220 protein-coding genes, 6 tRNA genes, 1 other RNA gene and 1 pseudogene (2 of these 228 cut by a window edge) are annotated in these 230,686 nt (G+C 55.6%); 110 read left to right on the top strand and 118 right to left on the bottom strand.

Annotated elements, in window-relative coordinates; translation table 11 throughout:
• The 4 genes in view from BC777_RS03450 to BC777_RS03435 are tightly spaced (at most 5 nt apart) and all read left to right on the top strand, a layout consistent with a single transcriptional unit that may run on beyond the window.
• A protein-coding gene (locus BC777_RS03450) for an amidohydrolase family protein (RefSeq protein WP_100366748.1) crosses the window boundary here: on the top strand, positions 1 to 809 show its 3' portion. The gene continues 289 nt to the left of window position 1, outside the view; the window shows 809 of its 1,098 coding nt (coding positions 290–1,098); the start codon falls outside the window, past its left edge; it ends in the stop codon at positions 807 to 809.
• A complete protein-coding gene (locus BC777_RS03445) occupies positions 806 to 2,053 on the top strand; it encodes an ABC transporter substrate-binding protein (RefSeq protein ID WP_100366747.1) in 1,248 nt (415 codons plus the stop codon). Before BC777_RS03450 ends, BC777_RS03445 begins: the two co-directional genes overlap by 4 nt.
• Positions 2,054 to 2,058: 5 nt before the next feature.
• Positions 2,059 to 2,943 (top strand): carbohydrate ABC transporter permease, encoded by an 885-nt coding sequence (locus BC777_RS03440; RefSeq protein WP_100366746.1) that lies wholly within the window; start codon positions 2,059 to 2,061, stop codon positions 2,941 to 2,943.
• Positions 2,940 to 3,761 carry a carbohydrate ABC transporter permease gene (locus BC777_RS03435; protein WP_168769064.1) on the top strand — a complete coding sequence of 274 codons (822 nt, stop codon included), beginning with the start codon at positions 2,940 to 2,942 and terminating at the stop codon, positions 3,759 to 3,761. Before BC777_RS03440 ends, BC777_RS03435 begins: the two co-directional genes overlap by 4 nt.
• A 143-nt stretch (positions 3,762 to 3,904) precedes the next feature.
• Here the strand turns inward: BC777_RS03435 and BC777_RS03430 are convergent, their stop codons facing one another.
• A complete protein-coding gene (locus tag BC777_RS03430) occupies positions 3,905 to 4,834 on the bottom strand; it encodes a LysR family transcriptional regulator (protein WP_100366744.1) in 930 nt (309 codons plus the stop codon).
• Positions 4,835 to 4,937: 103 nt separating this feature from the next.
• Between BC777_RS03430 and BC777_RS03425 the strand changes: the two genes are divergently transcribed.
• Together BC777_RS03425 and BC777_RS03420 are read left to right on the top strand one after the other, a co-directional pair.
• The gene (locus tag BC777_RS03425; RefSeq protein ID WP_100366743.1) at positions 4,938 to 7,373 is read left to right on the top strand and encodes a GcvT family protein; all 2,436 of its coding nucleotides are present in this window, start codon (positions 4,938 to 4,940) and stop codon (positions 7,371 to 7,373) included.
• A gap of 437 nt (positions 7,374 to 7,810) precedes the next feature.
• A complete protein-coding gene (locus BC777_RS03420; protein ID WP_375342412.1) occupies positions 7,811 to 8,206 on the top strand; it encodes a cell wall hydrolase in 396 nt (131 codons plus the stop codon).
• Between the two features lie 422 nt (positions 8,207 to 8,628).
• Here the strand turns inward: BC777_RS03420 and BC777_RS03415 are convergent, their stop codons facing one another.
• On the bottom strand, positions 8,629 to 9,492 hold the full coding sequence (locus BC777_RS03415; protein WP_100366742.1) for a glycosyltransferase family 32 protein: 864 nt from the start codon (positions 9,490 to 9,492) through the stop codon (positions 8,629 to 8,631).
• A gap of 415 nt (positions 9,493 to 9,907) precedes the next feature.
• On the opposite strand from BC777_RS03415, the gene BC777_RS03410 reads away from it, so the two are divergent.
• The 6 genes from BC777_RS03410 to BC777_RS03385 all read left to right on the top strand — a co-directional run bounded on the left by BC777_RS03410 (position 9,908) and on the right by BC777_RS03385 (position 15,681).
• Entirely contained in the window at positions 9,908 to 11,188 is a 1,281-nt protein-coding gene (locus BC777_RS03410) for a hypothetical protein (protein WP_133122507.1), read from the top strand.
• Between the two features lie 349 nt (positions 11,189 to 11,537).
• Entirely contained in the window at positions 11,538 to 12,458 is a 921-nt protein-coding gene (locus BC777_RS03405) for a hypothetical protein (RefSeq protein ID WP_100366740.1), read from the top strand.
• Positions 12,455 to 13,459 carry a glycosyltransferase family 2 protein gene (locus tag BC777_RS03400; protein WP_100366739.1) on the top strand — a complete coding sequence of 335 codons (1,005 nt, stop codon included), beginning with the start codon at positions 12,455 to 12,457 and terminating at the stop codon, positions 13,457 to 13,459. Before BC777_RS03405 ends, BC777_RS03400 begins: the two co-directional genes overlap by 4 nt.
• Entirely contained in the window at positions 13,452 to 14,423 is a 972-nt protein-coding gene (locus BC777_RS03395; protein ID WP_133122506.1) for a hypothetical protein, read from the top strand. The genes BC777_RS03400 and BC777_RS03395 overlap by 8 nt, the downstream gene beginning before the upstream one ends.
• Positions 14,424 to 14,473: 50 nt before the next feature.
• On the top strand, positions 14,474 to 14,920 hold the full coding sequence (gene aroQ / locus BC777_RS03390) for a type II 3-dehydroquinate dehydratase (RefSeq protein WP_100366737.1): 447 nt from the start codon (positions 14,474 to 14,476) through the stop codon (positions 14,918 to 14,920).
• Entirely contained in the window at positions 14,917 to 15,681 is a 765-nt protein-coding gene (locus BC777_RS03385) for a LuxR family transcriptional regulator (RefSeq protein ID WP_100366736.1), read from the top strand. The genes aroQ and BC777_RS03385 overlap by 4 nt, the downstream gene beginning before the upstream one ends.
• Positions 15,682 to 16,073: 392 nt before the next feature.
• On the opposite strand, the gene BC777_RS03380 is transcribed toward BC777_RS03385, so the two are convergent.
• The 4 genes from BC777_RS03380 to BC777_RS03365 all read right to left on the bottom strand — a co-directional run bounded on the left by BC777_RS03380 (position 16,074) and on the right by BC777_RS03365 (position 21,452).
• Positions 16,074 to 17,993 carry a hypothetical protein gene (locus tag BC777_RS03380; RefSeq protein WP_100366735.1) on the bottom strand — a complete coding sequence of 640 codons (1,920 nt, stop codon included), beginning with the start codon at positions 17,991 to 17,993 and terminating at the stop codon, positions 16,074 to 16,076.
• A gap of 144 nt (positions 17,994 to 18,137) precedes the next feature.
• Positions 18,138 to 19,010 (bottom strand): translation elongation factor Ts, encoded by an 873-nt coding sequence (tsf, locus tag BC777_RS03375; RefSeq protein ID WP_100366734.1) that lies wholly within the window; start codon positions 19,008 to 19,010, stop codon positions 18,138 to 18,140.
• 63 nt (positions 19,011 to 19,073) lie between these two features.
• The gene (gene rpsB / locus BC777_RS03370; protein WP_100366733.1) at positions 19,074 to 19,856 is read right to left on the bottom strand and encodes a 30S ribosomal protein S2; all 783 of its coding nucleotides are present in this window, start codon (positions 19,854 to 19,856) and stop codon (positions 19,074 to 19,076) included.
• A gap of 198 nt (positions 19,857 to 20,054) precedes the next feature.
• Positions 20,055 to 21,452, bottom strand: coding sequence for a HupE/UreJ family protein (locus BC777_RS03365; RefSeq protein ID WP_311135465.1), 1,398 nt, complete (start codon positions 21,450 to 21,452; stop codon positions 20,055 to 20,057).
• Here BC777_RS03365 and BC777_RS03360 point away from each other — a divergent pair.
• From BC777_RS03360 to BC777_RS03340, 5 genes are all read left to right on the top strand, one after another.
• Positions 21,451 to 22,251, top strand: coding sequence for a DUF4198 domain-containing protein (locus tag BC777_RS03360; protein WP_245834138.1), 801 nt, complete (start codon positions 21,451 to 21,453; stop codon positions 22,249 to 22,251). The two genes, BC777_RS03365 and BC777_RS03360, sit on opposite strands and share 2 nt — an antisense overlap.
• Before the next feature lie 38 nt (positions 22,252 to 22,289).
• Positions 22,290 to 23,183, top strand: a complete 894-nt coding sequence (locus BC777_RS03355; RefSeq protein WP_100367978.1) for a PfkB family carbohydrate kinase — start codon at positions 22,290 to 22,292, stop codon at positions 23,181 to 23,183.
• Positions 23,180 to 24,085 carry a pseudouridine-5'-phosphate glycosidase gene (locus tag BC777_RS03350; RefSeq protein ID WP_100366731.1) on the top strand — a complete coding sequence of 302 codons (906 nt, stop codon included), beginning with the start codon at positions 23,180 to 23,182 and terminating at the stop codon, positions 24,083 to 24,085. Before BC777_RS03355 ends, BC777_RS03350 begins: the two co-directional genes overlap by 4 nt.
• Before the next feature lie 77 nt (positions 24,086 to 24,162).
• Positions 24,163 to 24,894 (top strand): DUF502 domain-containing protein, encoded by a 732-nt coding sequence (locus tag BC777_RS03345; protein WP_100366730.1) that lies wholly within the window; start codon positions 24,163 to 24,165, stop codon positions 24,892 to 24,894.
• Between the two features lie 3 nt (positions 24,895 to 24,897).
• The gene (locus BC777_RS03340) at positions 24,898 to 25,500 is read left to right on the top strand and encodes a LysE/ArgO family amino acid transporter (protein WP_100366729.1); all 603 of its coding nucleotides are present in this window, start codon (positions 24,898 to 24,900) and stop codon (positions 25,498 to 25,500) included.
• Here the strand turns inward: BC777_RS03340 and BC777_RS03335 are convergent.
• Together BC777_RS03335 and BC777_RS03330 are read right to left on the bottom strand one after the other, a co-directional pair.
• Entirely contained in the window at positions 25,493 to 26,524 is a 1,032-nt protein-coding gene (locus BC777_RS03335; protein ID WP_100367977.1) for a patatin-like phospholipase family protein, read from the bottom strand. The two genes, BC777_RS03340 and BC777_RS03335, sit on opposite strands and share 8 nt — an antisense overlap.
• Positions 26,521 to 27,294 carry a 3-hydroxybutyrate dehydrogenase gene (locus BC777_RS03330; protein ID WP_100366728.1) on the bottom strand — a complete coding sequence of 258 codons (774 nt, stop codon included), beginning with the start codon at positions 27,292 to 27,294 and terminating at the stop codon, positions 26,521 to 26,523. The genes BC777_RS03335 and BC777_RS03330 overlap by 4 nt, the downstream gene beginning before the upstream one ends.
• A 271-nt stretch (positions 27,295 to 27,565) precedes the next feature.
• On the opposite strand from BC777_RS03330, the gene BC777_RS03325 reads away from it, so the two are divergent.
• From BC777_RS03325 to BC777_RS03315, 3 genes are all read left to right on the top strand, one after another.
• Positions 27,566 to 29,380 carry an extracellular solute-binding protein gene (locus tag BC777_RS03325; RefSeq protein ID WP_100366727.1) on the top strand — a complete coding sequence of 605 codons (1,815 nt, stop codon included), beginning with the start codon at positions 27,566 to 27,568 and terminating at the stop codon, positions 29,378 to 29,380.
• Positions 29,381 to 29,455: 75 nt separating this feature from the next.
• Positions 29,456 to 29,926 (top strand): arsenate reductase ArsC, encoded by a 471-nt coding sequence (locus BC777_RS03320; RefSeq protein WP_100366726.1) that lies wholly within the window; start codon positions 29,456 to 29,458, stop codon positions 29,924 to 29,926.
• Positions 29,927 to 29,928: 2 nt separating this feature from the next.
• Complete coding sequence (locus BC777_RS03315) at positions 29,929 to 30,576, top strand: aquaporin (RefSeq protein ID WP_100367976.1); 648 nt, start codon at positions 29,929 to 29,931, stop codon at positions 30,574 to 30,576.
• Here the strand turns inward: BC777_RS03315 and BC777_RS03310 are convergent.
• Complete coding sequence (locus BC777_RS03310) at positions 30,573 to 31,196, bottom strand: helix-turn-helix domain-containing protein (RefSeq protein WP_100366725.1); 624 nt, start codon at positions 31,194 to 31,196, stop codon at positions 30,573 to 30,575. The genes BC777_RS03315 and BC777_RS03310 overlap by 4 nt on opposite strands.
• 130 nt (positions 31,197 to 31,326) lie before the next feature.
• On the opposite strand from BC777_RS03310, the gene BC777_RS03305 reads away from it, so the two are divergent.
• Both BC777_RS03305 and BC777_RS03300 read left to right on the top strand, forming a co-directional pair.
• Complete coding sequence (locus tag BC777_RS03305) at positions 31,327 to 31,971, top strand: DsbA family oxidoreductase (protein WP_100366724.1); 645 nt, start codon at positions 31,327 to 31,329, stop codon at positions 31,969 to 31,971.
• A complete protein-coding gene (locus tag BC777_RS03300; protein ID WP_100366723.1) occupies positions 31,968 to 33,182 on the top strand; it encodes a multidrug effflux MFS transporter in 1,215 nt (404 codons plus the stop codon). Before BC777_RS03305 ends, BC777_RS03300 begins: the two co-directional genes overlap by 4 nt.
• A 10-nt stretch (positions 33,183 to 33,192) precedes the next feature.
• Here the strand turns inward: BC777_RS03300 and mfd are convergent, their stop codons facing one another.
• Both mfd and BC777_RS03290 read right to left on the bottom strand, forming a co-directional pair.
• The gene (gene mfd / locus BC777_RS03295; RefSeq protein WP_100366722.1) at positions 33,193 to 36,639 is read right to left on the bottom strand and encodes a transcription-repair coupling factor; all 3,447 of its coding nucleotides are present in this window, start codon (positions 36,637 to 36,639) and stop codon (positions 33,193 to 33,195) included.
• A 38-nt stretch (positions 36,640 to 36,677) separates the two neighbouring features.
• Positions 36,678 to 37,202, bottom strand: coding sequence for a hypothetical protein (locus BC777_RS03290; RefSeq protein WP_100366721.1), 525 nt, complete (start codon positions 37,200 to 37,202; stop codon positions 36,678 to 36,680).
• Positions 37,203 to 37,326: 124 nt separating this feature from the next.
• Between BC777_RS03290 and hemB the strand changes: the two genes are divergently transcribed.
• The gene (gene hemB / locus BC777_RS03285; RefSeq protein WP_100366720.1) at positions 37,327 to 38,325 is read left to right on the top strand and encodes a porphobilinogen synthase; all 999 of its coding nucleotides are present in this window, start codon (positions 37,327 to 37,329) and stop codon (positions 38,323 to 38,325) included.
• Positions 38,326 to 38,354: 29 nt separating this feature from the next.
• Here the strand turns inward: hemB and BC777_RS03280 are convergent, their stop codons facing one another.
• Complete coding sequence (locus BC777_RS03280) at positions 38,355 to 38,786, bottom strand: DUF4399 domain-containing protein (RefSeq protein WP_100366719.1); 432 nt, start codon at positions 38,784 to 38,786, stop codon at positions 38,355 to 38,357.
• Between the two features lie 173 nt (positions 38,787 to 38,959).
• Here BC777_RS03280 and BC777_RS03275 point away from each other — a divergent pair, with 173 nt between their 5' ends.
• Entirely contained in the window at positions 38,960 to 39,517 is a 558-nt protein-coding gene (locus tag BC777_RS03275) for a lipid-binding SYLF domain-containing protein (protein WP_100366718.1), read from the top strand.
• On the opposite strand, the gene BC777_RS03270 is transcribed toward BC777_RS03275, so the two are convergent.
• Positions 39,514 to 41,925, bottom strand: a complete 2,412-nt coding sequence (locus BC777_RS03270; RefSeq protein WP_100366717.1) for a GcvT family protein — start codon at positions 41,923 to 41,925, stop codon at positions 39,514 to 39,516. The two genes, BC777_RS03275 and BC777_RS03270, sit on opposite strands and share 4 nt — an antisense overlap.
• A gap of 147 nt (positions 41,926 to 42,072) precedes the next feature.
• Between BC777_RS03270 and BC777_RS03265 the strand changes: the two genes are divergently transcribed.
• Complete coding sequence (locus tag BC777_RS03265; protein WP_100366716.1) at positions 42,073 to 44,481, top strand: GcvT family protein; 2,409 nt, start codon at positions 42,073 to 42,075, stop codon at positions 44,479 to 44,481.
• Positions 44,478 to 45,068: a nucleotidyltransferase family protein gene (locus BC777_RS03260; protein WP_100366715.1), complete on the top strand. Its 591-nt coding sequence runs from the start codon at positions 44,478 to 44,480 to the stop codon at positions 45,066 to 45,068. The genes BC777_RS03265 and BC777_RS03260 overlap by 4 nt, the downstream gene beginning before the upstream one ends.
• Here BC777_RS03260 and BC777_RS03255 read toward each other — a convergent pair.
• Both BC777_RS03255 and BC777_RS03250 read right to left on the bottom strand, forming a co-directional pair.
• Positions 45,058 to 45,846 (bottom strand): Hint domain-containing protein, encoded by a 789-nt coding sequence (locus BC777_RS03255; protein ID WP_100366714.1) that lies wholly within the window; start codon positions 45,844 to 45,846, stop codon positions 45,058 to 45,060. The two genes, BC777_RS03260 and BC777_RS03255, sit on opposite strands and share 11 nt — an antisense overlap.
• A gap of 318 nt (positions 45,847 to 46,164) precedes the next feature.
• A tRNA-Leu gene (locus BC777_RS03250) sits at positions 46,165 to 46,250 on the bottom strand.
• A gap of 146 nt (positions 46,251 to 46,396) precedes the next feature.
• Here BC777_RS03250 and BC777_RS03245 point away from each other — a divergent pair.
• On the top strand, positions 46,397 to 46,975 hold the full coding sequence (locus BC777_RS03245; RefSeq protein ID WP_100366713.1) for a YqaA family protein: 579 nt from the start codon (positions 46,397 to 46,399) through the stop codon (positions 46,973 to 46,975).
• The gene (locus BC777_RS03240) at positions 46,972 to 47,463 is read left to right on the top strand and encodes a disulfide bond formation protein B (RefSeq protein WP_100366712.1); all 492 of its coding nucleotides are present in this window, start codon (positions 46,972 to 46,974) and stop codon (positions 47,461 to 47,463) included. Before BC777_RS03245 ends, BC777_RS03240 begins: the two co-directional genes overlap by 4 nt.
• On the opposite strand, the gene BC777_RS03235 is transcribed toward BC777_RS03240, so the two are convergent.
• Positions 47,420 to 47,839: an Lrp/AsnC family transcriptional regulator gene (locus BC777_RS03235; protein WP_100366711.1), complete on the bottom strand. Its 420-nt coding sequence runs from the start codon at positions 47,837 to 47,839 to the stop codon at positions 47,420 to 47,422. The genes BC777_RS03240 and BC777_RS03235 overlap by 44 nt on opposite strands.
• 86 nt (positions 47,840 to 47,925) lie before the next feature.
• Here BC777_RS03235 and rocF point away from each other — a divergent pair, with 86 nt between their 5' ends.
• From rocF to gluQRS, 7 genes are all read left to right on the top strand, one after another.
• The gene (rocF, locus tag BC777_RS03230; protein WP_100366710.1) at positions 47,926 to 48,855 is read left to right on the top strand and encodes an arginase; all 930 of its coding nucleotides are present in this window, start codon (positions 47,926 to 47,928) and stop codon (positions 48,853 to 48,855) included.
• Positions 48,852 to 49,898 carry an ornithine cyclodeaminase gene (gene ocd / locus BC777_RS03225; protein ID WP_100366709.1) on the top strand — a complete coding sequence of 349 codons (1,047 nt, stop codon included), beginning with the start codon at positions 48,852 to 48,854 and terminating at the stop codon, positions 49,896 to 49,898. Before rocF ends, ocd begins: the two co-directional genes overlap by 4 nt.
• Before the next feature lie 364 nt (positions 49,899 to 50,262).
• On the top strand, positions 50,263 to 53,010 hold the full coding sequence (gyrA, locus tag BC777_RS03220; RefSeq protein WP_100366708.1) for a DNA gyrase subunit A: 2,748 nt from the start codon (positions 50,263 to 50,265) through the stop codon (positions 53,008 to 53,010).
• 149 nt (positions 53,011 to 53,159) lie between these two features.
• Positions 53,160 to 53,933, top strand: coding sequence for a hypothetical protein (locus BC777_RS03215; protein WP_100366707.1), 774 nt, complete (start codon positions 53,160 to 53,162; stop codon positions 53,931 to 53,933).
• A gap of 84 nt (positions 53,934 to 54,017) precedes the next feature.
• Positions 54,018 to 55,373 (top strand): methylenetetrahydrofolate--tRNA-(uracil(54)-C(5))-methyltransferase (FADH(2)-oxidizing) TrmFO, encoded by a 1,356-nt coding sequence (gene trmFO / locus BC777_RS03210; protein ID WP_100366706.1) that lies wholly within the window; start codon positions 54,018 to 54,020, stop codon positions 55,371 to 55,373.
• A 22-nt stretch (positions 55,374 to 55,395) separates the two neighbouring features.
• Positions 55,396 to 56,013 carry a class I SAM-dependent DNA methyltransferase gene (locus BC777_RS03205; protein WP_100366705.1) on the top strand — a complete coding sequence of 206 codons (618 nt, stop codon included), beginning with the start codon at positions 55,396 to 55,398 and terminating at the stop codon, positions 56,011 to 56,013.
• A complete protein-coding gene (gluQRS, locus tag BC777_RS03200; protein ID WP_100366704.1) occupies positions 56,010 to 56,840 on the top strand; it encodes a tRNA glutamyl-Q(34) synthetase GluQRS in 831 nt (276 codons plus the stop codon). The genes BC777_RS03205 and gluQRS overlap by 4 nt, the downstream gene beginning before the upstream one ends.
• On the opposite strand, the gene hisI is transcribed toward gluQRS, so the two are convergent.
• Positions 56,837 to 57,202, bottom strand: a complete 366-nt coding sequence (gene hisI, locus BC777_RS03195; RefSeq protein ID WP_100366703.1) for a phosphoribosyl-AMP cyclohydrolase — start codon at positions 57,200 to 57,202, stop codon at positions 56,837 to 56,839. The genes gluQRS and hisI overlap by 4 nt on opposite strands.
• Before the next feature lie 66 nt (positions 57,203 to 57,268).
• On the opposite strand from hisI, the gene BC777_RS03190 reads away from it, so the two are divergent.
• Complete coding sequence (locus BC777_RS03190) at positions 57,269 to 57,715, top strand: iron-sulfur cluster assembly scaffold protein (protein ID WP_100366702.1); 447 nt, start codon at positions 57,269 to 57,271, stop codon at positions 57,713 to 57,715.
• Positions 57,716 to 57,894: 179 nt separating this feature from the next.
• Here BC777_RS03190 and BC777_RS19590 read toward each other — a convergent pair whose 3' ends face one another.
• The 5 genes from BC777_RS19590 to sciP form a co-directional block, all read right to left on the bottom strand.
• Complete coding sequence (locus BC777_RS19590; protein WP_281251757.1) at positions 57,895 to 58,017, bottom strand: hypothetical protein; 123 nt, start codon at positions 58,015 to 58,017, stop codon at positions 57,895 to 57,897.
• A gap of 103 nt (positions 58,018 to 58,120) precedes the next feature.
• The gene (gene recG / locus BC777_RS03185; RefSeq protein ID WP_100366701.1) at positions 58,121 to 60,211 is read right to left on the bottom strand and encodes an ATP-dependent DNA helicase RecG; all 2,091 of its coding nucleotides are present in this window, start codon (positions 60,209 to 60,211) and stop codon (positions 58,121 to 58,123) included.
• On the bottom strand, positions 60,208 to 62,355 hold the full coding sequence (gene ligA, locus BC777_RS03180) for an NAD-dependent DNA ligase LigA (protein WP_100366700.1): 2,148 nt from the start codon (positions 62,353 to 62,355) through the stop codon (positions 60,208 to 60,210). The genes recG and ligA overlap by 4 nt, the downstream gene beginning before the upstream one ends.
• 116 nt (positions 62,356 to 62,471) lie before the next feature.
• On the bottom strand, positions 62,472 to 63,185 hold the full coding sequence (gene ctrA / locus BC777_RS03175; protein ID WP_100366699.1) for a response regulator transcription factor CtrA: 714 nt from the start codon (positions 63,183 to 63,185) through the stop codon (positions 62,472 to 62,474).
• A 90-nt stretch (positions 63,186 to 63,275) separates the two neighbouring features.
• Positions 63,276 to 63,554, bottom strand: coding sequence for a CtrA inhibitor SciP (gene sciP, locus BC777_RS03170; protein ID WP_100366698.1), 279 nt, complete (start codon positions 63,552 to 63,554; stop codon positions 63,276 to 63,278).
• A 132-nt stretch (positions 63,555 to 63,686) separates the two neighbouring features.
• Between sciP and mnmA the strand changes: the two genes are divergently transcribed.
• From mnmA to BC777_RS03120, 10 genes are all read left to right on the top strand, one after another.
• On the top strand, positions 63,687 to 64,826 hold the full coding sequence (gene mnmA / locus BC777_RS03165; RefSeq protein WP_100366697.1) for a tRNA 2-thiouridine(34) synthase MnmA: 1,140 nt from the start codon (positions 63,687 to 63,689) through the stop codon (positions 64,824 to 64,826).
• 106 nt (positions 64,827 to 64,932) lie between these two features.
• The gene (locus BC777_RS03160) at positions 64,933 to 66,036 is read left to right on the top strand and encodes a Hint domain-containing protein (protein WP_100366696.1); all 1,104 of its coding nucleotides are present in this window, start codon (positions 64,933 to 64,935) and stop codon (positions 66,034 to 66,036) included.
• A gap of 265 nt (positions 66,037 to 66,301) precedes the next feature.
• Positions 66,302 to 66,760, top strand: coding sequence for a YHS domain-containing (seleno)protein (locus tag BC777_RS03155; RefSeq protein ID WP_100366695.1), 459 nt, complete (start codon positions 66,302 to 66,304; stop codon positions 66,758 to 66,760).
• 27 nt (positions 66,761 to 66,787) lie between these two features.
• The gene (locus BC777_RS03150) at positions 66,788 to 67,480 is read left to right on the top strand and encodes a DUF4336 domain-containing protein (RefSeq protein ID WP_100366694.1); all 693 of its coding nucleotides are present in this window, start codon (positions 66,788 to 66,790) and stop codon (positions 67,478 to 67,480) included.
• A 52-nt stretch (positions 67,481 to 67,532) separates the two neighbouring features.
• Positions 67,533 to 68,396 carry an ATPase gene (locus BC777_RS03145; RefSeq protein WP_100366693.1) on the top strand — a complete coding sequence of 288 codons (864 nt, stop codon included), beginning with the start codon at positions 67,533 to 67,535 and terminating at the stop codon, positions 68,394 to 68,396.
• 37 nt (positions 68,397 to 68,433) lie between these two features.
• Positions 68,434 to 69,348: a homoserine O-acetyltransferase MetA gene (gene metA, locus BC777_RS03140; protein WP_100366692.1), complete on the top strand. Its 915-nt coding sequence runs from the start codon at positions 68,434 to 68,436 to the stop codon at positions 69,346 to 69,348.
• Complete coding sequence (locus BC777_RS03135; RefSeq protein ID WP_100366691.1) at positions 69,338 to 70,324, top strand: alpha/beta fold hydrolase; 987 nt, start codon at positions 69,338 to 69,340, stop codon at positions 70,322 to 70,324. The genes metA and BC777_RS03135 overlap by 11 nt, the downstream gene beginning before the upstream one ends.
• 68 nt (positions 70,325 to 70,392) lie before the next feature.
• A complete protein-coding gene (ppk2, locus tag BC777_RS03130; protein WP_100366690.1) occupies positions 70,393 to 71,262 on the top strand; it encodes a polyphosphate kinase 2 in 870 nt (289 codons plus the stop codon).
• Entirely contained in the window at positions 71,255 to 71,872 is a 618-nt protein-coding gene (locus tag BC777_RS03125; RefSeq protein WP_100366689.1) for a TetR/AcrR family transcriptional regulator, read from the top strand. Before ppk2 ends, BC777_RS03125 begins: the two co-directional genes overlap by 8 nt.
• An 11-nt stretch (positions 71,873 to 71,883) precedes the next feature.
• Entirely contained in the window at positions 71,884 to 72,399 is a 516-nt protein-coding gene (locus tag BC777_RS03120) for an acyloxyacyl hydrolase (RefSeq protein ID WP_100366688.1), read from the top strand.
• Positions 72,400 to 72,457: 58 nt separating this feature from the next.
• On the opposite strand, the gene rpsI is transcribed toward BC777_RS03120, so the two are convergent.
• From rpsI to BC777_RS03105, 3 genes are all read right to left on the bottom strand, one after another.
• On the bottom strand, positions 72,458 to 72,958 hold the full coding sequence (gene rpsI / locus BC777_RS03115) for a 30S ribosomal protein S9 (RefSeq protein WP_100366687.1): 501 nt from the start codon (positions 72,956 to 72,958) through the stop codon (positions 72,458 to 72,460).
• The gene (gene rplM / locus BC777_RS03110) at positions 72,958 to 73,419 is read right to left on the bottom strand and encodes a 50S ribosomal protein L13 (RefSeq protein WP_100366686.1); all 462 of its coding nucleotides are present in this window, start codon (positions 73,417 to 73,419) and stop codon (positions 72,958 to 72,960) included. Before rplM ends, rpsI begins: the two co-directional genes overlap by 1 nt.
• Before the next feature lie 144 nt (positions 73,420 to 73,563).
• Positions 73,564 to 74,964: an aminotransferase-like domain-containing protein gene (locus tag BC777_RS03105; protein ID WP_100366685.1), complete on the bottom strand. Its 1,401-nt coding sequence runs from the start codon at positions 74,962 to 74,964 to the stop codon at positions 73,564 to 73,566.
• A gap of 86 nt (positions 74,965 to 75,050) precedes the next feature.
• On the opposite strand from BC777_RS03105, the gene BC777_RS03100 reads away from it, so the two are divergent.
• Positions 75,051 to 75,278, top strand: coding sequence for a DUF1127 domain-containing protein (locus BC777_RS03100; RefSeq protein ID WP_100366684.1), 228 nt, complete (start codon positions 75,051 to 75,053; stop codon positions 75,276 to 75,278).
• Between the two features lie 49 nt (positions 75,279 to 75,327).
• Here the strand turns inward: BC777_RS03100 and BC777_RS03095 are convergent, their stop codons facing one another.
• The gene (locus BC777_RS03095) at positions 75,328 to 75,747 is read right to left on the bottom strand and encodes a PaaI family thioesterase (RefSeq protein ID WP_100366683.1); all 420 of its coding nucleotides are present in this window, start codon (positions 75,745 to 75,747) and stop codon (positions 75,328 to 75,330) included.
• A 45-nt stretch (positions 75,748 to 75,792) separates the two neighbouring features.
• Between BC777_RS03095 and BC777_RS03090 the strand changes: the two genes are divergently transcribed.
• On the top strand, positions 75,793 to 76,581 hold the full coding sequence (locus BC777_RS03090) for an enoyl-CoA hydratase (protein WP_281251795.1): 789 nt from the start codon (positions 75,793 to 75,795) through the stop codon (positions 76,579 to 76,581).
• A gap of 44 nt (positions 76,582 to 76,625) precedes the next feature.
• Here BC777_RS03090 and BC777_RS03085 read toward each other — a convergent pair whose 3' ends face one another.
• From BC777_RS03085 to BC777_RS03075, 3 genes are all read right to left on the bottom strand, one after another.
• Complete coding sequence (locus BC777_RS03085; protein ID WP_100366681.1) at positions 76,626 to 78,095, bottom strand: carboxypeptidase M32; 1,470 nt, start codon at positions 78,093 to 78,095, stop codon at positions 76,626 to 76,628.
• Between the two features lie 4 nt (positions 78,096 to 78,099).
• The gene (ctaA, locus tag BC777_RS03080) at positions 78,100 to 79,236 is read right to left on the bottom strand and encodes a heme A synthase (protein ID WP_100366680.1); all 1,137 of its coding nucleotides are present in this window, start codon (positions 79,234 to 79,236) and stop codon (positions 78,100 to 78,102) included.
• A 115-nt stretch (positions 79,237 to 79,351) separates the two neighbouring features.
• Positions 79,352 to 80,095 carry an RNA methyltransferase gene (locus BC777_RS03075; protein WP_100366679.1) on the bottom strand — a complete coding sequence of 248 codons (744 nt, stop codon included), beginning with the start codon at positions 80,093 to 80,095 and terminating at the stop codon, positions 79,352 to 79,354.
• A 132-nt stretch (positions 80,096 to 80,227) separates the two neighbouring features.
• Between BC777_RS03075 and BC777_RS03070 the strand changes: the two genes are divergently transcribed.
• A complete protein-coding gene (locus BC777_RS03070) occupies positions 80,228 to 80,854 on the top strand; it encodes a thiamine phosphate synthase (RefSeq protein WP_100366678.1) in 627 nt (208 codons plus the stop codon).
• Here BC777_RS03070 and olsA read toward each other — a convergent pair.
• The 3 genes from olsA to BC777_RS03055 all read right to left on the bottom strand — a co-directional run bounded on the left by olsA (position 80,831) and on the right by BC777_RS03055 (position 82,737).
• Complete coding sequence (olsA, locus tag BC777_RS03065; protein WP_100366677.1) at positions 80,831 to 81,661, bottom strand: lyso-ornithine lipid O-acyltransferase; 831 nt, start codon at positions 81,659 to 81,661, stop codon at positions 80,831 to 80,833. The genes BC777_RS03070 and olsA overlap by 24 nt on opposite strands.
• A complete protein-coding gene (olsB, locus tag BC777_RS03060; protein WP_245834134.1) occupies positions 81,654 to 82,451 on the bottom strand; it encodes an L-ornithine N(alpha)-acyltransferase in 798 nt (265 codons plus the stop codon). Before olsB ends, olsA begins: the two co-directional genes overlap by 8 nt.
• A 106-nt stretch (positions 82,452 to 82,557) precedes the next feature.
• Positions 82,558 to 82,737 carry a DUF3553 domain-containing protein gene (locus tag BC777_RS03055; RefSeq protein WP_100366676.1) on the bottom strand — a complete coding sequence of 60 codons (180 nt, stop codon included), beginning with the start codon at positions 82,735 to 82,737 and terminating at the stop codon, positions 82,558 to 82,560.
• A 29-nt stretch (positions 82,738 to 82,766) separates the two neighbouring features.
• On the opposite strand from BC777_RS03055, the gene BC777_RS03050 reads away from it, so the two are divergent.
• Positions 82,767 to 83,357, top strand: a complete 591-nt coding sequence (locus BC777_RS03050; protein WP_100366675.1) for a histidine phosphotransferase family protein — start codon at positions 82,767 to 82,769, stop codon at positions 83,355 to 83,357.
• Here BC777_RS03050 and BC777_RS03045 read toward each other — a convergent pair.
• From BC777_RS03045 to BC777_RS03015, 7 genes are all read right to left on the bottom strand, one after another.
• Positions 83,354 to 84,619 carry a glutamate-5-semialdehyde dehydrogenase gene (locus BC777_RS03045; RefSeq protein WP_100366674.1) on the bottom strand — a complete coding sequence of 422 codons (1,266 nt, stop codon included), beginning with the start codon at positions 84,617 to 84,619 and terminating at the stop codon, positions 83,354 to 83,356. The genes BC777_RS03050 and BC777_RS03045 overlap by 4 nt on opposite strands.
• Before the next feature lie 12 nt (positions 84,620 to 84,631).
• A complete protein-coding gene (gene proB / locus BC777_RS03040; protein ID WP_100366673.1) occupies positions 84,632 to 85,738 on the bottom strand; it encodes a glutamate 5-kinase in 1,107 nt (368 codons plus the stop codon).
• The gene (gene obgE / locus BC777_RS03035; protein WP_100367974.1) at positions 85,726 to 86,775 is read right to left on the bottom strand and encodes a GTPase ObgE; all 1,050 of its coding nucleotides are present in this window, start codon (positions 86,773 to 86,775) and stop codon (positions 85,726 to 85,728) included. Before obgE ends, proB begins: the two co-directional genes overlap by 13 nt.
• Before the next feature lie 38 nt (positions 86,776 to 86,813).
• Entirely contained in the window at positions 86,814 to 87,317 is a 504-nt protein-coding gene (locus tag BC777_RS03030; protein WP_100366672.1) for a GNAT family N-acetyltransferase, read from the bottom strand.
• A 34-nt stretch (positions 87,318 to 87,351) separates the two neighbouring features.
• Complete coding sequence (locus BC777_RS03025; RefSeq protein WP_100366671.1) at positions 87,352 to 87,894, bottom strand: GNAT family N-acetyltransferase; 543 nt, start codon at positions 87,892 to 87,894, stop codon at positions 87,352 to 87,354.
• Between the two features lie 128 nt (positions 87,895 to 88,022).
• Positions 88,023 to 88,292: a 50S ribosomal protein L27 gene (gene rpmA, locus BC777_RS03020; protein WP_100366670.1), complete on the bottom strand. Its 270-nt coding sequence runs from the start codon at positions 88,290 to 88,292 to the stop codon at positions 88,023 to 88,025.
• Positions 88,293 to 88,303: 11 nt separating this feature from the next.
• Positions 88,304 to 89,023 carry a 50S ribosomal protein L21 gene (locus BC777_RS03015; RefSeq protein WP_100366669.1) on the bottom strand — a complete coding sequence of 240 codons (720 nt, stop codon included), beginning with the start codon at positions 89,021 to 89,023 and terminating at the stop codon, positions 88,304 to 88,306.
• A gap of 176 nt (positions 89,024 to 89,199) precedes the next feature.
• Between BC777_RS03015 and BC777_RS03010 the strand changes: the two genes are divergently transcribed.
• Positions 89,200 to 89,547 (top strand): hypothetical protein, encoded by a 348-nt coding sequence (locus tag BC777_RS03010; protein ID WP_100366668.1) that lies wholly within the window; start codon positions 89,200 to 89,202, stop codon positions 89,545 to 89,547.
• Here BC777_RS03010 and BC777_RS03005 read toward each other — a convergent pair.
• Both BC777_RS03005 and BC777_RS03000 read right to left on the bottom strand, forming a co-directional pair.
• Positions 89,544 to 89,948, bottom strand: a complete 405-nt coding sequence (locus BC777_RS03005) for a hypothetical protein (RefSeq protein WP_100366667.1) — start codon at positions 89,946 to 89,948, stop codon at positions 89,544 to 89,546. The two genes, BC777_RS03010 and BC777_RS03005, sit on opposite strands and share 4 nt — an antisense overlap.
• Before the next feature lie 71 nt (positions 89,949 to 90,019).
• On the bottom strand, positions 90,020 to 90,853 hold the full coding sequence (locus BC777_RS03000; protein ID WP_100366666.1) for a DUF2059 domain-containing protein: 834 nt from the start codon (positions 90,851 to 90,853) through the stop codon (positions 90,020 to 90,022).
• Between the two features lie 138 nt (positions 90,854 to 90,991).
• On the opposite strand from BC777_RS03000, the gene BC777_RS02995 reads away from it, so the two are divergent.
• Both BC777_RS02995 and BC777_RS19585 read left to right on the top strand, forming a co-directional pair.
• Positions 90,992 to 91,081 (top strand) — tRNA-Ser (locus BC777_RS02995).
• A 251-nt stretch (positions 91,082 to 91,332) separates the two neighbouring features.
• On the top strand, positions 91,333 to 91,464 hold the full coding sequence (locus tag BC777_RS19585; protein ID WP_281251755.1) for a hypothetical protein: 132 nt from the start codon (positions 91,333 to 91,335) through the stop codon (positions 91,462 to 91,464).
• 17 nt (positions 91,465 to 91,481) lie between these two features.
• Here the strand turns inward: BC777_RS19585 and BC777_RS02990 are convergent, their stop codons facing one another.
• Both BC777_RS02990 and BC777_RS02985 read right to left on the bottom strand, forming a co-directional pair.
• A complete protein-coding gene (locus tag BC777_RS02990; RefSeq protein ID WP_100366665.1) occupies positions 91,482 to 92,375 on the bottom strand; it encodes a carotenoid biosynthesis protein in 894 nt (297 codons plus the stop codon).
• Between the two features lie 115 nt (positions 92,376 to 92,490).
• A complete protein-coding gene (locus BC777_RS02985; protein ID WP_100366664.1) occupies positions 92,491 to 93,147 on the bottom strand; it encodes a CHRD domain-containing protein in 657 nt (218 codons plus the stop codon).
• Between the two features lie 83 nt (positions 93,148 to 93,230).
• Here BC777_RS02985 and BC777_RS02980 point away from each other — a divergent pair, with 83 nt between their 5' ends.
• Positions 93,231 to 93,626, top strand: a complete 396-nt coding sequence (locus tag BC777_RS02980; RefSeq protein ID WP_100366663.1) for a MerR family transcriptional regulator — start codon at positions 93,231 to 93,233, stop codon at positions 93,624 to 93,626.
• A 215-nt stretch (positions 93,627 to 93,841) separates the two neighbouring features.
• Here BC777_RS02980 and BC777_RS02975 read toward each other — a convergent pair whose 3' ends face one another.
• From BC777_RS02975 to BC777_RS02955, 5 genes are all read right to left on the bottom strand, one after another.
• Complete coding sequence (locus BC777_RS02975) at positions 93,842 to 95,323, bottom strand: type IV pili methyl-accepting chemotaxis transducer N-terminal domain-containing protein (protein ID WP_168769062.1); 1,482 nt, start codon at positions 95,321 to 95,323, stop codon at positions 93,842 to 93,844.
• 348 nt (positions 95,324 to 95,671) lie between these two features.
• Positions 95,672 to 97,267 (bottom strand): phosphate ABC transporter substrate-binding/OmpA family protein, encoded by a 1,596-nt coding sequence (locus tag BC777_RS02970; protein WP_100366661.1) that lies wholly within the window; start codon positions 97,265 to 97,267, stop codon positions 95,672 to 95,674.
• 427 nt (positions 97,268 to 97,694) lie between these two features.
• Positions 97,695 to 99,218 (bottom strand): tripartite tricarboxylate transporter permease, encoded by a 1,524-nt coding sequence (locus BC777_RS02965; protein WP_100366660.1) that lies wholly within the window; start codon positions 99,216 to 99,218, stop codon positions 97,695 to 97,697.
• Positions 99,219 to 99,221: 3 nt separating this feature from the next.
• The gene (locus BC777_RS02960; protein ID WP_100366659.1) at positions 99,222 to 99,719 is read right to left on the bottom strand and encodes a tripartite tricarboxylate transporter TctB family protein; all 498 of its coding nucleotides are present in this window, start codon (positions 99,717 to 99,719) and stop codon (positions 99,222 to 99,224) included.
• Between the two features lie 80 nt (positions 99,720 to 99,799).
• Positions 99,800 to 100,783, bottom strand: coding sequence for a tripartite tricarboxylate transporter substrate binding protein (locus BC777_RS02955; protein ID WP_100366658.1), 984 nt, complete (start codon positions 100,781 to 100,783; stop codon positions 99,800 to 99,802).
• Positions 100,784 to 100,894: 111 nt separating this feature from the next.
• Here BC777_RS02955 and BC777_RS02950 point away from each other — a divergent pair, with 111 nt between their 5' ends.
• The 3 genes from BC777_RS02950 to BC777_RS02940 are packed head-to-tail and all read left to right on the top strand — an operon-like array spanning position 100,895 to position 103,958.
• On the top strand, positions 100,895 to 101,557 hold the full coding sequence (locus BC777_RS02950; RefSeq protein WP_100366657.1) for a response regulator transcription factor: 663 nt from the start codon (positions 100,895 to 100,897) through the stop codon (positions 101,555 to 101,557).
• Positions 101,554 to 102,951, top strand: a complete 1,398-nt coding sequence (locus BC777_RS02945; RefSeq protein ID WP_100366656.1) for a sensor histidine kinase — start codon at positions 101,554 to 101,556, stop codon at positions 102,949 to 102,951. Before BC777_RS02950 ends, BC777_RS02945 begins: the two co-directional genes overlap by 4 nt.
• On the top strand, positions 102,921 to 103,958 hold the full coding sequence (locus tag BC777_RS02940; protein ID WP_100366655.1) for an ABC transporter substrate-binding protein: 1,038 nt from the start codon (positions 102,921 to 102,923) through the stop codon (positions 103,956 to 103,958). The genes BC777_RS02945 and BC777_RS02940 overlap by 31 nt, the downstream gene beginning before the upstream one ends.
• A gap of 7 nt (positions 103,959 to 103,965) precedes the next feature.
• On the opposite strand, the gene BC777_RS02935 is transcribed toward BC777_RS02940, so the two are convergent.
• Complete coding sequence (locus BC777_RS02935; RefSeq protein WP_100366654.1) at positions 103,966 to 105,285, bottom strand: ATP-binding protein; 1,320 nt, start codon at positions 105,283 to 105,285, stop codon at positions 103,966 to 103,968.
• Between the two features lie 41 nt (positions 105,286 to 105,326).
• Between BC777_RS02935 and BC777_RS02930 the strand changes: the two genes are divergently transcribed.
• Both BC777_RS02930 and BC777_RS02925 read left to right on the top strand, forming a co-directional pair.
• A complete protein-coding gene (locus BC777_RS02930) occupies positions 105,327 to 106,229 on the top strand; it encodes an MBL fold metallo-hydrolase (protein WP_245834132.1) in 903 nt (300 codons plus the stop codon).
• A 90-nt stretch (positions 106,230 to 106,319) separates the two neighbouring features.
• Positions 106,320 to 106,394, top strand: a tRNA-Asn gene (locus BC777_RS02925).
• A gap of 90 nt (positions 106,395 to 106,484) precedes the next feature.
• Here BC777_RS02925 and BC777_RS02920 read toward each other — a convergent pair.
• Entirely contained in the window at positions 106,485 to 108,839 is a 2,355-nt protein-coding gene (locus BC777_RS02920; protein WP_100366652.1) for a methyl-accepting chemotaxis protein, read from the bottom strand.
• A 203-nt stretch (positions 108,840 to 109,042) separates the two neighbouring features.
• On the opposite strand from BC777_RS02920, the gene BC777_RS02915 reads away from it, so the two are divergent.
• The 4 genes from BC777_RS02915 to BC777_RS02900 all read left to right on the top strand — a co-directional run bounded on the left by BC777_RS02915 (position 109,043) and on the right by BC777_RS02900 (position 112,626).
• Positions 109,043 to 109,873, top strand: coding sequence for a bifunctional allantoicase/(S)-ureidoglycine aminohydrolase (locus tag BC777_RS02915; RefSeq protein WP_100366651.1), 831 nt, complete (start codon positions 109,043 to 109,045; stop codon positions 109,871 to 109,873).
• Between the two features lie 142 nt (positions 109,874 to 110,015).
• Complete coding sequence (locus BC777_RS02910; protein WP_100366650.1) at positions 110,016 to 111,023, top strand: ABC transporter substrate-binding protein; 1,008 nt, start codon at positions 110,016 to 110,018, stop codon at positions 111,021 to 111,023.
• Between the two features lie 56 nt (positions 111,024 to 111,079).
• Positions 111,080 to 111,868, top strand: coding sequence for an ABC transporter ATP-binding protein (locus BC777_RS02905; protein WP_100366649.1), 789 nt, complete (start codon positions 111,080 to 111,082; stop codon positions 111,866 to 111,868).
• Positions 111,868 to 112,626: an ABC transporter permease gene (locus tag BC777_RS02900; RefSeq protein WP_100366648.1), complete on the top strand. Its 759-nt coding sequence runs from the start codon at positions 111,868 to 111,870 to the stop codon at positions 112,624 to 112,626. Before BC777_RS02905 ends, BC777_RS02900 begins: the two co-directional genes overlap by 1 nt.
• Here BC777_RS02900 and BC777_RS02895 read toward each other — a convergent pair.
• Positions 112,623 to 113,108: an ureidoglycolate lyase gene (locus BC777_RS02895; RefSeq protein WP_100366647.1), complete on the bottom strand. Its 486-nt coding sequence runs from the start codon at positions 113,106 to 113,108 to the stop codon at positions 112,623 to 112,625. The genes BC777_RS02900 and BC777_RS02895 overlap by 4 nt on opposite strands.
• Positions 113,108 to 114,517, bottom strand: coding sequence for an allantoinase PuuE (gene puuE / locus BC777_RS02890; protein WP_100366646.1), 1,410 nt, complete (start codon positions 114,515 to 114,517; stop codon positions 113,108 to 113,110). The genes BC777_RS02895 and puuE overlap by 1 nt, the downstream gene beginning before the upstream one ends.
• 155 nt (positions 114,518 to 114,672) lie before the next feature.
• On the opposite strand from puuE, the gene uraH reads away from it, so the two are divergent.
• Positions 114,673 to 115,026, top strand: a complete 354-nt coding sequence (uraH, locus tag BC777_RS02885) for a hydroxyisourate hydrolase (RefSeq protein ID WP_100366645.1) — start codon at positions 114,673 to 114,675, stop codon at positions 115,024 to 115,026.
• Here the strand turns inward: uraH and BC777_RS02880 are convergent.
• On the bottom strand, positions 115,011 to 115,931 hold the full coding sequence (locus BC777_RS02880; protein WP_100366644.1) for a LysR family transcriptional regulator: 921 nt from the start codon (positions 115,929 to 115,931) through the stop codon (positions 115,011 to 115,013). The two genes, uraH and BC777_RS02880, sit on opposite strands and share 16 nt — an antisense overlap.
• Before the next feature lie 101 nt (positions 115,932 to 116,032).
• Here BC777_RS02880 and BC777_RS02875 point away from each other — a divergent pair, with 101 nt between their 5' ends.
• Positions 116,033 to 117,268, top strand: a complete 1,236-nt coding sequence (locus BC777_RS02875) for a urate hydroxylase PuuD (RefSeq protein ID WP_100366643.1) — start codon at positions 116,033 to 116,035, stop codon at positions 117,266 to 117,268.
• Positions 117,269 to 117,383: 115 nt separating this feature from the next.
• Positions 117,384 to 118,385: a 2-hydroxyacid dehydrogenase gene (locus tag BC777_RS02870; RefSeq protein WP_100366642.1), complete on the top strand. Its 1,002-nt coding sequence runs from the start codon at positions 117,384 to 117,386 to the stop codon at positions 118,383 to 118,385.
• 298 nt (positions 118,386 to 118,683) lie between these two features.
• Here the strand turns inward: BC777_RS02870 and BC777_RS02865 are convergent, their stop codons facing one another.
• A complete protein-coding gene (locus tag BC777_RS02865) occupies positions 118,684 to 118,986 on the bottom strand; it encodes a hypothetical protein (RefSeq protein WP_100366641.1) in 303 nt (100 codons plus the stop codon).
• A 1,203-nt stretch (positions 118,987 to 120,189) separates the two neighbouring features.
• Between BC777_RS02865 and BC777_RS02855 the strand changes: the two genes are divergently transcribed.
• Positions 120,190 to 124,530, top strand: a complete 4,341-nt coding sequence (locus tag BC777_RS02855) for an OmpA family protein (protein WP_168769061.1) — start codon at positions 120,190 to 120,192, stop codon at positions 124,528 to 124,530.
• Between the two features lie 99 nt (positions 124,531 to 124,629).
• Here the strand turns inward: BC777_RS02855 and BC777_RS02850 are convergent, their stop codons facing one another.
• Together BC777_RS02850 and BC777_RS02845 are read right to left on the bottom strand one after the other, a co-directional pair.
• The gene (locus BC777_RS02850; protein ID WP_245834129.1) at positions 124,630 to 124,890 is read right to left on the bottom strand and encodes a hypothetical protein; all 261 of its coding nucleotides are present in this window, start codon (positions 124,888 to 124,890) and stop codon (positions 124,630 to 124,632) included.
• Positions 124,891 to 125,016: 126 nt separating this feature from the next.
• Positions 125,017 to 125,106, bottom strand: a tRNA-Ser gene (locus tag BC777_RS02845).
• 129 nt (positions 125,107 to 125,235) lie between these two features.
• Here BC777_RS02845 and BC777_RS02840 point away from each other — a divergent pair.
• On the top strand, positions 125,236 to 126,381 hold the full coding sequence (locus BC777_RS02840) for an AI-2E family transporter (RefSeq protein WP_211095321.1): 1,146 nt from the start codon (positions 125,236 to 125,238) through the stop codon (positions 126,379 to 126,381).
• 9 nt (positions 126,382 to 126,390) lie between these two features.
• On the opposite strand, the gene BC777_RS02835 is transcribed toward BC777_RS02840, so the two are convergent.
• The 15 genes from BC777_RS02835 to BC777_RS02765 form a co-directional block, all read right to left on the bottom strand.
• Positions 126,391 to 127,041 (bottom strand): M35 family metalloendopeptidase, encoded by a 651-nt coding sequence (locus BC777_RS02835; protein WP_245834128.1) that lies wholly within the window; start codon positions 127,039 to 127,041, stop codon positions 126,391 to 126,393.
• Between the two features lie 3 nt (positions 127,042 to 127,044).
• A complete protein-coding gene (locus BC777_RS02830) occupies positions 127,045 to 127,761 on the bottom strand; it encodes an alanyl-tRNA editing protein (RefSeq protein WP_100366638.1) in 717 nt (238 codons plus the stop codon).
• Positions 127,758 to 130,064: a mechanosensitive ion channel family protein gene (locus BC777_RS02825; protein ID WP_100366637.1), complete on the bottom strand. Its 2,307-nt coding sequence runs from the start codon at positions 130,062 to 130,064 to the stop codon at positions 127,758 to 127,760. Before BC777_RS02825 ends, BC777_RS02830 begins: the two co-directional genes overlap by 4 nt.
• Positions 130,061 to 131,089 (bottom strand): cysteine synthase A, encoded by a 1,029-nt coding sequence (locus BC777_RS02820; RefSeq protein WP_100366636.1) that lies wholly within the window; start codon positions 131,087 to 131,089, stop codon positions 130,061 to 130,063. Before BC777_RS02820 ends, BC777_RS02825 begins: the two co-directional genes overlap by 4 nt.
• 53 nt (positions 131,090 to 131,142) lie before the next feature.
• A complete protein-coding gene (locus BC777_RS02815; RefSeq protein ID WP_100366635.1) occupies positions 131,143 to 132,258 on the bottom strand; it encodes an NUDIX domain-containing protein in 1,116 nt (371 codons plus the stop codon).
• 3 nt (positions 132,259 to 132,261) lie between these two features.
• Positions 132,262 to 132,705 carry a TrgA family protein gene (locus tag BC777_RS02810; RefSeq protein ID WP_100366634.1) on the bottom strand — a complete coding sequence of 148 codons (444 nt, stop codon included), beginning with the start codon at positions 132,703 to 132,705 and terminating at the stop codon, positions 132,262 to 132,264.
• A 38-nt stretch (positions 132,706 to 132,743) separates the two neighbouring features.
• Complete coding sequence (locus tag BC777_RS02805; protein WP_100366633.1) at positions 132,744 to 133,952, bottom strand: SAM-dependent methyltransferase; 1,209 nt, start codon at positions 133,950 to 133,952, stop codon at positions 132,744 to 132,746.
• Positions 133,953 to 134,070: 118 nt separating this feature from the next.
• Positions 134,071 to 135,489: a cryptochrome/photolyase family protein gene (locus tag BC777_RS02800; protein WP_100366632.1), complete on the bottom strand. Its 1,419-nt coding sequence runs from the start codon at positions 135,487 to 135,489 to the stop codon at positions 134,071 to 134,073.
• 29 nt (positions 135,490 to 135,518) lie between these two features.
• Positions 135,519 to 136,736, bottom strand: a complete 1,218-nt coding sequence (locus BC777_RS02795) for an aminotransferase class V-fold PLP-dependent enzyme (RefSeq protein WP_100367972.1) — start codon at positions 136,734 to 136,736, stop codon at positions 135,519 to 135,521.
• A 69-nt stretch (positions 136,737 to 136,805) separates the two neighbouring features.
• Positions 136,806 to 138,491 (bottom strand): BCCT family transporter, encoded by a 1,686-nt coding sequence (locus BC777_RS02790; RefSeq protein WP_100366631.1) that lies wholly within the window; start codon positions 138,489 to 138,491, stop codon positions 136,806 to 136,808.
• A gap of 258 nt (positions 138,492 to 138,749) precedes the next feature.
• On the bottom strand, positions 138,750 to 139,733 hold the full coding sequence (gene acuI, locus BC777_RS02785) for an acryloyl-CoA reductase (protein WP_100366630.1): 984 nt from the start codon (positions 139,731 to 139,733) through the stop codon (positions 138,750 to 138,752).
• 86 nt (positions 139,734 to 139,819) lie between these two features.
• The gene (locus tag BC777_RS02780) at positions 139,820 to 140,920 is read right to left on the bottom strand and encodes a dimethylsulfoniopropionate demethylase (protein WP_100366629.1); all 1,101 of its coding nucleotides are present in this window, start codon (positions 140,918 to 140,920) and stop codon (positions 139,820 to 139,822) included.
• A 2-nt stretch (positions 140,921 to 140,922) separates the two neighbouring features.
• Entirely contained in the window at positions 140,923 to 141,426 is a 504-nt protein-coding gene (locus BC777_RS02775) for a DinB family protein (protein ID WP_245834126.1), read from the bottom strand.
• Positions 141,423 to 142,133 (bottom strand): DUF1326 domain-containing protein, encoded by a 711-nt coding sequence (locus tag BC777_RS02770; protein ID WP_100366628.1) that lies wholly within the window; start codon positions 142,131 to 142,133, stop codon positions 141,423 to 141,425. The genes BC777_RS02775 and BC777_RS02770 overlap by 4 nt, the downstream gene beginning before the upstream one ends.
• Before the next feature lie 13 nt (positions 142,134 to 142,146).
• Positions 142,147 to 142,881 carry a DUF2182 domain-containing protein gene (locus tag BC777_RS02765; protein WP_375342419.1) on the bottom strand — a complete coding sequence of 245 codons (735 nt, stop codon included), beginning with the start codon at positions 142,879 to 142,881 and terminating at the stop codon, positions 142,147 to 142,149.
• 108 nt (positions 142,882 to 142,989) lie between these two features.
• Between BC777_RS02765 and BC777_RS02760 the strand changes: the two genes are divergently transcribed.
• From BC777_RS02760 to BC777_RS02700, 13 genes and pseudogenes are all read left to right on the top strand, one after another.
• Positions 142,990 to 143,724, top strand: coding sequence for a FadR/GntR family transcriptional regulator (locus tag BC777_RS02760; protein ID WP_100366627.1), 735 nt, complete (start codon positions 142,990 to 142,992; stop codon positions 143,722 to 143,724).
• Between the two features lie 175 nt (positions 143,725 to 143,899).
• The gene (locus tag BC777_RS02755) at positions 143,900 to 144,505 is read left to right on the top strand and encodes an SCO family protein (RefSeq protein ID WP_100366626.1); all 606 of its coding nucleotides are present in this window, start codon (positions 143,900 to 143,902) and stop codon (positions 144,503 to 144,505) included.
• A gap of 63 nt (positions 144,506 to 144,568) precedes the next feature.
• On the top strand, positions 144,569 to 145,918 hold the full coding sequence (hemN, locus tag BC777_RS02750; RefSeq protein ID WP_100366625.1) for an oxygen-independent coproporphyrinogen III oxidase: 1,350 nt from the start codon (positions 144,569 to 144,571) through the stop codon (positions 145,916 to 145,918).
• 65 nt (positions 145,919 to 145,983) lie between these two features.
• Positions 145,984 to 146,328: a DUF4345 family protein gene (locus tag BC777_RS02745; protein WP_100366624.1), complete on the top strand. Its 345-nt coding sequence runs from the start codon at positions 145,984 to 145,986 to the stop codon at positions 146,326 to 146,328.
• Positions 146,329 to 146,334: 6 nt separating this feature from the next.
• Positions 146,335 to 146,683: a transfer-messenger RNA gene (gene ssrA, locus BC777_RS02740) on the top strand.
• 60 nt (positions 146,684 to 146,743) lie between these two features.
• On the top strand, positions 146,744 to 147,394 hold the full coding sequence (locus BC777_RS02735) for a DUF1194 domain-containing protein (RefSeq protein WP_100367969.1): 651 nt from the start codon (positions 146,744 to 146,746) through the stop codon (positions 147,392 to 147,394).
• Positions 147,395 to 147,532 (top strand): annotated as a pseudogene (locus BC777_RS19490) (sulfurtransferase); the annotation flags it as partial.
• Positions 147,529 to 148,782 (top strand): chromate efflux transporter, encoded by a 1,254-nt coding sequence (gene chrA, locus BC777_RS02725; RefSeq protein ID WP_100366623.1) that lies wholly within the window; start codon positions 147,529 to 147,531, stop codon positions 148,780 to 148,782. The pseudogene BC777_RS19490 and the gene chrA, both read left to right, overlap by 4 nt.
• A 65-nt stretch (positions 148,783 to 148,847) precedes the next feature.
• Positions 148,848 to 149,330 (top strand): SspB family protein, encoded by a 483-nt coding sequence (locus BC777_RS02720; protein ID WP_100367968.1) that lies wholly within the window; start codon positions 148,848 to 148,850, stop codon positions 149,328 to 149,330.
• Positions 149,331 to 149,363: 33 nt separating this feature from the next.
• Positions 149,364 to 149,924, top strand: coding sequence for a hypothetical protein (locus BC777_RS02715; protein ID WP_100366622.1), 561 nt, complete (start codon positions 149,364 to 149,366; stop codon positions 149,922 to 149,924).
• Between the two features lie 68 nt (positions 149,925 to 149,992).
• The gene (gene fumC / locus BC777_RS02710; RefSeq protein WP_100366621.1) at positions 149,993 to 151,384 is read left to right on the top strand and encodes a class II fumarate hydratase; all 1,392 of its coding nucleotides are present in this window, start codon (positions 149,993 to 149,995) and stop codon (positions 151,382 to 151,384) included.
• Positions 151,381 to 151,557, top strand: coding sequence for a DUF4169 family protein (locus tag BC777_RS02705; RefSeq protein WP_100366620.1), 177 nt, complete (start codon positions 151,381 to 151,383; stop codon positions 151,555 to 151,557). Before fumC ends, BC777_RS02705 begins: the two co-directional genes overlap by 4 nt.
• Positions 151,557 to 151,790, top strand: coding sequence for a ribbon-helix-helix domain-containing protein (locus BC777_RS02700; protein ID WP_100366619.1), 234 nt, complete (start codon positions 151,557 to 151,559; stop codon positions 151,788 to 151,790). Before BC777_RS02705 ends, BC777_RS02700 begins: the two co-directional genes overlap by 1 nt.
• On the opposite strand, the gene BC777_RS02695 is transcribed toward BC777_RS02700, so the two are convergent.
• The 4 genes from BC777_RS02695 to BC777_RS02680 all read right to left on the bottom strand — a co-directional run bounded on the left by BC777_RS02695 (position 151,775) and on the right by BC777_RS02680 (position 155,677).
• Positions 151,775 to 152,017 carry a hypothetical protein gene (locus BC777_RS02695; protein WP_100366618.1) on the bottom strand — a complete coding sequence of 81 codons (243 nt, stop codon included), beginning with the start codon at positions 152,015 to 152,017 and terminating at the stop codon, positions 151,775 to 151,777. The genes BC777_RS02700 and BC777_RS02695 overlap by 16 nt on opposite strands.
• Before the next feature lie 245 nt (positions 152,018 to 152,262).
• Positions 152,263 to 153,618, bottom strand: a complete 1,356-nt coding sequence (locus BC777_RS02690) for a cytochrome P450 (protein ID WP_100366617.1) — start codon at positions 153,616 to 153,618, stop codon at positions 152,263 to 152,265.
• Positions 153,615 to 154,889: a hypothetical protein gene (locus tag BC777_RS02685; RefSeq protein ID WP_100366616.1), complete on the bottom strand. Its 1,275-nt coding sequence runs from the start codon at positions 154,887 to 154,889 to the stop codon at positions 153,615 to 153,617. The genes BC777_RS02690 and BC777_RS02685 overlap by 4 nt, the downstream gene beginning before the upstream one ends.
• Positions 154,890 to 154,921: 32 nt before the next feature.
• Entirely contained in the window at positions 154,922 to 155,677 is a 756-nt protein-coding gene (locus BC777_RS02680) for a cytochrome c biogenesis CcdA family protein (RefSeq protein WP_100366615.1), read from the bottom strand.
• A gap of 106 nt (positions 155,678 to 155,783) precedes the next feature.
• On the opposite strand from BC777_RS02680, the gene BC777_RS02675 reads away from it, so the two are divergent.
• Positions 155,784 to 156,011 (top strand): sulfurtransferase TusA family protein, encoded by a 228-nt coding sequence (locus tag BC777_RS02675; RefSeq protein ID WP_100366614.1) that lies wholly within the window; start codon positions 155,784 to 155,786, stop codon positions 156,009 to 156,011.
• Here BC777_RS02675 and denD read toward each other — a convergent pair.
• Together denD and BC777_RS02665 are read right to left on the bottom strand one after the other, a co-directional pair.
• Positions 155,990 to 156,976 (bottom strand): D-erythronate dehydrogenase, encoded by a 987-nt coding sequence (gene denD, locus BC777_RS02670; protein WP_168769060.1) that lies wholly within the window; start codon positions 156,974 to 156,976, stop codon positions 155,990 to 155,992. The genes BC777_RS02675 and denD overlap by 22 nt on opposite strands.
• Positions 156,958 to 159,552 carry an Rne/Rng family ribonuclease gene (locus BC777_RS02665; protein WP_100366612.1) on the bottom strand — a complete coding sequence of 865 codons (2,595 nt, stop codon included), beginning with the start codon at positions 159,550 to 159,552 and terminating at the stop codon, positions 156,958 to 156,960. The genes denD and BC777_RS02665 overlap by 19 nt, the downstream gene beginning before the upstream one ends.
• A gap of 499 nt (positions 159,553 to 160,051) precedes the next feature.
• Between BC777_RS02665 and BC777_RS02660 the strand changes: the two genes are divergently transcribed.
• The gene (locus BC777_RS02660; RefSeq protein WP_100366611.1) at positions 160,052 to 160,387 is read left to right on the top strand and encodes a hypothetical protein; all 336 of its coding nucleotides are present in this window, start codon (positions 160,052 to 160,054) and stop codon (positions 160,385 to 160,387) included.
• A gap of 37 nt (positions 160,388 to 160,424) precedes the next feature.
• On the opposite strand, the gene BC777_RS02655 is transcribed toward BC777_RS02660, so the two are convergent.
• The 5 genes from BC777_RS02655 to purC are packed head-to-tail and all read right to left on the bottom strand — an operon-like array spanning position 160,425 to position 165,244.
• Positions 160,425 to 161,756 (bottom strand): sigma-54-dependent transcriptional regulator, encoded by a 1,332-nt coding sequence (locus tag BC777_RS02655; RefSeq protein WP_100366610.1) that lies wholly within the window; start codon positions 161,754 to 161,756, stop codon positions 160,425 to 160,427.
• A gap of 11 nt (positions 161,757 to 161,767) precedes the next feature.
• Complete coding sequence (locus BC777_RS02650; RefSeq protein ID WP_100367967.1) at positions 161,768 to 163,519, bottom strand: sensor histidine kinase; 1,752 nt, start codon at positions 163,517 to 163,519, stop codon at positions 161,768 to 161,770.
• A 47-nt stretch (positions 163,520 to 163,566) separates the two neighbouring features.
• On the bottom strand, positions 163,567 to 164,235 hold the full coding sequence (gene purQ, locus BC777_RS02645; protein ID WP_100366609.1) for a phosphoribosylformylglycinamidine synthase subunit PurQ: 669 nt from the start codon (positions 164,233 to 164,235) through the stop codon (positions 163,567 to 163,569).
• The gene (purS, locus tag BC777_RS02640) at positions 164,235 to 164,465 is read right to left on the bottom strand and encodes a phosphoribosylformylglycinamidine synthase subunit PurS (protein ID WP_100366608.1); all 231 of its coding nucleotides are present in this window, start codon (positions 164,463 to 164,465) and stop codon (positions 164,235 to 164,237) included. Before purS ends, purQ begins: the two co-directional genes overlap by 1 nt.
• A gap of 14 nt (positions 164,466 to 164,479) precedes the next feature.
• Positions 164,480 to 165,244: a phosphoribosylaminoimidazolesuccinocarboxamide synthase gene (purC, locus tag BC777_RS02635; RefSeq protein ID WP_100367966.1), complete on the bottom strand. Its 765-nt coding sequence runs from the start codon at positions 165,242 to 165,244 to the stop codon at positions 164,480 to 164,482.
• Positions 165,245 to 165,379: 135 nt separating this feature from the next.
• Here purC and BC777_RS02630 point away from each other — a divergent pair, with 135 nt between their 5' ends.
• Positions 165,380 to 165,694 (top strand): DUF1476 domain-containing protein, encoded by a 315-nt coding sequence (locus BC777_RS02630; protein WP_100366607.1) that lies wholly within the window; start codon positions 165,380 to 165,382, stop codon positions 165,692 to 165,694.
• A gap of 154 nt (positions 165,695 to 165,848) precedes the next feature.
• The gene (gene bmt, locus BC777_RS02625) at positions 165,849 to 166,865 is read left to right on the top strand and encodes a betaine--homocysteine S-methyltransferase (RefSeq protein WP_100366606.1); all 1,017 of its coding nucleotides are present in this window, start codon (positions 165,849 to 165,851) and stop codon (positions 166,863 to 166,865) included.
• A gap of 50 nt (positions 166,866 to 166,915) precedes the next feature.
• On the opposite strand, the gene BC777_RS02620 is transcribed toward bmt, so the two are convergent.
• Complete coding sequence (locus tag BC777_RS02620) at positions 166,916 to 167,998, bottom strand: PA0069 family radical SAM protein (protein WP_100366605.1); 1,083 nt, start codon at positions 167,996 to 167,998, stop codon at positions 166,916 to 166,918.
• 134 nt (positions 167,999 to 168,132) lie between these two features.
• Here BC777_RS02620 and BC777_RS02615 point away from each other — a divergent pair, with 134 nt between their 5' ends.
• The 3 genes from BC777_RS02615 to BC777_RS02605 are packed head-to-tail and all read left to right on the top strand — an operon-like array spanning position 168,133 to position 169,708.
• On the top strand, positions 168,133 to 168,840 hold the full coding sequence (locus BC777_RS02615) for a cobalamin B12-binding domain-containing protein (RefSeq protein WP_100366604.1): 708 nt from the start codon (positions 168,133 to 168,135) through the stop codon (positions 168,838 to 168,840).
• 50 nt (positions 168,841 to 168,890) lie between these two features.
• The gene (locus BC777_RS02610; protein ID WP_100366603.1) at positions 168,891 to 169,085 is read left to right on the top strand and encodes a hypothetical protein; all 195 of its coding nucleotides are present in this window, start codon (positions 168,891 to 168,893) and stop codon (positions 169,083 to 169,085) included.
• Entirely contained in the window at positions 169,082 to 169,708 is a 627-nt protein-coding gene (locus tag BC777_RS02605) for a DUF1638 domain-containing protein (RefSeq protein ID WP_100366602.1), read from the top strand. Before BC777_RS02610 ends, BC777_RS02605 begins: the two co-directional genes overlap by 4 nt.
• 7 nt (positions 169,709 to 169,715) lie before the next feature.
• Here the strand turns inward: BC777_RS02605 and BC777_RS02600 are convergent, their stop codons facing one another.
• The 4 genes from BC777_RS02600 to purM form a co-directional block, all read right to left on the bottom strand.
• The gene (locus tag BC777_RS02600; RefSeq protein WP_100366601.1) at positions 169,716 to 170,126 is read right to left on the bottom strand and encodes a SufE family protein; all 411 of its coding nucleotides are present in this window, start codon (positions 170,124 to 170,126) and stop codon (positions 169,716 to 169,718) included.
• A 61-nt stretch (positions 170,127 to 170,187) separates the two neighbouring features.
• Positions 170,188 to 171,345, bottom strand: a complete 1,158-nt coding sequence (gene rnd / locus BC777_RS02595) for a ribonuclease D (protein WP_100366600.1) — start codon at positions 171,343 to 171,345, stop codon at positions 170,188 to 170,190.
• A 79-nt stretch (positions 171,346 to 171,424) separates the two neighbouring features.
• Complete coding sequence (gene purN, locus BC777_RS02590) at positions 171,425 to 172,021, bottom strand: phosphoribosylglycinamide formyltransferase (RefSeq protein ID WP_100366599.1); 597 nt, start codon at positions 172,019 to 172,021, stop codon at positions 171,425 to 171,427.
• Entirely contained in the window at positions 172,018 to 173,061 is a 1,044-nt protein-coding gene (purM, locus tag BC777_RS02585) for a phosphoribosylformylglycinamidine cyclo-ligase (protein WP_100366598.1), read from the bottom strand. The genes purN and purM overlap by 4 nt, the downstream gene beginning before the upstream one ends.
• Positions 173,062 to 173,188: 127 nt before the next feature.
• Between purM and BC777_RS02580 the strand changes: the two genes are divergently transcribed.
• From BC777_RS02580 to BC777_RS02565, 4 genes are all read left to right on the top strand, one after another.
• Positions 173,189 to 173,265: transfer RNA gene (locus BC777_RS02580), tRNA-Ile, on the top strand.
• An 18-nt stretch (positions 173,266 to 173,283) separates the two neighbouring features.
• Positions 173,284 to 174,408, top strand: a complete 1,125-nt coding sequence (locus BC777_RS02575) for an NAD-dependent epimerase/dehydratase family protein (RefSeq protein ID WP_100366597.1) — start codon at positions 173,284 to 173,286, stop codon at positions 174,406 to 174,408.
• Complete coding sequence (locus tag BC777_RS02570) at positions 174,405 to 175,574, top strand: glycosyltransferase (protein ID WP_168769058.1); 1,170 nt, start codon at positions 174,405 to 174,407, stop codon at positions 175,572 to 175,574. The genes BC777_RS02575 and BC777_RS02570 overlap by 4 nt, the downstream gene beginning before the upstream one ends.
• Before the next feature lie 104 nt (positions 175,575 to 175,678).
• On the top strand, positions 175,679 to 176,887 hold the full coding sequence (locus BC777_RS02565) for an NADP-dependent isocitrate dehydrogenase (protein ID WP_100366595.1): 1,209 nt from the start codon (positions 175,679 to 175,681) through the stop codon (positions 176,885 to 176,887).
• A 181-nt stretch (positions 176,888 to 177,068) separates the two neighbouring features.
• Here BC777_RS02565 and BC777_RS02560 read toward each other — a convergent pair whose 3' ends face one another.
• The gene (locus tag BC777_RS02560; protein WP_100366594.1) at positions 177,069 to 177,881 is read right to left on the bottom strand and encodes a HupA family protein; all 813 of its coding nucleotides are present in this window, start codon (positions 177,879 to 177,881) and stop codon (positions 177,069 to 177,071) included.
• Between the two features lie 300 nt (positions 177,882 to 178,181).
• On the opposite strand from BC777_RS02560, the gene BC777_RS02555 reads away from it, so the two are divergent.
• A complete protein-coding gene (locus BC777_RS02555) occupies positions 178,182 to 178,814 on the top strand; it encodes a DUF4328 domain-containing protein (protein ID WP_168769057.1) in 633 nt (210 codons plus the stop codon).
• Between the two features lie 136 nt (positions 178,815 to 178,950).
• Here the strand turns inward: BC777_RS02555 and BC777_RS19305 are convergent, their stop codons facing one another.
• Positions 178,951 to 179,988 carry a transferrin-binding protein-like solute binding protein gene (locus BC777_RS19305; protein WP_168769056.1) on the bottom strand — a complete coding sequence of 346 codons (1,038 nt, stop codon included), beginning with the start codon at positions 179,986 to 179,988 and terminating at the stop codon, positions 178,951 to 178,953.
• A gap of 403 nt (positions 179,989 to 180,391) precedes the next feature.
• Here BC777_RS19305 and typA point away from each other — a divergent pair, with 403 nt between their 5' ends.
• Positions 180,392 to 182,209: a translational GTPase TypA gene (gene typA / locus BC777_RS02540; protein ID WP_100366590.1), complete on the top strand. Its 1,818-nt coding sequence runs from the start codon at positions 180,392 to 180,394 to the stop codon at positions 182,207 to 182,209.
• Positions 182,210 to 182,260: 51 nt separating this feature from the next.
• Here the strand turns inward: typA and BC777_RS02535 are convergent, their stop codons facing one another.
• From BC777_RS02535 to recA, 4 genes are all read right to left on the bottom strand, one after another.
• Positions 182,261 to 182,731 carry an MOSC domain-containing protein gene (locus BC777_RS02535; RefSeq protein ID WP_100366589.1) on the bottom strand — a complete coding sequence of 157 codons (471 nt, stop codon included), beginning with the start codon at positions 182,729 to 182,731 and terminating at the stop codon, positions 182,261 to 182,263.
• Entirely contained in the window at positions 182,728 to 183,015 is a 288-nt protein-coding gene (locus BC777_RS02530; protein WP_100366588.1) for a DUF1330 domain-containing protein, read from the bottom strand. The genes BC777_RS02535 and BC777_RS02530 overlap by 4 nt, the downstream gene beginning before the upstream one ends.
• Complete coding sequence (alaS, locus tag BC777_RS02525) at positions 183,012 to 185,669, bottom strand: alanine--tRNA ligase (RefSeq protein ID WP_100366587.1); 2,658 nt, start codon at positions 185,667 to 185,669, stop codon at positions 183,012 to 183,014. Before alaS ends, BC777_RS02530 begins: the two co-directional genes overlap by 4 nt.
• Before the next feature lie 222 nt (positions 185,670 to 185,891).
• Positions 185,892 to 186,974 (bottom strand): recombinase RecA, encoded by a 1,083-nt coding sequence (gene recA / locus BC777_RS02520; protein ID WP_100366586.1) that lies wholly within the window; start codon positions 186,972 to 186,974, stop codon positions 185,892 to 185,894.
• 194 nt (positions 186,975 to 187,168) lie between these two features.
• Here recA and BC777_RS02515 point away from each other — a divergent pair, with 194 nt between their 5' ends.
• Together BC777_RS02515 and BC777_RS02510 are read left to right on the top strand one after the other, a co-directional pair.
• Positions 187,169 to 187,765, top strand: a complete 597-nt coding sequence (locus tag BC777_RS02515; RefSeq protein ID WP_100366585.1) for a sulfotransferase family protein — start codon at positions 187,169 to 187,171, stop codon at positions 187,763 to 187,765.
• A gap of 111 nt (positions 187,766 to 187,876) precedes the next feature.
• Positions 187,877 to 188,485, top strand: coding sequence for an SGNH/GDSL hydrolase family protein (locus BC777_RS02510; protein WP_100366584.1), 609 nt, complete (start codon positions 187,877 to 187,879; stop codon positions 188,483 to 188,485).
• 27 nt (positions 188,486 to 188,512) lie between these two features.
• On the opposite strand, the gene glpK is transcribed toward BC777_RS02510, so the two are convergent.
• Complete coding sequence (glpK, locus tag BC777_RS02505) at positions 188,513 to 190,003, bottom strand: glycerol kinase GlpK (protein WP_100366583.1); 1,491 nt, start codon at positions 190,001 to 190,003, stop codon at positions 188,513 to 188,515.
• Between the two features lie 26 nt (positions 190,004 to 190,029).
• On the bottom strand, positions 190,030 to 191,571 hold the full coding sequence (gene glpD, locus BC777_RS02500; RefSeq protein WP_100366582.1) for a glycerol-3-phosphate dehydrogenase: 1,542 nt from the start codon (positions 191,569 to 191,571) through the stop codon (positions 190,030 to 190,032).
• A 169-nt stretch (positions 191,572 to 191,740) separates the two neighbouring features.
• On the opposite strand from glpD, the gene BC777_RS02495 reads away from it, so the two are divergent.
• Complete coding sequence (locus tag BC777_RS02495; RefSeq protein ID WP_100366581.1) at positions 191,741 to 192,502, top strand: DeoR/GlpR family DNA-binding transcription regulator; 762 nt, start codon at positions 191,741 to 191,743, stop codon at positions 192,500 to 192,502.
• A 43-nt stretch (positions 192,503 to 192,545) separates the two neighbouring features.
• On the opposite strand, the gene BC777_RS02490 is transcribed toward BC777_RS02495, so the two are convergent.
• The 3 genes from BC777_RS02490 to BC777_RS02480 form a co-directional block, all read right to left on the bottom strand.
• Entirely contained in the window at positions 192,546 to 193,091 is a 546-nt protein-coding gene (locus BC777_RS02490; RefSeq protein WP_133122504.1) for a hypothetical protein, read from the bottom strand.
• 129 nt (positions 193,092 to 193,220) lie between these two features.
• Positions 193,221 to 193,943: an RlmE family RNA methyltransferase gene (locus tag BC777_RS02485; protein WP_100366579.1), complete on the bottom strand. Its 723-nt coding sequence runs from the start codon at positions 193,941 to 193,943 to the stop codon at positions 193,221 to 193,223.
• Positions 193,944 to 193,958: 15 nt separating this feature from the next.
• Positions 193,959 to 195,071: a Ppx/GppA phosphatase family protein gene (locus BC777_RS02480; RefSeq protein ID WP_100366578.1), complete on the bottom strand. Its 1,113-nt coding sequence runs from the start codon at positions 195,069 to 195,071 to the stop codon at positions 193,959 to 193,961.
• Positions 195,072 to 195,313: 242 nt separating this feature from the next.
• Between BC777_RS02480 and BC777_RS02475 the strand changes: the two genes are divergently transcribed.
• Genes BC777_RS02475 through BC777_RS02465 form a run of 3 tightly spaced genes read left to right on the top strand, consistent with a single transcriptional unit; the run spans position 195,314 to position 197,663 of the window.
• Positions 195,314 to 195,610 (top strand): virulence factor, encoded by a 297-nt coding sequence (locus BC777_RS02475; RefSeq protein WP_100367965.1) that lies wholly within the window; start codon positions 195,314 to 195,316, stop codon positions 195,608 to 195,610.
• A gap of 44 nt (positions 195,611 to 195,654) precedes the next feature.
• Entirely contained in the window at positions 195,655 to 196,599 is a 945-nt protein-coding gene (locus BC777_RS02470; protein ID WP_100366577.1) for a methylenetetrahydrofolate reductase, read from the top strand.
• Positions 196,596 to 197,663: a methyltetrahydrofolate cobalamin methyltransferase gene (locus BC777_RS02465; RefSeq protein ID WP_100366576.1), complete on the top strand. Its 1,068-nt coding sequence runs from the start codon at positions 196,596 to 196,598 to the stop codon at positions 197,661 to 197,663. Before BC777_RS02470 ends, BC777_RS02465 begins: the two co-directional genes overlap by 4 nt.
• A gap of 47 nt (positions 197,664 to 197,710) precedes the next feature.
• Here BC777_RS02465 and BC777_RS02460 read toward each other — a convergent pair whose 3' ends face one another.
• The 6 genes from BC777_RS02460 to BC777_RS02435 all read right to left on the bottom strand — a co-directional run bounded on the left by BC777_RS02460 (position 197,711) and on the right by BC777_RS02435 (position 205,019).
• The gene (locus BC777_RS02460) at positions 197,711 to 198,478 is read right to left on the bottom strand and encodes an HpcH/HpaI aldolase family protein (protein WP_100366575.1); all 768 of its coding nucleotides are present in this window, start codon (positions 198,476 to 198,478) and stop codon (positions 197,711 to 197,713) included.
• Positions 198,479 to 198,559: 81 nt separating this feature from the next.
• Positions 198,560 to 199,660, bottom strand: coding sequence for an ABC transporter ATP-binding protein (locus tag BC777_RS02455; protein WP_100366574.1), 1,101 nt, complete (start codon positions 199,658 to 199,660; stop codon positions 198,560 to 198,562).
• An 18-nt stretch (positions 199,661 to 199,678) separates the two neighbouring features.
• Positions 199,679 to 201,325 (bottom strand): alpha-amylase family glycosyl hydrolase, encoded by a 1,647-nt coding sequence (locus BC777_RS02450; RefSeq protein ID WP_375342411.1) that lies wholly within the window; start codon positions 201,323 to 201,325, stop codon positions 199,679 to 199,681.
• A 58-nt stretch (positions 201,326 to 201,383) separates the two neighbouring features.
• Positions 201,384 to 202,541 (bottom strand): carbohydrate ABC transporter permease, encoded by a 1,158-nt coding sequence (locus tag BC777_RS02445; RefSeq protein ID WP_100366573.1) that lies wholly within the window; start codon positions 202,539 to 202,541, stop codon positions 201,384 to 201,386.
• The gene (locus BC777_RS02440; protein WP_100366572.1) at positions 202,541 to 203,548 is read right to left on the bottom strand and encodes a carbohydrate ABC transporter permease; all 1,008 of its coding nucleotides are present in this window, start codon (positions 203,546 to 203,548) and stop codon (positions 202,541 to 202,543) included. Before BC777_RS02440 ends, BC777_RS02445 begins: the two co-directional genes overlap by 1 nt.
• A 112-nt stretch (positions 203,549 to 203,660) precedes the next feature.
• On the bottom strand, positions 203,661 to 205,019 hold the full coding sequence (locus BC777_RS02435) for an ABC transporter substrate-binding protein (RefSeq protein WP_100366571.1): 1,359 nt from the start codon (positions 205,017 to 205,019) through the stop codon (positions 203,661 to 203,663).
• Positions 205,020 to 205,297: 278 nt separating this feature from the next.
• Here BC777_RS02435 and BC777_RS02430 point away from each other — a divergent pair, with 278 nt between their 5' ends.
• Genes BC777_RS02430 through BC777_RS02420 form a run of 3 tightly spaced genes read left to right on the top strand, consistent with a single transcriptional unit; the run spans position 205,298 to position 208,631 of the window.
• On the top strand, positions 205,298 to 206,329 hold the full coding sequence (locus BC777_RS02430; protein WP_100366570.1) for a substrate-binding domain-containing protein: 1,032 nt from the start codon (positions 205,298 to 205,300) through the stop codon (positions 206,327 to 206,329).
• A gap of 2 nt (positions 206,330 to 206,331) precedes the next feature.
• The gene (locus BC777_RS02425; RefSeq protein ID WP_100366569.1) at positions 206,332 to 207,654 is read left to right on the top strand and encodes a GH1 family beta-glucosidase; all 1,323 of its coding nucleotides are present in this window, start codon (positions 206,332 to 206,334) and stop codon (positions 207,652 to 207,654) included.
• Between the two features lie 8 nt (positions 207,655 to 207,662).
• A complete protein-coding gene (locus BC777_RS02420; RefSeq protein WP_100366568.1) occupies positions 207,663 to 208,631 on the top strand; it encodes a glucokinase in 969 nt (322 codons plus the stop codon).
• Between the two features lie 4 nt (positions 208,632 to 208,635).
• Here BC777_RS02420 and BC777_RS02415 read toward each other — a convergent pair whose 3' ends face one another.
• From BC777_RS02415 to guaB, 3 genes are all read right to left on the bottom strand, one after another.
• Positions 208,636 to 210,888, bottom strand: a complete 2,253-nt coding sequence (locus BC777_RS02415; protein WP_100367963.1) for a hybrid sensor histidine kinase/response regulator — start codon at positions 210,886 to 210,888, stop codon at positions 208,636 to 208,638.
• Between the two features lie 191 nt (positions 210,889 to 211,079).
• Positions 211,080 to 212,240 carry an RsmB/NOP family class I SAM-dependent RNA methyltransferase gene (locus BC777_RS02410; protein WP_100366567.1) on the bottom strand — a complete coding sequence of 387 codons (1,161 nt, stop codon included), beginning with the start codon at positions 212,238 to 212,240 and terminating at the stop codon, positions 211,080 to 211,082.
• Positions 212,241 to 212,243: 3 nt separating this feature from the next.
• Positions 212,244 to 213,692, bottom strand: coding sequence for an IMP dehydrogenase (gene guaB / locus BC777_RS02405; protein WP_100366566.1), 1,449 nt, complete (start codon positions 213,690 to 213,692; stop codon positions 212,244 to 212,246).
• Between the two features lie 254 nt (positions 213,693 to 213,946).
• Between guaB and BC777_RS02400 the strand changes: the two genes are divergently transcribed.
• The 3 genes from BC777_RS02400 (at position 213,947) to BC777_RS02390 (ending at position 216,949) form a co-directional block, all read left to right on the top strand.
• On the top strand, positions 213,947 to 214,594 hold the full coding sequence (locus BC777_RS02400) for a glutathione S-transferase family protein (RefSeq protein WP_100366565.1): 648 nt from the start codon (positions 213,947 to 213,949) through the stop codon (positions 214,592 to 214,594).
• A gap of 157 nt (positions 214,595 to 214,751) precedes the next feature.
• Positions 214,752 to 216,785 (top strand): ASKHA domain-containing protein, encoded by a 2,034-nt coding sequence (locus BC777_RS02395; protein ID WP_100366564.1) that lies wholly within the window; start codon positions 214,752 to 214,754, stop codon positions 216,783 to 216,785.
• Positions 216,786 to 216,875: 90 nt separating this feature from the next.
• A tRNA-Gly gene (locus BC777_RS02390) sits at positions 216,876 to 216,949 on the top strand.
• 7 nt (positions 216,950 to 216,956) lie between these two features.
• Here BC777_RS02390 and BC777_RS02385 read toward each other — a convergent pair.
• The 10 genes from BC777_RS02385 to BC777_RS02340 form a co-directional block, all read right to left on the bottom strand.
• Positions 216,957 to 217,415: a prepilin peptidase gene (locus BC777_RS02385; protein ID WP_100366563.1), complete on the bottom strand. Its 459-nt coding sequence runs from the start codon at positions 217,413 to 217,415 to the stop codon at positions 216,957 to 216,959.
• Positions 217,416 to 217,464: 49 nt separating this feature from the next.
• Positions 217,465 to 219,066 carry a glucose-6-phosphate isomerase gene (gene pgi / locus BC777_RS02380; RefSeq protein WP_100366562.1) on the bottom strand — a complete coding sequence of 534 codons (1,602 nt, stop codon included), beginning with the start codon at positions 219,064 to 219,066 and terminating at the stop codon, positions 217,465 to 217,467.
• Positions 219,067 to 219,069: 3 nt separating this feature from the next.
• A complete protein-coding gene (gene pgl / locus BC777_RS02375) occupies positions 219,070 to 219,741 on the bottom strand; it encodes a 6-phosphogluconolactonase (protein WP_100366561.1) in 672 nt (223 codons plus the stop codon).
• 42 nt (positions 219,742 to 219,783) lie between these two features.
• Positions 219,784 to 221,238 (bottom strand): glucose-6-phosphate dehydrogenase, encoded by a 1,455-nt coding sequence (gene zwf, locus BC777_RS02370; RefSeq protein ID WP_100366560.1) that lies wholly within the window; start codon positions 221,236 to 221,238, stop codon positions 219,784 to 219,786.
• A gap of 85 nt (positions 221,239 to 221,323) precedes the next feature.
• The gene (locus tag BC777_RS02365; protein WP_100366559.1) at positions 221,324 to 221,911 is read right to left on the bottom strand and encodes an HNH endonuclease; all 588 of its coding nucleotides are present in this window, start codon (positions 221,909 to 221,911) and stop codon (positions 221,324 to 221,326) included.
• Positions 221,912 to 222,045: 134 nt separating this feature from the next.
• Positions 222,046 to 222,768: a GGDEF domain-containing protein gene (locus BC777_RS02360; RefSeq protein ID WP_100366558.1), complete on the bottom strand. Its 723-nt coding sequence runs from the start codon at positions 222,766 to 222,768 to the stop codon at positions 222,046 to 222,048.
• 101 nt (positions 222,769 to 222,869) lie between these two features.
• Positions 222,870 to 223,538, bottom strand: coding sequence for an alpha/beta hydrolase (locus BC777_RS02355; protein WP_100366557.1), 669 nt, complete (start codon positions 223,536 to 223,538; stop codon positions 222,870 to 222,872).
• The gene (locus tag BC777_RS02350; protein WP_245834122.1) at positions 223,535 to 224,179 is read right to left on the bottom strand and encodes a DNA-3-methyladenine glycosylase family protein; all 645 of its coding nucleotides are present in this window, start codon (positions 224,177 to 224,179) and stop codon (positions 223,535 to 223,537) included. The genes BC777_RS02355 and BC777_RS02350 overlap by 4 nt, the downstream gene beginning before the upstream one ends.
• On the bottom strand, positions 224,161 to 224,883 hold the full coding sequence (locus BC777_RS02345) for a cobalt-precorrin-6A reductase (protein ID WP_100366556.1): 723 nt from the start codon (positions 224,881 to 224,883) through the stop codon (positions 224,161 to 224,163). The genes BC777_RS02350 and BC777_RS02345 overlap by 19 nt, the downstream gene beginning before the upstream one ends.
• Positions 224,880 to 225,929 carry a cobalt-precorrin-5B (C(1))-methyltransferase gene (locus tag BC777_RS02340; RefSeq protein ID WP_100366555.1) on the bottom strand — a complete coding sequence of 350 codons (1,050 nt, stop codon included), beginning with the start codon at positions 225,927 to 225,929 and terminating at the stop codon, positions 224,880 to 224,882. The genes BC777_RS02345 and BC777_RS02340 overlap by 4 nt, the downstream gene beginning before the upstream one ends.
• A 99-nt stretch (positions 225,930 to 226,028) precedes the next feature.
• Here BC777_RS02340 and cobA point away from each other — a divergent pair, with 99 nt between their 5' ends.
• From cobA to BC777_RS02320, 4 genes are all read left to right on the top strand, one after another.
• Positions 226,029 to 226,880, top strand: coding sequence for a uroporphyrinogen-III C-methyltransferase (cobA, locus tag BC777_RS02335; protein WP_100366554.1), 852 nt, complete (start codon positions 226,029 to 226,031; stop codon positions 226,878 to 226,880).
• 72 nt (positions 226,881 to 226,952) lie between these two features.
• Positions 226,953 to 228,203, top strand: coding sequence for a cobyrinic acid a,c-diamide synthase CobB (locus tag BC777_RS02330; protein ID WP_100366553.1), 1,251 nt, complete (start codon positions 226,953 to 226,955; stop codon positions 228,201 to 228,203).
• A gap of 42 nt (positions 228,204 to 228,245) precedes the next feature.
• Positions 228,246 to 229,460 (top strand): MFS transporter, encoded by a 1,215-nt coding sequence (locus BC777_RS02325; protein ID WP_100366552.1) that lies wholly within the window; start codon positions 228,246 to 228,248, stop codon positions 229,458 to 229,460.
• A gap of 13 nt (positions 229,461 to 229,473) precedes the next feature.
• Positions 229,474 to 230,145, top strand: coding sequence for a hypothetical protein (locus BC777_RS02320; protein WP_100366551.1), 672 nt, complete (start codon positions 229,474 to 229,476; stop codon positions 230,143 to 230,145).
• Here the strand turns inward: BC777_RS02320 and BC777_RS02315 are convergent.
• On the bottom strand, positions 230,142 to 230,686 hold the 3' portion of the coding sequence (locus BC777_RS02315; protein ID WP_100366550.1) for a squalene/phytoene synthase family protein. Its footprint extends 223 nt past the window's final position; the window shows 545 of its 768 coding nt (coding positions 224–768); the start codon falls outside the window, past its right edge; its stop codon occupies positions 230,142 to 230,144. The two genes, BC777_RS02320 and BC777_RS02315, sit on opposite strands and share 4 nt — an antisense overlap.

Below are 230,686 nucleotides of genomic sequence, written 5' to 3'. Positions count from 1 at the left end.
GGGCGCTATGGCCTGAGGAGGGATCTGCCTTTCCTGAAAAGGCCGCAGCCCGGTTGGAGGCTCAAGCGACACGCGGCGCCGAAGGTTTGAAAATTTGGAAACCTTTCGGTTTGACTGTCACCGATGATCAGGGGCAACGGGTCGGTGTTGATGACCCACGGCTTGCGCCGATCTGGGAAACGGCTGGTCGTTTGGGACTGCCTGTGCTGGTGCATGTGGCAGACCCGGTTGCGTTTTTTGATCCCGTCACACCGCAGAACGAACGCTGGGAAGAGTTGAGCAATCACCCAGAATGGTCATTCCCATTGCCCGACTACCCACCGTTTGAAACCATTATTGCGGGCTTTGCCAATCTTGTAAGCCGTCATCCCAATACGACGTTCATTGGCGCACATGTGGCCTGCTACGCCGAAAACCTCGCGTGGGTGTCGGCACTAATAGATGCATGTCCCAACCTCTATATCGATTTTTCCGCGCGGGTCGCAGAATTGGGCCGGGTCCCGCGTGCTGCAAGGGCGCTGTTTCTGCGCCATGCGGACCGGATCTTGTTTGGGATCGACAGCGGGCCGGACAAGGCCACTTACGCGATCTATGCCAGATTTCTGGAAACGGCGGATGAGTATTTTAGCTACTCGGCCGATCCCGTGCCGGGGCAGGGGCGTTGGATGATCTACGGATTGAACCTGCCCACTGACGTTCAACGCAGAATTTACCACGACAATGCCGCACAGCTTTTTGGGTTGAAGACGGCAGCACACCAATCGGGGCCTAGCAGCCACAAAGCAGCTAAAACAGAGAGGGTACTATGAGACTTATTACATCCACAGCCATCGCGCTGGCCGTTGCCGCCACAACGGCACAGGCCGAAACCGAAATTTCCTTTGCACTCTGGGGCAGCCCGCAAGAGGCAGCGGTCTGGGCATCAATCGCAGAAGCGTTTGAAGCGGCTCATCCGGATATCACCGTCAATATCGAGGTATCAGACTGGGACGGGTATTGGGAAAAGCTCCGCGTGCAAGTTGCGGGCGGCACACCGCCGGATGTTTTTGCTATGGATGCGCCCCTTTATCCCGATTGGCAGTTGCGCAACGTTCTGCTGGACCTGCAGCCCTATATAGACGCGGACCCATCTGTTCTGGATGGTGTCTTTCCTGTGACGTTGGAGGCCTATCAGACCGATACGGGTCTGTTCGGCGTGCCGCGGGATTTCCAGACCATTGTTCTCTATTACAACAAGGATATGTTTGACGCTGCAGGCGTAGATTATCCCGATGATAGCTGGACGTGGGACGATTTTCGTACGGCCGCCGCCGCACTGACGCTGGACAAGGACGGTGATGGCACGACCGATCAATGGGGGGCATGGGCCGAGGTCTATGATATGGAGCCGTTCTGGGGGCCGGTCATCTGGTCGCACGGCGGCGAGGTGGTTGACCCGGCATCGGGACAAACCTTGATCAACAGCCCCGAAGCCATGGCAGGCTTTGAGTTCATCCAGCAGGTCTGGCTTGAAGATCAATCGATGCCAACCGAAGAACAGCTTTCCCAATATGGATGGGATGGTTTGTTGTCAGGCATCGCCGCAATGGGCTTTTCGGGCCACTGGTCTGTCCCCGAGTACGCCGAAGCCGGTCTGAACTTTGATGTGGCCCCTGTGCCAATGGGACCTGCGGGGCGGGTCACTGGTGTGAACTCTGCCGGGTTCGTGATTTCAAGCGATACAGAGGCACCGGATGCCGCATGGGAGTTTGTCAAATACGCAATCTCGGAGGAAGGGCAATCGCAACTGGCCAATATCGGCCTTGCCGTTCCTATCCTCGAGGATGTTGCGCAAAGCGATGCTTATCTGGAGCAACCTGTTCAGATCAATCACGCGCTCTTTGTCGAGGCGCTTGAGTACGCGCATATGAAGCCTGTTTTCCGCGGCTATGAGGAATGGTCCGGCGCAGTTGGCGATTCTCTCAACCTGGCATGGACAGGTGAAGAAAGCCTGGCTGACGCTTTGGATGAAGCGGTCGCACTGGGTGACGACGCCCTTGCGCGGAACAACTAAGTCCGATGGGTAACCTCCGACCTATGGGGCTTGAACGGTGGTGGGTGCTGGTTTTTCTGGCACCCACGCTGGTCGGTCTGTTTGTCGGGGCCTTCGGATCCATTTTTGCCTCTGTCGGCATCAGTTTTACCGACTGGGACCTGCTGACCCCACCAACACCGGCTGGGTTCAGCAATTATGCAGGGTTGCCAGATGATCGTCTGTTCATGCGGTCGTTGGTCAACACACTTGCCTTTGCCGGTCTATACGTACCACTCACGGTTGCGATCAGTTTGTTCGTGGCCATCGGATTGAACAGATCCATTCCAGGCCTGTCTTTCTTTCGCGTCGCATTCTTTTTGCCCACAGTATCCAGCCCCACGGCAGTCGGGCTGCTGTGGACCTGGATCTATGCGCAAGACAACGGCGTGTTGAACAACATGATTACGGCGATGGGGGGCGACCCGGTCAGATGGCTGAGCCGGGACGTTGCCCTTTACTCGGTCGTGATCGTGAACGTCTGGGGGGCCATTGGCGGTGGGATGATTATCTTTCTTGCCGGGCTGCAGGCCATTCCCAAGGACTACTACGAAGTCGCAGCGCTTGACGGGGCAACAGCCTGGCAGCGTTTGTGGTTTATCACCTTGCCTGCACTTGCGCCGTCGATGTTCTTTCAGATGGTGCTGACAACGATCAACGCGTTTCAGGCCTTTGATTATATCTATATTCTGACCCGCACCGGCAACGGCAATTCCACCATGCCAACACTGGTCTTTTCGATCTACCGCAACGGCTTTCGGTTTTTCCGCATGGGCGATGCAGCCGCACAGGCCGTTGTGCTGTCTGCGATGATTATGGTGCTGACAGTCATCTATTTCCGGCTTCAGAAAAAATGGGGAGGCCAGCCATGAAACGCGACACAGCTGCGGATATGTTGGCTTTTGCGCTGCTTTTGTTCGGGGCGCTGTGCATGATCGGGCCGTTTATATGGATGATAGCCACCAGTCTCAAACCCGTCGCAGAGCAATACGACGGGCGCCTGATCCCTATAACGCCCACGTCAGAGAATTACCCTCGGCTGTTTGAGATTATTCCAATGCATCTGCTGCTCTGGAACAGCTTCAAGATCGCGGCTATCGCGACATTCGGTCAGCTTTTGACTTGTTCGATGGCCGGTTTCATCTTTGCCGTTGTGCGTTTTCCGTTTCGCAATGTGATCTTTGTTATTCTGTTAGTCACACTGATGGTGCCCGGTCAGGTCACAGCGATACCGCAGTTCGTCATTTTTAAGTTTTTGGGTCTCTATGGCACGCAAGCCCCGCTTTACCTGCCAGCCTTTCTGGGTGGGGCGTTTGGGACGTTCCTGATGCGGCAGTATTTTCTGACCATTCCCATTGAGCTGGCAGAGGCGGCGCGCATCGATGGTGCGTCACTGGCGCGGATCTTTTTCACGATCTATCTGCCTTTGGCCAAACCCGCACTTGCGGCCTTTGCGATCTTTGCCTTCATGTTTTCGTGGAACGATCTGTTTAACGCCTTGATTTACCTGCCATCCAACCTCGAAAAGACGACGTTGACCGTTGGCTTGGCGCTGTTTCAGACGCAGTATTCGGGTCAATGGCCCTTGATGATGGCCGCATCGCTGATTTCAGTTGCGCCGATTATCATTGTGTTTTTCCTGGCTCAGCGGCACTTTATTTCGGGCATCAGCATGAGCGGGTTGAAGTAACGGTTTAAGGTTGCGAGATCATCTAGCGCCGCACCGGAAGGCGGACTTTAAGTTAAGAATCTCAGAACGATGGCGCTGAACCGTTTGCTGCTCTAGGCTGTTAAATTTTGTGATTTGGGAAATGCTTCGTGTCATTCTGAACGTTATTGGTCCATGCGCACGGTCAGCTGCTCGCCTGGTTTTCCGTTACAGAATGCAATGCAGTTTTCGGCGAACATTTGAACCAGACCTCGTTTCGGTCCGTGTGCAAACCCCAACGATAGGGTCACGCCGTTTGTCCCACCGGAGATTGGAAGACAACAAATGTTACTGCCAGCATATGTTGCCGTATCCCGTGGTTTCATGTTCAACAACGAGACGCCAACTCCTGAAGCCACAAGGGATCGGACCATTTCGGTTGAATTGGCGGTTGCGACGATGCGGAGGTCTTTGCCGCCTTTTTCAAGAACGTCGTAGTAATATTCGCGTGCTGCGGGACGGTCCAATAGGATCAATGGCTCGTTCACGATTTGAGACACGCTCACTGTTTTGTTTTCCGCAAGCGGATGATTGGCCGGACATAAACAATACGTGGGTGCAAAGAGAAGCGGTTGGGTCTCGATCTGGGGATTGGGCAGGTCTTCGACAAATAGGATCATATCGAACTTGCCGTCCAGCAACCCCATTTTGACAGCGTCGTTATCGCCTTCGGTAAATGTGAGCGCCACATCCGGATGAGTAGATAAAATCTGCGCTGCAAGCGTTGGAAGGAAGGCCGGAGCGATCGGCGCGTTGTATCCGATGGCCAGGTTGCCAGAGAGACTGGCTTGCAGATCCGATACATCGCTCAGCAATGTATGATACCGTTCCAACAGGTCATCAATGCGGCGTCCAACGTCACGGCCCGCCGCCGTTGGGAATATGCCCTTCGCTCGCGCCCGGGTGACGAGCGCCATTCCAAAGGCCTTTTCAGCTTGGTCCAATGCGGCGGCGATGGCCGAGGGTGTCACATTCACGGCTTCGGCAGCCCCGGTGATGCTGCCGTTTTGCAACGCGGCTTGAACATAGCGCATGGCGCGGAGGGACAAAGTCATTTGGATATCTCATTTTTATTGAGGTATTATCTCAATAAAAACAATTTTTCAAAGGAGGGCACCTTTGACACTGTAAATTTGATCATAAATCGGAGCGCATGCTATGAAATCCAGAACCAAAGTTGTCGTCATCGGCGGCGGGATCGCCGGCTGTTCGACCCTCTATCATCTCACGCAAGAAGGGTGGTCCGATGTTGTTTTGGTGGAACGTGATGAGCTGACCTCGGGGACCACATGGCATTCGGCGGCGCAGGTGACGAACTTTGGCATGACCCAAACAATGGTTGGTCTTAAGTCTCACTCCATTGAACTTTACAAGAAATTGCGGGACGATCCGGAATACCCCATCGGGTATCATCATGGCGACGGCGGAATACGCTTAGCGAACACCGAAGAGCAAATGCAGGGTTATCGCCATTTCGCGTCCATGGCGCGGGGTATGGGGGTCGAATACGAAGTCATAGACGCGGCAGAATGCGCGCGTCGCCATCCGTTGATTTCTACGGACAACTTGCTAGGCGGACTGTGGGATGGACAGGACGGTGATGTCGATCCCGCCCAACTCTGTCAGGCGCTGGCCTTTCACGCCCGTAAAATGGGGGCAGAAGTCTACCGCAAAACTGGCGTCACGGGGCTGACACAACGCAAGGATGACACATGGACTGTCCATACCGAAAACGGCGATATTGATTGTGATATCGTTGTAAACGCAGGCGGATACCGTGTGAACGAGATCGGCGCGATGATGGGCGTCCAGCACCCCGTTGCGTCGATGGAGCACCAATATTTCGTCACTGAAGATATCCCGGCCATCGCGGAGGCGGGACATCGGATGCCGCTGCTGCGATGCCCGATTTCCGACTATTATAGCCGTCAGGAAAAAGGTGGTCTTCTTGTCGGGTTCTATGAACAGGACTGTCGGACATGGGGTATGGACGGGATCAGCCCGAACTTTTCCAATGACCTTTGCCCCGACGATCTAGATCGTGTCATGGATGTGCTTGAAGGCGCATTTGCGCGGATGCCCGCACTAGCAGAGGTTGGCATAAAGCGCATTGTGAATGGTCCGATTACCTACACGATCGACGGGGCGCCCTTGGTTGGCCCGATACCAGGCAAACGCAACGCCTTTTGCATCATTGGACTGCGCGCAGGGCTGGGCGAAGGGGGCGGCCATGGATGGTTGCTGGCGCAGCAAATCGTGCATGGCGAAGCCTGCTATGACACCTGGGTCATTGATCCGCGACGGTTCACAGGGCATGCGACTGTTGAGTTAACAGCGCTCAAGGCGATAGAAGACTATCAAAACGAATTCCGCTTCCATTTCCCGCACGAACATCGCCCCGCCGGACGCAATGCAAAGACAACACCGCTCACCCCGATTTTAGCTGCAGAGGGCGCTGAATTTACAGTGGTGAATGGGTGGGAACGTATTGACTACATCAAGCCTTCCCCTGATTTCCATCCCTCACTTAGTTTCAACTTTGATGAAACTTTCGATCTTGTTGCAGCTGATGTTGCCAATGTCGCAACGAATGTCGGGTTGACCGAGGTCAACGGGTTTAATCGGATTGAAATCACTGGGACGGAACGCCACGCGTTTTTGGATCGCATGATGTGCGGGACGGTCACGAAACGTGATGGGCGCGTCGGGCTGGGGTATCTGCTGAACGAAAGGGGCTGCGTCAAAGGCGAGGCCACGGTTGCCAATCTCCCCGCCTCTGACCGCGGGCCAGCGCGGGTGTGGTATGGATCTGCTGCGGCGTCAGAATATCACGACATGGATTGGCTGACCTCACATCTGAACCCGGATGAAGACGTACAACTGCGCAGTCTGACCAACGAACAGACGATCCTGGTCTTGGCAGGGCCAAAGTCCCGGGCGGTCCTTTCTGATTGCGCACGCGGAGATTGGTCGGCCAAATCGTTTCCGTGGTTGTCTGTCCGGGAATGCACCATCGGTTTCGCACCAGCCATCGTCATGGGTATCAGCTTTTCAGGTGAATTGGCTTATGAAATTCATGTCCCGAATGCCTCGCTTTGTGCAGTCTATTCGGCATTGAGAGAGGCGGGTAAGGCACATGGGTTGAAGCTCTTTGGTGCGCGGGCTGTGGACTCGATGCGCATGGAAAAGGGGTTCTTGCACTGGAAAGCGGATCTTATTACAGAATTCGACCCGTTCGAGACCGGTCTTTCTAGATTTGTGAAGACTGAGAAAGATGACTTCATCGGCAAGGCCGCGCTACTCCAGCGTCAAGCCGAAGGGCCAAAGCGTAATTTGGTGACACTGAAGATTGATGCGGTTCATGCACCGGCACATCCAGGTGCGTCGCTCATGCAAGGCGACAAAGTCGTCGGAACAATTACATCCGGCGAATATGGCCACCGTGTTGCGATGAATCTCGCTTATGCGTTTGTCGATGCCGATTTCGCCGGCACTGGTTCAACACTGCAACTCGACCTGTGCGGCGAAGCCGTCACGGCAATGGTTATTGATCCATCCCCATACGATGCAACCTTCGAACGGATGCAAAGCTAACGAACAGCCTCAACCACCACCAAAAAGCAGGCATCCGTACGCTTGTTGTGAAACCACACTGTTTCCTGCGATTTATGAATGCATGTACGTTCCAGTTGTGCGCTTGCGGCGAATGTACGGAAAGCGGGCTCCAACCGCGGCATCGCGGGCAGGTGGTGAATGCCTGCTAAGCCGAGAGAATATAACCTGACGCATGGCCCGAAGAGTGGGTATGGGGCGGGGTCGTCCTACAGTTTGACGTATTGTAGCCCCACGGGATCTGCTATGACCGCGGCATTCGCGCATCTTGTAGATTACAGTAGTTGAAGGAAATGATGTCCACCAAATTATTGATATTGGCTTTGGCGACTATTTGTTGCCTAACCGGCTGCGCGCGCCAATCACAAACGGGCAGGGCGCCCGCATCTGCATCTGATATCAATTGCATGGCGCGAGCGATGTATTTTGAATCTAACCGCTCTAGTCGGGATGGAATGATCGCGGTCGGAAGTGTTGTGATGAACCGTGTGCAGTCTGACGATTTCCCGAACACAGTATGCGCTGTCGTCAGTCAGAAGAACCAGTTTGCACCGGGCGTGATAAGCAAATCCTTCGACGGGCAGGGGCAAACACTGGCCGAGGCATCAGCGCGTGCCGTACTGGCTGGCGAGTTGCACCCGAACATCGGGGGCGCAAGATTTTTTCACGCCGCATGGTATGACGCCAATTTCAACAATATCCACTATGTCCTGACGACTGGTGGGAACGCTTTTTATGAGAAGCGGCGACCTGAGAATGTGACCTCGCCAAACCCGTTGCCTCAGGTTGAAGGCATCACAGGCTATGGCGTATGAATACCATAACGGTGTTGTGCGCGAAGCCCAACGGCTGAAGCGATCGACAACTGCCATCACAACAAGTGGCTCAGGCGGGTAGGAGATTAACGCCGAAACGCCCAAGCAGGATCAAGACCCGCCGCCTCAAACTTACGTCGCAGGACAGGAGGGTCTTGGGCTTTTCGATCTTTTTCGCTCGCCTCGCGATGAAGGTGAGCGCCAAGGAGACCAAAGCCAAGCAATCGCAATCTCAACGGCGTTTGCGACGTCCGTTGTTGCTCCGATCCCCATGACGATACTCCATTGCTGCTTGATCAACAGAGAAGTATGACACTTCTACTTTGCAGATGTGAGACATTCTAACTTTTGCAGCTACAACATTTAGTCGCATAATCAGTATTATGTAATATATTTTAAAGTCAAAACTGACATCACCTTACTTAATCGAGTGAAACTTCGCGCCTGAAGGTCTTGGGAACTCGTGCTTTTTCTTGATCTATGCCATATTTGATCAATTGGCGCCCAATATAGCTACCAGGCGGACACAAGCCATCATGACGTGCGGCTGAGAGTTTCTTGATTGGCGCCCACATGTGGATCGTGTGGCTGTCCGCCGTCAAATACTGCAGTGTCTTCATTGGCCGCTTAAACAGGACGCGTCGTTCTTTGAATGGCACAGGATACAGAACGTCAAGGCTTTTGGCGTGTGTATACTCGCCTGTCGCGCGCGCAAATGCCGTGATCCCAATGGGCCCCCAGATGCCCCAAGGCAGCTCACCCACATGCATTGGGTCGCCGGCTGCAGCGCGTGCTTTCATCTCTGCCTGAAAACGGCCCGAGATCCACGCAGGCTGTGGGTACTCATCGGTCATGAAATCAAGCATTTCGTGCAGGATCAATGACGTGGGCGGCAAGCGTAGGATCGCACCGTTGATGCGCCACGCCTTGGCGTTTCGATACTTCTCGTAGCCAAAAATATAGGGATCTTCAAAATCGAGCGGTTTGAGGCAAAAAACATCCGTGTCGATGTAGATGATCTCGGGGATGGTCTTGATCATATGAAACCGGAACAGGTCGGAAAAAAGTGCAACGCTTTGCGACCGGCTGTGCAAGACAAAGTCGTCAGTGGCAACAATTTCACGACCGTCGCGGACTTTAACGCCATCGGGTACGTTTTTGACTTCGCCATAGGTGAACAACAGCACTTCATGGCCGTGTTCGACAAAGGATTTCAGGCACAATTGTTCAAGCCAGGTCAAAGATCCACCGATCCAGAGTGCACCAATTGTTGGAAGCTTTGACATGCATAGACCTGCGGCTGGTTGCTGCGCTTTGTGTTTTAGCTGCTACTGCTTGTCAAGCAGATGGCAGTAGCTTGTGCTATGGTCGTCTTAGGTTTGCTGGGCTAAAGAACAAACCAGCTTGTCGAATACAGCGATACCATGAGGCACAATGCAAAAACAAACACTGACGACGGCAGAGCGCCTTTGTGCGGCATATGATCTGAACTTTGCAGATGTCTTTTCACAACAGTTCCGGATTGAAAGGCAACCTTGTAGGCCCCTGCCCGGGTTCAGCCATCACAACTTTGGCAAATGGGCATTAGCGACGGCAGCTGGTTTGCCGTGCGCAGTTAGTGACACGCAAGAAAGCGATACGCGCATCGCCTTGCTTGGGATCGCGGTTGATTGCGATGGCGCCGTCGTTACAACGCGGCATTTGACCAAACAGGTTTCGGCTGATGCCGCCATCTCTTACCTGAATGCATGTGCGGGTCGGTTTATATTTCTAATCACGACACCAAAGTTTACGCGCCTCTATGTCGATGCTGCTGCCAGTCTTGGGGCGGTTTATGATCTCAAAGACAAGAGCATTGCCGCGACCTTGAACCTTGTTTTAACACGCGACACAATCATCAACGATGATTACCCGCTAACTAAGCTTGCAATGGCATCTAAAGCCCGGTTTGCGTTTGGGCATACGGCCGACAAATATGTCAAACGAGTGCTCCCAAACCACTATCTGGATATGGACACGTTGGCACAGCATCGGTTCTGGGACGGTGCGCAGGATATCATCGATATCAAACCCGCCGATGAAGCCCGCGCGCTTGATGAGATTGCAGAGAGACTGGCACAGATCATGGCGAGCCTTTCCAATCACTTTCCAGATACCAAATTGCCAATCACGGGTGGTCTGGATAGCCGCGTTTTGTTGGCGTGCGCCAAACCGATTGTAAGCCAACTGTCGCTGTACTCACATGCTGAAAATATGATGAGCCGAAAGGACACGCGGATCGCTGGCAGGTTAGCAAGTATCATGGGACAGCCGATGGCCGTCTATGATCCAACAAGAAATCCGGATGTTGCCATCGATGACGAATCCCGGCTTACGATGCTTAGTAATGCTGGCCGCATTGCAAATGCCGAGGGAGACATTGAGACACCCATCCCATCGGTCCGCCTAAGTACTCTCAATGCAGTACCAGAAGGCGGCGTCGTTGTGCGCGGGAACGTGGGCGGGCTGATGCGTGCAATGCCGTGGCGTCGTGAGATCGCCCGGTACAAAAATGGCAAACCTCTTCGCGTACAGTCTGGTTTACGCTTAATGATGCTGACCGACAGCGAGACGCTGAATGCACTGCCTCCGTCGGATCGCATGAAACTTACAGAGGCCTATGAAAACTGGTACTCGGCATTCTCTGGCACGGCCGCAGAGCGCGCCTATGATTTGCAGTTTGTCGAGCAATTCATTTCCCACGGGCAAGGAAACCATTTCTACTCATTTACCCACAACTTCTATCTTCACGCCTATTGCGACCGAAAATTCATTACGCGGATAATATCTTTACCGCCCGATCGCCGCGCCGAGCTTCGCTACACAGAAGCGATCATATCTGCTCGGGCGCCGGAACTTTGTGCGATGAAGTATACACGTAAAAATGTGACCATGCGGTTGAAGGAAAATAGAGCTGAAGACCCAAACTGGTTCTTATCTTAGGGGCCCGATTCAAGGCCCGCGCTCCCTAGCGTTTATGATAACTGACCTGAAAAACAAAAGCCCCTGACATCTATGACCTCATGCTATCGACTTGCATATCGCTGCGTGCCGCCTTGATCCACGCCCCAGCATGACAGCGGAGGTCTTGCCGGACACCAACGGTCTTATCTTGATCAGTTGTATGCCGAATGCGCGATCGATGGCCAAAGGCTGGTATGCCAGTTCAAATTCTGCAAGCGCTTAGCATGCGTCAGGCCCCTGCCCCAAGTCCCGATATCGTTACGACACACTTGAATGATCACGTCAATCAAGCCATCACGGGGGCGGCCTAGGGAGAATGACCACAACAATGAACGACGATGACGCTGAACTGGACACGCCCGATGACGAGGTCCCGCCGAGCATCGCAGAGCCGCTTTGGTTTGCTGAACTGTCGCCGGGTGGGACTGGCGAAGGCTTCTTTGAAAAGACGTCGCGTCATGCGCTGATGTTCGTGCGACGCGCGCGCCCGGTATTGTTTGTGTCATTTGATAACCTGTCAAACGTCGGGGATAAAAGCCCGGAGCGCGGGCCTTGGGCGTATAAATTTGCGCGCGATTTGTCTGTTTCGCACCTTGGCGTCATGGCTTACGGCAAGATGTGGTATCGCGATGCAGATTTGATCTCCCGTATGCAAAAGCTGCGTGATGAAGGTTTCTTTGAGCCCTATGATCGTGTCGTGTTTTCAGGCTCTTCCATGGGTGCATTCGCAGCACTTGTTTTTGCCTCTTTGGTGCCAGGCGCACATGTTCTGGCGTTTAATCCACAATCAACACTCGATCCCGCGCTGGTCCCTTGGGAAGAGCGCTATTGGACAGGCCGTCGGCAGGACTGGACCCTGCCCCTTGGTGATGCGCGCGATGCGCTGTCAGAGGCTGGCCCAGTGAGTGTGTTCTACGACCCCTATTTCACGCCGGACCGTCGCCATTTCGAACGGATCGTCGGGCCCAACGTGACGGGCTACAAATGCTGGTTTTCGAGCCATAAATCCGCGGTGTTCCTACGCAAGATTGATGCACTCAAACCGATTATGACGGCGGGTTTGCTGGATGAAGTTACGCCGGATATGTTTTATCATCACTACCGCAGGCGCCGCGAATTGCGCTGGTACGCGGGGGCTTTGGCAGATTACTATACACAAAAAGGACGTGAAGACATGGCCCACCGGGCGATGAAAAACTTTCGCCAGCTCAAACGTGCGCGGACTGCCGAAGGCAGAGACCCAGAATGACTGATCAGATTTATACAATTGTGACCACGATGAAGAACGAAGGCCCGTTCATTCTGGAATGGATTGCTTATCATCGGTCGATTGGCTTCACTGACTTTACCGTCTTCACAAACGACTGCGATGATGGAACCGACAAGATCATCATCCGCCTTGAGGAACTGGGCGTCGCCACCCATGTGGTCAACCGGCTGAAACCCGGTCAAAGCCCACAACGCAAGGCGCTGCGCCGTACGCAGTGGCATGACAAAACGCAAGAGGCCGATTGGCTGATGTGCGCGGATGTCGATGAGTTTCTGATGATCAGAGTGGGTGACGGCCATATTGATGATCTGATGGCAGCCGTCGGCGATGTGGATGCGATATCCTTTTGCTGGAAGCTGTTCGGACATGGGCAGATCGAAGGGTTTGAACCGGGCTTTGTGACCGAGCAATTCCTATGGGCGGCTCCCGAAGACAGCTATCCCAATCAGCGCGCGTCAGGCATGAAGACAATGATGCGCAACAACGATAAATTTGTGCGCCTTAAAATCCATCGCCCTCTTGTGGCCGATGACCCCAAAGACCTGCGCTGGGTTGATGCCGGCGGTCAGCAGATGCCGGCGCGATACCTGCGATCGAAATGGTCTGCCCATCGTGGATTCTCGCATCAATATGCGCGGTTGCATCACTATGCTGTACGCTCAATCGACAGTTTTCTGGTCAAGCGTGACCGCGGGCGCACAAACCATATCAACGCAGATCAAGGCATTGATTACTGGCAATCGATGAACACGAACCACGCATATGATGATACAATCCTTGCCCGGCTGCCTGCCGCACGGGCTGAATACGACAGGTTGATCGCCGATCCTGTTCTGGCACAGCTTCATGCCGCTGCATGTGATTGGCATATCGCCAAGATCAAAGAGCTGAAAGCGCGCGAAGGTTGGCCGGAATTCCGCGCGCAGATCGCGGGTATTGATCATGGTGCGGCATGGCGCGAAAACCGCACTGATGACTGAACCCTATACAGTTTTGCATGGTGGCTTTCACAAGACGGCCTCGACCTTTTTGCAAAAGTCCTTACAGCGCAACAAAGGAAGACTGAAAAAGGGCGGCGTATATTATGTGCCCCACCGGGACTTGCGCAAGAAATTCACGGTGCCGTGCCAACAGAATGCCTATCAAGCTATTGGTGTCAAACGCAAAACAGTGATCAGTGACGCCGAGCTGCAAAAAATGACAAGCGCGTTCTTTCAGCCGGTTCTCCGGGATAAGCCACAACGGCTTGTTCTTTCCGATGAAAACCTTGCCGGGCATTGTGGGAACTGCGTGAAGACAGGACAGCTTTATAGGTATCGTGGCGCCTTCATGGCGTCCTTCGCGAAATCAACCCCCTACCCTGTGCGTGAAATATATCTTTCCGTACGCAACTACGCCGATTTCTTCGCCGCGGCATATGTCGAATATTTCCGCTCACTTCAGGAAGATAGTTCGCAGATCACCACCACACAAATCATGCGTACGCGTCTTTTCAATCATATGCCCGGCTGGAACGGTGTGATCAACGTGGTGTCGCGGCATTTTCCGGATGCGCAGATTTATGTCTGGCGGTTTGAGGATTTTGTGGCCGATGAAACGATGGCACCCGCCCTGCTACAACGACTGATTGGTCACACGGTTGACGTGCAAACATTCGATGCGCCGCGCGGCAATAGCAAAAGGCAATCCGCGTCGGCCCGCGCTATGGCTGAGCTAGAACTGCTCGCGGTGACCGAAGGGCTGCCCAGTCTGGTGGCGCAGCGTCAGGACATTCAAAACCGCTATCCACGCAACGCTCAGAATGGGCGGTTTGATCCGTGGATGCCATGGGAACGTGCGCATCTGGACAGGCTATATGTCGATGACATCGAAAGGCTTGGCACGAACAAGGCGGTTACCCTTCTTGATCCGGCTATGTTGCATGGCGCAAACACACTGCCGTGACGAGATAAAATCCATTTTGACCAATTGTTTAAAGCTGCTAGAGACGTGCCATGACTTGTTCCATCCTGATCCTGAATGGCCCCAATCTGAACCTGCTTGGCACACGCCAGCCCGAGGTTTATGGCCCAACGACCCTTGCTGATATTGAGGCACTTTGTCAGGCAAAGGCCACCGATCTGGGGATCGATCTGACGTTTGCACAAAGCAATCACGAAGGTGAACTTGTCGATATGTTGCACGATGCGCGTGGCATACATGCCGGGATTGTCCTGAATGCCGGCGCCTATACCCATACATCCGTGGCGTTGATGGACGCGATTTCCAGCATTATGGTGCCAGTGATTGAACTGCATCTATCGAATATCCACGCACGCGAGGCGTTCCGGCAAAAATCCTATATCGCGCCGGTTGCCGTCGGCCAGATTTGCGGCTTTGGTGCTGCAGGATATCCATTGGCGATGGATGCCCTGCTGTCTTATATCGGAGAGGCTGCATGACCTCTCTTGTGGCGCATCTTGAGCAACTGACGAATGCGAGTACGGTTGAAGATCTATGGGATATCCACACCCGCCAGATGGAAACCTACGGCTTTGATCGGCTGATGTATGGGTTTACGCGTTACCGCACCTCAACAGGTCTGGGTGATCCGCAGGATTGGGTGCTTTTATCGACGCAGAACCCTGAATACATGAAGGTTTTTTTCGATGAAGGCCTTTATTATCATGCTCCGATGATCCGTTGGGCATTGGCCAATGACGGTGCTTGTAGCTGGCGCTGGATGATGGATATGAACCGTGTTGAAAACCTGACGCAAAGCGAATTGCGCGTCATGGAATTCAACAAATCAATGGGTGTAACGGCGGGGTACACAATCAGCTTCCGCTCAATATCAGAGCGGACAAAAGGGGCTATCGCCTTGACGGCCAAAGCCGATCTTACGCAAGATGCGGTAGAGCAGACTTGGGCCAAGCATGGTGACGAAATCATCGTGATGAATAACGTCATGCACCTCAAGCTGCTGACCCTGCCCTATTCTGGCGACCGTAGCCTGACCAAGCGCCAGCGCGAGGTTCTGCAGTGGGTCGGCGATGGGAAGACAACGCAAGACATCGCCCTGCTCTTGGGCCTGACGCCTGCAACGGTAGAAAAGCACTTGCGTCTGGCCCGAGAAGCGCTTGACGTTGAAACCACTGCGCAAGCCGTGCTGAAGGCGGCCTTCTATAACCAGATGTTTGTCGTGGATCAGAATGCTGTCTGAGTAATCATGTTGCGTGTGACTTGGCGTCAAATTTTCTAATGTTTGTCCAAATGGTCAGGTTTCCCATACTTTCATATCTCCGCGTTAAATGAGACCTTACCCATGTTCCGTGAGTGGTGGCCTTAGGCCTGGGAACGTGGGGTGATATTCCTTGTAATTACAAGGCTCTGTAACCTTATTCCGGGAAACCGGGTGTTGGCGTGGCAGTTTTTTGTCACGTCAACACAAGCGATACGAAGCTGGCTCCTCGTCCCGAAATTGGACCAGCAGATCATCGTGTGATGTTAGTTGTGTGTTTGACTGATGTTGCTCTTTTCTCCCCTGAAAAGGGAAAACGGCCCGCGCGTGTGTATATTGCGGGCCGTTTTCTTATTTTTCCGATAAAGTTCTGTTTACGCAAAATCGAACAGTAAATATTCAAAATATTCCGGAGAGAGGTCGAGCGGGTTATCATAAGACGTGGTGACCGGTCCATCCGCACCGTATTCTGTTAAGCGCGCAGCCCAGTTTTCGCTATTTGGATCATGCAAGCCTTCACTATCAAATTCCAAAAAGGCCGTAAGAACACCGGCATCGAAGATCTCAAAGGTCGCACCGCTGTCATCGAATTCGATACCTTTGAAGCTGACGTTCCCATTGTCATCATAAACGGTTTGCTGAGTGTCCCAATTCTTGAAGTTGAACGTATCTTGCTGGATCGTTGACACCCGTTGTCCCGCATCGAACTCCTCAAACTTTTCGCCGCCGTCGTCAAAGGTTGTTGTCCGTTGGGTTATTTGGCCATTCTGATCGTACTCGGTCAAAATTTCGTCCCATGACTTGATGTCATCTACATCAGCCTGAGCCATAAAGTATTTTTGACCCGCATCGAAGACCTCAAGCTTGTGCAAGCCATTGTCGAAAACAGTCTCGCGAATGTCGATCTCGCCGTTTTCATCGTAGCTGGTGTAAATCTCCTGCCACGTTTTCGCGCCCCCATCCGGCGCAGGCACACCGTCGAAGCCGACGTTATCAAACTGCGTCGTCGATGCGCGGACGCCGTTGTCAAACTCTTCGAATTTGGTCACCCCATTGTCGAAAACAGTCTCGCGGGTGTCGATCTCGCCGTTTTCATCGTAGCTGGTGTAAATCTCCTGCCACGTTTTCGCGCCCCCATCCGGCGCAGGCACACCGTCGAAGCCGACGTTATCAAACTGCGTCGTCGATGCGCGGACGCCGTTGTCAAACTCTTCGAATTTGGTCACCCCATTGTCGAAAACAGTCTCGCGGGTGTCGATCTCGCCGTTTTCATCGTAGCTGGTGTAAATCTCCTGCCACGTTTTCGCGCCCCCATCCGGCGCAGGCACACCGTCGAAGCCGACGTTATCAAACTGCGTCGTCGATGCGCGGACGCCGTTGTCAAACTCTTCGAATTTGGTCACCCCATCGTCGAAAATGGTCTCGCGGGTGTCGATCTCGCCGTTTTCATCATAGCTGGTGTAAATCTCCTGCCACGTTTTCGCGCCCCCATCCGGCGCGGGCACACCATCAAAGCCGACGTTATCAAACTGCGTCATCGATGTGCGGATGCCGTTGTCAAACTCTTCGAATTTGGTCACCCCATCGTCGAAAATGGTCTCGCGCTCGGAGATCGCGCCACCAAAGTCAAATAAAGTGGTGATGGTCTCCCAGCTGAAGACGTCAGCTATGTCATCGCGCTCGGATGAGATGCGGACACCATCCGAAAAGTCAGTCATTTGCACCACGCCGTTGTCGTAAACGACATTCTCTGAAATGCGTGCGCCGTTGCCGTCGAATGTGGTGTCAATAAAATCCCAATTCTTGGTTTGGGAATAATCATAGCGTGTTTCGCTCACCCCTTGCAGGAAGATATCAAGCGAAATGAGACCGTTGTCCAACTTGGTCGTCCGCGTGGCGATGTTACCTTCCGCATCATGGGTGAGTGTAATTTCTGCCCACGGCTTTGCGCCATCGCCGAAGAACCCATCTTGCAAAAGGGTCTGCGTGCGGATGCCATTTTCAAAGCTTTCCGTCACTCGTAGATCGTCGGCGTAAACCGTACCGATAGAGGTGGGTTGGCCACTCATATCATATTCGGTGAAACGATTTGTGAAACCTACGGTTTCAATGGTGCCTAGATTGATGTCACGCACAAGAATGCCATTTTCGAATGTGGCGATTACCTCATTGCCAATGTCGAAAAGAGTGCGCGTTGACACGACCAGCCCGGTATCGGTGTCAACTGTGGTTTGAATACTTTCCCATGAAAATTCGTCGTTGGTGTCAAATATGGTGGATTGCTGGAGTGTCATAGTAATCCTCTGGTTGAATACTCATACCATTCATTTACTATTACGACGCGCCCGTTAACCAAAATATTCGAAACAGTTTAATGCTGAAAAAGAAACAGCCCGCAGGCTGTGCCGACGGGCTGTTTGTGTGCATTTGTCAGTAATTTAGCCGTTCAGCTTGGCCACTTCTGCGGCGAAATCTTCTTCGACTTTTTCGATGCCTTCGCCGACTTCAAGGCGGACAAAGCCAGTGACCTCAACGCCCGCTTCTTCGGCTGCTTTCGCAACGGTTAGGTCAGGGTTCACAACGAACTGCTGGTTCAGCAATGTGACTTCGGCCATGTATTTCTTCATCCGGCCAACGATCATCTTTTCGATCACAGCTTCTGGCTTGCCGCTTTCGCGGGCGATGTCCATCTGGACCTGCTTTTCTTTCTCAACAACAGCCGGATCAAGATCAGCCTCAGACAGGGATGCAGGGTTAGCAGCGGCGATGTGCATTGCAACCTGACGGCCGAATGCTTCGTTATCGCCGGTCATCGCGACCAGAACACCGATGTTACCCATGCCGGGCGCGGCTGCGTTGTGCACATAGTTCACAACGGACTCACCTTCGAGGGCAACCATACGGCGCACGGACATGTTTTCACCAATCACGGCGACCGCATCAGTCACAGTCTGTTCGACTGTCTTGCCGCCCATGTCTGCGGCTTTCAGGCCGTCGATGTCAGAACAGCCCAAGGCGACATCAGCGATGCCAGCAACCATTTTCTGGAAGTCAGCGTTCTTGGCGACAAAGTCAGTTTCAGAGTTCACTTCGACCGCAACACCTTTGCCGTCCTTGACAGCCACGGCCACGAGGCCCTCAGCAGCCGTGCGGCCAGATTTCTTTGCAGCCTTTGCGAGGCCCTTGGTGCGCAGCCAGTCAACGGCGGCTTCCATGTTGCCATCGTTTTCTGTCAGCGCCTTTTTCGCGTCCATCATGCCTGCGCCTGTGCTGTCGCGCAGCTCTTTCACCATTGCAGCGGTGATTGCCATGTTACTTCTCCTTTGGAGGTATTTCGGGGGTGCGGGCGGGGCGCGTGGCCCCTGCCCTATAACTTACTCGGCGGGTGCTGCTTCAGCAGGTGCGTCTTCTGCAACTACTTCTTCTGCCAGCTCTTCCATCTCGCCCATGTCGATGCCAGCGGCACCCATCTGTGCGGTCATGCCGTCAAGGGCGGCGCGTGCAGCCAAATCAGTGTAAAGCGCGATGGCGCGTGCGGCGTCATCATTGCCGGGGATCACATAGTCAACGCCTGCGGGTGAGCAGTTGGTGTCGACGATTGCCACAACCGGGATGCCCAGCTTGTTGGCTTCGGCGATGGCCAGATCTTCTTTGTTGCAGTCGATGACGAACAGCAGGTCAGGAACACCGCCCATTTCGCGAATGCCGCCCAAGGATGCTTGCAGTTTGCCCTGCTCACGCTCCATGCCCAAACGCTCTTTCTTGGTCAGGCCGGCGAAACCGTTTGCAGAGGCTTCATCGATTGCCTTCAGACGATTGATAGACTGCGAAACTGTCTGCCAGTTGGTCAGCGTGCCGCCCAACCAACGGTGGTTCATGTAGAACTGCGCAGATTTTTCTGCCGCTTCCATGATCGGCTTGGCTGCCTGACGCTTGGTGCCAACGAACAGTACGCGGCCGCCTTTGGCCACTGTATCACGCACAACCTGCAGCGCCTGGTCCAGCATTGGAACAGTTTGCGTCAGATCCATGATGTGGATGCCGTTGCGTGATCCGTAAATATATTGATCCATCTTTGGGTTCCAGCGCGCTGTCTGGTGGCCAAAGTGTACGCCTGCTTCAAGCAGCTGACGCATGGAGAACTCGGGTAAGCCCATGTCGTTTTTCCTTTTCCGGTTTCAAGCCTCAGCGGGGGATCAGCGTTTTGCCAACCGGTGGATCCTTTGGGATGTCTCCCCATCGGACCCGCCCCCGCTTGCGGGATTTAGTGCGCGCCGTATATGAGAGGTTTTGCGCCTGCGCAAGCGTTGTATTGTGTGTTTTGACGGCTTTTTGGGGCCAAAACTAACCCCTTGTTACAAAAACGCCCGTGCGATGAACCAATAGACACCAATGGTCGCGATAAAGATGGAGGCTGGTACCGCAACAATCTGGCGGTAGGCATCAACATTGTCGCGCAACTGGATTGCCGCCAAGCAGAGTATCGCCATTGCCGGCATCGTTATTGCCAGCAGCAATGGCGCGTTCTCCAACACTCCAAGCGGTGCTGCAAGCAAGCCAGAGATGCCATCGGTGTTTGTGACCAGCAGACCCAGACCGACAAGGAACAAGACACCGTAGATCACCAATCCCCGGGCAACCTCATTCTCACCCCGGTCGATCCGCAAGGCTTGCCAGACGAACAGGAACATCACTGCGATTACAGCAAGTTGTCCGACCTCAACCCCGACATTAAAACCGATGAGTGCCGCGACAAATGTATCCTCCGGCAACCCGAATTCGGCCAAAACCGATGCAAAGCCGAGCCCGTGCAGCAAACCGAAGATAAAGATGACAAAGGGGCGCCATGGGCTGATCCCCTTCATGAATATGTTTTCAATCGCGACATAAGCGATAGAGAGTGCGATCAGAGGTTCGACGATATCGATAAATGCAATATCATATGTGCTTTGCGTGAAATCATCGATGAATTGCGTATACCCAAGCGCCGCAAGCGCCAGTGTGATGGTATGCGCCACCGTAAAGAGCGACACTTGCAAAATCAGTGGCCGGAAACGTGCTGCCAAAAAGAAAAGACCCAGCACAAATAGGATGTGATCGAGCCCCTTGGGCACGATATGATCAAAGCCTACAGGGATATAATTGACAAAGGTTGCAAACCAGCTGGCCTGCCCGCCACCGGAAATCGATATCGGAGCGGACAGCGCCCCTGCTTCAAGGTAGCCGTCATAGGGGAGCGGAACATCCATCTGCCGCAGTACCAAGACACCAAATTCAGGTGCCCAGCCCATTTGCACGGTTTCGGCCCCGTCCGGCAAAGCGGCGCTAAATGAGAACACCGAAAAGCGTACGACCTCAACATCACCAATAGGACCGACACTGACCGATGTCAGCGCAAGCGTTAGCGGTGCGCCGTCAGCCGTCAGCGTGATACCTTGCGCCATTTGCGGCCAAAACGCCTCAAACCGTGCGGCAAGTGTTTCGGGTGGCAGTGCGCGCAGCTCATCATAGGTGGCCGCTTGCGTGCTTTCGTTGGTGTCCGCGGTCTCGGTCAGGTCGATGCCTGCGATAAAGGTTTCAAGGTTTGCACTGATCTCAAACGAGACCTCATTATCGATCACGCGCATATCCGCGATTGAGGGAAACACCTCATGCGCCTGCGCCATTGACAGGGTTGTGATCCACAACAGAACTGCGGTTGACAACACGCGCAGAAAGGCCACCCTTAGATCAACGACAAAGGAAGTTTTCATGCGCGTTCTAGCCCTCATTTTCAGCCTTATTGCAGCGCCTGTAGTGGCTCATGAATTCTGGATAGAACCGACCGCTTATCAGGTTAGCGCGGACACTAACTTGGAGGCAAACATTGTCAATGGGCAGGAATTCACAGGTGCTAAACTGGCTTATCTGCCGCAACGATTTGTCAATTTTGTTCTCTTTGCAGGCGAGGCTTCGGCCCGTGTTGAAGGCCGCCCCGGCGATATGCCAGCCTTGCAACAAGCGCCTGTGGCCGACGGGCTGAATATCGCAGCCTATCAGGCAACCAATTCTGTTGTTTCTTATGAAACTTGGGAAGAATTTCAGACCTTCGTGACCCATAAAGACTTTGGCGATGTGCGCAGCTTGCACGATGCACGCGGGCTGCCCGACAACGGCTTTACCGAAGTCTATTCCCGCCACGCCAAAACGCTGATTGGTGTCGGTGATAGTCAGGGGGCAGATCGCCGCGTTGGATTGGAAACCGAGATTGTGGCCCTCACGAACCCCTATACCGACACTCTGGATGGTGGGTTTAGCGTGCAGGTATACTACCGTAATGACCTGCGCCCCGACACGCAAGTCGAGGTCTTTGAGAAAGCCCCCGACAGCCGCGTGACGATATCCCTATACCGTACCGATGCTGATGGGATCGCCACCTTTCCGGTGAAGCCGGGCTATTCTTATATGGTGGACGCAGTGGTCCTGCGGGAACCAAGCGAAAGGCTGGCCGCACAATCTGGCGCAGTTTGGGAAACGCTTTGGGCCAATTTGACCTTTGGAGTGCCTGAGTAAGGCTTGCCCTTGTCCTTTTGCTGGGCCAGAAGGCTGGCATGACCCGGACCCCTGATATTATTTGCATCGGCTCTGTGCTGTGGGACGTTATAGGACGATCCGCAAGCCATATGCGCGTTGGGTCTGATGTGCCGGGGCGGATTACGCGGCTTCCTGGTGGTGTTGCAATGAATATCGCGATGACCCTGCGCCGCTTTGGCATGTCCCCTGCCCTGCTTACGGCCATTGGCCGTGATGCTGCGGGCGAAGAGCTGATCGGTGAAGCCGCGCGTATGGGTATGATCTGTGATCATGTTTACAGGTCAGAGGATTTGCCGACAGACGTATATATGGCCGTTGAGGGTGCGAATGGGTTGGTAGCCGCCATTGCTGATGCGCATTCGTTAGAGGCTGCAGGTGAAAAGATTTTGCGCCCCTTGGCTGATGGCACATTGGGGTCAGAGGCGACCCCATTTGCAGGGCCTGTCGCACTCGATGGCAACCTGACCGAAGAACTGCTGCAAATGATCGCGGCCTCACCGCTTTTTGCGGCGTCTGACTTACGGGTGGCCCCTGCCTCACCGGGTAAGGCAGAGCGGCTATTGGCGCTGTTGGGTCATCCGTCTGCCACGCTTTACGTCAACCTCGAAGAGGCCGGTTTGTTGTGTCAGACGACCTTTCCCAATTCGGACGATGCCGCACGCGCACTCATCGCGCGCGGGGCGCATCGGGTTCTGGTCACTGACGGGGGGAGTTCTGCATCCGAAGGCACTGCCGCTGATATCATCACACAGATCCCACCTGCCGTGATGGTCACACGCGTGACTGGCGCAGGTGATACCTTCATGGCTGCCCATATCGCATCAGAGGTGCAAGGGTTGGATCGCGCGGCGGCGTTGACCCGTGCGCTTCATGCTGCTGCCACTTATGTTTCCGGAGAGACACCCCTATGATCGCTATCCACTACAGCGCTGAGGTCGCGCAGGCGCGCAAGACAGGTGCACCTATCGTGGCCCTCGAAAGCACGATTATCACCCATGGGATGCCGTTTCCGCAAAATGTCGAAACGGCCAGACTGGTAGAGGCGGATGTACGCACAGCAGGTGCCACACCTGCAACCATCGCAGTGCTGGATGGTGCATTGCATGTGGGGCTTGAGGCGGATCAGCTGGAGGTATTGGGTCAGGCGCAAAACGTGGCCAAGCTGTCGCGTGCGGATATGGCTGCCTGCATGGCGACGGGCGGCACAGGGGCCACAACGGTGGCGGCGACAATGATTGCGGCGCATCTGGCGGGTATTCACGTCTTTGCGACAGGTGGTATTGGTGGTGTGCATCGCGGTGCAGAAGACAGTTTTGATGTCTCGGCAGATTTGCATGAGCTGGCACAAACGCCCGTGACCGTTGTGGGTGCGGGTGCAAAAGCGATTCTTGACCTGCCCAAGACGTTTGAAGTTTTGGAAACGCTGGGCGTGCCGGTCATTGCCTACAGGCAGGATGTGCTGCCTGCGTTCTGGTCAGCCACATCTGAAATTCCCGCCCCCTTGCGGATGGATCACGCCACCGATATCGCCAAAGCCCAACAATTGCGGACTGAGATGGGTCTGCAAGGTGGGCAGTTGGTCGCCAATCCAATCCCCACCGAGGCACAAATCCCGGCAGATGAGCTCAAACCCGTTATTGCGCAGGCTTTGCAAGAGGCGGAAACCCAAGGCATCAGCGCCAAGGCGGTCACGCCATTCCTGCTTGGGCGTATTTTTGAACTGACCGAGGGCCGGTCTTTGACCGCCAATATCGCCTTGGTGCGTAATAACGCGCGTCTGGCTGCCCAAATAGCCATCGCTATGGCGAAATAGCGCAACCATTGCCGCCGCATAGCTTGCTGTAGCGCACACCACGACATAAGTGTGCATCAAGTAATTGTGAGACGGTGATGAAGATCGATCCAAAAGTAAATGACGCCAAGCGCCGGGTTAAGCCCGGTATCATCGCACGGCTGCGTGGTAATTTTCTGGCAGGTCTGATCATTGTAGCACCTATCGGGCTGACCATCTGGCTGATCTGGACAGTCGTGGGCTGGGTCGACAGTTGGGTTTGGCCCTTTATCCCCGATGCCTATCAACCGACGGCCCTACTGAATGACATCCTGGGTCGTGAACCTGGCAATGAGATTGAAATCAACGTGCGCGGTGTAGGCGTTGTCATTTTTCTGGTGTTTACGATGCTTGTGGGCTGGATCGGCAAAGGCTTGATCGGGCGGTCTTTTATCGGGATTGGTGAGCGTCTGGTAGACCGCACACCTGTTGTGCGTTCCATTTATAACGCTGCCAAACAAATCGCCGAAACCGTATTCTCGCAACGCGAAACATCTTTCGATAAGGCCTGTCTGGTGGAATACCCCCGCAGGGGTATATGGGCCATCGCCTTTATCTCAATCAATGCCAAGGGCGAGATTGACGCAAAGCTTAACGATGGCGAACCTTTTGTAACGGTGTTCTTACCTACAACGCCTAACCCAACGTCGGGGTTTTTGTTGTTTTTGCCGCAACGCGATGTGCAAGAACTTGATATGACGGTGGAAGACGCAGCAAAGCTCGTGATCTCGGCTGGTCTTGTTTATCCCAACGGCAAAGACGCCGTTGAGATCACAAACCCGACCGCATAACGCATGATCACCCCTGCGCTTACGGGCTTTTCAACCGCTGCAGCTTTTATCCTCGCGATTGGTCCGCAAAATACCTTCGTTTTGCGTCAAGGGCTTGCACGCTCTCATGTCTTTTGGCTTTGCCTGTTTTGTGCCCTATCTGATGCCATTTTGATTACGGCGGGTGTGGCGGGCTTTGGCTTTATTGTGCAAATGTTCCCAGCATTGCCCGTGGTCATGACCTGGGGTGGCGCTGCGTTTTTGGTTGTCTATGGGTTCATGCGGTTTTGGGCGGCGTGGAAAAACATCTATGCCGTGGAAATCACCGGGCAATCTGTCGGGCTGTGGGCGGCGCTTATGACCTGTGCCGCGTTCACATGGCTGAACCCACATGTCTATCTTGATACGCTTGTCTTGATCGGGGCGATTTCAACCGAATTTCCCTTGCTCAGCCAAAAAATTGCCTTTGCTGTAGGAGCGATATTGCCGTCATTCCTGTTTTTCTTTGCCTTGGGCTATGGCGCACGGTTGTTGGCCCCAGTGATGCAATCAGCCCGCGCGTGGCGCATCCTTGATATCATCATCGGCCTTGTCATGTGGGCGCTCGCTGCCAAATTGCTTAGCTGAACATCGCGGTCAGGTTGACGGAGCTACGCTTGCCAAGGTCTTGCTTGTGATTTTTCAGGAAGGTGTCACAGGCTGCCTCGCCTGCCTCTTTCAGGCGCTGGATGATCACGGCTGTGGGGATGGTTTTGGTCGCCACGTTCAGATTATTCATCAGCGCATCATCGGCAATCATATGGACAAGCACATCCTTCATGGTGCCGCGCTTGATCGCCCCTTCAGCAAGCAGCCGTTTGACAAACTCAATCGCGCGCAGTTCGCGCAAGAGAGAGCTGTTAAAGCTGATCTCATTCACCCTATTCTCAATCGACTGACTGTCGATGGGCAGGTCTTCGCGGTAAAGCGGGTTGATGTTCACGATCAGAATATCGTCGGGCAAGCCATTGGTAAACAAGGGATATAGCGCAGGGTTTCCGCTATATCCGCCATCCCAGAATGCCTCGACCTTGCCGGTGGCGGGGTCTTCAAATTCGACCGCCTGAAACAGGCTCGGCAAACAGGCAGAGGCCATAATCACCTGCGGCATGATCTCTTCCCCGGTGAACACGCGGATTTTGCCTGAACGAACGTTGGTTGCACAGATATGTAAGGCCGGACCGTCCGTTGCGCAGACGGCATCATAATGAAATTTCTGCACGATGCTGGCCAATGGGTTCTGCATCGCCGGGCCGTAAACATATGGGGACAACATGCGCGTCGTTATGTCGAATGCAGTGTAGACGGGCGAGTATTTCAATGCCTTCGCCCAAACCTCTGCCGTGGGTGTGGCCGCGCTGATCCACGGCGCGAACGCTGGATCGGTGACGCCGCCGATTTGCGCCCAAAGCCATTCAAGATTTTCAAGCGCACCGTCCCGGCCATTCGCCACCCAGCCGGATTTCAACGCCGCTGCATTCAACGCACCCGCAGAGGTGCCTGAAATCGCGGCAATCTCGATGTCATCCTCATGCAGCAAACGATACAGCACCCCCCACGTAAACGCGCCATGCGCGCCACCGCCCTGAAGTGCGAGGTTGATCTGTTTCACAGCGCGGTCCAACCACCGTCAACGCTGATGGTGGTGCCGGTGATCTGGGCTGCCGCATCAGAACATAAGAAGGCAACCGTGCCGCCCAATTGTTCGACAGTGGCGAATTCCTTGGACGGTTGGCGTTCCAACATGACGTTCTTGATCACGTCTTCGCGCGACATGTCATATTCTTTCATGGTATCAGGGATTTGTGCCTCGACCAACGGGGTCAGGACATAACCGGGGCAAACAGCGTTGCAGGTGATTGGCTCTTGCGCGGTTTCCAGGCCGATGGTCTTGGTCAGGCCCACGATACCGTGCTTGGCTGCGACATAGGCTGATTTATAGGGCGATGCCGTCAACCCATGAGCTGATGCAATATTCACGATCCGGCCATAGCCGCGTTCGCGCATGCCCGTGACTGCGGCGGCGGTTGTATGAAAGGCCGAGCTAAGATTGATGGCAATGATCGCATCCCACTTAGCTGTCGGGAATTCCTGCACCGGGGCTACGTGTTGAATGCCAGCGTTGTTGACCAAAATATCGCATCCACCTGCCTCAACCACCAAACGGTGGCAATCATCTGCTTTCGACATATCAGCGGCCACATATTTCGCTTCAACACCCGTCACTTTGGCAATTTCGGCGGCCAGCGTATGATCTTCCTCGCGGTCGGTGAATGAGTTCAGCACCACATTGGCGCCCGCCTTGGCCAATTCGCGCGCAACTCCAAGGCCGATGCCCGAGTTTGATCCGGTAATAACGGCGGTTTTTCCTGATAATGACATGGTGCGGCTCCGATTCTGATGCGTTGCGACTCACTTTATATGCTGCAACTGCGAAAGCCACGATACGGTTCCGTGAGCCATAAAAAAAACGCCCGCACAAGGCGGGCGTAAAGTTATTGAGGCAGGTTTCATACAGGCAAGAAACCTATCGAGCAGTACCCTTGTTATAAGCAATCCCTCGCCCGCCTCCAAGCTAAAAGTTTGAAAAGGTTGAAAACCCTCTTTACGGTTTGGTCATAAATAAGAAAGCAGCAGTGAGGGGCCCTAGAAAATGACACGTCTATTTGCCAAAAGAACATCCGCGATCGCGACCGCACTGGCCGTAACCTTGGCTACAAAAATGGCGGTGGCAGAACCACAGCACGGCATAGCTATGTATGGTGACCCTGCCCTACCACCTGATTTTGTGTCCCTACCCTATGCCAACCCTGACGCCCCCAAGGGCGGTCGGATTGTCACCGCAGAGGTCGGCAGCTTTGACAGCCTCAACCCGTTCATCCGCAAAGGATCGGTTCCATGGCAGCTGAGATACTTCTTGGGCGAAAGCTTTATGGGCCGGTCATTGGACGAACCCTTCTCGCTTTATGGTGTTTTGGCCGAATCGGTCGAGACCGGACCGAACCGCGAATGGGTGGAATTCACACTGCATGAAGAGGCCGCATTCTCGGACGGGAGCCCCGTCACCATCGAAGATGTGATGTGGTCGTATGAAACATTGGGTACCGTGGGCCATCCCCGCTATCTGGGCTTCTGGTCCAAGGTTGAAAGCCTTGAACAAGTTGGCGACCGCATAGTGCGTTTCACCTTCAACGTCGAAGATCGCGAACTTGCCTTGCTTGCAGGCCTGCGCCCAATCCTGAAAAAGGATCAATGGGACGGCGTTGATTTTGCCGAAAGTACGACCGAGATCGTACCGATCACGTCTTCGCCCTACATCATTGATGATTTTGATCCCGGTCGCTTTGTATCGCTGCGCCGGAACCCGGAATACTGGGGCGCTGATGTGCCGTTTCGCGTTGGCACCAACAACCTTGATGAGGTCCGTTTGGAATTTTTCGGCGATGAAACCGCCGCGTTTGAGGCATTCAAGGTGAGCGAAGTGAACGCCACCCGCGAATTTAACGTGGTTCGCTGGGACACCCGCTATGATTTTCCTGCCGTGCAAAGCGGTGATATCGTCAAGGAAGTGATTGAACATCAACGCCCGTCCGGCATGACAGGCTTTGCAATCAATACGCGCCGCGAACATCTTGCCGATTGGCGCGTGCGAGATGCGTTGATCCATGCGTTCAACTTTGAGTTTATCAATGAAACGATGACCGGGTCGGCGCAGCCGCGCATTGCCTCTTATTGGTCGAATTCACCCTTGGCGATGGACAGCGGCCCGGCCACGGGCCGTGTCGCTGAATTCCTGGCGCCTTTCGCCGATGATCTGATCCCCGGCACCCTTGAAGGCTATGCCCTGCCCGTCAGCAACGGATCAGAACGCAACCGCGCAGGCACGGCCAAGGCGTTTGAGATGTTCGAGGCCGCAGGTTGGACCATTCAGGATGGTGCCTTGCGCGATGCCGACGGCAATGACTTTGAACTGGAAATTTTGCTCGACCAAGGTTCAACGGAGATGCAGTCGATCATTGACCTTTATATGGAGTCGCTGTCGCGCATCGGGATCACGCCTGTAGTGACAGTCGCTGATAGCGCCCAGTTTAAGGAACGTACTGACGCCTATGAATTTGACATGGCTTATTATCGGCGCGCTTTGTCGCTGTCGCCCGGCAACGAGCAGTACGACTATTACGGGTCAGACAGTGCCGACCAAGTCGGTGGGCGCAACCTAATGGGCGTTCAGTCCGCCGCCGCGGATGCCATGATTAACCACATGCTGACATCAGACAGTCAGGATGACTTTGTCGCGGCTGTCAAAGCACTGGACCGGGTGCTCACCGCGGGGCGCTATGTCATCCCGATCTATCAGTGGAATATCAGCCGGATTGCGCAGGTCAAAGAGCTGAAGCACCCCGACTATATTCCTATCTTTGGCGATTGGCCCGGTTGGCAACCCGATGTGTGGTGGTACGAGGAATAGCCGGTTTGATCCGCACTGTCGTAGAGTTGTTACATTCGGCGACTAGGCGGGCATGACGCAATATGAAGGCCCAAGATGAATATCCTTGTTCTGTGCACCGGCAACTCTGCCCGTTCCATCCTGCTTGAATCCATCCTCACCCATCGTTCCGAAGGCCGCATCAAAGCGTGGTCGGCAGGATCAAAGCCAGCAGGTAAAGTGCATCCACAATCTCTTGTCCTTTTGGCCGAGAAGGGGTTTCCGACAGATGGTCTGACATCACAAAGCTGGGATGACTACACCGCCCCAAATGCGCCAGTGATGGATGCCGTCATCACCGTTTGCGGATCGGCGGCCGCCGAGGAATGCCCCTATTGGCCGGGCGCCCCTTTGCGCGCGCATTGGGGGGTTGAAGATCCAGCCGCCGCAGCCCCGCAAGAGCAACCTGCCGCTTTTGCCGAGACTTATGCGCTTTTGTCTGCGAAAGCGGCTGCATTTCTTGCACTTCCGTTTGAAGAAATGACACAAGAGGATTTGCAGTCAGTCTTCAATCGGATCGGGTCTTAATGATGCAAAAGCTATTGGCCGAGGGGCTGGGCACGGCATTTCTGCTGATTGGTGTTGTAGGGTCCGGCATCATGGGTGCCGCTCTTGCCGACGGGAATGTAGCGATTGCATTGCTGGCCAATGCGATTGCGACGGGCTGTATTCTTTATGTGATCATCACAACACTGGGTCCGATATCTGGCGCGCATTTCAACCCAGCTGTGACACTCGCCTTTTTGTTGCGTAAAGAAATCAGCATGGGCGAGGCGATCCCTTATGTGATCGTGCAGATCGTTGGTGGTATCTTGGGTGTTTGGGCCGCACATATCATGTTCGACCTCAGCATTTTGCAGACCTCTACAACGGACCGTACAGGCGTGGCGCAATGGTTCTCGGAAATCCTTGCCACTTTCGGCCTGCTTTTTGTGATCTTTGGCGGCATCAAAAACCGACCCGATGCGGTACCGACCCTCGTCGCTCTCTACATCACGGGCGCTTACTGGTTCACGTCATCGACCAGTTTTGCGAACCCGGCTGTCACTATCGCGCGGGGGTTTAGTGATACATTCGCAGGCATCAACCCGGCACATATCCCGATGTTTATCATCATGCAGATTGTGGGCGTTGGTCTTGCAGCACTGATCTTGCCGCGCTTGTTCCCGAAAGACTAGTTCAGTGATGTGACCCAAAGGATCGTTGCATCCTCAGCGCTGATTGATACCACGTTATGCCCCATTGAGGCGTCGTAATACGCGCTGTCACCGCGCTTCAGATCGAACGGTTCATAAAATTCGGTATAGAGCCGGATTTGCCCGGTCAGCACGTAAAGAAATTCTTCGCCGTCATGGCGCACCCAACCTTCAAAATCCTCAACATTGCGCGCGCGGACGCGGGTTCGATAGGGTAGCATTTTTTTGCCGGTCAATGTTTCCGCCAAAAGCGCGTGTTCATAGGTGGTCGTGACTTTTTCAGCCTCTTCACCGTTACGCGTCACCGCCATGCGCCCGTTCACCTGCCCCTTGGATGGCGGCGTGAACAGTTGCGGGACAGAGATTTCCAAACCCACCGCCAGTTTCTTGAGCGCATCATAGGTCGGCGACATCTGCCCGTTTTCAATCTTGGACAGGGTCGAGCGCGCCAACCCAGCCTGCTGTGCGGCCTGTTCCAGCGTCCAGTCGCGGGCTTTGCGCAGTTCGCGCACCCGTGCACCCAGATCAAGCGGTTGCGCCACACCGCTTTCGCCACTTTCATGCGCGATGCGGATCAGGTTCTTGGGATCAGTCTCTGCCATAAACGTGTCATAAGCAGCGCTTTGACATCTTGCAACCGGGCTATGGGCGCTGCGCTTTATTGCAGGTTTCCCCTTCGCTCAGACGTGATAGACGAAAGGGAACACAGTATCGCACATGGGAGAGCCGCATATGGTCAAGCTTGATATTATTTCCGACCCAATCTGCCCGTGGTGCTATATCGGCAAGACCAACCTTGATAAGGCGCTTGCGCAGTTTCCCGATCATCCCTTTACCATCGAATGGCACCCGTTTCAGTTGAACCCCGATATGCCCGTCGAAGGCATGGACCGACGCGCCTATCTGGAAGGCAAGTTTGGCGGCAAGGAAGGGGCAGTGAAAGCCTATGCGCCGGTGGTGGAACATGCCGAAAGTTCTGGCGCGCATATCAACTTTGATGCCATCAAAAAGACCCCCAACACCATCGATGCGCACCGCCTGATCCATTGGGCGGGGATCGAACAACGGCAATCTTTTGTCGTTGACCTGCTGTTTAAAGCCTACTTCGTCGATGGCCGCGATATTGGCGATCATGAGGTGTTGGCCGATATTGCCGACACCGCTGAAATGGATGCGGCGATGGTAACGAAACTCTTGGCTTCAAATTCGGACACGGATGATATCCGCGCCCGTGACAAGCATAGTCGCGAGATGGGTGTAAACTCGGTCCCGACATTTATTGTGGCCCAGCAACATGCCGTGCCCGGCGCGCAACCACCCGAAATGTGGGTTGATGTGATCAAAGACATCATGGACCAGATCGCAGCCGCTGAATGAGCGCGAAAAAACCTCTCAAGCCGCTGCCTCAAGCCGAATTTATCGCGCTGATGGCGATGGTCGCGGCAACGATATCTTTTTCAATCGACGCGATGTTGCCGGCCTTGCCCGATATGGGCGCGGCCTTGTCGCCAGATAACCTCAATCAGGCGCAGTTGATCATCACCAGCTTTGTGCTGGGCATGGGGATCGGGACCCTGTTTACCGGCCCTCTTTCCGATGCCTATGGCCGCAAGCCTGTGATGATCGGTGGAGCAGTCGTTTATATTCTGGCCAGCGCGGTGGCATGGCAGGCCCAAACGCTTGAGGTGATGCTGGTCGCCCGTTTGGTGCAGGGGCTGGGCGCAGCCGGGCCTCGCGTGGTCGCGCTCGCCGTGGTGCGTGATCTTTATGCTGGGCCAGATATGGCGCGCATCCTGTCCTTTATCATGATCGTCTTCGCCCTTGTCCCCGCCCTAGCCCCGACAATTGGGCATTACATCATCGTCCAATTTGGCTGGCATGCGATTTTTATCGCCTTCATGCTGTTTTCAATGATCACAACCGTTTGGATGTTGCTGCGACAACCTGAAACGCTCACCCCGGACAAACGGCGCCCGTTGAGTATCACCGCCCTTTCCGGTGCTGTGGTCGAGATGTTCATGCATCGCACGGCGCGCCTGTCTATTCTGGTTCAAACGCTGACATTTGGCATGTTGTTCAGCATGTTATCGTCAACGCAACAGGTGTTTGATGAAACCTATGGTCAAGGTGATGTGTTTCACCTTTGGTTTGGCGGTATCGCAGTACTTGCCGCATCAGCAGGGTTTGTGAATGCAAAGCTTGTCGTGCGGTTAGGTATGCGGGCGATTATTCGCGCGATGTATATCGGACAGATCGGGGTGACCGCAGGCTTGATTGGCCTGCTGCTATTGGATGTCCCCAATGTGATCGGTCTTGCAGCCTATGCGTTCTGGGTGATGTGCAACTTTTTTCAGGCGGGTTTGACGATTGGGAACCTCAATGCGCTTGGGATGGAAGAAATGGGGCATATCGCAGGTCTGGCGGCCTCTGTGATGGCTGCTGTTGCGACGATTGGCGCTGTGATCATCGCGGTGCCGATTGCCTTGCAGTTTGATGGCACACCCCTGCCCAATGCAATTGGCACATTAATCCTTGCAATATTGGCCCTGTGGTTGACCACAATGATCAAACGGCCGGGTGAGGCTTGATCCACAGGCCCTAGCCAGCCTTTTTCTTTTCTGCTGCCAGCTTTTGCGCAAGATCGCGCGCAATGTTGAACGCGCCTTGGATCTTGTCACGTTCCTTGGCCCAGTCGCGACGTACGACGATCTTGTTGTCCTTGACCTTGGCCAGTCCGTCCTGCGCCTCAATAAACTCCACCAACCCTTTGGGAGAGGCGAATTTATCATTGTGGAATTGGATCGTTGCGCCCTTTGGCCCCGCATCGAGCTTGGCAATCCCGGCCCGCTTGCACATCGCCTTGATGCGCACAACCAGCATCAAGGTATTCACCTCGCGCGGCAGTTTGCCAAAGCGGTCAATCAACTCGGCGGCGAAGCCTTCCAATTCAACCTTCGTCGTCAGTTCCGACAAGCGTCGATAAAGCCCCAATCGCACATCCAGATCAGGCACATAGTCTTCGGGGATTAGCACGGGCACGCCGAGATTGATCTGCGGCGCCCATTGCCCGTCATCAATGATCCCTTCCGCCTGACCAGAGCGGATGGCGGCGATCTGATCTTCCAGCATTTGCTGGTACAGTTCATACCCCACTTCGCGCATCTGGCCAGACTGTTCTTCACCCAGCAGGTTGCCGGCGCCGCGAATATCCAAATCCTGAGATGCGAGGGTAAACCCAGCCCCCAGCGTATCAATCGACCCCAGCACGCGCAGACGTTTCTGCGCCGTATCTGTCAGTTTCTGACGTGGTTTCGTCGTCAGATAGGCATAGGCACGGGTCTTTGACCGGCCCACCCTGCCCCTGATCTGATATAGCTGGCTGAGGCCGAACATATCTGCGCGCCAGACGATCATCGTGTTCGCGGTTGGGATATCGAGGCCGCTTTCAACAATGGTTGTGGCCAGTAGCAGATCGTATTTACCGTCATAAAAGGCGTTCATACGGTCATCAAGTTCGCCCGCAGCCATCTGGCCCGTCGCAGATATGTAAGATACCTCAGGCACCTCGCGTTTGAGGAAGTCTTCCATCTCGGCCATGTCGCTGATCCGCGGCACGACCAAGAACGACTGCCCACCGCGATAGTGTTCGCGCAAAAGCGCTTCGCGTACCGTGATCGTGTCGAATTCGCTGACATAGGTGCGGATGGCCAACCGATCGATGGGCGGCGTGCCGATGATCGACAGATCGCGCACCCCGGACAGCGATAGTTGCAAGGTGCGTGGTATGGGCGTCGCAGTCAGCGTCAGCACATGCACATCGGTACGCAATTGTTTCAACCGCTCCTTATGCTGAACACCAAATTTCTGTTCTTCATCAATGACTAACAAGCCAAGGTTCTTGAACCGTACACTTTTGGCCAGCAGCGCATGAGTACCAACAACAATGTCCACCGTGCCCTTTGTCAGCCCCTCGCGGGTCAGGTTGGCATCCGTGGTCGACACAAACCGCGACAGCGGGCGTACGTTCACAGGAAAACCCCGGAACCTTTCGGCGAAGTTCTGATAGTGCTGGCGTGCCAGCAGCGTCGTTGGCGCGATGATCGCGACCTGCACCCCTGAAAGTGCCGCAATAAAGGCCGCTCTGATCGCAACTTCGGTTTTGCCAAAGCCAACGTCGCCGCAGATCAGACGATCCATTGGTTTGCCTGATCCCAAGTCAGTCAGAACGTCTTCAATCGCGGCGAGCTGATCATCGGTCTCAACATAAGGAAACCGCGCCAAAAACTGGTCCCACAGCCCATCGGGCGGATCAAGCGCAGGTGCGGTACGCAGTTCGCGTTCCGCCGCGACCCGGATCAGCCTTTCGGCAATCTGCCGGATGCGTTCTTTGAGTTTCGCTTTTTTGGCCTGCCATGCACCGCCGCCCAGCTTATCCAGTAACCCGGTTTCATGCCCGTATTTGGACAGCAGCTCAATATTCTCAACCGGTAGATAAAGCTTTGAATCTTCGGCATATTCCAGCAGCAAGCACTCATGCGCCGCACCGAGGGCCGTGACGACCTCCATGCCCGTATAGCGCCCAACGCCGTGGTCGACATGGACCACCAGATCACCTGGGCTGAGGCTGTTCGCTTCGGATAGGAAATTCTCGGCGCGCCGTTTGCGTTTGGTCTGCCTGATCAACCGGTCGCCCAGCACATCCTGTTCGGAAATCACCGTCAGACCGGGCGCTTCAAACCCATGATCCAGCGCCCAAACCGCGAGATGCAATCCACGTTTGCCGACGCGGCTGAAGTCCGTCACAGTGATGGCCTCCGCGACACCCTCGTCTTCGATCAGCCCTTCCAGACGCTCGCGCGCACCTTCAGAGTAGGACGCAATGACCACGGGACCGCTATCCATCTTGGTCTTCATATGATCGGCCAACGCACTGAAAAGGCTGATTTTTTCCTGCTGACGTTCTGGCGAGAAATTCCGCCCGATGCGCCCACCAGCATCAATAACGCCGGGTCCGGTGGCTTGCTTGAGAGGTGAAAACTGCATCACGCGGCGATCCGCAATGGCCGCCTCCCAGGATGCATCATCCATATAGAGTAATTCCGGCGGGGCTGGCTTATAAACGCTATCCATCCGCCGCTTTTGGGACAACGCATGCATCCGCGTGCCATATTGGTCGGCGATACTGTCCCAACGGGCGACACGCATTGGGGTCATCTGATCATCAAGGGTGACCGTCGCCTTGGGCAGATAGTCAAACAGCGTTTCTAGATCGTCTTGGAAGAAGCCCAGCCAATGCTCAACACCGGCATGTTTGCGCCCGGCTGAAACCGCCTCATAAAGCGGATCATCGGTGCCCGCGGCCCCGAACTCTAAACGGTAGTTCTGCCGAAACCGGGTGATTGCCTGCTCATCAAGGATCACTTCGGACACTGGTGCGAGTTCAACCTCGGTCAGTTTTTCGGTGGTCCGTTGGGTTGCCGGATCAAAGCGGCGCGCCCCGTCCAACACATCACCAAAAAGATCCAATCGGACCGGGCCAGATTGCCCCGGTGGATAGATATCAATGATACCGCCGCGCACGGCATAATCGCCAGGCTCCATCACCGTAGGGCTTTGGGTAAAGCCCATGCGGACAAGGAACTGGCGCAACGCGTCTTCATCCATCCGTTTGCCAACCGTTGCCTTGAACGCGGCCTCGCGCAGCAGGCTGCGCGCAGGCACGCGTTGTGTCGCGGCAGACAGCGTGGTCAAGATGATGAACTGTTCGGGCATGCCATGCACCAGCGCAGCCAATGTCGCCATACGCGCTGCCGAAATATCGGTGTTGGGCGATACCCGATCGTAGGGTAGGCAATCCCATGCAGGAAAGACGAAAACAGGTATGTTAGGGGCAAAAAACGTAAGCGCCGCCTGCATCGCGGCCAGCCGCTTGTCATCACGCGCGAGATGCAAAACGGGTGTCCCCTTGCCCATTTCAGCAAGGATCAGTTGTGCGTCATACCCTTCGGGCGCGCCGCTGACGGTGATGTGGTTGGGATCTGGCATGCCGCTGACCTACCCTGCGCGCTTGTGGTGTCAACCGGTTAGAACAGCACTTGCGATGAAATTGCGTAATACATGCCGTACATCGCGGTAAAGAACAGCGCGATCATCGCAATCACCTGCGTCCAGAGCCGCACCAGAAATAGCCGTCTGACAAGGGGCCGTCCCGTCAAAGGGGCCGCGTCAAGCTGTCGGGCCAATCGCAGATTGAGGATAACAACCAGTGTCAACGGTGCGGCCAACATGAAAAGTCCTTGCCCTAGCTCCAACCCATAGACAAAGCCTACAACACCCAAGGAACAGAGAAAAAAGCCAATCAACCCCGCTATTGCAGCGCCAAAAACACGATCTGTCCAGATAATCCGGCGCACATTGATATCGACCAGCGCCTCAAGGTCGGCCAATTCCGCCTCGGCGCATTTGCGCGCCCGAAACAGCATATCGAACGGGATCCCAATCAGCCAATTTCCGGCAATTGACCAGGTTACGATGACAACAAGCCAATACCAAAAGCTGGTGAATGTCTGTAGTTCAATGAGGCGCAAAATGGCCAGCGTCCAGTCCAAGGGGTATTCCAATGCTCGTTGTCGTGTTTGGCGGAACCTAGCGTCCCGTTGGCGGCTTGCCCAGCCTTGTGATGCCGCAAAATCCATGCCACCAATCAAGCATCACGAAAAGAGGCCGCCGCTCATGAAACCCACTATCGCCCCCTACCCCGCGACACGGCTACGCCGGATGCGGCAAAGCCCGGCTTTGCGCGCGCTGGCCCGCCAGAATACGCTGACTGTGGATGATCTGATATGGCCAGTTTTTGTGATGGACGGCAAAGACACTGAGACGCCTGTGGCCTCCATGCCCGGCGTTGTGCGCCGCACGGTTGACCGCGTCGCACTGGCTGCGAAAGAGGCGCAATCGCTGGGTATTCCTGCGATTTGTCTCTTTCCCTACACCAGTATGGACGCCCGCACCGAAGATTGCGCGATGGCGTGGGATTCGGGCAATCTGACCAATCAAGCAATTCGCGCGATCAAGGACGTCGCCCCAGATATCGCTGTGATGACCGATATCGCGCTCGACCCCTATAACATCAACGGCCATGACGGGTTTGTTGAAAACGGGGAAATCGTGAATGACCGCACAGTTGATGCGCTTGTAAAGATGGCGCTTGCACAGGCCGAGGCTGGCGCGGATATCCTTGGGCCGTCCGATATGATGGACGGGCGCATTGGCGCGATCCGCGCAGCGTTAGAGGCAGACGGTCATCAGAACGTCGCCATCCTCAGCTATACGGCCAAATACGCCTCTGCTTTCTATGGGCCCTTCCGTGATGCCGTTGGTGCTTCGTCTGCGCTGACGGGTGATAAGAACACCTACCAAATGGACCCCGGCAATAGTGATGAGGCCTTACGGCTTGTAGAGCGCGACCTGTCCGAAGGGGCCGACATGATCATGGTCAAACCCGGCATGCCCTATCTGGATATATGCCGCCGGGTGAAGGACAGCTTTGGCGTACCCACCTATGCCTATCAGGTGAGTGGCGAATATGCGATGCTGCAGGCAGCGGCCCAGAACGGATGGCTGGATGGAGAAAAGGTGATGATGGAAAGCCTGCTGGCTTTCAAGCGCGCAGGTTGCGATGGGATACTCACCTATTTTGCGCCTGAGGCTGCAAAGTTAATGCAGACCTAACGCCGTTCCTATTGCGATCCGCACATCAGCTATTCTTCCACCGTGATTGTTACCACTTCGCTCATCACTGGTGGATCATGAGGGACGTGCGTCCAATCACCTAACAGCAACTGTAGGGTATGGGTGCCTGCGGGCAGATCCTTTGTCACCTGTGTTTGCCCACCGCCAAAGTGCACAACCTGATCGGTCGCTGGCAACCCGGACTCCATATCCAACGTGCCAGGGTCCGTATCGATCAAAAGGTGATGATGGCCAGTATTCTCAACTTCAACATCTGCGGGGGCCACGCCCATGCCTTCAAGCCCAAAAACGATTGTGACGGGGTTGCTGACAACGGCGCCGTCGGCAGGTGATATGATATAGACTCTGGCATCTTCAGGTGCTGCGCTGCGGTGTCCGTCAGCGAATGCAGCTACGCCGGCGAAACAGATGCTTGCGGCGACCATTAGTGTATTCTTCATTGTTTCCTCCATTCGAATGATCAAAAGATCAGTAGAAAAGGTAGCTCAAGCACACGATCCGGCAACTCGCTCGGTGTTTACCTTCCTGCGTGACACATCGTCTGCGCTGCCTTATAACACTGTACATAAGGGGCGAAAAACGTCTCCATCACAGGCAAATAGGCGGATATATCATGAAACATCTTTCAAGGCGCAGCTTCGCGCTGGGTAGTTTGGCAGCATCGTCGCTTGCTGCATGCAGCAACGGCATCGGCAGCCCCGGTGCGGCCACGATTGACGCGCGCGTTGACACCACGCTGGAAGGCATGTTCGCAGAGTTCCCCGGAACACGCGACCTGGCGTCACGCGCTGCCGGGACCTTGGTTATGCCACTGGTGACCGAAGTCGGGCTTGGGCTGGGTGGTTCCTTTGGGCGTGGCGCGTTGCGTGTGGGCTCATCGACGGTCGATTACTACTCAGCCACATCTGGCAGTGCCGGTTTGCAAATCGGTGCGCAGCAATTCAGCCATGTGCTGTTTTTCATGACGCCCGAAGCATTGCTGGAGTTCCGTCGTGGGCCCGGCTGGGCTGCGGGCGCGGATATTGAATATGCGTTCCGGGATCAAAGCGAGATGCTGCGCGCGGAAACAACAACGTCGCTTGCGCCAGTGATCGCGGTCGTGTTTGCGCAGACCGGTCTGCGCTTAGGTGCGACGCTGGAAGGCACCAAATACACGCGCATCATTCCTTAAGCACGTAGTCGCGTTCCGACGGGGTCAAACGGTGGCTCCGTCAGAACGACGCCGCGATGCGGCTTGCCAAGGATCATGACGTCAACAGTGGTGCCCGGTTTGACATTCCTGAGGTAGCCGAGCGCGAGTGATTTTTCGACACTGTAGCCGTAGGTACCTGATGTTACTCGCCCGATAGGAGTACCATCAGGCAGAAAGATTGGCTCGCCACCGGTGGCATCAGCGGTCGCGATGTCGTGCACCTCAATCAAGGACAGTACTTCGCGTGGGGCATTATCTTTGATCTTCAGGTATTTGTCTTTGTTCAAAAAATCCTTATCAATCTTAATCAATCGGTCCAAGCCAACTTCTTGTGGCCAGTATTCCGGTGAATATTCACGGCTCCAACTGCCATAGCCTTTCTCGATGCGCAAAGACATCAACGCGCGCGACCCGACCGGCCCTGCGCCCATCTCTTTACCGGCCTCAACCAAGGCATTGTAAAGCTGCAATTGGTCGGCTTGCGCGCAATGCAACTCCCACCCAAGATCGCCGGTGAATGAGACGCGCAAAGCAACCACCTGAACACCTGCGACAGTGATGCGCTGCGAACGCATGAAAGGAAAAGCCTCGGTGCTTAGGTCCGCATTGGTCAGGCCTGCCAACAAGGCGCGCGATTGCGGGCCGGCCACGTTAAAGCCGCACATTGTGTCAGTGTGACTTTCAAAGGTAGTCCCTTCTGGCAATGGGACCTCTTTCCAGAACCGCTGATGATATCGTTCAGCGGCACCGCCACCGATGATCATGAATTCATCATCAGCCAGTCGGGTTACGGTAAAATCCCCCGCGATCCCGCCGTTCACACCAATCAGTGGGGTCAGGCAGGACCGTCCGACCGCCTTGGGCATGTTGTTTGCGAAGACAGCGTTCAGCCAATGCGCAGCACCTGGACCCTTCACCACGTATTTGGCAAAGTTTGAAATATCAATGATCCCAGTCGATTGGCGCAACATGCGGGCCTCTTGCCCCACGGGTTCAAACCAGTTTTGGCGTGTGAAGCCGTTGGTATCCGCCATACCCGGCGTATCAGCAAACCATAACGGATGCTCCCAGCCATAGTTCAACCCAAAGACAGCACCCATTGCTTTTTGAATTTCATAGACGGGCCGCGTTCGCACGGGCCGCCCCGCTGATCGTTCTTCGTTGGGAAAGTGGATGGCAAAGCGTTTGGCATATTGGTCGCCCACCCGCGCCTTGGTGAACTTTGCATCGGCCCAAGGGCCAAACCGTGCCACATCCCAAGCGAACATGTCATAGTCGCTTTCTCCATTGATGATCCACTGGGCAGCCATCAAGCCCATGCCGCCAGATTGGCTGAACCCCGGAATAATGCCGTTGCAGCAAAAGTAGTTTTGCAAATCGGGGTGCGGGCCATAAAGCACGTTGCTATCCGGTGACCATATCATCGGGCCGTTGATGACCCGCTTGATCCCCGCTTCACCCACTGCTGGCACACGGTCTATGGCGCGCATCATATTGTCCTCAATACGCTCCAGATCATCAGCGAACAACTCATGACCAAAACCCTGCGGCGTGCCATCTTCGGCCCAGAAGCGCACATCCTTTTCGTAGGCGCCCACCAATAGCCCCTGCCCTTCTTGGCGCAGGTAGTATTCTCCATCACGGTCCGCGACTGATGGTAAACGGCGGTCCATCGCCGCAATTTCAGCAATCGTTTCGGTGACGAAATACTGATGTTCTGTCGGCAAAAGCGGCAGTTCAATCCCTGCCAGCTTGGCCACTTCGCGCCCCCAGAGGCCCGCAGCATTGATCACCCATTCGGTCTTGATAGCGCCCTTTGGTGTTTCGACGATCCAAGAACCATCAGCCTGCGGAACAGTCGCGGTCACCGGCGTAAATCGGTAAATCTCTGCTCCTTTCTGGCGCGCGCCAATGGCGTAGGCATTCGTTACACCAGATGGGTCCACGTTGCCGCCATCAGGTTCAAACATGATGCAGCGGACGCCGTCATAATCCACCAATGGATGCAGACGCTCTGCCTCTGCCCGATCAACCTCGTAGAAATTCATCCCATAAAACTTGGCCTTCGCGGCTTGCAGCCTCAGCTGATGCTCGCGTTCTTCGGTCTGCGCCAAGTAAAGCGAGCCGGGTTGGAAAACGCCGCAAGACTGTCCTGTCTCATCCTCCAACGTGTTATAAAGGTTCATGGTATAGTGCTGGATGCGGCTGATATTGGTACTGTCATGCAGCCCATGAATGTTGGCTGCTGCGTGCCATGTTGATCCCGATGTCAACTCATCTCGCTCCAGCAGCACCACATCCGTCCACCCTAGTTTCGCCAGATGATACAGGATAGAACAGCCGATCAGCCCACCTCCGATGACAACGGCTTGGGCATGGGTGCGCATTCAGGAAACCTTTCGTTTGATGACCTCTTGAGCGTCTGCAATGGTGCGTCAAAGCGATAGCCATTCACCGACACGGCATGTCGTTTTCTGAACCGACTGTGGCTTTTTCAGCGCCATATTGGTCTGAGCAAGACAGGAGTGAAGTCCATGAAAACCACTACCCAAGCCCTGATTATCGGCGGCGGCGTTGTCGGCGCATCGGTCCTTTATCACCTGACCAAATTGGGTTGGTCTGACGTCATGCTTGTGGAACGGTCCGAGCTGACGTCAGGGTCGACTTGGCACGCCGCGGGCGGGTTTCACACGCTGAATGGCGATACGAATATGGCGGCTTTGCAGGGCTATACCATCAAGCTGTATCGCGAGTTGGAAGAGATCACGGGCATGTCTTGCGGCCTGCACCATGTCGGTGGTGTGACCTTGGCCGACAATCAGGACCGGTTCGACATGCTGGTCGCAGAACGCGCCAAGCACCGCTATATGGGGTTGGAGACCGAAATTGTTGGTCCCGAAGACATCGCCAAGATCGCCCCAATCACCAACCTCGATGGTATTGTCGGCGGGCTCTATGACCCACTTGATGGGCATCTGGACCCATCCGGCACGACCCACGCCTATGCCAAGGCCGCGCGCATGGGCGGGGCCACGATTGAACTGCACACCAAGGTGATCGAGACAAACCAGCGCGCCGATGGCACCTGGGATGTGGTGACAGACAAAGGCACCATCCATGCCGAACATGTGGTCAATGCCGCAGGGCTTTGGGCGCGGGAAGTGGCCGCGATGGCAGGCAGCTACGTGCCGCTGCATCCGATGGAACATCAGTATATCGTCACGGATGATCTACCCGAGATTTATGAGCGCGCCGCCGAGCATCCGCATGTGATGGACCCAGCAGGTGAAAGTTATCTGCGGCAAGAAGGGCGCGGGTTGTGTATTGGGTTTTACGAACAACCCTGTGAACCATGGGCGGTTGACGGGACACCTTGGGAGTTCGGGCATGAGTTGCTGCCTGACAACCTCGACAAAATCGCTGACTCGATTGATTTCGCATACAGGCGCTTTCCCGTGTTGGAGCGTGCGGGTGTGAAATCTGTCATCCACGGCCCCTTTACCTTTGCCCCTGACGGCAACCCATTGGTCGGACCCGTTCCCGGTTTGCAAAACTACTGGTCTGCTTGTGGCGTCATGGCGGGCTTTAGCCAAGGTGGCGGCGTCGGCCTGATGCTGGCGCAATGGATGGTTGAAGGCGAATGCGAGCGTGACGTGACGGCAATGGATGTGGGGCGCTATGGCAAATGGATCACGCCGGGATATACCCGGCCCAAGGTGATCGAGAACTACCAGAACCGATTTTCCGTCAGCTATCCCAATGAAGAACTGCCCGCCGCGCGACCGCATCGCACCACGCCGATGTACGATATCTTCAGCGATCTGGGCGCCGTCTGGGGACATCAGTTTGGCCTCGAGGTGGCGAATTACTTCGCCCAGAACGGCGAGCCAGAGTATGAAACACCCACCTTCCGCCGCTCCAACGCCTTTGCTGCGACCGCACGCGAGGTAAAAGCGGTGCGCAGCGGTGTTGGCATCAATGAGGTGCAGAATTTCGGCAAATTCGCCGTCACAGGCACAGGCGCACGCGCATGGCTTGACCGGATTATGGCGGGCCGGATCCCGCCGCCGGGGCGCATGTCGCTCACGCCGATGTTGTCGCCCAAAGGACGGCTTTGGGGGGATTTCACGGTGTCTTGTCTTGCGGAGGATATATTTCAGATCACCGCCAGCTATGGCGCGCAGGAGATACACCACCGATGGTTCATGCAGAACGCCCACCCCGACGCACAGGTCGAAAACATCTCTGACAGGCGCACAGGGTTCCAAATTGCGGGACCCAAGGCGCGTGATCTGCTCGCCGCTTGCACCCGCGATAATGTGACGGACCTTAAATTCATGGATGTGCGCCGTATGACAATCGGTCAGGTGGCCTGCATCGTGCAACGGGTCAGCTATACTGGCGATCTGGGGTATGAGATTTACTGCGATGCAATGGACCAGCGCCAACTATGGTGGTCGCTTTGGCATGCGGGGCAATCGCTCGAGATCACACCGTTCGGCATGCGCGCGATGATGTCCTTGCGGCTGGACCGCTTTTTTGGCTCTTGGCTGTCAGAGTTTTCACCTGACTATACAGCGGCGGAAACCGGCATGGATCGCTTCATCAGTTTCAAGAAGAACGTCGATTTCATCGGACGGGCCGCGGCTGAGGCAGAACGCGCCAATCCCCCTGCCCGCACCACTGTCGTGTTCGAAGTGGACGCAGATGATGCAGATGTTGTGGCCTATGAGCCAGTGTTCATCGACGGCATTGTGCAGGGTTTTTGTACCTCCGGCGGATATGCGCATCATACAGGAAAATCCATCGCGCTGGCCTTGGTGCCGCGCGCCTTGGCGACCAGTGATCTGGAAGTCGAGATTGAGATCATGGGCCAATTGCGCAAAGCCAAACGCATCACGACGCCTTTGTTTGAACCTGATGGAGCGGTGATGCGCGGATGATCCCAATCCTGATCCTTGCTGCAGGGCAATCGTCACGCATGGGCACGCGCGACAAGATGCTTGAGGATGTCGATGGTGTCCCACTTTTGCGCAGGCAAGTGCGCATGGCCTCTGCGGCGGGAGAACCGGTCTATGTGGCGCTACACCAAAAAGCCGATTCAAGGCACGACACGATTGCTGACCTTGACGTTAGAATCCTAACCGTTCCGCAAGCCGATGAGGGCATGTCCGGCACGATGCGCGGCGCCGTGGCGCAATTGCCGAAGGCACCTGCCTTTATGATCCTGCTTGGTGATCTGGTCGCTTTGGAAACATCTGATTTGAAGGCTGTTCTGGACGCGCGCGCAACGCATCCCGCCCATGTCATCTGGCGCGGCACGACGCAGGATGGCAAACCGGGGCATCCGATCATCTTTGATGCGTCCTTGCGCCCGGACTTTGCGGATCTGTCTGGTGACGGCGGTGGTGAAAGCCTTGTCAAACAATTGCACGACAGAACCCATCTCGTGCCCCTGCCCGGCAATCGCGCGCGCCTTGATCTGGACACGCCCGAAGACTGGGCGGCCTGGCGCGCGTCTAAGGTTTGAACAACAGCTTGGCTTCGCGGCGGCTGAGGGTGCGGCGGGCTGCACCATAGGCGGCAACCCCTTCGGCCGTTTCAAGCTGGGGGAACAGCATGAAAAGCTCTTCGCGCTGTTCGGCATCAAACCCTTTGAGTGTAAGGTCAGCCGGTTGAAAGCTTTCGCTCCACGCCCCGTTTGACAAGACAATCTCGTGATTTTGGCACATGATATGAATGTAGGTGACATAGGGCTGACCTGTGACCTCAACCCCGTCCATCGTCAGCATGTGGCGCGCGGCGACCAGAACCTCCGATTGGCCAAAATACAGCTCTGCCGGATGCGATACGATCAGCATACGGTGGCTGGGCGAAACCAGCATATCACGGTCGGGCATATTGTTGCCAAGCGCGCCCGCCCGGATCTTGATCGGGCGCAACTGTGGTGCGGCATTGAGTTCTGCAAAATCAATACGTTTTGTGCCAACCCAGCTGACCGTCTGGATGCCGTTGTCACGCGTCAGAACCCGGTCACCCGAACGCAGCCTTTCAACAGGCACTTCGCCCTTTGGCGTAGCAATCGCTGTTCCGGGTGTAAAGCAGGGCACAACCCTGTCAATTTCGGAAAAAGTGATCGTGTTGCCATCTGTAAATGTGACGATACCCGCATCAGGGTTCGCCTTATCAAAAGTGACGTAATCGATATCGTCCTTGATGAGGGTCAGCAGGTTGAGTCCTGCATCATCAACAACGGACGTGCTTGTACCTGCCTCGATTATCGCGAGGTCTGTCTTGGAACCGGTCACAGCCTGTCCGTTCCGGAAATGTGATGTATCATCGCACTACTCTGTCATATTCGTCGGGCCGCCAATCAAGACGGTCGATATTCACTCATAAACCAGACCTGCTAACAGGTCTTTCGCTGGGTCCGGCATCTGGCGTTGAATACCATGCCGCCAACGCGTCCACCTGCCTGTCAATCGAACACGCGTTTTGCAAGCAAAAACCCACGTCACTTGCCGTAAGTTATTTTCTATGCCCTCATTTAGGATCAAAAACGGCTGAAATATGCTTATTTTGCAGCAACCGTGAGAGTGCAGAGCGCCTTCTAAAAGAAAACGCGTTGGTGCCGATGGAGAGACTCGAACTCTCACGATATTGCTATCGGGGGATTTTGAATCCCCTGCGTCTACCATTCCGCCACATCGGCAACCGCGCTTGTCCTAATCCGCCAGTCCGGGCGCGTCAATCGCGATTTGATGCAAAGATGATGCGGGATACAGCCTATTGATCAGAACGCATGCTTGACGCATGGCCATACACATGGCCTAAGCAAACAAAACACACGGGCAAAGCATGTTACGCAGGCTATACGACTGGACAATTTCATTGGCACAATCCCCGCACGCCTTGTGGGCGCTTGCGATTGTGTCTTTTGTGGAATCTTCGTTTTTTCCGATCCCTCCCGATGTCTTGATGATCCCGATGATTATCGCCCGGCCTTCACGCGCCTTCGTGATTGCTGGGATTGCAACTTTAGCGTCCGTCGCGGGCGCGCTACTCGGCTATTACATCGGGGCTGCTTTGATGGAAACGGTCGGCCAGCCGATCCTTGAGATTTACGGCAAGGCAGACAGTTTTGAAGAAATGTCAGCCGTGTTCAACGAATATGGCGCCTGGGCTGTGGTTGTCGCTGGTGTTACTTTCCTGCCGTTCAAGGTAATCACGATTGCATCGGGGGTAACAGGATTGCCCCTGTCGGTGTTTATTGTCTCATCCATCTTTGCGCGCGCCCTGCGGTTTTTCCTTGTTGCAGCGCTTTTGTGGAAGTTCGGCGCACCTATCCGCGATTTCATCGAAAAGCGACTTGGGTTGATGTTCATTCTATTTTGCGTGCTGCTGATCGGCGGATTTGCTATGATTGGGTTGTTATGACCCGCAATCTAATGCTCTTGCTGTCTGCTGGTGGCTCTGCGGCCCTTCTGGCCGGGGCTTTCCTGTTTCAGGCTTTGGGCTATCCGCCCTGTGCGATGTGCCTTTGGCAACGCTGGCCGCATGCGGCGGCTATTGTGATTGGGCTTATTGCATTGAAAATACCCGGTCGGTTCATGCCTGCGCTGGGGGTCCTGGCCGCGGCAACGACCGCGGGCCTTGGCGTTTTTCACACCGGCGTGGAGCGCGGGTTTTGGGAAGGGCCAAGCACCTGCACCGGCAGTGGTACCCTGAATGGCTTGAGCGGCGCTGACCTGCTGGCCGTGACTGGGCCGCGCGTGGTGATGTGCGACCAGGTCAGTTGGGAATTGTTCACGCTCTCAATGGCCAGCTGGAACGCTATCGCGTCCTTCGGTCTGATGATCGGTTGGATCATCGCCGTGCGCCTTAGCGCCGGGTCGACAGCAACAGGTTCGTCTCGGACCGTGTGACGCCCTGCATCCGGCGGATGGTGAAAAGCACCTGATCAAAATGTTCAAGCGTATCTGTCCCGATTTCTGCAATCAGATCCCAAGTGCCATTGGTTGAATGAACCGCCTGCACCTGCGGCATCCGACGCAACGCCATCATGGTCTTTTCCGCCCCACGACCCGCGATTTCCAGCATCATCAGCCCGCGCACCGGATCAGGCCGCACGTCAGAGCGCGTCAGCACTGTGAACCCTGCGATCTCGCCCCCTTGCACAAGCCGATCAAGGCGCACCCGGACCGTGCTGCGTGTCACGCCAAGCTGGTCAGCGAGGTCGGATAGTGACGCGCGCCCATTGCGTTTGAGCGCCGCAATCAAGTGACCGTCCATATTGTCCATATGTATTGCTCGCTTCGGTTAATTCACGACCATTTTGCACAATTTGCCAGCTTAACCTACCCTCTGTTTTGCACAACACTCTGCCCATGACACAAAAACACTGCATACTTGTTGGCGCGCCTGTCGATTGCGGCAAACGTCGCCAGGGCTGCCTTATGGGGCCTGATGCCTATCGCACGGCGGGAATCGCCGAGGCGATTGCCAAACTGGGTCACACAGTTGAGGACCTTGGCAATCTTGCGCCCCGGAACGTGACCGTTGCGGCCCCGCGCAATGCGTTAGTCCATAAGCTGGCTGAGAATGTAGGCTGGGCGCAAACCCTGATGGAAGCCGCGCAAGAGACAGCGCAACGTGGGATGCCAATTTTTCTTGGCGGCGATCATGCATTGGCCGCCGGCACTGTCGCTGGTATGGCGGCCCATGCACAAGCGGAAGGCCGCCCCTTCTTTGCACTTTGGTTGGACGCGCATAGCGATATTCACACGCCTGACACCACCGACAGCGGCAATCTGCATGGTACGCCCGTGGGCTATGTGACCGGGCGCGCCGGTTTCGACGCCTACCCCGCACTGCCTGCCAAAGTGGAAACGCAAAACATCTGCATGATCGGCTTGCGCTCTGTAGATGCCGCAGAACATGCAATCCTGTCGGATGCGGATGTCATGCTGGTTGACATGCGCCGTATCGATGAAGAAGGTATCAGCACGCCACTGAAGGCTTTCCTTGAACGTGTGGAAGCCGTGAACGGCATGCTTCACGTCTCACTCGATGTGGATTTCCTTGACCCTTCTATCGCCCCTGCCGTTGGTACAACAGTCCCTGGCGGTGCAACCGTACGCGAAGGTCATTTGGTGATGGAGATCCTTTCAGACAGTGATTTGGTGACCTCGCTCGACCTTGTTGAACTCAACCCATTCCTTGATGACCGCGGCAAAACTGCGAACCTCATGGTCGATCTGACCGCCTCACTCCTTGGTCGCCGCGTGTTCGACCGCCCAACAAGGGATAAACAATGAGCCTGAAAGCATCCAAACTGGCCATGGTGCCATTCGTCAGCGTCGATAACATGATGCGGCTCGTGCATCACGTGGGGATCGAGACGTTTCTGGCTGATCTGGCGCGGGAAATCGAGGCGGATTTCGCGCGCTGGGACTTGTTCGACAAGACACCGCGCCTTGGTAGCCATTCCGATGTGGGGGTCATTGAACTGATGCCGACCTCTGACGGTGAACTTTATGGGTTCAAATATGTCAACGGTCACCCCAAGAACATGAAAGAGGGCCTGCAAACGGTCACGGCCTTTGGCGTGCTGTCCGATGTGGACAGTGGTTATCCAGTGCTATTCTCGGAAATGACGATCCTCACGGCATTGCGCACCGGTGCCATGTCGGCGGTCGCGACCAAACACCTTGCCGCGCCAGATGCCAAGACAATGGCAATGATCGGCAATGGCGCGCAATCTGAATTCCAGTGTCTGGCGATCAAGGCCGTCTGCGGGATCGAGACTATCCGCCTTTACGATATCGACAATGCCGCGACCGAGAAATGCATGAAAAACCTTGCAGGTTTGGGCTTTCAGATTACTCCCTGCAGCACACCGGAAGAGGCCATTGAAGGCGCTGATGTGATCACCGTGGCCACAGCCGACAAAGACATGCAGACAATCCTGACCGACAACATGGTTGGCGCGGGCGTCCATATCAATGCGATTGGTGGCGATTGTCCGGGAAAGACGGAACTGCACCGCGATATCGTAGCGCGGTCGTCCATTTTCGTGGAATACCCGCCGCAAACGCGGGTCGAGGGCGAAATTCAGCAGATGGCGGACGATCATCCGGTTACAGAACTCTGGCAGGTCATCACCAGTGCACAGGCGGGACGGCAATCGGCCGGCGAAGTCACACTGTTTGACGGTGTCGGCTTTGCGATCGAAGACTTCAGTGCCCTGCGTTACGTACACCAGAAGATTAAGGAAACGCCTTTCTATATTGATCTTGATCTCATCGCAGACCCTGATGATCCACGCGATCTATTTGGGATGATCAAGCGGGCCCGTTAGCGGGCGTGTGCAGATACACACGTAACCGTTTGCCAAAGCAGGCGGTTGGGTTATTTTGCAGTGTGGAAGATAAAGGTGCCTTATGCAAAAAAAACTGATAATAATTTTGGCTTTACTGATCCTTGCAGCCTGCAACGCTCCCACGCGTGACATTCCTTTGATTCCGCAGCCGACAGCCGGTCAGTTTTAGATCATTCCGCGCCTGCAACGTAGAACATCACTTTCCTGTTTATAAACAATACGTTAAATTACGACGTAGCAAACATTGCAAAGGCAAGTGGATCCGTCGTTGCGCCCTATATCAAGTGTCTGATAGGGTGCTTACAACCAGATATAGCAGTTAAAAATCCAACAGGCGGATCACGTGAGCGACACCCCAGAAACACCTGAAAACGAAGAAGAAATGCCGCCAATGCGCCCCGCGTATGACGGCCCTTCCGTTACCATCGAACACGAACTGAGAACCAGTTACCTTGATTACGCGATGAGCGTGATCGTATCGCGCGCCATTCCGGATCTCCGCGATGGCCTGAAACCTGTCCACCGTCGCATCATCTATTCGATGTATGAAAAAGGTATTACGTCCGACAAATCCTATCGCAAATCCGCGAAATCCGTAGGCGATGTCATGGGCTCTTATCACCCGCATGGTGACGGCGCGATTTACGACGCGCTGGTGCGGATGGCGCAGGATTTCTCCATGTCGTTGCCTCTGATTGACGGGCAAGGCAACTTTGGCTCCATGGATGGCGATGGTGCTGCGGCGATGCGCTATACCGAGTCGCGCCTTGATAAGGTTGCAGCCTACATGACCAACGATTTGTCGAAAGACACCGTTGATTTCATGGACAATTACGATGGCAAAGAACGCGAACCATCGGTTCTGCCATCCCGCTTTCCGAACATGCTGGTGAATGGCGCTGGCGGTATCGCCGTCGGTATGGCGACCAATATTCCGCCGCACAACTTGGGCGAAGTGATTGATGCCACGTTGGCTCTGATCGACAGCCCCGATATGTCGATTGAAGAGTTGATCGAATATATCCCTGCCCCTGATTTCCCGACAGGCGGGATCATTCTGGGCCGCTCTGGCGCGCGTAAGGCTTATCTTGAAGGTCGCGGTTCCGTGATTGTACGCGCCAAGACCACCGTCGAAGAACTGCGCAAGGATCGCTATGCCATCGTCATAAATGAGATCCCCTATCAAGTGAACAAGGCCGCGATGATCGACAAAATCGCGGAAGCCGCACGCGACAAGAAGATCGAAGGTATCGCCCACGTCCAGGACGAATCCGACCGTAACGGTGTGCGCGTGGTGGTCGAATTGAAACGCGATGCGACTGCTGAGGTCGTGCTGAACCAGCTTTTCCGCTTCACCCCGATGCAAACCTACTTTGGCTGCAACATGCTGGCCCTGAACGGGGGCAAGCCAGAGCAATTGACGCTTTACGCTTTCCTCAATTCTTTCATCACATTCCGCGAAGAGGTGGTTGCCCGCCGCACTGCGTTTGAGTTGCGCAAAGCACGCGAACGCAGCCATATCCTGTGTGGTCTGGCCGTCGCCGTCACCAATATCGACGAAGTTGTTGCGACCATCCGCTCCTCTGCCGATGCATCAGAGGCCCGCGAAAGCCTGATGGCACGGCGTTGGCCTGCGGCGGAAATCCTAGAGTATATCAAGCTGATTGATGACCCGACCCATACCGCAAATGAGGATGGCACCTATAACCTGTCTGAAACGCAAGCCCGTGCAATTTTGGAACTGCGCCTCCAGCGTCTGACCCAAATTGGCGTGAAAGAAGTCACCGACGAACTTCAAGAATTAGCCGGTAAGATACGGGAATACCTTGAAATTCTAGGATCTCGCGAGCGGATCATGCAGATCATCCGCGATGAGTTGCATGAAGTGCGCGAGCTTTTTGCCGTGCCACGCCGTACCGAAATCGTTGACTGGTCCGGCGACATGGAAGACGAGGACCTGATCGAAAAAGAGGACATGGTCGTGACCGTAACCTCCGGCGGCTACATCAAGCGTACTGCACTGGCCGATTTCCGTGCGCAGCGCCGTGGTGGCAAGGGGCTGTCGTCAATGGCGACGAAAGAAGAGGACGTGGTCACCACCCTCTTTGTCGCCAACACCCATACGCAGCTGCTGTTCTTCACGACGGACGGCATGGTCTATAAGCTGAAAACATGGCGCCTGCCGTTGGGCAGCCGGACGGCCAAGGGCAAGGCGATTGTGAACATCCTGCCCATCCCGCAGGGTGTTTCGATTGCAGCAATCATGCCGGTCGACCGACCCGAGGAAGAATGGGACGACCTGCAAGTTGTCTTCGCAACATCCGCTGGGACCGTGCGTCGCAATAAGCTGTCGGATTTCACCAACGTCATGCGCAACGGCAAGATCGCGATGAAATTCGAAGATGAACATGCCGAGACGACACTGATCAACGCGCGCATCGCATCGAACGATGACGATGTGATGCTGGTCACCGATAGTGGCCGCGCTATCCGTTTCCCTGCCACCGATGTACGTGTGTTCAACTCGCGCAGCTCAGTCGGTGTGCGTGGCATCAAACTGCAAGGCGACGACAAGGTCGTGTCCATGTCAATTATCCGCCACTTCAAGGCGGAGGCGGAAGAACGCGCGGCGTATCTGAAAATGCGCCGTGCGATGGCTGGTTTGGCTGATGACGCAGAGGTTGATGACGAGGAAGAGGCAGTGGCTGGTGCCATCAGTCAGGAACGTTACGCCGAAATGTCGGCCGTTGAAAACCTGATCCTGACGATTACCGCGCAAGGGTCTGGCAAGTTATCGTCCAGCCATGACTACCCCGTGCGCGGGCGCGGCGGTATGGGTGTTGCCGCCATGGACAAGGCAATGCGCGGCGGGCCGTTGGTGTCATCATTCCCGGTTGAGCTGTCCGATCAAATTATGCTCGTGACTTCAACGGGGCAGTCGATCCGCGTACCGATTGAGGGCATCTCTTTCCGTTCACGCGGTGCAGGTGGTGTGAAAGTCTTTGACACCGGCAAGGGTGAAACGGTGGTGAGCGTGGCTTGGATCGCCGATCAGGGTGATGATGAGGATGGCCCGGCGGAAGCTGAATAAGCCTGGGCCCAAACGTCACTTCGCGTTTTCAGACAATAATTTGGATGTGTCCAATCTGCGACAGCGCAACTTTTTAGTGTGCCGTGCATTGCTGCGTCGCAGCACGTCAACTACCATATATTTAATTAATTATCTTAAGGGTTAGTCTTATGAAAACACAACTTTTGGCAATTGCCGCCCTATCTGCAGCCGCAGCAACACCAGCCACAGCGCAACAGATCAACGGCGCAACCATCTCTGCTGCGTTTCAAAGCATCGAAGGTGACTTCACCGGTGATTTTGACGCTACAAGCTTTGCTGCCGGTCTGGATTTCGGCATTACGCCCAGCTTTGCGATCGGCGGTAGCATCGAAAACATCTCGTTCGACGAGTTTGATGACGATATCTTCGTAGCGACTGCACGTGGAATGTATACAACTCCGGCAGGCAGTGCTTTTGGTGCTTACTATTCTATTGATGAGACCGGAGACTTTGAAACAACTCTTTACGGTGTCGAAGGTGCATTCAAATCCGCAACAACCTCATTTGAAGCCTACTGGGGCGTGGCAGACAGTGATGTCTTTGGAGATCTCGATGTGCTGAGCGCGGGAGGTTTTTCGTTTGAATTTGCTGTTGGCGCGGGTGTTTCTTTGGGATTGGATTACCAGGCCTATAAAGTCGAAGACTTTTTGACAGAGATCAACACGGGGGAAATTACTGACGCGACTATCGGGGATATAGCGTTGACAGCGCGTTATAGCTTTATCGAAGGTGCATCAGTTTATGCCAAGGCTGGGCGCATTAGCGCGTCGGGTGACAGCGATGAAGAGTTTACCCGCATCCTGAGCGTTGATGACAGCGAATATATTACAATCGGTGCTCAGTACGACTTTGAAGGTGGTGCGCTTTTCGATGCACGTACCTTGGCCAGCTACGGTGGCTAAAAACACCCTTTAACAAGCAATATATAAGGCCCGCGACATTTCGCGGGCCTTTTCTTTTGGCTGACCGCAGACTAAGTCAGCGCCATGATACAGACACTTAATATCATCGGCGGCGGCATGGCCGGATCAGAGGCGGCATGGCAAGCGGCTAACGCTGGTATACAGGTCGTCATCCACGAAATGCGCCCCAAGGTGGAAACCTTCGCCCACCGCACTGGCAATCTGGGCGAGATGGTGTGTTCCAACTCCTTCCGCTCTGATGATCATGAACAGAACGCCGTGGGCCTTTTGCATTGGGAGATGATGCAAGCCAATGGTTTGATCATGCAAACCGCCTATCAGCACAGGCTGCCTGCCGGCGGTGCTTTAGCGGTGGATCGTGACCCGTTTGCCGAAAGCGTGACGGCAGCGTTGAAAGCGCATCCCAATATTTCCGTTTCATATGAGGAAATCACCGCACTGCCAGACGATGACAATTGGATCATTGCGACCGGCCCGCTGACCTCTGGCGCTTTGGCCGAGGCTATTGCGGCTGAAACCGGCGCCGAGGCGCTTGCCTTTTTCGATGCCATTGCCCCCATCGTCTATCACGACAGCATTAATATGGATGTGGCATGGATGCAGTCGCGCTATGACAAAGGTGAGACCGAAGAAGAACGCACGGCCTACCTCAATTGCCCGATGACCAAAGACCAGTATGAGGCGTTTATCGACGCGCTCTTGATGGCAGAGAAAACAGAGTTCAAAGAAGGCGAAACAGCCGGTTATTTCGATGGGTGCCTGCCTATCGAGGTCATGGCCGAACGTGGTCGCGAGACCCTGCGCTTTGGCCCGATGAAGCCCGTTGGGCTGACCAATGCGAACGATCCCGAAAACAAACCCTATGCCGTGGTCCAACTGCGACGGGATAACGCATTGGGGACGCTCTATAATATCGTGGGCTTTCAAACCAAGATGAAGTATGGCGCGCAGAAGGCTGTTTTCAAAACAATTCCGGGCCTTGAGAATGCGGAGTTCGCGCGTCTTGGTGGTATCCACCGCAATACATTCATCAATTCGCCCACGTTGCTTGATGCGCAAATGCGCTTGCGCAGCCGCCCCAATATTCGCTTTGCGGGGCAGATCACTGGCGTCGAAGGCTATGTCGAAAGCGCTGCCATGGGCCTGCTTGCGGGCCGCATGGCCGTTGCCGAAATAACCGGACAGGCGCTGCCCTCTGTCCCGAACACCACGGCGATGGGTGCGCTTGTGACACATATCACTGGCGGGGCCGAGGCAAAGACGTTCCAGCCTATGAATGTGAATTTCGGCCTGTTTCCCGCGTTGGATGGGGTCAAAGGGGGCCGCCGCAATCGCAAAGACCGCTATAAAGCCTATACGGATCGGGCCAAGGCCGATTGGCAGGCGTGGTTGGGGCAGACGGCACTGGACGCGGCCTGACCGCTGCTTCTAAACTGGCCCCATGACTAAGAAAAAAGACGTCCTGCGCCCTGCCCTTTGGACCCGGCGTCCCGTGCAAGAAACCATCGCCGTCTATGCCGATTGGGCCGATAGCTATGATGAAGATGTTGCGGCGCGTGGATACCGGACGCCAGATCGGCTTGCCTCTGCTCTTGCCGCATACGCATCGCGGGATCTGCCTGTTCTTGACTTCGGCTGCGGGACCGGGATCGGGGGTGCCGCTTTGCGCCGCGCCGGGTTTGAAGCAATCGATGGCACTGATATCACGGCCCAAATGCTGGAAAAGGCTGCCGCAAGCGGCATCTACCGCGAAACATGGCACAGTAGCCCCGATGATATGGGCTTTGCTGCGGGTAAATATCCTATTATCGTCGCACTTGGCGTCGTTAGCTTGGGCGCTGCTCCAGCAGACACGCTGGGCCCTCTTATCGGTAAGCTGAATGCGGGTGGGCTGTTAGCGCTATCGTTCAATGACCCCACATTGCAAGATCAGTCCTACGCCGAAGCGCTCGACACAGCAGTCAATGCTGGCCGCGTCACGGTGATTTTTCGTGAACATGGACCCCATCTGGATGACATCGGTATGGGCTCTGACGTGATCATCCTGCGCCGCTTGTGATCACCCGCTTTGCGCCTTCGCCCACCGGCCCCTTGCATCTAGGGCATGCTTATTCGGCGCTGACCGTGTGGAAGGTCGCGCGCGATTTGGGTGGTACCGCTTTGCTGCGGATTGAAGATACTGACAGCACGCGGGCGCGGCCCGTGCAGGAGGCAGGTATCTACGATGATCTTGTCTGGCTGGGCCTGGATTGGCCTGCTCCTGTGCGCCGTCAGTCGGACCATGTGGGTGATTATGATGCCGTGCTGGGGCGGTTGGCACAGGCGGGGCTCACCTATCCTTGCGGCTGTACGCGCCGGCATATCATCAATGCAGGGGCGGTGCCGGGGGCTGATGGTATGGTCTATCCGGGCACATGCAGGGATCGCGACATGGCCAATGCAAAGCCCGGCGACGGCATACGGCTGAACATGCGCAAGGCCTTGGCGCAAGTTGATTGCCCGTTGGCTTATATTGAGATTGGTGCAAGCACGGCACAGACCACACAGATCACCCATAAAAAACTGACCGATGACATCGGCGACCCGATCTTGCGCCGTAAAGACACCCGTGATCCGGCTTATCACCTTGCCTGTGTCCATGACGACGCGCTGCAGGGTATTACCCATGTTGTGCGCGGCACTGATTTGCAGGATCTGACACCTTTGCATGTTTTGCTACAACGGCTGTTGGGTTACGATACGCCGCTTTATTACCATCACAGGCTGATTACGGATGAGAGCGGTAAGCGACTGGCAAAGATAGATAAATCAAAGGCACTTGCGAAATACCGTGCGGAAGGTCTCACGCCCCAAGATATCAAACATATGATTAGCTTCACCGATTAGATGTCGCGCATCGGGGCCATGATCTCCAGCTCTTTGCCGTCCTCCACTTGCGTATAAAAACATGTCCGCCGCCCGGTGTGACATGCAGCACCCGTCTGGTTCACGGTCACAAGCAGGCAATCACGGTCACAATCGACGCGGAAATCAACCAGCTCTTGCGTATGCCCGCTGGTGGCCCCTTTGATCCAGAATTCTTGCCGGGATCGCGACCAATAGGTGACCTTTCCGGTCGCCAGCGTCTGTTCCACCGCTTGCGCATTCATCCACGCCATCATCAACACCTCACCGGTCGTGGCATCCTGCGCAATCGCGGGGATCAGGCCTGCGTCATTATAGGTCAGCGTTGTGGGATCGAAGAGCATGTCAAAAACCTTTGCAAGTCGGGCAGTCGGGACTATCTAAAGAGGCACCGGGAAAAGGGCAACGCGATGTCAGCCGAAAACGATCTGATCAAACTCTACTCAGAGCGCATTCTCGCGCTCGCTGCTGATATGCCGCGCACCACGCGGTTGGACAATCCGATGACCACGGCCAAAAAACGCGCGCCGCTGTGCGGATCGACCGTAACAGTTGATGTCAATTTGGCTGATGGCGTGATCACGGATTACGGACAGGACGTGAGGGCCTGCGCCTTGGGTCAAGCTGCGGCGGCCATTGTTGGCGCGCATATCGTTGGGCTGACGGTGGAACAGGTGCAATCGGGGCGCGATGCGCTTTATGCAATGTTGAAGTCAGATGGGCCGGTGCCACCTGCCCCTTTTAGCGATCTGGAAGTTTTGCAACCGGCCAAGGATTACAAGAACCGCCACGCCTCGATCATGCTGGCGTTCGACGCCACACTTGACGCGTTGCATGCCCAACAGGCCAGCGCATAAAAAAACCGCCGCACATCCGGGAAGATGGCGGCGGCAGGTTTGAAACGTATCCAACCCGGTCCAGTGTTCCTTTGGGGAGAGGCAAAACCCCCACTTGGGACGTCAGACAGGCAGGTCATCGTGCATTGCATTCTTGGGACAGGGCAATGTGATAGACCGGGACGGTACGTTTCGGCAGGTCAGATCGGCCCGGGCAAAGCCAATCCGAAAACAAGCATGACCATCAAGGCGGCCACACCCAAAGCATCCATCACAATCGTGTCGCGTGAGCGTGCGATAACGGATTTGATTTCTTCTGCCATGATTGTGTTCCCTTAATGTTCTGTTAGCACTTTGTTCTCATATCACTCATGCGATGTAAAGAACTTTTATAGAACATTTGTGAACATTTCGGGTCGAATTGACTTAACCTACTGATATTAAAAGAATCGCCTTATCCTGCTCCATCAACCACAACAGTGTTCTGGCGGCCTTTCCCCGATCTGTTTCCAGCGTCGGGTCGTCATTCAGCAGCCGCCGCGCATCTGTTTGTGCCACGGCCATCTGACCCGCCTGTCGTTCCAGATCCGCAATCCGAAACCGCGGGATGCCAGATTGTGCCGTGCCAATTACATCACCTGCACCGCGCATGGCGAGGTCTTCTTCGGAAATGCGGAACCCATCCTCGGTCTCACGCAGAATTTCGAGCCTGCGGCGCCCTGTTTCACCCAATGGGGCCTGATAAATCAACAAGCAGGTCGATGCCGCCGCCCCACGCCCCACCCTGCCCCGTAATTGGTGCAGTTGGGCAAGCCCGAAACGATCCGCATGTTCGATCATCATGATAGAGGCATTTGGCACATTCACCCCCACCTCAATCACTGTGGTTGCGACCAGCACCTTGGTTTCGCCTGCCACAAAGCGCGCCATGGCTGCGTCTTTCTCTGCGGGTGGCATCTGTCCGTGGACCAGCCCGACGACGCCTTCGCCCATGACGGCGCGCAAACGCTTGAACCGTTCTTCGGCGGCCGTCATATCCACCACTTCGCTTTCTTCGACCAGTGGGCAAACCCAATAGGCTTGCCGCCCTTCGGTCACCGCATGGTGCAACTTCTCAACCACCTCATCCATGCGCGCAGATGATACCAACGCCGTCTGCACAGGCGTGCGTCCGGGTGGTTTTTCATCCAAAACAGACACATCCATATCGCCATATTGCGCCAGGGCGAGCGAGCGCGGGATGGGCGTTGCCGTCATGACAAGTACATCAACCGCCTGCCCTTTGGCACCCAATTCCATCCGTTGCGAGACACCGAACCGGTGCTGTTCATCAATCACGGCAAGCCGCAAGTCATTAAAGACGATATCTTTTTGGAAAACAGCATGGGTGCCGACAAGGATATTGATTCGCCCTTCGGCGAGTGCCGCCAATTTCGTGGTGCGCGCGGTGCCTTTGTCGCGCCCAGTCAGGATCTCCAACACAACACCGGCGCTTTCGGCCAACGGCTGTAGCCCGTCCAGATGCTGACGCGCCAAAATCTCGGTTGGGGCCATCATGACGCCCTGACCACCTGCCTCGACCACGCCCAAAAGTGCCATGAAAGCCACCAAGGTCTTGCCTGAGCCAACATCACCTTGCAGCAGGCGGTTCATGCGAAGAGGGGCGGCAAGATCGCCCGCAATCTCTGAAATCGCCCGCGTCTGGGCATTTGTCGGTTTATAAGGCAAGGCCGCCAGCACCTGATCCGAAAGCACCCGCGTCGGCACCGATGCGATCCCCTTGGTTCGGCGGGTCGCGGCACGAGCCAAAGCAAGGGTCAACTGATGTGCCAACAGTTCATCATACGCCAGACGTTCGCGTGCCGGGGCATGTGGTGACAGATCTGACGTGGCTTGCGGGTGATGGACGGCCTGCATCGCCGCGGTCCAACACGGCCAGTTTTCGCGGGCCTTCAAGGCGGGATCAATCCACTCAGCCAAATCGGGCATCAACCCCAAGGCAGAGCGCGTAGCTTTCCACATCGCTTTTTGCGTAATCCCGGCATGAAGCGGATACACCGGTTCGAACGCCGGGATATCCTCGGCCTCGGCCACCGGAAGTACGTGATCGGGATGCACGATCTGTGCGATCCCGTCGAAGATTTCTACCTTGCCTGATACCAGACGTCGCTGCCCGGTAGGCAACAGTTTTTGCAAGTAATCGCCGCGCGCGTGAAAAAACACCAGTTGGAAAGAGGTCTCGGCATCCTCAACATGCACCCGATATGGGCGGCCCCGCGTGCGTGGCGGATGATGCTCCCCAACCATCACCTCGACCGTCGCCACACTGGGGGCTACCACTTCGCGGATGCTGGCGCGGCGATGCCGGTCCACGCCCGACAGCGGGAGTGTCATCAGGATATCGAGGGGTTTGGCAATGCCCACCCCCTCAAGCGTCTGGGCCGATTTGGGGCCGATCCCGTCAAGCTTGGTCAACGCACCAAATAATGGAAACAGGATCTCCGGGCGCCCGCTCATGCGTCGCCGATCAAGGCAAGCCAGGCCTCCTCATCCATGGTTTCAATCCCCAGATCGGTCGCTTTCTTTGCCTTCGATCCGGCACCGGGGCCTGCGACCAGAATATCGGTCTTGGCGCTGACAGAACCGGATACTTTTGCGCCCAGGCCCTCAGCGCGTGCCTTAGCTTCGGCGCGCGTCATCCGCTCAAGACTGCCGGTGAACACCACGGTTTTGCCTGCCACCGGGCTGTCCGTCGCCCGCGCTGCGGCGTCCTGTACCTGCAAGGCGGCGATCAGGCGGTCGATCGATGCGCGCTCTGCCTCTTGCTGCATGGTTGTGACCAGCGATGTGGCCATGACCGCGCCAACGCCATCGATGCTGTTCAACTCTTCCCAAGCGTCACCCTCGCCCATCTGTGCGGTGGTCAAAGCATCCTCGAATGCATCCCATGATGTGTAGTGGTTGGCCAAAAGCGCCGCCGAGTTTTCGCCCACATGGCGGATACCCAGCGAAAAGATCACGCGGGCCAGCGGGATATTTCTTTTCTCGTCAATCGCATCAAACAAGTTGGCCGCACTCTTTTCGCCCCAACCTTCGCGATTCTTGAGTTGTTGCAGGCCCGTGCCAAAACGGTCGCGCAGCGTGAAGATATCGGCAGGTGTTGCGATCCAGCCATCCGCATAGAGCTGTTCAACCTGTTTTGCGCCCAACCCTTCAATGTCAAAAGCCGCGCGCGACACGAAATGCTTTAGCTTTTCAACGGCTTGCGCAGGGCAGATAATGCCGCCGGTGCACCTGCGTACGGCGTCCCCTTCCTCGCGGATCGCGTCAGAGCCGCATTCGGGGCATTGTTTTGGCATCTCATAGGGTGTTGCGTCATAAGGTCTGCGCGCCAAATCGACATCGCTGATTTTCGGGATCACATCGCCCGCGCGGTACACCTGTACCCAGTCACCCACACGAATATCGCGGCCTTCGCGAATGGGGGCGCCGTTCCCGTCACGCCCGGCAATATAGTCTTCATTGTGCAAGGTCGCATTCGACACCACAACACCGCCGACAGTGACCGGACGCAAGCGTGCCACGGGGGACAAGGCACCTGTCCGCCCGACCTGAATGTCGATGGCCTCCAATAGCGTCCACGCCAATTCTGCCGGGAATTTATGTGCGATGGCCCAACGTGGCGTGGTCGACCGAAAACCAAGGCGGCGTTGCAGTGCAAGATCATCCACCTTGTAGACGACACCATCAATATCATAGCCAAGCGCTGCGCGTTGTGCCTCAATATCTTTATAATGGGCGATCATCGCCATTGGGCCATCGCAGGTCTGGGTTAATGGGTTGGTCGCAAACCCCAGCGCCTTTAGGCGGGCGATGGCACCAGATTGTGTTTCCGCCAAAGGCGCTGAAACCTCGCCCCAGGCATAGGCAAAAAACCGCAGCGGCCGCGATTTGGTGATCTTAGCATCCAGCTGGCGCAAAGATCCTGCGGCTGCATTGCGCGGGTTTGCAAAAGCCTTGCCGCCATTTTCGATTTGCCGCTCGTTCAATGCAGCAAAATCATCATGGCTCATATAGACCTCGCCCCGCACTTCAAGAACATCGGGCGCGCCCGTGATCTGATGCGGAATATCCGCGATGGTCAGGGCATTTACAGTGACGTTTTCGCCGATTTCGCCGTCGCCTCGGGTTGCCGCTTGCACCAATGTGCCGTTCTCATACCGCAGTGACAGCGACAGCCCATCAATCTTTGGCTCTGCGGTATAGGCTAGCGGCGCATCCGGTGCAAAACCCAGATATTTGCGGATGCGCTGATCAAACTCGCCCACATCGTCATCATCAAAGGCGTTGCCCAAAGACAGCATCCGCACCGCGTGCTGCACCTTGCCAAAACCATCCACAACAGCCCCACCCACCACATCGCTGGGGCTATCTTTGCGTTTCAGGTCAGGAAATCGCGCCTCAATAGCCGTATTGCGCCGCTTGAGCGCATCATAAGCAGCATCGCTGATTTCTGGCGCATCATCGCGGTGATAGGCGGTGTTCGCTGCCGTCAGTTGCGCGGCCAACCATGCCAGTTCATCTTTCGCTTGGGACCGGGAAAGGTCGGCGACAGCTATGTCGCCAGTATCCGGACCCGGCACTGCGCTGTTCTCAACCATATTGGCACCCTGTATCCTGACAACCCACTCAAGCGGGATTTACGTCATAATTAGGCGGGTGGCACAATGGCGTCCAGCGTCGCGTTTCACTTTTACCAATCCAGCGGTTGGATCAATCAGGCGCCAATCGCGATGGGTTCTTGTACGGCACCCGGCTCCGGATCGCGCAGAACATACCCGCGGCCCCAAACCGTTTCGATATAGTTGTCGCCCATCGTTGCCTCGCTCAGCTTTTTGCGTAGCTTGCAGATGAACACATCGATAATCTTCAACTCAGGTTCATCCATGCCACCATAGAGATGGTTCAAGAACATCTCTTTCGTCAGGGTTGTGCCTTTGCGCAAGCTCAGAAGTTCGAGCATCTGATATTCTTTGCCTGTCAGATGCACTGTGCTGCCTTCAACCTCCACCGTTTTAGCGTCAAGATTTACTGCAATCTGACCGGTCTTGATAATTGATTGCGCATGTCCTTTAGACCTGCGGATAATCGCATGGATACGCGCCACGAGTTCTTCGCGGTGGAAGGGTTTTGTCAGATAGTCATCTGCGCCAAAACCAAAGCCTTTTAGCTTGCTTTCTGTCCCATCGTCCCCCGAAAGGATCAATATAGGCGTATCAATACGGCTGAGGCGCAGCTGGCGCAGCACCTCATGACCGTTCATGTCAGGCAGGTTGATGTCGAGCAGGATGAGGTCGTAGTCATACAGTTTCGCAAGATCGATCCCCTCTTCCCCCATATCAGTTGCATAGACGTTCAGGTTGGCATGGGTCAGCATCAGTTCGATGCTTTTGGATGTCGTCGGGTCGTCTTCAACAAGTAGGACTCGCATTACAATGCTCCGCTCTGAGTTCGGTGCGTTAACCTAACCGTGGAAAGGTTAATTACACGTTACCCCCAACGCACTTATGCAACTTACTACCTATGGTTGTCTATAGCGTTGTAAGGCTGTGGCTTTCAGCGCAACCTCACCGTGTTGATCGACCGCAGTCTCCCATTCCGAAAACTCTTCATCCGACAGCGCATAGCGTTCCAACGCCTCTTTGCGCAGGATCAACCCAGCGGTCACGGCCCGCACAACAGCAGCCTTGCGCGAGGCCACCCAGCGCCGCGTCTTTTCGCTGGGCAGGTCCGCCCGCGTCATGATTGTTCCATCTGGCAAGGTCACCGATCTTGGTCCTTCGACTTTTCGTAAGTACATCTTTGCACCCCTTTCTTTCACTCCGAGGGTAAATATGGGGTGAAGGACTTAATGTATGGTGTAACTGCCCCTTGAGAGTGTGTTGCATTTTCCTATATTTCAAAGCGAAACCGCCGCTTCTGGAAAAGCCCCATGTCACTTGATTCGCCGCTGAACTCTCTCGGCTTTGCAAAATCACCTGCGCAAACCCGCGTCGTCGTCGCCATGTCAGGTGGCGTTGACAGTTCTGTGGTGGCGGCAAAGCTGGCTGAGGAAGGTTATGATGTGGTTGGTGTCACGCTACAGCTTTACGATCATGGCGCGGCTCTAGCCAAGAAAGGCGCCTGTTGTGCTGGTCGTGATATTCACGATGCGCGCCGTGTGGCCGAAGACATGGGCTTTCCGCATTATGTGTTAGATTACGAAAACACCTTCCGCGAAGCGGTGATGGATGAATTCGCAGATAGCTATCTGGGTGGGGCCACCCCTGTGCCCTGCATTCGCTGCAATGAGCGGGTCAAATTCAAAGACCTGCTGGAAACCGCCAAAGACCTTGATGCCGATTGCATGGCCACTGGCCACTATATCCAACGCATGATGGGGGCTGAGGGCGCGGAACTGCATTCTGCGGCTGACCCTAGCAAAGACCAAAGCTATTTCCTGTTCTCAACCACGCAGGAGCAGTTGGACTATTTGCGCTTCCCATTGGGCCATCATGCATCTAAGGAAGAAACCCGCGCGCTGGCCGCCAAATACGGGCTGAGCGTGGCGGACAAGCCTGACAGTCAGGATATCTGCTTTGTGCCCAACGGCGATTATGCCGCCGTGATCGAGAAACTGCGTCCCGGTGCTGCAGAACCTGGTGACATCGTTGATACAGATGGCAACGTGCTGGGCACGCATAAAGGCGTGATCCACTATACGATTGGACAACGGCGCGGTCTGGGCATCGGCGGCTTGGCCGATCCGCTTTATGTGGTCAGGCTGGATGTGGATGCAAAACAAGTCATTGTCGGGCCCAAAGACCTGCTGGCCACCCGACGCGTACCGATTCGCGAGATTAACTGGATCGGGGGCGGCAATCTGATGGATATGGGCGAACGCCAGATCGCTGTACGGGTCCGCTCAACCCGGCCGCCGACGGATGCTGTTCTGCGGCCAATCTCTGAAACGGAAGCGGAGGTTGAACTTCTGGTGGCTGAACAAGGCGTGTCCCCCGGACAGGCCTGCGTGTTTTACGACCCTGACAGCACACGGGTGCTGGGTGGCGGATGGATCTGGCGCGGCGCTTGAAAATACTTCCTTTACTAAAGTTGATATAGCAAAGCGTCGTACTTTTCTTTAAAGCGCGTCCAGACGGCAAGTATTGCCAGTTTATCGATGATTAGCAGGTTTCAAGATGCCGACCAGTTTTACCGTTTTTGGCCTCGGCGTTCTTGCCGATATCGATACGACAGAAGGCAATTCACTCGCCGAAAATGCAAATGCGCTGGTTGGTGCGACATTTGGTGGCTCGGGCAATGCATTGCTCAATTCCGCAGTGACTTTCGCCCCTGGGACTGGCGGTTTTGCTGGCGGTTCCAGCACATCCTACGACCAGGACAACAACCCGAATGAAAACTTCACCATTGATGGGGGCGCTGATCAGGTCTTTGATGCTGCTGTCATCTATAATGCGACAGTCACTTACGTGGACGGCACCACCGATACGATTACCGCGGTTATCTTTCAAGACGTTGACGGCAACACCTATTGGGCTCCCGAAATTAACCAAACGGTCGGGCAAAACGCCGATCAAGACGTGCTTGAGTTTGCAGCAATACGCTCGCTCACACTCGACAGCCTGTCTGGAGACTCGTTTGCAGGTCTATCGGGCAATCGGGAAGCATGGGACTTTGTGACCTGCTATGTGGCAAGCACCATGATTGAAACCGAAACAGGTGCCAAGCCGATCGAGGCGCTGACGGTCGGTGATTTGGTTCTGACACGGGACCGCGGATTACAGACCATTCGCTGGATCGGGCAAAGCACTGTCGCCGCTGATGGCAAACTGGCACCGGTCAGGATATCTGCGGGGTCTTTGGGGCAGAACGCCCCTGCCCGCGACCTTTTGGTATCGCGCCAACACCGTATGCTGGTGTCATCTGCCGTTTGTGAGCGTATGTTTGGCAACCGCGAGATTCTGGTCCCTGCCATCAAACTGACGGGCCTGCCGGGCGTCTTTGTCGATGAAGCGCCCAGCGAAGTGACCTATTACCACCTGATGACGGATCAACACGATATCGTCTATGCCGAAGGCGTGCCAAGCGAGACGCTGCTTTCAGGACCACAGGCCATGGAAGCCCTGCCAAAACAAGCGCTGGATGAACTCTTGGCGATTTTTCCAAATATCCTGACCGAAGCGCCAGAACCGGCCCGCCAGATCGAGCGGAGTAAGCGGATAGAACGGTTGATCATACGCCACCAGCGCAATGATATCCCGCTGGCGATACGATACGGCTAAGTCAACGATCAAACGTCAAATAGCGATGCCTGCTACGTCACGCATCTTTGGGCCGCTGATGAGCTGCGTTTGGGTCAAGTGTTTTGGCGGGTTAGTATGATCGACAAAAAAACTGGTATGTGCCGTATCAGTTGCCATGGCCCTTCCACAACGAACGACCGCTTTTGCAATGAAGGTCACATATCTGTGTGACCCCTAGCTTTCGTACGCCGGGTTGCCCCATTTGGTTGCAATACACATGATATCCCGATCCCGGAGACCCAAGATGAACATCACACGTCGCAACCTTTTCACTATCGCCCTCACCGTCCCGGTCGCTGCGGCGCTTACCCCGCGTGCTATGGCCGCAACCCCCGAAGTCTATAACGACGGTGGCATCGCCGTTGATGGCTCTGATGTGGTGGCTTACTTCACCGACGGTACGCCTGTCGCCGGTGATGCGGCTATTACGCATGACCACATGGGCGTAACATGGCGCTTTGCATCCGAAGCTAACCGCGATCTATTTGCTGCAGACCCAACCGCCTACGCCCCGCAATACGGCGGCTATTGTGCCTATGCCGTCAGCCAAGGTTACACCGCGTCGACAACACCAGAGGCATGGAGCATCGTGGACGGTAAGTTATACCTGAACTACTCCACAGGCGTGCGCCGCCGGTGGGAGCGTGATATCCCCGGTCACATTGCGGCAGGCGACGCCAACTGGCCTGCTGTTTTGTCGTAGATCACGCAGGACTGCAAAGGTGTTGCAATGACCAAGCTGACGCTTTTCGCGGAGGACATTTGGATCGCCGATAGCGGTGAACTCTCCGTCATGGGTTTTCGTTACCCGACGCGCTGCGCAGTGATGCGGTTGTCTGGCGACGCCCTGCTGGTTTGGTCGCCTGCGGCCCTGAGCCCGCCCCTGCGCGCGCAGATTGATGCCATTGGCCGCGTCACACATCTGATAGCGCCAAATATGTTGCATCATATGTTTCTAGGTGATTGGCAGACCGCTTACCCGCAGGCGCAGCTCTTTGGTCTTGCAGCACTCTCTCACAAACGCCCTGACCTGCGCTTTGATGGTGTGCTGGATGATGTGCCGAACCAGGCTTGGGCCGATCAAATCGATCAAATTGTTGTCGCAAACAAGCTGACCGACGAGGTTGTGTTCTTTCACCACGCCAGCGGCACTGTCATTTTTGCCGATCTCATTCAACAGTTCCCCCATGACTGTCACAAAGGCTGGCGCGGCATGATAGCGCGGCTTGATCTGATGGTTGGCGACGTCCCCAATGTGCCACGAAAGTTCCGGCTAGGGTTTCGGGCCAAGACCAAAGCGCGGGCATCCATCACGAAAATACTGCAATGGCCGATCAAGCGGATATTGCTGGCACATGGTGCACCTGTCACCGACGACGGGCACAGGGTGCTGAAACGCACCTTCCGCTGGTTGATCCGGTAAAGCACACAAAAACCACTGGAAAACACCTACTTGTGCGGCTACCCACAGCACTATGATTTATGCATCTGCATCTGACTGGCGCAACGCCCCGCAGAAACGTGTTCTGCTTTTTGCCATGTCCGGCTTGGGCAAGACCTATCTATCGACCATGCTACGCAGCACAGGTGACTGGTTTCATTACTCGGTCGATTACAGGATCGGCACGCGGTATATGGGCGAAAAGATCGCGGATAACGCCAAACGTGAGGCGATGAAGGTGCCTTTCTTACGCGATTTGTTGCGCTCCAACTCAATCTACATCGGGTCAAACATCTCTTTCGATGATCTCAAGCCGATGTCGTCCTACCTTGGCAAGCCGGGAGATACATCGCTTGGTGGTTTGGCATGGGATGAATACACCCGCCGTCAGGATGAGTTTCAGGCGGCTGAGATTGCCGCCCTGCATGACACCACCTATTTCATCGACCGATCCGTCGAACTCTACCAATATCCGCATTTCATCTGTGATACCGGCGGATCGATTTGCGAATGGGTCGATGCCAACGACCCCAAAGATCCGATCCTAACTGATCTGGCCGCAAATACGCTGATGGTCTGGATCGAAGGGACCGAAGCGCATACCGCCGAATTGATCCGACGCTTCGATCTGGAACCCAAGCCGATGTCCTATGATCCGGGTTTTCTGTTGGCGACATGGCGCGCCTATTTGGCAGAGTTTAATGTGGCCCCTGACCGCGTGAACCCCGATGATTTCATACGCTGGGCCTTTGCCAAGGCGCTGGCCCATCGTCAGCCCCGCTATAAGGCGATGGCGGATAAATGGGGTATTACCGTCCCTCACAAAGCTGTGGAACAAGTCAAAGATACGGAGGGCTTTGTTGGCATGATCGCCGACGCCCTTGAGATGCGCAGCTAGGCCGCTTATCTCTGCCCTCTTATCTTGGATGTGACCAATGCCTATTAAACTGCCCGCCGCCCTGCCCGCCTATGACGTTCTGTCGAACGAAGGCGTGATGGTGCTTGATGAAGATACCGCCGCCCGTCAGGATATCCGCCCCCTACGGATTGCTTTGCTGAACCTGATGCCCAAGAAAATTCAGACAGAGAACCAGTTCGCGCGTCTGATCGGGGCGACCCCCTTGCAGATTGAGCTGTCCTTGGTGCGCATGTCCGAACATCAGACCAAGAACACGGCGGCCGCGCATATGGAAGAGTTTTATCGCCCCTTCTCCGACGTTAAGGGCGAGAAATTCGATGGGCTGATCATCACCGGTGCGCCGATTGAGCATCTACCGTTTGAAGACGTCACCTATTGGGATGAGCTGACCGAGGTTTTTGATTGGACTCAAACGCACGTGCATTCCACCTTTGGCGTGTGCTGGGGCGGCATGGCTATGATCAACTACTTCCATGGCGTCAAAAAGCACATGCTGGATCACAAGGCGTTCGGCTGTTTTCGGCACCGGAACACTGCCCCCGCCTCGCCTTATCTGCGCGGGTTCTCTGACGATTGCGTGATCCCTGTAAGTCGCTGGACTGAGATGCGGCAGGACGAGATTGACAAGGCGGGCCTGACAACACTGATCACCAGCGATGATGCGGGGCCTGCCCTGGTAGAAGATCGCGCGCATCGCGCGCTCTATATCTTCAATCATTTCGAATACGACAGTGGCACGCTCAAGCAGGAATATGACCGCGATATCAGCAATGGAACGCCGATTAACGTCCCAATGAACTACTATCCGGGGGATGACCCATCACAAAACCCTCAGAACAGGTGGAGAAGTCACGCGCATCTTCTATATGGAAACTGGATTAACGAGATTTACCAAACCACCCATTTTGAGATGGATAAAATTGGCACTTAAAGCACTCACCGTCGTTATTGGACTTGGCGCGCTGGCCACAGGGCTGACCGCGCAATACCGCGCTTCGCAGGCCGAGACCGCCTTTCCGCCACTTGGCCAATTTGTCGAAGTGACCGGCGGGCAGGTTCACTATGTGCAAGAAGGTAGCGGGCCGCATCTAATTCTGCTGCATGGCGCCGGCGGAAACCTACGCGAATTCACCTTCGATTTAATGGGACGCCTGTCCGACCGCTACACCGTCACGGCCTTTGACCGGCCCGGATTAGGATACACTGACCGCGTGCCCGGCGTTGCCAAGGGTCTAACTGCGACAGAAGGCGACAGCCCGCAAGCGCAAGCGGCAATGTTGCGTGAAGCCGCCGCAAAGATAGGGATCACCGATCCGATTGTTGCGGGGCATAGCTTTGGCGGAATCGTGTCCTACGCTTGGGCCGTTGCCGGACTAGACGAAGATAGCCCCATAAATGCAAAGGCAATAGTGTCTTTTGCGGGTGTAACCATGCCGTGGCCCGGCGGTCTGGACAAGTATTACACCGTGAACGGCAGCGCTTTTGGCGGGGTCGTGACGATCCCTGCGATTTCGGCCTTTGTGCCGCAATCGTTGATCGACGACAGCATCAACGCGACCTTCGCCCCCCAAAGTCCACCCGAGGGCTATGAAGAGTACATCGGCGCCGGCCTGACGCTGCGCCCGGCCAGCATGCGCGCCAATGCGCGGCAAGTGAACACATCACGTCCACATGTGGTCACGCTTTCCAAACGCTATCCAGAACTGACTTTGCCGATTGAAATCGTCCATGGGGAAGAGGACAAAACAGTCCCGATCCATATCCACGCCGAGGAAGTGGAAAAAATCGTGCCTCAGGTGAACACCACCCGCTTGCCCGGCGTCGGCCATATGCCCCATCATGCTGATCCGCAGGCGGCGGTCGATGCGATTGATCGTGCGGCGGCGCGGGCGGGCCTGGCCCCCTAAACGCCATATGAATTGCGCTTTGATCCAATAGCCCCCATATATCATCCAAGACATTCGGGAGAGTTTTCATGGATTTACCCTTTGATGGCGGGATCAGCCGCTATTTTGACGAAGACGCCCCGGATGATGTACGCACGGCAGTGGCAGCAGCAGGTAAAGGTGACATCCCGAACGCTGACTATCCCTACGACAGCCGCTGGAAACGTCGCGAATACGAAGACGCGCTAGCTGCGCTACAGATCGAACTTGTCCGCATGCAAGCCTGGGTACGCGATACCGGGCAGCGCGTCGCGATTGTCTTTGAAGGCCGTGATGCCGCCGGAAAAGGTGGCACAATCAAAAGGTTGCGGGAAAATCTTAATCCGCGCGGCGCAAAGCTTGTAGCCCTGTCAAAGCCAACTGATGTTGAAGCAGCGCAGTGGTACTTCCAACGCTACATCGCACACCTGCCTGCAAAGGGTGAAATCACGCTCTTTGACCGTAGTTGGTATAATCGCGGCGTTGTGGAACATGTCTTCGGCTTTTGCACGCCCGAACAACGCGAACGCTGGTTCGCACAAACACCCGAATTTGAGGACATGCTGGTCAACGAAGGGATCAAGCTGATCAAGATTTGGCTGAACGTTGGCCGGGCGACCCAACTCAAACGCTTTCTGGATCGTGAAAAAGACCCCCTGAAGCAATGGAAACTCAGTTGGATCGACGTTGAGGGCTTGAGCAAGTGGAATGAATACACTGACGCCATTGGTGAGACGCTGGAACGCACCCATACCAACCACGCACCTTGGGCGATCGTACGTTCAGACGACAAACGCCGGGCACGTGTACAGGTGATCCGTCATGTGCTTAGCCAATTGGCCTATGATCGCCAAGATCCAAAGGCGCTTGCCCCGATAGATGGCAAAGTCGTGGGAGGCCCCGACCTCTGGCATGCCTAAACGCGGTTATCATCATGGCAATCTGCGCGAGGCGCTGATTAACGGCTGTCTGACGCTAATCGAAAAGCGCGGGCCGACAGGTTTTACCCTGTCCGAAGCGGCGCGCGAGGCTGGGGTGACACCCGCCGCCGTCTATCGCCACTTTGAGGGTCGTGAAGATCTGATCGCGGCGGCTGCGCATCAGGGGTACGAGATGTTTGGCGACCTGATGGAACATGCCTATGGTGATGGACAACCCTCTGCCCTCGCGGCATTTGAGGCCACCGGTCGCGCCTATCTGGCCTTTGCCCGCAAATATCCCGGGTATTACATCGCGATGTTCGAATCCGGTATTTCAATCAACCGCACGCCAGAACTGCATGCCGTGGCCACCCATGCCATGGGCGTACTGGAAAAAGCGGCCGAGGAACTGTCCCAACATATCCCCGCCGAAAAACGCCCGCCGCCGCAGATGTTTAGCGCCCATATCTGGGCCATGTCGCACGGGGTGGTCGAGCTTTTTGCCCGCTCAAACCCCGGCACGCAGAGTCCGTTTCCGCCCGAAGACTTACTTGAGTCCGGGATCGGGATTTATCTACGCGGGTTGGGTTTAATCGCACCAGACAGCTAAAGAGAGTCCAGATGGATAGCCGATTTGCAGTGTTCTTTTTCATTTTAGGCGGTACCGACACCTATCTGAATGACTGCCCCACGGATTGCTTTCAGCAAACCGAGGCACCTGAGCGGGTCCATATCCAATACGGTGACACCTATTTTCAGGAAAACGACATCGGCGAAGAGATATTCATCAGCTACGACATGCCCAAGCGTTACGGCGCTGTGCAACCCACCTTTGGAGCTAGCCTGACAACCGATGATGATTTCTGGATTGGTGCAGGCGGTAAATGGTCCACCGAAAGGATTAGCGACAGTCCTATCTTTATCGAATTGTCCCTCATGCCGGGCATATACTTCAGCGGGGACGGCCCAGATCTGGGGTTTCCACTGCAATGGCGCGGGTCACTGGGCGCAGGCATCAATTTTGGCGATACAGGCAGCCTATCGGTGTTCTTCGATCACCGGTCCAACGCGAATGCGACCGAAACCAACCCCGGCATCGAGACCTTGGGTGTCAGGTTGTCCTATGTACTCGACTAGGGCCTGAAAAAAAGGGCGGCCCACCCGGACCGCCCTTTCGCAATTCTGAAACCAGCAGTTAACGCTTGGAGAACTGGAAGCTACGACGCGCCTTGCGCTTACCGTACTTCTTACGCTCAACCACACGGCTGTCGCGTGTCAGGAAGCCAGCAGCCTTCAACGCAGCGCGCAGGGATGGATCATAAAGCTGAAGCGCCTTGGAAACACCGTGCTTGACCGCACCAGCCTGACCTGACAGGCCACCACCAGCAACAGTCGCCATGACATCGAACTGATCGACAACACCGGCAACCTGAAACGGTTGACGTAGGATCATCTGCAGAACGGGACGGGCAAAGTACTTGTCCATGTCCTTGCCGTTCACGGTGACCTTACCGGAACCCGGCTTGATCCAAACGCGGGCAACAGCGTCCTTACGTTTACCAGTCGCGTAGGACCGGCCCAGTTCATCACGCACGGGCTCGCGTGTGATAACAGTTTCAACCACAGCCTCTGGTGCAGCTTCCACACCTTCAGCGACTTGGCCCAGCTCTTCGAGCGAGTTTACTTGATCGGCCATTATGCAGTCCTCGTGTTCTTTTTGTTCATGGATGCGACATCCAGAACTTCAGGCTTTTGGGCGTCCATGCCATGCTCTGTGCCTGCGAAGACGCGCAGGTGAGTCATTTGCTGGCGCGACAGCTTGCCACCGGGCAGCATGCGCTGGACGGCTTTCATGATGACGCGCTCTGGGTGCGCACCTTCAAGGATGTCAGCCTTGGTTTTTTCTTTGATCCCACCGGGGTGACCGGTGTGCCAGTAATATTTCTCGTCACGCTTATTGCCGGTCATCTGGACCTTCTCAGCGTTGATGACGATCACGTTGTCGCCCATATCCATGTGCGGCGTGAAGGATGGCTTGTGCTTGCCGCGCAAGCGCATTGCGATGATCGAAGCAAGACGGCCCAGAACAACGCCTTCAGCGTCGATCAGGATCCATTTCTTGTCGATATCCGCAGGAGTTGCGGTAAAGGTTTTCATATTACACCAAAAGTTGGGGGTGGTTTGTGCCACCTGTCATGCGATTGGGGCGTTATAAAGGGGTGCCAGACACAGTCAAGCGCCACAAACTCAAATAAAATACGTAAAAACAGATGCTTACAATTTAGGTATTAATTTACCCCATCAATTTTCCAGCGTTGGGGTCGGATTTGCCAGCAAGGTGTTCATATCCTCCAGCGCCTGCAAATACCGCTCTTCCGACACACATGTTGTTACCGCCAAACGCACGGCATTGGGCGCGCGCTGATCCGACAGCACAAATTCATCCGCCGGGCGTACCGATATCCCCTTGCGTTCGCAAGCCAATGCAAAGCTAGAGGCGCGCCAGCCCGGCGGCAATTGCAACCACAGAAACGGCGCGTCTTCGCGCCAACGCACGTCCCATCCTCCCAGCCGGTTCACCGCCTGCCGCACACGCGCGGCCGTATGGGCGACGACCTTATCTCTGACACGCCCGGCGTCACCGGATGTCAGAAGATCAGCGCAAACATCCAGCATCGGTTGCGAGATACCATGGAAGGAACTTTGCGCGACCTGCCTCAGTTCTTTGAACCGATTGACTGGTGCCACAGAATATCCAAACCGCAAAGCCCCGCTGACGCCCTTGGTCAAGGAAGATACGAAATACGACTGTTTGGGCAATATCGCCCGATAGGCAGGTACTTCTGTCGGGGCGATGCAGTGGCAATCATCCTCGATGATCGTCAGCCCAAAGCGTTCAGCAAGTGCTGCAATCTCTTTTTTGCGCGCATAGCTGGTCTTGGTCGCGGTTGGGCTATGTACCTCTGGCGACGTCAACAAGACCTGACCACCATGGGTCCGGTAAGCCTCTGCCAGTGCCGCAGGAATGATCCCCTCGTTATCCATCGCAATACCGACAACCTGCGCCCGTAACAAACGCGCGGCATGACGAACGCCTGCATAGGCAAGTTCCTCGGTCAGGATCACGGGGTGTGCGCCGTGCAATTCGGCCTGCAACGACAAGATCACGCAGTTCTGTGCCCCATTGCCCAGAACCACATGATGGGCATCTAATGCCCCGGTCCGTACCGGGCCAATCCAATTGACCACAGCTTCGCGAGCTTCGATATCCGTGATCGGCGTCGGGTAGTTGATATGCCTGCGCCTGTGCGACTGCCCCAGTCGGATCAGCGCGTCATCGATCAACAGCCCCTGCCCCACATCCGGCACGCGGCTGCTGCGAAAATCAGCGGTGCTTTCATCAACCAGATGGACCAGAGGCGGCTCAAGCGTTTGCGGTTTGCGGGTATGGCCGGACACGTAAGTACCACGACCCACTTCCGCGATGAGCCGGCCCTCATCCGTCAGCAGCCCATAGGCACGCGCCACAGTACCAGGTGTCACACCCACACGGTAAGCCAGATCGCGCACCGTCGGCAGTTTCGATCCCACCGCCAGATCACCTGATGCAATCCCATCGCGTATGGCTTGGGCCAGCGCCTTATACTTCGACTTTCCGGTCATTGAGACATCAGGCTGCCAAATTGTATCCGGTACAATCATTTCATAGACCTGTTACAACTCACTTTGTATCAATAAATTGTAGCATGATGCTACATTGTGTCAATACAATACAAAGGAGTTGTCCTATGTCACACGCGCTCCATTCCGCGGATTTGAATGTTTTGAATGCCCAAACCAAGCTGCCTTTGGTCGCTGGTCTCGCAGTCAAGCTCGCCGTGCGTGTCACGACATGGGAAACCCGCCGCAAGACCCGCCGATCACTCAAAGAGCTTGAACCGCATACGCTCCACGACATCGGTTTGGACCGCCTCTCTGCCCAAGCAGAAGCTACCAAACCGTTTTGGCAGGACTAAACCCCTCCTGCCTCTTCCTCACTGGGCCGGACATGCTCCGGCCCTTTTTTCATGAAGGTGGAATAGAATACGTCAGTGACGCACGCGCCACCGGGGCCGATTGGCCTTCACTATAGATCATCGCATCACCCACAGCCAAAACGCGTCCCAACTTATGCAGCCGGGTTTCACAGATCAAATCGGCACCTGCGGCCGGTTTGCGCATAAAATCAATGCTGCAATTGGTCGTTACCGCCAAGGCAACAGGTCCGATCCGCGCAAGGATCGCCAGATACATGCCTACATCAGCCAAAGCAAACATGGATGGACCAGACACCGTGCCACCGGGGCGTAAGTGATGTTCAGCAACTTGAAGACGGACTGTCACACCATCCTCGCGCAACCGCTCAATCACAAAATCATCACCCAACTGCGGAAATTCACGCGCAACAAAGTCCTGTAACGCCGCAATATCCATCTTTGGTTCCATATTCCTTCGCTCCCGCTTAGTCTGCACACAGATCAACATGAGAGCCTGACCATGACAATCCTTCTCAGAGACGACGCAGCGTCGGTCGCAACCCTGACCATGAACGCGCCAGAGCGGCTGAATGCCCTGTCCGATGACATGCTGGCGGCCCTGCACGGCGCCTTGGACGATATCGCCCAAGATACAACAATCCACGCCGTCGTCCTGCGCGGGACCGGTAAAGCCTTTTGTGCCGGTCATGATCTCAAGCAAATGCAGGCAGGCCGCAAGACGGGTGATGGCGGTACCGCCTACTTCAAAGACCTTTTCGCACGCTGTGCTGCGATGATGCAGCGCATCCAATCCATACCGCAACCTGTCATCGCACAGGTCCACGGCATCGCGACCGCCGCTGGCTGCCAACTGGTTGCAAGCTGTGATCTGGCCATTGCTGATGATGAAACACGCTTTGGCGTGAATGGTGTGAACATCGGCCTGTTTTGTTCAACACCCATGGTGGCGCTCACCCGCAATATCCACCGCAAAGCTGCGTTCGAGATGCTGACGACCGGTCGCTTCATCAGTGCGCGCGAGGCACAGGAACTGGGGTTGATCAACCGCAGTGTCCACTCAGACGCGCTGTCGCGTGAAACGGCCGAAATGGCCCATAGCATCGCCAGTAAACTTGCCTCAGCTGTCAAAACAGGCAAACAAGCCTTCTATGCGCAAGCACAGATGACCACCGCCGAAGCCTATGCCTACGCAGGCGATGTCATGGTTCAAAACATGTTGGTGGCCGATACAAACGAAGGCATCAACGCATTCTTAGAGAAGCGCAACCCTGACTGGACCTGATCTTTCTTCGTCCAATCAAACTTCCGCCGGAGGCAATCCCGGCCTTACAACCCGTAAATGCCCCTGAATTTATCCTCAAGATAATCCAAAAGCGGCCCCTCATCAGGCACAGCCACCGTCGCATGCGCAATCGTCTCAACCGGCGTGCGTAACCCACCAAACTGCTGCAAGTTCTCTCGCAACCAACCTGTGGCCTTCGATGTATCGCCCTGCGCCAGATCGTCATCCAACCCCGGCACCGCGTCGCGCAATGCGACATGCAAACAGCCCGCATAGACATTCCCCAGCGTATAGGTCGGGAAATATCCAAACAGCCCTTCGGACCAATGCACATCCTGCAATACACCATTTGAGGGCTTATCAATGGCATAGCCAAAATCGGCAGCGAAACGGTCGTTCCAAGCCGCCTCAAGATCATTGACCGCCAGATCGCCGGACATCAATGCGCGCTCCAGGTCAAAACGCAGCAGCACGTGCAAGTTATACTGCACCTCATCTGCTTCGGTCCGAATAAACCCATCGCTGACGCGGTTCACAGTGGCATAGAAAGCATCCTCATCAGCAATGCCGAAATCACCAAACTGATCGCGCATTTGCCCGTAAAGCCATCCGGTAAACGCGCGGCTGCGCCCCAGTTGGTTCTCGTAAATCCGGCTTTGGCTTTCATGCACACCCATCGATACACCACGCCCCAGCGGGGTCAGCAGATGTGCTGCATCAATTCCCTGCTCATAAGCCGCGTGACCGACCTCATGAATAGTCGAATAGAAACAATTGAACGGGTCTGTCAGGCTTGTGCGCGTCGTAATCCGCACATCAAGGCCAGAACCCGAAGAAAATGGATGCACAGCCTTATCAATGCGCCCATGACCCACGTCATACCCAAAGGCCAGCGCCAGCTTTTCCGAAAGGGCAAGCTGTGCCACCTCATCAAAATCACCCGAAAGGGTCTGCGGCGCGGGTTGGTCCAGAATGGCAGATCGCAGTGCCACCAAACGCGGGCGCAGGGCCGCGAACATCGCACCCAGACTTGCACCGGTGGCACCCGATTCATAATCATCCAGCAAAGCATCATACGGGTCGGCGTTGCCCGCAACAGCACTTGCCTCTTCTCGGCGTAATGCGACGACCTTCTGCAATATGGGCAGAAAGGCCGCGACATCTTCATCAGCGCGCGCTTGGGCCCAGACGCGGTGCGCCAATGATGTGGTCTTGGCCAGTTCAGCGGCCAGGGTGGCAGGCACCTTTGCGGTCCGTTCAAAATCGCGCTTGATATGGCGCAGGTTGGCCGCCGCCACATCATCAAGGGCCTCTGCGGTCTGCAGCCAGTCACCCACACGCGGGTCAATCCGGCGCGCGTGCAAGATATTGGCCATTGCCCCATGTTCTTCGGCACGTTGCGGGGTCGCACCCTGTGGCATCATCGTTTCCTGATCCCAGCCAAGGCGGCCTGCAATCTGGCCAAGCGCTTCGGTTTCGCGTTGGAACTGCATCAGTTCGTCATATGCCGTCATAGGATCAGGCCCCTTTGATTGTTTGTGCGATGGGATATTGCGCCACAAAGCGCGCACGCAGAATAAGCGCCCAGAGGACGACCGCTACCAGTTGATGCACAATCGCAATCTGCCAAGGGGCAGAGTACATCACGGTCACAATCCCGATCACCACTTGCAAGATCATGACAGCCATCACCGCATTAAAGACGAAACGCGTATTTTCATTGGCCGACCGACGGGCGCGCATCCAAACAAAGACGGTGAAAGCAAAAAGCGCATAACCAACCATGCGGTGCATAAATTGAACCAGCCCCGCATCTTCAAAGAAGTTCCGCCAAAGGGGGCTAAGCGACAAAGGCTCCGGCGGCAGAAAGCCACCGGCCATCAGCGGCCAATCGGGGAACGCGCGGCCTGCGTCAATGCCGGCCACCAATGCGCCAAGAATGATTTGGAGGAAGGCGAGACCAATCAGCACGCTGCCCAGCCGGGCTAAACCTGCATCCCCACCTCGGCGGGCTTGTAACAGATCCGCCTGACTGCGCCCTAGCTGGTAGACATACCAAGCAATGAAAGCAAAGATCACGAAGGCCAGCCCAAGATGGGTCGCAAGCCTGTATGAGGCCACGTCCAGCATCCCCTCTTCAAGGCCAGAGGACACCATCCACCAGCCGATGAACCCTTGCAGGCCGCCCAAGGCCCCAATAAACAAAAGCTTTGGCGTCCAGCCTGTCGGGATTTTGCGCATTGCAGCGAAGGCGACAAACCCGGCGGCCCAGACCAAGCCGATAAAACGACCCAGCTGCCTGTGCCCCCATTCCCACCAATAGATCACCTTGAACTCGGCCAATGTCATGCCGCGGTTCTGAATCTGATATTCGGGGATCATGCGGTATTTGTCGAACTCTGCCGTCCATTCCACCTCTGACATAGGTGGCATCGCACCGGTCACAGGCTTCCATTCGGTGATGGACAGGCCACTGTCGGTCAGCCGGGTCAGACCACCCACGACGATCATGACAACGACCAGCGCGAAAAGCGTCATAAGCCAAGCACGGATCAAGCCGCGTGCACCCTGCCCTGCACGGTCAATCCCGCCCGGGGCTGCGACTTGTTTGGGCGTGTCGCCGACATCTTCAAAAATACTGCGTTTGGTCGCCATCTTTGGTCTCCGCTCGGATCTTGCCAGATACTTAGAACTCAGCGCAGTGATCCGCAAGCGTCAGGGTGCCACAGCGCGGTCGGGTAAGGTGGATCATGATCCACCTTACGCAAACTCACCCGCGCTCTTTCCATCGCACCATCTGGCGCATCATCCCATGCAGCATCTGCACATCCGCCCGTGTCATCGGCATCCGTGACCACATGTTGCGCAGGTTCAGCTTCATGTTCTCGGCCTTGTGTGCGGGATAAAAGAACCCCGCCTCCTCCAGTCGCCCTTCATAATGATCACTGAGTTTTTCAATCTCGATCTGCTCTGCCCAATCACCAACAGCATCAACGCGCGCCGCATCAACATCAACCGCCTCACGCCGCCATTCATAGCCCGTCAGCAAGACACATTGCGCCAGATTGAGCGACGGAAATTCCGGGTTCACAGGGACCGAGATAATCGCATTCGCCCGCGCGATATCATCGTTTTCCATACCCGCACGTTCGGGGCCAAACATCACGGCGACCTTCTGCCCCTGGGCCACACGCTGGCGCGCATCCTGCATGGCGGCTTCGGGCGATAGCACCAGTTTCGTCAGCCCGCGTGGGCGCGCAGTGGTCGCATAGACATAGTCACAATCTGCAATCGCTCCGCCGGTATCATCAAAAATCTGCGCCTCATCCAACAGGCGCCCCGCCCCGCTGGCCATTGCGACTGCCTTTTGGTTTGGCCAGCCATCGCGCGGCGCGATGATCCGCATCCGGTCCAGACCAAAATTCCACATGCCGCGCGCCGCAGCCCCGATGTTCTCGCCCATCTGCGGGCGGATCAGGACGAATGCAGGTTGCAGGTCGGTGCTGATGGGCATGAGGTTTCCTTTCTCAAACGTGCAGCCTGATACGCCGCCCCGTTTCGCAAGACAAGAACCCCAAGACCCATAGCCATTCCGCATTTTCCTCGCTAAACCTGCGTGACACTTCAAAACTATCGGAACGCCCATATGTCGGACGCACAAGATCACCCCCAAATCTACCTGATCAGCCCGTCTGAATTTGATCTGTCGACCTTTCCAGCACAGCTGGCCGCCTGCCTGGATAGTACCGAGGTCGGCTGCGTCCGTCTTGCTCTGGCCTCTACTGACGAAGGGCGGATCGCGAAGGCGGCTGATGCCCTGCGCGAGGTCACGCATGAACGCGATGTGGCACTGGTGATCGAGGCCCATGTGCAGCTGGTCGAACGTCTGGGGTTGGACGGGGTGCATTTGACGGATGGTGCCAGATCTGTGCGGCAAGTACGCAAATCACTTGGCGATGATGCAATCGTTGGCAGCCATTGTACCAATTCGCGTCATGATGGCATGACTGCGGGTGAATTGGGTGCCGATTACGTCAGTTTTGGCCCCGTTGGGAAGACCGCGTTGGGCGATGGTCGACAGGCCGAACTGGACCTCTTTGAATGGTGGTCAATGATGATCGAAGTGCCTGTCGTTGCCGAAGGTGCGCTTGATGCCGATCTTGTTCGCGCGCTATCGCCACATACCGACTTTTTCGGCATTGGCGATGAGATATGGACCACCGAAAACCCCGCTGCGACCTTGGGTAATCTACGTCGCGCGATGCTGGGCTAGACCTACGCGCACCTGATCTTCCAAGGCCTTTGCCAATGTCTTACGATCGGCAAAATCGGCCACTTGAACAGGCGCATGATACGTCACGTGCACCCCGCCCTGCCGCTTGGCCGCCAGCGTGGTCATCAGATGCGGGCCAAAGGCCATGTCACCCCACCACCCATAAAACCGCGGATCAGCGCCGGAAGGCGCTCTGTAGACAACCGAAACCGCCTGCATCTGCAAACTGTCGCGCAAGGCAGGATCGAAGAAAGCCGCGAATAGCGCCGGCTTGAAACCCAGCACCTGCAAACCATCGGTCGATGTTCCTTCGGGAAAGAACAGAAGCCTGTGTCCGGCGGCCAACCGTTGGCGAAATACGGTGATCTGGTGGCGCAACGCGCTGCGGTCGCGTTGGATAAAAACCGTACCTGTTGCGCGTGCCAGCCAGCCAATACCGGGCCAATCTGCCACTTCAGATTTGGACACAAAATAGATACGTTTGCGGGCATTGAGCGCAAAGATGTCCAGCCATGACGCGTGGTTCGCCACAACTGCACCCGCGCCGCTAAGCGGTTGACCATCGCTGCTGTAGCGCATGCCCAAAATAACAAAGGCCGTGCGACAGACGACTTGCGTGATGTATGGCGTAACCGGACGGCGCATGCCGCATAAGGGCCGTTCAAAAAGGCGCATCAAAAGCAATACCAGCAAGCCACCAAAGACCAATATGATCAGTGGTATTGCACGCATGATAGCACGCAGCCAACCGGCCAATCCCGGCGGATCAGCGGGGGGCATTATCGCGCCGTGCCACGTTTTATCCATCGGCAGCACCCATGGTCAGCATGCGGCGTTGCAAACCTGATATCGCATCGCTTTCCAAGATCAGACAGACATCAACGGTGTTGAAATCATGATCAACAAATGCCCCATCGCCAACGGTGCCGCCCAACCGCAAATAGGCTTTGATCAAGGCAGGCATTTGCCGCACTGCGCTTACGCGGTCCAGACGATCTGCCTGAATGATATTCATCGAAAGCGCCGTTGGCCCGATTGCCTTGACCCGTAACGCCTCACGCGCCAGATGACGATGATGCAGCAGGCTCAGCGGTTCTGTCAAAGCCGCAACGTCGGTGCCGTGAAAAGAAGCCACACCAAACAACAGATCAATCTTGCGGGCTTGCGCATAGTCCGCCAGCCCCGCCCACAGATGCATCATTGCAGGCCCGCCCCGGTAGTCTGGGTGCAGGCACGACCGGCCCAATTCCAGCAACCGCTTTCCACTGTTATAGAGCGGCGTCAGATCATATTCCTCAGCGCAGTAAAACCGGCCAGCGGCCTGCGCCATGCCAGCAGTCATGACACGGTAAACACCTATCACCTGATCAGCACCGGCACGCGCTTTATCCAACAGAATAATGTGATCGGCGTGGCGATCAAACACATCTTGTTCCAATTGCGCGGTATGATCCACTAGTGGGCCATCACCCCCAAGCTCGGCCACGAAGACATCATAGCGCAGGCGTAGTGCGGCGTTGATCTCATCATCCGTCCGCGCGATCTGCGTGGCAAACTTTGGTGTCGCCTGCGTCATAACGTCTGCACTATCTCTCATCCGGCCCGTATCTGCAGACAAATTAACCATTTAGCAACCATTTCACGCGACGTAATGAAAAGACGCGCACAAACTTCACTTGCAGCACTCAGCCTTAGGTTGTACTTCATTCATGAACCAGTAAGAGTAGAACACGTTTACCATCGATGACGACTTTACCCTCTTCCCTAAAATTCACGGTGATTTTGCCACCAATATTCGATTGCACCTGTCCGGTGCCCCAATCAGGCCGCTCAGGATGGCGGACCAGCATGCCGGGCTCCAGTATCGCATTCATGTCAGACATTTCTTCTCTTTCACAACGGAGGCTGCACCATGCAACCTGATCTCGCAGCGCTTGTTGGCTCTCGCATTTGCCACGACCTTATCAGCCCAATTGGGGCAATCGGCAATGGAGTCGAGCTTTTGTCGCTGACGGATGGCGATACCGGTGCCGAAATGGATCTGATCAACGAAAGCGTGCAGAACGCCAGCGCACGTATCCGGTATTTTCGTATTGCTTACGGGGCCGCCAGCGAAGAGCAGATGGTTAACCGCAGCGAAGTGTTATCCATTCTTGCAGCAACCGCGCGCGGTGGGCGGATCAATTATATCTGGAAGATCGATGGCGATCAGCCACGCAGGCTGGTGCGCTGCGCCTTGTTGATGTTGCAGGCCATCGAAGCGTCACTGCCCTTGGGCGGTGATGTCCATATCACCCAAGAGGATGACACATGGGTGATGCGCGGCGAAGGCCCGCGATTGTCGGTGGACAGGGAGCTGTGGAACAACCTCTTGTCCCCGCAAATTGGCTTCATCTACACAGCAGCACATGTGCAATTTGCACTGCTACCCGGCGTTCTGGCCGAGGCGGGTCGGACCTTGCAGTTCAAACACGAAGCCAATCACATCGTCGTACGGTTTTAAGATCGGACAGTGCCGTCACCGGTCACTAGATATTTGAAACTAGTCAGTTGCGCTGCCCCAACCGGCCCGCGCGCATGGAGCTTACCCGTGGCAATGCCAATCTCGGCTCCCATGCCAAATTCTCCGCCGTCTGCGAATTGGGTTGAGGCGTTGCGCATCAGGATCGCACTATCCAGTTCTTTGAAGAAATGTGCCGCCGCCTGATCATCAGCCGTCACAATCGCGTCGGTATGGTTCGATCCATAGGTGCGGATATGCGCAATCGCTTCATCCACACCATCCACCAGTTTGGCGGCACAGATCATATCAAGGAATTCCTTCCCGAAATCATCGGCTTGCGCCTGTGTCGTGCCGTCGATCTTGGCCAGTTCGCCATCTGCGCGCACCTCCACACCCGCTTTCAGCAAGGCATCAACCAACATGGACCCATGCTGCGTGTAAAAGCGCCAGTCGATCAGCAAACACTCCATCGCGCCACATATTCCAGTGCGGCGCGTCTTGGCGTTCAACACAACCTCCAGCGCCATCGCAGGATCAGCGGTCGCACCCACGTAGATGTGACAAATGCCTTCAAGGTGAGCGAAGACAGGCACCCGCGCCTCGCGCTGCACCAATCCAACCAGGCCTTTGCCACCACGCGGTACGATGACATCAATATGGTCCGTCGCGGTCAGCATCGCCGACACTGCCGCACGGTCGCGGGTTGGGACAAGCTGGATCGAAGCCGCAGGCAAACCCGCTTGCTTTAGCCCGGTTTGCAAACACTGGTGAATGGCGGTCGAGGAATTGAAGCCTTCTGATCCACCCCGCAAAATCACTGCATTGCCAGACTGCAGGCACAAGGCACCCGCATCCGCGGTGACATTGGGGCGGCTTTCATAGATCACCCCGATCACACCCAAAGGCGTGCGAACGCGCTGAATATGCAGGCCTGTGGGCATGTCCCATTCAGTCATCACCTCGCCCACCGGATCAGCTTGCGCGGCCACATCGCGCAGCCCATCTGCCATCGCGCGAATGCGTGGTTCATCCAACATCAGACGGTCCATCATGGCAGGGCTAAGACCCTTTTTCTCGCCAAATACCTGATCTTCGGCATTGGCATCCATAATCGCCATCCGGTTTTCCCAGATTGCATCGGCAGCGCCAATCAGAGCCGCATATTTGCGCTCTGACCCGGCGGTCGCCAGCACGGCTGATGCCGCGCGTGCGTCGGCGCCGATTTGTGCCATCATAGGCCCGATTGCGTCATGATCATTCATGATTTTATCCTCTTACAGCACCATATCGTCGCGGTGCACCAATGCAGCCCGACCTTCATAGCCCAGAACTTCTACAATGTCAGCCGATCGGCGGCCCATAATCTGGCGTGCCTCTGCACTGGTATAGCGGATCAGGCCTTGCCCCATCTGCATACCATCCACATCAATAATTGCCACCAGATCACCCCGGCCAAAGCTGCCGTTAATCTGTGTGACACCGGCAGGCAGCAGGCTTTTACCGCGCTTCAGCGCATCCCCTGCGCCAGCATCGACCGTCACGGTTCCACGCGGCTTCATTGCTGAAATCCAGCGTTTGCGCGCCGCTTGCGGGTCTGTCTGGGCGGTAAACCAAGTCGCTTTGGCACCGTTTTCCAGCTTGCCCAATGGATGGGACGCCGTACCAAGGGCTATCGCCATAGCACATCCCGCTTCGGTCGCGATCCGGGCGGCCATAACCTTGGTGATCATGCCACCTTTGGAAAGACCAGAGCCTGCGTCACCGGCCATCGCCTCAACCTCAGGTGTGATTTTTTCAATAATTTCAATATGCTTTGCAGATTTATTAATTTTGGGATTGGCGGTATAAAGCCCATCAACATCCGACAAAAGGATTAACTGGTCGGCGCCAACCGTCACCGCAACCTGCGCCGCAAGACGGTCATTATCACCGTAACGGATTTCATCGGTCGCAATCGTGTCATTCTCATTCACGATGGGCGTCACGCCAAGCGCCAACATCGTCTCCATCGTGGCACGACTGTTGAGATAGCGGCGGCGATCTTGCGAATCTTCAAGTGTCACAAGCACTTGGCCGGTAACGATGCCATGCGGTGTGAGCGCCTCTTCATAAGCGCGCGCCAGCCGGATCTGCCCGACAGCGGCGGCGGCTTGCGATTGCTCCAGCGCCAACGGGGCGAGCGGCAGGCCAAGAATACCACGTCCCAAGGCGATGGACCCAGATGAGACGATAATCACATCTGTCCCGCGGCCCCTGATCTGGGCAACATCACTGGCCAGCGATGTCAGCCACTCCTGCCGTAAAGCACCGGTTTCAGCGTCCACCAACAGGGCAGAGCCGATCTTGATCACAAGGCGCTTGGCCTCACTCAAGGCTGCCATGGTGTATCCTCGCCCTGTTCCTCCTCCGCTGCTTTGCGATGGCGCAGGCGATTGTCGTCAATCTCGACGCGCAAGGCGCGCAACACGTCAGGAATACCTTCGCGGCTGACGCCGGACATCATCATGACAGGACCGTTAGCGACTTCGGCAATTTCATCACGCAGGAATGCGCGTTCTTCATCGTCCAGCGTGTCAATCTTGTTGAGCACCGTAATCCGCGGTTTCTCGGCCAGTTCGCCGCCATATGCCTCCAGCTCACCGATGATTGTGGTCAAATCACCTGCTGGATCACCAGAGGTGCCATCAATGAGATGCAAAAGCACCGCACAACGCTCGACATGACCCAAAAACATGTCGCCAAGGCCGCGCCCTTCGCTCGCCCCTGCGATCAGGCCGGGAATATCGGCTACGACAAATTCAACGTCATCAACGCCCACGACACCAAGGTTTGGGATCAGCGTTGTAAAAGGATAGTCAGCAACCTTGGGCCGCGCATTCGACGTAGCAGCAAGGAACGTGGATTTGCCCGCATTTGGCATACCGAGCAATCCCACGTCCGCGATCAGCTTCAATCGCAACCAGATCGTGCGCTCAATCGCTTCTTGCCCCGGATTGGACCGGCGCGGTGCCTGATTGGTGGCCGTCTTGAACCGCAGGTTACCCCAACCGCCATTACCACCTTTAGCGATGACGATTTTCTGACCAACCTCTGTCAAATCAGCGATAACCGTCTCTTCGTCTTCATCAATGATTTCGGTGCCGACAGGGACCCGCAGCACTTTGCTTTCACCGTCTTTGCCGGTGCGCTGGCTGCCCATGCCGTGCTGGCCGTTGCCTGCGAAGAAATGCTGCTGATAGCGAAAATCGATCAGCGTGTTCAGCCCCTCAACGGCCTCAACCACCACGTCACCCCCGCGGCCCCCGTCACCCCCATCGGGGCCACCGTATTCCATAAACTTCTCGCGCCGAAACGAGATGCAGCCACCGCCACCGGCACCAGACCGGATATAGACCTTTGCAAGATCGAGGAATTTCATGGTTTTGGCTTTCTGCGGCTGTTTGACAGCGCGATAAACTACTGTGGCGCGGTTCTCAAGCGGTCCCATGTGGCGCGGCTCAGGCGGTGTTGCTGTATCAATGTGGGGATACCGCGCGCGAGGCTGGCCTCGTAATGCGTTTGCCAATGTGTAAAGCCACATTTCCGCAAAACAGCCGCAGAGGCCGGATTGTCAATCCAGGTCGACGCGCGCACTTCTGTCCAGTCATAGGTCTTGAAACCAAACGCGATCACATCCATCGCGGCTTTGGTCGCGATACCCCGGCCCGACCAGCCAGATGCGTACATGTAACCAAGCCCTTTTGGCGAAAGCCCGATGGTTCCAATCAGCTTTTCAGCCAAAAAAACAGCCCAAACGAAACCCTCACCGTCATACGGCGCTATACGTCCCATTGTGAAAGCCTCGTTTGGTGGCCAAGGCCAATTCCCCAACTGACGCACAACAGACCAGTCAGACGCGATGGCGTGCACCGCGTCAAAGTCATTGGGGTTAAGGGGGCGGTATGCCAGACTAACCATCATGCAATGTCACGATCCGTCATCACTGACGGAAACGTCATGACCCTTGTTTCAGCGTATAGGTCCATGTGGGAACGGTGGCACCGCGCGAAACCGAAAATGCCTCTGCATCGCCCAGATAATCAAAACCACAATTGGTCAGTACGCGGGCCGATCCCGGGTTATCCTGAAACACCTCTGCAAAAATCCGGTCGGATTTATGAGGGTTCGCCGCGATCAAGGTCCGCACTGCTTCGGTAGCGAAACCTGTGTTCCAGAACGCGGGTGCGATCCAATAGAAAATCTCTGACTGTGCACGGTCCATCCGCTCAAGGCTGATCAACCCCAAGGCCTCTGCATGGCCATGGGCCGAACCGTCAATGACCCACACATCCTCGGACCGGTCAGCAGCGCTTGCCCGTTCGATCATCGCCTCGACTGAGCCGGGGGGAAGTGGGTGCGGCATCGCACGTGTGCCACGTGCCACCCGATCGTCGCCTGCGTACATAGCAATTAGGCCCGCATCGGACTTGCGGCAGGGCCGCAAGACAAAGCGATCTGCTTCGATCATTTCCTGAACGATAATATCCTCGTGGCGCATTGCTTTCCCTCCTCGAAAACAAGTCCGTGTTAGCCGACCTTTAAAACGACATGGTGGCAAAACTATGAATAAAAAAGGGGACCGGCTCTCACCGATCCCCAAAACTTTGTTACCTTGGATTTATCGGCTTATTCAGCGGCCTCCGCCACTGGGAGAACCGAAATAAAGGTGCGGCCTTTCAGGCCTTTATGAAATTTGACAGCGCCATCGACTGTCGCAAAAATCGTGTGATCCTTGCCCATGCCAACGCCCATGCCCGGCCACATCTTGGTGCCACGCTGGCGCATGATGATGTTGCCCGGAACGACAGTTTCGCCACCGAACTTCTTGACGCCAAGACGACGACCAGCTGAGTCGCGTCCGTTACGGGATGAACCGCCTGCTTTTTTATGTGCCATTTGGTCTCTCCTTAGCCTTTAGCGAGCTCAACCGCTTGCGCGATCCAGCCTTCACGTTCGATACGGCCTTTAAACGACAGTTTCTCGTCCATAGCAGCCACATCGGCTTCCGTCCATGCTGCGATCTGGGCAAATGTTGTTACGCCAGCTTCATGCAGCTTTTTCTCGAGTGCCGGACCAACGCCAGACAGTTTTTTCAGATCATCTGCGCCAGCAGCCGCTTTCGGCTCTGCTATTGCTTTCGGTGCAGCTTTTGCTTTTGGTTCAGCCTTGGCCTTTGGTGCTGCCTTTGGCTTTTCAGCCTTCGGTGTGGATGCGCGTTCAGCCGCTGCAGCCGCTTTCTTCGATGTCGGAGCGCCATTCGCACCGGTCACATATGCAGTACCCGCACCAGAAACAGCAGCCATGACGCCAGACTTATCAGCACCTTTTTCAAGGATCTCAGCAATGCGCACCAATGTCAGTTGCTGACGGTGGCCTTTTGTACGCTGAGAGCCGTGCTTACGACGGCGCTTGACGAAGTTGATCGTTTTTTCGCCTTTGATCTGGTCAATCACCTCAGCCTGGACGCCTGCGCCTGCAACTGTTGGTGTGCCGACAGTAGAGCCGACCATCAGAATTTCGTTGAATTGAACTTTGTCGCCTGCTTTCGCCGCAAGCTTTTCGACACGAAGCACGTCGCCAGAGGCCACTTTGTACTGCTTGCCGCCGGTTTTGAGAACCGCAAACATATGGTATTCCTTTATCTTTCGCGTCTCTGAGGCCCCGGAAACATCCGGCGTTTGGTACCTGTGGACTGCGTGCCCGTGGGCATAATTTCGCATATTACCCTACAAGAGCCTTGCAGAGATGGTGCTATATCTGACCAATGCAGCCATAAGTCAACATAAAAAGAAGGTAAAAACCCATGCGCTGGCCATTGATCACCATTCTTCTGACCGCCGCCTGTTCGCAAGAGGCCAACCATCTCGGTAGCCCGTTTTTGTGGCCAATGACAGGGGCCAGCACCGTTATCGGCAATGCCGCCTATGAAAAACGGCGCGGCGAGGTCGAACTTATTGTTAAATCCAACTACGAGGAGATCAAAACAGACATCCGCGCCGGGGGTGGGCCTGTTCTGACCAAATCGATGGACGCGGCGGGCATAGCCGAGCGTGACCGCCCCGCCCGCATTATTCAGCTGCAATCCGACATGGGACTCTATCAAACGACGCCGGGCGCACTTGTGACAGCGCTTATGGTCTATGGTGGCTAGAAGTCAGCCAGCAAGCTGTCACGCCGCGCGACAAGATCCCAAAACGCCTTGGACTTGGAGATGTCATCCGCCACATCCACGGGAATACCACGCGCGATCATCCGATCATAAAGCGTCTGCGGATAACCAGCCGTAACCGGCGGCACGCTGACCATCGCGTTGATATCGGCGGCCACGCCTGCAGCCTCTGGCGGGCAGCCCCGTGTCGGGTCACCGCTGACCTCGCGGCCCTCTGCCTCGAGTTTGGTGACCGCCGCAAAATAGATCGTGCACTCTGCAGAGAGCAATTGTGCTTGCCGCGGATCATCAGCAGGCAGATCCGGTTGCGGCGCTATTGGGGCGGTTTGATCGCAACCCACTAGCAGACCAATGGCAAGAATGGCGTATTTTAAGGAAGGCAAGGCAAGTTATCCTCGTTGATTGAGATTAGCCCCAGAATACGCCGCCGCACGCCAATGCCAAGGCGTAATCATCACAACTCTTGGCTGATCATGAAGCGCGATGACGCCAGCCCAAGCCCACGCGAGATATCGTCAAACATGCCATCAAAGGCCACAAAAAGCGCGTCACTCATGTCTTGGCCAGCTTGCGTTTTGGAAAAATCGACATAGGCTTCCAGCTCTTCATCGGAAAGCGGCTGATAGGCCATCAGCAGGAACGAATAGACCCACTCTGTCGTCTCATTGCGTACGTCCGGTTCCTGCGCCCAGACGTCTTGCAGTGCGGTGTCCGCGGTTACGCCCTCTGGCATGGCACCACCATCAATCAGGCCGGTATAGAACGCATAACTGGAGTTCAAAGCGCCCACGACATTGGCCTCAATCAGATCATTCACTTCAACGAATTCAGCCACCATCTGATAGCGCGGGGTCTGATCCATCATCGCAATTGCAGCATTTTCCTTGCTGGCCTGTTCCACAGCCTCATCCAACAAGGCGCGGCGCGCGCTGACCTCCAGGCCGACGATCTTTTCTCCCGGTGCAGATGTGAAAAACGCCAGCATAGCGTCGATGTCGTCACCTGCCACAGCCTCGCCAAAAGCGCCGCGTACCTCTTCATACATGGTCTGGGTGTCGTAAATCGCAGACACGGCCATCGCCCATTGATCGTTCGGGCCATTTGGCAACATATCAACGGCCAAAGTCTCGCCGTACGCCAGCCCTTCAAGGCGCATGATCTCAATCAGCTCTGGCATGCCGAGGGCCTCTAGCAACGTGTCAACCTTGGCATCCTCAGCGGGTTGCGCCCACAACGGGACAGCGACAATTGAAACGGCAAAGACAAGCGGTGCAGCAAAGCGGATCATGACGGGCCTCTTTCGCGATATCTAGCATGTAGTTATGCACCCTGCCCCCGCTTTGCCAAGGGCACGCACGGAAATGTCAGAGCGCCAAGAATTGGGCCTTGCACAGCTTCGCCGCGCGCAGTACCACGCCGCCACCGCGGAGAGGTGCCGGAGTGGTCGAACGGGGCGGTCTCGAAAACCGTTGTGGGTGCAAGCCTACCCAGGGTTCGAATCCCTGTCTCTCCGCCACCATTACTATCGTTGCATTTCGACGATCTTGAAATGTACCGACCATAACTCACCGCCGTCATTGAACCCGTTTGAGAACCCAATACTGCTGCAAGGGCGTCTCAATTGATAACGGGGGTTTTCGCAGGCGCTTCAGATGACTGCGATGCGCCCATTTTACCGGAATTCTTCAGTGCCGCGAATGTCCGGAAACTATCTTTGCTAGCTGCACTGCGGCACTTTCATATTGGTCGTTTGTTGGAGTGCCAGGCATGCGTCTGCAAAGCGGCAGCTTCGTGATCTTCCTGAAAAAAACCGAGTTCAGCCGCAACATCCACAAAAATGGCCCAACAAAACTTCTCTACAGTCCCGCAGACGCAATCCACCCAGGTGGTGCGCTGTAATAGACCGTTCGAGCACATCAGATCGCGCTGCGGCGGTCCAACAACTTGAAGGTCGCCAAGATCGTCACGAAGGCCATCGTGTAAAGTGCAACCAGCGCCAACGAACTGTAAATATCCGTAGTGTGCCAGCTGTGACCATCGAGGCTTTCTACAACCGCATCTTCGGCGAAGACAGCTTTGCTCAGGAATTCGACCACAATTGCGCCGTACATCATGACCGGCAAGATCAGAAAATGATGGCTGCGCCCTGTGAGCCCGACCGCTTTGTCGGTTCGGTTCAGATACAGCGCGAAGGCTTGCAGGATCGTGTAAACACAGAGGTGCCAGCCCATGAAATTCACAAACGGCACACCAAAATACGCGCCACCGTCTTCCCAAACCCATGTCTGGCCAAGAGTTGCCCGCGCAGGGTCCATCGACACATCCCACATGACCATCACAAACGTGGCCAGCATCGGAACAGAAAACAGACGTGCGCCGCTTAACCCGTCTTTGTAGTGGTCCAAAAGAACATGGGCGATGTGCCAAGAGAAATAACACACCGCAAAATAAGCTGGCATAATCAGCAAGGGTACCAGCCAGAGTTTCGGTCCAAGCACATCTGTGTAATGGTAATTTCCAAACGGGAAACCGGTGAGAATGCTGAGCGTTTCATAAGACCAGCTAATAGCGAAGGCGAATAGAAAAAAGACGGCCATCGTCTTCGCGCCATAGCGTGAAATACCATGCCCAAAGGAAAATACGCTCATCAACAGCACACAGATAAAAGGCGCAAGCATCCCGATCATGCTGTCATCTGCGCTGTAGCCAATAAATAAATTGGCGATCGCAAATATGGCGACCATAGCCCAGCCTACACGAGAGCGGGATTCTTCATTGATGGTATTTGAAGTAATGGTTTGGAGGTTCATTGGATTACCTTTCCTATTTCGCGTGAACTTTGGTGCTGCAGGACATGCCGCAGCGAGCGATCTCAATGGGGCATAGACTGGTTGAAAGGAGCGAAGTTCATTCTCAACATTCAGGTCATTCGACCGGATACAATTGACCTCGAATATCTCCGAAGTATGTTTGGCCGGACGTATGAATATTGTAGTATAACTCCCGCTGATAGGCGATGTGTGCGAGGCCAGCGACAGTCACCACTTTGTCGGTAGGAACCGCCAACGTGATAGGGCATCCAGCCGTAAAAGCCGCGACAAGGCCGTGGTCATGCTCCATGGCTGCAACGATATCTTCATTGGTGATTTCCAACGACACTTCACCGTCCGCAAACACTTCAGCAAGATCATTTTCAAGGCCGAAATCGACGATGATCGGCCCCAATTGCCCCGGGCGACCACAATGTATGTGGAACATCACAATGTCTTCGGGGTTGACCCCTTCGATCGCGATATGGGCATAGGCGGTGCTGAGGTCCCGCGAGAAAGCCAAGGTTCCATGGCCGCGTGATGGCCGCTCATCCCGGTCAACAGAGGGTGTCGTGGACTTGAACATATCCGGAGCGAAACGCGGTGTGTCCCGCTCTTCGCCGCCCTCTTGGTGTGGTGACACCCATGTTTCAAAGATTGGTCCTATCTCCGCGCCCGCACTTGGATTGAGGGTAATCCCGCTGACTGGCGGCACCTCTTGGGCGGTGGCCACACCAGAAGCAAAAAGAAATGGCAAAAGAAAAAGGCGCATATTGCCCTCCGATTCGTTGCGTTCGGATAAGCTTTAGCCTATTGGGTATACCCTACAGTCAAGCACCAATATGAGGCCGCCCTATGATGATTGGTGAACTTGCAAAGCGATCTGGCCTGTCGAAAGATGGTTTGCGTCATTATGAGACGCTTGGCCTCATTCACTCCACTCCGGTGGCTGCTGGAACGCGGACCTATCGCATTTATGACGAAACGACGTTGGAAAGGCTGTCTCTCATCTCTCTCGCCAAGCGCCTGGGTTTCAAATTAAGGGAGCTCACTGAGCCGTTGGATCGGCTATTTTCCGATACAGTTTCGCGAGAGGAACGCGCCCAGATCATTTCTGAAAAAGTGGCAGAAGTGGACATCAAGATTGAAGAACTCAAATCTGCGCGCAACCTGCTCGCTGCGTTCGTAGACACGCCGGATAAAGACTTCATGGATGCGATGCTGAAAGATATGGGGCTATGGCTGGAGTGAAAATTGTGGATAACGCTATTGGTTCTTTCCACAAACAGGCATCGTCGCAAACGTTCGCTGAGCTGACCGTGACGCTGCCCCTGCGGCCGTCTGCTTCGCCCCGCTTATGCGCCATTCACGTCCGATGATCCGGCAGATAGCTCTGCAAACAAAGGGTGCCCAAACAAAAAAGGCGAACCCCGTAAGGCCCGCCCTCTTCACTGCTCTTGATCCGGTTACATCAGGTTCTGTACGTTGATACCAAAGGTCACCGCACCAATCACTTCACCCGTGGCTGGATCCGAGATGGCGAGAGACGCCTGAGATTGGTAGAACCCTGTGCTGTCGTCAAATTCGATCTCGCTGATATGCAATGCGTCAGGTCCAACGGAATAGGTCTGCTGCCACTTCGCCTCGTCACCCTGCCAATAGTCGGATGTCTCAACGCTTTGGGCAACGTTCAAGCCTTTGTTGTCCATGATGAACACTTCAGTCACAAAGCCTGCTGTTGCGTCTTGCTGTTCCAGTAGCCAGTTCGACACGGGCGCTGTCAAAAGTCTTTCAATCATCGGGCCGCCGCCCGCGCCTGCCTCTGCACGCCATTCCTGATCAAGTGCGATGACGTCGTCTTCGGACAGGCCATCATGCTGTGCATTCTGCGCCTTGATTGCTTCGATCAAAGCAGGCTCTGTCAACCAACCAACCAATTCATCACGCGCATATGCCTCGAGTGGGACGCGGTAAACATCGTCCTGCCCTGGGGTCGCAATCAAATAGAGCGTGATTGTGTTATTCATGCCAACAGACAGCTTTTGCGACAAGGCAGCCGCAGTGCCAACCATCTCTGCCGAAGGGTTTTCGCCCGCAATAGCGGCATCAAATATCCCGCGTTCCGCATTCCAAAGTGCGAATGTATTTTGCAAACTGTCACGCACCGCATCTGTCGGGGGTGGGTTGATCCCGGCGGCAGGGAAACCATCGCGTAGCGCAACAAGTGTTTGTTGGAACAGGTCGACTGTTTCTTGCAGCTGGTCAGATACTTCAGCTTGAGCCGTTCCTGTCGCCAATTCGCACATCTGGCGTGTCATGCGATAGGCCAACGCGCGTTGGCGAATAGCAAAGTTCAAAACAGTTGCATCGCTTTGCAGAAGTTGCTGCGGATCGGAATACTGCCCTGAGATGACAGAGGCGAGTTGCTCCGTCTGGTCAAACAGATTCGCAAAACCAGCGCTAATGACTTCTGCATCCGCTGCCGATGCCGCACCGGAGGCCAGATTGGTGGCGGCCGCATCCATCGGTTCCCACAAAGCTGCGGTTTCGCTTAATGCAGTCAGCGTACGCGCACGCTGTTCCGCGCCAGGCATACCCAACGCCGGGTTGCCGTTCACCAAACCATCAATGATATTGTCAAAATCAGCGCTTGAACGGGCCAGTTCGGACTGTGCTTCGGTTACATCAATATTACCGTTCACACGGCAGCTTGCAGAGGCGACCAATTCAGTCAATGAGCGCAAGTTTGCGGAACGGCTGACACGGGCTTTGCCACCATTATAAAGCCCAGCATCATTTGACTGAGCGACTGCCATATCGGCATCAAAAAAACCAACAGTTGGTGCAGATGCAACGGCAAGGGCGACGCAGAATGCTTTTGAAAGGGAACGCGCTGCCTGCTTGGGCAGATGTGGGGCGTGAGGCGGGGCTATCTGTTCAGTTTTCATACCATGATTCCTATCATGCATTTCTTGCTAAGCCGTGTCTTGGGTCTATGCCGGTGCACGTCAGGATCACACGAAAGACGCCGATTAACGTCAAAGCCTGATCAACCCAATTTGGGCAAAACAAATGAGTGAATAATTTACGGGTCGTCGGGGTGGTCGGACAAAGATACGCTCACAATAAGACGCAACAGAACTTGAAACGAATAACAGAGATGCGTTTTGACTTACGACTTTCGTGCAATGCTTCGCTGCGATTAACTTACGCAGCACATTGCTCAACTCACTCTTTACAGGTCCGACTTTTTGTTTGGGCGATACCTGTTCGAAAACAGGTATCGCCCAGTCTTCTTAGCTCTCGACAGATTTGGAAATCCAAACCTCGACGCGGCGGTTAATACCCCGGCCACGCTCTGAGACGTTACAAGCTGATGGTGCAATTTCACCATAGCCCGCTGTCGTCATCGTGACGTTGGGCAGCTCACCTGCGATAGAACGCATTTCGTCCATAACTGCGGCCGCGCGTTGTTCAGCGAGGCGCTGGTTGGCATCAAAGGCACCCACATCGTCGGTAAAGCCGACAAAGCGAATTTCTGTACCGTCCGGCGCACGATCCAGATACGCGATCAAGCGCTGCATATCCAAACGGCCACGCTCATCAAGCCGGGAAGACCCTGTGCGGAAGCGGAACGTTGTCGACAAGCGATCATACTCATCCATTTCGCTTAGCATGTCGCCGATGATTTCACCCTCGAAGCCGATATCAAAGCGTGACATCTCGGCAACCAGATTGGCACGGCGTGCGTCACCTTCCGCTTGGCTGCGGCGTAGGATGCCAAGATCGATAAAGCCTGACTTACCGATAACGGCATCAGCTTCGTTCGACATTACGAAATCAATGAACTGCTGCGTCGACGCGTTCAGATTGTCAGCACGGTTGTACAAATACATCCGGCGGCTGAGCGTATATTCCTCGGTCTTGGCAGAGAACGCATCAGGTGTCGTTGCAAGGCCGCATTCATTGACAATGGTCAACGGCTTTGCGCCACGCTGGAACGCATAGCCAAGGTAGCCGATTGCGTTGCGGTCCTGGAAAATCGTGTTCGACAAGACCTGATCGTCGGCGGCTATGCCTTGCGGAAGGAACGCAGGCCGTTCTTCTCCATAAAGATAATCCATAAAGTATTCATAGCTTGCCGAACCCGACGGTTGGGAGATGACGTTGATCGGCTTATCGACGCCGCCAACTTGGGACCAGTTTGTGATCTGACCAGAAAAAATCCCCGCCAACTGATCTTGATCGAGTTGGTTTACCGGGTTGTCGGCATGGGTCACAACAACCATGCTATCCACAGCGACGATGTGTTCTTGGTTCGGGCTAACCATGCTACCTGCACCGTCATCACGTAACGCGCGGGCTTCATCTACTGTGATGCGCCGCGCGGACATGCCAATGTTGGCTTCACCTGCCAGCAGCGCCTCGAACGCATCGTTGTCGTCGGTCGAAGATACCAGATAAGCGCCGATCTCGTCACCGAAACCGCCGTCACTGATCAATTTCGCCACTGTCTCACCTGCTGATGCGTTCGTCAGTTCCGCGTCGGCATCAAGTGCGGAGGCAAAACCTGTCATCAGCAAAGGCATCATACCTTGACCAATCGTGTTGGATCCGACGATTGTCACGTCAGCCGTGATATCTTCGAATGTTGGGCATGCCGCCCCTTCACAAACCATACTGCTGGCCGCGATGCGCAGCTCGCCCAATGCGGTACGCACGACGTATGTGTCGTCACGAAAATCGACAAAATCGCCGGTCACGTTGATCGTGCCGTCAGTTGACCGCAGCGTGATTTCTTGCGCAACACTCATGGACGGCAGCAGCAGCCCAGTTGCCAGCGCCATCACGGCTGCCGATGTCTTCAGTTGTTTCTTGAGATTGAACGCCACTGCTTTCTCTCCTACCTAAATTAACAATAAGTCTGAACCGCTACCAACGACCCAAAAAATTTCTTGGATGCTGGCATGTTACACCAGCTTCCTTTGCACTTGGAAACAAAGCGGGTAAATTGGCGAAAATTGTGTCCAAATATTGTTTCTTTCTAAGGCATTTCTTGACGCTGACACAGGTTAAGCGGCCTGTAGATGCAATGCTTTGTCAGCCTGCGGCAAGCTGCAATTGCGGCTATCGCGTTGTTTTAATGGTTAATACTTGAAAGACCGGAACAACAAATGGCCGTGGGGCGATAACACTGCATCGCCCCTCTTTGTCTCGATCCTGCTTTTGTCAGCGGTACGCCGACACATTTGTCTCCGAAACACGCATCAGACTCCGACTGTCCATCCGGCCGTACGAGTCGTTTATTGAGCCTGCCGCCTAGTCGCCATCGGCAACCCCTTCGGCCCGCTTGCGCGCGCGTCGCGTCCTGTAGCTAGGCAACAAGACCAAAAGCCCCGCCAATACCAATAGGCCCAAGGTCATCGGCCGTTCGATGATAAAATCGAGCCCGCGATAGAGCTGCATGGAACGCGCAAAGTTGTCCTCCAACATCGTGCCAAGGATGAAGCCAATCAGCAGCGGCGCCAATGGATAGTCTGCAAAGCGCAAGATCGTCGCCATCACCCCAAGGCCAACCAGTAACAGCAACTCAGTTGAATTGTTTTGTCCGATGTAGGCCCCCATCAAGGTGAAAAACAGGATGAAGGGGATCAGGTAATTGCGCGGAATTGACAGGATCTTGGCGATATATGGGATCAGCGGTAGGTTAAGTACCAAAAGCACCAGATTGCCAATAAACATAGAGATGATCACGGCCCAGAAAATTTCGGGCGTGTCTGTCATAAGGCGTGGCCCCGGTGTCACGTTCAGCGCAATGAGCGCCCCTAAAAGGATAGCGGTCGTGCCAGAACCAGGGATGCCAAGTGTCAGCAAGGGCACGAACGACCCCGTGCAAGCCGCGTTATTCGCCGTCTCAGGCGCGGCCAATCCCTTCACAGATCCTTTGCCAAACTCCTCTTGCTCTTCTCCTTTGGCAATGTTGCGTTCCACCGCATAACCCAGGAAGGACGCAATCGTCGCCCCTGCCCCCGGCAACACGCCAATAAAGAAACCCTGTACCGACTGTCGCCCGATCACAGGGATCATGGCTTTGCCTTCTTCACGTGAGAACCGCAGGTTGGTGATCTTGTTACTGCCGCCTTCGGCGTTGCTGGCCCCGCGCGCGGGGTTAAGAACAAGGAACATCGCTTCGGGCAGTGCAAACATCGCCATTGCGAGAGTGATGAAGCTGATCCCTGACTGCAAGTCCATCAGACCCATGGTAAAGCGGGGCATGTTGAACAGTGCCCCCTCACCCACAGTGGCAAGGATCAGACCAAGGATGGTCATCATCAATGCCTTGGCGACTTGACCGGTGCCTGCAAAAGCCGCGATGGCAGAAAGACCTACCACCATAAGAGCAAAATACTCCGCCGAATGGAAAAGAAGCGCGACGGATGACAAAGCAGGCGCAAAGATCATCAAGAGGATTGCACCAATCGTGCCGCCTGCGAAACTGGCCACCGCCGCGATGGTCAAGGCCTTACCCGCTTGGCCCTTGCGCGCCATCGGGTAGCCGTCAAAGCTGGTTGCCACCGTTCCCGCAACACCGGGTGCGTTAAGAAGGATTGACGAGGTCGATCCGCCAAAGATAGCGCCATAGTAGACGCCTGCCAAAAGGATCAGTGCCGCCGCCGGATCACCAAGCGTAATCGCCACGGGGATCATAATCGCGATGATCGACATTGGCCCCAGCCCGGGCAACATCCCAATGAACGTGCCGATCAAACAACCGGCGACAACCATCAGAATATTCTGGATCGAGAATGCGGCCTCAAGGCCGATAAAAATGCCTTCAAGCATGACTTACATCCCCATAAAAAACGGAAAAGGACGCAAGAAGATGCCAAGCACCTCTTGCACCAGATACCAGACAAAACCGGTAGCTAAAGCGGCAACGGGTATCATGATGTGGAACTTACGTTCGCCAAGGATCGTGCTGCCAACGACGAGAAACGTGGTAGTCGAGATCAGGAACCCGGCGGGTCGCAGCATCAGAGCGTAAAGAACCATCAGGCCCAGAAGCATGAGCGCTTGGCCAATCTTGTAATCACCCAACCGACGGTAATTGATCTCGGTTGCACTGGGCGCGTCATCTTTGTCTTCGGCCTTTTCAACACCAAGCAGCACGATCATCCCAACGATAGTCCCTAGCACAGCCAACACCTTGGGAAAGGTCGAGGGCCAAACCGGGTTGCGTTGCATGAACGGGGGCAGAAGCTGATCCATCGTAAAAAATGCGGCATAACCGTAAATGCAGCAAAATGTGACAAAGATCAGCGCGATCCAACGATCCAGCGCCATGAACTTCCCTCCCCGAAAATTCTATATATGTGTGGCCGCCCCGCAGATTTGCGGGACGGTCCGTTTTGTAAGCTTTGACCTTAAAGGAAGCCCAGTGTCCGCATCAGATCACCGATTTCCTGTTCCTGCGCTTCAAGGAAAGCCTCGAAATCGTCGCCGTTGTTGTAGATGTTCACCCAACCGTTGCGGGCACGCACCTCTTCCCACTCGGGCGTGTCATACATGGCTGCAATCGCGGCCTGCATTTTGGCCACTTGATCATCAGCTAGACCGGGGGCTGCAAAGAAACCACGCCAGTTAACGAATGTGGTATCAAGGCCCTGTTCCATCATGGTGGGGGCATCTGCGAAGGCAGGCACGCGCTCTGGTGAGGTGACGCCAAGAATGCGCACTTCGCCCTGTTCGGCCAAAGTCACAGCTTCGGAGAAGCCGGTAGAAAGCGCTTTGATTTCCCCAGATAACAGACCTGCCATTGCGGCACCGCCAGCATCATAAGGAATATAGTTAAACGCTGTTGGATCTTCGCCCGCCGCCTGCATCACGGAAGCCGCAACAAGGTGATCCAGACCACCGGGTACAGAGCCACCGCCAACAGCAAAGCTCAGGCCATCTTCACGGTAGGCTGCCAGCAGGTCATCCATTGATTGAATGTCGCTGTCTGTGTTCACAACAATCGCTGCATAGTCACCGATGGTGCCAGCAACCAATGTCAGATCACGGAAGCTTTGCGGAAACACACCTGTCAGCGACCGGATCACGATTGGCGTTGAGTTCACCATCATGGTGTTCTGTAGCGAATCCGCGTTTTCAATCAGGTGGGCAATCGCCACACCGCCGCCGCCGCCGGACATATTTTCATAAGATGCGTTGCCGACAATGCCTGCGCCTGTCAGCGCTTCGCCTGTACCACGTGCTGTACCATCCCATCCGCCACCGGCGCCGCCGGGGATCAGAAAGTTAATCTCGTCCATCACCTGATGGCCATCCGCCGCAGCGGGGTTTGCAAAAGCCAGTGTGGCTGCCGCAGCAGCCATCACGACCCGGCGGGTCATGTTCATTCTCATTGGTAGTCCTCCCATTTGACAGGCGAGGATTCCCCGCCCATTCTGCACTACCGCACGCCAAGCTGACACGGGCCTGACACGGGGCTACATGCGCGAGGGAGTAACAGATCGATGCGCTTTCTGCTCGTTGAGGATAACATAGAATTGGCCGAAGCCATCATCGCGCGCCTTTCGCTGGATGGGCATGCCGTTGATCATGCAAAAACGCTGGCCGCGGCGGATGAATGGTTGGCCGTTGCCGAATACGACCTGATGCTCCTCGATGTGATGCTCCCCGATGGCGACGGACGCGCGTTTTTGCGTAAGACACGCACAACGGAACGGGTGCCGGTGATCGTCCTGACGGCGCGTAGTCAGGTGTCGGACCGCGTTGATACGTTGGATCTGGGGGCCGATGATTACATTACAAAACCCTTTGATTTTGCTGAGTTAGAGGCCAGATGTCGTGCCGTGCTACGCAGACGCGGCACACCGACGCCCGCCTTGATTCCCTTGGGCGGTGCATTATTCGACCCATCGGGCGGCACATTGAGCCATGATGGTGAGACCAAGCCACTGCGTAACCGCGAACTGCGCTTGTTAGAGGTCTTTGCCCGCAACAAGGGAAAAATCCTGTCAAAAACCCAGCTTCTTGATCGTCTGTTTTCGCAAGACGCTGAAGTCAGCGAAAACGCCATCGAGGTTTATGTGGCCCGCCTGCGCAAACGCCTTTCCGCTGCAGGGGTTGAGATCGAAACAGTCCGCGGCGTCGGCTACCGCATGACATGGGCATGAGCAGTACGACCACAGTTCCGGTCTTCTGGCGTTCGATCGGGCAGCGTCTGACGATCCTGCTGGCAGGTATTGCAGCGGTTTTAGCGATATTATCATGGTGGATGATCACCAGCTTTGCCCGCGAAGCGGCTGAACGGACGCAGGATAACGTGCTGGTCGCCTCGGCCACCACAATCGCCGAAGCCCTCCGCAGCGAACAAGGCACGATCCTGCTGGAACTGCCCTACTCTGCTTTTGCGATGTTGGACGCGATTGGTGAAGACCGCGTCTTTTACCGCGTTGCCGCAGGTGCGCAGACACTGACGGGTTATGAGGACCTGATCCCACCCAGCAACCCGGAACGCCCCGGTGATGTTGCCGTGGGGACGATCGACTATCGCGGTGATCAGCTGCGCACAGTCACGGTAATGCGCACCGTTTTGGCAGACCAGAACCCCGTTCCCGTGCTGGTGACAGTTGCGCAAACCCGCACTGGCGTGCAGGCCATTGGATCGGGCCTGTCGCAAACTGCCGCTGTTCTTTCGGTCGCCCTTTTCATACTCGCGGTTGGTTTGGGCACCTTTGCAGCAGGCAACGCGCTGCAACCGCTTAACAGCTTTGCCCAAGCGGTGACGCGACGCGGACCGTCTGATTTACGGCCTCTGCGGCGCAAGGTACCAGACGAGCTGTCGCCACTCCTAGTTGCCCTCAACCGACTGATGGAACGTTTAGGCCAATCCATTCGCAGGTCTGAAGAATTTATCGCGGAAGCAGCACACCGTGTCCGTACACCACTGGCCACTGTACGTGCGCAGGCGGAACTGGCGCTGCATACGGTTGAGAAGGACGAAGAAAAGCAAATGCTGCGCCGGATCATCCGCGCGGTCGACGAAAGCTCGCGCTCAGCCAGTCAACTGTTGGATCATGCGACCGTCAGTTTTCGGGCCGACGCATTGGCGCAAGAGGTTGTCGACCTTGCTGATCTTGCCGAAAAGGTGACCGATGGCCTCGCTCCTACGGCCGAGATGAAAGATATCACCCTCACATTGGATGCGGATGGGCCTGCATCCGTGCGTGGTGATGCCATTTTGCTGGAAAGTGCGCTGCGCAATGTGGTCGATAACTCGGTCAAGTATTCGCCCGCCGAAACACAAATCACTGTCACGCTTGCACCGGCTGACAATGCGCATTGGCGATTAACCGTGCGCGACGAAGGACGCGGGTTTTCTGACGCTTCATTGCCGGAACTGACAGCGCGCTTCAAACGCGGTACAAACGTTGATCAGATTGTGGGGTCTGGCTTGGGCCTGACCATTGCCGAAGACGTTCTTGTCGCCCATGGCGGTCACCTTAAACTTTCCACCCCCGATGATGGAGCAGGCGCATGCGTTTCACTGATCTTGCCTGCCGCTTAATTGCAGCATCATATCTGGCAATTTTCGCAAGCTGTTTGAATGCGTTAGAGCTGGAAGACCGACAACGCTATCCCGGCACCGGCGACACGATGATCAAGGTCATTTCCACCGGCGACCTGGCGGTATTTGAACCGTTCATCCTGCAATTTCAAGCCGAAAACCCGGCGATTGGTATTGATTACTACGTCACCTCAAGCGCCGTGCTGCACACGGCCATCAAAGAGGGGGACGTCTTTGACATCGCTATGTCATCTGCGATGGACCTGCAGTTTCAACTGGCAAATGACGGTGCAGCACAACGCTTTACCTCGCCCATCACCGAAAGCCTGCCGGGCTGGGCACGTTGGCGCAATCAGGTCTTTGCCTTTACCGCAGAACCCGCCGTCGCGGTGATTTCGCGCGCACGTTTTGCGGGTCTGGAGCGCCCCAAGACCCGGCAAGAACTAATCGGATTGCTCCGGCAAAACCCAACGGCGTTTGAAGATGCCATCGGCACCTACGACGTGCGCACCAGCGGTCTGGGATATCTGTTTGCCACGCAGGAGGCGCGTAATTCCGATACGTTCTGGCGGCTTTTTGAATTGATGGGGCGGCGCGGTACTGAACTTTATTGTTGCTCTGCGCAGATGATCGATGACGTGGCTTCAGGCCGCCTGACATTGGCTTATAACGTGTTGGGGTCTTATACCGCAGAACGGATCGCCCGCGATGACCGGCTCGAAATTCTGACGTTAGAGGATTATGAAACGGTCATGTTGCGCACCGCACTGATCCCCGCAACAGCGACCGAGGTTGAGGCGGCGGGGCTGTTTCTTGACCGGCTCTTGCAGGAAGGGATGCGCGAAACCTCATCTGTCTGGGCCCTGCCCCCATTGCGGGCCGCAGATACACCCGAAGCACGCGCTTACGGCCCCATTCGGCTTGGGCCTGGCCTTTTGGTCTATCTTGACAAACTGAATCGCGACGCCTTTTTAGGTGCCTGGAGCGATGCCATCGTGCAGCCATAGACGTGCCCTAGCGCGCCAGCACCAGTTCAGCCTTCAACCCACCCAGCGTTTCGCTTACCCCCAGTCGCAGCACACCGCCATGGGTCCGTGCAATATCGGCAACAATCGACAGTCCGAGACCCACGCCGCTGCCCTTGTCCTGATTGCGCGCCGGATCAAGGCGCACAAAGGGACTCAGCGCTTCATCATGACGTTCGGGCGGAATACCGGGCCCATCATCCTCAACCCAGAAACGCAGGGCGCGGTCGGTCACGCTCACCCCGATCTCGGCCTGCGTGCCATAGCGCAACGCATTGCCCAACAGGTTGTCCATTGCGCGCCTGATCGCCAGCGGGCGCAACCCAACGGGATCATCAGGCCCCTCAATCGCGCCAAGGGTCACATTTTGATCCATACGCTTTGCATCGTCCAATACGGCGTGGATAATGCTGGACGGTGTTGTCGGTTCCAGACTATCGCCTGCATCAGTGCGCGCAAAATCCAGAAACGCATCCAAAAGCCGCTCCATATCGTCAACGTCATGGATCAGTGGCGCGGCCTCTTGTGGGTCGAGCATTGACAGCCCCAGACGCAGCCGCGTCAGCGGTGTCCGCAAATCGTGACTGACACCCGATAACATCATGGTGCGGCTTTGGGTCTGACGTTCAAGACGGTTGCGCATATCCAGAAAGGCCATGCCGGCCGCCCGCACCTCAACCGCGCCTGTCGGCGTGAAAGGCGTGATGCGGCCTTTCCCGTAATCGGCCGCAGCCCGCGCCATGCGCTTGATCGGACGCAGCTGGTTGCGCAGAAACACATAAGCAATGGCTGTCATCAGCCCGCCCAGAACCACCATGATCACGATCAACTGATGCGGGTTCGAGGCCGAAACGCGGCGGCGGTTCAGTTCCATTTTCATCGGCCCGTGGCGGGTGTTGGCCCAAACCACAACGCGGCGACGATCCGCCAAGGAAACAGCAAGAATACCTGGCACCTCATCGCGTAAGGTGGCAATTACGGTTTCACCCGTCAGATCAACAAATGGCTTGATGTCTGCGACAACTGCGTCACCTGCGGGCAACGTCGTCGCAATTTCCAAGGGCCCGCCAATCTGTGCGACCGCCGCAAGCGCCGCTTGTAAGTTCGGTTGGGCATTCGCGGTATCGACCAAAAATCGCAATTCAATGTTCACGGCACTTGTCATCGACCGGGTGACGCCTTCAAAGTGGCGCTGGATAAACACAACCGAGACAAGCAATTGCAACAGCAAGATGGGCAATACCAAAATAAGCCCCGCACGTGCGTAAATGCCGCGCGGCATATATTTCTTGAGCCAACCAAAGAACATAGAGGCAAGCTAGCGGCCCTTGCAGCAAACGGAAAGCGATTGTGACAGTAGAATTTGCACCAACTGCAGGAAAACCGTTTAGGCTGGCTCCTGATCTGGCGCTGGTGCTTGCACCAAATCCTTCGCCAATGACCTATTTGGGGACCAACACCTATCTGCTGGGACACGATGAACTGGCAATAATAGACCCCGGCCCCGATGACCCGGCACATATGGCGGCTCTGACGCGCGCCATAGGCGGGCGTACCGTGTCGCATATCTTGCTGACGCATAGCCATCTGGATCACTCCCCGCTGGCCTCTGGTTTATCGGCGCTGACAGGTGCACCTATCTATGCCTTCGGCGACAGCCGCGATGGGCGTAGCGCTGTCATGGCACAATTGGCAGAAAACGGATTGGCGGGCGGGGGTGAAGGTATTGATCACGATTTCAAGCCAGATCATCATTTGAAAGATAGTGACGTGCTTGTGGGTGACTGGGGCCAGATCGCGGCGATCCACACGCCCGGCCATATTGGCAATCACCTGTGCTTTGCGTGGTGCGATGTCATGTTTACCGGTGATCACGTGATGGGATGGGCAAGTTCTTTGGTGTCACCACCCGATGGCGATCTGACCGATTTCATGACATCTTGTGCGCGGCTGCAATCCTTTGACGCAGCGGTTTATTATCCCGGTCACGGTGCCCCCATAACGGACCCGCAAGCACGGCTTGCCTGGCTGATCGATCACCGGAACTGCCGCGAGGCGCAGATCCTTGCCGTTCTTGCAGTACAGGCCGCCAGCGCATCTGAAATCGCCGCGATCATCTATGATGATGTAGCCCCCGCGCTCCGCCTGCCCGCAGAACGCAACGTTTTCGCGCATCTGGTGGATCTGCATGAGAGAGGTAAAGTCACAGCGTCCCCTCTTCTTTCCGCTGTTGCTACTTTTGCGCAATCATAAGGCCTTTTTGCGCCGGGGCAGAAGTTTCGCACAAACTAAGAAAATGTCTCTGGACCTCTCGGAATCGCGTTGCTATATGGGCGCGAGTGTTCCGACGTAGCTCAGCGGTAGAGCAGTTGACTGTTAATCAATTGGTCGTAGGTTCGATCCCTACCGTCGGAGCCAAATTTACCTTAAATGCTACGCGCTCCTGTATCGACGGGTATGATGCCTGAATGGCACCTGCAGCGCGCCTTACGCTCACCTATAGACACATCAGAAATCCTGCCACATATCATCGGCCTGTTGGGCGCGCCCGCCGCCAGCAGCAGCCAAAGCTGGTCGTGTTGCATAATCTGACATAGCGCTTTCTTGGACAGCGGGTTGAGGGATAAATTCACTGATGTTATCGGCCTCAGGTGCCGCCGCTACTTTCGCTTCGTCCAATTGGAACCGCTTCACCAGTTTTTCAAGCTCTGTTGCTTCGCCATTTAACGCATGGCTGCTTGCGGTCGCTTCCTCCACCATTGCGGCGTTTTGTTGCGTGACTTTGTCGAGCTGGGTCACACCAATGTTGATCTCACCAATGCCGATTGATTGTTCTTCTGCGCCAGACGCAATTTCAGTGACAAGATCGGATATATGATTGATGTGGCTGGCTATCTTGGTCAGCACCTCACCGGCCTGCCCGACCAGACTAACACCACGTTCAACCTGACTGGAACTTTCACCAATCAAGGCTTTGATCTGCTTTGCGGCATCGGATGAACGTTGCGCCAAAGCACGCACCTCAGAGGCGACAACCGCGAAACCACGACCGGCCTCGCCTGCACGCGCCGCCTCAACACCTGCGTTCAGCGCAAGTAGGTTTGTTTGAAAAGCAATATCGTCAATCACACCGATAATTTGAGATATCTCCTGAGATGACCCCTCAATCTCGGTCATGGCGCGGACGGTGTCTTGCACGACAGGTTCGCTTTCGTCAGCATCTTGCCGGGCGCTGGACACGACGTCTTTGACCTGACGTGCCCCATCTGCCGCTGATTTGACACTTGCTGTCATTTCGTCGAGCGCTGCGGCGGTCTGCTCTAGTGTCGCTGCCTGATTTTCCGTCCGACGCGATAGATCATCCGATGATTTACTCATGCCATCCGAACGTTGCCTGATCGCCCCGGACCGGATGACGACGGACCCAATCGTTTCATTCAGATTACGCATTGTACGGTTATAATCCTGCCGCAGTTGATCGTATTCGCCCTCAAACGGTGTGGTGATCTGATGTGTCAGGTCACCATCCGCAAGCTTGGTCAAGGCGATACTTAACCGGTTGACCACCTGGACATGCTTGGCTTGTAGCGCCTGCCGTTCTTCCTCGGCCTGGTCTGATGCCATCAGCTTTTCCCGGAACATATCAAGCCCTTGAAATAGCGTTCCAATTTCATCGCCACGCATCTGATCAGTAAGATCAATATCATATGATTTGTTCGAAACCTGCATCACCGCACTACCCAGCCGCGCAAGTGGGCGCACAACCGAACGCGCTGTCATCCAGCCAAGAACTGCGGCTATCCCCGCAATAAGAATAGTGACGAAGATCATCTTATTGCGCGCGGCAACCACCGGCGCAAAGGCCTCCGCAACACCAAGTTCGCCCACAACCGCCCATTGGCGGCCCAAAACATCAATACGCTTACCCTGGGCAAGCACTTGGCCACCGTAACTCCCTTTTACACCTTCCAGTTCGATGTAACCCTGAGCCAAAACTGCCTGTACTTGCGCATAAGTCCCAACATCCGCCAAAATTGACTTGCCATCTTCAAAACGTGACGTGGTACGGGTCAGGTTGTCATAGCCAACTGCATAGATTTCACCGGTGGTCCCCAACCCCGTCGGATTGTTGAAAATCGCGTCAATCTGATCTGACGGTATCTGCGCCGCGGCAACGCCAATGATGTCGCCTAACTGATTGACAATAGGCGTGGATAGAAAGGCAGCGGGCGCGCCTGCGCTGGGCGCATAGGTTTCAAAATCCGCAAAATAAACCTCGCCCGCGGCACCATCGCGCGCTTGCGCAAATGCATCGCCCAAACCAGAGTTTGCATAGGGGCCAACCGCAAAATTGGTTGCAAAATCCGCTTCTTTTGCAACGGAATAAACCATGTCACCTTCAAGATTGAACAGGAAGATATCGTAGTAACCCGCCGTATTTTTGATCTGGCGAAAATACGGATGAAATTGCCCGTGCTGAAAGTGATACGGTACTGATTCAGGTGCTTGATCCAATTGATCGCGCTGCCCCAATGGATTGGGGTTATTCGTAATATAAGCATCCTGCAGGCCATCGCTATCGATCATCAGATTGTAGGAGCTTGAGAAACTGCTCGCGGCGGCCTGAAGGGTTGGGTCCGTCCCAAATGAATTAACACCCTGACGCATATTTTCAAACCATGCCAAAAGCGCGTCACCCCGACTTTCTGTAAGGATTTGCAAACCTTTGCGGGTTTCAGATCGCACGTTTTCGCGAAAGTCGAAGTATCCGACGGTTGCGATACTAACGCTAGCCGAAACGCAAAGCGCCGCGATGATCACCGGCAGTTTTCGTGACAATGCCACAGACGCAAAGAACCCCATACTGACCTCAACCTCTCAAAATGCAGTTTGAGCCCTTATGACTATGGCAACTTAAAATCCGCTTAAGTTCAATTTGCACAAGCTAAGCCAGACAAACCATTGGATTATCAAATCAGCACGATAGGTCCTGTTGGCGTTTGCAGGATAGTTTCAGCAATCAATGAGCAGCATACTTGCGACGATAAAAAAAGACCGGAGTCGGGATGGCAGGCCACTACTATGCACCAAAGGGCGGACACCCCGGCCAAGACCAGCTTTTGACTGATCGTGCCGTCTTTACGGATGCTTATGCCGTGATACCGAAGGGCACGATGCGTGACATTGTAACAAGCTTTCTGCCGTTTTGGGACAACACGCGTCTTTGGGTCATCGCAAGGCCGCTTAGCGGCTTTGCAGAGAGTTTTTCACATTACATCATGGATGTAGCCCCAGGCGGCGGGTCTGACCGCCCTGATACTGATGCAACAGCGCAGGCGGTGGTTTTTGTCGTTGATGGAAGTGCTACTCTTACCATCGGCGGCACATCGCATGTGCTTGAACCGGGCGGCTATGCCTATCTTCCACCCGCAACCGATTGGACGTTGCATAATCGCTCTGATACGCCGCTATGCTTTCACTGGATTCGCAAAGCCTATGTGCCGGTGCCGGGGTTAGACGCCCCGGATGTCATTATCACAAACGAAAACAGTGTTGCACCAACCGTTATGCCCGACACCGACGGCAAATGGGCAACCACACGGTTTGTCGATCCTGCTGACCTGCGCCATGATATGCAGGTCACTGTCGTCACCTTTGAGCCGGGTGCCGTTATTCCATTCATGGAAACACATGTCATGGAACACGGTCTTTATGTGTTGGAAGGCAAGGCTGTCTACAGGCTCAATCAAGACTGGGTCGAGGTTGAGGCGGGCGACTACATGTGGTTACGCGCCTTTTGCCCGCAGGCCTGCTATGCGGGCGGCCCGGGCAAGTTCCGCTACCTGCTTTACAAGGACGTGAACCGGCATATGCCGCTGGGGCCGTTCCAAAGATGATGCATTTGCGAGGCAAAATAACAGGCATTGTCTGTTTTTTGAGCAATTCCAGCGCGAGCAGCTCTTTCGCACATGCAGCATGTACCCACCTTGCATCGGTCCTGTTAGGTCCGAACGCAGTCACACAACAAGGGACAACAGTATGATTTTTGACAAGAAACTATGCGTGCTTGCGGCAACGCTTCTGGCGACGCCTGCATTGGCGGAAACAGATATGCCATTTGCGCTGGATTGGAAGTTTGAGGGGCCATCGGCACCTTATTTCCACGCGCTTGATGAGGGATATTTTGCCGATGCGGGCCTGACCGTGACGATCAGCGAAGGGGCCGGTTCGCTGGACGCCATCCCAAAGGTCGCAACAGGTGCTTTTCCTGTAGGTTTTGCCGACATCAATTCGCTGATGCGCTTTCTTGACCAAAACCCCGGCGCCCCGGTCACGGCTGTTATGATGGTCTATGACAAACCACCTTTCGCCGTTGTCGGCCGCAAGTCGCTGGGCGTTGAGGCCCCTTCTGACCTAGAAGGCAAGGTCCTTGGCGCACCACCGCCAGATGGCGCTTGGGCGCAGTTCCCGATCTTCGCCGCAGAGACCGGCATTGATGCAGATGCAATCACGGTTGAACCTGTCGGTTTTCCAACACGCGAACCTATGCTGGCCGAAGGCAATGTCGCGGCGATAACCGGCTTTTCGTTCTCGTCCACGCTAAACCTCAAGCGTTTGGGCATCCCAGAGGATGACATTTCAGTTCTGTTGATGGCCGATCACGGTGTTGATCTTTATGGCAACGCGATCATCGTGAACACAGAGTTTGCAGAGGCCAACCCGGAACTGGTCACAGGCTTCCTTGGCGCTGTCGCAATGGGCTGGAAAGATGCCATTACAACGCCAGACGCGGCAATCGAAGCGCTGATGGCGCGCAATCCTGCCGCCGATGCAGCCCTCGAAACAGAGCGTTTGCAGATGGCAATCGATGCGAATGTGCTGACCGACTATGTGATGACAAACGGCATGGGTGGCATCGATGACGCCCGTATGATGAACGCAATTGAACAGACAAAATCTGTTTACGAGTTCACCAATGAACCTGACGCATCCATCTACTTTGACGGCAGCTATCTGCCTGCCGCTGAACTGTTGATGCTGCAATAACACGCAACGCTCGGGCCGCAGCGGTTGCTGCGGCCCGACGTATAAGGGCAAAGGCCATCGAAAACCTTATCGAAATCAAAGGCGTCAAACACGCCTATCAAACCGCCTCTGGCCCGCTTGAGGTTTTGGACGGCTTGGAACTTGCCGTGCCAGAAGGCACTTTTGCTGCTGTCGTCGGCCCTTCGGGCTGCGGGAAATCCACCCTCACACGGCTGGTTGCCGGGCTGATGACGCCTGACGCAGGCGAAGTGTGGTTGCATGGCGAACGTGTGAAAGGGCCGCGCAAGACTGTTGGTATGGCCTTTCAAAACCCGGTGCTGCTGGAGTGGCGCACGATTCTGGATAATGTGATCCTCCCGCTTGAAATCGTCGCCCCGCGGATGCCGCGTGCGGATCGGATTAAGCGCGCGATGGAACTACTTGAAATGGTTGGGCTTATCGGTTTTGAAGACAAGCGGCCCTCTGAACTGTCAGGCGGGATGCGCCAACGCGCATCGCTCTGCCGGTCGCTTGTGCATAAACCCGACGTCTTGATCATGGATGAACCTTTTGGCGCGCTGGATGCCTTCACCCGTGAAGACCTGTGGCAAACCATGCGCGATCTGCGGCAAGCCGAACCATTCACGGCTGTTTTGATCACCCACGACCTGCGCGAAAGCGTATTTCTGGGCGATCAGGTCATCGTGCTGTCGGGGCGCCCTGCCCGCACACAGTTTGTGCTGGATGTGGACCTGCCCGAAGACCGCACCCTTGATGTCCTGTTTACACCGAAGGCCGCCGATATGCTCCATGTCTTGCGCGACCAGATTAAGATTGCCCAAGGCCGAGAAGTGGAAACGCACTGATGTTTAGCAAAATCGCCACGCCGGTCATCGCCATCATCATCTTTTTGGGGCTTTGGGAACTGCTTGTCTGGGTAAATGGATGGCCCAACTTCAAGATGGCCTCACCCTCGGACTTACCCCCGGCCTTTTGGAAATACCGAGACCTGTTTTTTGAAATGGGCTGGCAGACACTGTGGCGCACAGTTGTTGGGCTGTTCATCGCCGTCATCGTTGGCACTGCCATTGGCATGGTCATCGGATTTTCGCGGATCGCACGCGATGCGCTCTATCCGCTCCTCATTGGCTTCAATGCGATCCCGAAGGCGACGCTTGTGCCGGTGATTTCGCTGCTGTTCATCGGGCAGCATGATTTCAACACTGTCCTGATGGCCTTTATGATTTCGTTCTTTCCCATCGCCGTGTCGGTTGGCATTGGCCTGTCAACGCTGGAACCCGAGTATCGGGACATCCTGCGCGCGCTTGGCGCGTCGCGCTATACGATCTTTGTGAAAATAGCGCTGCCCAAGACGCTGCCGGAATTTTTCGGTGCACTTAAAGTATCGGCCACGCTGGCCTTTATCGGCACCAATCTGGTCGAGATCGTGAGCCCGCATGGCCGTGGCCTTGGCGCGCTGTTCAAATCAGGCGAAACCAACGGGGACTACCCGCTGATGTTCGCGGTCTTGATCGCGCTCGCCTTCCTTGGGATCGTTTTGTATTACGCTGTGATCTTTCTGGAACGTATCTTTGCTGGCTGGGCCGACCGCGAGGCGACTTAACCTTCAATAATAAAGGGGGTTTCGAACCAATGCTCTTGCAGGTTCGCGCCCTCACCTATGCGGTCCACCACAGCAAAAAGTCCCGGCGTATGAAGTGGGGTCAACACCCCATGCCATGTGCCGCGGGCATAGTTCACGCCCTGCCCCGGCGCGGTTATGAACGCAAGCGGTGGGCCGGGCGCGTCGCCCACATCCGGGGCGACAATGACGACAAAGGGATCAAAGCTCATTGGAAGAAAGGCCTGACTGCCCAGCGGATGCCGTTCCATCGTATCAAGCGTAATCGGCAACGGACGCGGCTGCGCATGGAAAAGGCTGATACCTGCCTTGCCATCCATGACATCAACCTGCGCCCGGTCATGATACCGCCCGCAAAGCCCTTGGTTGATAATCTTGTCAGGTTCACCAGACACGTCCAACACGTCACCGAAAGGTGCGAACGCTGCCTTTGTTAGCGGTTCAAGCTGCAAAACCTGCCCCATCAGGCCATCTTCTCGATCAAACGCAGCTCGGCGATGCGTTCTACCTGACGGCAAGCCTCGGCAAATTCGGTGTCGCGGTCGTTTTCGATGCGCGCGTGAAACGCAGCCAGGATAGAGGCTTTGTCATTGTCTTTCACCGCAATGATAAACGGAAATCCGTGTTTCGCGACGTATTGCGCGTTAAGGGTCTGGAAGGTCTCGCGCTCATCATCGGTCAAAAGATCAAGACCTGCACCCGTCTGCTCTGCCTTGCTTTCGGCGGTCAGCTTGCCTGCGGCGGCCAGCTTGCCAGCCAGATCAGGGTGCGCGCGCAAGACGCCAAGGCGCTGATCATCAGAGGCGGATCGAAACACGCGGGCAAGTGCGCTGTGTACGCCTTGGGCGGTGTCGTGCGTTAGACCTAAAGCCAAGCCATGCGCGCCTTCCGCAATCCACGGGCTATGTTCAAAGATACCACCAAATTCTGTGACAAAAGCCGCGCGATCCATCTCCGAAGGCCGCATCTGCGTGGTCACAGGATGCACCTGTGCCCAATGCTCTGCGATCTCAAGCCGTGTCGCGAACCAGACGTCGTCATGCGACTTCATATAGTCAATCACCCGCGCCAAAGCCGCCGCACGCCCCGGACGCCCCATCAAGCGGCAATGCAGGCCAATCGATAGCATCTTGGGCGCACCCACCTGCCCTTCGGCATAAAGATAGTCAAAACTGTCGCGCAGATAGCTTTCGAACTGATCACCATTGGTAAAACCCGCCTGAATGGCGAAACGCATGTCATTGCAGTCCATCGTGTAAGGCACGATCAGCTGATCGGTGCGCCCAAAGCGCATCCAATAGGGCAGATCATCAGCATAGCTATCAGCGACATAGGCAAACTGCCCTGTCTCCGCAGCCAGACGCACCGTATTGTTGGAACAACGACCTGTGTACCAACCGCGCGGGCCCACACCTGTGACTTCGGTATGCAAGCGAATGGCCTCAGCCATCTGCGCGCGCTCCACATTCTCGGGCATGTCCTTGTGTTCGACCCACTTCAGACCGTGACTGGCAATTTCCCAACCAACAGCTTTCATCGCCGCAACCTGTTCCGGGGCACGGGCCAAGGCGGTGGCGACCCCGTAAACAGTCACAGGCAAAGCGGCCATCAAACGATGCAGGCGCCAGAACCCAGCACGTGATCCGTATTCATAAAGCGATTCCATATTCCAATGGCGCTGCCCCGGCCAAGGTGCTGCACCTGTGATCTCGGACAAGAAAGCCTCTGACGCATGATCGCCGTGTAAGATATTGTTTTCCCCGCCTTCTTCATAGTTCAGCACAATCTGAACAGCGATCTTGGCACCATTCGGCCACTGGGCGGCGGGGGGATTGGCACCGTATCCGGTCATATCACGAGGGTAGCGGGTCACGCGGGGGGATTCCTTTTTGAAGTGTTCACCCTTTTATAAAGCAAAGAATGCACCGTGTTCTTCAAAAAACATGCGAAAGTGCATCTTGTGTGATCGCTTTGCGATCCAGATATCTTTCTGGCACTAAGCAGCCAGCAAGACAAAGGAGCAACCTCATGAGCGGCTATCTGACAACACATGTTCTGGACACTGCGCGCGGTTGTCCTGCACAGGGCCTCAAGATTGAGCTCTTTGCCATCAAAGGCGAAAGCCGGACGCATGTGAAGACCCTTGTGACAAATGGTGACGGACGCACGGATGAACAAATCCTCCCTGCAGATCGCTTTGCAATCGGCACGTATGAATTGGTGTTTCACGCAGGAGCCTATCTTGATGCAAGTGGCACACCGGCTGAGGACCCGCGTTTCCTTGATCTGATCCCGATCCGCTTTGGCATGTCAGAGGCCACGCATTACCATGTGCCTTTGCTGCTTTCACCCTTTGGCTATTCCACCTATCGGGGTTCCTGATCGCCGCGCACCACAGCGCTGATCCGGTCGATCACGAAATCCATGAAAAGCCGCGTCTTGGGGTCTTGCCGCCTGCGGTGGGTAAAGAGGCATGCCATCTGAATGGGAACAGGCGGTGTTTGCGTTGCAACGGGCAAAAGGCGTCCGGCTTTCAAATGCTCGGCCACCTCAAACACTGGCTTGAGCGCGATGCCGTTCCCGCCCAACGCCCAATCCGTCAGCACATCGCCGTCATCGGATTCATAGCGCCCCTGCACGCGAAACCTCTTGGGGCCATCGGGCGTCATCAGGCGCCACTGAAACTCGGTCGCACCCGGAAACCGCAGATTTAGACATTCGTGTTTATCAGCAATCAGATCAGCGCCAGAGGCCGGGTTGCCCCGCGCCCCGATATAATCGGGTGAAGCACACAGGATACGTTCCACATCCGCAATTTTGCGCATCTGCAGATTGCTGTCCTCTGGCTCACCCAGAAAAAACGCTAGATCAAGCCCCTCGGTTGTCAGATCCACGGTGCGATCAGTCAAGCGCAGACGCAGCGTAATCTGCGGATAAAGCCTAAGAAATGCCGGCACATGCGGCGCAATTAATCGCCGCCCCACGCCCAAGGGCGCTGCGACAAACAGCGAACCCCTTGGGTTTTCGGTGATATCGACCACCTGTGTTTCGGCATATGCCACGGTTTCCAAAATCGCGCAGGCACCACCGTAAAAGGCCCGTCCCTGTTCGGTCGGGGTCAGGCTTCGGGTGGTGCGTTGGAACAGGCGTACGTTCAGATGCGCTTCCAACTGTGAAACGCGCGCAGATGTCACAGCCGGTGAAATCCGTAGATCGCGGGCGGCAGCAGACATATTGCCCAACTCGTAGACACGGACGAAGGTACGGATATTATCGAGATAGGACATTTGCTTGGTTTTTTTGATACTGTTTGACGCCTAGAAGCAATAGCAGAACAATTGGCCCTCGCATAGGATAGGGCAAAAGACACACCAACCGGGAACGCGTCATGTATGATCTTGCTATTTTATGGGATTGGATCGCTTTTTCCGTGCGTTGGCTACACGTCATCACCGCGATGGCGTGGATTGGCGCTTCGTTCTATTTCATCGCGCTCGATTTGATGCTGAAACCTGCGGAACACATGCCTGAAGGGGCCTCTGGCGAAGAATGGGAAGTCCACGGTGGCGGGTTTTATCACACCACCAAATATATGGTTGCGCCCGCACAGATGCCCGAACATCTGACGTGGCATAAATGGCAAAGCTACGCGACATGGCTGTCAGGTGCCGCGCTTTTGATGATCGTCTATTGGGTGGGCGGTGAACTCTATCTGCTGGATCCGACGAAAGCTGATCTTTCGCTTTGGCAGGGTATCCTGATCTCTGGCGGGTCGCTGACGATTGGCTGGCTGCTTTATGACGCCATGTGCAAATCAAAACTGAGCGAGCAACCGACCCTTCTGATGCTCCTCCTGTTTGTGATCCTTGTGGTGATGTCATGGGGGTATAACCAGATTTTCACCGGCCGCGCCGCATTACTGCATCTGGGTGCTTTCACGGCAACCATCATGACGGCCAATGTGTTCTTCCAGATCATGCCCAACCAGCGGATCGTTGTGGCCGATCTTAAAGCCGGCCGCACGCCAGATGCCAAATACGGGAAAATCGCCAAGGTGCGGTCGACCCATAACAACTATCTTACGCTGCCGGTCGTGTTCCTGATGCTGTCGAACCACTACCCGCTCGCCTTTGGCACCGAATACGCCTGGATCATCGCAAGTCTGATTTTTCTCACGGGCGTCACGATCCGGCATTATTTCAACACGATGCACAAAACCGGCAAAGGGCCACATTGGACATGGGCCGTGACAGTGCTGCTTATGCTGTTGATCGCGTGGCTGTCCACAGTACGCACCGGCGATACATGGCAAGAAGCAGAAGCGCGGGCACTGACGCCCTACGAGCAGAGGTTTGCATCTGTGCCCAGCTTTGATGCGGCCTATGACACCGTGATCGGAAGCTGTTCCATGTGCCACGCGCGCGAACCCGTTTGGGGAAACATGCAATGGGCACCCAAAGGGGTCTACCTTGAGACCCGCAGCGATGTAGCCCGCCACGCAAGCGCTATCTATCTGCAGGCAGGCGTCAGCCACGCCATGCCGCCACCCAATGCTGTGCAGATGGACGCAGACGCCCGTTCAACACTTGTGACCTGGGTACGCGAGGTCCGAAATGGGGAGTAAGCATTCAACAGTTTACGACCGCGCTGCACAATCCTAACCTGTTCAGTAAAGGTATCCACCCTCCAGCTTGGCAATACTGCGACGCTAGGCGGCGCTGCACAAGGTATGAACGCCGATGAAAGTAACTGTCTTTAGCACGAAACCCTATGACGAAGCGTTTCTGAACGCGGCCAACAACAACACGCACGCGCTTACATTTCTCGATGTCCGCCTGTCGCATCAGACAGCGGCGCTGGCGCAAGGCAGTGAAGCGGTTTGCGCCTTCGTCAATGATGACCTCTGCGCTGACGTGATCACACAACTTGCACAGGCCGGTACGCGGCTGGTCGCATTACGCTCGGCCGGTTTCAACCACATTGATCTTGGGGCAGCACAGAATGCCGGCATCACAGTGGCCCGCGTGCCGGCCTACTCGCCACATGCTGTGGCCGAACATACCATAGCGCTGATCCTCACACTGAACCGGCGACTACACCGCGCCTACAACCGTGTGCGCGACGGCAATTTCTCGCTTGATGGTTTGTTGGGGTTCGATCTTTACGGCAAGACCGTCGGGATCATCGGCACCGGAAAAATAGGAGAGATTGTCGCCCAGATCCTGAAGGGTTTTGGATGCGATATGATTGCTTTTGATCCTTATAAAAACCCAACCTGCGTCGATCTGGGCGTACGTTATGTTGATCTTGGTGAACTCTTGGCCATGAGCGATGTAATCACCCTGCAATGCCCGCTGACACCGCAGACACATCACCTGATCGACGCAGACGCAATCGCGCAGATGAAACCGGGGGTAATGTTGATCAACACAAGCCGCGGCGCCGTTGTGGATGCATCCGCTTTGATTGCTGGGCTCAAGAATGGAGCAGTGGGCAGCGTTGGTCTGGATGTCTACGAAGAAGAGGCTGATCTGTTTTTTGAAGACTTCTCACAAACCTTCATCCGTGACGATGTGTTTGCGCGCCTTCTGACCTTCCCAAACGTACTGATCACTGGCCATCAGGGGTTCTTTACCCGCGAAGCATTGACGGCAATCGCCGAAACCACAATCGCCAATATCACAGCATTCGAACGCGACGGGGCACCCCTCCATGAGGTGCCGATACCGGGCAGCATATAACGGGCGTGTTCATGCCCCAAAATGGCTCCGATAGTCGGTGAGTGGGCAAACTCCTGCAGCACGCAGTCCAATCTCTTCGGGATTGGCATGCATCGTTAGCGCTCCAACACATCCCAACCAACTCGACACGACTGATCTTCATTTTTTGCCAGACATAACGATAAGAAAACGTACACCGTCAGCCTCAATACTTCGCGGACCATAACGAGATTTAGTAACGGCGGGCGATCTTCAATCTCGGTAGGTAGGGCTGGTTCGCTGTCCGTATAGTGATATCCTGGTGTGTAGCCGTGCAAGACTATGATTTTGGAATGCCGCCTAGCTCCTCAAAGACTGCATCCACAGCAAGAGCGGCCGCCCCATTGTGATCTAAAAGAACGGAATGCGTAGAAAACGATGTCACTTTCTTGTCGATGTCTCTCCATGCCTCAATGATATCAATCAATGGTTTTTCCGAAAAGAAAGCTTCTATCATCCAAGGGATCAGTGGGACGATGTTTGTACCTACTGCCGTCACAAATGAAGGCAAATCGGCACTGGGTCCATTAATGGCCTCTTCAAATTTGCGGTCAAACTCATCTTCGATCCGCGCAAAAAGCACTTAGCCTGCTGCTCCGGTCCATTCCACCTACTCGGTATATATCCATATCGATGAACTCACCGGGATTATCATGGGTCTCGCCAATGACGACGATCAGCAGGTCATCATCAGTTTCTTCACGTTGGGGGCCTCCGAAAAACCGTCGGAGCCAATACGAAATTCACCGAAAATGCGATTGATCATCCGCTTAATAATGTTCACGGGCACCGTTCTCTAATCAATTATTTATGGCGGGTCCAATAGGGTCGCGAAGCCAACATTCATATGAATTCTTTAAATCAGTCGGTCAGGTAACACTGTGCGGAAAGACAATCCCAGACCAAACTATTAAATATCTAATCTTAAATAGGCACATTACACAAAGCCGAGAATACACCTCGAAGAAACCACCAAGCAAGCCAATAGATATGGCCAGAAACGGCGTGACTCAGTCAATCAATTAATAGTAGTGCACCTTGCCCTCCGCCATCCATTGATCAATCTGGTCAATATAGGGAACAAGCTTAGGCCGCTTGACCCGCCCCGTCCGGCGATACCCCGGTGGTTCAGAATAAGCCAACATCTTCCGAAGGCTATGAAGGTTGATCCCAAAATCGCGAGCAACCCACCGCCCGCTCAAACCATCCCGAAAATGAGCGCGGTGCACCTTCAAATATAACTTCCACGGTGAAAACCCTCACCCCTGACATCAGATAGAAGGGCAAAAGTAGACGCCCATTACGCCGCCTGCGGCATCACAACCACCACGCTGGGCATGGACGAGCATTACTCCGCCGTTCTCAAGTTTTTTAGGGCAAGATTTGCTCAAAAATTCTTATTTTTTGGAAATGAGCCGTGCAAGAAGCGGATCTACAGGGCACATATTTTGCCAATAGTATAAATTTGATCGCCCTAAGAAAAAAATGTCAATTTTATGGCGGTCATTGGAAACTCTGTGGCTATGCCCTTCTCACAACAGATTCCGCCGTCTGCCTGCCCTTAAGGAAATGTTTTCCAATAATGATGTGAAATTGCGTTTCTTCCCCCTCGCCGCAATGTCCCCTGATCAGTACAGTTTGCCGAGTCGCGATCCGAGGTTTGCGGCTTCAGAAAATTTCACTGCTGTAACTAACATCGAAGCAATACCAGTCGATGCAGTGGTTGTGGCGAGGATGTCAAAGGTTGTGCCAGGCGTGTTGGCTGTCTGGACGGAAGGATAGGTTTATGAGGAAAACGACGTTATGGGCAGGAGCTGGCCTTGGACAGTTAGCCCTTGGGATTGCTACTATTTCGATGGGTGTCGCAACACCACAGTTCGCACAAGCGCAGGCTGTACCAGGTGCCCCAACCAACCCCGCAGCGAACTGTACCTGGAACTGGGATTATTGGTTGATTGAAGACGGCTATGTTGCAAACCAAATTCCAACAAACTATAATCCGGCAAAGAATTTTCTGACAACAGGCGCGAATACGCCCGCTATTTTTAATTTTGCGACAACCGATCTGGGGACCAACCAGTGGTATACTCCGTCGGTTGCGGGTACCAGTGTAGGCACGCTCGACGACGGTGATTTCCCAACAGAGTCGACTTCGCCCGAAGACTCCGAGCGTTTCTCTGGCGTCGGTTATTTCATCGGCGAACCGGGTACCACGAAAACGATCACATTTACGGATACGGGGCGCAATGACGGGCATGTCTTTGCTGTCTTTAATTCTAACAATGAACAAATTGTCCGTTTTCCTGGACGCGATCAGGGTCCGGGGTCTGAAACGGCCCCTGCTTACTACGCAGGTCCTCCCGGTGGGACCTCAACAGATTTTGAGGCTGATGGTGGTGTCAATGTTGGAACCGCATGGAGTATCACACTTTCATTTACGGTCCCGAATGATGGTGAATACTATCTCCACTATATTGCCACCGATGAAAATAACCTGATCGAATTTGCTACAAATAACGCGTGTCAGCTCCCCGAGCTGACGACGACACAGTCGGCTGATATCTCGGATACCATCAATGATGATGGCACGGTTGATGTTACCTACACCGTCACGTTGACAAACTCTGGTGAGTTGAACTTCGACGATGTTGATCTGACGGCACTTCTGGCAGACGCCGCCCAGCTGGGCACCAACTTGTCGGATGTGACGGTTGACAACGCATCGGCTGGCATAGCGAATGCTGGCTTTGACGGGACGGCAGCGAATGATGACCTGATTACCGGCACCACACCGCTGGACACGGGTGAGACGCTGACAGTCACTTACACTGTGCAAATTAATGCGGATGCAGTGGGCGCACTGCCGACCTCAGTAACGTCCACGGGTACTTTGCCAAACGGCGATACCGTTACGGATGTGTCTGACAACGACACGGCCGACGAAAACGAAGGCACAGACGGTGCCGAGATTGATGCAACTGAAGCCAACGGCAGCAATACAACTGTTGTTGCGTTACCGACAACACCAACCGCCGCGGACGATACACCAGCCCCCGCTGCGCCGGAAACAGACGTCGTTGTTGACGTACTGGGCAACGATACTGATCTGGGGACCGATGGCACGGGCGACGAAGTCCCGCTTGATGCTGAAACGGTCTCGCTTGTGGTACCAGCAGGCACAGACCCGGCTAATGTGACGACCGTTGACGGGGACGTCACGCAGTTGGTCGTGCCCGACGAAGGCACATGGACAGTAAACCCAACCACGGGCGCAATTACCTTCGCCCCGGAAGACGGGTTTATCGGCGATCCGACACCTGTGGACTATACGGTAGAGGACGACAACGGGAATTTGTCTAACGAAGCAACCGTCACGGTGACCTATACGGATCCCGGGCCTGAAATTGAGTTGGTTCAGACTGTTACTGGGATTTCGGACACCAATGGCGACGGTATTTTTGGGAATGCCGGCGATACGATCCTTTATGAATATACGGCCGAAAACACAGGTGATACAGGGCTCGCTGATCTTGTCATCGACGACAACGGGCTGGGTGATCTGAACCCCGCAGGCGTGTCATTTGATGACAGCGGCATTGAAAACATCACACTGGCGCCAGATGATGGTCCTGTTGTCGTGGCAACGGCCGAATACATCATTCAGGACGGCGATACAGGTGATCTGGAAACGCAGCCCACGATTACATCGACGGCCGTAGCGCTTGATGACGCGGGTGATGTGGTTGTTGATGGTGGCGACACCGTGCCGCTGTTTGACGAAAACGATGATCAACTTGATCCGGTGACTGACGATAGCGACACCGGATCCGAACCTGAAATTCCACAAGGCGGTGCAGATGGATCAACGGCTGTCCCGACAGCCGTGGACACACCGTCCACCACAGATACCGACGGCACAGCTGGCAACGACGCCGATGAAGCCACAGTGGTCACGCTGCCAGTCATCGCGCCGGAGATTTCTGTTGAAACCTCAAATGGCGACGCGCCGATTGCGGATGGCGGGACGGATACGCAGCCTCCGTCGGTCGCGGGTGTGGAACAGACGATCACCTACACCATCACGAACGATGGCTTTGAAACGCTGACTTTGGATGATCCCGTGCTGGAGGCCGGATCAACCACCAATATCACCAATGGTGATGACGGTGTGGTCTTTGGTGATCTAAGTGCGACGTCTCTGGAGCCTGGTGAAACCGCTACATTCACAGTCACTTATACCCCTGAGTTGGATGGTGCTTATGATTTCGACATCGTTGTTCCTAACAATGACGCGCAGGATGATGAGGATGAAAGCGACTACAACATTGCTGTCGCAGGCAACTCTGAGGGTGCGCCGGAAATCGATGTGACCTCATCTGTCAGCGGGGCAATGCCTGACGGTGGTGAAGATGATGTGGGTGAACCCATTGTCGGCGAAGAGCAGACGATTACCTACACGGTGACAAACGACGGTACAGATACGTTGACTTTGGAAAACCCAACGATCTCGGGTGAGACAAATCTGGATGGTCCTGTAACTGTGGTGAACCCGGATGTTCTGGTCCTTGAGCCGGGTGAGACGACAACGTTTACCGTGACGTTCACACCGCTTGAGGAAGGTGAGTTTGGCTTTGATATCGTGCTGCCGAATGATGATGCGGATGAGGCACCATACGATATCGCGGTGATCGGCTCTGCGTCGGTCTTTGATCAGGAAGCGCTGGAGCGTGTTCTGTCTGAAGATCTGCAGAACACAACCGAGCTGATCTCGCGCAGTGCGTCTGACATCTCGCGGCGGGCGGCAGACCGTCTGTCGGGGCATGCTTGTGGTCAGCAAATCAGCGATAAGCTGAGTGATCATCCGATCCGCTTTGCCAACGATAAGTTCTTCATTGACGAAGCAAATCAGCGTATCCTTGATGAGATCGCACATCTTCTGAACCAGTGTGTGTCTGCGAATTTCATCGTTGCAGGTCACACAGATTCCGATGAAAGCGACGCCTATAACCTTGTCCTCAGCCAAAATCGTGTGGATGCCGTTCAAGATGCATTGGTCGCCCGCGGTATTAGCGCAGATCGCCTACAGGCGCAGGGCTTCGGTGAATCCCGTCCAATCGCAACCAATGCCACCGAAGAAGGTCAGGCCCTGAACCGTCGTGTTGAGTTCATCCTTGTGGGTGGTGACGATGTTGCGACGGGTACCGGACGTTGTGGCGAAGACAGCCAGACCATCCGGACACTGGATGGCGCAGCCGGCAACGCCGGTGGCAGCCTGACAGGTCGTTATGGCTCTGAGGGTTACAACTGTGTCACTGGTGCCTATCAGACGCTCTGGGCTGACCTCAGCGTGATCCACACAGAGGACGCCAGTACGACAGGCCGGCTCAGCTTTGGCGGCTCGCGTGATCGTCAGGCCAATGGACGTCTGTTTGGTCAGTTCATCGAAGGCTATGTGTCCAAAACGGATGTTGTTGATGAGGACGTCACCGGTGAAATCACAGGTGTCGGCGTGCATGGGGGCCTTTACGGTGCAAACCGGTCCGAAGGCGGGCTGCTGCTCAGCTATTACGGCAGTGCTGCGGTCGGGCGTCACTTCTTTGACGTGGTCGCGGGGACTGAAGTTGACGGTCACTATACCTACGGTGGCGTGTTCATCGGTGGCGCTGTGGGCGGCGAGCGTGTCTATGAGACACTGACGCTGGCACCGCGTGTTGGTGTTGATCTGGCCTATGCGGTCGCTGTCGGATCCGAGATCTCAATTGACGATGTCGATCTAGATATCGACCCTGGTCGTTACGGGCGTATCTTTGTCGAAACTGACCTGACCCGTTCGGTTCAGAACGGCGAGGTCGAACTGACACCACGTCTGTTCTGCGCGATCTCCGGTGACGAAGATGCGGATTGCGGATACGGTGCATCGCTGTCCTATGCGACACTTGCAGACGACGCGCAGGCGGTCTGGGACGTGATGCTGGGCTATGACCGGATTGGGGACACGCACACAACATCCCTGAACCTAGCGCATACAACACCGGTCTTTGATGAGTGGGGCGTGAGCCGGTCTTCCGTCGGCGCAAACATCAACGGCTCTGTCGACGCCGCACAGACCGTCGAGTTCCGCTGGTAAGCGCAACAAAAACAACAAAAGGCCAGCGGGAAAACGCTGGCCTTTTTCTTGGGTAGTTTTCGAGATTGCATTTTCAGGGCGGTGATGACGCTTTGTGTGTCACTGATGAAACAACACGCTAAGGCCGACTTGCCTCATCCGAATATACGCTAGCGCCCGTTCACGCGCTTGGTTGATTGTGACAATACCTGCCCCGCCCGATCCAAAGTCAGTGCGCAACAGTGCGCCCTCGTTATTTTTGAACCCTTTGACAACCACCAGATACAATCCGTTGCCATCTCCATGCCGCCCCGCGCCAAGGTTCTCGACCAGTTTCTTTGTAAGCTTACCGGACAGGGCCATACAAAATACTACATTCACCACCACTCAAGCAGCGAATATAGGCAGCATCGAAAAACGACACCAACTCGAAAGTTCAGAATACCCAACAGCACATGGTCGAAAGGCTAGACGGGGCGACTTAATCAGGCTGTCAAAAATGGTGAATGGCGGACAGACAGGGATTCGAACCCTGGAGACGGTCTCCCGCCTACACACTTTCCAGGCGTGCGCCTTCGACCACTCGGCCACCTGTCCGTGGCGGCGGTTTAGCCTCATCCCCCACCCTTTTGCAAGCCCTTGATACATATGTTTGTGAGGCCCCTTTACGGCAGGCCCATCAGCACCTTACAACTGAGGCTTTGATGATAAGAGGCCGCCCAGCACATGCTGCACGATCCGCCGAAACACGGCAAAGCTGAACGGCCAGGCGAGACGGCGCGCCTGCAGACGGGTGCGCTTTTGATCATCGCCTTTGCGGTCGTGCTTTTCCTTCTGGTGCAGGCGCGTTTTGTACTGATTTCATTGGCCACGGCGATTATTCTGTTCAGCCTGACCAGCGACGTGATCAACTTTATCGCGCGCCAGCGGATCGGGCCGTTTCGAATACCAAACACATTGGCGAGTATAGCCGCGATGGTGCTGATTGCGGCAGCACTGCTTACGCTGACCTCGATCTTGCTGGCACAAGTGAACACGGTGCTTGTCACGACGCTGTCCTATGCAGAGCGCGCACCTTCTGCCGTAGCCTCGCTTTTTGCGTTTCTGGGCGAGGATAGTCAGCTCGCCGTCTTTAACGCCCTGCGGTCCGTCGATGTTTCAAACTATCTGCGCGGTGCCGCCAGCCAAGCCAGCGGGGTGACGCAGGCCACGGTTTTGATTATCCTGTTCGTGGGTTTTCTTTTTGCCGAACGTATCTGGTTTCAAACCAAGCTTCTCAGCCTTGTCGGGGATGAAACGCAGGCAGAACGGGTGGGCAAGATCATCCAATCCATTATTCACCGGGTGAACTATTACTTGCTCGTCAAGACGGTGATCAGTGCCATCACAGGGGCGATGGTGTTTGTACTTGCGCAGGCCTTCAGCCTTGAATTGGCGACATCACTTGGGATCATCACTTTCGTGCTGAATTTCATCCCCAATATCGGCTCTATCGTGGCCACCGCCCTGATCGCGCTGGTCGCACATGTTGAGATCGGTGATCCGACCATCACGTTGGTGATCTTTGCGATTGCGGGCGTCATACAGTTCGTGAACGGCAGCATCATCGATCCGATGCTGATGGGGCGCGCGCTGCGCTTGTCATCCTTTGGCATCATCCTGTCGCTGGCGTTCTGGGGGGCCGTCTGGGGCATTCCGGGCATGTTTTTGTCAGTGCCGATCATGGTGATGCTGCTGGTCGTGTGCAGTCATGTGCCCAACCTGCGGCCCTTTGCAGTGCTTTTGTCACGCGAAGGTCTGCCGGAATCCGAAAAGATGCTGGATCAACCGATTGAGCGGGATTTGTTTGGGCAGGACCTGCGACGCGACTAGGGTCAGACCCTACCGGTTTGCGCGCGGTGCGGGTGGTGGTTTGTTTGCCACAGGCTGACGCGCAAAATAGGTCACATCTTCAGTGTAATACTGATAGCTATCGGCGTTATTGATCGCGCGGCGCGTATCATCGCGCGCCATACGTGAACACTCAACACGCGAATAGCAATGATCCTCGGTCTGGGCCACGGTCGTAAAATGCGACACTTCGTGGATGATTGTCCCCTCGAGCGTTCCATTATTTGACCGGCGTTCGCCGGGACGCAGGGCTGTCAGGGGTGGCAGATTAAAGAACGACGGACACAAATGCATCAAATAGGGCTCTCCTGCATAGACCCAAGCGTAATTGCCACCATCACAGCCATCATCGGCAATGCTGTCGCATTGCGCCGTCACCCTGCCCCTGCGCAATGCTGAGACGATTGATTTCAGGCTCGCCCGCACCTCTTCGGCATTGTCGTTGGAGTATGTGCCGAACCAGCGCGCATACTCCGGCGTATCACCCACGGCGACCGCCGCTTTCAGCGTCAGCTCCTTGGCTGTCCCCAAAGCATCATCAACGATCGTGGATTGCGCCGCCGTGCAGCCGGGATAGTCCTGCGCCAAGGCAGGCTGGACCAGGCACATCGCCCCCACCACTGTAATCGTCAAGTGCCGCAAAATTCACTCCAAATGCAGATAGACGCGCCGGTTCTGGCGGCCTTTCTTTTCGATCTTGCCAATGCGCACGCGCCCAATCTCTTCGGTATTGGCGACATGGGTGCCACCGCAAGGTTGCAGATCAGCAGTTTCTTCCCCCACGCCGATCCGCACCAGACGGATTTCACCGCTGCCGCGGGGCGGTTGTACTGACATCGTTTTAACCAGATCAGGCTGCGCATCAAGTTCCGCATCCGTGATCCATTCTTCAGTCACATTCATATTGCAGGCAATCAGGCGGTTCAGATCCTCTTCCAATGCCGCCTTATCCTCTGGCGCGTCGGGCATATCAAAATCCAAACGCCCCTTCTCGGCCCCGATTGCGCCGCCCGATACGGGCAACGGGATCACAACAGAGAGCAGATGAAGTGCTGTATGCATCCGCATATGCCGATAGCGCCGCTCCCAGTTTAGCGCCTGCCTGACGTCTTGGCCCACTGCTGGCATCCCTGCAGGTTCCGCCGGAACAAGGACCACGGTCTCGTCGGCGCCCTTTACGGTCGTAGCAATCTCAATCTCGCCCCCCTTCCAGCGCAGCATGCCGCTGTCACCGGGCTGCCCGCCAGACGTGGGATAAAAGACTGATCCGTCCAACACGATCCCGCCTTCCGATGTGATATCGGTCACCTTGCCCGCCGCCTCGCGGGCGTAGGCATCTTTGCGAAACAACAGTTCGGTCATGTTGGTATCGGGTCCTTCAACACTTCGGGGTTGCGCAGCCAAATATCACGTTGAGCGAATGGAATCTCAATCCCAGCCGCAGCAAATTCTTTGGCAATCGCATGATTCATCTCAGACTTTGTGACCAGAACGTAGTTCACATCACGCAGGATCGCCCGAATTTCAAAATCAAGGGAATCTGCACCAAAGCCTTGAAACAGTACGGCAGGCGGCGGCGTCATGACCACCAGCGGATGCGCCTCGGCAATGCCTTGCAAAATCTCGGTCACTTTATCGACATCCGTGCCATAGGCCACCCCAACCGGTACGATGACACGGCCAACCAGATTGCCGCGGGTCCAGTTTGTTACCTGCCCACTGACCAAATCGGCATTGGGGATGATCACATCGGTCCTGTCAAACGTCTCAATCCGGGTTGAGCGCACGGAAATCGCACGCACATAGCCCATTTGCCCGCCTACTTCGATCCAGTCGCCTTCGCTAACCGGGCGTTCGATCAACAAGATGATGCCGGAAACAAAGTTAGAGACAATGTTTTGCAAACCAAAACCAATCCCGACCGACAATGCACCGGCCACAATGGCAAGGTTCGACAGATCAATCCCCGCACTTGTAATCGCAACAATGGCAGCAAGGATGATGCCGACATAGCCAAAGCCTGCCACAATCGCGTTCTGCCCTCCCAGATCAAGTCGGGTGCGCGGCAGCACGGATTTACGCAGTGTACCTTGGATCAGCCGCGTCAGGATATACCCCAAGGCAAAGACGACCGCAAAGGTGACGAAATCAGTCGGCGATATCCGCGAATCTCCGACGGCAAACCCTTCGCGAAAACGGGTCCAAAGCTCTGTCAGGTCTGAAACACGCGCCCCCCAGATCAGCGCGAAGATGGGCAGACTTGTCAGGATGAGAGCGAAGCTAATGAAGACAGGAATAAGAGCGTAAATGCCGCGAAAGTCCTCTTCGTTTTCGGGTTTCTGGATCAAATCGTGCACGATACGCTGCAACAAAAACAAAACACCAATCAGCGCGACCGATAGAATGGCCGGCCCCAGCAGCGCGCTGGCAGCAGCAGTATAGCCAACCGCCGCCAATAGCGGGGCCGCAATGGCAACCAATGTAATAGCCTGCCCCAAATAACCGCGCATACGCCCAGCAGAGACCATAACGACCTCACGCTCTTGCGGCTTTGTCGCTATCGCCCGGCCAAGTTGCCAAAACAGGACCCCAAGCGCCAAAAGGATAGGAAACGCAAATGCGGCATTGGCATCCTTTGTCATATCCATTGTTTCCAGGCCACTCCCGACAAGCGTTTGAAGCGCCAGAATCCACGCAATACTAACACTCAGCACGCGTCCTCTGGCGCATGTGTTTGGATCATAGCCAAGGTACCCTTCGATCTCACCTACCGGGAAAAGCAGGCGTGACAACCACCAGCCCAAGATCACAAAAAGACCGGCAACCGGTATCGCGTCGATCACAGCATTGCCGCGCAGTCCGAAGATATCGAAAGATTGCAGCGCCTCTGTCAAAACAAAGACGCCAATCAGTGGTACAAGCAGCTGGATTGCAGAGAAAAAGAACAAAAGAAGCGGGCGCCAGCGCCCATGCCCCTGTGCAAATCTATTCTGCCAGCGTGTCACAAGACGCCGCCCTGCCCCCAACAAAGCAACCGCCACAACAGCCAGCGCCAAAACCCGCGGTAACGCCTGCCCCAACTGCCCGGACTGTTGCTTGACTGACAGACCTGCCGCCACCTCGACCCCGATCAGGCGCGTCAATTCAAAAAGCGCCGTAATCGCACCAACCACATGGGTTGGATTCAGCGGGGATGAGCCGCGTACTGTTAATTCGTCTCTTTGCTGTTGCAAGGATCGCGCGTCAAATTCACCGATCAACCCATTGGCGCGCGCATGGGCCTCTTGCGCTAAAAGGCCGGGCGCTTGCAAAGCGGTGCGTTGCGCGATCAGTTCCGCACGCCGGGCGGCCACATCTGCCGCCTCCTCGCCGCTTTCGGGAACCGTGCCCAACGCTGCCAATTGCGAATCGACAGTCGCCAGACGGCCCGCGTTCAGGTTGGATCGCGCCAGAAATTCATCACGCCAGACAACAAGTTCGGCGCGCAACCTACTGATTGCGAACAAAGATGCATCATCACGCGCTGCAAGGACCTCGGCCCGTTGGGCAAGGCGTTCGAACACCGCCTCGTCCATTTCCGAGGCCTGCTCTTGCGCATAGACCACCATTGGGCTGCCCACGAAAAGCAGACAGAGCAAACAGAATGCGATGCCTTGGCGGATCATACGTCCTCGAACACCACAGGCACATCAGCTTTGGTTTCAATCCATTCCGGCACAGGCAAACCCTTTTCACGCAGGAAGGACGGGTTGAAGATCTTGGATTGATAACGCGTGCCATAGTCACACAAGATCGTCACAATCGTATGCCCCGGCCCCATATCGCGGGCCAGCCGGATGGCGCCCGCAATGTTGATACCGGTCGAGCCTCCCATGCACAGCCCTTCATTCTGAAGCAGGTCAAAGACAATTGGCAAAGCCTCGGAATCCGGAATTTTATAGGCAAAGTCGGGGGTGAACCCTTCAAGGTTCGCCGTAATACGCCCCTGCCCGATCCCTTCGGTGATGGAATTGCCCGCCGGTGGCACTTCATCTGTATAAAGCTTGTAAAGACCAGACCCATCAGGGTCGGACAAGCCGACCTTGACGCCCTTGGGCTGCAAGACCTGACCGACGCCCGCAAGCGTCCCACCAGACCCGCAAGCGCAGGTGAAGCCATCGACTTTGCCGTCCGTTTGTTCCCAAATTTCGGGGCCCGTCGTTTCAATATGGGCTTGTCGATTGGCGGTATTGTCAAACTGGTTGGCCCAGATCGCACCATTGGGTTCAATATCATTCAGCGCGGCGGCAAGACGGCCCGAATATTTCACATAGTTGTTTGGGTTCGCGTAAGGCACTGCTGGAACTTCTACCAATTGCGCGCCTGCAACGCGGATCATGTCCTTCTTTTCCTGGCTCTGTGTTTCAGGAATGACGATCACTGTTTTGAACCCCATTGAAGCCCCAACCAGCGCCAGACCAATGCCGGTATTGCCTGCCGTCCCCTCAACAATCGTGCCACCGGGCCGCAGATCACCGCGCGCGATGGCGTCCTTGATCATGAAAAGTGCTGCTCGGTCCTTGACCGATTGACCGGGGTTCAGGAATTCCGCCTTGCCCAGAATGGTGCAACCTGTGGCTTCAGATGCAGCGCGTAGTTTGATCAGGGGTGTGTTACCAACGGCATCTGCAAGATCGGTCTTAATTGTCATGGCGCGGCCCTTTCATTCACTTGATATCTGTGTAGGACCGCGACCGTCCAACATCAAGCAAATGCGCGCAGACGCTCTTTGTGGCGACACAACCAATACAGCAGGTAGAGCGCCGGACCTGTGGCAATCTCTCCTGTGTCGGCAAGATTAAGCGCTTCCCCAAGAGACATCGGGTGCAACCGCAAATCCTCTGCCTCCTCCTCAAGCCCACCGCCATAGGTCTTCAGGTCAGGCAGATCACACAAGCCAACATAGGTATAGAAGTAATCAGTCGTGGCCCCCGGCGAGACATAGAAGGACCCTGCAGGTTCCAGACGTGCCAGCTCAAGCCCTGCCTCTTCCTTGCATTCGCGCAAGGCAGCCTCTTGCGGCGTTTCACGCGCATCAACAATGCCTGCGACAGGCTCTAACATCCAAGGGTTTGGATCATGGCGCAAACGCGGACCAACGCGGGCCTGCTCGACCAACAGCACCCGGTCCCTGACCGCATCATAGGGCAGAACAATAGCCGCATCGATGCCGAAGAACGCTTCGCGCCGTAAGGTGTCTGAAACACTGCCGTCAAACTGGCGATGACGTAAATCGAGGGCCTGAAACAGGAAGAAACCACCCTGCGGCGGCTGTGCCTTTTCAATTGCAAAATCAGCAGGCCTTGCGGCATACCGCCGGGTTGCAGGTGCCGGTTTTGCGCGATGCTTGCTCCAGGCGCGCGCCTCTACCATTGGCCACATGGCCCGCACCGCAGCTGGTGTGGGCGGTGGGTTGCGCGAAAAAAGCTCGGTCGCAGCCAGAATTGCGGGGGCAAGGTGGTTTTCTTCCCACATGCGCAATGACCACGACCCGCCGCCTGCGATGACATCATCCGGCGGCAGATAGCAGGACACGGACCGCATCCCAGCCTCGGTCCGGACATCAACCGTATCCAACAGATAGCCAAATGCACCCTCATAAAGATCAAGACGGGCTATCTGCGCTTCATCTAGGTTTTCGTAAACGACACCCTGTGCCGCGAAACGGTCATCTTTTGCAATGAAAGGGACCACATTCCCTTCCACGGGAAAGACACCATATCCATGCAACTGCGCCGCAACACTGTTTTGCGGTGCCACACCTGACACAGCCGTCATTAGGTCGCGCGACTGTAACGTCCCATAAACGAAAAGGTCCATGTCCTAAGGAAAACGCTGGCCGAAATATTCCGTGATCCAGGCACAGACAACACCACCGATCAAAAGTGTGGCGATAAGGGGAATATCAGCAAACATGATCGCAAAATCGATCATCTGATTAAAGACGTCGATAACGGCCTCCATCGTGCCGCCATTATAGCGATTGGCCAACGCGTTGATGATCATTTGATTGAATGAAATTGCGAACACTGCACAAAAGGCGATTGCGGCACCACATGTCAGGCCGATACCAATGGCTGGGTTATACCCATGCCCAGCACGGCTGCCGCAAACGCGCCATCCAATCACCAAGCTGATCCCGCTAACCACAGGAAGCCAAAAATCAGGCGAGTTCGATTCTGGGAACAAAGGGATTGATAGCCCGGCGAGGTACCACCCGAACAAACCAAAAATAACTGCACCAGCAAGACGTCCGGCTGTTGGCATGTCATTGCGTCCTTTTATTGACGCGCGCGACCTAACTCTTAGCCTGGCCGCGACACGGTAATCTGCGTTACATCGCAGTTTCGGCTATCAAAAGTCGCGGCACAAGAGGTCAGATAAAAATCCCACATCCGTTTAAATCGCGCATCAAAGCCCAAAGCAGCAACTTGGTCCCATTTTTCGTTGAATGTTTCGTGCCAACGACGCAAAGTCAAACCATAACTAGCCCCGAATTCAATAGAGCTATTTACATTTAATCCTGCTTTTTCAACCTCTTGACGCAGTATTTTCGGGCTAGGCAACATCCCACCAGGGAAGATGTACTTCTGAATAAAATCGACACCTTTCCGGTAACCTTCCCACCGTTCCTCTTTCACCGTGATGATCTGAAGTGTTGCGTGTTTGCCCGGTTTCAGCCGCTCGCGCACGGTTTCAAAGTAGGCAGGCCAATATTGCTCGCCCACCGCTTCGAACATTTCGATACTGGCGATCCCGTCATAGATGCCTTTTTCATCGCGATAGTCCTGCATCTTGATTTCAACCATATCGGACAGCCCTGCTTTTGCCATACGCGCCACAGCATAATCATGCTGTTCTTGGCTGATCGTCAGCCCGGTCACTTTAATCCCCCGCTCTTTCGCGGCGTATTCGGCAAAGCCACCCCAGCCACAGCCAATTTCCAGCACATGATCACCTTTTTTGGCGCCCATCTGATCAACCATGCTGGCGTATTTGGCGATTTGCGCGCTTTCCGTACTTTCTTGCCCGGTTTCAAACATCGCGGAAGAATAGGTCATCGTATCATCCAGCCACAGGCCGTAAAACTCATTACCCAGATCGTAGTGATAGCTGATGTTCTTGCGTGCCTGCGACTTGGAATTGCGTTGCATCCAGAACCGGACCCGTTCGTAAAACTGGATAAGCTTTTGGGCGGGAAACCCGTCATAGATGTGATCGGCCTCATCATGCATGAAATCCATCACGGCCATCAGATCAGGCGTGGTCCACCAGCCGTCCATATAGGCCTCGGAAAACCCCATATCGCCTTCACGTACGGTGCGCGAAAACAGATCATCATTGTGGACATAGACCTCCGCAACATAGCCCGGCTCTGGCCCTTCGGCTCTGAAATGGCGCCCATCTGACAAAATGATATCAACACGGCCCTTTTGCAGGTCTTTGACCTGATCAAAAACGCGCGCAAAATAACGCGGCAGCCCGTTTTGGCCTTCTGTACTGGTTAAAATCATCTTACGTCCTGTCGTATTAGGTGACCGTTCATCGTCACTTGGCTTAAGCCCAAGTTAACCTTTGATACGGCGAAGTCACGGAAAACGTTTAAAAATAGTTAGCCTGACCTCGCGGAAATCAGAACCCGCGGTTCTGATACGCGTCCAGCGCACGTTTGCGTCCGATATCTGCGGGGACAATTGGATCAGGATAGCGATCATCCGAAGCCATGCCCCAATGCAATGGGATCATATCATAATATGACAGTGCTGTCGCGCTGGGTGTTTTTGTGCATTCAGCGATCCAACGTTTCACATAGGCACGGTCTTTATCGAACTTATCAAGCTGGGTCACCGGATTGAATACTCGGAAATAGGGTGTGGCATCGGGCCCAGAGCCTGCCGACCACTGCCACCCCATCGCGTTGCTGCATGGGTCCCAATCGATCAGGCAATCCGCAAACCAATCCAGACCGATCTTCCAGTGACACAAAAGATGCTTTGTCAAATAAGACGCCACGATCATACGGCCCCGATTATGCATGGTCCCGGTCACATACATTTCGCGCATCGCTGCATCAACAAAGCGGATGCCCGTGCGGCCCTGTTTCCAGGCTTTCACTTCCACGCGTCGCACATCGGTGTTCCATGGAAAGGAATCCCAGTCTTCTTTCCAGTTCTCGGTGGTAATACGCGGTGTGTGATATGCCAAGTGATACGCAAACTCACGCCAGACCAGTTCTTTCAAAAAGGTTTCGGCATCCGCCTTTCCGTCATTCAGGGCCTGCCAACCAGAATGCCAGCATTTACGCGGACTGATCTCGCCGTATGTCAGGTTTTCAGACAGGCCAGAGGTGCCAGCCACACCAGGCAGATCACGGTTCTTGACGTAGTTTGCAACATTGTCGGCAATGAAGGCATCCAGCCTGTGTGACGCAGCTGTTTCACCAACGGTGCAATGGCTTCTAAGGATATCCGCACCCCGGTTCATCGCAGCATCCATCTGCCAGTCCGCAATGTCGTCAGACGCGGGCCAGCTTTGGGGTGCCGGTATGCTGGCCGGTGCCGGCAGGGCTGCGGACACATCATTGTCCCGCACGGACTTCCACATCGGGGTGTAGACTTTGTAAAACCCACCCGTTTGTGTCTCAACCATCCAAGGTTCAAACAACACGTGCCCTTTGAAACTCTCAGCGGTGACGCCATCATCCTTCAAAGCCGCCTTCAGCTTTGTATCACGTGCCCGGCTTTGCGGGTCATATAGGCGTGACCAATAGACTGCCCCTGCCCCAGTGTTCTTGATCAGCGCGCGCAGTACCGCCAGCGCATCGCCGCGGCGCAGGATCAACCGACTGCCCTTGTCACCCAATGACCGGGCCAAATCAGCAACAGAAAGGCCCAAACGCATCTTGGGGGCCGCACCCATGCTTTCCGTCAATTCATCGTGGATGAACACCGGTATCACAGGGTGACCCGCCGCGCAGGCTGCTGTCAGCGCCTCATGATCGCTAAGGCGCAGATCGCGCCGAAACCACATTATAATCGGGGATTTACTCATCAGACCTCCATGCAGGACGTCGCGCCCGCTTATAGAACCTGATCTAGCGCCGCCATCAGCGCGTCAACCTCCGAAGCTGTCGTGTAATGCACGAAACTGACGCGCAGCACGCCCTTTGACAGATCGACACCAACAGCTTCAAGAGGGCGTTGGGCATAGAAATCGCCCCCACCTGCCATGATGCCATGCGGGGCCAACCGGGCTGCGGCGTCTTCGGCATCGGTTTCCAACGCCATCGCCACAGTGGGCGCCCGGCGCGACGCGTCCGCAGGACCGACAAGCCGTACCGAATTTTTCGCGGATACATAATCCAGCAAGGGCTGCAAAACCGCCACTTCATGCGCACGCATCAGATCATGCGATTTGCGCGCCGCATTGGCGCCTTTCCCACCGCCATGATGGGCAGAGAGCGCTTCAAAGTAGTCAGCCATTCCGGCACTTGCCGCGACCTGCGCGTGATCAGGGCCCGCAGGTGTGAACCGCTTGTAAAGGCTGCCCCCATTGAAGTGATGCCCTTGATTGGGCAATGCCATGCCCCAGTCTTCGCGGATCACCATAATCCCTTGGTGCGGACCATAAGTCTTATAGGCGCTAAAAAGGTATACGTCACAGCCCAATGTGCCCACATCAGGAAACCCATGTGGGGCGTAAGACACGCCATCAACAACCGTGCGCGCGCCTGCCGCCTTGGCCAGCTTGCAGATCGCGGCTACGTCATTGATGGCCCCGACAACGTTGGAACAATGCGGAAAGACGACTAATGCGACATCCCGCTCTAGCAGTTTGGTCAAATCCTCAAGATGCAGCTCACCTGTTTCAGCATCGATCTGCCACTCAAGGATCGGCACACCCTCCTGCGCCAACCGCCGCCACGGACCACTATTGGCCTCATGATCCTGATTGGTGACGACAATGGACTGTCCCGGTTTGCGCCACTGACGCACCGCCTGCGCCAGCACATAAGTGTTTTGTGTGGTCGATGGGCCGAACGACACTTCATCGGTCTTCACCCCAAGCATGTCGGCCAAACGCGCACGCGCCTCATCCATCTCTTCGCCGCCTACGCGTGAGGCGTCGTAAGGGGCATAAGGCTGCACCTTCCTTTGGGTATAAAACCGATGCAACCGGTCGATCACCGGACGGCAGGTATACGACCCGCCTGCATTTTCAAAGAAAGCCTGACCTTGCAAGGAAGGCTCATCAAAGGCGGGAAATTGGGCGCGGACCCATGCGATATCTAAAGTCATGGCATCAGGATCAAGAAAAAGGCCCCGGTGCGCAAGCACCGGGGCCTTTGTTTTCGTTGTCACGTATAATTACTCGGCAGGCGTTGCCGCAGCGGCCTGAATCTCACCATGGGTCGTTGGCACCCCGGCAGCTTCACGGCGGCCGTCATTGTAGATCGCCTTGATCAACGCAAAGCACATCAAGACCATCACAATTGAGAACGGCAGCGCGCCGATGACCATCGCGGTTTGGATCGCTCCGGTCCCGCCTGATATCAGCAATCCAGCCACAACCAGTCCAAGCGCTGCACCCCAGAACAAGATATGCGGACGCGCCTTTGGCCCTTCGTCACCAGCCGCGTTGATCGTGTTCACGATCAAAACAGCCGAGTCAGCCGAAGTGACAAGGAAGGTCATCAGCAAGACAACGATCATGGCGGCCATCCCCCAGGCCAAAACCTGACTGATGGGTGACAACATGAACTCGGTCATCGCAAAGATCTTGTCACCGTTGGCTGCATCAAGGATTAACCCGCCGGCATTGCCGTTTAGCTCAAGATCAACGGCTGTGCCGCCCGCCCATGCAAACCAGACAAAGCACATCAGCGATGGCACGATCATCGCACCCAGCACGAACTCTCGGATTGTCCGGCCACGTGAAATGCGCGCAAGGAACAAGCCAACGAATGGTGCAAAAGCAATCCACCATGCCCAGTAGAACACAGGCCACCAGCCCTGCCACTGCGCCAGCAAGAATGCCTCAGAACCTTCGACACCATCAGATTTGTAGACGTTGAAGCTCAATCCCGGTAACGCAACCAGATAGTCCCAAATGCCTACGAAGAAAGCTGTTGCGCCAAACCATGTCGCACCAAACAGGATGAAGAAGCTCAGCAAGGCAATCGACAAGACCATGTTGATGTTCGACAGCCATTTGATGCCCTTACCCACGCCCGACAAAGCCGAGAGGGTCGACGCACCCATGATGACCAAAAGCGCGACGATGATGCCCAGCGTCGTAGCGGACCCATCTTCCAGCGCCAGCCCCCCGATCCCGATCCGTGTCAGACCGGCAACGAACTGCTCAACCCCGAAGCCAAGGGTTTGTGCCACACCAAGGATGGTCGCCACAACAGCCACAATATCGATGATATGACCCAAAGTGCCCGACAGCGCCTTGCCAAACAATGGCGTCAACGCCGACCGGATCGTCAATGGCAGCCCACGGCGATAGCTAAAGAATGCCAGTGCAAGGCCGGCCACGGCATAACATGCCCAAGCGCCCAATCCCCAGTGTAGATAAGACCACACATAAGCAGTGCGCACGTTGTCAGCTTCCAGCGCTGTTGTAACACCTTGAATAACAGAAGGGTTGTTTTTGAAATGCGCGACCGGTTCAGCCACGGCCCATGTCAGCATGCCGACACCGATACCGGCACCAAACATCATCGAGAACCAAGAGAAGTTCGAAAATTCCGGCTTCTCACCCGGCTGCCCAAGGTTCATACGACCCGCGGTCGGCCAAAGAGCAAGGCCAAGACAAACAATGACAAAGAATGTCACCGTCCAGATGTACCATGATGCAAAGTTATTGAGGATCACAGCGTTCCAAGCGCCCAATACTTCGCCAGCCCATTCCGGCCAGACAATCGCCCAGACAACGAGCACGCTGATGATGATCTTACTGATAACCGTCACATTGACGCTGAACCCTCGATAAAAACCGACATCGGCGGTCTTAATCGGGAGTTCCGATAAAGGAGGTTTAGGTGCCATGATTATTTCCCTGTTGACTATTATTGTCCAACCATCTTGACGGGTTGGTGCCACATATTAACCCGAAAATGCGCCACATTGTCACGTTGAAACGACGCTGCAAGCGCACGGTCTACCGCGCAACCGCAGCATTTACAGGTGTTTTGCTATCAAGGCGCGGGCCGCGTCCAGCACGACATGCCAAATCGGATTGCCTCTGTTTGGCACGAAAAAGGCCGCCCATAAATGGGCGGCCTCAAGACATAACATCTTTTATAATCAGCCATTCACATCAACAACAACACGCCCCTTCACCTGCCCTTGCAGGATATCCCGACCCAACTGCGGCAAATCGTTCAGGGTCGCGGGTTGGATCATCGCCTCCAATTTGTCCATCGGCAGGTCCTTTGCGATCCGGGCCCAGGCGCGCACGCGGTTGTCATAAGGTTGCATCACACTGTCGATCCCAAGCAAGTTCACGCCCCGCAACAAAAACGGAATGACCGACGCAGGCAGACCCGCACCACCCGCCAGGCCCACGGCGGAAACAGAGGCACCATATTTCATCTGGCCCAGCACACGGGCCAGCATCTCACCTCCAACGGCATCAACACAGCCACCCCATGTTTCAGCCTCAAGCGGACGGCGTGTAATTTCATTGATCTCATCGCGCGCGACGATCCGGCCCGCGCCAAGTGACTTAAGGTAATCACCCGTCTCAGGGCGGCCCGTCACCGCCGCAACCTCATAGCCGAGGTTCGCCAGAATTGCGGTCGCGACCGAGCCCACACCACCGGCTGCACCTGTTACAAGAACCGGTCCATCCTTGATGCCGTGATCCTCCAGCGCCATCACAGCCAGCATCGCAGTAAAACCAGCCGTTCCCACAGCCATAGCCTGCCGTGTGTCCAAACCATCCGGCAAGGGCACCAACCAATCAGCCCTTACACGCGCCTTTTGGCTATAGCCACCCCAATAGGCCTCTCCGACACGCCAGCCAGTCAGAACCACTTTGTCGCCCGCCTTATAGCGTGGATCGTCAGAGGCCTCTACCGTACCGGCCATATCGATACCCGGCACATGGGGATAATTGCGCACCAATCCACCGCCCGGACCAATGCACAGCCCATCTTTATAGTTGACGGTAGAATATGCGACGGCAACGGTCACATCGCCTTCTGGCAGTTGATCCAGCGACAATTCCTGCACCGATGCGCTGGTTTTGCCGTCGTCGTCTTTTTCAACCATCAAAGCCTTAAACATTCATTTTCCTCTCATTCGGGGCGCACGGCCCTGTCTTTCTTCGTCCAATCAAACTTCCGCCGGAGGCTCCGACGGCACGTCTGGAACTATATCCAAAAATTCTCGTGGACCGTCGCGGTCATTGGTCCATCCTGTGTCTGCACCTCAACCCGCGTGCCCTCATCCCAATGGGTCATACGCACCATACCGATGGCAACATTGGTATGATAGTCCGGCGATTTCGCCGCAGATGTAACCTGCCCGATCCGCTTGCCTTTCGCCACGATTGGCCAGATCTGATCGCAAGCCGGTATCTCGCCATCAATGGCTATCGCGCGGATCTGCTGGGTCGGCCCCTCCTTGGCAACGCGCAAAAGCGCGTCGCGGCCCACGCAACCAATCGCCGTCTGGGTCGAACAAAACCGCCCCAACCCACATTCATGCGGCGTGTTCTCGCGGGTCATATCGTTTCCGTAAGACAGCAAACCCGCCTCGATCCGCTCGATCAGGTTCGGGCAACCGGCATAGACATCCAGATCCCGGCCCGCCTCCATAAGCGCGTTCCACAGCGGCATCCCGTTTTTGGTACCATCAACGTAAATCTCATAACCGCCCTGTTTGGAGTATCCCGAACGGGCCACCGCCATGCTGACACCCTGAAAATCGAACCAACCAAAACGGAAGAACTTGATCGCACGGACCGCATCACCAAAAACACGCGCCATCAGATCGTCGGCCAGCGGACCTTGCACCGCAAGCGGCGAGATATCGGGCTCATCCACCAACACATCCAAACGATACCCATAGGCCAGGGCTTTTACCCAAAATAGCAAGTCACTATCAGCAATCGAAATCCACCAGCGATCTTCCGAGAGCTTCAATGCGACGGGATCATTCAACATGCCCCCTGTCTCATCAACGATCGGCACATAGTAACACTGCCCCGGCATCATGCCCCGCAGATCACGCGGCGTCAGCATTTGCATCAGGCGGGCCGCATCAGGGCCGCGCAGTTCCACTTGCCGTTCGACCGCCACATCCCAGACCTGCACAGCGGTCTTGAGGTGGCGATAGTCCTCTTCGACGCTGCGAAAAACCGTGGGCAGCAGCATATGGTTATAGACAGTATAGCCTTTCACACCCGCAGCTTCGACGCCGTCAGTGAAAGGGGTACGCCGAATGCGGCGGGAAGGTGCAATCACAGCCATGGTCAGTCCTCAGGCATGAAAGGCAGGTCAGTGTCGTTGGGTTTCTGCCCTGCAGCGGTCAACATCGCATGGACCTGGCCGCGATGGTGGGTTTGGTGGTTGAAAAGCTGCATGACGCAAAGCCCGATGGGCTTGGACATCTCGTGCTTGGAAAGCCCAGAATACCATGTCAGATCGCCAACAAGATCAACGGCGTGCAGGCTTTGCGCCCATAGGCTGATGCGCGCATCTATCCGAAACCGCTCTGCCGCCCACGCAGCAGGGGTTGGCGTCATTTCTTTGTGATCTTCAGCAGGAACATCAGGGCCAGCCCCACCATCAAATCGGCTCATCCACAGCGTATCGCCCCACAAAAGATGATTGAGTGTGGCCATGATTGACCCAAAGAAGGCACCACGGTCTTTGTCCAGCTCTGCGCGATCCATCTGCGAAATCATCTCGCGCAGACCATTGTTTTGCCACGCATTGTAGCGCGCCATGGTCTGACAATACTCTGGCGTGATCACGGCTTGGGCCCTTTCCAGTCAATCGGGCAAATCTCGGCTGATTTTCCGCCAAAATCCCAAACGCGGCCATAGTCACGCACCCGCGACTTTGTTCCGGCCGCCGCGATAATATCCGGACCCATCCAGTATTTGGAGTTGCTGATCATGACAGGATGATCGGGGCTAGCGCCCTTCATCATCTCAATCTCACCTTGGATCTTGCGCCCGATGTAGATGCCACGCTTAGTGCCTTCGCGCACGATCTCGACCTTCTCGCGCTCTGCCCCGATGATCTCGGAGACCAGCATAGTGAAAAGGCCTGTTGTCCCGCCAGCCGCACCACTGAAAATCTGCAAAATGCCGTTATAGGCCTTTTGAGTGGAGCGTTCGTCGACATAAGCCGCCACCTTCCAGTTTCCCTCGGCCATCCGGCCCGGAATATCAACCAGCAGCCCGACGTTCAGCCCGGAAAGGTCTTCGCCCTCAAAATGTCCCTCATCAATGGCAATCGCCATCCATGCGTGGCAATGGCCTTCGGTCGGGGGGTGCGCGCCAAGGCTGACGACACAGGGGCAGAAGACGGTGCAAGAGCAATTCAAGAACAGCTCGCCCTTAATCGCCCATTCCGTCGGCTTCATCTTGCGACGCAGCGGGTTACTTTCCATCCGCTGGTCAATGCGTTGCGAGATCGGCAGGCGATCAGCAGGTGCGCGTTTCTTTTCAGCCATTTCTCGTCCCTTTCTAAAAGACAGCCAAACCCAGACCAGCAGCGATAAGCACCACGCCGGTCGGCTTGATCACACGGTGCCCGATGTCGGGCAGTTTTTCGAATACCATCAACAGCGTCGCCAGCCCCATCCAGGCCAAGCTCATCACGCCACCAACAAAGCCGAGAGCCATGAAGCCCCAGCAACACACCACACAAAATGCGCCTAAACGCAGCCCCATACGCAAACCACCAATGAAACCGGTTTTCCAATGGCCCAGGAAGTACGTCATAGGCGCATGGCACACACCATGGCAGACTTCCTTCACGCGGCTGAATTGGAAAGCACCAACAACGATCAGCAAAATCGCTGATAACCAGACTGGCGCGATGCCAAGCATATTGATCACACCACCAAAAAGCAATGCAAGCTGGACTGCGGTGATCACAGCGGCAAATCCGACCCAGACGATAAAGTAACCCAGCAGTACACCAACCCACCCGGCGCGCGTCCCATCGGCACTAACCATCAGCCGCTCATAAGTGGTCAACGTGGGTGCCAAAGTGGGCAGCATCATCGCCGCCATCATGATCGCCCACATTGCAAAAAGCGGACCAAAGCGCGCCATCGGCATATCCATCGGCATACGCGGGTCCATATCCGCCATCGCCTGCCCCATAGGCCCCGGACGTCCCAACAGATCAAGGTCCATGTCCATCGCCATGACATACATCATCCACCACGCGAAAAGGATCGCGGCGAAAAACATTAGCCAAAGTGATGATCGCACCAGATGCGGCAAATGACGCCCTCCCAAACGGTCAACTGCGACTCAAGACTTGCACAATCATATGTCAGACGTTTAATTGTCTGACAAATGAAAATTGATCCAAAAAACCCCGCTGATCTGTCAGCCCAGATTGCCAAAGCCATCCGCGATGCAATTATCTGTGGTGACCTGCCGGTTGACGAACGCTTGCCGTCCGAAGCGGAACTGGCCGAACAATTTGATGTGTCGCGGCCGACGGTACGAGAAGCGCTGAAAAGACTGGCCGCACAATCCCTGATCCGCACACAACGCGGGGCAACCGGTGGGGCTTTTGTGAACCGGCTAAAATTTGAAGATGCCTACGGGCAGCAGATCACGACATCGACGCTTTTGTTGTCAATGAATGAGATCAGCTTTGCGACCGCTTGCGAAGCGCGCTACGCGCTAGAGCGGGCCTGCGCACCCCTGTCAGCAACACGTCGCACTGCCGACCACCTTGCTACCATGCGGGCCGAGGCGCACAGGCAAAACCAGCCCGGGCTCACGGATGAGGCTTTTTGCGCGTCGGACGTTGCATTTCATCGCGCATTGGTTGATGCGGCGGGCAATCCGGTGTTGTCCTATCAGCTGGCAGGTGCTGTGGAAGCAATGCAACCCTTGATGAATATGATCACCTTCAGCGCGCGATCACGGGAAAAGATCGTATCTCTGCATACCAGTATTGCGGATGCGATTGAGGCACAGGATGCCAGTGCCGCCGATGAAAGTCTGGCCGCACTCGCCCAATATACGCAAAAGTTGGCACAGGATGTAATCGCCGAACGGCAGGCCGAGCGCAGCTAACGCGAGGTGGATCATGATCCACCTTACCCAAGCTGCGCGATGCCGCTTGACCTTGGGAACTGCGCGCGTAACACAGCGTTGTGACCGCGCTGCGGCGATTACGCCAATGCGCTTTGACGTACGCCGCGATAAGATAGCGGTGGCATCACCTCACATATCGCTTCAGGAGGCACTCATGAAAGCAGTGATATTCGGATCAACCACCCTCGCTGCCGCCGCCGCGATCGGCATCTATGCATGGCAGTCGCAGAACGCCACACCCGATCCATGCGGCGACACGGCCGTCGCTGGCAGCACCATTGGCGGCCCGTTTGAACTGGTCTCAGAAACAGGCGAAACCGTCACAGATTCCGATGTCATCACCAAACCGACTTTAGTCTATTTCGGCTATACATTCTGCCCCGATGTCTGCCCGCTCGACAGCGCGCGTAACGCGCAAGCAGCTTATATACTGGAAGATCAGGGGCTTGATCTGGGCACTGTCTTTATATCAGTCGATCCACAGCGAGACACAGTAGAGGTGGTGCGCGATTTTACGGATAATTTCCATGAGGACATGATCGGGCTGACAGGCACGCCTGAGCAAGTCAAAGCGGCCAGCCAGGCCTATAAAACCTACTACCGGGTCCAAGAGGGTGATCCAGAGTATTATCTGGTCGATCACTCTACCCAGACCTACCTGATGTTCCCCGAAACAGGCTTCAAAACTTTCTTCCGGCGCGATAGCACGCCCGAACAAATCGCTGAAGTTTCTGCCTGCTTTATAAACCAACTCAGCTAGGATTTCTTGCACCATTTGATCTGGCGCAATAAAACCGATGGATTGTTCTGGCACTCAAGCGTTATGGAACACATCGATCACCTGCGCCGCATGGGTCTGTTTGACGCCCGCGTGCCCCGCTACACCAGCTATCCGCCCGCAACGGCCTTCTGCCCGCAGACGGAAGAGACATTTCAAGTCAGTTGCCTCAAGTCGCTGGACCCGGCGACACCGGTGTCGGTCTATATCCACATACCCTTTTGTGAGCGGCTTTGCTGGTTTTGTGCCTGCCGCACACAAGGAACGACGACGCTGAAACCGGTCGCCAACTATCTGCGGGTAGTGAAAGAAGAACTGGCACTTTTGCGCGCCACATTGCCTGCTGGCGTGCGCATGGGGCAAATGCATTGGGGCGGCGGAACGCCAACAATCCTGCCCCCTGATATGATCCGGGACCTTGCGCAGGCGATCCAGGATGTGATCCCCCCTGCCCCCGATTTCAGCTTTTCAGTCGAGATTGATCCGACGCTGGTTGACGACGACAAAATCGCGGTGCTTGCAGATGTGGGCATGACCCGCGCCAGTATTGGCATTCAGGATTTTGCAGTTGATGTGCAACAAGCGATCGGGCGCGAGCAAAGCTTTGCAACCACCCTTGCCTGCGTTGATAGCCTGCGGGCCGCTGGTATCACCTCGTTAAACGCTGATCTGGTCTATGGTTTACCGCATCAAACGCCTGCAAAGCTTGCCAACACCATCGCCAAGGTCCACGCGCTGGACCCTGACCGCATCGCCCTGTTCGGCTATGCCCATGTGCCAACGTTTTCCAAACGACAAAAGTTGATCCCGGATGATGCGCTGCCCGGCGAAGAACAGCGCTACCATCTTGCCCAGCAAGCCGCTGTGGCTTTTACCAGCAGCGGCTATCAGGCGATTGGCATCGATCATTTCGGCAAACCGGGCGATAACCTGACGATAGCCGCCAACAGCGGCCATCTGCGCCGCAACTTCCAGGGTTATACCGATGACACCTGCCCCACACTTGTCGGGATCGGCGCGTCTTCGATTTCGCAATTTGCACAAGGCTACGTTCAGAATGCGGCGGCCACAGCCGCCTATGTTGAAAGAGTTGAGGCAGGGAAGCTACCCGGCCATCGCGGGTATCAGATGACAGCCAAAGACCGGCTGCGCGCAGCTGCGATCAATATGCTGATGTGCGATTTTGAGATTGATCTGCAGAAACTTGATGCCCATGCCGATGCACGCGACCTCTTGCCGATCCACAACGCTATCCTCGAAGAGTTTGCCGGATATGTTACTGCGACAGGCCAGGGCCTGCGGATCACGCCGGCGGGGCGACCGCTGACACGGATCGTCGCGCAACGCTATGACAGCTTTGGCGATATCGCCGCGCAGTATTCGCAAGCGTCCTGAACCGTCAGCATTGATCTTGTAGGCGACCGCCCCACGTTTCGGCGGGCAAACAAGAAAGCTTCGCCATGGACATTCTCAACATCATTTTCGCAATACTCAGCATAGGGCTGGGTTGCTTTGGATGGCTGATGCCACGCTATACGCTTGGCGCGCTTGACCTTCAGATGGGCGAAACCACGATGGGCGCATCGGAAGTACGCGCCTCGGTCGGCTGCTTGTTTGTCGGCATGGGTCTTGGTGCGCTGTGGTTGGGGACACCAGAGGCCTATGTGATGTTGGGTTTTTGCTGGTGTGGGGCCGCAACGGGACGTTTGACCTCGATTATCATCGATGGCGCATCACAAAAGAAATGGATCTATTTCATTGTTGAAGCCGCCGTTGGTGTTCCTGCGATCCTACTGAACCTATGACACCAGCCCCTTGCGGCAGTGCCGGACCTTGCTTATATCTACGCTGTCCCTCGGGACTATGGACATAAACGCGCTCGTAATAAGCGGATCGGACCCGGGGGCGGTACCCGGCGGCTCCACCAAACACCCTTCATTTGGGGGCCATGGGGCCGAAATAGGATCGACGAACGTCTAAAGGTGTTAGCTTTGTCTCGGTGAGTTACCACCGTTATCGGTACAAATTGTATAGTTGCAAATGACAACAATGCACCGATGGCAGTCGCAGCGTAAGCTGTGCCTAATATCGAACCTTAACTCCTTAGGTTTTGCGACCTAGGGCGGGGTTCGCAGGTACCTGGCAACAGAAACCTGCACTTTCTCTCCCGCGGCAATCTTGTGGCTTGCAATAAAACCTTGCTCTGCGCACGATAAGCTGATGTTGCGGCTTACTTTTGTATCTCTTTTATCGGTGTTCCCCGTCATGTCACAGGCATGCGACACCGCACTTATCCTTACGATAGATGTCTCCAACTCGATTGATATGGCAGAGTATCGGCTACAGACAGATGGGCTGGCCGACGCACTACGCGACGCCGAGATTATCGAGACGATGGTGGCCGGCGAAAATTATCTGGCTGTGGTGCAATGGTCCGGTGTCGATAAACAGACAATTTCCATCCCATGGACCCAGATGCGCACTGCGTTGGATGTTGAAGCATTTGCACAAAAGGCACGCCTAATGGAACGGGCCTTTGTACTGTCCGATACCGCCCCAGCCGAGGCGATCTATTTTTCGCTGGGGCTGTTTGATCAAGTGACGGGCTGCAACCGCAATGTCATAGATGTCTCGGGCGATGGCACACCCAATGGCGGGTCTGATGTACGTGCGGCCCGTAACGCAGCAGAGCGCGCCGGGGTCACCATAAATGGCATCGCGATCGAATCGATGGGTTTGGCAATCACAAACTTTTTCCGGGGTGCGGTCATCACCCGCGACGGCTTTGTCATGACGGCCCGGACCCACCGCGAATACCCCCAAACCATCCGCGCCAAAATCCTGCGCGAGATCAGCCGTATTTTCGGCTAAGCAAATCGCGTTGCGGTATCGGTTGGTTTGTCACGTATGTTTCGTGATGATACCGCACAATTGGATGCAGGGATGCTACTTTACGATGCCTTGTATCGATGGGCGCGTGATGGACAAGGTGAAGGTCACGATACATGACTGGCGAATTAATCCGCGTCTTTGGACGCATCGGGCTTTTGTCCTTTGGTGGGCCTGCGGCTCAAATCGCGTTGATGCACAAGGAACTGGTCGAACAACGTCAATGGCTGCGTGAAGATCAGTTCCTGCGCGCCTTGTCCTTTTGCATGCTGCTACCGGGACCAGAGGCGATGCAGCTGGCCACATATGCAGGGTGGAAGCGGCACGGGATTATAGGCGGGCTGATCGGTGGTTGGCTATTCGTGCTGCCGGGTGCTGTTGTGATCATGGCGCTGGCACTGGCCTATGGATCTTACGGTAACATGGCCATCGTGCAGGCCCTGTTTCTTGGAGTGAAGGCGACGGTGGTGATCATCGTGATCGAGGCATTGATCAAGATCGCCAAGCGCGCGCTGATCAAACCCGCACATATGATCCTCGCGACCTTCGCTTTCATCGCGCTCTTCCTTTTCGCCTTACCCTTTCCATTGGTTATCCTTTTGGCAGCGATCATCGGCGCTTTGGGCCAACCGGGAGAGGCCGCAGCCCGTAAGGTTCAATCGGGTACGATGCGGCAAAGCATGAGGATTATCCTGATTGGCGCGGCGATCTGGGCCGCGCCCTTTGGGATAATCGCGCTTTCGGGCAACACATTTCTGCAAGAGATCGGAGTGTTCTTTTCAACCCTCGCAGTCGTCACATTCGGCGGCGCTTACGCTGTCTTGGCCTATATGACACAAGAAGTCGTTGTGTCCTACGCATGGCTGACCACCCCGCAAATGATGGACGCGCTGGGGTTGGCGGAAACCACACCCGGTCCGCTTATCCTGGTGACACAATTCGTCGCCATGATTGCAGGATTGGCCGAGGGCGGCGTATCTTTGGCGCTGCTGGCTGGTGCACTGACACTCTGGGTGACGTTTGTGCCTTGCTTTATCTGGATCTTTGCCGGTGCGCCGCTGATCGATTGGCTGGACGGGCGGCCGCGCCTGCGCGGTGCGCTGGCCGCCATCACGGCAGCGGTAGTAGGTGTCATCGCCAACCTGTCACTGTGGTTCGCCCTGCATGTTTTTTTTGCCGAGGTCAGCAACATATCTGCGGGACCGATCCAAACGATCTGGCCAAATCTGATGACACTGCAACCTTTGGCCCTTGGACTTGCCGGTATTACCGGCGTACTTGTGCTATGGCGGCATTGGCCCCTGCCTCTTGTCCTGCTTGTTTCAGCAGCACTCAGCCTGAGCGTATCCGCCACAACCGGCATGATCTGACACGCCCCCTTTCAACCGGCATCGAATCCCTTATGGTAGTCCTACCAATCGGGGAGATTTGGATTGTGACCAGTACGATTGATTATGGGAATCTGATGCACCGCGCCATGCGTGGGCTTATTCAGGAAGTCTTGACCGATGTACAAAAAAATGGGCTTCCCGGTCAGCACCACTTTTTTGTGACCTTCGATACGATGCACCCCGATGTCGAGATCGCCGATTGGCTCTCTGACCGTTACCCCGGTGAAATGACCGTGGTGATCCAGCATTGGTTTGATAATCTGGACGTCACGAATGAAGGGTTTACGATCACCCTGAACTTTGGCGACAACCCCGAGACATTGTATATCCCCTATGATGCTATCAAAACCTTTGTCGACCCATCCGTCGAATTCGGCCTGCGGTTTGAAACACAGGACGAAGATGACGACACCGTATTGGCCAACGACGAAGAGGCGCCAATGGACGAAATGGTCGAACCGGATGAACCTGAAGATGACGGCCCGAAAGAAGCCGAAGTCGTCAGCCTGGATCAATTCCGCAAGTAAACGCCCAACACTTCATCATATCAAAGGTAAGACATGGCTGAACCAGCTTTCTTGACAGTGCGGTTGCCGCTCAAGATCGGCCCGCTAGAACGGCTAGAGTTCTGGGAAGAACCCCTTGAAGAGCGCTTTGAGGCCACCGGTGAGGGAGAGGTCTCGGGAGGCGGCACCATGATGGACGCAGACGGGGAGATACAGTTTTGCGACCTTGAAATCGCATTGCCGGACCTGTCAGAGGCGCACTTGACCGCGCTGCAAGCAATTCTGACAGAGCTTGGAGCACCTAAAAACACACAGTTCCTCAATGACGATGGTGAGGTGCTCAAGCAGTTTGGCACCGTAAGCGTGGTTGGCGTGGGCTTGGACGGAACAGGGCTGCCAGACAGCGCATATGAGGACTTTGACCCCGACGCATTCAGCGAAGAGATCGTCGCGGCCCTTGGTGAGGGCTATAGCTATGGTGGCAGCAACGCAGGCGAACGCTACACGTTCTTCTACTACCATGGTGCCGATGGTGCCGCGATAGAAGCGACCTTGCGTGGAATCGCCGGCGGCAAACCGATTGGTCAAGGCGCGCAGTTCGTGCATCTCGCATAAGGATTGCGATATTGCGAATTGGACCCCTGCTGCATATAGGTCTTATGACTTAGCCACAGGGGATCATCATGACTGATACACGCACAGAAACCGACAGCTTTGGCCCATTGGAGGTCCCCAGCGACCGGTACTGGGGTGCCCAAACCCAGCGGTCGATCATGAATTTCCCCATCGGGTGGGAAAAACAACCCGTCGCGATCGTGCGCGGGTTGGGCGTGATCAAACAAGCCTGTGCAATGGCCAACAAAGAGCGCGGCAAACTGGACGCCGATCGCGCTGACGCGATTATTGCCGCCGCCGCAGAGGTGGTTGCGGGCAAGCTTGATGATCACTTTCCGCTTGTTGTCTGGCAGACTGGGTCTGGCACGCAATCGAACATGAACGCCAACGAGGTCATCTCGAACCGCGCAATTGAGATGCTGGGTGGCACGATCGGGTCAAAAGACCCGGTGCATCCGAATGATCACTGCAACATGGGGCAGTCCTCGAACGACACCTTCCCCACCGCGATGCATATCGCGGTTGCAATGACCGCGCATGACGTCCTGCTGCCCGGCTTGGCAAAACTGCATGCCGCCCTTGAGCAAAAGCAGGCAGAGTTTAACGACATCATCAAGATTGGCCGTACCCATACAATGGATGCGACACCGCTGACCTTGGGACAGGAATTCTCTGGCTATACCCATCAGGTTGCTATGGGGATCCGCCGCATCAAAGCCGCCCTACCCGCCATTTATGAACTGGCTCAGGGCGGCACAGCGGTTGGCACCGGGCTGAATACACCTCAAGGCTGGGGCGAAACTGTTGCGGCCAATATGGCGCAGATCACCGGTCTGCCTTTCGTGACTGCCCCGAACAAGTTCGAAGCACTCGCAGCCCATGACGCATTAGTCGAAATGTCCGGCGCGTTGAAGACCGTCGCTGCCAGCCTTTACAAGATCGCGGCAGACATCCGCATGCTGGGTTCTGGCCCGCGTTGTGGTCTGGGCGAGTTGATGTTGCCGGAAAACGAACCCGGTTCCTCGATAATGCCAGGCAAGGTGAACCCAACACAGGTTGAAGCGCTCACGCAGGTCTGTGCCCATGTGATGGGCAATGATGCGGCAGTCGGTTTCGCCGGTTCGCAGGGGCATTTTGAACTGAACGTAATGAAGCCAATGATGGCCTATAACGTGTTGCAATCTATGCAGCTTTTGGGTGATGCCTCTGTGACATTCACAGATAACTGCGTGCTTGGTATTAAGGCCGATGAGACCCGGATCGAAAAGCTGATGCGGGAATCACTGATGCTCGTCACAGCCCTCGCCCCCACCATCGGTTATGACAACGCCACGACCGTGGCCAAGACAGCGCATAAAAATGGCACAACACTGAAAGAAGAGGCGATCAAGCTGGGCTTTGTGGATGAGGCGACTTTTGACAAGGTCGTACGCCCAGAGGAGATGATCGGCCCCAAATGAAGCCGGCTAACCTGAACCAAGCGCGCAAAGCCAGAACAAGGGCCGATGCGAAAGCCAAGGCGGATGCGAATGCCGTCCGCTTTGGCCGCACCAAAGCTGAAAAGGTGCTTGATGCGGCGCGAGATAAACAAGCCAGTGATCGGCTTGCGCAGCTCAAGTTCGAAGACGACTGATGGCACACCGTCGCCCCGTCAAAAGATCACTCACTTTGCGCGGGCACCGTACCAGTGTGTCGCTGGAAGATATTTTTTGGGACGCGTTCCGCGATTGCGCAACGGCAGATGGCGAAACGATCAATGGGCTTGCTGCTAAAATAGATGAAGCCCGAGGTGATCTCGGGCTTGCTTCTGCGATACGTATCTTTGTGCTTGAACGTGCGCTGCGCGGCGATCACTTGTCAGAGTAAAGTGCACCACGTAAATTTGACAGCTGTTCACTTGCGTTGATCTCGGTATCGCTAAGCTTGGCTGGCTTCACCGCTTTGGCCGTACGCGCCTTCTTGTCAAACAACTTCGCGATGTCATTACCGCCCAATTGCCTTTTGGCTGTGGGGGATGCTGATTTCTGGTCTGCCTTACGCTTGAAAAGTCCGGTCAGACCCTTCTTCGAGGAACCTGGAAGTGAAATTGTCATTAACTGCGGTCTCCATCTGGGGGCCAACTTAAGTTGTTAATATTGGTATGACACAAATCAGGCAACCATGCAATTCTGCCATTTTTCGTTAAACGTTACATACACCACTTAACTTTCTGTTTTTAAAGGATTTCACGCAATTGAGCGGGAAAACGCCAGAACATAATGGCCACATTTGCGTTTCCAAGCACAGCCATTTTGGCGACAAATGCCCATTCTGTACGCATTTTCGAAACAGAATCAGATCAGCGGGGTCGGATTCGCAGCCAAATTCCGTCTTTTGCGCGTACGGTCAGATGCGCCACGGGAACCGGTTCGCGCCCCTCAACCGGTTCAAAAATGAAAGTGGTAAGCAATCGCGCCAGCAGAACCACGCCCTCAATCTGGGCAAAGCCTGCACCTGTGCAAATCCGCGGTCCGGCCGAGAACGGCAGATAAGCATCGCGCGCGCAACTCTTGCCATTCTCCGTGGCCCACCGCCCCGGATCAAACCCATCGGGATTGTCCCACAGGCGGGTGTGTCGATGCAGATGCCAGGGCGACAAGACAACCTGCGCCCCAGGTGCAACATCCCGCCCCCGAAACGTCTGTGCCTCTGTCGCCTCGCGCACCATCATAGGCACGGGCGGGTAAAGGCGCAGCGTTTCGCGAAACACATCGCGTGTGTGTTTCAGATCGGACAGTTCAGCAAATGCGCCGCTAAACGATGCCGCCTCTTGCGCAACAGCGCTGTGCCATTGGGGGTGGGTCGCCAACAGGTAAAGCGCCCAAGCCAACGCAGAGGCGCTGGTTTCATGGCCCGCCAGAAAGAAAATCGCGACCTGATCAACCATTTCATCAAGCGTGAAGGTTTCGCCTGTCACGGGGTCTTTGGTCGTCAGTATCTTGGTGGCAAGATCGTCGGGCGCATCACCTGCCGCGATCAGATCTAAACGCTTTTGCGTCAATTGCGTGATCAGTTTGCGAATTTTCTGCGCCGTCGCACGGGTATCTGACCTAAAAAATCGCGGCATCCATGCCGGTCCGCGCACAAAGGCAGCAAGGTTCAAGATCGGCTGGCTGCGTTGATAAGCGCGGAATGCCTCAAACACCTCTTGCGCCACCTTATCTTCAATCGGGATCGAAAACAGAGTGCGAAAGATCACGTCCGCCGCAATATGGCTTGTGATCGCTTCAATTTCTTGCGGGGTGCCGTCAGCATTCTTGGCCAACCGGGCCACGCCAGCATCACCCGCAGCACAGATGCCCGCATAGGTATCGCGCAACCGCCCACCGGCAAAGGCCGGATCAATGATCCGGCGCTGTCGTTTCCAGACCTCCCCATTGGTCAGAAAAACACTGTTGCCTAGCAAGGGGCGCAGCCCCGCAGCAATGCGACCCGATTTGGGGAAAACGTCCGGCGTTTCAGTCAGAACCTGTTTGATCAGGGCGGGATCATTCACCAGATAGCTGCGAAAGAACGGCGTGCGGAACTCGGCCATCCACGCGCGATAAAGCTTGGCGGGCTGGGCCGACAGAATATCTTTGCGAAACAGGCGCATGTATTGCCACAGTGACACGTTTTCAGGCCGTGACGCCGGTTTCGGTGGTCTCGCCGTCATGGCATCAGCGACGTATATTTCGACACTGGCACATGAATGCGCGACCCCGAAGGTTGACGTCCCGCATAGCGATCAGCCAACAACACAGGGCCAGCCGTGATCTGGAAATAATCATAGTCTTTAGGCTGATCAAAAGCACAAAGATACTGAAAATGCAGTCTGAAGAAGCGCCACCGCAGGGCATTCCACCGTGCAGACGACAGGCTCTGCGTGAAGGCCGCCGAGATGACCAAGGGCCAGCGCTTACCCTCTGGCGCAACACCCGTCACGGTCACAGGATCACAAAGCGCAAAGCAGCAGCCATCGCCCGGTGCGGATACATCGACCCAGGTGATCTGGTCGCAGGTCGACAGATAGGCCAGATCACTGCGCAACTGCCGCGCACGCGGCAGGAAAGACACCATCGGTACGACCTGCCCCAATGACAGAAACGCAAGCTTTGGCCCGTCGGGCCGCACATGTCCGGCCCGAACAAGATCAGCAATGATAGACACCGCCAGATGCGCGCCAGAGGAATGACCGACGATCAGAACCTCGTCACCGTCCATCGCCAGCGCCTCAGAGATGATGGCCTCAAAGGCTTTCATGCGTTCTTGCAGTTGCGGCGGCGTCTCGCCTCGCAATTTTGCCGAAAACGCGTAGTCATGCATCAGATAATAGGCAAACAGCTTGTTATCCCGCGCCTTGAACCAACGCAGAAGAACCACCACGATGCCGACAAAAAGCGCCCAGCCGATCATCCAGGCGACCCAATCGACGGCATTAAAAAAGCCCCCTTCGGTTACACCGATCAGCGCCAGCGCACCAAGGATCAAGTTCTGCGCCCAACCACCAATCAGCGAACCGGCAATAAGTGCGGCAATCAACTGCCCCAGCAGCATGACAATCGGATAAAGTGCTGCAATCACTGGTCCTTTGCGCATCCACATGAGGCGGCGAAACGTGCCGGTGCTGATGTAGATCCATGCCGTTTGCGCCAACTGCCAATACGTTGCCGGGATCGATTGCGCCATACTCTCGCGCACGATATCGGCCCAGACCAGCACATCAACCTGCGACAGCACAGATTGCCCATCAATCCGGGCCCCAACGGTCCAGCGAAAGGTATCGTCAGATGTATCGGCCTTCACCCCGATCTCGTACCCACTGATATCAGCCTGTGCCGCCCCTTCGCTGCGGTAAAGCTCACGATAGCGGCGCGGCGGCATGGGGTCATAGCCTGGAATATGGAATACACGCCGTTTACTGACCGGCCTTGACTGCACGCTCATTACTGCCCCTTGCGAATGCTTTGGGCGTCACGTTAACCGATTAAGGCCAGCGCTGGAAAGCGCTCAAGCAACCAATAACTGAATGCGGCAAATTGACCAGTCATCATCATCAGGCCAACAGTCCACAAAAGCAGGCCCGACACTTTTTCGATCCGATCCATATGGCGCTTCATCCATCCCATCACGCCTTTCAAGCGCGGGAAAAAGGCGGCAACCAACAAGAATGGGATACCAAGACCCAAGGCGTAGACCGCGAGCAGAACCGTACCGCGCGACACATTGGCCTCTGACGCTGCAAGGCTCAGGATCGCGCCAAGAATTGGGCCAAGGCAGGGCGTCCAGCCAAAAGCGAACGCCAGCCCCAGAAGATAGGCGCCAAAGGCCGATCCACCCTTATCGCCAGCATCAACGCGCAACTCGCGGTCCAGAAAGCCAATACGGAACACTCCGACAAAATGCGCGCCAAGGATCATGATCAGCCCACCCGCCACGACAATGAACCAATCCTGCACCTGCAACATCATCCGCCCCATTGTGGAAAACGCCAGTCCAAGAAGCAGAAAGATTGTGGATAGGCCAAGGACAAAGAACACGGCAGAGACAAACACGCGTTTGCGCGCGGTCTTGGTTTCTTCCATCTCACTGACTGACACACCGCCCATATAGGCAAGATAAGGCGGGACGACAGGCAATACACAGGGGCTTAGAAACGACAGAATACCGGCCAGCATCGCAATCAGCATTGCGGGCAGAAGTGCTGCATCAAAGATCAGGGCTGTATCAAGCATTCAGGTTGTCCTTTGCACCCTTCCTATGGCAGCCACGGCCATAGGTCACGGGCCATGATGTCACAACTTGGTGGACAAAATGTAACATCGCACCTAGGTCCATCGCATGACCTATGACGCTGATCTTGATGCCAAAGGGCTGCTATGCCCCCTGCCCGTTCTCAAAGCGCGCAAACGTTTGCAGGCACTGACCTCTGGTCAGGTTTTGCGCATGCTGGCGGATGATCCTGCGGCGGTGGTTGACGTGCCGCATTTTTGCGCGGAAGCCGGGCATGAATTGATCGGAACGCAAGAGGCGTCCGATGGCCAGCTTTACTTCATTAAAAAGGCCTGATCGAGGATCATATCCAGCCCCATGTCACCGCGAAAGCCGAGCGATTTGGCAAGGCTTGTATCAAATAGCGTGGGCCAAGTACCAACGATATCGATAATCCGTTGATCGGGCTTCATCTCGATCAGGTCAGCCGTGCTATCGCCTGCCCGCGCGCGCAATGCGGCGATCATGTCTGCGACCTGAACACGCAGACCCGGCACGTTGACGGCACCAAACATCGGCCAATCATCTTTTGCGACAGATTGTGCATGGCATAAGGCCGCGACTGCTGCATCAGGCGAGGCGACCCAAAGCGCCATGTCAGGATCAACAGGACAAATCGCAGGCATACCGCGCAACGGCTCACGAATAATCGCGGACGCAAAGGAAGATGCGGCAGCATTTGGTTTGCCCGGGCGTACTGTCACTGTGGGCAAGCGCAACGTTCTGGCATCGACCCAGCCGCGCCTGCGATAATCTGCCATCACCAATTCGGCCATCGCCTTGGTCACACCATAGGTGTTTTGCGGTTGGATTTCTGTGGCTTCGGTCAGCGGTTCTGTAGCGTCACAACCATAAACTGCTAAAGACGATGTACCGATGACGGGCACGCCCGGCACCACAGTTTTTGCCGCCTCAAGGATCGCGTTTGTACCGCCAAGGTTCACCTGCATACCAAGGTCATAACCCGCCTCGGCCTGCCCGCTGACGATAGCAGCAAGATGGTAGATCAGCACGGTATCATCCGGCATCGCGGTAAGCACAGCCGATCTGTCGGCGATATCGATGGCGTGAAAGCTGGTATTTGGCAGCGCCGGCACGAATGTGTTTGGCCGATCCCAAAGGTGGATTTCCGGCGCATCCAAAAACCGACCATCCGGCAGGCTCACACCATTTTCTGCGATGCGTTTGGCGAGGGCCGCGCCAAGAAAGCCGCAGCCCCCGGTAATAACAACGCAACCCGCCACTAGCGGCCCAACGACCACCAGCCTTTGCGTTTCGGCTTATCCGCCACAGGCGCGGCCTCGGTTGTAGGTTCCGGCGCGGGTGCTGGTTCAGATGCAGCGGGTGGTGCTTCGGCGACAACCTCCGCCGCCTCTTCAACCTTGGCTGCGTCCGCCTTGGGCTTGGCACGGCTACGGCGCTTGGGCTTTGGCTTTTCCTCAGCGGCAGGCGCAGGCGCTTCGGCCTCTGCCTGAACCGCAGGTGCGTCTTCCACAGGATCGGCTTTCTTGCGTCGGGTCCGCTTTTTCGGCGCAGGTTTTTCTTCCGCAACCTCTTCGGCAAGCTGTTCGTCAGCAGGGGCTGCCTCCTCAGCTGCAGGTTCGGCTTTCTTACGACGTGTCCGCGTGCGCTTTGGTTTTTCTTCCGGCGCAGGTGCCTCTTCCGTCACCTCCGCAGCAGTGACTTCTACAGCAGCCTCTTGCGGCTCCGCATCAGTTTTGGCGTCTTCCGTGTCAGCCGTTTGGTTCTGGTTGTCCCCATTTTGGTTCTCACCATTGCCACCGCCACCACGACGACGACGACGGCGACGACGCTTGCGTTTAGGCCGTTCTTCGCCTTCCGCAGCCTCGGCCGGGGCCTCATTCGCATCAACGATAATTCCGGCGTTTTCATCCTCATCATCGTCCATCATCACGGCAGAGGTCACTACGGGGGCCGCATCAGGGACCATCCGTGTCGCCGTCTTGAACTTATCAATCGCATAATCCGGGGACACCAGCGTCGGGTCGCATTCGATCCGCACAGACATGCCGTATCGCGCTTCGATATCGGCGATATGCTCGCGCTTGCCGTTCATCAGGAAGTTGGCAATCGTGATCGGTGCTTTGATCAGCACCTCTTTCGATCTTCCGCGCACGCCCTCTTCTTCCAAAGCACGCAGGATGGACAAGGAAACGTTGTCGTCCGACCGCAAGAGCCCGGTGCCATGGCAATGCGAACACATCTGTGTCGTGGCTTCCAACATGCCCGGGCGCAGACGCTGACGCGACATTTCCATCAGACCAAAGCCCGAGATACGGCCCACCTGAATACGGGCGCGATCTGTCTTGAGTTTTTCCTTGAAACGCTTCTCAACAGCCGCGTTATTGCGACGCTCATCCATATCGATAAAGTCGATCACGATTAGACCCGCAAGGTCACGCAAGCGCAACTGGCGTGCCACTTCATCAGCGGCTTCAAGGTTGGTCTTCGTCGCCGTCTGCTCAATCGAACCTTCTTTCGTCGCGCGGCCAGAGTTGACGTCGATCGCCACCAGCGCCTCGGTGATCCCGATCACGATATAACCACCTGATGGCAGCTGCACCGTCGGGTTGAACATCCCGTTCAGATAACCCTCGACCTGATAACGCGCGTAAAGCGGCAGTTGTTCGGTGTAGAATTTCACGTTCTTGGCGTGGGACGGCATGATCATTTTCATGAAGTCCTTAGCGGTACGATAGCCCGCCTCGCCTGCGACGATCACCTCATCAATTTCTTTAGAGTAAAGATCACGGATCGAGCGTTTGATCAGATCACCTTCTTCGTAGATTTTGGCCGGGGCCGTCGATTTTAGCGTCAATTCGCGGATTTGTTCCCACATGCGTTGCAGGTATTCATAATCGCGCTTGATCTCGGCCTTGGTGCGCTGCGACCCAGCGGTGCGGATGATCAGACCTGCGCCTTCCGGCACGGTCATGGAGTTCGCGATCTCTTTCAGTTTTTTGCGGTCGGCGGCATTGGTGATCTTGCGGCTGATACCACCGCCACGCGCGGTGTTTGGCATCAACACGCAATAGCGACCAGCCAATGACAGGTACGTCGTCAGCGCAGCACCTTTGTTGCCACGCTCCTCTTTCACCACTTGGATCAGCAGGATCTGACGGACGTTGATGACTTCCTGGATTTTGTACCGCTTGGGGCGCGGCTTGCGCACAGGGCGCACATCGTCTGAGTCGTCTTCTTCTGCGACACTTTCGATGGTGTCGTCTTTTGACTTGGGATCGGCCTTTGGCTGATCATCTTCGTCATCTTCATCTTCACCAGCGGCAGGCGTGTCTACAGGCGTCTCAGCGACCAGCTCCATGGGCGAGCTGCCCTCTTCGCTATCGTCAAGATCAATGGTTTCCATACCGGCGATATCGCCAGAGGTTTCATCCTCAGGCGTCTCAACCTCGGCCGTTACAACCGCGTCATCGCCCGCAACCTCGGCTGCTTTTGCCTTGCTGCGGCGGCGACGTTTTGGTTTTGGCTGTTCGTCTTCCGCGTCTGCTTCGGCCTTGAGGCTTTCGGCATAGGCTTTTTCTTCGGCGATCAGAGCTTCGCGGTCAGCGACCGGGATTTGATAATAATCGGGGTGGATTTCCGAAAAAGCCAGGAACCCATGGCGATTGCCGCCATAGTCAACAAACGCTGCCTGCAGCGATGGTTCTACACGTGTTACCTTGGCTAGGTAGATGTTGCCGGCAAGCTGACGCTTGAACTGGCTTTCGAAATCAAATTCTTCGACTTTGTTTCCGTCGACCACAACAACGCGGGTTTCTTCCGCGTGTGTGGCATCTATTAGCATTTTCTTTGGCATTTTGTCCGTTCGCACATAACCGCGGGGGCGCCCCTGGGGGCGCTGTTGTCCGTGTTACATGTCTGATTAAGGCGATCTGCGCGCGGGCCGTGCCAGCGCCCCTTGGGGCGGCTGCATTGTGCCTCATGTTCTGCGCGCTTTGCATCGCGTTTCTTCTCCGACCTCACCCAGTGGCGAAGCCCATTCATGGCCCGGTCGGTGGTATCACACGATCCGTGGCGTTCTCCTGATCCCGAGGGATCAAATCAGCTGTTAGCCTTGATATACACTCAAAAGCGCAACAGAGAAACTCTATCGGCTGTCACCGCGCAACTGCTGCGCGAGCATCCGTACCCAATACATAAGGGAGGAAGGGGTTGCATTACAATGGCAATTTCATCTGATGTGCGGATCAGAGCTTGCGACCACACCAGTCAAACCCGCTCTGGCACGGCGCCTACAATTTGACCTTCTATAGCGGTGACGGTTATGCCAATCCAATGTTACAGGATAAAAACCGATGAAATCGCCATTGATTAAAGGGATCGTCATTGGATTAACTGCGGTTGTCGCACTCGGTGCCGCTTTCGGACCTGCCATCGTTGGCGGGGTTTTGCCCGATCCCAACGACCCCAATGCGACCAGCAATTTCTGGATTGGGGTCGCTGCGGCTGCAATGGTAAGCGTTCTGGCGGCACGGATGATTGTATCGTTACTGAAGGATTTGCCCGGCCGCCGAGAAGATCAACAAGAGCGCGCAGAAGCTCGCCTTAAGAAAATTACCCTCGGTTTGAATGTCGCGCTCTTTGCAATCCCAATCACGATGCTGGCAGTCGCATACGTTGTCTACGTCTGACAACGTTGCAGCCCATCAAAACGACGCACCCAAAGCCCTACAAATAATCAGACCGCTGCAAGCCATACTTGGCCATCTTCTCGTTCAGCGTCCGGCGTGGCAGACAAAGCTCTTCCATCACTGACACGATTGATCCTTTGTGGCGACGCATGGTGTTGTCGATCAGCATCCGTTCAAAGGCTTCAACGAACTCCTTCAGCGGCTTGCCTTCGGTTGTCATCGCAGGCTTCATTTCTTCGGTATCAGCCATCAACAGCGACGCGATTGACCCGGTCCCGCGGCGATTCTGCAGCACAGCCCGTTCGGCCACATTGATTAATTGGCGCACATTGCCCGGCCATGGTGCTTGCAGCAATTGCGCGGCCTCTTGCGCGCTGACCTCAGGCGCATCACAACCGTATTCATCGGCAAACTGTTCACCCAGACGGGTAAAGAGCGTTAGAATATCTTCACCACGCTGGCGCAAAGGCGGCACCGTGATACGCAAGGCGGCAAGACGGTAAAACAAATCCGGCCGCAGCACGCTTTCGCAGGTTTGATCCTGCTCTTGCAGATTGCAAATCGCCACAATCCGCGTCTCTGCAGGGGTGCCCTGGTTATTGATGGCCGTCAGCAAACGCGCTTGCAGCGAATGGCTCAGCGCTTCGATATCCTCAAGCACCAGCGTGCCGCCACGCGCTTCCTCCATCGCTGGGATCGGCTCATCATCATTGGTCGGACCAAAGATGATACGGCTCAGGGTTTCTTCGTCATAGGCTGAACAGCTGAGCAGGACAAATTTCTTGCTGGCACGCGCACCCACAGCATGCAGCGCATGAGCGACCAACGTTTTCCCGGTCCCGGTCTCACCTTCGACAAGCACATGACCATCAGCCTGCCCCAGATCAAGGATATCTTCTTTCAAGCGTTCCATAGGGGGCGACTGGCCGATCAGCTTCTTGATCAAGGCAGAGCCATCCGACAGTTCCTTGCGCAACGCACGATTATCAAGGGTCAGACGGCGGGCGGATGTGGCCTTTTTGGCCAGTTCGGTCATACGATCGGGGTTGAAGGGTTTTTCCAGAAAATCAAATGCCCCAACGCGCATCGCTTCAACCGCCATAGGCACGTCACCGTGACCGGTAATCATGATGACCGGTAAAGAGCTATCAACGCCTTTCAGCTTTTTGAGAAACTGCATCCCGTCCATGCCGGGCATCTTGATGTCGCTCACAACGATGCCGGGATAGTCGTTACCCAATCCTTTGAGCGCATCCTCCGCGGAGGCGAAGGTCTCGGTATCGAAACCGGACAGCGCCAACCACTGTGAAATCGACTGACGCATATCCTTTTCGTCATCAACAATTGCAATCTTCATGGCCTTACTCATGTTCGTCTTCCTTACTCTGCCGCGGCGACATCCTGCTTTATGGTTGGCAGTTGCACCTCGAATATAGCCCCGCCATCAACCGCATTGCGTGCAGTCAGGCGCCCGCCCAAATCGTTCACGATGCCCGAAGAGATAGCAAGCCCAAGACCGACGCCATCACCAGGTTGTTTCGTTGTGTAAAATGGTTCGAATAGATCATCTAGGTTTTCGATGCCTTCACCGTTGTCACGAATCTGAATGCTGACTGTGTCACCGGCGGCCAGCAAAATCTCTATGGTTGGATTGGCAGCCGTCTTTGTCGCGTCCAATGCATTGCGCAAGAGGTTGATAATGACCTGTTCCAGCCGCAGCCTATCACCCATGATCATCACCGGCTCATTGGGTAATGTACGGACAATATTGACGTCGCGCGTTTTCAATTGTGGCTCCATCAGTGCAAGTGCCGTGGACACCGCAGCCCTTGTATCTACAGGCTCAAACGCCTCTGAGCCCTTGCGCGCGTAAGACTTCAACTGGCGCGTAATGGCACCCATCCGCTCTAACAGGTCATCAATGCGCTGGAAGGATGACAGCGCCTCTTCTGGTCGGTCGCGTTGCAACAGCAACCGCGCGCCAGCAAGGTAGGTTTTCATTGCAGCGAGAGGCTGGTTCAACTCGTGGCTGACGGCGGCCGACATCTCGCCCAAAGCCGCCAGTTTCGATGATTGCGCGATGGTCTGTTCGGCCACTTCGAGGGTCTTTTCGACCTTTTCACGTTCGGCGATTTCCCGCTGTAGCCTGCGGTTCAATGCGCGAAGCTCTGCTGACTCGCGTTGAAAGAACACCAGACGCGACGCGGTACGCCGCGATGTCGTCCAAAAGAGAAGCGCCAGAAGGATTGCGAATCCCATCACCTCTAGCGCCAGAATCCCGTTCACCCGCTCACGCACGGAAGCATAGGTGGTAAAATTCACCATGCGCCAGCCTTGATGTGGCACCCGCATTTCCTTGCGCAATACGGCCTCACCCCGCAAATAGGCATCCGCTGGCAGTGCGGCCCAGCCTTGGGTTGCGCGGATCGCGCGCTCAATTGCGGATGGGGCGGATTGACGGGCCAGCGCGTCTTCCTCGACCAGACCACGCCAACGGGGTTCGGTTGCCATGATGATCGTGCCTTCGCTATCCATCACGAGCACAGCGTCAGACACACCCGCCCAGCCGCGCTCCAGCCGCTGTCCGTCCACCTCCACCATGATGACACCAAGCAAGTTGTCCCCTACCTCGATCCGGCGGGAATAGACGTATGAATACGCACCGTCGTCATTCAGGTAGGTGGTGTAAACGGTCTGGTTGATACGCAGGGCATCCACGAAATAAGGGGTATTGCGATGAACCGCGCCGATTTCATTTCGGTCCGTCGCCGCAACCGCCCGCCCGTCCCGGTCAAGCAAGGTTAGCGACGCCGCCCCGATTTCATCAACAAAAGACAGCAACCGCGCGGTTGATTGTGAATAGTTGTTGCCTTCCAAAGCGTTGATCAGTTCTGGATCACGCGACAGCAGCTGCGGCACAACCGAGTTACGCTGCAATTCATTCATCAAGTTGGTCACATAGAGCGCCAAGCGCACTTCTGAACGATTACTGATCGTCTCGGTAAACCGCTGGGTCAGAAGTTGATTTGAGACATAAATGACAATGACCGCAAGAAGGCTGATCACAAGCACAGCAAGGCGCAAGTACCACCTGCCCCGGCTCTTGTTTCTAGATCTCTTTGCAAACCCCATCATGCGGATAGTCTAGGCGGACAGTGAATTTGCGGCAAGCAAGCAGATCAGGCCTGCGCGAACTGCCCGACTAACCCGCGGAAAAGCGCCTGCCCGTCAGTGCCGCCGTGGCCTTCGTCAACGGCACGTTCCGGGTGCGGCATCATGCCAAGGACACGACGGTTCTCAGACAGGACACCCGCAATGTCCGCAACAGACCCGTTCGGGTTATCACCATAGCTAAAAGCGATGCGGTCCTCTGATGTGAGCGTTGCCAGCGTGGCGTCATCAACCGTGTAGTTGCCATCGTGATGGGCGACAGGATAGCCTACCAGATCGCCCGCATTATAGCCTTCAGTGAACGCCGAGGCGGAAGTTTCCACCTTCAGATCAACTGTTTTGCAGATGAACTTAAGGTTTGCATTGCGCATCAAAGCACCGGGCAAAAGGCCCGTTTCCGTCAAAACCTGAAACCCGTTGCATACACCAAGGACATACCCGCCGCGATTTGCGTGGGCTACAACTGCCTTGCAAATGGGGGATTGAGCGGCAATCGCACCACAGCGCAGATAATCCCCAAAGGAAAATCCGCCCGGCACGGCAACCAGATCAACGCCATCGGGCAGACTTGCATCCTTGTGCCAGACCATGCTGACATCAGCGCCAGCCGCTCTCAGCGCCACAGCCATATCGCGATCGCAGTTTGATCCGGGAAAGACAATGACGGCGGCGCGCATCACAGCACCTCCACGCGGTAGCTTTCAATCACTGTATTGGCGAGCAGCTTTTCACACATCTCACCAATTGTGGCCTCTGACGTGCCATCGGCCAGATCCAGTTCAATCACCTTGCCCTGTCTGACACCTTCAACCCCATCAAAACCAAGGCTGCCAAGGGCATGGCGTACAGCCTCCCCCTGTGGGTCCAGAACACCGTTTTTCAACATCACATGTACACGGGCTTTCATAGGGTCGTCGTCCTTTAGTTGATCAAGGTGGGTTTGGCAGCCGCGTGTGTTACATTGGATGGCATGACACCCAGACGCTTGGCCACTTCGGTATAGGCGTCGGTCAGATTGCCCAGATCGCGGCGGAACACGTCTTTGTCCAGCTTCTGACCTGTTTCGATGTCCCACAAACGGCAACTATCGGGACTAATCTCATCGGCCAAAATTAAGCGCTGGAAGTCATTGTCCCAGACGCGGCCAATCTCGATCTTGAAATCGACCAGTTTGATGCCAACGCCATACATAACACCGGACATCCAGTCGTTCACGCGCAGCGCGAGGCTGACGATATCGTCCATTTCCTGCTGCGAGGCCCATCCGAATGCAATGATGTATTCCTCGGGAACCAGCGGGTCACCAAGGCTGTCGTCTTTATAGGAAAACTCGACAACCGGGCGCGGTAAGGCGGTGCCCTCTTCCATGCCCATACGCTTTGCCATGGTGCCGGCGGCAAAATTGCGCACGATCACCTCAAGCGGAATAATCTCGGCCTGACGGATCAACTGCTCGCGCATGTTCAGGCGTTTGATAAAATGCGTAGGGACTCCCAGGTTGCCAAGGCCGGTCATGAAGAACTCCGACAGACGGTTATTCAACACGCCCTTGCCTTCAATGACTTCTTTCTTCTCGGCGTTGAAAGCGGTCGCATCATCCTTGAAATACTGGACAAAAGTACCTGGCTCAGGGCCTTCATACAGAACTTTTGCCTTGCCTTCGTAAATCTTCTTACGGCGTGCCATGCTGACCCCTTGCCCCGTGCGCGCAACCCCAATCGGACTGCTTATATGCGCGTCATAGTGCAAGCCCCCCTTGCGGGCAAGCACCGGGATGGGCATATCATAAACAACAGATGTTCCAATCAAGAGGCCGAACCCATGAGCACCTTTGACGATCGCGAAAATGCGTTTGAAAACAAATTCGCCCACGATGCAGAAATGCAGTTCAAAGCGGACGCAAGACGTAACAAATTGCTTGGGCTTTGGGCAGCAGAACTATTGGGCAAATCAGGCAGCGATGCAGAAGATTACGCCAAAGAAGTGGTCAAGTCCGACTTCGAAGAGGCAGGCCACGAAGACGTTTATCGTAAGGTTTCTGGCGACTTGGGCAATAAAGCCGATGAGGCCACGATCCGCGCCAAGATGGCTGAACTGATGGCAGAAGCCAAAGCGCAACTGATGGACGAAGTCTAGGACGACATATACCTGACAGGTAAAGCAATCAAAACCGCGCTCATCAAGCGCGGTTTATCACTTTTTTGCATAATGAACATGTAAGGTTTGCAATTGCACAAGACGTCGAGACGTGAGAACCGACGCCCATATTTATGACCATCAGGAACCAGCCATGACCAATGCCCTTTCAACCCTGCTTGAAACACGCGATTGGTTGATGGCGGACGGTGCCACAGGCACGAACCTGTTTAACATGGGTCTGATGTCTGGTGACGCACCCGAGATGTGGAACGTCGATGAAACCTCCAAGATCATCGCCCTTTACAAAGGGGCGGCTGATGCAGGAAGCGATATTTTCCTGACGAACAGTTTTGGCGCGAACGCATCACGGCTCAAGCTGCACAGCGCTGAAGGGCGTGTGATAGAGCTGAATAAAGCGGCAGCTGAACTGGGGCGCGAGGTCGCTGATGCGTCCGGTCGGTCTATTGTGGTGGCAGGCTCTGTCGGACCAACGGGCGAGATCATGGCCCCCATGGGCAGCCTGACCCACGAAATCGCGGTTGAAATGTTTCACGAACAGGCCGAGGGCCTCAAGGCGGGCGGCGCAGATGTGCTCTGGGTTGAAACGATCAGCGCAGCCGAAGAATTTGCCGCCGCCGCCGAAGCATTCGCATTGGCCGACATGCCTTGGTGCGGCACAATGAGCTTTGACACCGCAGGCCGCACTATGATGGGGCTGACCTCTGCCGATATGGTCAAGAAGGTGAGCAAGCTGGCGCATCAGCCACTTGGATTTGGCGCAAACTGCGGCGTGGGCGCATCTGATTTGCTGCGTACCGTTCTGGGGTTTGCCGCTGGTGGTCCAACGCTGCCGATCATCGCAAAGGGCAATGCGGGTATCCCAAAGTATCACGATGGTCATATCCATTATGATGGCACCCCTGCCCTGATGGCCGATTATGCTGTGCTCGCGCGCGACTGCGGGGCCAGAATTATCGGCGGGTGCTGTGGCACAACGCCCGAACATTTGCGCGCCATGCGCGATGCACTGGAAACCCGACCCAAAGGTGCCGCACCCACGCTCGATACTATTGCAGCAGCGCTCGGCGGCTTTTCCTCTGCATCCGACGGCACAGATGGTGCAGGCCCCGAAGCATCCCCGCGCCGTGGCAGACGGCGGCGCTCTTAGGGTCCTGACCTTAAAGTCAGTTGGATAGGCCCTTGCCAACAGGCCCAAGTTCAAAAAAGCGCAAGCTGATCACCCGGTGCCGCTGGTTTTGCAAAAAGATCGATACGCAAAGGCGGCAGTGACCTGTCCAAACCAAGCCTCTTTGTGGCCAGCTTGAACCGCTGTTGCATCATCGCAGCCCATTCGCCCTGCCCGACCATCCGTTTGCCGAAATCAGGATCGTAATCCTTGCCGCCATGCAATTCGCGCACCCGACCCATGACGCGCGCGGCCCGGTCGGGATAGTGTTCCGCCAACCAATCCCGAAACAACCCTGCGACCTCTCGCGGCAGACGCAGCATGATGGATGAAGCCGCGACGGCCCCTGCCTCTTTCGCGGCTGCCAGTATTGCCTCTAATTCATGATCGGTCAGCGCGGGCACCACCGGCGATACCATAACCCGCACAGGTATGCCTGCATCCGTCAAGCGCCGGATCGTGCGCAAACGGGCCGCGGGCATCGGCACCCGCGGTTCCATCGCGCGCGCGGTTGCGCAATCAAGCGTCGTGATTGAAATGCCAACGCGCACAAGGCCTTTCGCGGCCATCGGCGTCAGAATGTCAATATCTCGTTCAATCAATGTCCCCTTGGTGACGATCGCAACCGGATGGTTGAAATCACGCAGCACCTCCAACACCTCACGCATGATCTTGCGTGTTTTCTCGATCGGCTGATAGGGGTCTGTATTGGTGCCAAGCGCAATCATCTTTGGCGCATAGCGCGGATTTGACAGCTCTTTACGCAGCTGTGCCGCTGCATTCGGACGCGCAATCAGTTTCGTTTCAAAATCCAAACCCGGCGACAGCCCCAGGAACGCATGACTTGGGCGCGCATAGCAATAGATGCACCCATGCTCGCACCCGCGGTAAGGATTGATTGATCGATCAAAAGACAGATCAGGGGATGTGTTTTTGGAGATAACAGACCGGGCCATCTCGTCTGTCACTTCGGTGCGCAAGACGGGCAGTTCATCCTCTCGCTCCCAGCCGTCGTCAACGGCCTCTGCCCGCAGAATATCAAAACGCACGTCGGGGTTAGAGGCCGCCGCCCGCCCCGGCGTGCGGTACGGTTTCTGAAGTGGCAAATCATCCATAAACTTTATTAGAACAATTCAGGAACACAAGCAACGACAGGTCGGTCATGATCGTGGACGTGTCGGAAAATAACAGGTAGTTTGGGACAATTCAGCGCACTACTGCTTTTACAACTACTGCAAAGGCTTGGCCCATGTCCGACGAAGAAGATGACATCATCCTGTCCGAACTGAATGACGAAGACCTCGTCGCACAGATGTTTGACGACCTTTATGACGGGATGAAGGAAGAGATCGAAGAAGGTGTGAACATCCTTCTGGAACGCGATTGGGCCCCTTATCGTATCCTGACCGAGGCACTTGTTGGAGGCATGACCATTGTGGGCCATGACTTCCGCGACGGTATCCTCTTTGTGCCTGAGGTCCTACTCGCGGCCAATGCGATGAAGGGCGGCATGTCGATCCTCAAACCGCTACTGGCCGAAACCGGTGCGCCACGCGTTGGTAAGATGGTCATCGGTACCGTGAAAGGCGATATCCACGACATCGGCAAGAACCTTGTCTCAATGATGATGGAAGGTGCCGGTTTCGAAGTCGTCGATCTGGGGATCAACAACGCGGTCGAGGCTTATCTTGAAGCGTTGGAAACCGAACAGCCCGATATCCTTGGCATGTCTGCCCTGCTGACCACAACAATGCCCTACATGAAGGTCGTCATCGACACGATGGTCGAAAAAGGCTTGCGCGATGATTATGTCGTCCTTGTTGGTGGTGCGCCGCTGAACGAAGAGTTCGGCAAAGCCATTGGTGCCGATGCCTACTGCCGTGACGCGGCTGTTGCGGTTGAGACGGCTAAAACCTTTATGGCGCGCAAACATAACCAAGGTGCCGCAGCCGTTTGACCTTCAACAAGTGGCGTGGCGTTCTTATCTGATAATTTCAGGAGGATAACATGCCAATTGAACGACTGATCTTTCTTATTGTATTGGTGATCGCCGCAGCGGCGGCCACCATTGCTGTCGTGTTTGCTGTGCTTGGCACATCGTTGACGTCATCGGCGGTGGGCTTTTCCGTTCTCAGTCTTCTTGCCCTTTGTGCGTCTTTCGCATGGCGCAAGATCAGCACCCGCAAGCACGACCAGCCATGACCACCGACGCGACCCTGACGACCGAAGGGGTTGCGCCAAAAGGTGAAGGCCGTGTGCTGCTGATCGCCTGCGGTGCATTGGCCCGCGAAATTCTTGCGATCAAAACGGCCAATACTTTGGACCATCTTGATCTACAGTGCCTGCCAGCGATCCTGCACAACCATCCCGAACGGATTGTACCTGCTGTGCGTGACGCCGTCGCCAAGCATCGTGACGCCTATGATCAGCTTTTCGTGGTTTACGCTGATTGCGGCACAGGGGGTCAGCTGCAGGCTGCCTGCGCAGACATGGGCATTCAGATGGTCGCCGGCCCGCATTGCTATTCCTTTTTTGAGGGCAATGACATCTTTGCAGCGCACGATGAGATAACAGCCTTTTATCTGACGGATTTTCTGGTACGCCAGTTTGATGCTTTCGTCTGGGAGCCATTGGGGCTTGGGCGTCACCCCGACCTGCGGGATATGTATTTCGGAAGCTACGAAAAGTTGGTCTATCAGGCGCAGACCGACGACCCTGACCTGACTGAGAAGGCGCAAGATTGCGCCGCACGACTTGGCCTTGCGTTTGAACGGCGGTTCACTGGTTACGGCGATCTGAAAAAGGCACTGACGACAATTACTTGAAAAGGAATTACGAAGCCGACGCCGCCGTTTCGCGAATACGTTCTACCATCGCACGCAACCCGTTTGAGCGTTGCGCCGACAGGTGATCATTCAACCCTAACCGGCCCAACTCAGCCGCTGCATCAATCTTGCCGATCTCACTAACTGGTTGGTTGTCATAAAGCGCCACCAGCACCGCAATCAGCCCGCGCACAATCATGGCGTCGCTTTCGCCGCGAAAGGTGAACACATCGCCTTCAATCTTGGGTACGAGCCACACTTGGCTGGCGCAGCCGTCCACCTTGGTTGCAGGGACGCGCAAAGCGTCTTCGAGCGGGTCCATCGCCTTGCCCATGTCAATCACATGGCGATAGCGGTCTTCCCAATCGTCAAGGAATTCAAAGGTCTCGACAAGCTCTTCAAAGTCAGGATTAGCCATGGGATGTCCTAGGATTTTGCGCCTATTAAGGATGTAGGTCCCCTGCCCGCCAACGTCCAGATCAAAGCGCGACAGTCACAACCTTTTGGCCTTTCACAGCCAGTCCGACCTGTCCTTCGCAAAGCTGTAGCGCATCCTTGCCAAAGACCTCGCGCCGCCAGCCTTTCAACGCGGCCACATCCCGTTGACCGCTGGCCAACGCATCCAGATCGGCAGAGGTGGCGATCAGCTTGGGTGCGACTTCTGCATCATCCGTCTTGGCCTTCAGCAACACACGCAGCATATCGGCCAAGGCAGGGTTCACCTGCATTTTGGCGCGCGTGTTATCGACTTTGGGCATATCTTCGGGTCGGACAGCCATACCGGCCTTGATCGCCGCCAGAATACCAGCCGCGATGTCCCCCTTGCGCGCCTCGCGCAGTAACAAGCGAGAGCGTCCAAGATCTTTTTCAGACTGGGGTTTCGTTGATGCCAGTTCGACCAGCGCATCATCTTTGAACACACGGTTGCGCGGCACGTTACGTTCTTGCGCATAGGTTTCGCGAAACCGCGCCAATTCACGCACCATCGCCAGAAATTTGCCCGACTGCGTGCGGGTTTTGACCCGCTTCCATGCATTATCCGGGTCCGCCTGATAGGTTGCGGGGTCTTCCAATACCGCCATTTCTTCGGCGACCCATTTACTGCGGCCCGACTTGGCCAAACGATCTGACAGGTATTCATAGATATCACGCAGATGGGTGACATCCGCCACGGCATATTTAGCCTGCGCATCCGTCAGCGGGCGGCGCGACCAATCGGTAAAACGAGAGGATTTATCCAAATCTGACTTGGTGATCTTACGCACCAGCGTTTCATAGCCAACCTGTTCACCAAACCCGCAGACCATCGCGGCCACCTGCGTGTCAAACAGCGGTTCCGGAATGACACCCGCATCAACATAGAAAATCTCAAGATCCTGACGTGCCGCGTGAAAGACTTTCACAACGCCGTGGTCTTTGAAAAGATCGTAAAGCGGCTCCAACGACAACCCATCAACCAGCGGGTCGACCAGGACAGCATCCGCACCGTTTTCATCCTGGTAGGCCAGCTGCACAAGGCAAAGCTTGGAGTAATAAGTCCGCTCGCGTAGAAATTCTGTATCGACAGTCACATAGGCCCGTTTCGCGGCCTCTTGGCAGAATGCGGCCAAGTCTTCGGTCGTAGTGATTTTCTTCATGTCAGTCCGTCAGTATTCAAGAGCGTGTTAAGCGGTCTCGTACTGATAGGCGATTGCTGCAGCGATGGAAAGCGCAGCCTCAGGCGGGCAAAATCACCGGGGTCCGATCACCGCAAGCAAAACGCGCAAGCACAGCAGGATAAAGCGCATGCTCCAGCGGCAAAAGCCGGTCGGCAAGCGTCTGTGGCGTGTCATCCGGCTGCACCTTGATGCGCGCTTGCCCTAAAATCGGCCCATCATCCAAGGCAGCAGTGACCTCATGCACGGTGCAGCCATGCTCTGCATCACCTGCTTCAAGCGCGCGCGCATGGGTGTGCAACCCCTTGTATTTCGGCAAAAGCGAGGGGTGAATATTCAGCATCCGCCCATCCCATTTCTCCATAAACTGCGGCGACAAAATCCGCATAAAACCTGCAAGGCAGATGATATCCGGGCGCGCCGTCTCCAGGGCTTTTTGTAAAGCCGCTTCAAACCCGGTACGGTCTACCCCATAAGTCTCATGATCGATCGCCATTGTCGGAATATGCAAACCGCGGGCTTTGGCCAGCCCTCCGGCCTGCGGATTGTTCGACAGGACCAAAACAGGCCGGGCGGGATGATCACCGCACATGGATTGCGCCAAGGCGACCATATTTGATCCCCCGCCCGATATCAGGATCGCAACCCGTTTGGTCACAAAAGCGCACCTGTATAGCTGACGCCTTCGCCGCCCGTCACCATGCCCAATTGATGCACCGTTTCGCCTGCATCGGTCAAAACCGCGGACAGCACATCGGCTTGTGTTGCGTCGACCGCCAGCACCATCCCGATGCCTGCGTTGAATGTCTTCAGCAGCTCTGCTTCGGCCATGCCACCAGTCTTTGCCAACCAGCGAAACACCGGTGGTAGCTCCCAAGCATCCAGATCAACCTGCGCGCCCAAACCCTTGGGCAGAACCCGCGGCAAGTTTTCGGTGAGACCACCGCCGGTGATATGGGCCAGTGCATGCACACCGCCAGCGCGTACGGCAGCCAGCGCTTGTTTCACATATAAACGTGTCGGTGCCAGCAGGGCTGTGCCCAACGTACCGTCGGTAAAGGGCGCATCGTCTGCCCAAGCAAGGCCGGAAACATCCACGATGCGGCGCACAAGCGAATACCCGTTTGAATGCACCCCGTCAGATGCCAACCCAAGCAAGACATCGCCTTCTTGTACGCCTGCGGGCAGTTCCGTCCCGCGTTCCATCGCACCCACGGCAAAGCCGGCCAGATCGAAATCACCGGCGTGATACATGCCCGGCATTTCAGCCGTTTCACCACCGATCAGCGCGCAGCCAGAGGCCGCGCACCCCGCAGCAATACCTTCAATGATGCGGGTCGCCTGATCTAGTTCCAGCTTGCCGGTCGCAAAATAATCCAGGAAAAACAAAGGCTCTGCCCCTTGGCACACCAGATCGTTCACGCACATGGCAACCAGATCAATGCCGATCGTATCTACATTGCCTGTATCGATCGCGATCCGCAGCTTGGTGCCCACACCATCGGTTGCCGCCACCAGAACCGGATCAGTATAGCCTGCCCCCTTAAGATCGAACAGCGCACCAAAGCCGCCCAACCCCGCCATCACACCGGGGCGCGCCGTGCGCTTGGCCGCAGGCTTGATCCGTTCAACCAGCGTGTTGCCCGCATCAATATCGACACCTGCATCAGCATAAGTCAGGCCGTTCTCTTTGGTCATCGGGCAGCTCCTGTCGTGTTTGGCGTTCGTTACCGCATCGCTTTGCCAAAGGGAACAGGAATTGGAACGTGGTATCATTCCTCGCTTGACGCAACACACCGGTCTGATAATGCGATTGTCATCAAGGGGGCCTGTAGCTCAACTGGTTAGAGCAGAGCGCTCATAACGCTTTGGTTGCGGGTTCAAGTCCTGCCGGGCCTACCAACCTCTCCTTCTGTCATAATGGCTTGTAATCTTCTCATGTGTGGGGTGAAATCCAAAACCAGTGTTTATTTTGAGAGAGCATTTATGGTTAAGCAGAAAATTCTATGTGTCGGGGGCGCGGGCTTTATTGGTAGCCATATGTCCCACAAACTTGCAAATTCGGACAACTATTCGGTGGCACAAGCCGATATCTGGAGTGCCAAGCTCAAGATCCGGTTTGAGAACAAACCATTTGCCTTCCATCACATAGACATCAGTTCAGATGACGATGAACTCAGCGCCCTCGTGGCGGATCATGATATCATTTTCAATCTCGCCTCAAAAGCGTCGCCCCGGCTCTACGTTCAGGACCCGCTGGCAGTTGCAAAACTCAATTTGTTTGATGGCTCCAAGGTGATTGATGCCTGCGTCAAACATCGCAAAAAACTCGTTCATTTTTCGACGTCAGAGGTCTATGGCAAAGCGCTCGGCTCCACAGAGCCGTTTAGCGAAGATCTATCTAACTGCGTGACAGGTCCGATCAGAAACCATCGCTGGATCTATTCCACAACGAAACAACTGCTGGACCGAATGATATTCGCACATGGGCGCCAAAGCGGACTCAAATTTACCATTGTGCGCCCCTTCAACGTGGTTGGCCCGCTGATTGACCATGTGATGGTTGGCCCAGATGATGGCGCGCCACGGGTTTTCTCTTACTTCATGTCGGCGCTGATGAACGGAGAACCGTTGCGCCTTGTCGACGGCGGCAAGGCACTTAGAACCTTTATCCATGTGGATGACTTGGTGAATGCGCTGATCGCTATTCTGGACAATCCGGCCAAATCCAATGGTGAAATCTTCAATATTGGCACGCCCCAGAACGAGATCAGGATCGCTGATCTCGCAACACTGATGCGCGATATCTTTGCAGCAAATTTCGAGATGAGCAGCGTCCGTTCTGATATCGTCACGGTGGACGGGCAAGAGTTTTATGGCGAAGGCTTTGAAGATACCGAGCGGCGGATGCCAAACATCGACAAGATCAAGGGGTTGGGCTGGACACCAAGGATTATGCTCAAAGACCTGCTGGAAGATACGATGCGCTACACTTGGGAAAACCGGCACCGGCTGACCCAAGAAGCCATGGACGCGATGGAGTGAACAACGCCGCCCGCCCCCCGGTTTCGGTCATTGTGCCGGTTTTCCGCCACCAACCCTATCTGGAACCCGCATTACACAGTATTCTGGCGCTGGACTATCCCAAGCTGGAAATCATCATTCAGGATGATGCGTCACCAGATGATGCGTTCGACGTCGTCAAGCGCGTGACAGATGCCTATGACGGGCCTCACAGCATCAAGATTGGGAAGAACGACCAGAATCTTTCCATGGCGAATTTCAACGTTTTAATGCGCAAGGCCACCGCCGATTACATTGTCGCCGCACATGATGATGACATCCAATATCCCAACCGTATCTCTTTGATCATGGAAGCATTTCTTGCTCATGACGTCAGCATGGTAACGTCAAATGCGCGGCGCATAACAGCGGCAGGCGATGTCATCGGCCTTGATCGCGACAATGCCACCGACGCATTCTTTAATGCAGAAGAATTTGCGGCGACTGGTTGGACGCAGATGGTTTATGGTCCGGCGCTCAGTTGGCACCGCGAGGTATTCGACCAGTTCGGCCCCATTGATATCCGCGGCACCGCGAGGGCGTCCGACTGGATTATTCCCTATCGTGCATCACTCTTGAAAGGCGTACGCTACCTCAAGACACCGACATTCGACCGGCGGGTTCACGCAGCCAGCCGCGGGGCCATAGGACGCAACACCGATGATAATGATATTTTCGCTGTCGAAAACAATTCAGAGTCGGTCACGCAATTGATTTACATGCTGGAAACCACCAGCGATGCTCGCGACCTCAAGCGCATCACGCCGGCAGAACATGATCGGCTTGCTGCCAGCATTCAGGGATTAATCTTGAAGAAATGCAAGTTGCTCGCACGATCAAGGAACCGGCTGCATATGAAGAAACTTCGCGCCACGTGGATTAGCCATGCCAGCGGCCCTATAACAACCTCGGACGTACCGAACCTTGGCGCGGCCAGCCCGCAATTGACAATGCTAACTCCTGGGCGACTCACCAAAATGAGGGGAAAACTGGGCAGTCGGCGCGGGATCGTGAAGGCTCTAAAAGGGCCGCCTTGGTATGTGGTCGCGCTGAGAAAACCTTTTCAGGTGCGCTACTGGTTGCAAGTACGAAGCCTACAACGAGAATTCCGTACAAACAGCCGAGAAGCACCAGAAGCCAAAAGGTAGAATCGCCGACATGAGTCTTTTTGTATACAAATGCATACAGGGCTTTCCGTCGCGTCCATGATAGGCTATCTCAAAGTCAGATTCCCTTCGCCACGGAGACACGCATGTCCAAGATCAAGGTAGAAAACCCCATCGTCGAACTCGACGGTGATGAGATGACCCGCATCATGTGGCAGTTCATCAAAGACAAACTGATTCTGCCCTATCTGGACATTGATCTGCTTTACTATGACCTCGCGATGGAGGTCCGGGATGAGACGAACGACCAGATCACGATCGACGCCGCCGAAAAGATCAAGGAAATCGGCGTTGGCGTGAAATGCGCGACAATCACCCCCGATGAACAGCGGGTTGAAGAGTTCGGCCTCAAACAGATGTGGCGCTCGCCCAATGGCACGATCCGCAACATCCTTGGCGGCGTAGTATTTCGTGCGCCCATTATCTGCAAAAACGTACCCCGGCTTGTGCCCGGCTGGACCGATCCGATTGTGATCGGGCGGCATGCCTTTGGCGATCAATACAAGGCGACCGATTTCCTGATGCCGGGCCCCGGCAAACTGACGATGAAATTCGTCGGTGAAGATGGCACCGTGATCGAGAAAGAGGTCTTTGACAGCCCCGCCGCTGGTGTGGCGATGGGGATGTATAACCTTGATGCATCAATCATCGACTTCGCACGCGCGTCGTTCAACTATGGGCTGAACCTTGGCTGGCCTGTCTATCTGTCCACCAAGAACACAATCCTCAAGGCCTATGACGGGCGGTTCAAGGACCTGTTCCAGCAGGTCTTTGACGAAGAATTCAAAGACAAGTTCGACGAAGCCGGGATCGAATACCAGCACCGGCTGATCGATGACATGGTCGCATCAGCAATGAAATGGTCGGGCAAATTTGTCTGGGCCTGCAAGAACTATGACGGCGACGTGCAGTCCGATACGGTTGCACAAGGGTTCGGATCGCTTGGCTTAATGACCAGCCAGTTGATGACACCAGACGGCAAGATTGTAGAGGCCGAAGCGGCCCACGGCACCGTCACCCGTCACTACCGGCAGCATCAAGAGGGTCAGGCGACGTCCACCAACTCCATCGCTTCGATTTTTGCATGGACCGGCGGGCTCAAGCATCGCGCAAAGCTGGATGATAACGCGCAGTTGATGACATTTGCCGATACATTGGAAAAGGTGATCGTGGATACTGTGGAAAGCGGTTTCATGACCAAAGACCTTGCCCTGCTGGTTGGGCCCGATCAGGGGTGGCTGACGACGATGGGCTTTCTTGAGAAGATCGATGAGAACCTCAATAAGGCCATCTAAAGTGCGGTTGTTGATCCTGACACAGTAGAAAGAGGCAGCGCGCCATAAACCTAACAGCGCGGTAGGGTGTTGGTGAAAATGCAGATGAGGAAAAGGGCAGCGGTCGCTGCCCCAGAAGCCTTCTTACTGATAAGGGGGCCGGCTGCGCAATGTCGGCCGAGCCGGATTCATATGATTAGGGCTACTCTTCAGCGGTAAAAACGCCGACTTCCAAAAGCTCCGTTGAGCTACTATCGTGTTCAATCAGAACCGATCCAACGACCTCGGACCCATCCGAGCCGACAATCAAACCTGTATAATCACCATCAGTCGCGCTATCTTCGCTGGTAGCTGTTCCGCTAAACGCGCCATCGGAAATCGTGGATGTCTCAAAAAGGATATCCTCATAGCTACCTGACGCGTCTATACGTTCTCTATTGAAAATGCTGCCAGATATGGCGCTAGAATCTGCAAAACTTGCGGTAAGCTCGACGTCGCCTTCAATTATGGCCGTTGTCGTGTTGGTCGTACCTTCAACCCGAAACAGCAAGGCCCCGTAGTTGCCAGTGTATGTTATATCGCCCGATGTTGGCACCAAGGTTGAGCCAATTCTGAAGACATCGGCGGTAGCGGCATTCGCATCGGAGAAATCCACACCAAAGACTTGCGCTTGCCCTGACCCGCTCTCTGTTTCACCAAATATCGCGTAGTCTGGTCCACTAGATCCCCCGCTTGAAACTACCCTACGGGTAAAAACCCCAAACCCCTCAATCTCAAAATCATTTTCGCCGTCCGCAAAAAAGGTGAATGAGTTAGCATCATTCGATGCAATAAAGTTACCAAACTCACCGATCCTACCCGTCAAGCCAGCCTCGTTCAGCCCTTGTGACGCGCTCGTGGCGCCAACAGGCGTATCCCCGCCGCCACTGCCACCACCGTCCGAGGATGATGAGCCTCCGCAGGCGCTAATCATAACAAAAAGCCCAAGGGCCAGTGGTAACTTCTTGAGGGTCATTAATCGTGCTCCAAAACCAAGGGTTGTATTTCGTATAAGCTCTTAACCGACAACACACATCCTAAAAACACCAAACGCCGCACTTTTATTTACCCCGATGAAATCCGATACTTCGGGTCGGGTCCGATAAAGGCCCGTTGTCCATGATGGGGTTCCTTGAAAGCATAGATGAAAACCTGAATAAGGCGATTTAAGGCCACGTATTGCCCACAGGTCAGCGGCGTACCGCCTCACGTCTGCCATAGTTGAGTGTTTGTTAACCGTTCACACACCTGACCACCGCAGTGATTGGACCACACTTTGACAAACGACATCTTCACCGATCTCACAAAACCCGGTCGGCGCGCAGTTTGGGCCACCGGGGTCTTTGCTGCGTTGCAGGTCGCGTTTTCACTGGTTCACGTGTACCAAAACGGTGTGATCACCCGGTTCCTCGATGGTAGCGCCGATATCGGCGCATTAGAGCAAAGTGATACAATCGTCGGCTATACCGCAATCGCATTTATGGCGACCTTGTTGATTGCCATTATAATCAATGGTCGTTTTATATATCTGGCAAGCCGCAACGCGGCCGCGATCCATTTTGACCCCGACGCAATTAAACCCGGATGGGCGGTTGGCTGGTATTTCGTGCCATTTGCCAACCTGTGGATGCCATTTACAGCAATGAAACAAACATGGGCACGCCTGATCCCATCCGAAGGCGGGACACCATTGTTGCTTCCGCTTTGGTGGTTCTCTTGGATCGGTATGAATTTTTACGATGGTTTTACCTCAAACCAATCAACGCCCAATGCCCTGCCAGACTATATTGCGTATAATCAGAGCGTCATCATCTCAGGCTTTCTCTGGCTCATTCCATCGGCATTTTTTATCACCATCATCCGCAGGTTGGCTCAGGCTGAACACAATCCGGCAGAGGTTTTTGCCTAGAAGCCAAGCAATCGCACAGTTGGCTGTGAACTGTCGCGTCGCATAAGAACAGGACAGACCTAATAACAAAGGGGCAGCAAAAGCTGCCCCTTCAATTATTGCGTGCAAGCCAAGCCGACGACATGCACCAAGAGCATTATTCCACTTCTTGTTCTGCGACAAAGCCGCCGCCGCCAACAAGGCGTTCACCGTTGCCTTCATCGTCAAAGCCCGACAGGTCAAACTCGGCAAGACCGGCTACTTCTGCGGCATCTACGCCGAAGAAAGCCCCACCGACTTGCGCTGTCCCGCTGCATGACGTGACAGCTTCGCCGCAGGATACACCGGTATTCGATGTTTCAAAACCATTTCCCACGATGTCCACGTCATCAAATTCAACACCAAAAGATGCGCCATCATATGTTCCGATTTCCAATTCACCGCCCAACGACATGTCGCTAAAGCTCGCTTCGATGGATACGTCACCAAAAACCTGAACGGGTTGTCCATCGGCCAGAATTGGCTCATCGTTGCTATCCAAACGTGTTGCCGCGCCAAGGAAATCTCCTTGATAAAAGACGCTACCCCCGTCTGGTGTTGCGCCCAAAGCAACCAGATCATCGGGATTGGTCTCAAGACCAGCAATAACATGGCCGAAACCGACTAATTCTTCTTCATCAGTAAATTCGAAGAATTGCACGAGGGCTACATTCTCTTTAGCACGCGCATCAGCCGGGATAGGAAAGAAAGGCAGTTCGGACAGATCAATGCTCTCGGTCGACTCATCCTCGACAACTTGCGCGATATCAACTTCAACCTCTTCTCCGGCATAAGTAACTGCCAGCGTGAAATCGAATTCCTCAGGACCTGTCCGTGTGAGTGTCACTGTTTCATCGGTGACCTGAACTGCTGGTGCAGAACCGCCCTCAGGTGCGATGACACGCAGCAGGCTCAATGTGACAACCGCACTTTCACCTACCTCCAGGTCGTCAACCTGATCAAGCACCTCTTCGAATGCACCCTCAAGCCCACCTTCGCTTGCAAAGGGCAGGCCGTTACGGGCTTCTTCCGTGCTCGTGGTGCCCAGATTGAGAGAGTTGCGGGTGACGTCGCTATCACTCCCTCCGCTGCTGCAAGCAGCGGTAAGGGCCAGCCCCATGCCGATAAGCCCAAATTTCCGGTAAGTACGAATCATGTCAATCTCCAAATTAGTTAATAGAATATTAATCACCTCGAAATAGGCCCGGAGTGTGGCCCATCTTCCGTTAAAAATTTTGTATATAAGGCTTATTTGTGACGGGACGTGTGATTAGTCGTGTGAGTGAGATGCACGCTCAGCGAAAGGGTGATAAAGAAATGGTAGGCACAATACCGACTTTAACGTCATCAGCTTGAGTAAGATTTTTGTCCTGCGTAATCGGGGAACCGATCGGTCCATTGCCACTCACTGTCATCATTGACCACAATATGAATGGTATCCACATTCGTTGGTTCTGTGACCATTCCCCCAAGCCCGCTACATCAGCACGCATTTAGGGCTAGCCATTGCTGCGTTGCCGCGCTATCCGCGCGGCAACTTACCCTTAAAGGCTGATCCCATGGATATCCGCAATATTGCGATCATCGCACACGTTGACCACGGCAAGACGACACTTGTTGATGAACTTCTCAAACAGTCCGGCGTATTCCGGGATAATGAGGCCGTGTCCGAACGCGCAATGGATAGCAATGATATCGAACGCGAGCGCGGGATCACCATTCTGGCGAAATGTACGTCCGTTGAGTGGAAAGGCACGCGTATCAATATCGTTGACACCCCCGGCCACGCTGACTTCGGCGGCGAGGTTGAGCGGATCTTGTCGATGGTGGACGGTGTTGTGCTGCTGGTGGATGCCGCCGAAGGGCCGATGCCACAAACAAAATTCGTGACATCCAAGGCACTGGCCTTGGGTCTGCGCCCTATCGTGGTGGTCAACAAGGTCGACAAACCCGATGGGGAGCCTGACCGCGCCGTGGATGAAGTGTTTGACCTCTTCGCCGCTCTGGAAGCCTCTGATGATCAGCTCGACTTCCCCTCAATGTTCGCCTCTGGCCGCGCAGGCTGGTGCGATGCCGCGCTTGATGGCCCACGCGAGAACCTGGATGCGCTATTCGATCTGATCGTCGACCACGTGCCCACACCAAAACAAATCACCCGCAAGGATGAACCGTTCCAGATGCTGGCAACCACCCTGTCCGCCGACCCATTCATCGGGCGCATCCTGACAGGCCGTGTTGAGGCTGGCACGCTGAAGGCCGGTGACACAATCAAGGCCCTGTCCCGCGAGGGAGAGAAGATCGAACAGTTCAGGGTTTCCAAAATCCTTGCCTTCCGGGGCCTGATGCAACAGCCAATCGATGTGGCAGAGGCCGGTGACATCGTCACAATCGCAGGTATGACCAAAGCGACGGTTGCTGACACTCTCTGTGACCCGGCTATTGAAACACCAATCCCCGCACAACCGATTGACCCGCCCACGATCACCGTAACCTTTGGCATCAACGACAGCCCGCTGGCGGGCCGTGATGGTAAAAAGGTACAATCCCGTGTCATCCGTGAACGCCTGATGAAAGAAGCTGAGGTCAATGTCGCAATCAAAATCGCCGACACCCCCGGTGGTGACGCGTTTGAAGTCTCGGGTCGTGGCGAATTGCAAATGGGTGTTCTGATCGAAAACATGCGCCGCGAAGGGTTTGAGCTGTCCATCTCGCGCCCGCAGGTCATCTTCACAGAAGAAGACGGGCAGCGCATGGAGCCGGTTGAGGAAGTGACCATTGACGTGGACGACGAATACACTGGCGTCGTGGTTGAAAAGCTAACCGGCCCCCGCAAAGGCGAACTGGTCGAGATGAAGCCCGCTGGCGCTGGCAAGACACGCATCATCGCACATGTCCCGTCGCGTGGCCTCATCGGCTATCACGGTGAATTCCTGACAGACACCCGCGGCTCTGGCGTACTAAACCGCCTGTTCCACGGTCAGACAGCCTATAAAGGCAAGATCGACGGACGCCGCCAAGGTGTTCTGATCTCAATGGAAAATGGCACATCGGTTGCCTTCGCCCTGTGGAACCTCGAAGACCGCGGCAAGATGTTCATCGGCGCGCAGGAAGCCGTCTATACAGGCATGATCATCGGCGAACATAGCCGCGAGAATGATCTGGAAGTGAACCCGCTCAAGGGTAAAAAACTGACAAACGTCCGCGCCTCTGGCACCGACGAAGCGGTGCGCCTGACGACGCCCGTGACGATGTCGCTGGAACAGGCGATTGCCTATATTGACGACGATGAACTGGTTGAGGTCACACCCAACGCGATCCGCCTGCGCAAGCGCTATCTGGACCCGCATGAGCGCAAACGGCAAGCGCGCGCCAGTTAAGCCAGACAGAATCTCCCAAGATTTTGGCCCGGATTCTTAGAAAAATCCGGGTCATACAGGCAAGATCTTATCGCCAACATGCAGCCTACCGGGCGTGGCGACGCTGGCATACCAGCCGCCATGCCCACGCATCGCGTTATAACCGCCGGGCCCCAGCTCTTTTTCCATGCGGGAACAGGGCGGGCACGGCCCATGGATTTCTAACACAACATCGCCGACACGCAGCAGGCCTTTGCGCAAAGCCAGCAGGTTTAATCCCGACACAACAAGATTGCGGCGTAACACCTCTGGCTTGATAACATCATGACCTGACAGGGCCGCGACAACAGGTAAATGTTCCGCTTGGATCAAGGTCACAGCACGCTTACCGGCACGCCCATGATCACCAACCAAGCCAGTGTCTATGACATCGACGCTTTGAACGATATCGATGGGCGCATAGCGTTCTGCCCGCAGCCCTATCCAGTCTAACCGTCCGGCCCGCGCATGGCGGGCCATCATTTCGCCAAGCTGACCTTTCAATCGATCTCTTCAACGATGCTCAGTTCACGTTGGCTGGCCCCTTTGGCAAAGCCAAGCGCCTCTTGATACGCATCCGAGTAATAGCAATCGTGGGCTGCCTGCAGGCTGGGAAAGCGCGCCACAACGTTGCGCGGCCGATCAGGCCCTTCCAACTGCTCATATGCGCCACCGCGGGCCAAAAAGACGCCGCCGTGATCTGCAATCGCGCCCGTCGCCCGCTTGGCGTATTCGCCGTAGGCGGCTTCATCCGTCACCGTCACATGTGCAATCCAAAGTGCGCTCATTTTACTCCCTCCAAAACAGCTTTGGCCGCCGCGATCGCGGCCTCTGCGTTCTCAGCGGATGCACCGCCACCCTGCGCCATATCAGGGCGACCACCGCCACCCTTGCCGCCCAACTCAGGCGTCACAGCGCGCAAGACATCCACCGCAGAGACCCGATCTGTCAGGTCACTTGTCACCCCAGCAGCGACGGCAGCCTTACCGCCTGCATCCGCAATCAGAACAACCACGCCAGAGCCGATCTTTTCCTTGAACTGATCAACAAGCGACGGAAGATCTTTGCCAGACACGCCTGACATTACCTGTCCCATAAAGCAGATACCGTTCACATCCACCTGCACCGCGTCACTGCCGGCGCCGCCGCCCATGGCCACCTCACGGCGCAATTGCGCCACTTCATTTGCAAGCGCCTTACGCTCATCCATCAAAGCTTTCACGCGTTCAGCGACCTCAGCCGCAGGCGCCTTTAGCACCGCTGCCGCCTGCCCCAGGCGCGCATCCTGTTCGCGCAGATAATCCAGCGCCGCCTGACCGGTCAGCGCCTCAATCCGGCGGACACCGGCGCTTGACGCGCTATCGCCCAAAGTGACAAAGGCCCCGATCTCGCCCAATTGCGATACATGTGTGCCGCCGCAAAGCTCCAACGAATATGTATTGCCATCTGTGCCCTTGCCAGAGCCATCCTGCCAGCCCATCGATACAACGCGTACCTCATCACCGTATTTTTCACCAAAAAGCGCCTGTGCGCCCATGGCGCGGGCATCATCAGGTGTCATGATCCGGGTTTCAACCGTGCTATTTTGACGAATAATCGCATTCACATCACGTTCGACCTGTGCCAGTTCATCCTCGGACAGAGCCTTGGTATGGCTGAAATCAAAGCGCAAACGATCTGGTGCATTCAGCGACCCACGCTGCGCGATATGATCGCCCAACACTTCGCGAAGCGCCTCGTTCAACAAATGCGTGGCAGAGTGATTTGCCTGAATGCCACTGCGGCGTGCCGCATCGACAGAAAGTTCAGCACCCTGCCCTTTGCCGATGTGGCCTTCCATGACCTTTGCGATATGAACATAAACACCGGCAATCTTCTTGGTGTCCGAAATAGCGGCCTTGCCGGTCTCTGTTATCAGCATACCCGCGTCGCCAACCTGACCACCCGCTTCGGCATAGAATGGTGTCTGGTTCAGCACAATTTGAACGGTGCCCTCCGCCTGATCAACCGTGGCCCCATCAACAACCAATGCCGCAATCTGTCCTTCAGCACTCAGCGTATCGTATCCCAGAAAATCCGTCGTACCGCTTTCATCAGCGATATCAAACCAAACAGCACTCTCAGCCGCATCCCCGATGCCAGACCACGCCGCGCGGGCCTTCGCTTTCTGTTCTGCCATGGCCGCATCAAACCCATCGGTATCAACCGCCCGTCCCTTTTCACGCAGGGCGTCCTGCGTCAGATCAAGGGGGAAGCCGTATGTATCATAAAGCTTGAAGGCCGCCTTGCCGGGCAGTGCCGCATCCGCTGGCAAACCGGCCAGTTCTTCATCCAAGAGTTTCAAACCACGATCCAGCGTTTGCTTAAAGCGGACCTCTTCGTTCAAAAGCGTCTCTTCAATCAGGCGCTGACCCTGACCCAACTCAGGATAAGCGGCCCCCATCTGCTGCACCAGCGCAGGCACCAAACGGTGCATGACCGGGTCTTTACTACCCAACAGATGCGCATGGCGCATGGCCCGGCGCATGATGCGGCGCAGCACGTAACCGCGCCCTTCGTTGGAGGGCAGAACACCCTCAGCAATCAGGAAAGAAGTCGATCGCAGATGATCCGCAATCACCCGGTGGTGGGTATTGCCCGGACCGTCGGGGTCGCTTGATGTCACATCGGCCGACGCCTCAATCAAGGCACGCATCACATCGATATCATAGTTGTCATGCTTGCCTTGCAACAGCGCCGCGATCCGTTCCAGCCCCATGCCTGTGTCAATCGACTGCATCTTAAGCGGTGTCATAGTGCCATCCGCGAACTGTTCGTTCTGCATGAACACGATATTCCAAATCTCAATAAACCGATCGCCATCTTCCTCGGGTGATCCCGGCAGACCACCCCAGATATGATCGCCATGATCATAGAAGATCTCGGTACATGGGCCGCAAGGGCCAGTGGGCCCCATGCGCCAGAAATTATCGTCGGTCGCAATGCGGATGATCCGGTCATCCGGCAGACCGGCGACTTTTTTCCAGATATCAGCCGCTTCATCGTCGGTGTGATAGACCGTTACCAGCAAACGGTCCTTATCGATGCCAAAGTCCTGCGTCAGCAATTCCCATGCAAAAGCAATGGCTTCTGCCTTGAAGTAATCACCAAAGCTAAAGTTACCCAGCATCTCGAAAAACGTATGGTGGCGCGCGGTATAACCGACATTGTCCAGATCATTATGCTTGCCGCCGGCGCGCACACATTTCTGGCTGGTGGTCGCACGCGCGTAGTCGCGGGTTTCAACCCCGGTAAACAGGTTCTTGAACTGCACCATGCCCGAATTGGCAAACATCATCGTGGGGTCGTTGCGCGGCACAAGCGGGCTAGAGGTCACAACCTCATGGCCTTGTTTGCCAAAGTAATTCAGAAAGGTCGAACGGATGTCAGCAAGACTTGTCATAGCGTGCTTTCAGGCAAGGTTTTCTGTTGAACCGCAGAAATAGCCCCGCACCAGCACACTGTCCACAGACAAACACCCCCTGAATTTCCTCATGCCATCAAACGGATCAAACAAGGCATTGCAAAAACGAAAAAGGGCACCGTATTTTACGGCACCCTTTTCCGGATATTCTCTACCAACCACTTACGGCGGATACATTTTCAGCAGTTGCAGTCTGCAACCTTAAACTTCGACCAAGTCGTCGTCGCCGTCATCGTTGACGCCTTCCGGCAGATCAAAATCCAACCCATGCGCCGCACGGATTTTATCTTCAATCTCCAGCGCGATGTTCTGGTTTTCACGCAGGAAAATCTTGGAATTCTCACGCCCCTGCCCGATCCGCTCGTCGCCATAACTGAACCAAGCACCAGATTTTTCGACCACACCGGCCTTCACACCCAGATCAAGCAATTCACCCATCTTCGAGATGCCTTCGCCATACATGATGTCGAATTCCACCTGTTTGAACGGCGGCGCCACCTTGTTCTTTACTACCTTCACACGAGTGGCGTTCCCCACAACCTCGTCACGATCCTTAATCGCACCGATCCGGCGGATATCCAGACGGACAGAGGCGTAGAATTTCAGCGCATTACCACCAGTCGTGGTTTCAGGAGAGCCAAACATCACACCAATCTTCATCCGGATCTGGTTGATGAAAATCACCATGCAGCCTGAACGGTTGATCGAACCTGTCAGCTTGCGCATCGCCTGGGACATCAAGCGCGCATGCACACCGACAGAGCTGTCGCCCATATCGCCTTCCAATTCGGACTTTGGCGTCAAGGCAGCTACCGAATCCACGATCACCATGTTCACCGCACCGGACCGCACCAGCGTGTCGACAATTTCCAACGCTTGCTCACCGGTATCAGGCTGCGAAATCAGCAGTTCATCCAGATTCACGCCCAGTTTCTTCGCATATTGCGGGTCCAGCGCGTGTTCCGCATCGACAAAGGCGCAAACCCCGCCTTTTTTCTGCTCTTCCGCAATCGCGTGCAGGGTCAACGTGGTTTTACCCGACGATTCAGGACCATAAATCTCTATCACGCGGCCCTTGGGCAATCCACCAATCCCCAGTGCGATATCCAAACCCAGCGAACCGGTCGATGTCGCCTCGATATCGGCCATCTGATTCTGACCGCCGAGCTTCATGATAGAGCCTTTACCGAACTGCCGTTCGATCTGCGCCAGCGCGCTTTCCAGCGCTTTTTCTTTATCCGCGGTCTTCTTGTCAGTCATTTTGAGGAGTTCTGCCGTTGCCATGTGTCCTGTCCTTATTTCACGCCGTCCAAAGGGCGGCAATCACTGCTTTTGTTCTCATTGTGTTCTCATTGTTAATGAGATCAAAAGCAGAACATTGCAACATAAATTTTCATCACTCACCCTCATCCAAAGGTGGTTAAGGAAAGGTTTATGGCCTAGCATTAGCTGCGAAACAGACGAAAGACAGCGAATAAATGCTTGTTTTCTGGAAAGAAAATCTGGTGCTGATGGCAGTGCCCAAGACAGGGTCCACCGCATTGGAAGGCGCGCTGGCCCCGCGTGCGTCACTGGTGCTACGCGATCCGCCAGAGCTGAAACATGCGCCATGCTACCGCTATAAACGATTCCTTAAACCGATGTTCAAGCAGGTCGGCGGGCAAAACCCCGAATTGATGGCCATCGTGCGCAACCCGATTGACTGGCTGGGCAGCTGGTATCGGTATCGCACCCGCGCCGATCTGATCGGGCATGAAAACAGTACACGTGACGTCAGTTTTGACGATTTTGTGCTGGAGTACTGCAAGGGTACGCCCGCCCCGTTTGCAAACGTCGGCTCACAAAACAAGTTTCTGCGGATCAACGATGGCGAGATGGGCGCGCAACATCTGTTTCAATATGAGCAATGGGACAAGGTGATCGGGTATCTGGAAGAGCGGCTAGCGGTGCAGATCATGCTGAAGCAAAAGAATGTGTCGCCGAAGATGGAGTTGACTTTGTCGGCAGAGGTGGAGGCAAAGTTGCGGGATAAACGGGCGGCGGAGTTTGCGGTGTGGGAGATGTCGAAGTCATGATAACTAATGCCTAAAGAGCGCCATGAGCCCAAATTGACCTTTCCAATGATTTTCTCCATAGGCTTTCCCATGTAGTTTGTTCCAGCCAGTAGCCCGCAGGAGAACGTCGGTATGAAATCTAAGCACTTAGTTCTGGCAGGCGACTCGATCTTTGATAACGACGGTTACGTTCTGGGTGAAGCTGGTGTGATTGAACAATTGCGCTGTACGCTTCCTGCAGCATGCTCGGCATCCAAAGTCGCTGTTGATGGTGATTGTATTAGGCATGTTAAAGACCAGATCGCAGACTTGCCTTCAAACGCGACCGACTTGATCGTTAGCGTTGGCGGAAACGACGCGCGCTACCATTCTGCGCTTCTTTCAAAAATACAACATATCAATGACTTAGACACCCTTCTATGCGGTCCTTTGGCTGAATTCACTTCTGACTATAGGCTTATGCTTGATGCTGCGAAAGCAACCGGTTTAAAGGTTTATGTGTGTACAATTTACACTGCTGTACCGTTTGAAGATCCTATCTGGCGGCAGTTTGCTCCGCTCGCTATCGGCAAATTCAACGAAGTCATAGTAGCACAAGCAAGCGCTCAAGGAATTCCGGTGCTCTCATTGCAAGAAGTGTGCACCGATACCAACGACTTTTCGATAGTATCGCCGATTGAGCCATCCAACCAAGGCGGGCAAAAGATCGTGAACCATATTGTCGAAATCGTATTGGGGTAAGGTCAGCTTCATTCGCAAAGCCGACATCTACCTTCCGCTCAAAGTCCTTTTCACCGCATCCTGCCAGCCCGCATACCGCCGCTCCCGCGTTACCTCATCCATCTGCGGTTCAAACCGCTGATCCAGCGCCCAATTGGCCGCAAAACCGGCCTGATCGGGATAAACACCAGCCCGGCTGCCCGCCAGCCACGCCACACCCAAAGCCGTTGTCTCCAACACCGTTGGCCGGTCCACCGGCGCGCCAATGATATCGGACAGGAACTGCATCGACCAATCCGATGCGCTCATGCCCCCATCAACCCGCAAAATGCCATCTGTATCAGAGGCTTGCCAATCGCTCTTCATCGCCTCTAACAAATCACGCGTCTGAAAACCGACACTTTCAAGCGCCGCCTTCGCGAGCTCTGCCGGGCCGGAGTTGCGGGTTAAGCCGTAGATTGCTCCGCGTGCCTCCGCATCCCAGTAAGGCGCGCCAAGGCCTGTAAAAGCCGGCACCATATAGAGTTCCTGCGCTGCATCAGCAGTCTCTGCCAAGGGCTGTGTTTCCTTGGCGTCACGGATGATCTTCAATCCGTCGCGCAGCCATTGCACAACCGCGCCAGCGATAAAGATCGACCCTTCCAGCGCATAGGTCGGCTTGCCGTCAAACTGATAGGCAATCGTGCCCAACAGCCGCTTTTTGCTTTCCACCAGCGTGTCGCCGGTGTTGAGCAATGCAAAACATCCTGTGCCATAGGTCGATTTCAACATCCCCGGCGCGAAGCAGGCCTGCCCGATTGTGGCCGCTTGCTGGTCGCCCGCAACGCCAAGAATCGGAAGCTCTGTGCCAAAGAGATCCGCGCGGGTCACCCCAAAGTCTGCCGCGCAATCCAATACCTCTGGCAGCATAGACATAGGGATACCGAAACGCTCACAAATCGTTGTACTCCACCGCCCGTTGCGGATGTCGTAAAGCATTGTTCTGGCGGCATTTGTGGCGTCGGTCACATGGCGCTTGCCGCCCGTGAGCTTCCAGATCAGATAGCAGTCGACAGTCCCGAAAAGCAGCTCGCCAGCTTCGGCGCGCGCCCGCGCACCCTCAACCTTGTCGAGGATGTAGTTCACCTTCGTCCCTGAGAAATAAGGATCCGCCAGAAGCCCTGTTTTCTGTGTGATGGTCGCCTCAAACCCTTCCTTACGCAGTTCCTCGCAAAAGGGTGCTGTTCGCCTGTCCTGCCAGACAATCGCATTGTGGATCGGCTCACCCGTGTTCTTATCCCAAACCAGTGTCGTCTCACGTTGGTTGGTAATCCCTATCGCGGCGATCTCGGCGGCGGTAATCCCTGCCTTCTCAATCGCACCTCGGCAGGTCGAGGCAACCGATGACCATATGTCGGATGGATCATGCTCCACCCATCCTGACCGCGGGAAATGCTGGGTAAACTCCTCCTGCGCGGTCGCCTTGATCTGCATGTCAGCGTCAAAGATGATCGCGCGGCTTGATGTCGTGCCTTGGTCGATAGCCAGAATGTAAGTCATGGTGTCCCCCCGTTTGTCGTTTTGTTTCAAGCCGCCATAAAGGCGTCAAGGGTAGCAACTTGATCAGAGGTCAGGCGCAAACCCAGCTTGGAGCGTCGCCAAACGACATCTTCGGCGCTGAGAGCATATTCCTTGGCCATCAGCCATTTCACCTCGGCCTCGGTCAATGTGCCCCCAAAATCGCGCCCAAGATCGGCGGCAGATTTGGCGTCGCCCAAGACTGTCCGCGCCTCTGTCCCATAACCTTTGATCAGACGCAGCGCCCAGTTTGCATCCACGAATGGATACGCCGCCTGCAAGTCCGCAACCAGTTGATCGCGTTCCTTCACCCTGAAGTCCCCACCGGGCAATGGTGCATCTGCCGTCCAGGGTGCGCCTCCGCCCACCAGTGGCTCAAGCCTCTTCAACGCATTCTCGGCCAATTTGCGATAGGTCGTGATCTTGCCACCGAAGATATTCAAGAGCGGCGCGCCATTCTCATCCAAAGACAGCACATAATCACGGGTCGCCGCAGTCGCCGACTTTGCCCCGTCATCATAGAGCGGGCGAACACCTGAATAAGTCCAGACGATATCATCGCGGGTGACTGATTTTTCGAAATATTGGGACGCGAAGGCACAAAGATAATCCTGTTCCTCATCGGTCGCATAGGGCTGTTCTGACAGGTTCTCATGCTCGGCATCAGTTGTCCCGATCAGTGTGAAATCTGTCTCATAGGGAATAGCAAAGATAATCCGGCCATCCTCACCTTGAAAGAAGTAGCTCTTGTCGTGATCAAAAAGCTTCTTGGTCACGATATGGCTGCCCCGGACCAGCCTCACACCCTCTGATGTGTTCAGCCGGGCCACATCGCGCACGATGTTTTCCACCCATGGGCCACCGGCATTAACCAGTGCGCGGGCGGTATGCGTATGCTGAACACCGCCATGCGCAGTGACAATCTGCCAAACACCATCAACACGGGTCGCACTCACCACTTTGGTGCGGGTCATGATCGTGGCACCGCGTTCGTCTGCATCACGGGCATTGAGAACCACCAGACGCGAGTCTTCGATCCAGCAGTCAGAGTATTCATAGGCTTTCTTGAATTTACCTTTCAGCGGCTCACCAGTCTCGCGCTTGGTCAGATCGACCACATGGGTGCCGGGCAGGATTTTTCGCCCGCCCAGATTGTCATACATGAACAGTCCTAGGCGGATCAGCCACGCTGGTCGCCGGCCCTTCATCCATGGCATGACCGTCGAGAGCAGTTTCGATGTTGGCGTATCGTTCTCGAACCGCATGTCGGCGTGATAAGGCAGAACAAAACGCATTGGCCAAGAGATGTGGGGCATGTTCTTGAGCAATACTTCGCGCTCAACCAAAGCTTTCTTGACCAAACCAAACTCAAAAAACTCCAGATAGCGCAAGCCACCATGAAACAGCTTCGTCGATGCTGAAGAGGTCGCCGAACCAAGATCATTCATCTCGGCCAACCCAACTTTCAGCCCACGCCCTGCCGCATCGCGCGCGATGCCGCAGCCATTGATCCCGCCGCCAATGATAAAGATGTCAAAGTCCGCGTCCATGTCGTTCCCCATTAATTTGCGGATGGTTTAGACGCATGGTGGGCAGGCGCAAGTCGCAACGTTTTTGCTGTTCGCGCCTTCACATACGAAAATGAACCGAAACGGTTGAATATCATATTTTCATATTATTCAAGTTGCACTGTGTTCGTTTAATTTCATAAACGAATATATGGATACCGAAACCCGCCTTGCCCACATCCGCGCCCTCGCCCAGACCGAAGGCAAGGTCTTGGCGACCGACCTGGCCACCAAATTAGGCGTTGCCGTGCAAACCATCCGCCGTGACCTGCGCCAGCTTTGTGCTGCGGGGTTGTTAGAGCGCATCCACGGCGGTGCCGTCCTGCCCTCTGGCGTTAGCAACATCGGCTATGGCGACAGACGCGCGCTGAACCGCGATATCAAAATCAGGATCGCACGGCGCACGGCCCAGCTGATCCCCGATAACGCCTCGCTGTTCCTCAACATTGGAACAACGACAGAGGCAGTGGCCCACGCCCTGCACGCCCACCGTAACCTGATGGTGGTGACCAATAACCTGAACGTAGCGAACATCTTAGCGCAAAACCCCAGCTGCGATGTGGTGGTGGCAGGCGGCAGTCTGCGGCGGTCAGACGGCGGGCTGGTGGGCGATCTTGCCGCCCTGGCGATTGATCGGTTCAAGGTCGATTTCGCCGTGATTGGCGCCTCGGCCATCGACCTCAGCGGCGATCTGCTGGATTTCGACCCCGAGGAAGTACGGGTCAGCCAACAGGTGATCAAAGCGGCACGGGCAACGATCCTTGTCGCCGACAGCACGAAGTTCACGCGCAAAGCCCCGGTCAAGATCGCGTCACTGGCGCAGGTGGATCACTTCGTGACCGACCGGGTGACGTCAGAGGCGCTGATCAATCGGTGCAGCGATTGGGAGACGCAAATCTGCTCAACCGCTTAATGTATGGCCGTCCTTGTTTGCAAACGATCAGTTTTTAAACACCTCATATAGAACGTGAACCGCGTCTTTTCCAATTTCGAACAGCGGACCACATCAGAAGACATGTTAGGCTTAAAAACGCTAGAATTACGACCAACTCAGCCACCAGAGTGATGTGATACAGGAGTTCGGCAAAAGTGTCATAATCTGTGTATCGCTGTGGCACGGGGAAAAAGAACAGGATGAACTTCGCTGCCGAATTGTCAGTAATTATCCCAAGATGAAACAGCCAGAAAAGCATTTTGGTGACACGCGGGTATTGCATCGCACCCACGTAAGTTTGCATCCAGATGACCCCAGACATAAACGCCATGACGGCACCAAGACGAATTGCAAGCCACCAGTCCTTCGCAACATCATACGAAGAGAAAGGGGTTTGCACGTCCAAAGGATCACCCGAAGTTACCTGGTCGCCCAAAAAACCAATACTACCGAAAAACGCGTAAACGATTGCGACAATTGCAAATAACGCGGCTGGTTGCAAATGCTTAAGGTGTGCGACCGCCGGACCAACCATCAAACAAATCAAAAGAAGCCATGATAAATCCAAGTGCTATTTTCCTCGCTGCAATGTATCGGCTTGCAGGGCCGTATGGCTTCTGAATCAACGCCTTCAACTTTGCGCATTAAATGATAGCCGTCATCGCCTACCAATCAGCTATATCGACGACCACACAACTTAAACAGCGCCCTTAAACCCCGTCGCCACCACAAACTTCTCTGAACTATCCGACCGCGACGCGGGCGGCTTCACATTCGCCACCTTCGTAAACCTTGCCTTCAGTAGTTTCTGCAAATCCCCTTCGGCCCCGCCAGCCAGCACCTTGGCAACAAAAGTCCCACCCTCTTCCAGCACATCGAACGCAAAGTAAGCCGCCGCTTCGCAAAGGGCGATGATCCGCAAGTGATCGGTCTGTTTATGACCAGAGGCGGAGGCGGCCATATCCGACATCACCACATCGGCTTTGCCGCCCAGCCAGTCCTTCACTTTCAGATCAGCGTCATCTTCCATGAAATCCAACTGGTGAATCTCTGCCCCAGCCACAGGCTCCACCTCTTGCAGGTCAACACCCAGCACATACCCTTGCGCCTTGCTTGTCCGCTCACCCAGTGTATTCGCGCGTTTGACCGCAACTTGCAGCCATCCCCCCGGCGCACAGCCCAGATCGACAATGCGCGCGCCCGGCACCAGAAAGCGATATTTATCGTCCAGTTCCAATATCTTATAGGCTGCACGGCCCCGATACCCTTCGGTCTGCGCCCGCTTCACGTATGGGTCGTTCAGCTGCCGCTGCAACCATTGGGTCGAGCTCAGCTTGCGCCCGCGTGCGGTTTTCACCTTCACGGTCAAATCGCGCTGTCCGCGCCCGGATGTGTTCTTTTTGGTGGGTTTCTTGGCCATAGCCCCGCCTATCGCCTAAAACGGCGTATCTTCCAAGACCCCATGCGCCGACATCTGCGCATAAAGCAGGCCCTCGCGCAGTCCACGATCCGCGACAGACAAACGGTCCGTTGGCCAAAGCCGCATCAGCGCCTGCAAGATGGCGGAACCCGACATGATCAGCGCTTGCCGGTCCTTGCCGATGCGCGGATCAGCGCGGCGCCCAGCGGGGCCCAGCGTGAGGTAATCGCGGATCACCGTATCAATCTGGTCAGACGTCATACGCAACCCATCGACTTTGGTGCGGTCATAGCGTTTCAGACCCAAATGGCTCGACGCCACTGTGGTTACGGTGCCGCTCGTGCCGATGATCTGAAAGCCCTCGCGCGCCTGTGCAGCGGCATAGGGTGAAAACTCTTCAAGGTTCTCTTCAAAGAACCAGCTCATCAGGGCAAACCGGGCTGCATCATCCTCAACATCCGAAAACTGATCGCGCAGGGTGGCCACACCTAAAGGTACTGAAATCCAGTCGACCACTTTAGCCGCAGCAAACGGCCCCGGATCAGACTTGAACCCCGCATGCAAACGCATGATCGCACGCGGCCGTTCACGTTTCGGCACATGTGTCAAATCGATCCAGACCAGTTCCGTTGACCCCCCTCCGATATCAACGACCAACAATTGTTCGGTATTCACGCTGACCAGTGGCGCACAGGAAATGACAGCCAACCGCGCCTCTTCTTCAGGCTTGATAATCTCGAGCTTCAGCCCGGTATCCCGACGTACTTGTGCAACAAAATTTGCACCATTCAAAGCACGCCGACAGGCCTCGGTCGCGACAAGGCGCATATGCGACACGCCGTGGCGCTTTAGCTTTTCGCGACAAATGCGCATGGCAGAGATCGTCCGATTCATCGACGCGCGCGACAACCGGCCTGTGTTTTCCAGCCCCGCGCCCAGTTGCACGGACTTGGAAAAACTATCAACCACATGAAACTGACTGCCCTTGGGTTGGGCGATCAGCATGCGGCAACTGTTCGTGCCCAAATCCAGTGCGGCATAAAGGTCCGCCGGATCAGGCTGTTTTGGCGCGGGGGTCTCGACCGCTTTCGGGAACGCGCCCGCACCTTTGGGACGCTTGGGCGCCATCACTACGCCCTCCTATGTCGTGTTATAGTCAAGCTAGGCGCGGAAACCTCTTTGCACAAGCCTTGTGATGCGACCCCACAAAACCTTTATGCAGATAATGATGATAGAAGGCACTATTTTGGCGGGGCGCATCAGGTTAGCAATCAGCACGGTCGCTGTGAGCATATGCCATGTCGAAAACCGACATTGAGCGGCAAAGCGCGGTGATAGAACGGATGAAAGAAGATTTAAGGGAATCACTTATGGCTGACGTCACCATTGTCTACTGGCGCGATATGCCAGCCCAGGTCATCGTTGGTCGCGGGCGCCGGGGTGTTAAGCTCCCCCTGCCCGAACGGTTTGAACAGGCAATAGACCGTGCCGCCATGAAATCAGGCGCAGCCGAGTCTGACGATTACATGGCAGGCTTTCGCAAGGCAGACCCCATTCCCGTCGATGGCAGCGACCAAGAAGCCGCAGAGGCCACCGTCGCCAAGATCGACGCCGACTACGATGTCGAACGGATCAAAACGCTTATCGCCAATGATGGTTGGGCTTGAAGGCCCTGCCCCCTTCCCCTTTTCATGCCCTTCGGAGGTCATTCATGTCATTGCTTTCATTCCGCAAAACCAAAGACACTGCGGACACAACAACGAACCCTCAGATAGAGGCGTTCCTGCAAGACTACTCCATCGAAGTGATGCCGCGCACCGCTGAAAAAGTTGATAACTTCCGCGAATTGCTGCCCGCAGGTACCCGAGTTTACATCGCGCATATCGAAGGCACCCCGATCGAAGACATGGTCGCGACGGCAAAACGCCTTGCCGCCGACGGCTACGCTGTTATGCCGCATTTCCCAGCACGCATCATTAAAAACGGGACAACGCTCGCTGACTGGATTGCCCGCTATCAAGGTGAAGCAGGCGTCGATCAAGCGCTTTTGCTCGCCGGTGGCGTGACACAGCCGCACGGCGACTTCCATTCCTCGATGCAGCTTTTGGAAAGCGGCCTCTTCGACAAAGCAGGTTTCAAACGCCTGCATGTCGCAGGCCACCCCGAAGGCAACCGTGACATTGACAAAGACGGTTCGGACAAACTGGTTATGGAAGCACTGCACTGGAAGCAGCGTTTCAACGATACCACTGACGCCGAAATGGCGCTGGCCACGCAATTCGCCTTTGAGGCCAAACCCATTATCGCATGGGCCGATGCGATCAAGGACGCAGGCATCACATTGCCAATCCATATCGGAATCGCAGGGCCCGCCAAACTGCAAACCATGATCAAATTCGCCATCGCCTGCGGCGTCGGTCCCTCACTCAAGGTCCTGCAAAAACGCGCCAAGGATGTCAGCAAGCTCTTGTTGCCGTTCGAACCCACGGACGTGCTGACAGATCTGGCGGCCCACAAGGCCGCACATCCTGACTTCAACATCACAAACGTTCACTTCTTCCCGCTTGGCGGCATCAAGACCAACGCCAACTGGGCCATCGCACATGGCGGCGCCTCTGCCGTCCCTGCCTCTCACCTCAAGGACCAGCCTCAATGACACGCACGATTGTCGAATCCAAAACAAAGACTGCCATTATCGGGTTCGACCAACCCTTTTGCGTGATCGGTGAACGGATCAACCCGACAGGGCGCAAAATCCTCGCTGAAGAGCTGGAACGCGGTGACTTTTCACGCGTTGAAGCAGACGCGCTGGCGCAGGTCGCGGCGGGTGCGAACATCCTCGACATCAATTCCGGCGCTGTTTTCTCGAACAAAATGGCCGAAGACCCACGCTATGCCGACAATAACTTTGTCGAGCCGCCGCTGATGAAGGAAATGGTCCAGCGTGTGCAGGCCATCACAGATATCCCACTTTGCATCGACAGTTCCGTGCCGGGGGCCTTGGAAAATGGTCTGGCAGCCGCCGAAGGTCGCCCCCTGCTGAACTCCGTCACCGGCGAGGAAGAACGCCTTGAACTCGTTCTGCCGTTGGTCAAAAAATATAATGTGCCAGTCGTGGCCATCTCAAACGACGATACCGGTATTTCTGAGGACCCAGACGTGCGCTTTGCCGTCGCAAAAAAGATCGTTGAACGCGCCGCAGATTTCGGCATCCCCGCTCATGACATTGTGGTCGATCCGCTTGTCATGCCCATCGGCGCAATGGGCACTGCCGGACTACAAGTCTTTACCCTCGTCCGTCGTCTGCGCGAAGAACTGGGTGTGAACACGACCTGCGGCGCCTCAAACATCAGCTTTGGCCTGCCCAACCGCCACGGCATCAACAACGCCTTCCTGCCTATGGCAATGACGGCTGGCATGACCTCGGCCATCATGAACCCGGTGGCCCTGCCCATAGGCCCCAAAAAGATCGCTGAAAAGAAGGCCGAAGTCGAAGCTGCCGGCGTGGTGTTACCCGAAGGCATGGATGACGAAGCTTTTGTTAAGTTGTTCGGTATGGGCTCCACCAAACCACGCGCAGGCAAGGAAATGGAAGCGATCCGCGCGGCCAACTTCCTGACTGATAATGACGCATCCGGCAACGAATGGATCAAGTTCAACCGCGTCGCCCCAAAAGCGGGCGAAGGGCGCGCGCGGACAGGACGCCGCCGTCGCGGCTAGATCCCAGATTTTTCGAAAATCTGACCCACAATCTTGCAAGATTTTGACTACCTCGACACCCGCCCTGCAAGACCACGCAGGGCGGTGTTCAACACCACCATATCCCCGCCAACGCCAAGAAACGTCACACCTTTCTTGGCGTATTCATCAAATCGGGTTTCGTCAAAGGTGATGATCCCGGCAACCTTCCCAGCCGCAACGGTTCGCGCAATCAGATGATCAATGGCCTGTTCCACCTCAGGATGATCCGGCTGATCAGGATAACCCATATCGGCGGATAGGTCTGCCGGCCCGACAAACACCCCATCCACACCCTCGGTCGCGGCAATTGCATCAATGTTCGCGACCGCTGCGGTACTCTCTGCCTGCACCAGCAGACAGACTTGCTCATTCGCGTCTTGCGCATAATCTGCAACTGTCCCAAACCCCGTTGCCCGCGCCAGCACAGCCCCCATCCCACGATTACCCTGCGGTGGATAACGCATGGCACGCGCCATATCTTGCGCCATCCCAGCATCATCAATCATTGGCACAAGCACCGTCTGACAACCCAGATCAAGCACCTGCTTGACCATCCAAGCCTCGGCGTTGGGTATGCGCACAACCGCTGGTGTGCCGCTGACCGCAAGGGCTTGCAACTGTGGCAAGATATCCGACACTGTGTTCGGCCCGTGTTCGCCATCAATCAAGCACCAGTCAAACCCCGCATTCCCCGCCATTTCCGCCAAAATGCCTGTACCGGATGTCAGCCAAATTCCATGCTGCAACTGCCCTGCTAGCAGGGCTTTTTTGAGTATATTTTCCGGCGTTTGCATCGCATTCCTCCACATCGAAAACACATCGATGCGAACACATTGGCGCGGTACACGCAACGCGTTAAGCTGGAAATAAGCGCGTTATCGATAATACAGCGATTGTCCGTTGTGGAAAATCTGGACCTTCTCAGGTTTCGCTGTGAACTTCAGCTCTTTGCCGCGAATGTCGGTGTGAATACCCGGCAGTTTTGCAATCACAGTATCTGTGTCCTTGCTGCTGCTGGGTGGTTCAAAATACATCTGCGTGACCTCACCCAAGGCTTCGACAATCGATACCGTATCCTTGAATACATAAGCGTCATCGTCGGTCAGCACCATGTCTTCGGGTCGCACACCGATGTTGACCTTCAGCCCTATGTCAGAGGCCTCTGTCGGCACCATAGATTGTGCCGTACCACCATCATCCAGTTTGACCGTGGTGAGCGCACCCGTCTCGACAATTTCACCCGACAACAGGTTCATGGCTGGAGAGCCAATGAACTGAGCGACAAATTCATTCTCAGGGCGTTCGTAAAGCTCGAGTGGTGAGCCAACCTGCGCGATACCCTTATTTGCCAGAACCACGATGCGTGTGGCCAGTGTCATCGCCTCGACCTGATCGTGGGTGACGTAGATCATTGTGCTTTCCGGCATCGATTCCTTCAACTGCGCAATCTCGATCCGGGTGGCGACGCGCAAAGCCGCGTCGAGATTTGAGAGCGGTTCATCAAAAAGATACACCTTCGGGTCCCGCACAATCGACCGGCCAATCGCCACACGCTGGCGCTGACCACCTGACAGGGCCTTTGGCAGACGATCAAGATATTCGTCCAGTTGCAGAATTTTGGCGGCCCGGTTCACGGCCTCATCGATTTCAGCGGGGGATTTCTTCGCCAGCTTCAAAGCGAACGACATATTGTCGCGCACCGTCATATGCGGATAAAGCGCATAGGACTGGAACACCATGGCGATGCCACGCTGCGCGGGCGGCACGTCGTTCACGAGCGTGCCGTCAATCTCCAACGTCCCGCCTGTGATCTTTTCCAACCCCGCGATCATCCTCAAAAGCGTGGACTTACCGCAACCCGATGGCCCAACAAAAACGATCAATTCACCCTGTTTGATGTCGAGGTTGATGTTCTTGAGAACATCCACCGTGCCCCCATAGGTTTTGGCGACGTCCTTTAGTAACAGATCAGCCATGTCTCACTCCCCTTGAAATTATGACTTGAGCGCGAGGCAAACCTGCCATGGCCCAAGGTGCAGTCTTCCGTCTGCGGATGTATGTGCGCTGCCCAACTCGGCACCAATCGGTGTCCAGCTTCCCTTGGGCAGGTCAAAATCAGATGGTGTTTCACTGACATTGAAAGCACAAAAGATGGTCTGTGCCCCCTCAGTGCGGGTGAAATAAACGACATCGCCATTGGCCTGTACCCCGTCATGATCGCCCACGCTTAATGCAGGGTGCGTATGACGGAACGAAATCGCCTTGCGATAGTGATGTAACAGCGCACCGGGCTCATCCTCTTGCGCGGCGGCAGACATATGCAAATGCTCTGCGGCAACGGGCAACCAAGGCTTGTTGGTCGTGAAACCGCCGTTTTGGTTGCTCGCTTCCCACACCATTGGCGTGCGACAGCCATCGCGGCCTTTGAACTCTGGCCAGAACTCGATGCCGTAAGGGTCCTGCAGGTCTTCAAAGGCAACATCGGCCTCAGGCAACCCCAGCTCTTCCCCTTGATACAGGCAAACCGAGCCACGCAAACACATGATCAGGGTCGCAAACATGCGCTGTGCCGCAGGCGGTAAATCCCAGCGCGAGGCATGGCGCATGACATCATGGTTCGAGAATGCCCAGCACGCCCAGCCATCAGCGGCGACATCATCCACTCGCGCCATCACCTCTTTGATGCGTGCGGCGGTTGGTTGATCTTTGGACAGGAATTCAAAAGCATAGCACATCTGCATCAGATCATCGCCGGCGGTGTATTCGCCCATGATCTCCAGCCCCTTTTGAGCGTCACCCACCTCACCCACAGCGGCTGCACCATAGGGTTCCATGACCGCGCGGAGCTTGCGCAGGAATGCGAGGTTTTCTGGCTGGTTCTTGGAATAAAGATGTTCTTGGTGGTTATAGGGATTCACCGATGGCGCAATCGTCGCGTTCCGCTTTTCAGGCGGCAAGGCGGGGTTGTCGCGCAACTGCTTGTCATGGGTGTAGAAATTGATCGTATCCAGACGAAACCCATCACAGCCGCGGTTCAACCAAAAGCGTGCCACATCCAACAACGCCTCTTGCACCTGTGGTTCGTGGAAGTTCAGGTCAGGCTGGGATACAAGGAAGTTGTGCAGATAGTATTGCTCGCGCCGCGCGTCCCACTGCCAGGCTGATCCACCAAAGATCGACAGCCAGTTGTTGGGCGGCGTGCCATCGGGTTTCGGATCAGCCCAGACATACCAATTGGCCTTGTCATTGGTGCGGCTCGCACGGCTTTCGCCAAACCACGCGTGCTGATCGCTGGTGTGGCTCAGGACCAAGTCAATCATGACCCGGATGCCCAACCTGTGTGCCGTCTCAACCACCGCATCAAAATCAGCCAAAGAGCCAAACATCGGATCAACATCGCAGTAATCGCTGACGTCATACCCAAAGTCCTTCATCGGCGACATGAAGAAAGGCGAAATCCAGATCGCATCGACACCAAGCGAAGCAATGTACGGCAAGCGCTGGACGATCCCCAAAAGATCACCCACGCCGTCACCATTGCTGTCTTGAAAGCTGCGCGGATAGATCTGATAGATCACCGCACCACGCCACCAGTCTTTATTAATGGCCATCTCTGTATTTTTGGCGAGCGCCGTTGTCATCGTCGTAAATCCTAGGTTGGTTGCAACCTCAAAGGCGCGCTTTGAAGCTGCGGGTTACTTATTTCACCGAACCGGCCAACAGGCCGCGCACCAGATACTTTTGCATTGCAAAGAAAACCGCCAGCGGCACTGCGATAGATACGAAAGCCGAGGTCGCAAGTATCTCCCAGTCGCCACCGCGCGTGCCCAACAGTTCAACAATCTGCTTGGTCATCACTGTTGTCTGACCAGAGGCATCAATCAGAAACACCAGCGCCACCAACAGGTCATTCCACGTCCACAGGAACTGGAAGATCGCAAAAGAGGCCAGTGCCGGAAAGCTGAGCGGGAGGATGATCTTGGTAAAGATCTGGAAATCCGTTGCCCCATCCACCTTTGCGTTCTCAATGATATCACGCGGCAGTCCGACCATATAATTGCGCAAGAGGTAAATCGCCAAGGGCAGACCAAAACCGGTATGTGCAAGCCAGACCCCCAGATAGCCCTTCCCGATCCCAATCGCATTGTGCAGCGAAAGCAGCGGAATAAGCGCCAATTGCAGGGGCACGACCAACAGGCCCACGATGATCGCAATCAAAATCGCCCTGCCCGGAAAATCCATCCATGCCAGCGCATAGGCAGCAAAGGCCGCAATCAGAATGGGAATAATCGTCGCCGGTATCACCACTGTCAGCGTATTGAAGAACGCCTTGGCCATCCCTTCAGAGTTGTTTTCGTCAAAGAGAACGAAGTTATAATTCTCTAGCGTAAAGTCCGGTGGTGTGACCACATCAAGGAAGACGCGCTGCGCCCGGCCGCTGATCTGGTCGTCATTGCCTTCCCAGATATAAGCGCCGTCCGCTTGCAAAGTTAAGGTTTCACCATCACCCAGGTCAGCAGCCACGCCCGGTTCAAACTCACCCAACCGCCGGCTTGATGTGCCCCAGGCGTTCAACTCGCCCGCAAAGCCGGCGCCATCGAAGATGTTACCTTCCACCATGAAACGCCCGTTCCCCAAATCCACCCGATTATCATCGGGGTCAGCGACGCGGATTTGCATGGTCTGCTCTGCAGGGAACAGTGCTGACCACCATCCAGAGGCGGTGATTTGGTCACCTGTCCGGAAAGATGAAATCAGCAAACCAAGCGTTGGGAACAGCCAAAGCGCGACCAAAAGCACCACGGAAATGTTCAATGCCCAAACGACTGCGGGCTTTCTTCCTGCCATCGCATCCATCACTGCATCTCCTTACGCGCGTTGTAGACGTTCCAGACCAGGATCGGCGTCACCATCAACATGATGATCATGGCGCTGGCTGATCCCATCCCCCAATCGTTCGCACGGAACAGCTTGTCGTACATATAATTGGCCAAAACTTGCGTTTCCCACTGGCCATTGGTCATCGCAAACACGATGTCAAAGACCTTGAGCGTGGCAATCGTGATCGTCGTCCAGACCACCACGATGGTCGACATGATCTGCGGGATCTTGATTTTGAAGAAAATCTGGAACGGGTTCGCACCGTCAATGATCGCAGCCTCGACCGTTTCTTCCGGGATACCGCGCAAGGCGGCAGAAAGGATGACCATGGCGAAACCGGTTTGGATCCAGATCAGAACCGCCATCAGAAAGAAGTTGTTCCAGAACGGAATTTGCAACCATTGCCGCGGCGCATCACCCCCGAATGTCAGGTAAAGATGATTGAGGATACCGATCTGCGCCACATCTTCGGGACGGGCCTCGTAGATCAGTTTAAAGATCACGGCAGCACCGACAAAGGAAATCGCCATCGGCATAAAGACGATGGATTTGGCGATATTGCCCCAGCTGAGGCGGTCGGTCAGTTGGGCCGCCAACAAGCCAAAACCAGTCGCGGCGGCAGGCACGACAACCAGCCAAAGCACATTGTTGCGCAAAGCCTCCATGAACTTGGGCTCGGCAAACATCCGGGTGTAATTGTCGAAGCCAACGAAGGCGTATTCATTGCCCGGCAAACGCTCAAGAAAACTCAGGCGCAGGGTCGCGAAGACAGGGTATGCAAGGTAAAGCCCCAGCGCCAACAGGGCGGGCATCAGGAACAACCAAGGCCGGATCTGGTTGGCGCGGTTGATGTTGCGGCCAGCGTTGGGCCCTTCGGCCCTGAACAAAACCTTATCAAGAAACAGGTTCGCCCCATAAAAGTAGCCAACACAACCGCCGACCCCGATGATGATCGTGATTAATCCTTGTAGTGCCGGATTCATAGCGCCCTCCCCTTCGCGATGTATCTCTTACGGGCGTATGCCGCACCGTGGGTCAGTTCGGACGATCACCCGTCCGAACCACTGTTATATGAGATCAAATCTCAGGCGGCGCTTACTTCAGCGCGTCCCAGCTATCCTGAATGGCACCGGTGACATCTTCAGCGGATGCACCGCCGACAAAATCCACCATGCCGGTCCAGAACGTGCCCGCACCAATCGCACCCGGCATCAAGTCTGATGCGTCAAAGCGGAAGGTTGTGGCATTCAGAAGGATTTCACCCTGACCACGCAGGATGTCATCACCATAGGCTTCAAGGTTCACGCCAGAGTGTGGCGTCAGGAAACCAGTCTGCGCCATCATCACCTCGTGGGCAATGGGCTGCTGCAGGAACTCCATGAAGGCCATTGTTGCGTCAGAGGCATTTGTGACAGCCATCAACGTACCACCACCCAGAACCGGATTACCGAGGTCTTTTTCTGCAAAGGAGGGGAAGTAGAAGAAGTCTGCATCTTCACCCGGCACAACATCATCCGGGAAGAATGCTGTCGCAAAGGACGCCTGACGGTGCATGTAGCATTGTGGCGGCGATGAGAAGAGACCGGTTGGGCTGTCACGGAAATCAGTAGACCCAACGGCGGCAGAACCACCAGCAACCATATCGTCATTCTTGGCAAACATGCCGAATGTCTCAACCGCTTCGATCACGCGCGGATCGTTGAATGCGATCTCATTGGACACCCAGCCATCATAGACCTCGGGCGCTTGTGTGCGCAGCATGATGTCCTCAACCCAGTCGGTCGCGGGCCACCCCGTTGCCGCACCGGAACCCAGACCAATGCACCAAGGTGTTTCACCATCTTCGATGATCTGTTCCGACAATGCGATCAGGTCTTCCATTGTCTCAGGCACTTCATAGCCCGCATCTTCGAAGTTTTCTGGCGAATACCACACCAGCGATTTGACGTTCACGTTGTAGAAGAACCCGTAAAACTGATCATCGCCACTTGCGTCAGCATAGGTACCCAGATCAACCCAGGACTGGCCGGCGGCATAGTTGTCAGCCACCCAAGCGCCCATGTCATCGCCAAGCGGTGTCAGCAACCCCTGTGACGCCATTGTAGCCGCCAGGCCAGGCTGCGGGAACACGGCAACATTGGGGGCAGAGCCTGCTTCGGCATCAATCACGATCTGCTGCTCAAAACTATCAGACCCCGTGTAAGTGACGTTCGCTCCGGTTGCATCGCTGAAATAGGCCAGCATGGAACGGAAGATACCGTCCTCAGGCGACAGCCAAGGCCCAAAGATCGTGACATTCTGACCTGACAGATCCGGTGCAGTCGCGACCCATTCATTGTAGCTGTCCCAGCTAAAATCGCCCTCACCCGGCGTGAACGGAAGATGGCCGTCGGCACTTGCCGTGCCTGCGGTCAAGGCAACCGCTGCCACAGTGGCATACAGTTTCGTTTTCATTGATTTTCCTCCCAATCGCGCCGCGGTGGCGCGTCACTTTCGTTTGCACTTACGTGCATGTGTTTCTTCCCGCGCCAAGGAATCATCTACCCAAAGCGCTTTGAGTGACGGTACAGTCAGCGAAGTTAGCGTCGCTGTCAATACGGCTATGTTAGCGCTAAATATTTTCTTGGAATTCCCTAAAATCATGGTACTCAACTGTGGTTATTCGTGCGACGACCGTGTCGCGGGGATGCAGAAATTTCGTCTTACAGCGCTTTGGAAACACAGCTGAGTCCATGAATTTAAAAGAACTCTCGCAGAATCTCGGTCTTAGCCAAACCACCGTCAGCCGCGCTTTGAATGGTTATCCCGAGGTCAGCCCGGCCACACGCCGCCGCGTGGAAGAGGCCGCACGCACTTTCAACTACAGCCCCTCAACACGGGCCAAGGGGCTGGCCACAGGCAAAGCACTGGCGATCGGCCATGTGATCCCGATATCCAGCAAACACGAGATGGTTAATCCGATTTTTGGCGATTTTATCGCCGGTGCGGGCGAAACCTATGCGCGTCATGGCTATGAAATGATCCTCTCTATCGTTGATGACGCCAGCGAACGGCGCATCTACGAAGGGCTTAAGTCACGGCGTGCTGTGGATGGTGTCGTCGTACACGGGCCGCGCATGGACGATCCACGCATCGCCTTGTTGCAATCGCTGGATCTGCCTTTTGCGGTACATGGGCGCGCCTCTGGATATGACCAGCCCTATGCGTGGCTTGATGTGAACAACCGCCGGGCATTTGAGCGGGCAACAGATTTCCTGTTTGATCTTGGCCACCGCCGGATTGCCTTAATCAACGGACTGGAAGGGATGGATTTCGCGCACCGCAGACGCGAAGGGTACGCCGCCTCGCTGATGGCACATGATGGCGCACCTGATCCCGATCTGATGCGCTCTGGCGAAATGACGGAGGTGTTCGGCTACACATGCACGCGCGACATGCTGGCCCGCGACAATCCACCAACGGCAGTCTTATGTTCGTCGCTGATCTCGGCCTTGGGCGTGCGGCGCGCGATTGAGGAAAAGGGGTACGTCATGGGCAAGGATGTCTCTGTCGTCACGCATGACGATGCGCTGTCGTATCTGCAAAACGGTGGCGATGTGCCGATCTTTACGGCGACCCGGTCATCCGTGCGCGATGCGGGGCAGCAATTGGCCGAGATGCTTCTGGCGGCAATCGCGAACCCGCTCATGCCTCCGCAAACACGACTGCTTGAAGCGGAATTGATGGTCGGGTCATCCACCGGCCCTGCCCCCCGAAAGGACTGATCATGGATTTCAAACGATCCGACTTCCCCGAAAACTTTCTTTTTGGGGCTGCAACCGCTGCCTATCAGATTGAAGGGCATCAATTTGGTGGCGCAGGTCCGACACATTGGGATACATTCGCTGCTGGTCCCGGCAATGTGGTCCGCGCCGAAGATGGCGCAGTGGCCTGCGATCACTATCACCGCTTCGCCGAAGATCTCGATCTGCTCAAAGATGCCGGCATGGATGCCTATCGTTTCTCCACATCATGGGCGCGGGTAATGCCCGATGGGCGCACCCCCAACCCCGAAGGCCTTGATTTTTATGACCGTCTGGTTGACGCGATGCTGGAACGTGACTTGCAGCCCTTCCAAACGCTCTATCACTGGGAACTGCCTGCTGCGCTGGCCGATCAGGGCGGCTGGATGAACCGGGATACCTGCAACTATTTTGGTGATTTTACAGATGTGATCACCGACCGGATTGGCGACCGTGTTGCGGCGATTGCCACCATTAACGAACCATGGTGCATCTCATATCTGTCGCATTTCCTCGGCCATCACGCACCGGGGCTTAAGGATATTCGGGCGACGGCCCGCGCGATGCACCATATCAACCTGGCCCACGGTATCGCCATGACACGGCTGCGTGCAAAGGGCATGCAGAACTGCGGGATCGTACTGAACTTTGATCATACCGAACCGCAGGACAGTTCTGCAGCGGCGGCACAGGCCGCCACGACATGGGACGCCATCATGAACCGGTGGTTCATCGAAGCGATCACCAAAGGCATCTACCCGTCTGAGGCATTGACAGGGCTTGCCCCCCACATGCCCAAAGGCTGGGAAGATGACATGGCTGAGATCAGTCAGCCCATCGACTATCTTGGTGTGAATTACTACACCCGGCATAAAATAATGGCCAATAAAGCAGCCGTGTGGCCGCATTTGATGTCCGAGGAAGGCCCCGGCGACAAAACGCAAATGGGATGGGAGATTTACCCCGATGGCCTCCGCACGTTCCTAACCCGGCTGTCGCGCGATTACATCGGAGATATGCCCATTTATGTAACTGAAAACGGCATGGCTTGGGATGATCAGGTTGAAAACGGGGCAGTCTATGATCCCGAACGGATGAAATTCGTCTCGGATCATATGCTTGCCACCCAACAGGCCATTGCAGAGGGCGCAAATGTGCAGGGGTTCTTTTATTGGTCGCTTCTGGACAACTACGAATGGGCCTTTGGCTATGAAAAGCGGTTCGGGATGATCCATGTCGATTTTGAAACCTTGAAGCGGACGCCTAAAGCATCTTATCACGCGCTCAAATCGGCGATCGCGCAGTAAGGACGGCAATGGGACATCCTGACAACATATATTCCCTGGTCGCCGATATCGGCGGAACCAACACGCGTGTGGCCTTGGCTGATGGGCAGCGCATTGTCAGCGGCACGATCCGGCGCTATCGCAACACCGCGTTTGCAGGGCTCGAATCCGTTCTGACACGTTATATCGCCGATGAAGGGGGCGTTGATCCTATTGCTGCATGTGTCGCCGTTGCAGGCCCCGTGCGCGATGGCCGGGCGACGATGACCAACCTTGATTGGACCATTGACAAAGACACGCTCGCGCGGGCGACCAAGGCGGAAACGGTTGCGATCCTGAATGATCTGCAGGCGCAGGGATACGCGCTGGGACATATCGACGATGCCAATATCCGATGTATTCTGCCCGGCCCGACCGGTGATGCGAAAGCGACGAAATTAGTTGTCGGCATAGGCACCGGGTTCAATGCCGCGCCGGTCTATGACCTCGAACATGGTCGCATTGTCACCCCTTCCGAAAGCGGGCACGCAAACCTGCCGATCCGCAATGAATTGGAACTGCGGCTGTGCCAATTTGTGTCAACGGCACATGGATTTCCCGCCGTCGAAGACGTGCTATCGGGACGCGGGCTGGAACGCGTCTATGCGTTTCTGGGTCAAGAAGCTGGCGATCCGCGCGAATGCGCGGCAAAAGACATCATGGCGGCCTGCGCAGACGGATCAGACCAGCGCGCCGCGGCGGCTGCACAACTGTTCACCCGCATATTGGGCACCGTCTGCGGAAACCTGTCGTTGATCCAACTGCCGTTCGGCGGCGTTTATTTGGCAGGCGGTGTCGCGCGCGCCTTTGCCCCTCACCTCAATCACTTTGGTTTCGCAGAGGCCTTTCGCGATAAGGGCCGCTTTGCGGGGTTCATGGGCAATTTCGCCGTTCACGTCATCGAAGATGACTATGCCGCACTGACCGGGTCTGCGGCACATCTGGCCGGGTTAAGCTAACCCATCAGGCTGTCGCCACCTTGTCAGTCGGTGCAAGCAATTGATCCTGCACTGTATCTGTCAAATCCTTCAGCGAAAACGGCTTGGGCAAGAAGGCGGCCCCAACAACCTCTGGTTGGCCATCATCAAAGGCATCTTCAGGATAGCCTGATACGAAAACGACCTTTGTGTCAGGACGTGACTGTAGCGCCTGACGTACCCAAGTTGGCCCATCAAGGCCCGGCATAATCACGTCAGTGACAAAAATATCGACGTGCAAATCTTCGTTCTCCAGCATCTCCAGCGCAGCCTCTGCATGATCGGCTTCAAGCACGGTATAGCCCCGCAAACGTAGTGCGCGTGTTGCAAACGCCCTCACAGGGGCTTCGTCTTCAACCAGCAGAACAACGCCCTCGGCACTTGTTTTGATACGGGGCGATGTGACGACTGTCGGCTTTGGCACTGGGCTTTCCTTTGCCATATGGCGTGGGAAAAACAGTGAAAACGTCGTACCTTCGCCCACCACGGTATCCACGAAAATGAACCCGCCCGTCTGCTTGACGATACCATAAGCCGTCGACAGACCCAGCCCCGTCCCCTCACCGGTGCGTTTGGTGGTAAAGAAAGGCTCAAATATCTTGCCCAGCTTGTCGGCTGAAATACCCTGCCCTTTGTCGATCACCTTCACGAGGACATATTCACCCGCAGGCACAGTCGCCCGGTCACGGTGCATTGCCTTGGTTAGTTTCGTATTCTTGGTCAACACACGGATTTCGCCCGCGCCCTGCATGGCGTCGCGTGCATTGACCACAAGGTTCATCAACACCTGTTCCAACTGGCGTTTATCTGCCTTGATATGCGCCAATTGCGGGTCATGATCGAGCGTGAGGGTCACCTTTTCACCAACCAAACGGTTCAACAGATGGGTCAGGTCCGACAGCGTGTCGCGCAGATCAATCGTTTCCAGTTGCAGGTTCTGCTTGCGCGAAAAAGCAAGCAGTTGCCCCACAAGGCTGGCGGCACGGTTGGTATTCTGATGAATCTGGATCAAGTCACCATAGTCCTGATCATGTTCGTCATGATTACAGAGCAATAGTTCACAGTGGCCGGAAATTGCCGTAAGCAGATTATTGAAATCATGCGCGACACCACCTGCCAATTGCCCAATCGCCTGCATCTTTTGGCTTTGGACAAACTGTAATTCCAACGACCGCAATTCGGTCACATCGTTCAACACAGCGATCAGATGCAAATCATCGGGCGCGCCGGCCGTGTTCAGTGTCACCTGCACAAAGGTATCTTGTTTTTTGCCACGTCCATTCAAAAACTGCGACACATTTCCCGAATGCCCGCTGAGCGCCTCCGACAGCCAGTCATTGATAGGACGCCCCGGATCATTCAGCACATCTGCCAAATGTCGTCCTTTGGTCGATGTGATGTTCAGCAATTGGCGGGCTTCGCGGTTTGCCCCAAGAAGAGCACCATCCTGTGCCACCTTCAACAACGGCACCGGCAAATCCTCAATCGCGTCCCACCCGGCCTCCAACTGCGGTGGCATCAGCGATGCGCCAGCACCCGGCAGCAGATAGATATCCCGCGTATCGTCTTTCCCTTCAATAATCGCCACCACAACAGGAATAGGACCATCCATACCACGTAAACTGTGCACCTGCCCGCTGCGCAGCGGCAAATCTTCGAATGCTTCGTCCAAGGATCGAACAGGAAAGCCAACGCGGGCGCGAAACAGATCCGTCATACCAAGAACACGACCATCCGAGGCAACCGTCATCATCGGAAAAGCACGGTGGTGCCGGTATTTTCCTCCAACGGCACCGCTGTAGCTGAGGTCATCAAGCCACCACATATGGCAGTCATCACCCATAATCAGCAAACGCAGCCGAAAGTGCCCACCGCGCGTGACGATATCTTCGGTCTGCGCCCCGGTTTCTTGCCCTTGCGAAACGACCTGAGACAAAACGCTGGCGGGGTTGGCCAACATCACCTCAAACACAGCTGCAAGGCTCCGGCCCTGCGCCTCACCAAAACGGTCTTTGGCGCCAGCATTGGCAAATTGAACAACGCCTGCCCGATCGGTCACAAAACCAACGCCGACATCATGTGCGATCATGCGTCTTGCGGTTTCCCACACACGCATGTTGTGCTGCTCGGCTCCGAAACCAGATGTTTTCAAGAACCCCGCAAGACAGATCAAAATACCGCCACAGATGGTAAAACCATACTGCATGGAAGCCAGTGGCAGGAAAACCGCGATCGCCATACATAGCACACCGGCAGACAATAGATGCAAGATCGAAGGGGTCTTATGAGGTACCGAAGAAGATTGCATTTCAAATGATTGGTCAAATGGCACTAACAACACCTCACTACACGCAGGCGGACCTTAATTGCTTCTTTCTTAACGTCCGTTAAACACAGATATCAAAGTTTTGAAAACAATTCTAGGTTGCATTACGGATACATAAGGACGCAGGTATAAAACCCATCACCATGCGCATCTGGCAAGCGTTGGTTGTCTCGCACGATCTGCCAACCGGGGTTTCGAAAACAGAAGCTTTGCACAATATTTCGGTTTTCGTCCGCAAGTACGGAACAGGTCGCATAAACCAAGATGCCACCTGATGCGACTGATTGCGCAGCCCCGTGCAGTGCCTCGGCCTGCGATTGCATCAACCCGTGCAAAATATCAGCGTTCAAACGCCATTTTGCATCGGGCGTGCGCCGCCAAGTCCCGCTTCCGCTGCAAGGCGCATCGCAAAAGACGACATCAAATTTGGGGTGATCGGCCAAGGCATGCGTCGGCAAAATCGTGATCTTCACCCCTGCCCGTTTAGCGCGCGTCGGTAGGTCGCGCAGGCGTTGCGGCGCGATATCATGGGCAAATACGGTTGCATCATGGATATCGGCAAAGGCCAGCGCCTTGCCCCCGCCGCCGGCACAATAATCCAGCACCCGCGCGTCAGTCGGAACCGGCGTGTTGCGCACCGCCTCCTGCGAGGCTGCATCCTGAAGCTCAACCAGCCCTGTCAAATAAGCTGCGCTGGTTTTTATACGGCGCGGGTTTGTCGTCACACGCAGGCATCCCGGCGCCGTAGGATACGCAACGACACCAATTGTATCCTGTGCCAAAGCCTGCGTCGCTTGAGCGACCGTCGCCTTATTGCCGTTTACACGTAAAAACACCGCGGCGCGGCCTTGTTGGGTGATCGCAGCAGCCTCGGCCTGATCGCCCAAACTGTACTGCCACAGCGGCCAAAGCCACTCTGGCACATCACAACGCGCAGCATCTGACAACTGTAAAGGTACGGCAAGCGCATCGTGTTCCTCTGCACTCAGGGGCGCGGCTGCGTGGCCATCACCGGAAAATAACGCTGCGATATCCCAGCCCTCACGCAGCGCCAAACGCTGCATGAGACTGCGCCCGGACCCATCGCCCAAAGACCGTTTTGCGCGCAACACATCAAACACATGGTCGCGGACAGCAGCGCGATCCTTTGATCCGGCATAGCGGCTGCCCCGCGCCCAAGCGGTCAGCGCCTGTTCGGCTGCCGCCCCGCCTTGAATTTCATCAAGCACCGCAATTGCGGCCGCCACACGCGCGCCCGGTGTCATGGCCTAGCCGACCCGGTAATTCGGGCTTTCGCGGGTGATCTGCACGTCATGGACGTGGCTTTCTTTCAGGCCAGCACCGGTGATCTTTACGAAGTTGCAGTTCTTGCGCATCTCATCGACGGTCGCACAGCCCGTGTAGCCCATCGCCGCACGCAAACCGCCAACTAGCTGGTGCACAACAGCATGGGCCGAGCCTTTGTAAGGCACCTGCCCCTCAATCCCTTCAGGCACCAATTTGTCACTGGCGGCTTCTTTCTGGAAATACCGATCAGCCGACCCGCTGGCCATCGCCCCAAGGCTGCCCATGCCACGGTAGGATTTGAACGACCGGCCCTGATACAAGATCACCTCACCGGGGCTTTCATCGGTGCCCGCGATCATCGAGCCGACCATGGCACAGGACGCACCCGCCGCAATCGCCTTGGCGAAATCGCCGGAAAACTTGATACCGCCATCCGCAATCACTGGCACATCACCTGCACCAGCGGCGCAATCCATAATAGCCGTCAGCTGCGGCACGCCCACACCAGCGACCATGCGGGTGGTACAGATGGAACCCGGCCCAATGCCCACTTTCACCGCATCCGCACCCGCACCGATCAGTGCCTTGGCCGCTTCACCCGTTGCGATGTTACCCGCCACGATCTGTACTTCGTTCGACAGCTTCTTGGCCCGCTCAACCGCTTTGGCCACACCTTCGGAATGGCCATGAGCGGTATCAATCACAATCATATCGACACCGGCATCCACCAGTGCTTCGGCACGCTCAAAACCGCTGTCACCCACCCCAGAAGCCGCGGCAGCACGCAAACGGCCCAGACCATCCTTACACGCCATCGGGTTCAAAACAGCCTGCTCGCTATCCTTGAGGGTCAAAAGACCGGTCAGCTTGCCGTCACCGTCCGTGATCAGCAGCTTTTCAATCCGGCGGGCCTGCATCAGAGACCGCGCTTCATCAAGATCCGCAGGCTCTTGCAGCATGGCCAGATTATCGGTGGTCATCATCACGCTGACAGGCGTGTTGTCATCCTGCGCAAAACGCATATCGCGATTGGTGACAATTCCCACGACCTTGCCATCCGGGCCAACCACAGGAAAACCAGTGATCCGGTAACGATCCATCAAAGCTTTGGCATCGGCTAGCGTTTGATCAGCCCGCAAGGTGACGGGGTTGTAAACCGTGCCCGAAACAAAACGTTTCACCCGGCGGATTTCCTTGGCCTGTTCTTCGATATTGAGGTTCTTGTGCACCACACCAATGCCACCAGCCTGCGCCATTGCGATGGCCATACGACCCTCGGTGACGGTGTCCATCGCGCTGGACAAAAGCGGGATGTTCATTGCAATTGATTTGGTGACGCGTGTGCTGGTATCGGCCGTTGATGGCAGCACACTGGATGCCCCGGGCACCAGCAGAACATCATCAAAGGTGAGTGCCTCGCGAATCTCCATCAACCAGTCTCCTTTGTCGTGGTATCGTTGGCACGTCGCTATCGCATGGATGCGGGGTAACGGAAAGGGGTAACTGTGGCAGCAGCAGAACACCAAGTCCTTGACGAAGCGTGATTGGCCGGCTTGCGGACGAAGCTCTGTTGGAGTTCCCGTGTCGAATGACCGGTTCAGCGCCTTGCTTGCTTGAAAAGCGGGCTTTCTCGGCGCAGGGTTTGGCAAGGCCATAGAAACTTCAGAATTGAGCAACCATTGGCATGATCCTCTATACATCTGAATTTTGCCCGTTCTGTCATTCATGCCGCTTGGTGTTAGAGCTGAAAGCACTCGAACATGACGCCATTCCACTTGACCTGGAACACAAAGCAGCTTTCCCTGAAAAGCTTTCCCCTTATCGACATGTCCCAGTCCTGGTGCATCAACGGCATCGGATCTTTGAGAGCGCAATCATTAATGAATACCTAGAGGAGGTTTTCCCCGAAAATTCGTTATTGCCTAGCGACCCTGCAGAGAAAGCAAATGTTCGTTTTTGGGTCGATTTTGTACACGCGAGATTGGTTTCAGCCTATTTCAATCTCATGAACAGCGATGACCCCGCTCAGTGGCCTGAGCTGAACCACAAGCTTGGCAATTGGTTCCGCTTCATCGAGACAAGGGCCTTCAGGAAAATCTGGGTTTCTGGTGAGAGCATCAGTCTCGCGGATGTCAGCCTTTATCCGTGGATCGAAAGATTTATATCGGCAGAACGCTATCGCGGTGGATCTATTCCAGATGACTGTTCGAACATCCGAGCATGGGTCGAGGCGATGAAGGCGACCCCAGCTGTTGCAGCATGTGCAAAGACCGAACGACAATACATAGCGTTCTTTGATCGTTATTGGACGCCTATTCAAGCAGGTAACTGACATTCGCCGTACCGCAGAAAACAGGTAGTTTGGGCCCCAAGCAGACCTCTAATCGTCATAACGTAATGCCGCTGCTCATAGTTATTATGACGGATACGGGCCTTTCTATTGCGCGTGCAGAAGATACATTCGTGCCAAGACAAAACAGGCGCGCATCATGTCCAACGATCCACTTGTAATTTTTACCCCATCGGGGAAACGCGGCAACTTTCCAGTTGGTACCCCTGTCCTGACAGCGGCGCGGCAGCTAGGCGTTGATCTCGATAGTGTCTGTGGTGGGCGCGGCATTTGTTCGAAATGCCAAATCACGCCATCCTATGGAGAATTCTCAAAGCATGGCGTGACGGTGGCGGATACGGCGCTGTCCGAATGGAACAGCGTAGAACAACGATATGACGACAAACGCGGGCTGAAGAAGGGCCGCCGCCTTGGCTGCCAAGCCACGATCCAAAGCGACGTTGTGATTGATGTGCCTGCCGAAAGCCAAGTGCACAAGCAAGTCGTGCGCAAACGGGCAGAAGCGCGCGATATTGTCATGAACCCCTCGACCAAGCTGTACTATGTCGAAGTGGCTGAACCGGACATGCACGACCCCTCAGGTGACTTGGAACGGCTGATTACCGCCCTGCGCCGCGACTGGGACCTGCCCGATCTCGAGGCTGATCTTGGTGTTCTCAAAACGCTGCAAAGCGCGTTGCGTAAGGGCGAATGGAAAGTCACCGTCGCCGTCCACCTCGGTGACGCGGTTTTCAGCCCACGCATTATTCACATCTGGCCGGGGTTCTACGAGGGCACGCTTTATGGCCTCGCCGTGGATCTGGGGTCCACTACCATCGCCGCCCACCTGTGTGATCTGCAATCGGGTGAGGTTGTGGCGTCCTCCGGCATCATGAACCCGCAAATCCGCTTTGGCGAAGATCTGATGAGCCGGGTCAGCTATGGCATGATGAACCCGACCGGATCGGACGAGATGACAACGGCTGTGCGGGAAGGGATGAACGCACTTTTCGTGCAAATTGCATCCGAGGCAGAAATCGACCGCGACCTGATTGTTGATGCCGTCTTCGTCTGCAACCCGGTGATGCACCATCTTTTCCTTGGCATCGACGCCTATGAGCTGGGCCAAGCCCCCTTCGCGCTCGCTACGTCTGAGGCTATCTCGCTGCGCGCGTCCGAATTGGACCTGAACCTGCACCCCGCGTCCCGTGTCTACCTGTTGCCTTGCATCGCAGGCCACGTCGGTGCTGATGCGGCGGCGGTGGCGCTTTCTGAAGCCCCCGACAAATCTGAAGACCTTGTGCTTGTCGTGGATGTGGGGACCAACGCGGAAATCCTGCTGGGCAACAAAGAAAAGGTGCTCGCCTGTTCGTCCCCCACCGGCCCCGCCTTTGAGGGCGCGCAGATCACCAGCGGACAGCGCGCGGCCCCCGGCGCGATTGAGCATGTTGAAATCGATCCGGTCACGAAACGGCCCCGCTTTCAGGTTATCGGATCAGAGCTCTGGTCCGACCAAGACGGGTTTGACGCCGCCATCGCGCAAACCGGCATCACCGGCATCTGTGGATCCGGTATCATAGAAGTGATTGCAGAGATGCGCATGGCCGGTATCGTCGACGGCCCCGGCCTGATCGGATCGGCCGAACAGACCGGATCACCCAATTGCTTTCAGGACGGACGCACGAATTCCTACCTGCTCTACGACGGTACTGAAAATGGCGGGCCAAAGATCACTGTTACAAACACCGACATTCGGCAAATCCAAATGGCCAAGGCGGCGCTGTATTCTGGCGCGCGCCTGCTCATGGACAAATTCGGTGTCGACAAGGTGGACCGCGTGGTTCTGGCGGGCGCTTTCGGCGCACACATCAGCCCTAAACACGCGATGGTGCTGGGCATGATCCCCGACGCACCGTTGGATAAGGTAACAAGCGCGGGCAACGCCGCTGGCACGGGCGCACGGATCGCCCTGCTCAACACCGAAGCACGGCACGAAATCGAAGAGACGGTTCACAACATCCACAAGATCGAAACTGCGATTGAACCGCGGTTTCAGGAACACTTCGTCAACGCCTCAAACATCCCCAACGCGGTAGAACCATTCCCGATCTTGGAAAGCATCGTGACGATCCCGCAGGTCAATCACAACACAGGCGGCGGGGACAGCGGGCGCAGACGCAGACGCGCGCGGTAGGGATGCTTTGTACATACAGGGTATGTACAGGTTCTGTACGCAAAACATACATTGACGCAAGCCCGCCCCAAGCGTATCTGACCGGGACAAGCGGGTATGGTGAAAAGGTATCACGAAAGCTTCCCAAGCTTCAGTTACGGGTTCGATTCCCGTTACCCGCTCCATGGGCATTTATAGCCAGAACATGCCCGTTAGCCCTGCCACACCAATCGAAAAGCTCAACGGCAAAACAGCGTTGGCCATCAGGTGCCAAGAGCTATTTTCCGACCCGAAAGCCTTGCGGATCTGGACAAAAACGAAAGAACTGATGAAGAACACCAGAAAAAAGATAATGGCAGCATAACCCGCCTTGGCCAGCGGCACGAAAAGTGCTGTCCCGGTCATCAACTTGACGGCCCCCGCGCCCGATCCACCAAGTGCAAACATCACAAGTCCAAAGACGAAAACACCCACTGCAAGACCCATTTGCCAATAAAGCGTTGTGCGATCCCCTGAAACGACCAAAAGTGCAGCAAACAGCAAGAATGGCAATAAAGTCAACCAGTTGGGGATACGCCCGGTTTTGATTTCCAGCACCATAGCCACAACCAAAACGGCGCCCATCGCCAGCGGTATCATATCGACAGTCATTGCTTTGATCCTTCATGCGGTCTGCGCTGCTTATGGCAAAACCGCGCGCTCAAGACACCCCGTGGCTTTGCAAAAAGTCCACAAGTGCGGCAGTTGAGCCATCTTTGCCATCCGCACTCTCTTTGCCCTCTACGACAGGCTGCAGGGCGGTGGCGAGTTCCTTACCCAGTTCAACACCCCATTGGTCATAGGAATTGATGCCCAGCACGACACCTTCGACAAACACCCGATGCTCATAAAGCGCCACGATCTGCCCCAGCACCTCTGGCGTCATTTGCGGATAAGCAATCGTCACCGAAGGCCTGTTACCTTTGAACACCCGGTGGCGTGCCTGCCGCTCCAGCTCTGCCCCGTCAAATTTATCTGCAACCTTGCTGCGGGCTTCATCCAACGTGCGTCCCCGCATCAAGGCCTCAGACTGCGCCAGACAATTGGCGACCAGCAACTGATGTTGATGATGTAGATCATCCTCATGCCCACGCGCGGCGACCAGAAATTCGCATGGGATCACCCGCGTACCCTGATGGATCAGTTGATAGAAAGCATGCTGACCATTGGTGCCTGGTTCGCCCCAGACAACTGGGCCGCTCGGCACATCCAAATCAGCGCCATCCATACTGACGCCCTTGCCGTTGCTTTCCATCTCTAGCTGTTGAAGATAGGCCGGTAAGCGGCTGAGAAGATTATCATAAGGTAGAACAGCGCGCGTCGCATAACCGCAAATCTGATTGTGCCAAATACCCACAAGGGCCAACATTGCAGGCAGGTTGTCTTGCCATGCGGCGGCCTGAAAATGTCGGTCCATCGCCTGCGCCCCGCGCAAAAACGCACGGAAGGCAACTGGCCCAATCGCAATCATCAAAGACAGGCCAATTGGCCCCCACATGGAATAGCGCCCGCCGACCCAATCCTCGAACCCGAACACGCGCGCGGGATCGATACCAAAGGCCGCCGTTTTATCCTCCGCCGTAGAAAGCGCTGCAAACTGCGCACCTGTGTCTGTCACGGTCTGGCCCATCCAGGCCTGCGCCGTGCGTGCATTGGTCATTGTTTCAATCGTCGTAAATGTCTTGGAGGCCACAATCACCAAGGTCGTCGCCGGATCACAGGCGCGCAGAACGCCCGCAATATCTGCCGGGTCCACATTGCTCACGAAATGGCAGCGCGGTCCGTCATGGTAAGGTGCAAGAGATTGCACCGCCATCGCAGGACCCAAATCAGACCCACCAATCCCGATGTTCACGACATCCGTGATCTTCCCACCCTGCCCGGCAAAACGGCCCTCACGCACGTCAGTGGCAAAGCCTTCCATACGCGCCAGCGTATCCAGAACTCCGGGCATCACGTCTTGGCCGTCCACTATCACCGGACCACCATCGAGATTGCGCAACGCCGTGTGCAACACAGCACGCCCTTCGGTTTCATTGATCGGCGCACCCGCAAACATCGCATCGCGTTTTTGCGCAACCCCCGCCTGCTCCAACAGATCAATGAGCAGCGCACGTCCTGTGGCATCGATATTCGTTTTGGCGTAGTCCAGCCGCATATCACCGGTTTGCGCGGTGAATTCATCCGCGCGGCCCGCATCAACAAGCGTTTCAAAACGCCGATCCGAAACCTGCGCATGATGCGCGCGTAGTTCATTCCACATGCTTTAACGCTCCGCCCAATGCACTGTTGTATCTGAAAGGATCGCGGCGACAGGCGCCTCTTGCGGCGGCAAATGGCGCGCGCGCTCCAATGCCTCGCGCTTTTCACCACCAATGATCACCAGATGGCGGCTCATCGCGGATTTTAGAACCTTGGCAGACAGGGTAATGCGCGGTTCCGGCGCACCGGGTGCACGCATCGCCACCAACAGGTCATCGCCTTTCAGGGCGTGATCCAATTGATCTGCTCCGGGAAAGATCGAAGCGGTATGCATATCCGCCCCCATCCCCAGCAACATTACAGAGATCGGCAACTCAGAAACCAGCCCCTGCGCCAATTCAGGCAGCTTTTCTTCAGGCGTTTCGGCGTCTGCATAAAGCGGCACATAGGTCGCCGCCGCCGCCCGGCTGGTCAGCAACCGGTCACGCAACAAACGGGTATTGGATCGGTCAGAAGTTTCCGGCACCCAGCGTTCGTCGGTCAGCATCACATGCACCCGCGCCCAATCCAGATCGGCCGCACACAGGCTGTCAAAGATCGGCCCCGGCGTCGTGCCGCCCGGCACGGCAAGGGACGCATGATCATGCATCAAAAGGCATGTCTTCAGCTCACTGGCCAGCGTATCGGCCAGATCCATCATCATCATTTCAGAGTCGGGATACTCAACAAGTTTCATGCACGCAGTCCTTCTTTATTGGGTCGGGACAGGCTGACAGCCCTAGCCCTTGATATCGCGCCATCGGCGGCCATCACGATGCAAGAGCATCATCGCATCTTCTGGCCCGGCAGAGCCAGCATCATAGTGCTTTGGTACATCATTGCGCGCTTCCCAGCCTTCGATCAACGGATCAGTCCAGGCCCATGCGGCCTCGACCTCATCCCCGCGCATGAACAGAGTCTGATTGCCGCGGATCACATCCATGATCAGACGTTCATAAGCATCGGTGACATCTTCGGCATCGTCGCCCAGGGCTTCCGCAAAGGTCATGTCCAGCGGCACATCGATCAGGCGCATACCACCCGGCCCGGGTTCTTTGATCGTGACTTGCAAATCCATGCCCTCATTGGGCTGCAGGCGAATGGATAGAATATTCCGATGCCGGGCCTCGTCACCTTCAAAAATAGTGTGGCCAAGGTCTTTGAAAACAACGGCGATTTCAGACGAGCGCGCCTTCATCCGCTTACCGGTACGTAGATAGAACGGGACACCGGCCCACCGCCAATTGGCGATATGGCAGCGCATCGCGATAAAGCTTTCGGTAAAGCTGCGGGGATTTTCCGCATCGTCACGATAGCCGGGACCATCGGGACCTTCATCATATTGACCACGCACAATATGGTGATGATCAATGGGCTGCAACGCCCTGATAACCTTTAGTTTTTCATCGCGGACAGCGTCAGATTCAAACTGGCTCGGCGGTTCCATCGCGATCAGGCATAACAGCTGCATCAGGTGGTTTTGCACCATATCACGCATCGCACCCGATTTGTCATAATAGGCGCCGCGCCCACCGACACCGACGGTTTCGGCCACCGTGATCTGGATGTGATCGACGTAGTGGTTGTTCCAAAGAGGCTCAAACAGCACATTGCCAAAACGCACAGCCATCAGGTTTTGCACCGTCTCTTTGCCCAGGTAGTGGTCAATGCGGTAAATTTGGCGCTCGTGGAAATGCGCGGCCAACGTTTCATTCAGTGCACGCGCGCTTTCCAGATCACGGCCAAAGGGTTTCTCAACCACAATGCGACTTTTCTTATTCGCAATCTTGTTGGTGTGGAGCCGCTCGGCCAGATCGCCAAAAAGCGAAGGTGCTACCGAAAAGTAAAACGCCTGCACAACATCTTGCCGGACGAACTGGGCCAGATCATACCAGCCGCCTTCACCCTTTGCATCAATCGCAACATATTCAAGTTGTTGAAGAAAGGACTGCAAGCCTTTTTTATTATTGGATTCTTCGCCACCGAACTCTGCCACCGCCTCTGCGATCATGTCGCGGTAACCTGTTGTATCCAGTTCTGATCGCGCCGCGCCGATAATGCGTGACCCTGCAGGCATTTGCCCGGACAAGAACCGTCGGAACAGACCGGGTAAAATCTTGCGCCGGGCCAGATCACCGGTGCCGCCAAAAATCACAAGATCGAACTCATCGACCGGGATGACGCGAGAGACCATAGTAAACTCCCCTATGGATGATGCGTTAGCGCTAACGCAGCTTTCCTACCCCGGCAGCACACACAAGTCTAGCGCCGCTGGTGTATTACGCATCCAGTTCCGCATCCCAATACAGAAAATCAAGCCAGCTTTCATGCAGATGGTTCGGTGGGAATTTCCGCCCCACGTTGTGCAGCTGCTCTGGCACAGGCCGGCGGGGCGGCTTTTGCAGGCTCATCCCACATTGCTTCAGCGACCGTGACCCTTTGCGCAGGTTACATGGCGAACAGGCCGCCACCACGTTTTCCCAACTGGTAATGCCGCCGCTGGCGCGCGGCACGACATGGTCAAAGGTCAGATCGCCCCGTGCACCGCAATATTGACAGCAAAACTCATCGCGCAAGAACAGGTTAAAGCGTGTGAAAGCGACCTGCTTTTGCGGTTTGATATAGTCCTTGAGCACCACAACCGACGGTATCTTGATAATCGTTGAGGGGCTACGCACCACCTCATCATACTCACTCACAATATCGACACGATCCAGCCAGGCGGCCTTCACAGCCTCCTGCCACGGCCAAAGCGAGAGCGGATAATATGAAAGCGGACGATAATCCGCATTCAGTACTAACGCCGGATAATGCTTGAGCGCGCTTGGCGCGCGCACAAAGTCAGTTCTGAATTCTGTCTGCGTCATAGGTCACACCCTAGATAGGCTGTGCGGGAGCAGTCAAAGCGGCAGTCCCGCATCCGTCTTATGGTGGACTATATATCGCGTCAGAAATGTGACAACCCCCAGAATATGCGACAAAAACCGCCCCAACGTGCGGTTCAGGCAGCCAGTTGCCCGTCCGACATCATCACCTGCGCGCGACCACGCGCCTTGGCGCGCAAAAGTGCGGCTTCTGCCTGCTGCATCAGCTTGGCCAACGGTGTGTCGCCATCTGCCAAAGCGACGCCAACAGAAACGGTCACCTCGAATAATGTTTTGCCGGTCGTCACCTGAATGCCCTGTGCCAGACGTTCAGCCACCGCGCGCCCGGCATCCAGCGGTGTGCCGGGCAGATAAACCGCAATCGTCGCCCCATCAATACGGCCCACCACATCAGTTTCGCGCGTCACTTCACGCAGGCGGATGGCCAGTGCCATCAGGCATAGATCGCCCGCATGATGGTCATGTTTGGCGTTGATCTGCCCCAGCCCGTCAATATCCAGCATCAAAAGCGTTCCGGTTTGCTGCAACTTACGCTCTGTGTGGCGAATAAAATGCGGGCGTTGTAGCAGGCCGGTCATTTGATCCGTTTCATTGGCCTTGATCAACTGCACCCGCAAACGCCCCATATCGGCCATGATCCCGGTCGCCACCGCATAAAGCGGCAGGCCGATCATCACCATTCCGCCGATATATCTTGCAGCATCACCATGAAAAGCATTGTCCGTGATCACGTCATGGGCAAAGACCGTACCAATGACACCAAGCGCCAGAATGGCATAGCGGATGAACCAGCCCAGCCGATCCTTCGGACCCAAAAGTGAAACGATAGGGCTGTGCATCTTTAGACCTGTACTGCCAAAAGGGCCCAATCACCCTCGGCCCAAGTATCACGTGCAATTTGTAAGGAACACTTAACAGAAGACAAAAACACATCCTCTCATCAGCTCAGACCCAGCCTATCACGCATAAAAGCCAGTGCAACCGACAGGCCATCTGGCGCGATCCCATGCCCCGTGCCCTTCATGACATGGGCGTAAACCTCTTTCCAACCTGCCTCTTGCAGCGCCTCAGCCGCTTGCGGCAGCGATTGCGGTGGCACCACATCATCAGCATCCCCATGGATCAGCAAAACCGGCGGGCGGCTTTGTGTTTCGTCAGCCAAAAGTTCCGGCTCCAGCAAACGGCCAGAGAAGGCAACGATCCCGGCAACCGCATCCTCGCGGCGCGGCACCGCATGCAGCGCCATCATCGTGCCTTGTGAAAAGCCCAGCACCATCACCTGTTCAGGCAAAAGGTCTTCATCGACCATCACACCATCAAGAAACGCATCCAGATCGGCGGCTGCGCGATCAAGGCCTAGCTTGCTTTCTTCCTCGCTTGATCCATCAATCCACGGGATCGGAAACCACTGGCGGCCCATCGGCGCACCCGCACATTCCTCTGGCGCATCAGGCGAGATAAACAGCGTATCGGGCATATGTTCACCCAAAGGATCAGCCAGACCAATCAGATCAGCGGCATTCGCGCCATAGCCATGCAGAAACACCACACAAGAGCGTGTTTCGCCCGATACAGGTGCGCGCCGCTGGGCGTCCAAAGCTCGTGTCATCTAATGCCTTCCCGTTGTTTGTGATGCTTGTAGTAGGCCCACATGATCCGGGCTGCAACCGATCGCCAAGGCGACCAGTCCTCTGCCATCACACGCAAGTCCTTTTCCTTGGGTCGTTCCGGCAGTTCAAAGATCAGTTTCGCAGCTTCCTGCAACGCCAGATCACCCGGAGCAAACACATCGGCACGACCTAAAGAGAACATCGCATAAATCTCGGCTGTCCAAGCGCCAATACCCGGCACGGCGGTAAGTGTCTTGATCACCTCGCAGGCCGGTACATACCGCAGCCCGTCATAATCAACCTCCGCCAGCGCCAAGGCATGCGCATATCTGGCCTTCTGGCGGCTCAGGCCAAGCGCGCGTAAGTCTTCTTCGCTGGACTGTGCCACCGCTGCGGGTGTCACCATCCCGGCCTCTCGCAGCCGCCTCCAGATCGCGTTTGCCGATGCAACGCTGACTTGCTGGCTCACGATCGCACTCAGCAGTTCGGCAAACCCGTCAGGTTTCAAGCGCAACGGCAAAGGCGGCAATCCATCCATCGCCTGCGCAAATCGCGGGTCTGCCGCGCAAAGCCACGCCGCCCCTTCTGCCACACAGATATCAGAGCGAATAATCCGCTCTTTCAAAGCGCATGCACCCAAGCCAATGCGCCTGTGATGGTATTGACCACCGGCCAATCGCCCTGCGGGGGCCGGGCGATCATCAAAACAGGAAGGCCCAACAATCCCGCCGCCGTCACTTTGGTGCGGCTTGATGTGCCGCCAGCATTCTTGACGACCAAGAAATCAACGGCAAGATCCTGAAACAGCGCAATCTCATCCTCGACCGAAAAAGGTGGTCTTCCGATCAAATATTGCCCACCGGGAAAGGGAAACGGGTCTACCGGCGGATCAATCTGGCGGCAAATCACCTCGCGCCCTTCCAAGTTCGCAAAACGCTCCAGTGTCTGCCGACCGGTTCCCAGAAACACGACCGACCCGTGCGGGATGTAATCCACGGCCTCTGTCTCGGAGCTGATCTCAACCCAGCGGTCACGGGGCTCTGGGGTCCAGGGCGCGCGCAGAAACTGCACGTAAGGCACCCTCTGTGCACTGCAAAGCTGCGCCGTACGCGTTGTGATCCGCTGCGCATAAGGATGCGTTGCATCCAGCACGGCCGTGATCCCCGCCTTTTGCAGATAGTCCAGAAACCCGGCCTCCCCGCCAAAGCCGCCAATACGTGTTGGCAAAGGTTGCTCATCAGGGTTCCGCGTTGCCCCTGCAAGTGAGATCACAGCATCCTGCCCTTGCAAGCGCTCTGCAATCTGGCGCGCCTCGCCTGTACCGCCCAACACCAGCAGCGTCATGCGCCTGCTCTCGCGATGATAGCACCCTTGCGGTCAATAATGACGATATCGAATGCGATGTCAGGCGATCCAAAGCGGGCCTGCACCTGCGCCAACGCCTGCCCTGCAACTTTCTCAGCCAGCGCCGACCCGGCAATCTCATAGGCTTCCAACGCAGTGTTCGCCTCAGCAACACGCATATCGCCAGAAAGATCTGCCAACCCGGCGAAATCCACCTGACTACGCTTCGAATGCAAATCGACAGCCCCCTGTGCCAGTTTCGTCATTTTACCAATTCCCCCTCCAATAGTGACGCGCCCCACCGGACGCTTAACCAAATACTTCAACATACCCCCCGCAAAATCCCCCATATCCAGCATGGCATGATCCGGCAGATCATAAAGCGCCTGCACGGCTTTCTCAGATGTCGCCCCGGTGCAGCCTGCCACATGAGGCAGCTTTTCTGCGCGCGCGACATCAATGCCCCGGTGGATAGATGCAATCCAGGCAGCACAGCTGAACGGACGCACAACACCGGTGGTGCCAAGAATAGATAGCCCACCTTCAATCCCCAATCGCGGGTTCCACGTCTTCAGGGCAAGCGCCCGCCCGCCAGGCACGGACACCTCAACCCTGATATCCGGCGGCTGGCCGAACCTATCGGCCATCTCTTGAACGACCGCCGTAATCATCTCACGCGGGACCGGGTTGATCGCAGGTTCACCCACCGCAATGGGCAGACCAGCCTTGGTGACTGTCCCCACACCCTCACCGGCTGCAAAGACAACACCCCCCAAGGACACCGTAACAGTGACCACAATCAACGCCCCATGGGTGACATCGGGATCGTCACCGGCATCCTTGGTAATACCGACGCGCGCAAAACCCGCGCCCGCCTCAGTCAATACAAGCGGAAACACCGGTGTCTCGCCTTTCGGTAGTGTAATGCCTACCTCTTGCGGGAACGCCCCACCCCAAAGCCGCATCAACGCCGCCTTGGTCGCCGCCGTCGCACAGGCACCTGTGGTCCAGCCTCGGCGCAATTCTGGTGTGGTCTCGTTCGTCATTGCGCGCGAAGATAGGCAGGCAAGCACGTGACGGCAATCACCAATACGAGGTCGTTTGTCACCTTTCCAAGACGCGCAATCAGCGGCATAAAGATAGGTATGAATAATGATGTCCCCCTCCCGACCCACACATGGCCTGAGTTGGAACCCGGCTGGGTCTGGTTATGTGGCGCCGGTCCAGGCGATCCGGGGCTTTTGACGCTGCACGCGGTCAACGCGTTGCGGCAGGCCGACGTCGTGATCTATGATGCGCTGGTGCAGGAAGACATTCTCGCATGGGCTCCGCAGGCAGAGCATATCTATGCAGGCAAACGGGGCGGCAAGCCGTCGGCCAAACAACGTGATATCTCACTGCGGTTGGTTGATCTGGCACGCGAGGGCAAACGGGTCCTGCGGCTGAAAGGCGGCGATCCCTTCGTTTTCGGACGCGGTGGCGAAGAGGCGCAAACGCTCGTCCAACATGGCATTCCCATCCGCATCATCCCCGGCATTTCTGCAGGCATCGGCGGTCTGGCCTATGCAGGCATCCCTGTCACCCACCGCGACGTGAACCAATCGGTGACCTTTGTGACCGGACACGACCAATCCGGTAACACACCCAGCTCACTGGACTGGCAAAGTATCTCGAAAGGCAGCCAGGTCATCGTGATCTATATGGGCATGAAACATATCGCCCAAATCGCTACACAATTGATGGCGGCAGGGCGCAGCCCGTTAGAACCCGCAGCGGTGGTGACAACAGCAACAACAGATGACCAGCAGGTGCTTGAAACAACACTTGGCACAATCGTAGATGACATCGCCACCGCCAACCTCGCCCCGCCCGCAATTATCTGCATCGGGCAATCGGTACTCATGCGGCAAGTGCTGGACTGGCAAAACATGGCTGCAGGGCAAGCACCGCGCAATCTCGATCCGCTTGGTCGCGGACGTCCCGCCGAATCTGCCTGATCAAATGGCCGGCCACCTCTTTCTTCGTCCAATCAAACTTCCGCCGGAGGCAGACCACCGCCTCCGTCAGCGATGAGCTTTATTATTGCAGCCCCTGCATCCGGCAGCGGCAAGACCACACTTACCCTTGGCCTGCTGCGCGCGCTTAAAAGACGCAAAGTGCCCGTCAGAGCCGCCAAGTCGGGGCCGGATTACATTGACCCGCGCTTTCACGAAGCCGCCTGCGGCCAGCCCTGCCTGAATCTCGACGCCTGGGCGATGACGCCAGAACGGATCAAGACACGTAGCGCAGATGGCGCGCCATTGATCATTGAAGGGGCCATGGGCCTTTTTGACGGCGCACCGCCAGACGGCAAAGGGGCCACAGCCGATCTCGCCCGCATTCTGAACCTTCCCGTGATCCTGGTCATTGACGCAGGCAAAATGGCAGACTCAATCGCACCGCTGGCAAAAGGGTTCATGCAACATGATCCAGACGTGCAGATCGCCGGGATCATCCTCAACAATGTCGGCTCGGCGCGACACGAAGCGATGCTGCGCCGCGCGCTGGGCGATACACCCATCTTTGGTGCTATCCCGCGCGCGCCCGCACTCAATCAACCATCCAGACATCTGGGTCTGGTGCAGGCGCAGGAACGGCCAGACCTCGATCGCTATCTGGATCGCGCGGCAGCGCTGATCAATGATCATTGTGACATGCCCGCGCTAGAAGCCCTGCTTAAACCGCTGCCGTCCCAGCCTTCATACAAAAAGCGAACACCACCAGCGCAGAGCATCGCTATCGCCCATGACGCAGCCTTCGCCTTCAGCTACCCGCATTTGGTGCAAGACTGGCACGACGCCGGTGCCAGCATCCGCTTCTTTTCGCCGCTTGCCGATGCGCCAGCGCCGCAAGCCGATTTGATCTACCTACCCGGCGGCTACCCCGAACTACACGCTGGAAAGCTTGCCGCAAACGCAATCTTTCTCGCCTCCCTGCAAAACAGCAAAGCCCAGATTTATGGTGAGTGCGGCGGCTATATGACCTTGGGCGAGACCCTGACTGACACAGAGGGCATCACGCACAAAATGGCGGGGCTCCTGCGGTTGGACACATCATTCGCCACACGCAAGCTGCACCTCGGCTACCGCGACCTCATTGCCGGTACAGGCCCCTTTGCGGGTGCATGGAAAGGCCATGAATTTCACTACGCCACAACCCTGCGGGCCGAAGGCACCCCTCTTTTCCAAACCCATGACGCAGAAGGCACTGCACTTCCCCCCATGGGTTTGATCCAAGACAAGGTCAGCGGAAGCTTTGCCCATATTATCGACTGTGCATAAGCAATCCTTGCACCCACGTCAGAGCAGGCGTACCGATACAGAATGATTGATGTTGATGACACACGGGCCAAACGAAATGTGGCTGTTCTGGTGCTGGCCCAAGCCATACTTGGCGCGCAATTGCCGATGATCTTTGTCGTCGGTGGTCTGGCAGGTGGACAACTGGCCAGCAATGTTTGCCTTGCCACGCTGCCCATATCGTTCATCGTCTTCGGATCAATGACCACAGCACCGTGGATCAGCCCGCTGATGCAGCGCAACGGACGGCGGTTTGGTTTTTTCCTTGGCGCCTTCGCTGGCGCATGCGGCGCAGCGGTGTCCGCCTACGGCCTCTACACCAGTTCATTCATCACGCTGCTGGCAGGTTCCTACCTCACCGGTATCTATATGTCTGCACAGGGTTTTTACCGCTTCGCCGCGACCGATACCGCGTCCGAGGCCTTCCGCCCCAAAGCCATCTCTTACGTGATGGCGGGCGGGCTTTTGTCAGCCATCGTCGGCCCACAACTCAACAAATTGGTGCAAGACGCCTACGTCGTCCCCTTTCTCGGAACCTACATCGCGATCATCGCGTTGAACCTTGTAGGCATGCTGTTGTTCCTCTGGCTGGACCTGCCCAAGGGCTCTAGAACAGAACCGGAAACGGCGTCCACAACCGGCCGCTCACGGATGGAGCTGATCCGCGACCCACGTATCTTGGTCGCTGTCATTTGTGCGATGGTGTCCTACGCGCTGATGAACCTAGTGATGACATCGACACCACTCGCTGTCGTCGGCTGCGGCTTTACCACCGACAATGCCAACGACATCGTCTCGGCCCATGTGCTGGCGATGTTTGCACCCTCTTTCTTCACCGGGCACCTGATCGCCCGCTTCGGGGTTGAGCGGATTGTCTCGCTCGGTTTGGTTATTCTCGCGCTGGCAGGCGGTGTCGCTCTGTCTGGTGTTGAACTTACCAATTTCTACCTGGCCCTGATCCTGCTCGGCCTTGGCTGGAATTTTGGCTTTATCGGAGCCACGACCATGTTGGCGGGCGCACATAAGCCCGAAGAGCGTGGCAACGTACAAGGCATGAACGACATGATTGTCTTTGGCATGGTCACCGTTGCATCGCTGGCCTCTGGTGGGCTGATGAACTGTTCTGGCGGATCGCCGGTCGAAGGCTGGAATGCCGTGAACATGGCGATGGTTCCCTTCCTCGTGTTGGCCGGCGGTTCACTGATCTGGCTGGTGCGCCAGCCAAAGATGGCTGTCTAGAACGGGAAGCCAGATGTTTTGGCGCAAGAAATCAAGTATCAGCGATGATCTGAAGGACTGGATTTACGACGGCTTTGACTGGACGAACAAGACCTTTGGTCATGACTGGTCCGCCTCACGCCAACTTATAACGGCCAGCAGGCAATTCTTCACCGCAGACGCTGGTGACACCCCCAAAATCGCCCAGCAGATCGCTGATGATATTGCGGCTCTGATCCCAGTGCGACGGATCCCTGTGGAGCCACTGGATATGATCGACCCCGAATACCGTCACACCTACCAAGACCTTTCATCAGTCGGGGGCACTTATGAACACGATTGGGAAAACCCACTAATCTCATATGATCCTGCGCTGATGCGCCAGCCCGTCGCCTTCATCAACACGATGACGCATGAATTGATGCATGCGCGACTGGCCAATTACATTGACCTCATGCCAGGCGGTGAGCCGGTGCACGAGCTTTCGACCGATCTACATTGCATCACGCACGGCTTTGGCCTTTTCGCGATCGAGGGTCCTGCCCAAATGGGATGGTCCGGCTATATGACGCAAGAGTCGCGCGCATATGCGTTGGCGGTTTTTCTGGATCAACATGACATTGCGCCGGAGACGGCAGTAGAAAAACTAAACCCACGCGGCGCAAAGGCGCTCAGGCGCGCAATCGCAGAGGTCGCCGCAAATTAGCGCCACCAACCACGCAATGAAACATTCAGAAACCGCAAGCTGTCACGCGCCGGATTGGTATCGATCGCATCTGCTTTCACACGCCCCGGCGCAGTCTGCACCATGCGCAGCACCGGACGCGCATGATAGCCCGCAACCAATGCAGAACCCGATGCCTTTGAAACTGCACCACGTTGTCCCCGCGCTTTATCCAAACGCGCCAAGCCCCGCCCCGCCAAAGCCGCGACGCCCGCATCAGATCCATCAATCAGCGGCTGGCGCGACTGCCCCTGCAAGGCCGGCACCGCCTGAAAGATATTTGCGACCCCCACACCATATGCAAACCCCCGCACCACGGTTTCCTCAGCGGTGCCAAGCAACCGCGCAGCTGTCCACATCAGATGGCCAGAGGTTGCATCAATATACTCATCAAAATGATCGCCCCCTTCAAACGGGTCCTTATAGACGTCCCACCGCCGCGCCGCGACCAGACCATCAAGGCATTGCGCACCCTCGCGGTCCAGACAGCCCGCCAAGGCATCCACGACCTCGTGCCGCCGTA

Origin of the sequence: Yoonia maricola (assembly GCF_002797915.1) — a bacterium.
In the GTDB taxonomy this organism is placed as follows: domain Bacteria; phylum Pseudomonadota; class Alphaproteobacteria; order Rhodobacterales; family Rhodobacteraceae; genus Yoonia; species Yoonia maricola.
This window is presented reverse-complemented; position numbering and strand designations above follow the sequence as displayed.

Coding starts and splice junctions, on each gene's coding strand:
- tsf (WP_100366734.1), bottom strand. CDS start 19,010: ATGGCAATCACCGCTGCAATGGTGAAAGAGCTGCGCGACAGCACAGGC.
- aroQ (WP_100366737.1), top strand. CDS start 14,474: ATGACTTGTTCCATCCTGATCCTGAATGGCCCCAATCTGAACCTGCTT.
- BC777_RS03445 (WP_100366747.1), top strand. CDS start 806: ATGAGACTTATTACATCCACAGCCATCGCGCTGGCCGTTGCCGCCACA.
- BC777_RS03320 (WP_100366726.1), top strand. CDS start 29,456: ATGAATATCCTTGTTCTGTGCACCGGCAACTCTGCCCGTTCCATCCTG.
- zwf (WP_100366560.1), bottom strand. CDS start 221,238: ATGGTCTCTCGCGTCATCCCGGTCGATGAGTTCGATCTTGTGATTTTT.
- BC777_RS03405 (WP_100366740.1), top strand. CDS start 11,538: ATGAACGACGATGACGCTGAACTGGACACGCCCGATGACGAGGTCCCG.
- BC777_RS02870 (WP_100366642.1), top strand. CDS start 117,384: ATGAAAGTAACTGTCTTTAGCACGAAACCCTATGACGAAGCGTTTCTG.
- BC777_RS02565 (WP_100366595.1), top strand. CDS start 175,679: ATGTCCAAGATCAAGGTAGAAAACCCCATCGTCGAACTCGACGGTGAT.
- BC777_RS03385 (WP_100366736.1), top strand. CDS start 14,917: ATGACCTCTCTTGTGGCGCATCTTGAGCAACTGACGAATGCGAGTACG.
- guaB (WP_100366566.1), bottom strand. CDS start 213,692: ATGGAGATTCGCGAGGCACTCACCTTTGATGATGTTCTGCTGGTGCCC.
- BC777_RS03300 (WP_100366723.1), top strand. CDS start 31,968: ATGAGCGCGAAAAAACCTCTCAAGCCGCTGCCTCAAGCCGAATTTATC.
- BC777_RS02365 (WP_100366559.1), bottom strand. CDS start 221,911: ATGACGCAGACAGAATTCAGAACTGACTTTGTGCGCGCGCCAAGCGCG.
- proB (WP_100366673.1), bottom strand. CDS start 85,738: ATGGCAGCCTTGAGTGAGGCCAAGCGCCTTGTGATCAAGATCGGCTCT.
- BC777_RS02735 (WP_100367969.1), top strand. CDS start 146,744: ATGTTGCGGCTTACTTTTGTATCTCTTTTATCGGTGTTCCCCGTCATG.
- olsB (WP_245834134.1), bottom strand. CDS start 82,451: ATGAGAGATAGTGCAGACGTTATGACGCAGGCGACACCAAAGTTTGCC.
- BC777_RS02650 (WP_100367967.1), bottom strand. CDS start 163,519: ATGGGGTTTGCAAAGAGATCTAGAAACAAGAGCCGGGGCAGGTGGTAC.
- BC777_RS02815 (WP_100366635.1), bottom strand. CDS start 132,258: ATGGACCTTTTCGTTTATGGGACGTTACAGTCGCGCGACCTAATGACG.
- BC777_RS03235 (WP_100366711.1), bottom strand. CDS start 47,839: ATGGACAATATGGACGGTCACTTGATTGCGGCGCTCAAACGCAATGGG.
- BC777_RS02385 (WP_100366563.1), bottom strand. CDS start 217,415: ATGACTGTCGATATGATACCGCTGGCGATGGGCGCCGTTTTGGTTGTG.
- BC777_RS02945 (WP_100366656.1), top strand. CDS start 101,554: ATGAGCAGTACGACCACAGTTCCGGTCTTCTGGCGTTCGATCGGGCAG.
- BC777_RS19590 (WP_281251757.1), bottom strand. CDS start 58,017: ATGGCAGAAGAAATCAAATCCGTTATCGCACGCTCACGCGACACGATT.
- BC777_RS02610 (WP_100366603.1), top strand. CDS start 168,891: ATGCCAATTGAACGACTGATCTTTCTTATTGTATTGGTGATCGCCGCA.
- BC777_RS02330 (WP_100366553.1), top strand. CDS start 226,953: ATGAGCTTTATTATTGCAGCCCCTGCATCCGGCAGCGGCAAGACCACA.
- BC777_RS03430 (WP_100366744.1), bottom strand. CDS start 4,834: ATGACTTTGTCCCTCCGCGCCATGCGCTATGTTCAAGCCGCGTTGCAA.
- BC777_RS03270 (WP_100366717.1), bottom strand. CDS start 41,925: ATGCGCACCCATGCCCAAGCCGTTGTCATCGGAGGTGGGCTGATCGGC.
- BC777_RS02665 (WP_100366612.1), bottom strand. CDS start 159,552: ATGCCAAAGAAAATGCTAATAGATGCCACACACGCGGAAGAAACCCGC.
- BC777_RS02705 (WP_100366620.1), top strand. CDS start 151,381: ATGAAGCCGGCTAACCTGAACCAAGCGCGCAAAGCCAGAACAAGGGCC.
- purM (WP_100366598.1), bottom strand. CDS start 173,061: ATGACCAAAGAGAACGGCCTGACTTATGCTGATGCAGGTGTCGATATT.
- BC777_RS02470 (WP_100366577.1), top strand. CDS start 195,655: ATGTCATTGCTTTCATTCCGCAAAACCAAAGACACTGCGGACACAACA.
- BC777_RS03265 (WP_100366716.1), top strand. CDS start 42,073: ATGAAAACCACTACCCAAGCCCTGATTATCGGCGGCGGCGTTGTCGGC.
- BC777_RS02955 (WP_100366658.1), bottom strand. CDS start 100,783: ATGAGAATGAACATGACCCGCCGGGTCGTGATGGCTGCTGCGGCAGCC.
- BC777_RS02440 (WP_100366572.1), bottom strand. CDS start 203,548: ATGAATCCGGCACTACAAGGATTAATCACGATCATCATCGGGGTCGGC.
- BC777_RS02445 (WP_100366573.1), bottom strand. CDS start 202,541: ATGGATGCGATGGCAGGAAGAAAGCCCGCAGTCGTTTGGGCATTGAAC.
- ctaA (WP_100366680.1), bottom strand. CDS start 79,236: ATGGCGACCAAACGCAGTATTTTTGAAGATGTCGGCGACACGCCCAAA.
- BC777_RS03315 (WP_100367976.1), top strand. CDS start 29,929: ATGCAAAAGCTATTGGCCGAGGGGCTGGGCACGGCATTTCTGCTGATT.
- rplM (WP_100366686.1), bottom strand. CDS start 73,419: ATGAAAACCTTTACCGCAACTCCTGCGGATATCGACAAGAAATGGATC.
- BC777_RS02495 (WP_100366581.1), top strand. CDS start 191,741: ATGGATACCGAAACCCGCCTTGCCCACATCCGCGCCCTCGCCCAGACC.
- BC777_RS03105 (WP_100366685.1), bottom strand. CDS start 74,964: ATGATTGTACCGGATACAATTTGGCAGCCTGATGTCTCAATGACCGGA.
- BC777_RS02915 (WP_100366651.1), top strand. CDS start 109,043: ATGGCAGGCCACTACTATGCACCAAAGGGCGGACACCCCGGCCAAGAC.
- BC777_RS02430 (WP_100366570.1), top strand. CDS start 205,298: ATGAATTTAAAAGAACTCTCGCAGAATCTCGGTCTTAGCCAAACCACC.
- BC777_RS02620 (WP_100366605.1), bottom strand. CDS start 167,998: ATGGATGATTTGCCACTTCAGAAACCGTACCGCACGCCGGGGCGGGCG.
- BC777_RS02530 (WP_100366588.1), bottom strand. CDS start 183,015: ATGAGCGCACTTTGGATTGCACATGTGACGGTGACGGATGAAGCCGCC.
- BC777_RS03350 (WP_100366731.1), top strand. CDS start 23,180: ATGATCGCTATCCACTACAGCGCTGAGGTCGCGCAGGCGCGCAAGACA.
- BC777_RS02425 (WP_100366569.1), top strand. CDS start 206,332: ATGGATTTCAAACGATCCGACTTCCCCGAAAACTTTCTTTTTGGGGCT.
- BC777_RS03015 (WP_100366669.1), bottom strand. CDS start 89,023: ATGTTTGCGGTTCTCAAAACCGGCGGCAAGCAGTACAAAGTGGCCTCT.
- BC777_RS02340 (WP_100366555.1), bottom strand. CDS start 225,929: ATGACGAACGAGACCACACCAGAATTGCGCCGAGGCTGGACCACAGGT.
- BC777_RS02755 (WP_100366626.1), top strand. CDS start 143,900: ATGAAAGCAGTGATATTCGGATCAACCACCCTCGCTGCCGCCGCCGCG.
- BC777_RS02840 (WP_211095321.1), top strand. CDS start 125,236: ATGCTGCACGATCCGCCGAAACACGGCAAAGCTGAACGGCCAGGCGAG.
- BC777_RS02630 (WP_100366607.1), top strand. CDS start 165,380: ATGAGCACCTTTGACGATCGCGAAAATGCGTTTGAAAACAAATTCGCC.
- fumC (WP_100366621.1), top strand. CDS start 149,993: ATGACTGATACACGCACAGAAACCGACAGCTTTGGCCCATTGGAGGTC.
- BC777_RS03085 (WP_100366681.1), bottom strand. CDS start 78,095: ATGACGGCATATGACGAACTGATGCAGTTCCAACGCGAAACCGAAGCG.
- BC777_RS02895 (WP_100366647.1), bottom strand. CDS start 113,108: ATGGGGCAGGTTTTGCAGCTTGAACCGCTAACAAAGGCAGCGTTCGCA.
- BC777_RS03340 (WP_100366729.1), top strand. CDS start 24,898: ATGATCACCCCTGCGCTTACGGGCTTTTCAACCGCTGCAGCTTTTATC.
- BC777_RS02875 (WP_100366643.1), top strand. CDS start 116,033: ATGTATGATCTTGCTATTTTATGGGATTGGATCGCTTTTTCCGTGCGT.
- recA (WP_100366586.1), bottom strand. CDS start 186,974: ATGGCAACGGCAGAACTCCTCAAAATGACTGACAAGAAGACCGCGGAT.
- BC777_RS02795 (WP_100367972.1), bottom strand. CDS start 136,736: ATGACTTTAGATATCGCATGGGTCCGCGCCCAATTTCCCGCCTTTGAT.
- BC777_RS02560 (WP_100366594.1), bottom strand. CDS start 177,881: ATGACCCTCAAGAAGTTACCACTGGCCCTTGGGCTTTTTGTTATGATT.
- BC777_RS03125 (WP_100366689.1), top strand. CDS start 71,255: ATGCCTAAACGCGGTTATCATCATGGCAATCTGCGCGAGGCGCTGATT.
- BC777_RS02460 (WP_100366575.1), bottom strand. CDS start 198,478: ATGCAAACGCCGGAAAATATACTCAAAAAAGCCCTGCTAGCAGGGCAG.
- BC777_RS03245 (WP_100366713.1), top strand. CDS start 46,397: ATGTTACGCAGGCTATACGACTGGACAATTTCATTGGCACAATCCCCG.
- BC777_RS02465 (WP_100366576.1), top strand. CDS start 196,596: ATGACACGCACGATTGTCGAATCCAAAACAAAGACTGCCATTATCGGG.
- BC777_RS02355 (WP_100366557.1), bottom strand. CDS start 223,538: ATGACACGAGCTTTGGACGCCCAGCGGCGCGCACCTGTATCGGGCGAA.
- rocF (WP_100366710.1), top strand. CDS start 47,926: ATGACACAAAAACACTGCATACTTGTTGGCGCGCCTGTCGATTGCGGC.
- BC777_RS03160 (WP_100366696.1), top strand. CDS start 64,933: ATGCCGACCAGTTTTACCGTTTTTGGCCTCGGCGTTCTTGCCGATATC.
- BC777_RS02935 (WP_100366654.1), bottom strand. CDS start 105,285: ATGTTCTTTGGTTGGCTCAAGAAATATATGCCGCGCGGCATTTACGCA.
- BC777_RS02320 (WP_100366551.1), top strand. CDS start 229,474: ATGTTTTGGCGCAAGAAATCAAGTATCAGCGATGATCTGAAGGACTGG.
- sciP (WP_100366698.1), bottom strand. CDS start 63,554: ATGTACTTACGAAAAGTCGAAGGACCAAGATCGGTGACCTTGCCAGAT.
- ctrA (WP_100366699.1), bottom strand. CDS start 63,185: ATGCGAGTCCTACTTGTTGAAGACGACCCGACGACATCCAAAAGCATC.
- hemB (WP_100366720.1), top strand. CDS start 37,327: ATGAAACCCACTATCGCCCCCTACCCCGCGACACGGCTACGCCGGATG.
- BC777_RS02455 (WP_100366574.1), bottom strand. CDS start 199,660: ATGGCTGATCTGTTACTAAAGGACGTCGCCAAAACCTATGGGGGCACG.
- BC777_RS03215 (WP_100366707.1), top strand. CDS start 53,160: ATGAAAACACAACTTTTGGCAATTGCCGCCCTATCTGCAGCCGCAGCA.
- mnmA (WP_100366697.1), top strand. CDS start 63,687: ATGTCACTTGATTCGCCGCTGAACTCTCTCGGCTTTGCAAAATCACCT.
- alaS (WP_100366587.1), bottom strand. CDS start 185,669: ATGACAAGTCTTGCTGACATCCGTTCGACCTTTCTGAATTACTTTGGC.
- BC777_RS02975 (WP_168769062.1), bottom strand. CDS start 95,323: ATGAAAACTGAACAGATAGCCCCGCCTCACGCCCCACATCTGCCCAAG.
- BC777_RS02660 (WP_100366611.1), top strand. CDS start 160,052: ATGAAATCGCCATTGATTAAAGGGATCGTCATTGGATTAACTGCGGTT.
- BC777_RS03365 (WP_311135465.1), bottom strand. CDS start 21,452: ATGAAAACTTCCTTTGTCGTTGATCTAAGGGTGGCCTTTCTGCGCGTG.
- BC777_RS02685 (WP_100366616.1), bottom strand. CDS start 154,889: ATGAGCGTGCAGTCAAGGCCGGTCAGTAAACGGCGTGTATTCCATATT.
- BC777_RS03425 (WP_100366743.1), top strand. CDS start 4,938: ATGAAATCCAGAACCAAAGTTGTCGTCATCGGCGGCGGGATCGCCGGC.
- obgE (WP_100367974.1), bottom strand. CDS start 86,775: ATGAAATTCCTCGATCTTGCAAAGGTCTATATCCGGTCTGGTGCCGGT.
- BC777_RS02980 (WP_100366663.1), top strand. CDS start 93,231: ATGATGATTGGTGAACTTGCAAAGCGATCTGGCCTGTCGAAAGATGGT.
- BC777_RS19305 (WP_168769056.1), bottom strand. CDS start 179,988: ATGATTCGTACTTACCGGAAATTTGGGCTTATCGGCATGGGGCTGGCC.
- BC777_RS02400 (WP_100366565.1), top strand. CDS start 213,947: ATGATCCTCTATACATCTGAATTTTGCCCGTTCTGTCATTCATGCCGC.
- BC777_RS03305 (WP_100366724.1), top strand. CDS start 31,327: ATGGTCAAGCTTGATATTATTTCCGACCCAATCTGCCCGTGGTGCTAT.
- BC777_RS03400 (WP_100366739.1), top strand. CDS start 12,455: ATGACTGATCAGATTTATACAATTGTGACCACGATGAAGAACGAAGGC.
- BC777_RS03420 (WP_375342412.1), top strand. CDS start 7,811: ATGTATTTTGAATCTAACCGCTCTAGTCGGGATGGAATGATCGCGGTC.
- bmt (WP_100366606.1), top strand. CDS start 165,849: ATGACCAATGCCCTTTCAACCCTGCTTGAAACACGCGATTGGTTGATG.
- BC777_RS03190 (WP_100366702.1), top strand. CDS start 57,269: ATGTCAGCCGAAAACGATCTGATCAAACTCTACTCAGAGCGCATTCTC.
- BC777_RS03260 (WP_100366715.1), top strand. CDS start 44,478: ATGATCCCAATCCTGATCCTTGCTGCAGGGCAATCGTCACGCATGGGC.
- BC777_RS02600 (WP_100366601.1), bottom strand. CDS start 170,126: ATGGCTAATCCTGACTTTGAAGAGCTTGTCGAGACCTTTGAATTCCTT.
- BC777_RS02680 (WP_100366615.1), bottom strand. CDS start 155,677: ATGCTTGATACAGCCCTGATCTTTGATGCAGCACTTCTGCCCGCAATG.
- olsA (WP_100366677.1), bottom strand. CDS start 81,661: ATGGATAAAACGTGGCACGGCGCGATAATGCCCCCCGCTGATCCGCCG.
- BC777_RS02825 (WP_100366637.1), bottom strand. CDS start 130,064: ATGATCCGCCAAGGCATCGCATTCTGTTTGCTCTGTCTGCTTTTCGTG.
- metA (WP_100366692.1), top strand. CDS start 68,434: ATGCCTATTAAACTGCCCGCCGCCCTGCCCGCCTATGACGTTCTGTCG.
- glpK (WP_100366583.1), bottom strand. CDS start 190,003: ATGACTTACATTCTGGCTATCGACCAAGGCACGACATCAAGCCGCGCG.
- BC777_RS02655 (WP_100366610.1), bottom strand. CDS start 161,756: ATGAGTAAGGCCATGAAGATTGCAATTGTTGATGACGAAAAGGATATG.
- BC777_RS02690 (WP_100366617.1), bottom strand. CDS start 153,618: ATGACGGCGAGACCACCGAAACCGGCGTCACGGCCTGAAAACGTGTCA.
- BC777_RS02880 (WP_100366644.1), bottom strand. CDS start 115,931: ATGTCCTATCTCGATAATATCCGTACCTTCGTCCGTGTCTACGAGTTG.
- BC777_RS03275 (WP_100366718.1), top strand. CDS start 38,960: ATGAAACATCTTTCAAGGCGCAGCTTCGCGCTGGGTAGTTTGGCAGCA.
- BC777_RS02450 (WP_375342411.1), bottom strand. CDS start 201,325: ATGACAACGGCGCTCGCCAAAAATACAGAGATGGCCATTAATAAAGAC.
- BC777_RS03025 (WP_100366671.1), bottom strand. CDS start 87,894: ATGCGCCACGAGGATATTATCGTTCAGGAAATGATCGAAGCAGATCGC.
- BC777_RS03120 (WP_100366688.1), top strand. CDS start 71,884: ATGGATAGCCGATTTGCAGTGTTCTTTTTCATTTTAGGCGGTACCGAC.
- BC777_RS03310 (WP_100366725.1), bottom strand. CDS start 31,196: ATGGCAGAGACTGATCCCAAGAACCTGATCCGCATCGCGCATGAAAGT.
- BC777_RS02675 (WP_100366614.1), top strand. CDS start 155,784: ATGACCTATGACGCTGATCTTGATGCCAAAGGGCTGCTATGCCCCCTG.
- BC777_RS02940 (WP_100366655.1), top strand. CDS start 102,921: ATGCGTTTCACTGATCTTGCCTGCCGCTTAATTGCAGCATCATATCTG.
- BC777_RS02780 (WP_100366629.1), bottom strand. CDS start 140,920: ATGGCTGTGATTGCACCTTCCCGCCGCATTCGGCGTACCCCTTTCACT.
- BC777_RS03415 (WP_100366742.1), bottom strand. CDS start 9,492: ATGTCAAAGCTTCCAACAATTGGTGCACTCTGGATCGGTGGATCTTTG.
- BC777_RS02345 (WP_100366556.1), bottom strand. CDS start 224,883: ATGACGCTGCTGGTGTTGGGCGGTACAGGCGAGGCGCGCCAGATTGCA.
- recG (WP_100366701.1), bottom strand. CDS start 60,211: ATGAGCGGGCGCCCGGAGATCCTGTTTCCATTATTTGGTGCGTTGACC.
- mfd (WP_100366722.1), bottom strand. CDS start 36,639: ATGCCAGATCCCAACCACATCACCGTCAGCGGCGCGCCCGAAGGGTAT.
- BC777_RS02575 (WP_100366597.1), top strand. CDS start 173,284: ATGGCTTGTAATCTTCTCATGTGTGGGGTGAAATCCAAAACCAGTGTT.
- glpD (WP_100366582.1), bottom strand. CDS start 191,571: ATGGACGCGGACTTTGACATCTTTATCATTGGCGGCGGGATCAATGGC.
- pgi (WP_100366562.1), bottom strand. CDS start 219,066: ATGTGGAATGAACTACGCGCGCATCATGCGCAGGTTTCGGATCGGCGT.
- BC777_RS02990 (WP_100366665.1), bottom strand. CDS start 92,375: ATGAACCTCCAAACCATTACTTCAAATACCATCAATGAAGAATCCCGC.
- BC777_RS03435 (WP_168769064.1), top strand. CDS start 2,940: ATGAAACGCGACACAGCTGCGGATATGTTGGCTTTTGCGCTGCTTTTG.
- ppk2 (WP_100366690.1), top strand. CDS start 70,393: ATGGATTTACCCTTTGATGGCGGGATCAGCCGCTATTTTGACGAAGAC.
- BC777_RS02415 (WP_100367963.1), bottom strand. CDS start 210,888: ATGGCGATCGCGGTTTTCCTGCCACTGGCTTCCATGCAGTATGGTTTT.
- purQ (WP_100366609.1), bottom strand. CDS start 164,235: ATGCGCGCCGCCGTCATTGTCTTTCCCGGATCAAACTGCGATCGCGAT.
- BC777_RS03055 (WP_100366676.1), bottom strand. CDS start 82,737: ATGTCTGACATGAATGCGATACTGGAGCCCGGCATGCTGGTCCGCCAT.
- BC777_RS02715 (WP_100366622.1), top strand. CDS start 149,364: ATGGCTGAACCAGCTTTCTTGACAGTGCGGTTGCCGCTCAAGATCGGC.
- BC777_RS02805 (WP_100366633.1), bottom strand. CDS start 133,952: ATGATTTTAACCAGTACAGAAGGCCAAAACGGGCTGCCGCGTTATTTT.
- BC777_RS03095 (WP_100366683.1), bottom strand. CDS start 75,747: ATGGAACCAAAGATGGATATTGCGGCGTTACAGGACTTTGTTGCGCGT.
- BC777_RS03360 (WP_245834138.1), top strand. CDS start 21,451: ATGCGCGTTCTAGCCCTCATTTTCAGCCTTATTGCAGCGCCTGTAGTG.
- BC777_RS02325 (WP_100366552.1), top strand. CDS start 228,246: ATGATTGATGTTGATGACACACGGGCCAAACGAAATGTGGCTGTTCTG.
- BC777_RS02830 (WP_100366638.1), bottom strand. CDS start 127,761: ATGACCGAACTGTTGTTTCGCAAAGATGCCTACGCCCGCGAGGCGGCG.
- purC (WP_100367966.1), bottom strand. CDS start 165,244: ATGGCACGCCGTAAGAAGATTTACGAAGGCAAGGCAAAAGTTCTGTAT.
- BC777_RS02475 (WP_100367965.1), top strand. CDS start 195,314: ATGGCTGACGTCACCATTGTCTACTGGCGCGATATGCCAGCCCAGGTC.
- BC777_RS02395 (WP_100366564.1), top strand. CDS start 214,752: ATGTCCAACGATCCACTTGTAATTTTTACCCCATCGGGGAAACGCGGC.
- BC777_RS03330 (WP_100366728.1), bottom strand. CDS start 27,294: ATGTCATTATCAGGAAAAACCGCCGTTATTACCGGATCAAACTCGGGC.
- BC777_RS03050 (WP_100366675.1), top strand. CDS start 82,767: ATGCAACCTGATCTCGCAGCGCTTGTTGGCTCTCGCATTTGCCACGAC.
- rpsI (WP_100366687.1), bottom strand. CDS start 72,958: ATGGCCGATCAAGTAAACTCGCTCGAAGAGCTGGGCCAAGTCGCTGAA.
- BC777_RS02420 (WP_100366568.1), top strand. CDS start 207,663: ATGGGACATCCTGACAACATATATTCCCTGGTCGCCGATATCGGCGGA.
- BC777_RS02770 (WP_100366628.1), bottom strand. CDS start 142,133: ATGGCTGAAAAGAAACGCGCACCTGCTGATCGCCTGCCGATCTCGCAA.
- BC777_RS03045 (WP_100366674.1), bottom strand. CDS start 84,619: ATGAATGATCATGACGCAATCGGGCCTATGATGGCACAAATCGGCGCC.
- BC777_RS02765 (WP_375342419.1), bottom strand. CDS start 142,881: ATGTTTTTCGCCGCGATCCTTTTCGCGTGGTGGATGATGTATGTCATG.
- pgl (WP_100366561.1), bottom strand. CDS start 219,741: ATGAAACTTGTTGAGTATCCCGACTCTGAAATGATGATGATGGATCTG.
- cobA (WP_100366554.1), top strand. CDS start 226,029: ATGAATAATGATGTCCCCCTCCCGACCCACACATGGCCTGAGTTGGAA.
- BC777_RS03355 (WP_100367978.1), top strand. CDS start 22,290: ATGACCCGGACCCCTGATATTATTTGCATCGGCTCTGTGCTGTGGGAC.
- BC777_RS03205 (WP_100366705.1), top strand. CDS start 55,396: ATGACTAAGAAAAAAGACGTCCTGCGCCCTGCCCTTTGGACCCGGCGT.
- BC777_RS03145 (WP_100366693.1), top strand. CDS start 67,533: ATGATTTATGCATCTGCATCTGACTGGCGCAACGCCCCGCAGAAACGT.
- BC777_RS02510 (WP_100366584.1), top strand. CDS start 187,877: ATGAAATCTAAGCACTTAGTTCTGGCAGGCGACTCGATCTTTGATAAC.
- BC777_RS02910 (WP_100366650.1), top strand. CDS start 110,016: ATGATTTTTGACAAGAAACTATGCGTGCTTGCGGCAACGCTTCTGGCG.
- chrA (WP_100366623.1), top strand. CDS start 147,529: ATGACTGGCGAATTAATCCGCGTCTTTGGACGCATCGGGCTTTTGTCC.
- BC777_RS03380 (WP_100366735.1), bottom strand. CDS start 17,993: ATGACACTCCAGCAATCCACCATATTTGACACCAACGACGAATTTTCA.
- BC777_RS02485 (WP_100366579.1), bottom strand. CDS start 193,943: ATGGCCAAGAAACCCACCAAAAAGAACACATCCGGGCGCGGACAGCGC.
- BC777_RS02960 (WP_100366659.1), bottom strand. CDS start 99,719: ATGGCGCTGGATCGTTGGATCGCGCTGATCTTTGTCACATTTTGCTGC.
- BC777_RS03010 (WP_100366668.1), top strand. CDS start 89,200: ATGCGCTGGCCATTGATCACCATTCTTCTGACCGCCGCCTGTTCGCAA.
- BC777_RS02810 (WP_100366634.1), bottom strand. CDS start 132,705: ATGCCAACAGCCGGACGTCTTGCTGGTGCAGTTATTTTTGGTTTGTTC.
- BC777_RS02790 (WP_100366631.1), bottom strand. CDS start 138,491: ATGGCACCTAAACCTCCTTTATCGGAACTCCCGATTAAGACCGCCGAT.
- BC777_RS03150 (WP_100366694.1), top strand. CDS start 66,788: ATGACCAAGCTGACGCTTTTCGCGGAGGACATTTGGATCGCCGATAGC.
- BC777_RS02950 (WP_100366657.1), top strand. CDS start 100,895: ATGCGCTTTCTGCTCGTTGAGGATAACATAGAATTGGCCGAAGCCATC.
- BC777_RS02410 (WP_100366567.1), bottom strand. CDS start 212,240: ATGACACCGGGCGCGCGTGTGGCGGCCGCAATTGCGGTGCTTGATGAA.
- ocd (WP_100366709.1), top strand. CDS start 48,852: ATGAGCCTGAAAGCATCCAAACTGGCCATGGTGCCATTCGTCAGCGTC.
- purS (WP_100366608.1), bottom strand. CDS start 164,465: ATGAAAGCCCGTGTACATGTGATGTTGAAAAACGGTGTTCTGGACCCA.
- BC777_RS03395 (WP_133122506.1), top strand. CDS start 13,452: ATGACTGAACCCTATACAGTTTTGCATGGTGGCTTTCACAAGACGGCC.
- BC777_RS02515 (WP_100366585.1), top strand. CDS start 187,169: ATGCTTGTTTTCTGGAAAGAAAATCTGGTGCTGATGGCAGTGCCCAAG.
- BC777_RS03075 (WP_100366679.1), bottom strand. CDS start 80,095: ATGCCCATCAGCACCGACCTGCAACCTGCATTCGTCCTGATCCGCCCG.
- BC777_RS02615 (WP_100366604.1), top strand. CDS start 168,133: ATGTCCGACGAAGAAGATGACATCATCCTGTCCGAACTGAATGACGAA.
- typA (WP_100366590.1), top strand. CDS start 180,392: ATGGATATCCGCAATATTGCGATCATCGCACACGTTGACCACGGCAAG.
- BC777_RS03440 (WP_100366746.1), top strand. CDS start 2,059: ATGGGTAACCTCCGACCTATGGGGCTTGAACGGTGGTGGGTGCTGGTT.
- uraH (WP_100366645.1), top strand. CDS start 114,673: ATGAGCGGCTATCTGACAACACATGTTCTGGACACTGCGCGCGGTTGT.
- BC777_RS03280 (WP_100366719.1), bottom strand. CDS start 38,786: ATGAAGAATACACTAATGGTCGCCGCAAGCATCTGTTTCGCCGGCGTA.
- BC777_RS02435 (WP_100366571.1), bottom strand. CDS start 205,019: ATGAAAACGAAACTGTATGCCACTGTGGCAGCGGTTGCCTTGACCGCA.
- trmFO (WP_100366706.1), top strand. CDS start 54,018: ATGATACAGACACTTAATATCATCGGCGGCGGCATGGCCGGATCAGAG.
- BC777_RS03240 (WP_100366712.1), top strand. CDS start 46,972: ATGACCCGCAATCTAATGCTCTTGCTGTCTGCTGGTGGCTCTGCGGCC.
- BC777_RS03155 (WP_100366695.1), top strand. CDS start 66,302: ATGAACATCACACGTCGCAACCTTTTCACTATCGCCCTCACCGTCCCG.
- BC777_RS19585 (WP_281251755.1), top strand. CDS start 91,333: ATGCGTCTGCAAAGCGGCAGCTTCGTGATCTTCCTGAAAAAAACCGAG.
- BC777_RS02695 (WP_100366618.1), bottom strand. CDS start 152,017: ATGACAATTTCACTTCCAGGTTCCTCGAAGAAGGGTCTGACCGGACTT.
- ligA (WP_100366700.1), bottom strand. CDS start 62,355: ATGGTTGAGAACAGCGCAGTGCCGGGTCCGGATACTGGCGACATAGCT.
- BC777_RS03345 (WP_100366730.1), top strand. CDS start 24,163: ATGAAGATCGATCCAAAAGTAAATGACGCCAAGCGCCGGGTTAAGCCC.
- BC777_RS03325 (WP_100366727.1), top strand. CDS start 27,566: ATGACACGTCTATTTGCCAAAAGAACATCCGCGATCGCGACCGCACTG.
- rpsB (WP_100366733.1), bottom strand. CDS start 19,856: ATGGGCTTACCCGAGTTCTCCATGCGTCAGCTGCTTGAAGCAGGCGTA.
- BC777_RS03100 (WP_100366684.1), top strand. CDS start 75,051: ATGTCACACGCGCTCCATTCCGCGGATTTGAATGTTTTGAATGCCCAA.
- BC777_RS02900 (WP_100366648.1), top strand. CDS start 111,868: ATGTTTAGCAAAATCGCCACGCCGGTCATCGCCATCATCATCTTTTTG.
- rpmA (WP_100366670.1), bottom strand. CDS start 88,292: ATGGCACATAAAAAAGCAGGCGGTTCATCCCGTAACGGACGCGACTCA.
- BC777_RS02480 (WP_100366578.1), bottom strand. CDS start 195,071: ATGGCGCCCAAGCGTCCCAAAGGTGCGGGCGCGTTCCCGAAAGCGGTC.
- BC777_RS02700 (WP_100366619.1), top strand. CDS start 151,557: ATGGCACACCGTCGCCCCGTCAAAAGATCACTCACTTTGCGCGGGCAC.
- BC777_RS03000 (WP_100366666.1), bottom strand. CDS start 90,853: ATGATCCGCTTTGCTGCACCGCTTGTCTTTGCCGTTTCAATTGTCGCT.
- BC777_RS02760 (WP_100366627.1), top strand. CDS start 142,990: ATGAAAATTGATCCAAAAAACCCCGCTGATCTGTCAGCCCAGATTGCC.
- BC777_RS02360 (WP_100366558.1), bottom strand. CDS start 222,768: ATGCACAGCCCTATCGTTTCACTTTTGGGTCCGAAGGATCGGCTGGGC.
- BC777_RS03030 (WP_100366672.1), bottom strand. CDS start 87,317: ATGATGGTTAGTCTGGCATACCGCCCCCTTAACCCCAATGACTTTGAC.
- rnd (WP_100366600.1), bottom strand. CDS start 171,345: ATGAAGAAAATCACTACGACCGAAGACTTGGCCGCATTCTGCCAAGAG.
- acuI (WP_100366630.1), bottom strand. CDS start 139,733: ATGTTTAAGGCTTTGATGGTTGAAAAAGACGACGACGGCAAAACCAGC.
- BC777_RS02920 (WP_100366652.1), bottom strand. CDS start 108,839: ATGGGGTTCTTTGCGTCTGTGGCATTGTCACGAAAACTGCCGGTGATC.
- BC777_RS02820 (WP_100366636.1), bottom strand. CDS start 131,089: ATGACAATTAAGACCGATCTTGCAGATGCCGTTGGTAACACACCCCTG.
- BC777_RS02745 (WP_100366624.1), top strand. CDS start 145,984: ATGGACATTCTCAACATCATTTTCGCAATACTCAGCATAGGGCTGGGT.
- BC777_RS02800 (WP_100366632.1), bottom strand. CDS start 135,489: ATGAGTAAATCCCCGATTATAATGTGGTTTCGGCGCGATCTGCGCCTT.
- BC777_RS03070 (WP_100366678.1), top strand. CDS start 80,228: ATGTCGGACGCACAAGATCACCCCCAAATCTACCTGATCAGCCCGTCT.
- BC777_RS02605 (WP_100366602.1), top strand. CDS start 169,082: ATGACCACCGACGCGACCCTGACGACCGAAGGGGTTGCGCCAAAAGGT.
- hisI (WP_100366703.1), bottom strand. CDS start 57,202: ATGCTCTTCGATCCCACAACGCTGACCTATAATGACGCAGGCCTGATC.
- BC777_RS02855 (WP_168769061.1), top strand. CDS start 120,190: ATGAGGAAAACGACGTTATGGGCAGGAGCTGGCCTTGGACAGTTAGCC.
- BC777_RS02965 (WP_100366660.1), bottom strand. CDS start 99,218: ATGCTTGAAGGCATTTTTATCGGCCTTGAGGCCGCATTCTCGATCCAG.
- BC777_RS02985 (WP_100366664.1), bottom strand. CDS start 93,147: ATGCGCCTTTTTCTTTTGCCATTTCTTTTTGCTTCTGGTGTGGCCACC.
- hemN (WP_100366625.1), top strand. CDS start 144,569: ATGGAACACATCGATCACCTGCGCCGCATGGGTCTGTTTGACGCCCGC.